This window comes from Vibrio sp. 10N.286.48.B8, assembly GCF_003050085.1.
In the GTDB taxonomy this organism is placed as follows: domain Bacteria; phylum Pseudomonadota; class Gammaproteobacteria; order Enterobacterales; family Vibrionaceae; genus Vibrio; species Vibrio crassostreae.
Genome location: NZ_PIGD01000001.1, coordinates 115,344 through 346,029 on the forward strand (window position 1 = coordinate 115,344; position 230,686 = coordinate 346,029).

Genomic DNA, 230,686 nt, shown 5'->3' on the forward strand with positions numbered 1-230,686 from the left:
ATCTAATCACGCCTTGGTTAGATGAGTTCTTGCTTGAATACCCAAAGGCGACGCTTCGTACTAGCATCAGCGATAGCAATATCGACTTCTACCGAGATTCCGTCGATATGGCGTTGCGTTATGGCTCCCCGACCGATGCCAATATGTATGGCTTTAAAATCTGTGATGTACCCAGAATATTGTGTGCGGCCCCTGAATACTTGGCTGAAATGGGAACACCAAAACACCCGAGTGACTTAGCTCAGCACAATGGTTTGCTTTATCAACTCCACGACATGTTGCAAGACGAGTGGGTGTTTAACGATGGTGCTCAAGATCATAAAGTGAAACTAAAAGGAAATCGCGCTTCCAACGACGCAGATCTTGTAAGACGTTGGTGTATCGCAAGTAAAGGAGTGGCAATAAAATCTTGTCTAGACATGTCACCTCATCTGCTTTCAGGTGAAGTTATTAAAATTATGCCTGAATTTAAGCCGACACCTACCGAGTTGTGGTTAGTGTGTCCAAGTCGTCAATCCATCACTCCGACTGTGCGTCTACTGAGAGATTTATTCAGAGAGAAGACCGCAGAGATCCTTTCGCAACTGAGCGAGCAAGGCATTATAGATACTCAAAAGTCTTAGCGACCTAGAGATAAAAAAGGCGTTAGTGAACTTTTAAGCCACTAACGCCTTTCATCATTTGAACATCACACCATATTGATAGATGTATCGTCTAATACGAGTGCTTAGTTTGACTCGTCTTCAACGTCACAGTCAGCACAGCACTGAAGAGCAATCTCATGTTCGAAGGTGATGGTGTCTTTACCTTCTTCTACTAGCTCTGCGATTTCGTCTGCCACTTCTTTTTCATCATCCGCTTCGATGCCGCTTGCTAACTCTTCTTCTGAATAACCAAAAAAGTTAAGCAGTAAGTACTCGCGAGCTTCATCTTTAGTACAAACCACGTTTGCTGAAAGATCTGGAGTAACCTCACCTTGTGCGAGTGTCGCCGTCACTTGTGCGATTGCATCATCTTTCATCGCAGGCGTTAACCAACCAAGATCTGTACTTACCGTCGTTTTTTTACAATCGAAGCAAGGCAATTGGTGAAAGTAGTATTGAAAGGCAGTCATAGGTAATTTCTTCTTTAAGTGTTGTATAGCAAGATTATGCGCGTTTTGTAGCAAATTACTATCTCAATCAACATTGGAGGCAGAATAGCCGCTAGTTATTTGTACTAAGAGTAAACAAATTAATGAGGTGACGTAACAAAAATGCTTTTTCTAGTCGACCTATCCGTATCACAAACTCACAACAAAGCTAAATACGAACCGCTCCAGATAAAGCGACAACCCGTTGGAGTTTACACATCAGTATTTAAGAAATAGTAGCGGTAGGTAAAGTTAAGCTCCCTTCCTGTAGCGACCAAAGCTTCGTTCTGTATCTTCAACCCCAAAAGTAACCTCCCCATACTTACAAGGTACGCGTTTCTATTGTCTCCAGTTCGAGGTTTTAGCTTTCGATTTTCCCTTTTGCATACTCGATCAATCACTCGTAGGAGCTCCGTTAGCATTATGGGGGAAGGTTCAATTCGATCAAGGCATCAATACCTTTGACCGGCATAAAAAAAGAGCACTGGCGTGCTCTTTGGAGTTACGTGAAAGTCTATTTTTATGATTAAGCCATTTCTGGTACTTTCACTGACGTTGTTGCATTCTGATGCACGGTAACATCGCCACCTAACACTGTTGCATTTACGCGAATGTTTTTGATTTCTAGCTTGGGTGTCTCTAATGGGTTTGCGCCTAACACAGCAAAATCAGCTAATTTCCCTCCACAAATCGAGCCCTTATTGTCCTCATGCCCCATTAAGTAAGCAGCACCTAGTGTAACCGCATGGAGAGCTTGTTCTGCGGGTAAGCACTCCTCCTCACCGTACACATTGCCAGAAAAAATACACTTGCGATTCATTGCCCCCCACATCATAAACAGCGGATTAACCTGAGTTACACCATCGTCACACTGAAAAGCGACCGTTTTCGCATAATACAAATTCAAGGTTGTCATCTAAGCTAAAGCCTGACTTTTCAAGCGCTAATGTATTCAGACCAGCAAGGTGGCAGCTTGCGTGCATAAAAAACACTGGAGAGTCACCAATCACTGAATCTAAGAAATAACGATTCACAACCGTGTCATCTGCCATCAATAATGGATCTAACCCCATAGATTTAACCATCAACTCGCTTTTCCAGCCTGCTCTATCGTACCTGTGAATAGTATTTTCCCACCTCGTACAACGGTTGCCGAAGCCTTTGGAATATCTGCATTCATTGTAATAAAATGGCCGGTGTATAGGACGGTTTCTTCATTGTATTGAACACCAGGCTTAAGAGCTGTTTTAGTTCTCATTGTTAAACTCCAAATGTGTAAGGTGTATTGTATTTTTGTTCGTCTTCAACTTGTCTTAACCTGGATTTCGTTTCGAGAATTTAAAAGTGAAATAAAATGATGAAATAAAATAGCGATCTAAAAAAAGGTAAAGATTATGATTTATATGAGTTTTTAGCTATAAGGAGTGCCAGTGCTGTTCAAAAAAGGAATGAACTTCAAAACTGCCGATTGGGTACTCATACTCAATCTCGGGGTTAAAAGTAAAGGTCGATAGCTCTAAGATAATGAACAAACTCAATAATGCCGCCATCATAATCACAACGAACAATTTAAAATAAAAACTCATCACTGCATTCCTTATTAATTAGTAATGTAGTCTTTATAAAGCTTATTCATCGTCCGTTTATTGACAATCCACGCTATAAAACAAATTTTCATCTATTGTCATTTTTATTATTTGCCCTCGATATAGTTGAATGAATCTACTCAGTAAAAAAGCGAGCCACTTGGGCTCGCTTTTGAATAGTCTTTACTGTTTCTAATCAAAACGATAATAGAAACCAAGGATCACATCGTAACTCGCTTCATTTTCCATATCTTCGAGCATCAGATACGGCTCTAGGCCAGACTCTCCCATGTATCCTACATAAAACTCGTGGCTAACAAGATAGTTGTCCCCCATAGATTCATACGCTAAACCGAAATCTAACTCTGCGCTCATTTTCTCAGACAAAGGCATACGGCACTTACCATGTACCGCTCCTGGGTTGTACTCCAATCCGGTTGTATCTTTTTTGGCTTCAACACTAAATATACCGGCGACAGACCCCGCCATTTGATGCCCCCTCCCAAAAAAAATGTACTGCCGATTCCCAGTAAATTAGTACCAGACACCGTGAATAAGAAAGTAAGCAGTGCGGGTTCTCGGTAGTGATTGTCTGCCATTGATAAGGAAAGGCAATTCATCAACGTGGTACCTAAGACATGAAGAATACAACATTGGCTTTTTCGTCAGTTAGTTGTTTCCTTTTGAGGAAGCACTAGGGTTTGAAATATTCGAACTCACCCTAGCACCCGATTACCAGCATGAATCCGCACCACATAACGCAGGCGTCACCGAGCACATCTTATGCATATCGGGAGAGCTGGCCGTGATGTTTGATGGAGAGTGGCATACGCTACACGCAGGACAAGCCGTTCGCTTCAATGCTAACCAGAACCATGGCTACAAAAATATCGGTGAAGGTAATGCCGTATTTCATAATGTGATTCACTACCCTAATAACAAGCAATAGTGCCAGATTTACCGCCAACGGATGTTTAGCGCTAACGAAAGAGCTGTCAAACCACTGACCAGTATTACTTTTGAAAGACTATACGTTGACGACCATGCTGCCATCTTCGGCTTGATAACGAGCCCATAGTTGAGAGAGGTTTTCTTTATTGAGCTGTATCTCTTTTTCTTTCAGAAAAACTTCGTTGTGCAGCTTCGAATACGAGCGCTCAGCAAGGTCACAGCTAAATGTAACGATGGTTTTCCCTTCCCCCATTCTAGCCGCAGCGTATAGCGCCCCAGCTACGTTCAATGACGAACTGCTTCCTAGAAGAATACCGTCATGCTCCGCAACAAGGCGAGATATTGTAACTAAATCCTGATCGGGCAGAGTGATTGCACGATTGATTTTTGCCTGCCTGAAATTTTCAACCGTCCGCATGATCCCTATGCCTTCCGTGAACGAGCTTCCCGTTGATTGATAGTGTCCATTACGTAGAAATGAATAAATGCCGGACCCATTTGGGTCGACTAACCAAGTTTCGAGATTGGGTTGCTGCTCAGATAGATAGTGTGAATTTCCAGCAATGGTTCCCCCCGTCCCCACCACTGAAACTAGAGCATCAACATTACCTTGTGTTTGCTGCCAGATCTCCGGTCCCGTATTTAAATAGTGCGCTCGATAATTACTGAGATTTTCGAACTGATCTGCCCACCAATAATTCTCATTTTCAACGCCAATCCGCTTGGCCGTGTGGTAAAAGTGTTCAGGGTTTGCAAACGGACAAGGGTCGACCAATAACAGCTCAGCGTTATAAAGCGAGATCATACGCTCTTTCTCTTGTGCCTGTCCTTTTGGCATCACCACCAACATTTTGTAACCGAGAGATTTAGCCACTAGAGCAAGGCCGATCCCCGTATTTCCTGCGGTACCTTCAACGATTGTCATCCCAGGCTTAAGCTTGCCAGCTTCTACGGCATCCTTAACAAGCTGAAGAGCTGCTCTATCTTTAATCGAACCACCCGGGTTCTGGTGTTCGCACTTAAGAAGAATCTCACAACCTGATATCTCTGAAAGACTGTTGATTCTAACAAGATCGGTATCGCCAATCAGTTCGCTGAGATTGTTTGCAATATGGGCAGATGACATCGCGACTCCGTTTATTTGTTGAGGATAGGTTTGTTCTTCGATTGGTTTGTCGATGATCATAAGCGTAGCTCTGAGACCTGCTTAGTCAAGAAGTGCCGGAATTGAAAACACTTTCATTTTCCAAATAACAATTATAATTAGGGGTGATCGATTAGATTGAGGGTAAATAAGATATTTCTAAAAGAGAAAAAGAGCGGTGACCTCGTAGATGTTACTGAAATGACCAAATTAACCAACTTATTCCAGGACAGTATCGAAGGTCGGTTTCAAGCTGGTGAAGAGCAGCAAGACCCTGAGATTTTTAAAAAGTCCGAACTGATGTTTATGTCAGGTGAAGAGTTACCTAGATGCTGGACAGATCCAAACTACCGCTCAGGGACTAAATAACCTAAGCGATTCCGGAGCACCAGAAACTCTGTTCTAAAGGTGTTTGACAAGCGCCTTGTAGGCTATAGCCCCTGCTAAAACATTCAGACGCACCTTAACTAGACACCAAAAAGCGAGCCACTTGGGCTCGCTTTTCATTATCTGATTTTCTTAGAATCTATTACAGAAGTTCTACCGACTGTTGAGCAATCACGAACTCTTCGTTGGTTGGCAACCTATTAGTATTGCACCTACTAACACGGAGTTGGACAGAAGCATGACAGTGATTTTTCTAAATTAGCATTTAACGAATTACTTCTATTACAACAAAGCCTACAATCTAGTGTACAAACTCACCCATCCACGACACTGGGCTGCTCATCTAAAGGCCCAGACATAGTTTACAAAGGGCGCCCTGACCTTTGGATAGCCAATAAGTTAGAGTCACTCTAGATTCGCTATGGAAGAGTCAAAACACGGCGAGTAACCTTCTCTATCAAAATCATAAAAAAAGGTAAATGAAACTGAAGAAGCATCAGTGCCATTTACCCACTTTAAATACGTTGGCTTTTCAGAATTGATATTGCATTCCTAAAGTCACCAAGTATTCATCATGGTCATAGAAATCAATATTAGCGTCAGTGATGTCCCACCCACCTCTCGCAATGAAAAGTGTATTCTTCCAATCAAATGGCATCGCATATATGTATGTCGCTGACACACCTAACTTCGTATCTTCTCGAGTTCGCTTCCAGAGAGGGTTTGTGTCATCAAATTTTTGAAGTCCAACGCTGCCCGCTAGCATTGTAATGTGTCGCCCGTTTCTTAGTTGAAATTCAGCTTCGGTACTAATACGCTGGCTCTTTAATGCCGAGCCAGAGGCATCAACATCTAGATAATTGATCAACCACTCGACTCCCCATGATTCACTTAAGTCAGTCATGTAATTTAGTTCGACATAGCTAAGATTCGAATTTCTATCGAGCGCTGCTAGGCTGTCTTCTTGGTCTAAAGAATACTTCCCGCGAGCTAATTCAAGAGACCAATCTGAACCCAAAACTCGGTCATAATTCAAAACAAGACCTTGCACAGCAGCGTTTGTCGTCGTTCTATCTGATTGCAACTGATATGGGTTTTTCCAGACTTCTTTCTCCAACAACCCCGGCACCACACCAATCGCTATATTTGAGCCGTCAGTCAAATAATGACGATATCCAGCTTGCGTGTAAAAGTCGCTCGCCATTCCAACAATATCGGTTTTAAAATACACTTCATTTGAATCATCAAAACGATAGTTAAGATCCCAAAACGGAATAACAACCGCTTCATTCTGCCGTTCTTGAGAACCTGAATAGTCAGTAATTTTAGCTTGGGACTCGGTATCCATCACCGAGTTAGTACCATCTACCCCCGTAAAAAGACTGACACTACCATGAAAGCCAACAGTGCTGTGTTCTTCTGCATACACTGTAGAACTAGCCAACACGCATCCAACTGCTAACAGCTTAAGGTAACCTTTTAGTGAGAATGACATGGTCACCTTGTTTCTCTGTATAGAACTCAACGAAGGCGTAAATAAAACTGGGTGAACTAACAAGTTTGAGTGAATCATCGTACTATCCTTATGTGCTTTGATAGTCAGACTCTACTTAGACTTGTGTCACAACAAAGTCACAACTCACCGATTAACTTATTTAAAAATAAACCACAGCTTTAGCTTTGTGAGATGTCACCGACAAATGATAGCGCCAGTTGGCACTCTTACAGACCGCCGAAATAATTTCATCTCCATGACCAAAGCCTTGCCCATCGTGTTCCCTAACATCATTTCCAATCACAAGTCGCCGCCCTTTTAAATGGATGGATACATAGCAATCGGTATAACTCATCGCATTACGGATAAGGTTCGCGACAATGACCTTTGCAAAGTAACTTTCTACTTCAACATCCGAGCGCAAAACTTGTTCTAGTTGGATACTTCGACCAGAGAGCAAAAAGTGATGCTGCTCGATCGTTTCGTTAATGACTGCCTGTAGTGACTTTTTAGGCTGGATCCCCTTTTCTTCCCTGCCAAGTAACAAAAAGGTATTGATCAAGTTATCCATCTCTTTGTTTGCGACTTGAATACGACTAATTATTTGCCGTTTTTTATCATTAACTTCTGCGATTTGTAGAAGATCGGTTGCGCCGAGAATCACATTGACCGGCGTTCGTAATTCATGGCTGGCAAAGCGAGTAAACTGTTGCTCTCGCTTCAAAAAGAATTGAATCCTAGAATAGGCTTGGTGATAAGTCCGATACAGTGCCCCTATTTCATCTTTGCGCGACGAAATGGCACTATCATTAATGTTATCAGATGGATGTTGAATTTGATGGACCAAAAGGTCAATTGGACCGATAAAATAACCTGACAGTAAGTGAGCAGCAACCAGTCCTAAAGCAAACACAACGACCATCATGTACCCAACATAAGCCATCACTCCTTCGCCGTAAGCGACCATTTGAGGATCCAGTTCAGGGTAATAGACAAAGTGAAGCCACTGTTGTTGAAACGGTGACATAAAAGTCACCGTATGAGCATCGCTAAGCTCAAATTCTTCTATCCCTAAGTTTGTTATGCCTTCAAGAAAACTCGGTTTGTTATCATCTTCAAATTGGTAGACGGCAAGGAAATTATCTTCCGGGCTAGTCCACTCGCCGGCCATTAAGGATGTTTGTATCCATTGTTGTTGTAGTAACTTTACGCGTTGGTTAATAAAACTGTCGGCGGCTATTTCAGTAGCCGCCCACGCAATCACTCCTATCGCAATGACCACCAGCAACATCAATGCCGACATTACGGTAAAAACTTGATGCCTAAGGCGACCAAAGTACCATTGTCTCAATGAGCGTTTCACATTAAACAGCATTAAGTCGATACCCTCTACCACGCTCTGTAACGAGTATCCCTTCTGGCAATGCCTTTCTCAGGCGGTATATTTGAGTGCGTAATGCGCTCGTTTCTTCGGGCTCATCGCCTTTCCAGATTTCATACGCAATGTCTTGATTATCGACGAGTTTGGGGGCTTTTTTTATGAGTAAGCAAACGATACGTTTTTGAGTTGGGTCTAGAGCAAGTGTTTCATCATTAGCCGTGACAGTATCGGTACCGACATCGTAAACCAAAGCGCCGTATCGAAACTCTGGACTTAAGCGTCGTTGATTTCTCGCCTCGAGTGCTTCGACTCTAGCGTGCAACTCTTGTAACTCAAACGGCTTCACCAAGTAGTCATCAGCGCCGGCTTTGAAGCCTGCTAATTTATCCTCAAGTGTATCTCTCGCAGTCAAAAAGATAATGGGTATATCAGCGTGACGACCCGCACGAATAGCACTACAAGCCGTTAAGCCGTTCATTACTGGCATCATAATATCCAATATTATCAGATCAAATCGCGACTCATCTAACAATTGAATAGCGGCCTGCCCATTATACGCAAAGTCAATATCGTGACCAAAGAGCTCTAAATAATCACCTAAATTAGCTGCGGTTGCGTGGTTGTCTTCCGCGACAAGTATTCTCATGTAATTTCCTTTTCAATGACTACTGTATTAGCTCGAAGATTGGTGACGTAATTGTGACATTGGCAAGCGTAATGTGATCACATCAACCAAACGGAGAGTTAAAATGAAAGTATCACCAAAACTAATCAGTTTCACAGCACTATTCGCTTTGTCGTCAATCAATTATGCTCATTCGACGGAAATCGCGCCCTCTGACGTTGCCCTTACACTCGCACAAGCACTCGACCCATCAGGTCAAACCCATACGTATTTAGTCACTGAATCTACGGGAAAAAGTGTAAAAGCGATCAATCTAAGTGAACATTTTGACTATTACCCGAGCGAAGCACTAAGCTTTATCGACCGATACGGCTATAGCACTTTGTCTGACGTACATTACGACCTCCCAGTCACACCCCTAGACTACAAACAACTACTCGCAGCAGGCGGGCAAGGATCTGAGCATATCGCAGCAGGCACTAACTACTTAGAGCACGGAGAAGAAGCAGATATTGACGAAGTCTTCCTATTTCCTAAGTTTTCCAAGCCAACACCAAACCACACTAAGATCCGCTACCAAAAGAATGTACTTCTGGATTACGAGGTAGAGCTGTGTATGAGGTGGGTTAAACCTATAGTTAGCCCTAAACAAAGCGATGGTTATGCGGGGCTATTTGTATGTGGTGACTTTACTGACAGAGCGGAGCTGTTGCGGAAGATTGATGTCGACAACGTTACATCAGGTCATGGATTTAGTGATGCGAAAAGTGGACAATCACGCTTCCCAACCGGACCTTACATTGTGGTTCCCAAAGATTGGAACTCCTTCTTAAAGAGCGTGTCGCTAACCACCTATGTCAATGGTGAGCAGCGCCAACAAACCGCTGCCTCTGAAATGATTCGTGAACCCAAATCTCTGATTGAAATGATTCTAGAAAAGGGTGAGCAGCCTATCTGGCGATATCAAGGTCAAGACGTCACGTTATTCGGTCAACAAGGGATTAACCCAAACCAAAATCTCGTGACAGGTACCCCAGCGGGTGTCGTTTACAACACTCCAGGATGGGGTTACAGAATATCCAAATCCATCAAGTGGTTCGCAACCTTTTCATTCTTAGATTCAGGTCCTGTAGACTATATTTTGGAGCAATACATCGAGGAAAGCTTTGATAACAAAAGTTACTTGCAAGCTGGCGATAAGGTGCAGCTCACCGGCACCTATTTGGGAAGCATAGACGTCGATATTATCAACTAGACACCCAAACTAACGACACTTTAATCTTAGTTTGCTCATTGTTTTCTGAACTCCATAAGTACACGTGCCTGATTAATTGGGCGCGTGTATCAATAAAACTTCTGGTGAACAAATTAACACGAATACAGACAGTATTAGCACATCTGAGGACGTGGTAGTTCTAGAGCTGCCAGCGATTTAGATCGCTCTGCGCCTAATTACTTTGACAGTTGTGGCATCAGAAAATTTTTGTTGGGTATAAACCCATAAACAAGATAGAAATAAGCAAAAGGTATAACACATTTCTAGGCAGAAGTAAGTCACGATTGGCTAGCTGTCTAGAAGAGTCTGAAAGTGATTCCCAGACAACAAAGCATCTAACGATGGCTGCTTTCGGTTTAGGTATTTAGCTATAAGCCTATCCAACATTTAAAACAAAAAAGCGAGCCACTTGGGCTCGCTTTTCATTATCTAATTTTCTTAGAATCTATTACAGAAGCTCTACCGACTGTTGAGCAATCACAAATTCTTCATTGGTTGGGATAACCATTGCTACTGCGTCTAACATTTCAGACTTACCGATGATGCCTTCTGCACCAAAGCGAGCCGATTCGTTACCCGCTACATCTTCAACGAAACCAAGAATCTTAAGGTTGTTTAGGATTTCACGACGAATTGGTAGAGAGTTCTCACCGATACCACCAGTGAAGATGATGCCGTCTAAAGAATCTAACGTTGCAAGGTAAGAAGCAATGTACTTTGATACGCGGTAAGTAAACACCTCAAATGCAAGCTTAGCGCCTTCATGGCCCTCTTCCATTGCCTCTAAAATGCCACGAGCATCGCTCGTAAGGCCAGACACGCCAAGGAAACCAGACTCCTTGTTTAGAGAGTTGAAGACTTGCTCTTGTGACCAACCTTTCTTGAGTAGATACTCGATGATGCCTGGATCCAAGTCACCACAACGTGTGCCCATCATAAGGCCAGAAAGTGGAGTGAAACCCATAGAAGTATCAACACTGTTACCGTCTTTGATTGCACATACAGACGCGCCGTTACCTAGGTGAACAGAGATGAAGCTCGCCTCTTCGACTGGCTTGTTTACCATCTTCGCAGCTTCACGGCTAACGAAGTAGTGGCTAGTGCCGTGGAAACCGTAACGACGTACGCCGAAGTCTGTGTATAGCTCTTTTGCGATTGCACCAGTGAATGCACGTTGTGGCATTGTTTGGTGGAAAGCCGTATCAAATACAGCAAATTGAGGTAGAGAAGGGAAAGCTTCAATCGCAGCACGGATGCCGATAGCACCTGCAGGGTTATGAAGTGGAGCTAGGTCAGATAGACTTTCAATTTCGTTCGTTACTTCTTCAGTAATACGAACGGTTTGAGTGAACTTCTCACCGCCGTGAACGATACGGTGACCGATAGCAACGATATCAGCAGTGAAGCCTAGATCTTCCATCAGGCCAACTAGTTTGCCAATGGCAATTTTGTGGTGGTTACCCTCACCTTGAATGGCAATTTCAGTTTTCTCGCCTTGATATTTCCAGCTCATGCGAGCATCTTCAAGACCAAAACACTCCCCTAGGCCACTCAATACTGCTTCACCAGAAACAGAATCAATGACAGCAAATTTTAGGGATGAACTACCCGAGTTAATAACCAGAACAAACGAATTAGACATTGGATATGGATCCTGTTTCAGTACGAATTGGATGAAGTATTTACTTCAATTTTAGTTAAGCCCATTATTCAATAATTTTTGAATCTTTCAACTTTTGTTTTGAAAAAATCACTAAATGAACACAATTAAGTTGATCTTAGTCATTAAACCATTTATTTCGAGAGCGAAATTAAAAAATAGTTGAATAAGAAAGTTAGCGAACAGGTGACGCAAACGAATGCTCACGTTATTTTTAACTTGATTGAGTTAATTAGAGCGACTCGAACAGATGCAGTCAATCCGCCTAGAAAACAACCGCCCTTCCCTTTCGTCTGCTTATCATTACCGATAACTTTTTACTCGATTTCTCAGTGCTTACATCAAAAATATCACAGGTGTGTTGAGAATAATGAACGACAGAGCCGATCTTCTTTTGATTGCCTTCGAGCACAACCCTTCGAATAGATGCACTGTAACGTCGCTGAGATAGCCTTCACTCTTTGTTTTAGTATCTTGTAGCACGTTCTCGCCGTATAGACTTAGAACGCGATACAGCTAAGTTTAGGCGTGAAGCTTAGTTGAAGTAAGCTGACTACATATATCGAGCCAACCAAAGCTTAAGTTCAAATAGCAGGCACAAAAAAGCCGAGCATTACGCTCGGCTTTTAAATTCAGTGTCTAGACTAAGCGTCTAAGCGAAAGGTTGATTAACCTTCGTTGCGCTCTGGACGACGACCACGGTTACCACCGCCATTGCCGTTACCATGGCCACGTTCGCCACGGAAGTTACCACGGTGATCGCCACCACGGTTACGGTCGAAACGACGCTCGCCATCACGGCCGCCTTCACGGTTACCATCGCGTGCACCATCACGGTTGCCACGGTATCCACCACGACCGCCTTCTCGGTTGCCACCTTCGCGGTTACCATCACGGTTACCACGGTAGCCGCCACCATCACGACCGCCACGACCGCCGCCACGGTTGCCATCACGACCGCCGCCGCCACGACGAGGCTCACGGAAGTCGTTGAAATCAACAACAACAGCGCCAGCTTCTTTTTGACGAATACGTAGTTTGCTTAGCTTACCCGCAGTTTCAGAGTTCATTGCTTTTGGCAGTTGAACGTAAGTAGAACCTTGGTCTAGCTTGATAGCACCGATAGAACCTTTAGTTAGGCCAAGTTCGTTTGCTAGTGCGCCAACGATGTCTTTAACCTGAACGCCTTGCTCACGGCCAACTTGTAGTTGGTAAGTATCCCAATCTTGCGTATTGAAGTTGCGATCGCCACGACCATTTTCACGGTCTTCACGACGCTCTTTACGACGGTTCTTGTCACGCTCAATAGCAGCGATCATTGGGTCTTCGCCAACGTAGAATAGCGGGCTCTTACCTTGCTGACGCTTAAGAAGCATTGCAGCTAGAGTAGCAGCATCAACTTCTAGAGACTCTTGAAGAGTAGAGATAAGACCTGCAAAGTTTTCTAGAGCTTTGCTTTCTTTCTCTGTTTCAAGTTCAGCGCCAAGCTTAGCAACACGTGCTGCAGCAACTTGGTCACGTAGAGGAAGTTGAATTTCTTCCATAGATGACTTAGTTACGCGCTCGATTGTACGAAGCATGCGAATTTGGTTAGTGCGAACTAGTAGGATCGCTTTACCTTTACGTCCAGCACGGCCAGTACGACCAATACGGTGGATGTAAGATTCAACATCGAATGGGATGTCGTAGTTAAATACGTGAGTGATACGTGGAACATCAAGACCACGTGCTACAACGTCAGTTGCAACTAGAATGTCGATAACACCTTGTTTGATGTGGTCAACAGTGCGCTCACGTAGAGACTGAGGAATATCACCGTGCAGTGCAGCAGCTTTGAAGCCACGTGCAGATAGCCAATCAGCTAGACGCTCAGTATCTTGACGAGTACGTACGAATACGATTGATGCGTCAGTTTCTTCAGTTTCTAGAAGACGAGACATTGCTTCGTCTTTTTCTACGCCTTTAACAACCCAGAAGTTCTGCGCTACTTTATCAACTGTGTGGTTAGTACCAGCAACGTCAACTTTAGCCGGGTTACGTAGGTAACGGTCAACAATAGTCTTAACCATTGGAGGCATAGTTGCAGAGAAAAGTACACGTTGTGCAGATTCTGGAGCTTGCTCTAGGATCCAAGTAACGTCATCAACGAAACCCATTTTTAGCATTTCATCTGCTTCATCAAGAACAAATGTGTGTGCTTCATCTAGGTGTAGACGGTCACGAGTTAGTAAGTCTTTAACACGACCTGGAGTACCAACAACAATGTGAGCACCGCGGCTTAGAGCACGCATTTGGTCAACAATTGAAGCACCACCGTAGATTTCAATAACCTTAAGACCTTTGATATCACGGCCAAGGTTTTTGATTTCCGCAGCAACTTGGATCGCTAGCTCACGAGTAGGAGCCATGATGATTGCTTGTGGTTTGTGTTGGTTTAGGTTGATTTTGTTAAGTAAAGGCAGAGAGAATGCTGCTGTTTTACCAGTACCAGTCTGTGCTTTACCTAGTGCGTCACGGCCTTCAAGAAGAAGAGGAATAGCTGCTGCTTGGATTGGAGTCGGAGAAACGAAACCCATGCTATCAAGAGCTGAAAGAATGTTATCGTTTAGGGCTAATTCATTAAATTGAATTACAGATTCGGACATTGGGATCCCACTATATATAAGTAAACAAAAGGTCCCGGGAGCTCTATCAATTCCAATACTGATCCAATCAGATACTGATTCCATTCAGAGTTACGAAGCAGTAATAAAACACTTCAAGCCATTAGGGACGTCTAAGGGAGGCGGATTATTCCCTAAATGCATAAAAAAAGCCAGAAAAAATTGAAATACATCACATATTTTTCGGTTTTCTATCAATACTGGCTATCATATCGTCAAAACTTGATGGATATCTCGTCAAGGCAATAGAGTTCGACCAAATTGGTAGACTTAAATAAGAGGGCAATTAATTTACGCTCACTTCGGCTTTAAGTAGTAATCGAGCCTCGCAATGATTATAGTGTGCTCAATTGTTCTCGTTAGATAAAAGTAAGATGTTTCAAGATAATCCTCTACTCGCTCAGCTCAAGCAGCAAATCCAAGAAACCCTCCCTAAAAAGGAAGGTACTATCAAAGCCACTGAAAAAGGTTTTGGTTTTCTCGAAGTTGATAGCAAAACAAGCTTCTTTATCCCGCCTCCGTACATGAAAAAATGTGTTCACGGTGACAAGGTGATTGCCATCATTCGCACCGAGAAAGAGCGCGAAGTAGCAGAGCCTGAGGAATTGGTTGAACAAGGTCTTACTCGCTTTATTGCGCGAGTTAAGCTTTTCAAAGGCCGATTGAACGTTGTTCCTGATCACCCGCAACTGAAAAAACTGCAACTTAAAGCGAAAGCAAAGAAGGGCCTAAACCCTGAAACGCTTAAAGAAGGTGACTGGGTTGTTGCTCATATCGTTCAACACCCATTAAAAGGTGACAATGGCTTCTTGGCTCAGATCTCTGAGAAAATCACAGACGCTGACGACAAGATTGCACCTTGGTGGGTAACGCTGGCACAAAACGACCTACCAAACAGCGAGCCTGAAGGTATCGACAACTGGCTAATCAACGATGACGCCGATCTTGAACGTGTAGACATGACGCACGTCCCTTTTGTGACTATCGATGGTGAAAGCACAAAAGATATGGACGATGCGCTTTACGCGAAGAAGAAAGAGAACGGTGATTTTGAACTGACTATCGCAATTGCTGATCCAACGGCTTACATCTCTCCAGATGATGCGATGGATAAAGTAGCACGCGAGCGCGGGTTCACTATCTACCTTCCTGGTCGTAACATCCCGATGTTGCCTCGTGATCTTGCTGACAACCTATGTTCACTGATCGAGAATGAAGTTCGTCCTGCACTTTGCTGCACAGTAACGGTATCTAAAGATGGTGTTATCGGTGATGACATTAACTTCTTCGCTGCAAACATCAAATCTCATGCCCGTCTTGCTTACGACAACGTATCAGACTGGCTAGAAACAGGTGCATCAGAAAAATGGCAACCATCAGAAGAGATTGCTGCGATTGTTTCTGATCTTCACCAATTCGCTCAAGCACGTTCAGCATGGCGCTCAGCAAACGCTGTTGTATTCCCAGATCGCCCTGACTACCGCTTTGAACTTAGCGAAGATAACGATGTTGTCGCTATCCACGCTGACATGCGTCGTAGCGCAAACAAACTGGTTGAAGAATCAATGATCAGCGCGAACATCTGTGCGGGCCGAGTACTCAAAGAAAGCTTCAACCAAGGTGTGTTTAACTGCCACTCTGGTTTCAAGGCTGAGAAAGTATCTGACGTTCTTGAACTGGTAAACCCGCAAGCGGAAACACCGTTCACTGAAGAGCAAATCGTTTCTCTAGAAGGTTTTGCTACTCTGCGTCGTTGGTTGGGCTCTTTAGACAACAGCTACTACGACAACCGTATTCGTAAATTCCAAGCGTACAGCGAGATCAGCAATGAGCCAGCACCACACTACGCGATGGGTTTAGATATTTACGCAACTTGGACTTCTCCAATTCGTAAATACGGCGACATGATTAACCACCGTATGCTAAAAGCGCACATCCTAGGTAGAGCGCCAATTCAAACACCAGATGAAACCATTGGTGATGAACTTGCCCTACACCGCCGTCACCACGGTATGGCTGAGCGTAATGTTGGCGATTGGTTGTATGCTCGTACTCTAGCGAATGCTCCAGCGGAAGAAACTCGCTTCCAAGCAGAGATCTTCGATATTAACCGTGCAGGTATGCGTGTACGTTTACTTGAAAATGGTGCTGCTGCATTTATCCCTGGTTCTCTCATTCTTGATAATAAAGAAAGAATAGAGTGCAACGGAGATATGGGTACTGTATCTATCGATAAAGAAATGGTATACAAACTGGGAGACGTTTTAGAAGTAGTTCTCTCCGAAGTTAATCAGGAAAACCGCAACTTAGTAGCAAAACCTACTCAAGTATTTGCGGACTTGCCTAGCGAGCCTGAAACGACAAACGAAACTGAAGCTTAAAACCTTTAAAGGTTAGGCTTGTAAGGTTAGAGCTTTCAAGGTTAAAAGCTTCAAAGGTTCACTTCTAAAGGCGCTAATTATTAGCGCCTTTTTTGTAAATGTCTCATGCTTAAACAATACTTAAAAAAACAATCAATAAGCAATCAATTTACAACGTCAAAGAAGCGCACTATGTCATCAATTACAGTTACTCAATTCAGAAACTTCATTCCCAGGAGACGAGAACGTTATCCTGCCTCTAAAAACGGTATCTTCATGGTATCGAAGGGCAGCATTTCGTTCGTGCTACCCAATGGCACTGAAGCCTCGTTACAAGCGGGCGATTTCACACTTTACAATTCTGGTCAGATTAAAGACATCACAGTTAACACTGAAAATGGCGAATTTAGCGCAACCTGCTTAGATTTCGATTTGGCTATTTTTCAGAAGTTTATCAACCAATTCAGCGATCTAGAATCCACAAGAATTCCAGACAAGTACATAAAGTTCAATCAAACCGACACCGAGATCTGCCAGTTGAAAGAGCTCATCATGTCACTTGTTAGTTCTTCGCCTCAGAATGACTACGCACTCACTCAACTTGGCTTAGGCTTGTTGTCGCTAATGGTAGAACAGCATCCAGCTTTATTAGTCATTATTGCTCGAGCTTCTAGATTAACCGTGACACAAAAGGTCATTCATTACATCGAACAAAACATCGAAAATAATATCTCTTTAGATACACTAGCCAGTTATATGGGAATGTCACCCGCAACGCTTAAACGCCGCTTATCTGCTGAAGACTTGTCGTTCTCAAACCTTCTGAAAATAAAGCGTATTGCTCATGCGGCTACACAGCTAAGAACCTCGAGCAAGTCGATCACTCAAATAGCCTATGAATCCGGTTTTAAAAGTGCTGCTCACTTTAGTACTGCCTTCAAAACTTATCATGGTAAGACACCAAAAGACTTCCGTTCGTTAATTGCACAAGCTCAACAACAAAGCATTAAACCGGAAGTTTGAAGTAAATAGATTGATGTGATGTGTGAGCTGGTAGCTGATGCAAGCTATTTGGCTTTGAGGCTAAGCTGTTTAGCTTTGGGAGCACGCCACCAGCAACGTAAACACTGAGTGACTATGACCAGAAATACGATTTAGGGTCTTTTTCTATCTCAGCCAAGATAACATCAAGATCCTTTGATTTAGGCAGGTACGGATACGGACCCCAATTTACAGAGTCGGTTTCAACATCACCTTCAAGTGGCACCATCACTAACCAACAAGATAACGACTCATCAAAAGTCACGCAGGCAATCTCGTTTGTATAATCGCTATGAGATGAGTCGAGCAGGTAATGCGCCTGAGAAAACAGCACACCACCCTCACACTCTTCATATAGGGATTTGCCTAGCTCGACAGGTAAACTGCGATTTCGAGATGTACAGAGCCTCTCAGCACCAATTAAAAGACGATTCAGTTCGATATGAATGACGGACATAACACCCCTTGTAACTTCATAGAAACTTCTAAGTAGTGAATTCCTCTACTTAGCTTAGGACTCAACAAACATTTTAGCGAACAAGCGCAAACAAAATACCCGCCCAGCTCCCAGAAACGAATCCTGCTTTCGTAAACCCAGAAAACTCTCACTCATCAAGCTAACAGCTATAAATCAAGCGTATAGAATTTCACAAAAGTGTCATATAACCGACCTATCATATGCGGCAAATGTTATTAACTAGGAGTTGTTTATGTTACGAGTCGCGCTTGCCTCTCTTTTATCCTTAGCCCTGTCTTCTCATGCTGCTTTTGCACAAGAAACCACTATTTCGGGCTCCACTTCAGTATCACGAGTGATGGATGTATTAGCTGAGGAGTACAACAAGACTCACCCTGATAACTACATTGCCGTTCAGGGCATTGGTTCTACCGCGGGTATTACCATGGTTAATAAAGGTGTCTCTGATATCGGTATGAGCTCACGTTATTTGACCGACCGCGAACAGAACGACAAGCTGAAAGTGTTCCCGATTGCTTTTGATGGCCTAGCTGTTGTAACTAACCGCTCAAACGCTGTAAGCAACGTTACACGCGAACAGCTATTCGACATCTACAAAGGTAAAATCACTAACTGGAAAACTGTGGGCGGCGCAGATCAGCCTATTGCAGTGGTGACTCGCGAAGCGTCTTCAGGTTCACGCTACAGCTTCGAAAGCTTGCTTGGTTTAACAAAGATCATTAACGACCGTTTAGTGTCTGACATCAACCCAAATAACTTGGTTGTAAACAGCAATAGTATGGTTAAAACGATAGTTAACCATAACCCGCACGCGATTGGTTTTATCTCTGTTGGTTCGATCGACCGTTCTATCAAGGCCATCACTTTTGAAGGTGTAGAGCCGACATCTAAGAACATCGCAAACCACAGCTATGAACTGGCTCGCCCATTCTTATTGCTGCATAAGACAGACTCTGTTTCTGACGAGAGCAAAGACTTCATCAAGTTCGTGAAATCCAAACAAGGCCAAGACCTTATTGAGGAATACGGCTACACTCGCATTAAGTAAGTGAGATAGTTTTATCTAATGTAAACAAAAAGAGAGAGCACTATGCTCTCTCTTTTTTTGAATCTTTATAAATCGCTTCTTTACAAACCACTTAGAAGTGAAGTTGAATCACCGAAACGATAACAGCACCAGGACGGCGAATACCTTCGATTTCTACGCGGATTTCGCGCTCTATCTCTAGGCCTTTCTTGATTGGCGTTACTTTTGTTAGCGTACTTTTAGCACGAACGTTACTGCCCGATTTTACAGGATATGGAAAGCGTACTTGGTTAAGACCAATGTTTACAACCATCTTCGCTGTTGGGAATTGAGACTTGTCAGGATCAACGCTGTCAGTCAATCGAGGAAGCAGAGATAAAGTCAAAAAACCATGTGCGATGGTTGTTTTGAACGGAGAGTCTATTTCCGCTTTTTCAGGCTCGGTGTGGATCCACTGCATATCTTCAGTCACAAGGCCGAACTGGTTGATACGGTCTTGACTTACATTGATCCAGTCGCCAGTATGGATGACTTCACCGATCTGCTGATTAAGCTCATCAAACACAAGTTGTGCTTCTGGCTTAAGTACGATCGGTTGCTCCACCGGCATCTCTGGTGCATCTTCATTGACAGCAGGTTTGTGGTGATCACGAACCCACGCAAAGAAATGGCTATTTTGCGTGCGATTAAGAAAGTCGCCCCAGTAATCTCTAAGAGCTGGAGACATCCATTGCATAAACTCTGAGTGTTGCGAAGACACGCTATCGCCTCGGTGTTTAAATAAATCAATGACTTTCATAAGAACCTCAATGCACAAAAAATTTCAATATAACTTCGTAATTTTGAAACACTTCACACTATTGTGCAAATGCTTTCGAGCATACACCCGTTAGCTGAACCTTTCTATTTTTATAATAAACAGACACTTACCAATAAAACATCATTTTATTACAAAACCCAAATTAGAGTGTTAGCTCCATCACATAATAAATATTTGCTTATATAAAAAGCGTTTTTATTCATAAGTGGAATAAAAAAGGCTTAGCGCAATGCTAAGCCTCAGTTTTTATAAGGAATTAATTTTCCGAAGGTTGGTCTTGTAAGGGATTAACCCTACAGGACGATCAGTTCCCTACTCATCATCAAGCGGGACCAACTTGGTATTACCGCCGTGTGCTTTCTCACGTTTACGCTGAACGAATGCGTAGAAGCCAGGGATTAAGAACGTACCCGCCAGTAACACACATAACAGGCCGCCAATCAGTGAAATACCCAGAGAGTTCTGACTCACATGACCTGCGCCCGCAGCGAAGATAAGCGGGAAAATACCCAAGATGAACGACCAAGACGTCATGTTCACAGCACGGAAACGTAGCGTACCGCCCTTCACTGCCGCATCTTCGATTGGTGCGTCTTTCTCTTCACGCTCAACTTTCGCGAATTCTACAATCAAGATTGCGTTCTTCGCGGCCAAGGCTATCAAGAGAACTAAACCAATCTGTGCATATAGGTTCAGCGGTGTGCCTGTTAGGTTCAACGCCAAGAAGGAACCTAAGGTTGCGACCGGTACTACTAAGATAATCGCAATCGGTATGGTCCAACTCTCGTATTGAGCCACCATGAACAAGTAGATGAAGATCAGTGCCAATGCGAACGCGAAGATCGCTTGGTTACCTGCGAGTACTTCTTGGTAAGCCATGCCGGTCCATTCGTACTGGTAGCCCTGAGGCAGCACGTCAGCCGCGACACGTTCCATTGCCGCAATCGCATCACCACTTGAGTAACCCGGCGCAGGTTGGCCTTGGATCACTGCACTGCGGTACATGTTGTAACGCCATGCTACATCTGGTTCGAAGATCTGATCGTAAGTCACTAATGTACTTAGCGGGATCATCTCACCATTAGACGAACGCACGTGGAATCGTTGTAGATCATCCATGCTGCTACGGTGTTCACTGTCTGCTTGCATGGTTACGCGGAAGTTCTTACCAAACATGGTGAAATCATTCACGTACAACGAACCAAGGTTGCCTTGTAGTGTTTGGAAGATTTCCGACAGCGGAATACCTAGTTGCTGCGCTTTCTCACGATCAATGTCGACATAGTAGTGCGGCACATTTGCACGGAAGGTACTGAATGTGTGTGAAATCTCAGGCTGCTTGGTCGCCTCTGCAATCACGTCATTCATAACCATCGCTAGGTCAGTACGGCTACGGCCTAATGTATCTTCAAGAACAAACTCAAAACCAGACGCTGCACCCATACCCGGAACTGCTGGAGGTCCCATTGCAAATACAATCGCTTGAGGCAGTTCTGTCGCTGCTCGACCATTAATACGCTGAGAAATAGCTTGCGCCGAATGCTGACCGTCCAGTGCGTTACGCATATCCCAATCGTGGAGTTTGATGAACATCGACGCACCATTCGATGCAGAAGCGCCCGTCATGAATGCGTAGCCGTTGACCAGCGTCACGCCATCAACACCCGGCTCTTGCTCAACCATCTCTAATAATTGCTTAGTCACATCCTCGGTACGAGACAGTGATGCCGCATCAGGAAGCTGCACATTGACCAGCAAGATGCCCTTATCTTCTTGAGGTACAAACGCCGTAGACGTGGTTTTCGCGAAGTAAGTTACCGCTGCTAGTGCCACAACAAAGAAGGTAAATAGTAGAACACCCTTTTTCACAAGGAAGCCTGCAATTTGACCGTATTTGTTGGTTACTGATTCAAGACCACGGTTAAACGCTTGGTACCAACGTGCTGTGTTACCACCGCCCTGTTTAAGAACCAGTGAACACAATGCTGGTGACAACGTTAGTGCGTTAATCGAAGAGATAACAACGGCGATACAAATAGTCAGGGCGAACTGACGATACATGATGCCGGTAATACCTGGCAGCATCGCTACTGGGATGAATACCGCAAGTAGAACCAAGGTAGACGTAACGATCGGACCGGTTACTTCTTTCATCGCGATAAGCGTGGCTTTACGCGGTGAAATCGTTGGATCTTTGGCCATCGTGGTATCAACGTTCTCGATAACCAAGATCGCATCATCTACTACAATACCAATCGCCAATATCAAACCGAACAAGGTTACCGTATTGATGGTAAAACCCGTCATCTGCATGATGGCAAACGTACCGATCAAAGATACTGGAATCGCGACTACAGGAATCAAGGTTGCACGTGCACTACCCAAGAACAAGTAGGTAACTGCGATAACCAGCAAAATAGCTTCGATTAGCGTTTTTACTACGCCTTTGATCGACTCTGCAACGAAGAGTGTGGTGTCATAACTCGCTTCATAAGCAACGCCTTTAGGGAAGTTCTTGCTTAGGTTGTCGAGCATCGCCATGACCGCTTTACCACTTTCCAGCGCGTTAGCGTCTGACTGAAGTGACAGCGTTACGATTGAAGCGTCTTGACCACGGTATTTGCCATTACCATCGTAGAACTTTTTACCAAGCTCAACACGTGCAATGTCTTTTAGATAAACCGTTGAACCGTCTTGATTTGCACGAAGCACAACATTTTCAAACTCATCAGCCGTTTCTAGTCGACCTTTTGTTACCAAGTTGAACTGTACTTCTTGTGCGTCGTTATAAGGTGCTGCTCCAATACGACCTGCAGCAACTTGAACGTTCTGCTCCGCCAACGCGCGATTCACGTCAGAGGTGGTTATATTCAGGTTAGCCATTTTCTCGGGATCTAACCAAACACGCATCGCGTATTCACCACCACCCAAAACGTTAACTTCACTAATGCCCTTTACACGAGCCAATTGGTCTTTAATGTTTAAGTTCACGTAGTTGATCAGGAATTGATCGTCGTACTCACCGTTTGGCGAATAGAAGTTCAATACCATCAAAAGGTCAGGTGAGCGCTTTTTAACGGTGACGCCCACCATTCTAACTTCCTGAGGAAGCTTTGATTCGATTTGAGCAACTCGGTTCTGAACGTTGACCTGAGCCATATCTGGATCAGTTCCAACATCAAAGGTCACATTAAGGTTGTAGGAACCATCATTAGCACTCTTAGAAGACATGTAAATCATATCTTCAACGCCGTTAACCGACGTTTCTATGGGGTCGGCTATCGCCTGCTCTACTACTTCAGCACTTGCACCAGTATAGAACGCGGTAACACTAACAGAAGGCGGACTAATTTTTGGATATTCCGCCACTGGCAAGATAGCGAGAGAGATAGCCCCCGCCAGCGTTAAAATTATGGATATTACAAGGGCAAACTTAGGCCTTTGAATAAAGAAACGACTCAACATAAATAAGCCCCTTACTCAGCTTGTTCAGCAGTAGGTTGAATGCGAACAGACATACCATTACGCACACGCTGTAAGCCTTGAGTGATAACTGCGTCATCCTTCTCTAGTCCAGAGTGAACAATCACACCACCTTCAACTTGTCTACCCATCTCGATGTTTCTACGCTCAGCGACAGGCGCACTCTCGCCTTCAACCAAAACCATCACAAAGTCACCTTCAAGGTCAGTTTGAACCGCGCGGCGCGGGATAGTCACAACATCAATAGATTGCTTCTCTCTTAGGTCCACACGAACGTGCTGGCCCGGAAGTAGTTGCTGATCTGGATTATCGGCAATCGCACGCATTGCGATTGTGCCTGTATTAAGATTGATTCGGTTACCTAAGAAATCCAGTTGGCCTAGGTGTTCGAATGCTTCACCATTCTCAAGCATGATCTGAACTTCAACACGATCAGAATCACTGCTGCCGTCACCTTCAATGCGGTCCATACCTAACTCAATACGCTCACGCTCACTGATACTAAACGACGCATGGATTGGGTCTAGGCTAACCAAAGTTGTCAACACACCTGAAGACGGTGAAACTAGGTCACCTTTACTTACTTTCGTGTCACTGATTCTTCCAGAGAAAGGCGCGATGATTTTGGTATGAGAAAGCTGAACATTCGCGGCATTTAGCTGTGCTTGGCTTGCTTCAAGCTGTGCTTGCGAACCTAATAAGTTTGCCGTCAATGCATCAAACTCCGACTGCGAAATACTGCCCTTTGGAAGCAGGTTCTTACCGCGGTTAAAATCAAGTTCGGCTTTTTTAAGGTTGGCATTCGCTTGAGCAACAGCCGCTTTCGCGCTTGCTACTTCTGCTTCAAATGAAGATGGTTCAATGGAGTAAAGTAACTGGCCCTTTTCGACCATTTGACCTTCATTGAAATGACGGCTTTGTAAATAGCCTGAAACTTGCGCTGTGATAGCCGTGTCTTCAACGGCTTCAATACGACCGATGTACGACTTACTTTGTTGGTGAGAAACAACGCTAACATCCTGTACAGCTACGAGAGGTAAAGGCGCTTGCTTAGTATTTTGAGCATCTTGCCCACATCCAGCAAGAATAAGAGAGCTTGCAAGAGCCGTAAGGATTAACTTTTTACGCATGGTTATACCGTCACTTATGAGAAATTGAACAGCATAAAAGTTACGTAACACAATTGCTTCAAATGTCCGAGGAATATCAATTATGACTCGCAAAAGTGTATCAATATGTTAATTGAAACCAAGTGCTTATAAAGTCATTACAAACACGCTACAATTCCTAAGTAAATCAATCTCTCAGCTTTTGTTCTCTATGGATATTGTCTAACATAATGTATTGTCAGACAGATAAGCATTCACATTTAATTGTTAAGGAATTCTCATGATTTCAAAATGGGCTAAACGTTTCTATCAAATGGCGGAATTGGTCGGTTCTTGGAGTAAAGATCCTTCAACTCAAGTCGGCGCCGTAATCACTAAGCACAACCGTATTGTTTCCGTTGGTTTTAATGGCTACCCACATGGCGTGTCTGATAGTGCGGATACTGATGACAGAGAAATGAAGTACCTCAAGACGCTTCACGCTGAAGAAAATGCAATTTTATTCGCCAAGCGTGATTTGGACAGTTGTGAAATCTGGGTAACTCACTTCCCTTGTCCAAACTGCGCAGCGAAAATCATCCAAACCGGTATTTCTGCGGTTCACTGCCCAGAGCAAAGTGAAGACTTCCTTTCTCGCTGGGGCGACAAGATTAAAGTTAGCCAAGATATGTTTGAGCAAGCGGGTGTACAAGTGGATTGGTTACCACTCGCTGATCTAGACTAATCTCAGAAATAGATAACAAGAACAAAAAAGCCGAGAGTCGATATTATCGCTCTCGGCTTTCTTTTGTTTAGGACTCAGCGGACTGCAGAATTAAGTGCTGGCAGGAAACGCTTCAGCGTATGCTTCCATAAAGTCTTTGCGAATGTCTTGCTCTAAATGAATCGCTTTTTCGGTCGGGCAGAAAATCATAAAATGTACTTCTTGCTCACCCGTCGAACTGCTCGTGATATGGATGTGAGGCTCAGAACCCGGTAAGTCAACGCCAGCGTGCTTTTCGATCACGCCGTTGTAACGGCGGGCAACATCGATAAACTCTTCGCAATGCTCTTCAATTTTTACAATAAGACTCGGAACCATAGGGTATAGGTTTACAAAGTCTTTCACCGTCACAAAAAAGTTATGATAAACATAGCGCTTCATGAAGTTTAGGTTCTTTACCGGATAAGTGAAGAACATGCTGTTGGGCAGCGTGGCAGTCTTGCCAGTGAAGTGATACTGCCCATGATACAAATCAATTTCTTGTATCACAGTCGCCATCAAATTGTGCTCAATCACCTCACCGCTGATTTTACCCACCTCGATCCAGTCACCAATTCTAAATGAGCGAGAACTCGCACGTTGAATAGAACCAGTGAAACACAAAATGATCTCTTTAGACGCAACGACGATAGCAACAGCAATAGCCGTAACTGACAGTGCAAATTCGCTGATTTCGGATTTCCACAACACAAATAACGTCACAACAATAATCGCAAACGTGCCGTTTTTGGTTCGTGACATCCAGTTACGTTGGTCTTCGCTAAGGAAAGCAACATCACCTCTTATTTGAGACAAGGTGATTCGGCGAATGATCAAGATAATAGTGATAATCAACGCACTAAAAATAAACTTATGAGCGAGTAGAAAATCAATTACTTGCCACAACTTTTCCATTACTTATTCCTTAGCATTACAACAGTTAGCTTTACAACGGTTAGCTTTACAAGAAAGCCGCTAATATCAGTGCTATGAAAAAGCGCTCAACTCCTGAGCGCTCGTGTTCATTCGGATATCAACCTAGCTAAGGCTATCATTTTATCTTGGCAGAAGTAATAAATTGACCAAAAGTTTCACACCAAATCACAACGGTATTAAATCGATTAAGATCAGTGCCTTCGGGAAGAGCAACCATAAAACGGTCGAATGTTTTCACATCTCCGACTCTCAGTAACTCGCTCTTGCTGTCATTGAAAGCTTGCTCGGTTTCAATAAACTTAGGCGAGAGGTAAACCTTGTAATCAGGTCCCGGCGCCAACTCACCTTCAAAAGCTATCGCACTTTCAGACACCGAAACGATGCCCTCGCCCCAATGTAAGAAATCACTGTCTTGGCGATCTTTGCTGAACTTGCCCGTATAAATAGCCTGTTGTGAGACCGCTTCAACTGAACTCGAAGATGGGGAATCAGGTTCAATCAAGATAGGTAATGAATAGACACCAAGCCCAAAACCAAAAGCACCCACGGCTATGTGGGTGCAAAGTAAAACTAACTTTTTCATCGCGTACTCCCTTATGCTTAAAGAGAGTATTATTGAATACTCTCAAAAATACAAAGAGATATAACGCTCTGATGTTCTATTTTTGGTAATGCGTCGCTGTACGTTGAGACAATTTGACAATCACTTTTACCGCTTGCTCCATGCCTTGAATGGTAATGAACTCATGAATACCGTGGAAGTTGTAGCCACCAGTAAAGATATTCGGACATGGTAGCCCCATGAAAGATAAGCGAGCACCATCTGTACCACCTCGGATAGGCTTGATCATTGGCTCAACATCGCACTCAATCATCGCTTGCTTTGCTAATTCAATAATATGTTGATGCGGTTCAACCATCTCCTTCATGTTGAAGTAGCTATCAGTTAACACCAACTCAACACGGCCTTTCTCAAGACGCTCATTCAACTCATCCACTTTCTGTTGCATGAATGCCTTACGCGCTTCTACACCTTCACGTTCAAAATCACGGATGATGTAACCCAATTCAGAGCGAGCTACACCCATTTCAGCCGACTTCAGGTGGTAAAAGCCTTCATAACCTTCTGTGCACTCTGGTGTTTCTTGCGCAGGCATCATCAATTGGAATTGCGCCGCAATGTTCATCGAGTTCACCATTTTACCTTTTGCAGTGCCCGGGTGAACGTTGACGCCATGGCAAATAACGTCAGCACTTGTGGCATTGAAGTTCTCAAATTCCAACTCCCCTACTGGACCACCATCGATGGTGTACGCCCACTCGGCACCAAACTTTTCTACATTAAATAAATCCGCACCACGGCCGATCTCTTCGTCTGGCGTGAAACCAATGCAAATATCACCGTGTTTAATTTCAGGATTTGCTTTTAGGTAAGCAATAGCACTGATGATTTCAGCGATACCTGCTTTATTGTCGGCACCAAGCAGAGTAGTACCATCGGTTGTAATAAGGTCATGACCATGAAGAGCATCAAGATCTGGGTATTGGCTTGGGTTTAAGCTCTCACCACTTGTGCCTAATTCTATCGTTCCGCCTTGGTAATCTCTAATCACCTGTGGTTTCACGTTCGCACCTGATGCGTCAGGAGCGGTATCCATGTGCGCGACAAACCCAATCGCAGGTACTGAATAATCGACGTTCGACGGCAGTTTCGCCATCAAATAGCCATTTTGATCTAAAGAGACATCAACTAGCTCTAATGCGATCAATTCTGATTTTAAGACTTCTGCAAAGGTGATTTGACCCGGTGAACTTGGGCACTGTGGGTTAGAAGGGTCGGATTTAGTATCGAAAGTAACGTAATTCAGAAAACGTTCTACAAGCTTTTCCATAATTCATCTCACCATGGATTAAGTAATTGATTTACTGACTTAATAGTTAGGGCGCATTGATAAGTAATTTGTTATTAGAAAAATACGTACGCAGAGTCAGTAGCGAGGTTTTTCATCTTACGCCCCTGACCATCTATGTATTTGCTCTAAATCATTATTGTGTGAAATTAGATAGGCTTCCTATACTTGAAAACAGAGGGTTTCGTCAGTTCCAATATTGCATACGGATGATAAGCGGTCGCTTTGTACGCATTCTACGCCCTTCGCTCTCAGCCTAAAAAAAGTACAAAGTGGATGATGATCACAGTTTATCCTTGATGCAGAATCTGTCATACGTTACACGGAGATATAGTTATGACGATTAATAAATATTTCATTTTCTATCCTCAAGCCTCTGAGGAAACACTTCAGCCAGTATTAACTGAGAAAGAAGTTCAAAGGCAGGAAGCTCTAAAGCAGGCGCAGACCCAAGGTGGGTTCGATACAAACGCAGCCTAGTAACTGAATGGATCTCTAGTACCATTAAGACCCCTATAAAAACGCTCTACTCACTATCCGGTAGAGCTTTTTTATTTCTAATGCAGTACTCATTATTCAGCGTTCGAATGCGCTAAAACTGTCGTTACATTACCTTTTCCACTAATCCCTTCTTGCATACCATTTTCACAACTAATGCTTGCTGATCACAGCGCTGAGAAATGACTCATTAAAGTACCTCAAGCCATACCTTGTCTTACCATTTTGTGCTAATAATTCATATTCGTTTTCATTCCTCACTCGCCCTCTTTTCAAAACTATAATGCGAGTACCAGAGAACCCAACAACAGGAATCCTGAATTCAATGGAATATTCAAAGTTAGGAAGTAGTCAAATTCCCGTTTCCCGAATCTGTCTTGGTAGTATGACTTGGGGGCTGCAAAATACTCAACAACAAGCCGACCAACAGATCGAATACGCATTAAGCCAAGGTATTAACTTTATTGATACGGCAGAAATGTACGCAGTGCCGCCTTCTCCTGATACCTATGGCAAAACCGAAGCGATTATCGGTAACTGGTTGTCACGCAATCCACAGCGTCGCCAAGAGTTGATCATTGCCAGTAAGATTGCTGGTCCTGGATTGCCTTGGGTTCGTAACGGTGGCCCTATCACAGGTGAAGCGGTGATCGCCGCTGTTGATGCATCACTAAAGCGCTTGCAAACGGATTACATCGATCTGTACCAACTTCACTGGCCAAATCGCACAACACCTCACTTCGGTAAACATTTCCCTAATCAGATTCGTTTTAGCGACATCGACCGACAACAGCATGAAGCTGAAATGTTGGAGATCTTACAAGCGCTGGCAAGCTGTATTAAAGCCGGCAAAATCCGCCACGTTGGTCTATCCGATGACAGCACTTGGGGCATTAACACTTACCTCAAGTTAGCCGAGAAGCATGACTTACCGCGTATGGTCTCTATCCAAAATGAATTCAGCCTGCTACACACGAAAGACTGGCCATATTTGATTGAAAACTGCGTGCATGAAGACGTCGCTTACTTACCGTGGTCACCTTTGGCGGCCGGTATGCTTAGTGGCAAATACATTGATGGCGCAAGGCCGGAAGGCAGCCGTTGGACTTACATGCAGCGCAAAGGCATTTTCCGTGATACTGAATTGGCTAATGAAGCAGTTAAAGGCTACGTAGAAGTGGCAAACGCTCATGGATTCACGCCGAGTCAGCTCGCCTTAGCATGGTGTAACCAAGTGGATGGCGTTACCTCAACCATTATTGGTGCAACCACCATGGAACAGCTCAAAGAGAACATAGCAGCGTTCAGCAAGCCGCTTTCTGAAGAGATTCTGACTGATATCAACACCGTCTTTAAGCGCTATCCTGTACCGTATTAAGCAGTAGGCTAAGCTTATCAGGTTCTGTTGAGCTTAAGTTGATCCTATAAGAGCGCACTATTTAGTGCGCTTTTGTTTTTTAAGTGGGTCGCTTTTGCTTTTATATGGATCGCATTAGCTTATCGCACTTTTGGTTATCTAACCTTTGCTCTATAATGCGCGGGCTTATATCTAGGATAAAAACATGATTTCAAAAAACCAATTAAAACTCCTTCGTGCTTTGGGCCAAAAGAAACAACGTAAAGCCCACGGCCTCTTTCTAGTTCAAGGTGAAAAGAACGTTCTTGAGCTATTCAATAGTGACTTAGTCGTGAAGAACGTCTTTGCTACTGCTGATTTCTTATCTGAAAATCACGCATCACTGATTGAGTTTGATTGTGTTGAAGCCTCGCTAGACGATCTAACCAAAGCGAGTACTTTGGTCAGTAACAATGCGGCAATTGCCGTGGTTGAGATTCCAAAGGTTGAATTACCGGAAGCGACAGGTTTGATGATCGCGCTTGATGGCGTATCTGACCCGGGCAACCTAGGTACGATCATTCGCGTAGCAGACTGGTATGGTATCAAGCATATTGTCGCGAGCAGCGATTGCGCAGACCCATACAACCCTAAAACGATCAGCGCGACTATGGGTAGCTTTGGCCGAGTACACGTAAGCCAAACGGACTTACCTGCTTACTTAGAGCAAGCGAACCTGCCGGTTTACGGCGCGTTTTTAGAAGGTGAAAGTGTTCATAAGACTGATTTCACTGCCAACGGCATTTTGCTGATGGGTAGCGAGTCTCACGGTATTCGTGAACACGCCGCTAAATACGTGACAGATAAGATTACGATTCCGGCATTCGGTGGCGCAGAGTCTTTGAACGTTGCAATGGCGACTGGCATCATTCTCGACAACATGCGTCGTCAGCATAGCTAATCAATTCAAGATTAAACAGCTAGTTAGAATTAGCGGATACAAAGAGCAAGATTCCCTATCTTGCTCGTCCCTCGCAGTAGGGAATGACGTAAAAAGAGACCCGAGGCAAAGTTTAATACAGCCGTCATCCTCAAGAAGGAGGGACGACTGAGTTGGGGATCTTTTTTGGGGAAGGTTTAGTTCAAGTAACAGAATTACTTTTCTAGCATTGCCAACTTGTCCGACACACCATTCCACTTTTCAGCGTCATCCATTGGTGCTTTTACTTCCGTTTGCACAGGCCAAATCTCAGCGAGCTCTGCGTTCACTTCAATGAAGATCTTTTGGTCTTCTGGTAGCTCATCTTCTTGGAAGATCGCTTGAGCATCACATTCAGGTACACACAAGCCACAATCAATACATTCGATTGGGTTGATTACCATGAAATTTGGGCCTTCATGGAACGCATCTGCGGGGCACACGGCCACACAGTCTGTGTATTTACATTGAATACAATTATCGCCTACGACAAATGCCATGATGCTCTGCTCTATAAGTTAGTCAAAATTGAAGAATGGGGATAATACTCATCCCAAAGCAAAATTCAACATCATACGGCTCTAATATCGTGTCTATTTGCTCCATGGTTCCAAATTAGTATGACAGATAAATCAATTTCTCGTAAAATGCGCGCCATTGTGAGCTTATCGTTTCTTTGAGCATCAGCGTTTTCATCAAACTCTGTACTATTAAACGATCTAGCTAAGACACCTATAAAACGAGACATCGAAATGATACGTTTAACCGAAATTAAACTCCCACTAGACCATGAAGAGTCTGCTATTCAAGACGCTATTGAAGCGAAACTTGGTATTAACTCTGATCAGGTACTCTCTTTTAATATCTTTAAACGTGGCTACGATGCTCGTAAGAAATCAAAGATCTTACTTATCTACACGCTTGATGTTCTCGTTGAAAACGAAGCTGAGTTGTTAGAACAATTCATCAGCGACCCGCACGTAAAAGTGACTCCTGATATGGAGTACAAGTTTGTCGCTAAAGCGGTTGAGAATCAAACTGAGCGCCCTGTGGTTATCGGTTTTGGCCCTTGTGGTCTATTCGCTGGTCTAGTGCTTGCTCAAATGGGCTTCAACCCAATCATCGTTGAACGTGGTAAAGAAGTTCGTGAACGTACGAAAGATACCTTTGGTTTCTGGCGTAAGCGTACTCTGAACACTGAATCAAACGTACAGTTTGGTGAAGGTGGCGCAGGTACCTTCTCTGACGGCAAGCTATACAGCCAAGTGAAAGATCCAAAACACTACGGCCGTAAAGTAATCGAAGAGTTCGTTGCTGCGGGTGCACCAGAAGAGATCCTATACGTAAGTAAGCCGCACATCGGTACTTTTAAACTGGTTACCATGATCGAAAAAATGCGTGCTTCTATCATCGAACTAGGTGGCGAAATCCGTTTCAGCACTCGTGTTGACGACGTTCACATGGAAGATGGTCAAATCACTGGCCTAACGCTTTCTAACGGTGAAGAGATCAAATCTCGTCACGTGGTATTAGCTGTTGGCCACAGTGCTCGTGACACGTTTGAAATGCTGTACGATCGTGGCGTTTACATGGAAGCGAAGCCTTTCTCTGTTGGTTTCCGTATCGAACACAAGCAATCGATGATCGATGAAGCTCGTTTCGGTAAGAACGCAGGCAACCCAATCCTAGGTGCTGCGGACTACAAACTCGTTCACCACTGTAAGAATGGCCGTACTGTATACAGCTTCTGTATGTGCCCAGGCGGTACTGTAGTAGCTGCAACATCTGAAGAAGGTCGTGTAGTAACTAACGGCATGAGCCAATACTCTCGTGCAGAACGTAACGCAAACAGCGCAATCGTTGTAGGTATCGACCCAGAACGTGATTACCCAGGTGATGCATTGGCTGGTATCCGTTTACAGCGAGAACTAGAAAGCGGTGCTTATGTTCTTGGTGGCAAAAACTACGATGCACCAGCACAGAAAATCGGTGACTTCCTGAAAGGTCGCGATCCAAGTGCAATCGGTGAAGTACAACCGTCTTTCACGCCGGGTATCCACCTAACAGACATTTCAAAAGCGCTGCCTGATTTTGCTATCGAAGCGATTCGTGAAGCAATCCCAGCGTTCGAGAAGAAGATCAAAGGTTTCTCTACGCCAGACGGCCTACTAACCGGTGTTGAGACTCGTACCTCTTCTCCTGTATGCATCAAACGTGGCAAAGACTTCCAAAGCATCAACTTAAAGGGCTTCTTCCCTGCAGGTGAAGGTGCGGGCTACGCAGGCGGTATCCTTTCTGCTGGTATTGATGGGATTAAGGCTGCAGAAGCGCTAGCACTATCAATGGTAGAGCTGAACCAAGCTGAGAAGATTGAGATCGCTTAAGCATTTTCAATAAAGCAAAGCTAGATCGCAATCAACCAAAACTAAAATCCAGTGTCTTGTCGACACTGGATTTTTTATTGCATGTGACTAGCAGTACACAAGCAACATGGTAGAATGCCGCCATTAATCTTACCCTTGTATAAGATTGTTAAACCTTTCCATCGCTATTTAGCCAAATCATACCGAGAAACTTATGCCATTTTCCAAGCTTGGATTAAGCTCACCTATTGTTAAAGCCGTTGCAAAACAAGGCTATGAAAAGCCAACCTCTATTCAAGAAAAAGCAATTCCGATTGTACTTTCTGGTAAGAACCTTATTGCGGCAGCACAAACGGGTACAGGTAAAACTGCGAGCTTTGTTCTCCCTATCTTAGAAATGCTAAGCAAAGGTGAAACGCAGCGTAAAAAACGTATTCGCGCCGTGATTCTTACACCAACTCGTGAGCTGGCTGTTCAGGTTGAACAGAACATCACTAAGTACGCGAAATTCCTAAACCTAACATCATTAGCGATGTACGGTGGCGTGTCTTACCAACATCAAAAAGATCGTCTGATTGAAGGTGTTGATATTCTGGTTGCAACTCCAGGTCGTTTGATCGACATGTACGGACAACGTGCCGTTCACTTTGATGAAGTTGAAGTATTGGTTCTTGATGAAGCAGACCGCATGCTAGACATGGGTTTCATTGAAGACATCAACAAGATCATTGCGCGTTTACCACAAGACATCCAAAACCTACTGTTCTCGGCAACGCTTTCAACGCCAGTTCGTGCGCTAGCGAAAAGTGCTATCAGTGAAGCGGAAGAGATTTCAATTGCGAAAACTGACGCGTCTAAAGCGAACATTGAGCAATGGTTGGTAACGGTAGATAAAGACCGTAAGTCAGCACTATTGAGCCACATGATTACCGAAGGTAATTGGGATCAAGCGCTTATCTTTATCGAAACTAAACATGGCGCGGCTAAGTTAGTGGCTCAACTTGAAAAGCGTGGCATTCAGGCAGAAGCTTTCCACAGTGGACGCAGCCAAGCGATCCGTGAAAAGATCTTGGCTGACTTCAAGAAAGGTCGTCTAAAGTACTTGGTAGCGACTGGCGTTGCTGCTCGTGGTATCGATATCGACAACCTAAGCCGCGTGGTAAACTACGACATGCCTTTCCCTGCTGATGACTATGTTCACCGTATTGGTCGTACAGGCCGTGCTGATGCGTCTGGCGAAGCGATCTCTTTCCTATCGAAAGATAACTTCAAGAACCTGTGCATTATTGAAAAGCGTCTCGGTCACTTGATTGAACGTCGCGTTGTTGAAGGTTTCGAACCACGCAAAGAAGTACCAATTTCAGTATTGAACTTCGTTCCTAAGAAGAAAAGAGAACAGCAAGAGAAAGAAGGCAAGTAACTATCAAAGCTTAACGAGCAGCGATAGCGTGTTAGCCGGCGTATTACTTAAACGAAGCCCCATGTGGCTTCGTTTTGTTCTTTGAAACACAGATAAAACAGAGGTATTGAGATGATTACTCCTATCGCAACGAGATTAACTCGAGGCCAAGACCTAAAGCTTGAGATCCAGAGGCTAGTGACAGCACACAATATCTCCGCGGGCTCTATTGCGTCTTGTGTAGGATGTGTTTCTCAACTCAATATTCGCTTAGCTAATGCCAACCACACCAAGCTAGTTCAAGCTCCGTTCGAAATCGTATCTGTGATGGCAACGTTAACGCCTAACCATCAGCACGTTCATATATCCGTTGCTGATGAGAATGGCGATGTGATTGGCGGGCATCTGCTGGAGGGAACGATTATCGCCACCACCGCTGAATTGATTGTTCACCGTTACGATACTTTGACCTTCCACAGAGAGCATGATGATTCGACGGGTTACACTGAGCTCACTATCAGCAGCAATAATCAATAACTTATTAATAGCAGCACCAAACGCCTCATATAAAACGATACCACCCAATAGCAATTAGGAAACACGATGGCTACACACTCCGCAGACTCCGTTATCGTTCTCGATTTCGAAACCACAGGCTTATCACCAAATATGGGTGACCGAGCGATTGAAATCGGTGCGGTGAAACTCGTTAATGGCGAAGTCGTCGACACCTTCCAACAACTCATGAACCCAGGGTTTCGTGTCAGTGGATTCATTGAAGGCTATACCGGAATCAGTAACCGCATGTTAAGCACAGCGGCCAGTTGCAGTGAAGTGATGGATGAATTTGCAGACTTCATTCAAGACAGCCAACTTGTCGCTCACAATGCCTCATTTGATAAACGCTTTCTTGATGCAGAGTTAGATAACATTGGTCGTGATTACAATGGACAATTTGCCTGCTCAATGCTGATTGCTCGCCGCCTAATCCAAGACGCACCGACTCATAAGCTAGGCGACCTTGTGCGTTTCAAGAATATCGACAACGACGGCACCTTCCACAGAGCGTTAGCCGATTCAGAAATGACAGCTAGACTGTGGTTATTGATGATTGATGAGCTGCAAAGCGACCACGGTATTCAGCAACCAAGCTTTCAACTGATGCAAAAAATATCGAAGACAGCGAAAGGCTCTATTCCAAAGTTGCTGATGAGTAATCGAGGTTAAAATCCTTACCATACGATAATGTTTGAAAGGCTGATTGGTTTAACACAATCAGCCTTTTTAGTTATTAACGAAGCTTACTCGTGCCCTACTCCTGCAGTGTCACTAGCGTTGACTTGAGACTGTCTAATTCATTCAGGAAATAAGACCATTGCTTATCACTACTGATTGCTGCGATATCCACCAAAAATTTGGCTGATGTCTGCATATTCTTATTAAGCTCAGATTCCAAACCGTCAGGGTAATAAGACTCATTGTTCAAAAGCAAGTTCATAATAATCGGCTGAGCGATATGTAAGTCACTCTTCTTTTCCATAAGTATCGTAAGATCTTGGTAGGTATTATTTTGATATTCTCGCCAACTAGCGTTGGTATTTACCCACTCTTGAGACCAAGTATAAATAATCTGCTTTTGTTGTTTCGACACCGATCCTAGCCATCGCTCTAGTCTCTCTTCTATGCGATTTCGATATCGCTCTCTGGAGTCTTCGTCATTCAACGACAATCTTTCTTCGTAATAGTCTTGCTGTTTTTCTCTAAAGTTTTTTAAGAACTCGCTATCTTGCTTAGGGGTAAGTTGCATACTTAACGCGTAAACATCGGGTGCAAACTTATTAACGATCGCACGAATATGATTCTTAATTTGCTCACTTTGGTCGACGATAAACGCAGAATTCATATCGGCACGAGCAATACTTTGAATCGCTTCTAATTGAGAAATATACTGAGGAAGTTGAGTTTCTTTATGCCAAGCTTGCAATGAGTCTAAACGGACTTCTAGCTCGGACTCTTGGTTATTGGATAACGAAACAAAGTCCTCGATATAGCTGACCGCAAACCAACTGATATTGTTATAGGCGAATTTCGTCCCACACCCAGCAAATAGAAAGCACACCAATAACATTAACCAACGGCATTTTCTCATTACACCCTCTCACAAACCTCTACTGATCAGCGAACCTGTAAACAGCTTTATCAGATTCACCCTTGATCTTATAACATTAGCTATAAAAGCAGCTGATCGTAAAAACTTTCAGATAAATTGAGACTTCACCTTGCTAAACCGTCTATTTAGGCAAATGATTAAACTAAAAATAATTAACGGCAGTGATATAACTTGATTTTTATTACTCATTTGACCTAATACGAACTCTATAAAAGAAACGGGGTAGCGTGTTTTCAAGTGATTGATATTTGGGAGGCAAGCTATGGCCGCTATTCCTGAGCACCCAAGCGATTTAGAATATGAGCTTTGTTATTTTGACGATGGTTCAATAACCACAATTACGATATTCGTTCACAATCGACAGGAAGCGATGAATTGGTATATTAACGAAGGAAAACATATCAACGATCTTTATTCGATAAGACCCGATGAATAATGCTTTGATATAGAGGACTAGGTCGATAAACCTAAACAAAGAAACTTGAGTGGCATTTTGTGGAACACCCTTTACTGCAATGTCATTAGTTAGCAATGTCATTAATTAGACATATCACAGCAAAGGGCTTCAATCTCGAATTACTTCAAGATTCGGGCGCGGAATTGACGACCCTTCATTTTACCTGATTCGATCTTGTTCAGTGCTTTCTTAGCTACAGAGCGTTCTACAGCAACGTAAGCACGCATTGCGAACAAGTTGATCTTACCTACTGATTTACCATCAATACCACCTTGACCAGTCAATGCACCAAGAATATCACCTGCACGAAGCTTAGCTTTCTTACCGCCATCAATCTGAATGGTTACCATGTTTGAGTAGTACGGCTTAGCAATAGGTTTTGCTGGAAGCTCAGATGGCTCAATCGGCATATCCATGTACTCATCAATTTGAGCAACACGGTACATCTCTTTCTCGCTAAAGAAGCTGATAGCAACGCCCTTGCTTCCTGCACGGCCAGTACGACCAATGCGGTGTACGTGAACTTCAGGGTCGCGAGACAATTCAAAGTTGAATACAGCGTCTAGGTTATCTACATCAAGACCACGGGCCGCCACGTCTGTCGCAACTAGAATCGAGATGGTTTTATTTGAGAACTGAACCAAAGCTTGGTCACGTTCACGCTGTTCCATGTCGCCATGAAGTTCGATAACACTGAAACCACGGTGGCTTAGCTCATCGTTTACGTTCTGCACTTCTTTCTTAGTGTTACAGAACACAACCGCAGATTCCGGTTGGTGATGAAGTAGCAGCAACTCTAGAGCATCATCACGAGCTTCAGAACCTTCTAGCTTGTAGAAGTGTTGCTGGATGCTTGAGCGGTCATGCGTTGACTCAACCTTCACCATTTCTGGGTTGCGCATAATGCGGTCTGCAACAGATTTGATCTGTTTAGGGAAAGTTGCACTGAATAGCAGAGTTTGGCGTTCTTTTGGCGCCGCTTCAATCACTGCGTCCAAAGCGTCTTGAAAACCCATCTCTAGCATGCGATCCGCTTCATCTAACACAAGTGTGTTCAGCTCAGACAGGTCAATACGGCCTTTCTCTAGGTGGTCAAGAATACGACCAGGAGTGCCCACAAGAATGTGTGCGCCATGCTCTAATGAACCAATCTGTGGGCCCATTGGCATACCGCCACATAGTGTCAGCACTTTAATATTGTGAATACCACGAGCAAGAGTACGGATCTCTTTTGCTACTTGGTCTGCAAGCTCACGAGTCGGACATAACACTAAAGACTGAACACGGAAACGCTTAACGCGTAGGTTCTGCAGCACGCCTAAACCAAAAGCAGCTGTTTTACCTGAACCCGTTTTACCCTGACCGATAACGTCCTTGCCATTTAGGATAGTAGGAAGACTTAACGCTTGGATCGGCGTCATTTCAGTATAACCAAGAGAATCTAACGTATTTAGAAGCTCTGGTTTAAGGGCGATTGAAGAGAATTTTGAAGTGCTCAATGGAAATATCCAACTGGTGAAAAACAGAGTGCATTATGAGTGTTTTTGAAAATTATTCCACCTTAATCACAGTTTTGAAGAAATAGGTTAGGCGAACACAAAAAAGCCAGCTTTGTTAGCTGGCTTTTACTTCTATAAGAATTGCTTTCTATGGCACACCGTGACCTTTAGATGCAACCCATACGCGGTACCACTGCTCGCGAGTCAGTTCAATTTTCAGTGCATCAACAGCTGTCTTAACGCGCTCAATCTTACCAGAGCCAATAATGGCAATTGGATTAGACGGTAAACGGCGAACCCAAGCGTAAATCACTTGATCAATGCTGTCGGCCCCCACTTCTTGACGAATCGCTTCTAGCTCATCACGAACGCGAATCGCTTGCGCTGAATCGCCACTAAAGATGCTACCACCACCGAGACAAGACCACGCCATTGGGCGAATGCGGTTCATCTGCAGTTGATCTAACGTACCATCATGGGCAACTTCGAAGTTCAGTGGGTTAATTTCAACTTGGTTGGTTACCAATGGCTTACCTAGGCGAGATTGAAGCAACTCGAACTGACGCGGTGAAAAGTTAGAAACACCAAAGTGCTTAACTTTACCGACTTTGTGTAATTCTGCGAACGCTTCTGCCACTTCATCCGCATCCATCAGTACATCTGGACGGTGAATAAGCAATACATCCAGTTCGGCTACACCTAAACGCTCTAGTGAGTTATTTACTGATTGGTAAATGTGGTGTGCGCTGGTGTCATAGTGATTGATCTTACGATCAGGAGTGTGGTCACCACACAAGTTGATATCGCACTTGGTGACAATTTGAATATCATCACGAAGGCTTGGCTCAAGCGCTAATGCTTCACCAAACAACTTTTCACATTGGTAGTTACCGTAGATATCCGCGTGATCAACAGTTGTGATGCCAAGATCAATGTGCTGCTTAAGGAAAGTCAGGCGTTGTTGCGGGGTCATGCCCCATTCAGCTGTACGCCAGTATCCTTGCACCAACTCAGAAAGTTCTGGGCCTTGTGGCGCTGTCGTTACTCTTGCAACCATGGGTTGTCTCCTTTATCAATACTGAACGTATCCTAAGCTCGTTTTACCGAAGGCTCAACGTATAACAAATGACAAAAGTAAACGCTTGCCAAAAATGTGAGAGCCACAGAAAAACGAACACTTAAATGAATAATAACTTGCTGTCTGCCCGTGAACCGTTATTCCAAAAGGCTTGTTTACTCTAATGAATTACGAAAGCATCTATAAATTTGAGCAATTAAAAGCGATTTAGTTCAACCGTTAAGTTATCACCATCACTCTGTAACTGAACCCAAGGAGAAGACGAACTAGCAGATGATGAGTTAGGAACGTTCCATAAACTCACTTGATCAGGTGAATGGTGTGGTGCATTAATAAATTCTACGAGCTGCTTATCTACCTCATCAAAACCAACGCCCTCACGTTTTGCGTGTTCGAGTTGAGCGACGACATCGAACTCATCTTCCCCAATACGAATTGAACTCAGAGCAAAGCCATCTTGACGAAGGTAAGCCTGAAGCTTGGTATAACTTAAGTTCGAATATGGCAAGCTTAAGCGAACCACTTCAATACTTGATTCACCTAGCTCCAATTCAACATAAACATCCAGATCGTAATATTTGGTTTGGTCACTGCACAGCAGAGTACCTTCTACATCACCACAATCCATAAGATCGACATCGTTGATATAGTTTTGAGAACTTGGTTGATCTGAACTTGTGTTGAATACCGTTCGCAGCCACCAGCTTTCGGTTGCTTGCGCAGAAAATGCAATGGCATTCAAAACCAATAAAAAAGGTAGGGTTAAGACAGGAAGAGTTCTCATTAATTGTGCTTATTTCGTGCGGCATGAAGCGTTCATTATACGTGACCAATCAACAAACAAACGACTGACCGACAAATTTTAGGTGAAAAAAAACGGGCATACATGCCCGCTAGATAAATTCTATCGCCGAATAACGTAATCCGTCACGTCGAGAACCATTACGGGACTAACAGTACCATCCCGACGATTTACATACAACATATCATACCAATTATTTATAGCCACCTTCTATTACAGGCTCTTCAAGCGATAGTCTTACTTTATTACGTTGAATGGCTTCTGGCGGCAAACTGATGAAGCCGTATTGGTTCAACACGCTTTGATGCTCTTCCGACAAAGTCAGTCCAACAAAGAACTTCTCTTGCTCAGTAAACCCTTTACGATGCGCTGGAATATTCAGGTACATGTAATAAACCGTGGCTAATGGGTAACGACCAGAGAGGATCGTCTCTTTGTTTAAGTCGTAGTTCACCCCAAGATTATCAACCACACTCAGCCATTTCACATCCGAGATTTGATCTGAGTAGACGGTGTAACCAATCGCGGCATCTTCGTCTTCAATCTTGTTAATCAGATCAGGTAAATCCGCTAAGAACTGAGTATGGGCATATTCTCCCTCCGTTCCACACTCGACCCAACTTGAAAAGGTGGTATGCCCCTTCAGGTTATGATCAATTGCGAAGGGCAGCATATGAGTATCTAGGCTTTCACCATTACGGATATCACTGCTTGGTGACCATTTGGGATGTTTAGGGTCGTTAGAACAACCAAACACATCGATAAGTTCGGCAACACTGATGGATGTTGCTGGGTTATTCTCATTCGCTAGAATCGCAATCACGTCAGCGGTAAACATCAGCTCTGTCGGTCTATAGCCGTAGCGCATGTCGAACCTAGCCATTTCTTTGTCAGTCCACTTTTTGGAAGTAATACCAACACGTGAGCGTTGCATGATCATCTGCTCTGGTACGCTGTCACTCAACAAGATCTCTAGGTCAATCTCTTGGCTCTTGAGTAAGTCTTCAACAAGACCCTGCATATTCGGCTCAATCGCGACCAAACCAATTTCACTGGCATCATTCGCAAACGTCGATGCCGAGAACAACATAGGTACAGCAGCAAGCAGTAAGCCCGGTTTATTAGATAGACGTTTCATTACTGGCCTCCTACTGGATCAATCGATGTCTTGGATTCAACATCGCTGTTACTGTCGAGCTGCATCTCTGAGGTGAAGATATTCCAAGATGGGTTCACTTCCATACTCTCTGTTTTTAACACCGCGATAGTTCTGCGCTTACGCTTATGAAGGTGCTGAGTTAAGCTGGTTATCTGAGTAAATTCTTGTTCGAAAATTCGCTCACCATCGATGCCTCTGTCGATCAGTGCATCTCGAATCACGCCAGTCCTTTTCTTCGCCAGTGCCTTGTTATAAGTGTTTGTACCTTCTGAACTGGTATCGCCAACTAAAGTCACCGATGCATCTGGCTGTTCACCCAGTAAACGAACAAGTTCATTGAGTACCGCAGTATGTTCAGGTTTAAGGTCATACTTATCGAAATCAAATGCCACGCTTAACACTTCAACATCTTCGACGATTTTCCAATTGGCACAGCCTTTAATGTCTACCGTCACGCCTTCTGGAGTATCAGCACAAAGATCGCGTTGGTTAATCACCCCATCACGGTCATCATCCGCTAGATCATCAATTTGATGGCGAGTCATTGTCGTATCGGGCGTTTCAGCACAACCCATTAGCAAGATAGAACTAAGTAGCGCTAGTTTAAAATATCTCATTACTTGTTCTCCCCTTGCCACTCTTCTGGGTGTTCAACCCTCAATGCGTAGGTCAACATGCCCATCGCGTTCAGTACGCGGTATGCTGCTAACGTTTGATCATATTCTGTGCTGATGAAGTTTCGTCGAGCCAAGAACACTTCCACTTTTGCGTCCAGCACATCCAATAGGCTTCGTCTGCCTACATTAAATTGTTGGATGTAACCCAGTTCTGCAATTTTGGCCGCGTCCACATTCTGTTGAAGTAGAGACTTTTGTTGTTCAAGCATCTTGTAGGCGTTCCAAGCAAGTTGGGTACCCTCTTTCGCTTCACGCTCGGTTCTCACGCGAATCGCTCTTGCCTCTTCAACACGCCACGCTGACGACTCCACTCGAGAGTCGGTAGAGAAGCCGTTAAACAGATCATAATCCATGGTCAGCATGATTCTCGCGTCTTCATCAACACCACCCGGTGGGTTAGACACGTTGTCATTTTTATTAGCATGAAGTTCCAGTTTTACTTCTGGATAGTAATCACCTTTCTCTCTACGCATCTCTTTACGAGCGGCATCGATATCAAGCAAAGAGGCTTTGATTTCTGGGTGATTCTCGACAGCTTGTTCAAGTGCGACCTGTGCTGAGCTTGGTAATAGAGCGTAATCAAAACGGGGATAAACCAAGTTCACAGCAGGCTTGCCCACTAAACGTAGGTACTGAGTTTGCAAATCAAACAGGTTGTTCTGAGCTGCTATCAATGAAGATTGCGCCGTCGCAACACGAGCAGAAATCTGAGCCAAATCTGAGTTGCTGCTCAGGCCTTTGCTCTTTTTATCTTGTATGTCTTGATAGATTTCTTGGTGCTCTTTTACATTACGCTTGGACAGCTCAAGCAGCGTCTCTGCTTTTAGAATATCGAGGTAGTTTCTCACCACATCTAACGAAACATTTTCAGCACGTGAAATCAGGGTTAAACGTTCAGCCTCGGCTTCGAACGTGAGTCGGTCAACATTCGACGTTGTTTTAAAACCATCGAATAGTAACTGGGAAACTTTAACGCCGATTTCCGTTCGCGTTAGACCACGGTCATCGGTGTCGAGTTTGCTACCACTGTTATAACGCGTCTCTTCATAACCTGCCGCTGCGTACAAATTGACTTGCGGCATATACAAACCGCCTGCAGCATCACCGTCTCTTATCACCGATTGGTATCGGGAGTACTGCGCCAAAATCTCTGGGCTATAGTCTATGGCAAAGGCCACGGACTCTTCCAATGAGGCTGCTTGAGACAGCCCGCTCATCAGTAAGCAAGAAGAGAGTAAGAATTTTGAATGCATTACACTTCCTTTTATATTTATGCTTTAACCCACTTCATCGCTCGCGAAGTGAGTTTTCCTTAGCTCGTAAAATAGGTTTTAACCAATAACTCAATACTGTTTTTTCGCCGGTCAAGATATCAACCGCGACTTGCATCCCTGGGATAATGCTAAAGGCAGAGTTTTGTTGCTGGTCTTCGTTTAACTGAATATGGGCTCGGTAATAGGCGTTGCCATCTTCCGTTTGCAAGGCATCGGCACTGACATAAGTTACCTCACCTTTAAGCCCGCCATAAATGACAAAATCATAAGCAGTGAATTTAATCGTGGCGCCCAAACCTTTATGCACAAATGCAATATCCTGTGGCGAGATTCTGGCTTCAACAATCAACTGGCTGTTCGACGGAATCAGCTCAATAATCGGCTCACCTGGTCTCACCACACCGCCAATGGTGCGAACAAATATCTCTTTCACCGTGCCATCAACAGGCGCTAAGATTTCCGTGCGTTTCAGCTGGTCGGCAATCGCTTGTTGGCTTTCATTCAATTGCGCGATTTTACTGGCCACCTCATTTAATTGACCTTGTACCTTGGCACGAAAATCGAGTGCGATGCTGCGATGGTCAGCTATCGATTCTGAGTAAGCGGCTATCTGTTTTTGAGCCGCTACTTTTGAGCTGGCTATATCACCCTTTAGCTTCACCACATCGCGGTTCAATTTCAGCAGTTCAACCTCAGCAACCGCACCGCTCGCGACCACGTCTTTGAGCATGTTGCGCTCACGAATAACGATATCGAGACTACTTTCTAAGGTCTGGATATTATTTAGCGTATCGACACGCGCTTGGTCTTGTTGCTCGATGCGAAGTGCTGCCTCTTCGAGCTCCGATTTCAACTGACCTAAACGCTCTCGGTAGTTCGCTTTTGCGTTCATTAACGCGGGATGACTTGATACATCAACAGCGATATCTTGTGGCACCAAGACCACTCGCTCATACCACTCTTTCGCATCGTTATTTAAAACAACCGTCGACAATTCAGCTTTTAACCTTAATTGCTGAGCAAGCAAGGTATCCGCTTGTTGAGCCGACTCTAAAAAAGCGGCTTTAAAACGCGTGTCTTCCAACTTAGCCAGAGGCTGACCTTTCACCACAGATTGACCTTGTCTTACCATGATCTCTTGAACAAGGCCGCCTTCTAAGCTCTGAATGGTTTGTACTGATAGGCTAGGCACAACTTTGCCTTCACCGATCACCACTTCTTCTAGTGTTGCCCATGTCGCCCAACCGATAATCGAGACAATGAGTAGAGCACTTAGCCAAATCAGCTTACGAGAACGGAATGCCAAGTGATTGTTGGTCCACTGAATATCATTACTCATGACGACCTCCCTTCACCACTGAAACCGTCTTAAAACGACTTGTTCCTTTGGGAGCGCTTTTCTTCTGTAGAGAGAGGATATCTTTTGGTTCCCCCTCAGCTACGATCTGACCTTTATCCAACACAACCACTCGATCACACATCATCAAGAACGAAGATTTATGCGAACTGATTAACATTGAAGTTTCTCTAGGCATGCTTTGTAGTGCATTGAAGAACTGTATCTCGGCTTGATTATCAAGTGCGCTGGTCGGCTCATCCATGATCAATAGCTTTGGACAACGATAAAGCGCCCTTGCGATAGCCACAGCTTGGCGTTGGCCTCCTGAAAGCAATCGGCCACCTTCACCAACTGGCGTTTCTAAGCCATTGCTTAAGCGTCCCAGATAACCATTCAAACCCGACTGTTGTAGCGCTTGTCTTAGCTTCTCTTCATCAACGTTAGTCGCACCAAGCGTGACGTTGTCGTAAACACTGCCAAAGATAAGATTAGTGGTTTGCCCTACCCAGCCCATGCCACTGCGCAAGACACTGGTTGGCCATAATTGCCCATCGATTTCTTGATAGAAAGCTTGACCTGTTGTGGGTAAATACTGACGAGCAACAATCGATAGTAGGGTTGTTTTGCCCGCACCTGCTGCACCAACAAGGCCAACTCGTTCACCTGGTTTTATCTCAAGAGAGATTTCCTTTAACGCTGGGCTTTGAGTTTCTGGATAGGTAAATGTGACTTCATCCAACCTAACCCCGCCATCAAAGTCGCCCTTATCGATCACTTGGTGCTTAGACTCTTCCTGAGGTAGCTCCATGATCTGATTTAGGCCTTCAACAGCCGATCGTGTTTGTTGGAATCTCAGCATTAAAAGAGAAAGTTGATTCACCGAGCTTGCAGCGCGTCCACTCAACATCACGACAGCAATTAACCCACCCATACTTAGCAAGCCCTCTGAGATTTGATACACACCGAAGATGATCAGAGTAATGGTGACAATCTGCTGACTGGATTGAATAGAGTGCGTCACGATATTTGAGTAATGACGAGATTGAGTCTGCCATTGAGAAAGCGATGAAATAGTCTGCTCCCAACGCTTTTGAGTAATACCTTCCGCGTTGTTTTGTTTGATGTCCGGAAGGGTCGTTAAACAATCAAACAGCTGCGCTTGTCTTTGTGTTGATAAACGCGCGGTTTCATCGAATGTTTTCTCGACTTTGCCTTTCATCGCTATGCTCAACACAATCAGCACCAACATGATGGCAACTGGGATGAACATCATCGCCCCACCGAGCCAACCGATAAGGAACAGGAACAACAAGGTGAACGGTAAGTCGACTAACGTGACCAAAGAGATGGAAGTGAAGAAGTCTTTCACGCTGTCGAAGTCTTGAAGCTGTCTGGCAAATGCACCTACCGATTGAGGTCGATTTTCCAACTTCATACCGAGTACTTTAGAGAACAGTTGAGAAGACAACTTGTTGTCTATATAGCGCCCCGCCATATCAGTCACAGAGCTTCGTGAGCTTCTCAATACCCAATCAAAAACAACCACAATACCCACACCGGCGGCCAGTACCCAAAGAGTGTTGAACGCTTGGTTTGGTACCACACGGTCGTATACGTTCATGGTAAAGAGCGGAACGACTAGCGCCAATACGTTAATCAAGAACGAAGCGATAAACAGGTCTCGGTACCAAGGTTTCACTTCTTTGACGACACGCCATAACCAACGAGTGTTGGATTTACTGTCACTGCGTTCATGGGATTGTACACGAGCATCATCAAGCGCTTGAGCACCCACTTGCCACACATACGGTTCCACTTGAGTAACCAAATCTTTTAAGAGGGTTTGTTGGCTTGAATTGGTTCCGCAATCCAATACATGAAAGTCACCACCGGAACTTTGGGTGACGACAAGAGGCATCCCTGTCGCAGAATTAACGGCAACAACCGGAAACTGACATTGAGTCAGCAACTCTTTTTTTACATGACTCAGAGTCAAGCCTGATTTCTCAATCGCTCTTGGGAAAAGGGACTCATTAAGCCTTCCTTGGTCTAAAGGTAGGCCAGACACTATTTTGGACGGGTGGCTACGCACATTAAAATGCTCACACAACCACTCCACACAACCTAGCCAGCTGTCTTTTTGTACTACCAATCTAAACATCCTTTTATAGACTGTACATCTAACTTACAGCGTTAAATTATTGTCTTCTATCATTTTTTGTAAAATTTGTGCTTCTAATGCACTGCTACTATCACCCTGATACAAATCATCATACGTAACATCGGCGAGCAAGATATTTTGTTGGACGTCATCGTCTCCATTGGCCTTAATCGAAATCGTTACGCCTTCCGCTGATTCTTCTAGATCGAGGTACTGTGTCGCACCTAGACCTGTAGTTATGTCTAGGGCACCAAGGATACCTGACAAATCAATCGCATCCGTGTCTGGTGAGGCATCAAAATCTTGGACCACATCGAAGCTCGGCGCATCTGCACTACCTAAACCTGAAGATGCAAATACAAAGCTATCCGAGCCTGTACCACCAATTAACAAATCATTGTCATCTGTTGCAGTAATCGTAGAGTCACCTTCAGCCACAAATTCAACCGATACGGTTTGCGGGAGCCCTACTGCTTGGTTATTGCCGATTTCGGCTGATGGCTCAATCGTTAGATCAAACTGATCACCACTGTTGTAGCCCCCGGTAATCGCTAAATTAGGCACATCCGCTAATTCCACGACATACTGACCATCGACCATAGAACCATGCGAGAAAGTTAAACCTGCTGGGATGTTATAGATGGCAATAAAACCCTCTTCGGAATCAGCAGGATTAACGAGGGAAAGGTCTAAACCAAGAGGAATCGAGCCACTCGCTTCAGCGACAATTGATGGGTATTCAAGGCTTAGCAAAGGAGCATCGGGCTCAGGTGTAATCACCAAAGTCATATCTTGTGAACTTGGTTCGCCAGTATCTGTGACCAAATTACCAAGCACCGTATTTTGGTCAACCGTTTGACCAGTGATCGTAATATCGAGGTTACCCCAAGCGTCTCCGGCAAAGAACTCAAGCTCATCAACAGAACTTGCTTTAACGAGGATCGTAGCCTGTATGATGCCGCCAACATTAGTGAAAGAGCTTGTTTCAGAGCCAATACGAATTCTATCAAGCCCAATTAAACCCGAAGGATCAGAAGTCCCATTCACTGTGACTGTAATTAATAAGAACTCATCACTGTTGGTCTCGAAGCTATTCGCATCAAGTGGAATAACAATGCCTTCATCTTCACTGCCAGTCATCTGTTCAGGTAAGTCGAAGAATTCCACCTTATCACCAATTGGGTTCACACCAACGGTAAAGTCAGATTCGGTATAGCGGATTTCAGTGGTGCCGATTTCTTGAGTGATTGCCTCAAACACCAGGTTCATGTCTCCACTGAAATCTCTCGGTGGCATAATGACCAAGTTCGCAAGTTGGCTTGGATCTAATTGCCACTCATAAGTAGGGTTTCCATTGAACGTGCCGCCATCTGCGCCGTTGTTTGGAACCAACTCATAAGAGTCTCCCACTTTTATCGCAACCACGGCGCCTTCAGGTACACCTTTTAATGCCAAAGACATATTTTCAGAGCCATCTTGGTCAATCAGCTCTGCGCTAAGTGATGACAATGAAATATAGTTGTCTTCATCGCCGACAATATCTTGCGTTACTAAGTTTGCCGCATCAGCAACAGGTTCAACCGTGATCGTCACTACGGTCGTTTTATCTTGTGTATCCGTTTCAGCCACGCAATCCGCTTCATCGGTAATATTGGCTGTTACCGTTAAGGTAATTTCGCCGCTGTAATGTTCAGGTGGTGTCACCAACACATCACTCAAACGGCTAGGATCGGTTACCGTCCAAGTACCATTGCCGTTATCAACCAACAAGCCAGTATCGGCAGGACTCTCCGACAATGTCACACCATTTGATACCGTAATCGTCAGAGAGTTAACGGTTTCTTTACCAGTAGCGCTGTTGCCTTCACCCGTGATTAACTGGCCGTCTTCAACGCTATCTCCAAGAACAAGCTCAAGATTAAGATCCGTAGTGATGTCTTCTTGGATTGTTGTCGAATCCGTTGCAACCGTAATGTCATCGACAACAGGTAGCACTTGAATGCTGATCGTTTGATTTGTCGTGACTGTTTCACCATTACACGGCGAGGTTTCGACCGTTTCTATAGTAAAGTCAATGCACCCTGCAAAGTCTTCATCTAACCCAGTTAGCGATAACTTCGATAGGCCATCAGCAGTAATCGAATAACCGACGACTTCGCCAGCCGCGTCATATTCAGCAATAACACCATCACCTGAAATCTCAACGCCTTCAGGAAGAGAATCGGCCGGAATATAGAAAGAGATAGTGTTGTCTGGGTCACTGGCAACATCAGTATTTAATAGACCCGTGAGATCGATATCTTCACCTTCTAGCGTTTTAATATCACCATCTGGTTGGATTGGACTTGGAGGCCCAACAGGGTCACAAGAACCGCCCCCGCCGTCATGGCCTGTAATCTGAATTTGGAATGAGGTATCAATATATTTCGAATCTTCGCCATCAATAACACGAGCACGCACCACAATATCTAACACAGGGGTGTCGCTTGGGCTGGAGATCGTCATGCCACTTAAGATTTCTTGAGCCAGTTCTTGGATAGAATCACTCGTCAGGCCGTTTGCAGAGATAATCCAGTTTCCTGAAATATCTTGAGCGGCTCCGTTCGGGTGGTCGATAATCAGCGAATAGCCATCAGGCACATCGATCAAGATATAATCCAAGTACTCTGAGCCATCCATATCTGCGTCAACAAAAGTAACCGCATCCGACACGTTGACTGGAGAACCGTCATCACTAATGTATAGCTGACCAGAACTCTCCAAACGAGTATCTGACTCGACCCTTGCATCTACGGTGACACTGATTGATCCTGAAATATCCTTTACATCAGTCGCGCCTGTCGGCGAAGTATCGGTAACTTCATAGGTAATTGGGATCGAAAATGTACCGCTCAAATCTTCAGTAGCGGTGACTGACAGTCTTCCGCTACTTAAAAGCTCGGACAGTGTTGGCGTCGTAGAGTCTAATAAGCTTTCTAAATCTAACCCTGAAACCGGCACATCAATTACACTGCCATCAAAATAAAGACTCAGATCAGCAGGAAGGCTGTCAATCACATAACCCGTTAAAGACTCACTTCCATCAACATCTTGATTCACTGATGGCTCTAGATTCAATCCAATTTGGCTGTCTTCAATACCTTGAGTACTAACTGTTTGACCATCTTCTTGATCAACAACAGGCGCTAACTCTACTTTTAACGTCATCGGGAACTCACCCGAATCACCATCAGGCTCAGTTGAAATAGCGATAACGGTAAGTTCCAGTTCCCCACTGAAATCAGCAACTGGCTTAAGATACAAATCATTCAATTGTGCGTTAGAGACTTGGAATACCGGCCCAGTGACATCATCCACATACGCAATCGTTAGCGATACGGGCTGACCCAACGCATCCACCAGCAAAGTTCCCTCAGGGATGTTGGTTAGCAGTACGTTAATCTCTTCTGAAACATCGTCGTCCGAAGTTTGGACCACAAAATCCAGTCGAATCAAACCATCTTCGTTAAGCACCGATTGATTACTGATAACTTTAGTATCGCTATTGTACTCCCAGTGCGCGTTGCCTCCGTCCACAACGATAGGCTCATCCACTACACCTTTTAAGAAAATATCAATGGTTTTAGTATCGCTTGATGCCTGCCCGTTAATTGGGATAAGTGAATCGATAGTCGATTCTGTTGCAACCGCTGTTACATTTATAGATAAGTCTTCAGTAAAGGAACTGATGTCCTCTTTGGGCTGAATATAAGCAACACCATTTTCGATTGCGCTCGCAGGAACGAAGTAAGTATTTGCTCCAATTACAGCAGTACCTTCTCCTAAAATTGACCAACCTTCCGGCACTTCAATAATGTAGCTCAGAGTTTCAGAACCATCAGTGTCTGTCAGGGTCCCCTCAATAACATCTTTTAAATAAATAGGTTCATCTTCCAGACCTTTGTAATCCTTAACAGATAAAATTGGTTTATCCGCATCAGGAGAGACCTCTACGATGACAGTATGAACATTATCAGCCGTTTTATCGGCAGGATCATCGAAGGAGTTTCCGGATTCAGTGGCAATCGCAGTAATTTCAAATTCAAATCGACCCGCTAAGTTTTCATCAGCTCTGATTTCCATTTTGTCGATTTGATTCTGAGTGTACTCCTTATCCTCTTGAACGGCATTTCCGTTCAAGGTGATATTCAGACCATCGGGAATACCACTTATCGTATAAGTTAGTGTTTCCGACGAATCTTGGTCAACGAGTTGAGCGGTAATATCAAGCTTGATAGGGTCAGCGTCATCTTCCACAGATTGATAAGTGAATACTGAATCAGACCAATCGGGAGCGTCTGCAACAGGTAAAACAGAAACCGCAATATCGGCTGTGAGTTCTTTTGGAACCGTATCCGTGCTAATGATGGCGTTAATCGCCAAAATAACCGTCGACGTCGTATTGGATTCATGGAGGGCCGGACGATAGGTTAACTGTCCATTCGGACCAGTAAACTGACTATCAATCGCTGTCAGCTGACTTCCTGATAAGGTGACCTTGCCGTCAACAACTTGAAGTAGCACCCCATCAAGGTACAAGCTACCACCGTTTAGCGATGCTTCAGAGAATTCGATAGCCGTAACCGTTTCGCTTTGGTCAATATCACCGGTTGAGACACTGACGACAATAATCGCATCGTTATCTTCTGTGGTTTCAGAATCTTCATAGCGAATAAAACCTTCGTTATCATCCAATATAAGCTCTGCGTTACTAACGACTTCATCGCCATCCGCATCTCGCACCAAGTAATCAATGTCATCGACAATCTTAGGATCGGCAGGATTAGTCGTTACATTCTGGTTCGTAGTTAACTGGTAGCTACCATCTGGTGAGAGCGTAAACTGGCCGTAAGTGGAACCGCCATCATAATCATTAATTAGATTGATCGTGATCGGTGTACCGACGTTATCAAAGGTATACGTGGCATTTCGATAAGTGAAGCTAATAATTTCTGCGCCGTCTGCGCCTGCAAATTCTTCGGTTAGGAACTGTCCATTGAGGTTATCACCCTCAACCATTTCAATAGAACCATCTCGAGCAGTCGGAACATCATCTGTTACGTTGACAGAATAAATAGCAGGATCAGAACTGTCTCCATCCGCATCATTAACTGTCAGTTCAAAATTAAGAGCTAGATTGTTTTCACCATCGCCCGTGGCATGGTCTAGTGGTGCGTAGAGATCAAATTCAGTGGTTCCGTCAGTATTAAAGCGAATCCTAAATACGTTGTTGCCGTCAGTATCTTGCCCATAATACCAACCATCAGAATCAGCAGCTTTAAGGGAGATCGCTTTCCCAGCACTGGTGTAGCCAAGTGAATCAAAAGCAGCGGTGTTGACCGTGACAGAAACAACATCATCAGAGCCTTCAATAATACCTAAAGAAGGACTGCTATCTTCGACTCCAACTTGCTGACCATCTCCTAGCAAACCATCTTCATCAACTGAGATGCCTCCAGTCACCGAAATTTCAGGATCTTTACCGTCATAGATTTTTATATCAGACGCTTGCGAGTCTCTAGAACCATCGGAATCAATGGTGACGATAGAAGCTGGAATCGTCAGCTCGGTGTCTTTAGAACCTGAGCCATGATCAATGGACTGATACAGCTCAATAACGACATCAACGCTTGTTGAGCCATTGGCTTCAAGGCTGAAGCTATCTGGTAATTTGACTCTGAAAACAGCATCACCATTGCCAAGAACCGCATCAAAGGTACCATTACCGTTATCACGCCAAGTCAGCGCTTCACCATTGCTGGTTACCGCTATACCATCGCTATCAAGAACAGCTTGGCCCGTAGTCACATCCAAACCTAAGAAAACCAGTGGATCATTCCCTGCGGTAACGGCTAAGCTCACGTTTGCTGTTGACCCAACTCCCGATGGAGTACTATCAGCCACGGGAATTTCACTCAGTTCAACCGTTCCTGAACCAATCGTTGGTTCACCGCCATCAGTCACTGATACATTCAAGGTTAATTTGGTTACATCATTGTCATCATCTTTGGCGGTAACAACGAATGGAAGTTGGTCTGTAATGTTATCTTGGTCAAGCCCCTTAAAGAGTTCAAAAGTATAAGTAACATCAGTATCCGCCTCACCTGAAGGAGAGGTAAAGCTCAAGGTGAATGCTTTATTGTCAGCACTTTCAGAACCAACATAGCCAGTAAGTTCACTTCCATCCGCAGAGACCACATAAATGATCTGTACACCGCCACTAAATAACTGCGGCTGATCTGCAGCACCGAAAAATACGGACTCGACAAAGTCACTCCCGACGTTGAGATTAAACATACCAGTATCAGAAACACTGCCATTAATAAGATCAGATTCGTCCACAGCAGCATTGCTAGTTGAAGTTAGTACCGGATCGCCCCCATCCTGGATAATCCAATCAAACTGCCCTTGTTCTAAAGCAGTACCATCTAAGTCTTCTCCATCAATGATAAGTGGCAGGGTAATAGAATCGTTGCTGATCAGGTGGTTTATAGGCTGCTCTAGGACTAATGTGACATCTGCGAGAACATCAATACCACTAGCAACCGCACTCAACGTTAGTGTGAATATCGTTTCACCATTTGCTTGTGCGGTAATCGTTTTACCATCATTGGCTAACGTGTAAGTTAGTGGGAACTCCTCATCTCCAGTCGTTAAGCCCAAGGCGTCTAGCTGCACTAAGGTATTGGTATTAAAGACAATCGAGGCGGGATCTGGATTATCTGAGCCTGCGGAAACAGTAAACTGACCGACGACAGTTTGGACTCCATCAGATACGTCACCTTCAGAGCTGGTCGTTGTCCCATCGACAACTAACCCCGCATCACCATCAAAAATATCGATGACTGCCGTACCAGTTCCGAAATCATTACTGCTATCGCCTGCGACATAGTTGAAAGTGATGTTTTGAGCTACGGTGTGATCTAAGTTTCTGTTGGCGACAAACGTCCAGTGACCATTTGCAAAGACGGTTAAAACACCTTCATCAAGAGTAAATGATACAGGGGCACTGCCTGATATTGTTTGTGTCAACCCATCAACTTCAACGCTTTTTATGGTTAGATGGGTATCAAGATCGATGTCGTTATTGAGTACATTGCCAGATACCACTTCACCTTCAATAACTTCATAAGATTCATCAAAAATGAGTGGGTCAGAATCTTTAATAACAATAGGTAAATGGCCAATAACGAGCTCTGTGGTACCATCCGCATCCGTTTGTAAACCCTCAATGACCAGAGCGGTCTGAATTGAGTCTAAACCAGCCTCTTGATCGATCGCCTGATAGAAGTTGATGTTTACGTTACTGCCGGAAATCGCGGCATCAAATACTACTTGCCCATCGCTTCGAGTACCCGTTAGGCTTTGTTTGTCACCTGATACAGCAATCGTTATTGACAAACCTTGAGATGTTAACGACTCAGCTATATTTTGGTCATCGCTAAATGAAAAATCTGCAAAATCAATCCGTATATCTGACGACTGGCTTTCACTTCCAAAGATCCCGACAATAGTTTCCGAAAACACCACAAACTCAGGAAGAATAATCGTCGGCATGTCATCAATGGCTTCGTTGCCAACTGTATTGAAAACTTTTGCGTCGATCGTCCATTCTGTAGTCGAATCAAGGGCAGAAATATCAATATTCTCCACCACCCAGTTACCCGAAGAGTCAACAACCCCTTCAAAGACTAAGGTCTGAGTCCCATCGTTTACTTCAATGTAAACTGGTAGCCCTTCTGCAACATTGGTGGTACCTTGCATCGTGGTAAGTTGGCTACTACGAAAGGCCAAAATGCTAAAGCCGTCTAGCGTATCAATATCAATAACAGGCGAGACGGTATCAATAACAATGACCCCTGTACTATTTACCGCAGTCGCTGGGTTACCAGCTATATCAATAGTGTCAGCCTCGATGGTAATGCTACCATCAGCAAAGCTCGTTAAATCTACGCCTTCCACAGACCAAGCGCCATTGACTATGGTTGCCGTTAGAACGATAACGTTGGTGGTGCTGTCTGAAATTCGGATGTTGACCGTTTGGCCATCCTCAACATTTTGCACGATACCGAAGAATTTAGCGGATTGAATTTCGAAACTGTTGAGGACACCATCGCCTCCATCATCAACACTCGCTGTAATACTCGCTAACGTATCCTTAACAATGGTGTCACTAGCCGTGGTAGGGTTTCCGGCGATATCTATAGCGTTAGCAACAACCGTCAGCTCCCCTTCCGCAAAGCTTGAGTAGTCTTGAAGGGTGAGAGTCCATGTACCACCCGATACGGTCGTTGTGTATTCTTGCGTGAAGCCTTGGCTATCGGCAATGGAAATGCTTATCGTCTGACCATCTTCAACATTGGCAACAGTACCGACTAGTACTCCGTTGGAAATTTCAAATTGGTTATAAAACTCATCACCAAAACCATCAAAATCGACATCGATTGTGGCTAGGGTGTCTTTGATTGTAGAGTCGTTGGCCGCAATGCTGTTACCAAACTCATCAGCAATCACCGCATCAACCTTCAGGTCTCCTTCAGCCAATGAAGAGAGATCAACGCCGTTTACAGCATAGGTTTCATCGCTTGTGGTTGCCGTTGTGGTTACCGTATTACCATTAATGTCAGTGATCGTTAGAAGAACGGTACGTCCATCTCGGACATCAACAGCGGTACCGGTGATCGTGACACCTGGTACTTCAAACTGGTTTTCGTAACCATCACCACCATCTAAAATATCTACGGTTAACGCGGCACTCGGTAAAAGTATGTCGAGGTTGCCTTCATTGGAAGTTGTGTCGTCTTCAAAATATTCTGTTGGTCGAGTATCAAAACCGGCTTCTGCCAGGGTTTCGTCGAGTGTAGATCGGACATAGGCAATAAAAGAGGCACTAGCGCTAGGTTGGTCGTTTGAAGCACTCGGCTGTTCTGGCGAGCTTTCAATGTTGTTTACAAGCTGTAGAACAACCTCTTCCAACTGTTGTTCTACCGCTTCTATTTGCGGTTCTGTCAGAGGTTGAGTCTGCTCCAAGCTCTGAGGTTCAATACTCACAACTTGCACACCATCGACCTTCGCTTGCGTAGCAGGTAATGGCTGCCAAGTACCGTCAGGAAATACCTGCCAAGTTACCCCGCCAACTTCGATATATAAAATAGGATCCATCCTAAACCTCTTCCTCACAAAACGCTGACATTGAGGGCATCAACACGCTCAATAAAAGACTAAAAAATCAGCAGAAACACTCTAATAAATACTAGCAAACAACAAATCATTAACAGTTAATTAATTACCATTGATACGCTGTAAAGTAAACCGATAAGCTGTGACTTTCATTCAGTTATATTTAACGTCACAAAATACATTTAGTGAATGTGTCATAATGTTGAAATTACTGGTTAATTTTCAAGGAATGTCATGACGGCAACGAACTACCTCAACCAACTGAATCACAAGTATCTTGTAACTCACAAAACCAAAGAAGACTTCTTTTGGGATACCTACATGGGCATCAGTGACGACCACGATGGTTCAACCCTAGCGCAAACTCAGTGGACCGAGTTTTTAAGTTCAGCTGAACAGATTGCGGCAATCGGAGCTCAATTAGATACCATCGACCAGATTCAAGATCCTCAAGAAAAAGAGAGCACGTTAACAGGGCTAAATGGCTGGTTAGCGACCTTTAAATCTCACGCTATCGAATCCCAACAATCTCAGGCGCTAAAAGCAGACCTCATCAAGTTCGAAGCAGAGCTGTTTGAGAAGAAACAAAACCATGTGATGACTTACGTAAATGAAGCGGGACAAGAAACAGAAGGTTCGCTTCCTGTCCTAGGTTCAGCTGTGAGAAGTAACAGTAGTGAACAAGTCAGGCTTTCTGCACACCAAGCACTATTAGATTTAGAGCAATGGCTACTGGCTAACGGATTTATTGAGCTCATCAAAAAACGTAATCAATTTGCTCAATCACTGGGTTTTAAAACCTTCTTTGATTACTCGGTGGTTAAAACCGAACAGATGACGACAGAGCAACTGTTCACGATTCTGGACGACTTCGAAGCACGTACACGTGATAGCCATCAGCAAAGCCTAACCCATTTGGCAGAGCAGAAAAGCGAGAATGCGCTCCAAGCCCATAACTTTACCTACTCTTTTGCAGGTGACGTGATGAATGACTTGGACCCTTATGTTCCATTCTCAAAGTCATTGAGACGCTGGATTGAATCCTTTGGTCGCCTCAACATCGAATACTCTCAAGCCACACTGAAGTTGGATCTGCTTGATCGCAAAGGAAAATACCCAAATGGTTTTTGTCACGGCCCTATTCCTTCTTTCTACGATCAAAACACTTGGGTGCCTGCTCAAGTCAACTTCACAAGTAATGCTAAGCCCGATCAAGTAGGCAGCGGCTATGATGGGATCAACACACTGTTTCACGAAGGTGGTCACGCTGCGCACTTTGCTAACGTGAAAATGAACGCGCCGTGTTTCTCTCAAGAGTTTGCACCTACGTCGATGGCTTATGCGGAAACCCAGTCTATGTTCTGTGACAGCTTGTTGAATGACGCAGACTGGCTCAAACAATACGCGCTTAATGCTGATGGCCAAGCAGTACCTGACGAGTTAATCAAAGCAATCATCGATAACAAGCAACCCTTCAGAGCTTATCAAGAACGCAGCATTTTAGTGGTTCCCTATTTCGAGCGAGCACTTTACGAATTGGCAGATGAAGATCTGACGCCTGAAAAGATCACCGCTCTCGCTCGTAATAGTGAGAAAACGATTCTTGGATTGGCTTGTAGCCCTCGCCCATTAATGGCAATCCCACATCTATTGTCGGATGAAGCGTCTTGCGCGTATCAAGGTTACCTGTTGGCTCATATGGCGGTGTATCAAACTCGTGCGTTTTTTACCGATAAATTTGGCTACTTAACGGATAACCCAGAGATCGGCCCTTTGTTAGCTAAGCACTATTGGTACCAAGGCAATAGCGTGAATCATAATGGGACAATCGAAAGCCTTACTGGAGAAGGTTTTAATGCCAAATACCTCGCTGACGAGTGCAACTTATCGCCAGAGGAAGCATGGGCTATTGAAGAGCAAAAAATCAAACAACTGTCGACAAGAGAGCGTGCACCAGTTGCTGATTTGAATGCGAAGATATCGATCGTTGATGGGTCAACCGAGTTGGCGAATAATGATAAATCAAACCATCAGATGTGTGATGAGTTTGAGCACTTTATCGTTGGGCAATACGGTCGATAGATTGTGTTTGAGCCTCTGTAACAAAAATTGAGTTCAAAACTAAAATGAAAAAAGGACGATAAGTTATCGTCCTTTTTAGATTCAGCTTAGGATCTATATAGTGAAACATGCTGAGCGAATTTTTCTATTAAACTCAACATCAACAGAATCAACACTTCTTAGTGATTTTCGATGAATGCCGAATACCTGCCCCGTCAAAACAATATAAAACTTTTCAGTTTTCAGTAAATTCCATGCTTCATCTAAAGATTCTGCGTAGACTTTGTTTTGTGAGTCTTGTGGACGAGTACCAGCAGCTCTTCCATGTTTACGTGCCAATTCGAACAATCCATTTCGATTAGGTTTGCACGTAAACAGAGTCTCATTGCCATAAATGACCCCCTTGCCAGATATGCTCTCAACCATTTTGTTTCTCCAGATAATAATCCACTCGTACCGCTTGAGTGGCATACCACATGTCGAACAGTGGATGCTTAAGCTGCGCAAAGAAGAGAATATGGTGTAAAGACCGGGCAGCAATTACACCATTATGTTCAGTTTCGATATTTGAGTTTCAAAGGCTCAGGCTCTATGCGCACCTAAGCCTCGACACTACTCTTAGAAGTAGTAGTAAGCTGCTGCGAATACGTGTGTTTCTTCGTCGTATTGCGTGTTACCGATTGAGCGTGCACCTTCGATATCTTGCTTAATATCAATACCCATGTCTGCGTTATCAGCAATACGGTACATAGCTGCAACGTTGATGTATGAAGAATCTACATCTGATAGGTTATCTTCTTCGTTAGTATTGAAAGCGTAACCTGCAGCAATGGTTAGATCATCAGACAATGTGTAACCACCAGAGAAGTAGAAACCTGTATTCTTCATCTCATCGTTTTGATCGATCCAAGAGTTAAGACCTAGCTTCATTGAACCTAACTGCATGCTGCCAGTTACTGTGTATACTTCGTAATCTTTCTCATCGTCACGAGCTTCGTAACCAGCGTATACGCTAAATACTTCTTGCTCGATACCGATGTAACCGTTAACGCCTTTCTCTGCATCGTTATGGTCGTCATTAGTCTCAAAGTAAGAGATAGCGTAAGCGATACCGTTAGTTGCGCCTTGGAACTTAACCACGTTGAATGCATCAGAAGCGTCGCCAGCAGAAGCACCAAACTCGTAAGTGTTGTCGCCTGCGCCATCAACTTTATCTAGTGCCGTATCGTTTTCCCAACCGAATGAAGCGATACCGTAACCAGTGTCGAAACCTAACCACGCTTTATCAACGTCTGTCGCAGGACCTGTATCAATGCCATTCACCCAACCAGATGTTGCTGCGTCGTTCGCTGCAACGTTATTGTCTGTTGTGTAGTTCAGCATCATGTCTGTTTCAAAGTAACCAACAAAACGGTTGTTACGGTAACTTACCGCAAGTGTTAAACCTGTCGCCCAGTCATCATAAAATGCTTTAGAACCTGTGTCGTAGTAACCACCAACACCGAAAGAACCTGCTACAGAGAATTGATCTTTGTGCATAGAATCAAAAGCAAACATCTCTTCATTCTGGCTGTTTTGGCTGCTTGTGTTTACAGCGAATGCTGAAGTTGAAATGCTTGCAATCGCAAGTGCTACTAATGTTTTTTTCATGGTTACCACTACCTATAGATTGATTCGGCCTTGTTAGTCCGGCCTTTTGGAGTGGCGCTATTGTTCAAAAAATCACGTTATTGATATACCGTAAATTTACTGAAACTTTATAGCTTTGATGAATTAAATTACATAATGATATGTTGATATGGCTTTTATATTGAGAAGCGTAAACCCGATGTCGGTACTGTTGTCCATGTTACGGATGTTTTCGATCATTAGGGCCTCAATCGCAAGTTGATGTAGGCGATAACGGTAACCCACGACCACTTCGTGGGAAGGTTCAGAAAAATCTGGATCGTTGCTCGCCCAACCTTGATAGTTGAGAGATTCAATAAGCAAACTATGACGCTGATTCAGTCGATACTCATACCCTATCGCCCAACTCGCGCTTACGTTTTCAAAACTTAAGTCTTCTAGGCCAACAAAGGAGTTATCGCCATTTCGATGCACTAAACCGACGGTTGAAAAAATACTGTGTTTGGGTGTGATAAAGCTGTAGTTAAGTTGAACGACTTGCTCAAAACTTGTTCTCGCAAATTGTCCACTTCTTACGTTGTTGTAATACAAAGAACCACCAGCAGAGAGCGATATAGGCCCCCTGGAATACAACAACAATTCATTGTAAAAAGTCAGCGCATTGGTTAAGTCATCACCTTCAAAATCAGAGGCATGAACGCCAGCATTATGAAAGTCCATGATGAATTGATCTTCTGCTACCTCATCACGACCGTTTTGCCCAATGCTAAAAAGATCATGAAAGCCCATTACAAAGCTGTCTAAACCATTATCTTTTGCCGTGACTACACGATAATCCAGCTCTGTTTTCCAGATGGGAGACGCTTGCCACTCAACCGCAATATTGAATTGGTTTTGGTAGTAGTCTAGAGAGTAGGCTTCCGTATGAGCCCATATACTGGCCTGCGTGTAAGAGGATTTAAACAATCACAATGAGCTTGTTCAGTTCGCTTTACGTAATGGGTTAGGTATTGCTGAAGATGAAAACACCATTCGATAGCCCTGTTCATCCTTATGATTCAGCACGTAACCTACTCGTTACCTTCACTTAAAGCGAACTTTATCTCATCTGAAGAAAAGCCTTTGCGACTCAACATGGCGTAAGCCTTAGAGCGTTCCTTGTGATCGTTCAGGTCATAAGATTTTTTCTGAAGCTGTTCTAAACAAGAAGCGTAAAAGTCCAATTGCTCTTCATTGATCAATCGGTCAATCAACGATGAAAGCTCAGTGGTATCGATTTGTCGCTGTTTTAGTTCTTGTTGGATAGCGGTTAAGCCTTTCCCTTTACGAGCGTACTTGAGCACTTCCTTCTCCAAATCAGCTTTCTCGGCCTTGATCTGAATATTACTCTTAAGCTCATGAGCTTGCGGATGCTGATCGATCGCGATTTTGACTTGTTGATAGCTGAAGCCACGTTTTTGCAGTGTCGCGACAAGCTTTTCACGGCTCATAGTAAAGCCTGAATAGTAATGATTGATTCGATCGATCAGTATCATTTGTTCGTCGATGTTTTTATCAGCAGATACCTTATGAATCGCATCGGAAATGACCGAGTCGGTTAGCCCTTTCTTCTTCAACTTTTCAATGATGTATCGCGAGCCAAATTCGCCAAAGAAGGCTTGTGCTGCGAATTGCTCAGCAAAATCTTGGTCGGATTTGAGATAGCCGTAACCTTTCAAGTTGCTCAAGGTTTCATTGATCCAATCTTGATTGTCCGTTTTCACTTTCAACTTTGCAATCAACTCGCTTTCCGTCATGTCCCTCTGGGTTAAATGCCACATCGCAGAGTTCATGACACTTTCGATTCGCGTCGCTTTTCTTACCGTTGTATTTCTCGTTTTTGGGTTTTGCTGTGAATCATCCATTCGATTTCAACTATCCAGACTGAGCCTGCCCCATGATAACGTAATTCCGACTAGCGTGAAGTGACATAAAAGAACGAGATTCAGATAAACTGACCTCCAACAAAAATGGACACCGATTCGGCGTCCATTTGATTGTCACATGAAGAAATCGACTCTTAGACGAATTAACTCTCTTCGTGATTGTAAATATGCACATCTCGTTGCGGGAATGGAATCGTGATGCCTTCTTCATCGAAGCGTTTCTTCACGGTTTCCGTCACATCCCAATACACATCCCAGTAATCGTCTGTCTTAACCCAAGGTCTTACGACAAAATCTACAGAAGACGTATTCAAGGTATGAAGCTTGATCATGTGCTCTGGTTTTTTCAGTACTAGAGGGTGCGCGACAATGATGTCATTCAATACCGCTTTCGCTTTATCGATATCATCTGAGTAACCAATACCGAAAACCATATCAACACGTCTTACACGTTCTGCCGTGATATTGTTGATCACGTCACCCCAGATCTTGTTGTTTGGGATCACTAAACGTTGGTTATCGATAGTTTGTACCGTGGTCGACACTAAGCTCATGTCTTTTACCGTGCCTTGCACGCCCGCCACTTTAACCATATCACCAACATCATAAGGACGGTAAATCAAGATCATCAAGCCCGAGGCGAAGTTAGACAGCGTATCCTGCAATGCAAAACCAATGATGACACCCGCGACACCGAAACCAGTTAATAGCGGTGCTAGTTCTATCCCGATTTGCGACAGCGCAATAAGCAAACCAATAAACACGACCGCTTTCGATGCGATTGATACAAAGAAATCCTGCATCAAGACACTGAAGTCCATTTTAGAGTGCGAAACACTCTTGCGAACGGTCTTACGAGCCACGTTAGCTATAAGGCGAGTGACATACAAAATACCGAGAAACAGAGCGAGTTTAACGATAAAAGAAGGGGTATTTTCAAAAGCCCATGAACTGAACGAACGGAGCCAACCATCCAGCAGTTCCAGTGCAACATCAACATCTAACACATCAGCGTTAATGTCTCCCGTCGTCGCCAGCAACACTCGCTTGTAAGAAGTCACGTCGACGCCAAACGGTTCCATTAGTGTGATGGTTTCTTCTAAGCTCGCCACCATTACACTAGTACGCTCGCTGAAACGCTCAAGCTCCTTTTTAATGGTCGCTTTCTCTTCTTCATTCACGAAAGACAAACGCGCTTCTAGATCTTGTCGCTGTGTGTCTGTGTAAAGAATGGCATTAGTCAAGTATTTAGAGCGAGACACCAAGTCTACTTTTAGAGCTGTTTCAGGTACAGCGACATCGACCCCACGATCTTTCGACCAAGTGAGTGTCTTTGCTAGTTGTTGATAATAAACATCCATCATTCCGATTCGTTTTTGAATGCGTAATTCAAGACGTTTCTTAGCGTCACCCTCAGCTGAACGGTTTTCTTTACTCATTGAAACGATTTTGCCTTCATTCAATGTCAGCAATTTTTGTAAAAGTTCAACCTGCTGAGCCAGAATGGCATCTAGCCCTTCCTTCTTGTCTGAAGAGAGTTGTGTAAAAATCTCCTCACGTAGCCCTTGATTCTTACGCCTTAATATATCTTCAAGAAAGGGTTTCTCAGCATCATGCGCCGTTTCTAATGTTGTTAGATCGATCATTAACTGATCTTGTACTTCTGCGATTTTCTCAACGCTCTGCGCATAACTTCCAAATGCGACAAACGCCAACATTAACAATAGACAACGCCAAACCTTCATCATATTAATTCCTATTACTGTCTAAATTGACCCTATAAATAGTAGTAAAAAGAACATGGATAACAAGCATTTAAACGTATGTTATGTTAAAAATTCGCAAATTATCAGCCTGCTTCTAATATTTGAGAGTTCCAATCCCCTCTTATGACCTGTAGAGTACGCATCCAACAAAGAATAACGGCCAATATCTTAATTTTAGGGTAAGCACTAAAGCGCCTTAAGTACGATGTTGGTTCACTGCAAGAGAGCATAAAAATGAACAACGAACTTGACATCATTGAGTCTCTAGAAGAACTAGAGCAATTCCTAATTTCAGTGGAAGCTGGCGGTTTAGGCCTTGAAGGCGTTGAAGGTGTAGGCATGGCAACCAATAATTCAGATGGTCGTCACTTCGTTGCTGTATTCAACAGCAGCCACAAAGTTCTACTTGCTCGCTGGATCACCAAAGAAGTGTTTGATAACGGTAAAGACTTGGTACGTAACGGCCCTCGCCGCACTCACTAAGCCTTTTCAATAGCGCCAATGGTTAAAGCCCAATACGTTCATCGACGAGCTATTGGGCTTTTTTGTATAGCCTGATAATGAATAAACTACTCGATACAGAATAAATTAGTGGCAACTTCCAGTTATTGTGAACTTTAGTGACAGAGCAATGTCGTATTCGCGAGAATTAGTGTTTATGCGTCGTTTATCGTATACCTACGGTTTCCCTCGTTTATACCTAGTTTCACTTTAACAATTTTATGACTTGTGGCGCGAAGAGAACTTATCTAAGCTAGCCACAATTCAACGAGCTCGTTTTAACGACTAACTGATTTAATTACGGACTAATTTTCTGAACACACCGCTACTTTTCTTATCTACACAGAATCGTCGACAAAAGCATTCGCTTTGGGCGCTCTTCCTGACCGGACTGGTTATCGTAACTTGTCTGGCGAGTACTCTGGCCGTAAAGAAAGTATCGTTATCTGCATCCGCTAATGGTCAATCAGTCCTAGTTGGCGCGCAAACTCATACAGAAAACAGTAATCCTCAAACTGACATCGCTTCTTCAGAAAAAATGGCCACTCTATACGCCAGTGTTTTCGGCTTAGAAGCCTCAAAAATGTTAACGTCACCCAATTCAAGTTCATGCAGTCTGAGTTCAAAAATGCTGACCTTTGCCGCCCCAAAAACCGGCTGGATGATCCCATTCGTACTTATTATTGCGGTTGCATTTAACTTACCTCCCCACATATCGAGATTATCTAGAGACAACCATCGCTCTACTCGACCAACAAAACACCGCTTACACCTAAAGCACTGTATATTTAGAGAGTAAATAACCGGGCTATTCCACCCTTTTATTTATTTTTTGGAGATACATTTGTGTACAACACACTACTAACTAAGTTTGTCGATTCTTTGGCATTCTGCATGCGTACATGCGCGAAAACTCTAGTCACAGCCCTTTTGGTCATGACATCATTTACTGCCTTAGCACAGACTACAGGTTGGCTCAGCGTGCCTGAACACCCGCCAGTCAAAATGCGAATGATGTCGACAGGTGAACAGTCAGATGACGGTTCTAAGATTCAAACCGTGCTCGATGTCGTGCTCGACGGCGACTGGAAAACCTATTGGCGCAGCCCTGGTGAAGGTGGCATACCGCCAAGCTGGGACTGGTCTGGTTCAACAAACATTGAGTCAGTAGATTGGCATTGGCCGATACCTAAGTACTACGAGCAGCTTGACGTCATGACGTTAGGTTACAAAAAGCACGTCAGCTTTCCTGTCACGTTAACCCTGAAAGACAACACAAAGCCTGCAATATTCAGGGCCTCGTTTACCTTTCCGTCGTGTACCAATATCTGTGTGTTAACCGATTACGATATCGAACTGCCGATTGACCCAAAAACTTTAGCGCTTGATGAAGAAGCGATGTTCTTGTTCAACCAAGGCATGAGCCAGTCGCCACGAGAAGCTAACCGCACTTCGGTGAACGGTTTGTTTTGGGATAAGAGCAAGCAGCAATTGGTTACTCAGCTGACAAGCAAAGATGGTTGGGATAAGCCAATGGTGTTGATTGACGGGCAAGAAGTGATTGATGACTTCTTCTCTCAACCAAGCGTCCACATAACAGACAATACAATAACTGCTGTATTCGATGTCAGTAACTGGCTTGGCGAGGTCGATCTAACCGATCGCACGGTGAGTGTTACAGTATCGGACACAAACTTTGCCGAAGAGATGACAGCTCAAGTTGGGTCAAAACCAATCGCTTATCAAGAAAACAGTAACGGTTTTAATGCGATGATCGGTTTTGCCTTAATTGGTGGTTTGATCCTCAACATCATGCCATGTGTGTTGCCAGTATTAGGAATGAAGTTAAACAGCATCATTCAAAACCAAGGGGCATCTAATCGTCATATCCGACTCTCATTCTTAGCGTCTGCTTCTGGTGTCATTACGTCATTTGCTCTGTTAGCCCTTGGTATGACCATTCTAAAAATGGGTGGTAATGCGATTGGTTGGGGAATCCAGTTCCAAAATGTTTGGTTCATCGGATTAATGCTGATCATCACTTTGCTGTTCTCGATTAACCTGCTTGGGCTATTCGAATTCAGACTGCCTTCAGGTTTAAACACTTGGATGGCAACTAAAGGGGATGATTCACATTCAGGCCACTTTGTTCAAGGTATGTTTGCGACGCTATTGGCAACGCCGTGTAGCGCACCATTCCTAGGAACCGCCGTCGCTTATGCACTTGGTGCTAGCTATCAAGAGTTATGGGCTATCTTCATCGCACTCGGCATAGGTATGAGTGCACCTTGGCTGGTTTTTGCTGCCTTCCCACGCCTAACCAAGCTAATGCCTAAGCCAGGCCCTTGGATGTTCACTGTTAAGTTGATTTTCGGCTTGATGATGTTCGCTACCAGCTTATGGTTAACGAGTCTGCTGAGCCCATTCATTGGAAAGTTCCCAACGATCGTGCTTTCTGTTTTGATCCTAGCAACAGTATTGATTTGGATTGGCAAGAAGCTCGGCACTAAGGTACTAGCGCCTATCCTGGCTACCACCACAATAGTATTTGGTGCAGCGCTTATCGTAGGGAGCGTCACTGCGGACAATTGGGCAACTCCGATTGTGGATGATTTACCTTGGCAACCGCTTGACGCGAAACAGATACCTCAACTGGTTGCTCAAGGGAAAACGGTGTTTGTTGATGTGACCGCAGAATGGTGTATTACATGTAAGGCGAACAAAATCGGCGTCATTCTTCAAGACCCTGTTTATAGCCATCTGCAACAAGAGAATATCGTTCTAATGAAAGGCGATTGGACCACTCCAAGCGAAAGTGTCACTCAATACTTACAAAGTAATGGGCGATTTGGTGTGCCATTTAATATCGTCTACGGTCCGAGCTATAAAAGTGGTATTCCACTGCCTGTCATTCTCAACAGTGACACTGTCGTTCAAGCCATCGATGCTGCGAGATAACTAATGAAGACTCCCAACAATGAAGAGAAGCCCAACACGACCAAAGACCACTCTATAAAGGGTGAGGCTAAAAAGCCAAGTCGCCTTAAAAAGTGGGGAAAGGAACTGGTCTCAATGATACTGATCGTTGGCGTGGTTTCCTTTGCTATGGATTTTTATCACAGCAGAAGTATGCCTCAAGGAGGTGCAATTCCAATCGTAGGTCAATCACTCCAAGGTGAGAATATTGATGTTATCGAGCTCAGTAAAAACGGTAAGCCTGTCATTGTCTATTTTTGGGCAACTTGGTGTGGTGCGTGCAAATTCGTGAGCTCAACCGTCAATAGCTTCAATGACTCTCACCAAGTCGTTACGGTCGCCCTTTCATCAGGACCAAATGAGCGAGTGCAACGCTACTTGGACGCCAAAGAGTATGACTTCCCGGTGATCAATGATCTTTCAGGGCATATCAGTAGAGACTGGGGAATCAATGTCACACCCAGCATCGTCATCATTAAAGATGGAGAGATAAGCAGTATAGCGACAGGCGTTACTTCTCCCATAGGGCTGTGGTTGAGAACTTACTTTGCCTAGCCTATTGGCAAACAGGGCAAGTAAGTCGTTTCAAATCAACTAAACAAAGAACACTAGTGCGAGCGCCACCAAATTATCGCTCACCATTACTAAGAATTCGAGATAAATAACATGAAAAAGCTTCTGATAAGCACACTAATTTTAGGCTCACTAATGAGCACCAACGCCTTCGCAGAACTAAGCAAAGAACAAACCCAACAACTTGAGGAAATTAACCAGTTTCTGAAAGAGAACCCTTCAACTATTTCGGGGTTACACACCAGCTTAGAGCAATATGTAGCGGGCCAAGCTCAAGCAAAGAAAGCCCAAGCAGAAAGCCATGATTGGTTATACAACAATGACGCTCATCCAATAACAGGAAACCCGGATGGCAAGTCGGTAATCATCAATTTCACCGACTATAACTGTCCTTACTGTAAGCGCTTAGAGAAAGGTTTGGCTCAATTAGTCTCTGAAAATAGCGACATTAAAGTGATCAATGTGTACTTATCATTTAAACAGCAGCAAGTCGACGGCCTCAACACCAATGCCGCTTTATATGCGATGAAAGTATGGCAAGACAAGCCAGAAGCGTTCCCTGAGGTTAATAGATTATTGATGGCAAAAAGTGGTAGCCACACAAAATTTTCACTACAAGCTGTGGCGAAGAAAACGGGAACAGAAGCCCAGTTGGACACTACAGATGAACAAAAGAACACGCTAATGACCAACCATCAAACCTTTAGCGCTCTGGGTTTAACAGGAACGCCAACGATGATGATGAACGATCAGGTTCTACCGGGCTATGTGCCTTACGAACGACTAAAAGATATTGTGGATGATGCTTTTTAATCAAGTTTAGATAGAGATAAAGATTCGAACGAAAAGAGAATAAAAAGCCGACTAGCGTAACTCGCAGTCGGCTTTTTCATGAGCTTAAGATAATGTTTTCCGATATTATTTTTGAAACAAAAAAGCAGTCGAAGTGTCACCATCTCGCAATGGGTTCTTAATTTATTCTCGTTACTCTAAGAACAGTTATGTCAAAGAGTCCAAGACGTGCTTACTCTAGACAACTGTCCTTTGACCGAGCCCTGCTCGGTCTTTTTTTGCGTGTTTTAAATGGTGACACGCTGCATTAATACGGAAACGTCCAACCGACTGCCCCCTAACTTAGCAAGCGACAAACCAGTGCCCCCGGTTCCCTTAATGCATCCACGTTATAGCTAAGGACACGTCCAGCAGACGGTGCGTGATAACGGCGGCATTCATTACCAAAAGCATCATATTGGATGGCTAACAAATCACCTTGCTCCACGCTTTGCAAAAGCTCGACCTGAGGCAGAACAAAACCACCAATATCAGCACGAATAGACACGACGTTGTTGCCTTCAATCCAATCCATGCTTGGCAGTTGCTTTACTTCTAACGGATCTTGTCCATCGACCTCAAGCATTTCATAATAGGAAAGCATGTTCAAAACACCGTCTACCGCTCTTTGAATCATGTCAGGTTGAGTAAACTTACCCATCCCTACTTCGACAGTGATGCTCGGTATACCACTGCGATTCCAAACCGTTTCAAGAATCCCAGGATCGCCAGGATCATTAAGCACACAATCGGGTTGCATCAGCCTCGCCATATCCAAACATTGCTCTATGCGATAATCAGCAAATACATAAAGTGGGTATACTGCACCGCGAGTTTGGGTATGAAGGTCAACGGCGAAGGTGGCATTATGCTTGAGTAAGCGCTCCCAAAGTGACGCAACAAAGCGCTCCGCCGCTAAGCCATTCGCATCACCCGGAAAGAGTCGATTGAGGTTGGCAGGGCAAGAACCCGGATCTGAAGAGATGAAGTCTCTGCTATGATTCAATAACCCAGATAAGTTCACCGTTGGTACAATTGTCACTGTCCCTTCTAGATCTTTCCCTACTAAGTCTCGGATAATTTGCTGAGCAGCCAATACACCGTTCAGTTCATCGCCATGAATACCGGCCGTGATCATCAACTTAGGACCATCTTGGCTGCCTTTGAAAACAGAAACTGGCATGTTTTTAGGTTGTCCGAGTCCATCACTGGTCACTTGAAACCAAAACTGATGCTCTCCGACCTGTAAGTCTTCAACATTCAAGGAGCCAATAACCTGCCTGCCTTGTAAAACATCGCCTAAGTACTCTGTTTTCATCCAACCACTCCATCTTGTTGAGCAAAATCTATTCTCTCGTAAGTTTTTGCATCATAGAGGATATCTTAACCAGTACAAACAGTTAATCGATTTAACAGCTGCAGTTCAGCCCATAGAACTCACTCATAACATCCTCATCTCTTTCAAAGTAAAACTCGTACAGATAGCGGTTCTAAAATTTCCAATTTAGATAATTATTCACAAACCGCTCAGCCAAATGAAATGAAAGTGCAATAAAATCAACACCTAAAAAGTTCCCCATTCACGAAAATGTAATTTTATGGAAATGAAAGCTTAATTTATCTGCTCTAAATTAGCTTCATATCGAAACGGAGAGCGCATTGCTCACGGATTTTAAAATACAAGGTAAGTGATTATGAAAAAGGCAGTTCTAGCTTCTTCAGTGGTAGCAGCACTAGTTTCAGGTTCTTCTCTAGCAGCAACAGTTTACAGCTCTGACGGCACTGAGCTTAAGATTGGCGGTCGTGCGGAATTCCGTGGCGACTTCATCGGTTCAGGTGGTGCCGAAGTTGAAGGTACAATGGAAGATAAAACTCGTTTCCGTTTAAACCTTGGCGGTAAAACAGAACTTACCGATACTGTTACTGCATTCGGTTTCTACGAAGCAGAGCAAAGCACTGGCGATAGCGAGTTTGATAACCGTTACATGTACGCTGGTGTGGATTTCGATGGACAAGCAGTCTCTGTAGGTCGCCAAGACATGGCTTCAGTCATCGTATCTGACTTTACAGATATCACTGAGTTCTCTGGTGTTCAACAATTAATCGATGCAGCTTCGGATAAAGAAGATAGCGTATTTGCATACCGCGGTGGCTTTGATGCTCTTCAGTTAGAAGCAACTTACCAAGCAAACAGTGCAAAAGACACTGATGGCTACGGCATCTCTGGTGTTTATTCATTGCCAATCGGTCTAGACCTTGGTCTTGCATACTCTGGTCAAGATCTAGGTGCAGGTAACGGAAGCGCAAACCAAATCCTTGCTGGCCTAGCATATTCACTAGATAACCTTTACCTAGCAGCAACTTACTCAACGGGTGACTTAAACGATAAAGCCGTTGGCCCTATCGCTGAGTCATTCACTGCAATGGAATTCGCAGCACAATATAAAATCACTAAGCAAGTTTCTGCTGCAGCAGTATACACATACCAAGAAAATGAAGCGGCAAACGGTTCTACAGCCGATTCTGTAGATGGTATCGAGCTTGTTGGCTACTACAAACTAAACAGCAACTTCCGTACATACCTTTCTTACTACATCAATGGCTTAGATGAAGTGAAAGACGTAACTACAGGACTAACAACTGAAGGTGAAGATACGCTTCGCCTAGGTGTACGCTACGACTTCTAATCTAAATTTACTTTAGATGAAGGCTAAAAAGGTTGGGCAATGGCTCAACCTTTTTTCATATTCAAATATTCTGACTAACTTCATCAATGCTTTTTCTGGTTTCATTGTGCTAAATCCGTATCATAGGTGAACCACATCAAATAATTAGAAGCATCATGTCACAACACCATCCGATTCAAGGCGCTAGCTGGATGCTAACCGCTGGTTTAGCCTTTGCTTTGATCAACAGCCTAACTCAAATCGCTAGCATTCATTTCGGACTGACTTCTACTACCGTTGCCGTCATTCAGTATTCAATTGCATTGTTCGCTATTCTTCCTTATCTAAAAACATTGGGAATTCGACGAGCACTAAAAACTGATAATCTCAAGCTACACGTATTCCGTGTCTTCCTATCGGTTATTGGTATCCAACTTTGGATTTGGGCGCTGGCTTACCCTGTGCCGATTTGGCAAGGCATAGCCCTTCTTATGACTTCGCCACTGTTTGCAACCATAGGTTCTGGTCTTTTCCTAAAAGAGAAAGTGGGCGCAGCTCGTTGGGGTGCAACCTTAGCAGGCTTCGCAGGTGCTATGGTGATTCTAGAGCCATGGGCTGAAGACTTTAGCTGGGCGACGTTGTTACCCGTTGGTGCGGCTTTCTTTTGGGCATGCTACTCACTGATGGTGAAAAAGCTTTCTTCACAAGACAGCCCTTCCACCATGGTGGTTTACCTTCTGCTATTGATTACGCCATTTAACATCTTGCTGGCCGTTCCTGATTGGCAAATGCCAAGTGGCGGAACTATTTGGGCTATCTTAATCGTTATCGGTATTATGACAGCACTGGCTCAGTGGGCTATTGTAAAAGCATACTCGGTGGCAGATGCCTCTTTCGTTCAACCGTTTGATCACGCGAAATTACCTCTAAATGTCTTGGCTGGTTGGCTGGTATTCAGTTGGGTTCCACCAGGTCGTTTATGGCTAGGGGCTGCGATTATCATTGCGTCAGTTGCGTTCATTACCCATTGGGAAACAAAAAAACCGGCGAAAGTTAAGAAAGTTTAGAGTCGATGAAATAAATAGTTCTACTGTCCGTTCTATATTGATAAGAGAATTTTAAGCGAGGTCGTAACCATGAAGAAACCAGTCAAGATTACACTATACCGCTGGGCAGGCAGCTGGGGTCCATTTAAAGTAAATATCCCATGTGGAGAATGTACCCTTACCAAAGACATTCTTAAGGACACTTTTGAGAATGAATTGGCTGACGTTGATGTCGAACTAGAAGTGAAAGATTGGTTATCTCACTGGTGGGAACCTTTAAAGCTGGGTTCTTGGCATGCTCCGATCCTTGTTGTTGAAGGCAAGGTAGTAAGCCAAGGCGAAGCTCTAAATCGCGGTGTTCTGATTCAATCGGTCATTAAAGAGTGGACCAAAAGAGACAGCCTAAAAGGCAATATTGTTTATGGTAAAGCAACCTGCCCATTCTGCGTTAAGGCGAAGAAAATGCTTGATGAAGCGGGTGTCGAATACCAATACCACGATGTCGTAAAAGACAGCGCAGCTTTGTATCGCATGATTCCAGAGGTAAAAGCGCACATCGGTGAGAAAACACCGGTCACCGTTCCTCAAATCTGGCTTGATGGTAAGTACATCGGCGGGGCTGATAACTTGGAAGCATGGATGAAAGAGAATGGCTTAGATAGCATTCCTAATAATGTGGTCGACCTGTCCAATCAATCTGCAGGCTGAATTAATTAATAGCCATTAGTCAGAAGCGTAATTTGTGTTTTTTGTGTCCATCCACAACAAAACAAAGCGATACCTTTCACCAATCGCTAAAACGAAAAAGGCCTTAAACTTCATCGAGTTTAAGGCCTTTTAAAATTCCGTTTCTGAAAATGCTTATTTAGCCATTTTCTTCATCATTCGCTTGATAAATGATGCTTTTTTAGGCTTTGACTTGCCGTACATTGCTTCGTGCATCATGTTTTTTGCTGCCATTTGACCCAAGTATGCGTGGCCTAGTTCGTAATTCATGCTTATCTCCGCACTTAATCAACTTTCTTTAGCGCGGATTTTACACTTAAAATGCTCAAAAACAAGATCCAAATCACACTTTATTGCAAAATAATCAATGCAGTTGCAGTAAGCCTGTTTTTGTCTTTGCGCAGACCGGGATTATATCAGTATATCAATGAGTTAACGTGAAGCCCGGTTTGGCCTTAATGCTCTATCCCTATGAACAATCCAAAACATTGGTCTAGACAGTCATAAAAAAAGCAGCTCAAGAGAGCTGCTTTCTAAAATACTTTACTGAGAAACCTAGCTGCGCTTTGGCTGTCTGTAAGTCTTACCGGCAATTTGGTATGTGTCTTTTTGCTTCAATTCAAACATCGTTTCAAAGAACCAAGCTGCAAATTTGATTAAGTCATCGCCTTCATTCATGACATGTTCGATGTACTCTTGCTCTTCGCCTTGTTCATTTTCTTGAAGCGTCACGTGGTAAATACGCTTTTCGCCTTCCACTTCAGCTAGTGCAAATTGACCAGTCAGTGATGCAGCAGCCTCTGCGACTTCTGTATCCTCATTGGATTTCAATAGCTCAAGCGCTTGAGGCAGGCCATCTAGCGCGCAGATAGCTTTTACCAGTACTTCAAATTCATTTTGCTGCATTTTGTTTTTACCTATTCAATGGACCGAAGCATTGTAGAAAACCATCAGCACAAATACAACGTATTAACGATGGTGCGTTAGACGATAGTGAATTTGACATTTAGCTATATTTCATTTCAACAGTATCGCCTTTCTTGTTCATTTTGGTTGAAGACCAAAGCACTCCCCCCATAGCTGCACCAATAATGAGGTAGAACGCGCCTAACTGTAGATGAGTCGTCACCCAACTCTCTACTAAATACCCACCGAGTAAACCCGCCAAACACATCTGAATTGAGCCTGACAACGCAGAGACGGCGCCCGCTTGCTTCTTATGAGGCTCTAATAACATGCTGATCGATAGAGGGAACGAAATCCCTTGTGCTATCGCCAACCAAGTAAACGCCCAAACTAAGTTAAAAATGGATAATTCATGAGTAAGAAGCCAAGCTCCTGAAGCCAAGATGATCAAGATAGCTAGGCTCATCAATTGAGGCGTACTAAACCTACGATTGAGTAAGTTTAAAGCGACGCTACCGATCAATAAGCCCGCCGAAGGAACAATCATCAATGAGCCATATTCAGCGGCGGTCAGCCCTAATTGCTCTTGCATTAAGAATGGAAACAACGACAACGAAACCAAACTCGCCATATAGCTCATCCAGTTGTAACTGGCGCTGGTTAACACTTGGCGATTGGTCAACAAACGTCCGTAGTTCTTCACCACTTGGCAGGCATCAAAGCGACTCTTTCCGTATGGCAAAGTTTCATGAAGAACAAAGTAACCTAGCGTAAATATCGCCAATAAGTACATCAGAACGAACAGGAACACCGCCTGCCAACCGAGGTGAAATGAAATCCAACCACCAAATACTGGCGCGATGATCGGCATGATCGAAGCGGTGATCGAGATATAAGACAGCGCCTTGGTAAGCTGAGAGCCATCATAACTGTCGCGAAGCACACTTCGTCCTAACACCGAGGCACTGCCCGCCCCTAAACCTTGCAACAAGCGGCCAACCTCTAGCGCCGTCATATTGTCAGAAAACACGACACAAACGACAGTACCAATCAAATAAACACCCTGGCCTAACAAGAAAATAGGTCGTCTTCCCACTGCATCGGACATCGGTCCGTAAAATAGCTGAGACAAGCCAAAACCCACAAGAAACAGCGTAACGAGCAGTTGCACATCCACTTGGGTAACACTTAAGTCAGCAGCAATTAACGGCAATGACGGCAAGTAGATGCTCACACCCACCTGTCCCGTGGCAATAATCATCATTGCTAAGAGTAACGGCGTTTTTTTAAAGGTCGATTGGCTCAAAAAATTCCCTATTCGTGTGATATTTATTCATGATATAAGTTTATATTCAAAACTAGTAATTGATAATTAACCAAATTGGAATTTAATTAAGTCCTAACAGGAAACAATATGGATTGGATCCTCAACGTAAAGAGCTACGTTAGAGTTGTAGAAGAAGGCAGTTTCAATGGCGCTGCACGTAAACTCAATACCACCAGCTCAGCGATCAGCAAAAGAGTAAACTGGTTGGAAGAGCGCATTGGCACTCAACTTTTAAAGCGCACCACACGCTCAATTAGCCAAACCGAAGCCGGTGCGCTCTTTTACCTGAGAGCCAAAGATCAGCTCGACAATTGGCAGTCCATTATTGATGAGACTCGCTCGGTTAACCAAACCCCTGCAGGCTTATTAAAGATAGGTGCGACAATTGCGGTTGGCTCTAAGTTTCTCGTGCAATACATGGACGACTTCTTAGAAAAGTATCCAGACATTAAGGTGCAGCTGATCACGACCACTCCAGGACAATTACCAGAACTGGGCTTAGATCTGGTGATCAGTCGTGAACTGGAACAACTCAACTCGTTAAGCTTCAAGAAGACACCGCTGTTTGAACACAAGGCCAGTTTCTATGCTGCGCCGAGTTATCTGGCCAAACATGGTTACCCCACAAGCGAACAGGACTTAGAACAACACAACTCCTTGATCTGGGGAGAGCGTCCAACCCGTGAAGTCACACTAACTAAAGGACAACGCATCACTTTGAACGGTAACTTTGCGACCACCAACCCTGAGGCTTTGTTTCATGCCGCGAAGCGAGGAATGGGCGTACTGTTAACCATCAAAGCAATGATCAAAGAGGATCTTAAACAAGGGACACTGGTTCCAGTATTACCAAATATAACAGCCGACGAAGTGATGGTTTACGCGTACTACCCTAAGCTTGACTACTCACATACACGAACCAAGCTGTTTTTGGACCATTTGAAAGATAGATTGGACAAAGAGCGCAGCACTCAGGCTCTGTGAAATAAGTCACATTTTAATTTGAAAAGTTATACAACACGACCAATAATAAACTAGACGCATATTGATAGTAAAACTTAATACTGCGCAGTTACAAGATCGTACAAACAAGAGCATACACATACGGCTTATACACTGAATCTGGTTAACTAGGGATGGTGACTATGACTCAACATACGCACAACAGCATGATAGACACTGAGCGCATCGGACGTTTACTGAAGTTGGAAGGTATCGACCTTTTAGAGTCGGCTGTACTTACTTTGCACCAAGCCTTTGGTACTCAATACACCAGTATCATTGAGAAAAAATACTTTCCAGACCAAGTTGTTCCTCTGGTAATTGCTCATTCGGACCATGTACTGCACGACAAAATCAATGCTCGTCATGGGCATATCTACCAGCAAGCGGTTAATCAAAGACACCCAGATTGCTCTTTCGCTCAGTACGTCGTCCAGTCATTACCGACATCAGCATTTAGGCAGGAAGTAACCTCGCAGAACTCGATCGCTATTCCTACTCGTACCCAAAGTGGTGAAGTGATGGGCGTGTTGTTCTCTACGTTTAGCTCGCCTCTTAGTCCAGACCAACAACAAGCCGTGATAAAACACCACCAATTATTCGCCGATATCATCATCCACACCTTGCGTGAAATGTGGTTCAACGACCGTTCTGAGCAACTGGTGAATCAACTCAGTTACGAAGTGTCACACGACAGTTTAACGGGGTTACTAAACCGAAGCTGTTTATCGGATACCCTAGAGTCGATCACTCAACAGAGCGTCACTCCATTCTCACTCGCTCTGCTCGACATCAATAGCTTCAAGGCCATCAATGACATGCACGGCAACTATATTGGCGATAAGGTTCTCCAATATGTAGCAGAGACTTTGCGTCGAACCTTGCCTGAAAGCAACCTGACTTTCCGGACTGCTGGCAATGAGTTCGCTTTCATTACCTATCATTCAGACCCGATAGCCGTTTGCGAGCAAATACTGGACAAGATAAAGCAAGGTTATAGTAACGTTGATATCAAAATCGATTTCGACGTTAGTATCGGCATTGCCCGCTCAGATGGGGATAACAAGGACGTTGAGCAAATCATTTTCAACACCAGTTTGGCGCTTAAAGAGTGCAAACACAGCCAAGATACCCATATCCAATGTTATGACACTCACTTAAGAGTTCGCTACCAAAGAAAAACCGAGCTAGTCGCTGCGCTGCGAAGTGAACTGGAAAATCCGATTTCACAAAGCTATATCCCCGATAGCAATGGAATGTACGTAGTTGTGCAACCCATTGTGGGCCAAGGCGAGACGCAATGGGAATATTTCGAGGTACTGACTCGCTGGAAGACCGCCAGACACGGTGACATATCGCCAGTAGAGTTCATTCAAGTGGCTGAAGAGTCTGGGCTAATTGTCGAGCTTGGTGAGCGTATTATTGAATTAGTGTGCCGCGCGAAAACCGCATTAGAACAAGGCTTAGGTTACAAGGTTAAGCTTGGGATAAACTGTTCTGCTCATGAGCTTACCGACTCTAAGCGCTATATTTCCTATCTGACTCGAACCATTGAACAACATCACTTTAAAGCTGATGAGTTTGTTATTGAGTTAACCGAAACGGTCCTGTTATCTCCAACCCAAGAGACAAAATCGGCACTTAACTTCCTTAGAGGACAAGGCTTCACCATTGCGCTCGATGATTTCGGTACGGGTTACTCCAGTTTGAATTACATTCACAGCTACCCTATAGATTGCATTAAAATTGATGCCACCTTTATCCGTAATTTGTTAACCAACTCAACCTCAGAGAGCGTTGTTTGGCTGATTATCCAGCTTGCTCATAGGCTCGATGTGTCATTGGTTGCGGAAGGCGTAGAGAAGCGTGAGCAATTAGAAAAGCTGCACGCAATGGGATGTGACAAGATCCAAGGATACCTCTACTCGCCACCAATGCGACCTGAAGCTATCGTCAGTTATGTTACTCATTCGGAGCCTTTGGCTTAAAGCGCTCCCTTTAATTGAGCTAGGATCAAAAAACCGCGAGAACATGACTCTACTCCGAGTGATGCTCTCGCGGTTTTAATTAGCTGCTTGATAAATAACAGCCTTATTCAGGGTTATCTCAAAGAGCCTAACTAGCTGTTATTAGGTTGGGCTTCTAAAGCGACCTTTAACAGCTTGTCAGCTTCATCTCTTGCAGCTACAAACGTCGCTTTTTCCTTTTTAGGCACAGAATCTGCCATCGGGATATTTGCTGTCATTGCATTGACAGGACGACCACGTTCAATCAGCTCATAGTGCAAATGCGCGCCTGTCACTCGGCCAGTTTTACCAGACAAACCAATACGCTGCCCACGAGATACCGTTTGCCCTTTACGTACGAGGATTTTACTCAAATGTAAGTAACGTGTTTTGTATGTGCTGCCATGCTGAATTACCACGTAGTTACCCGCATATGGGTGCTTACGCGTCATAATTACTTTACCGTCACCCGTTGCTTGAACCGGCGTACCAACTGGCGTCGCGAAATCTGTACCGTTGTGCGGTGAAATTCGGCCTGTCACAGGGTGTAATCGCTTAGGGTTAAACTGAGAACTTTGACGCCAACCACTGCTCACAGGGTAACGTTGGAAAGCACGTTGTAAGCTATCGCCATTGGCATCGTAATATTGCCCATCAGTATGTAAGTACGCAGAAACAACACGGTTACGATTCATGATTTTAATCGCTTCAATTTCACGTTTGCCGGTTGCAACACCATCAACATATTGAGCTTTTTGAAGCACTTCAAACTGATCGCCAGCGCGCAGATCTCGGCTAAAGTTCAACTTGTCTTTAAGAAGCGTCACAATATGGTCAATCTCAAGACTGTTGAGACCAACCTTGTTCGCTGACATCGAAAAACTGCCTTGAATATCACCGACTAAAGGCTTTTGCTTCCATTCACCCGGAATAGAGATGTCTTCGAATTCGTAGCTGCCGTCATCAAGCAGTCGATAAACCACTTTGTCCGCGACGCTAAATTGAAGTTCCATTTTAGAAAGGTCGCTGGTCGCTTCATCACGCCAAAAGCGTAATGTATTACCCGGACGAAGCGTATCTAAAGCAAGGAAGTTCAAATCGGTTTCCATCACGCTCATCATCGATTTATAAGAAAATCCAAGTTGCGTGAAGATGCTACTCAAGTTATCACCAGATTGAATTTGATACTCAAATGTCGGCGGCTCAATAACGGTAACAGAAGAAGGTGACAGAATTGACTCAATAACGGTTGAGTCTGGTAGATCAAGCTCGATCGTTTTCGTCAAATTTGATTGTGAAGATTGCAGAGCAACTCCAATCGCTGCAATAAGCGGCAGTCCTAAAATTGCTACTTTTTTTACAGGTGAAAGCTCGGCAAACGGAGAGGAAAATATTTTTGAATACACGGTAAACAGGTCTTTCTACGATATAAAGGCATAGGATATGCTTTTCAAACGCATAAATCATCAATGCATTGTCATAATATGATGTGAATCTGCCCAATACAGGTTAAGTCATTGAGTTGCCGTAGATGTAGTACCATTTAACGAGAAATAAAATTAACCGCTAAATTTAAAAATAAAAAAGCAGAAACGGCTAATTTCTGCTTTCGATAGGTTGGCGTTATTCCGTTTCGACTAATTAATACACGAAGCAAATTAGTCGCTAGTTATTATAAAGTGGTTAAGCGTTAACCGTCGACACTAGGCAGTTGTCTTCACCAAATTCATTTGGAATATAACGGTCGGCATTCGAATCGTTTACCCATTGTTGATCATCAACTAGGTAGCGGAATTGAAACTCGCCATCTTTAGGTAGACGAGTTTTAAACTTGTAAACCTTCCCCTTCGCCAGTTTTTTCATTGGGGTAGCTTTCCAGTCAAGGAAGTCAGCAACAATCGATACAGAGTTCGCTTCTTGAGCTTCTAGCTCGAAGGTCACTTCCACTTCATCTTTCGTCTTAAAAAAACGTTTATTAATCATTCGCAAGCTCCATTTGTAAAAGTAAGCAGACACAAGCATAAAAAGTGTCTAAATTTCATTCATCTTATTAAGATAATATGTAATTTGGCTCACATAAACAACAAATCCTTGCACAAACGAAAACGCTATTGCTTACCAATTGATTGCGTATCAAAAGAAAAGCTCATCAACACCTTTTCAGAAGGGGCTTCTGCAAAGGATTGTTCCGCAGAATGCTGAGTAAAGCCGATAAAACCTTCCCCTGTGAGTTTTTTCTGTGATTGCGAATGTGGCTGCTGAGTGACATCCAAAGTCTGAATTTGCACGCGATCGCCTAAGAAAAGCTGGTCAACTAACACGACACGGCTTCGTTGCTGATCATGTTTAAACAAACCAAGGTAATAGAATACACCACTGCCTTGGTTAGATATCCACATCGGCGCGACAAAGAAACTCGCTTTACCCAGCGTGACAGCTGAAAGGTTATTGGTGTCTACCGTTATCACACCGCGCTCAACCCCTGAGTCATAGCGTCCAAACGCGATTGCTCTAGGTTCATCGACTTCATTGATAAAAGCGTAGGCGTTAGTTTCTGGAACTTTAATTGTCCATGGGTTGGTCGTCTTCAAATCAAAAACGTTTTCTACAACTGGGTCATAACTCACTTGAGAAGAAGGAAGCTTCGCCAAGATCTCTTCATCACTTAAGCTAAAGCGATAAATACCCGCTACTATCACCACAAACAACATGACAATTGGAATCAGTAGAATCAGAGGAATAGGTAAGATTTTCTTTTTCATGAGCAATTATATTCTTTTGTTTTCATCCAGTTGTGCAGACCATAAAGGGCTTTAGTATAATTATCAATACAGGGTTAACCAGAAGTGGAGCATGGATGGATATCAATCATATTAAAGATAGAAATATCAGAAGTTGCGAATGCCGCTGTGGAGCAGTCAACCTAGTATGCCGAGGCGAACCTCAACGCACCTCTATGTGTCATTGCTATGAGTGTCAGAAACGCACCGGAAGTGTATTCGGTGTTCAGGCTCGGTTTCCAATGGAGCAAATCACACTCAGCGGTGAAGTGACCTCTTTCTCACGCATTAGCGATACAGGTAATGAAGTCACCTATCAGTTTTGCCCCAAGTGTGGCACCACCATGCTTTTGCAGTCGGTTGCCGCCGCCGATTTTTATATCGTCCCGCTCGGATTATTTAAAGAGCAAGACTTCCCACTGCCAAGCTTTTCGGTTTATGAAGAACGCAAACATGGATGGGTTAAGTTCGACCACCAAATGAGCCATTACAACTAGTTCGCTATTGACCGTTATCTTTATATAGCAACAGTATTAGAGCAAACTGCAATACTGTTGCCTAAGATCAAATATCAACGCCCCACAACGCTAGCGTATCTTTTCGCTAGCGTTATAATCTGCTCCTCTTTCTAACCCAGGGTGAACCACATGATTTCTAAGCTACCTCGCTGGGTTGAATACGGCGCCTTACTGTTAGCAGGCCTTGCTGGTAGCGTAAATGCTATTGGGTTACTTGGTTTCCAGCATCAAGCCATTTCCCACATCTCGGGCACCATGTCTTTACTCGGCAGCAGCCTACTCACCCCAACTTCGGCATCTGTGCACCTTCTATTGGTGATCATGAGCTTTATGTTAGGTGCAGCTTTCAGTGGGTTCTTTATTGAAAACCAAGCCCTGAAGCTAGGCCGCCGTTACGGTGTTGCTTTATGTATAGAGGGTGGATTACTGTTCTTAGCGCTGTGGGCACTGTTGCAAGGCTACACTTCAGGCCAGTATTTCGCTTCAGCCGCGTGTGGTCTGCAGAACGCGATGATCACCACTTACAGCGGGGCGATCATTCGAACAACACACATGAGTGGGATCATTACCGATCTTGGGATCATGATTGGCGCTCGCTTAAAAGGAATGCCTTTTGACCGCCGTAAGGCCAAACTGCTGATGTTCATTGTCGTTGGCTTCCTATTTGGCGGCTTAAGTGGCGCTTGTCTGTTCCAACGCTTCGAAATTTTGGCACTGGCCTTCCCTGCCTCTTTCGCCTTCATTATCGCACTTAGCTACTGGTTCTACCTGACTTATCGAACTGAAACTCCAATCAATTTATAAATATCTGGCAATATATCCTCAAAATACGTAACATTCGCAACACTTTATTCTAAACTCTTAATGAGTTGCAGAATAACCAGTGTGAATAGTTAACGATATTTGATGAATAGTATTGCAAGCGCTATCAATACTGGGTAATCTTGCAGCCAGTGAGAAAATACGGATGTTTAGAGAATAAAAACGCCAAGGATGTGGCTTTTTTACATGTAGAAATACGAGAACAATTAACATGTCTAACAACACGAATACTGCTCAACCAGAGAAATCTAAAGGCAGTTTCTGGGTTTTCTTAATCCCATCTCTGATTGGTTTATTCCTTTTCATGGCACCAATCAGCTACCAAGGTGATCTAACGATCCCTGTCGCTATTCTAGCCAAATCAATTCAAGCGGTTTTCGGTGAGTCTCTAGTTGCTATTATCACTGCAATCGTTGCCTTCATGTCTTTAGCTTCCGTTTTAAGCACCATTTTCAAGCCTGCATTCATTACATCGAATTCATTCTTAAACGGTCTTTTCAACCCGTCTCCACTATGGTTGTTAGTTCGTTTAATTGGCGGTGCAGCCGCGTTCATGGCTTTCTTCCAAGTCGGTCCTGAATTTATTTGGGAAGAGAACACTGGTGGCTTAGTTTTAGAAGGGCTACTACCGACTCTATTTTCAGTATTTATTTTTGCTGGCTTACTACTGCCACTGCTGCTTAACTTCGGTTTGTTAGAGCTGTTTGGCACCCTATTAAGTAAAATCATGCGCCCTATCTTCAACCTACCAGGTCGTAGTGCTATCGACTGTATGGCTTCTTGGTTAGGTGATGGCAGCGTTGGTATCCTTCTTACCAGCAAACAGTACGAGAAGAAGTTCTACACTCAGCGTGAAGCTGCAGTTGTTGGTACGACTTTCTCGGCAGTATCGATTACATTTAGCCTTGTGGTAATTGCACAAGTAGAGTTGGAGCACTTGTTCCTACCTTTCTACGCAGCAATCTGCCTGGCGGGTATTGTTGCAGCGGTAATCATCCCTCGTCTTCCACCACTAAGCATGAAGAAAGACACCTTCATTGACGGTAGCAAGCCGCACAAAGACGCTGATGCAATCCCAGCGGGTCACTCAACATTCTCTTGGGGTCTTGAGCTAGCGGTAAACAAAGCATCACAAGTGAAGTCGGCTAAATCTGTATTTGGCGAAGGCGTTCGCAATGCTGTAGATATGGTCTTTGGTGTACTGCCTGTGGTTATGGGTCTAGGTACCATGGCGTTGGTGATTGCGGAATACACTTCTGTATTCTCGTTCCTAGGCCAGCCTTTCATTCCATTCCTAGAGTTACTTGGTGTACCTGAAGCCGTTGCTGCATCGGAGACTATTGTTGTTGGTTTTGCGGATATGTTTATCCCAGCTATCCTTGCAGCTTCTATTGACAACGAGATGACTCGCTTTGTTATTGCAGCAATGTCGGTAACTCAACTAATCTACATGTCCGAAGTAGGCGCTCTACTTCTAGGCAGTAAGATCCCAGTGAACATCTTGGAACTGTTTATTATCTTTATTCTGCGTACGTTAATTACGCTTCCAGTTATCGCTGGTGTAGCTCACCTAATATTCTAAATTAGATGCTACTTATATAAGTAAATAAGCAGAAAGAATTATAAGCCTCACTTTTGTGGGGCTTTTTTTTGTACGGAATACATTCACACGTCAACTCAAAACCTCAGAAATATATAAAGCTGGCATATCACTCGATTTCATATCAATTTTACCCCGGCCTCTTTTAAATCGAGAACTACATACATAAACACAAAATTAATACATTATTAATTTCTTCCACCTCCAGACAGATCAATTCTTCAACCCATTGAACCAAATACTAAAAGTAACCAATATGTGATTTAGTGAATTTTGTATTGTTTAGGTTGTTGTATTTTTGTAGTCTATTTTGTGAAATTACATTCAAGTAAAATTCAATCTAGTCGATATATATAATTACAAAAACACAATTAACTTTAGTCTTCGCAAAGCCTGTAAGAAGGGGAAAACTCAATGAAATTTAGCCATAAGGTGGTTGCTGCATCATCAGCCTTGCTGCTAGTGACAGTATCATTGCTTTCAATACAACAACTTTACACCGTAAGAAGCGCTGTAGAAAACCACGTCAATGCGAGCCTAAAAGAGATGGTCTCCGGCGTTAAAAACACCGTCGAATCAGAGATGAACGCCAAGAAAGCCTTGGCTCAATCGACGACTGAAGTCATCGAGATCAACCCTGAAGATCGCGCTTACGTTAAAGAAATCTTAGAAAAGCCAAAGCTTAAAAACAGCTTCCTAGCGGTTGGTTTTGGTTATGAAGCAAACGGTTTCGTTATTGAGAATGACGATGGTTGGGATGCAGGTCCAGATTACGACCCGCGAATCCGTCCTTGGTACATTGATGCTAAATCCAAAAACAGTTTAGTCGTGACCGCTCCTTACGTGGATGCATCAAGCAAAAAAGTCATCATCTCAGTAGGTACGCCAGTTAAAGACAACGGCCGCTTTACTGCAGGTATGTTCTACGACCTAGAACTGACCAACCTTGCGACCTTAGTCAACCAAGTAAACTTGTTTGACGCGGGTTACCTATTCCTAGTCACTGCTGACGGCACCACGATTGCTCACCCGAATGCGAAAAACAACGGTGAATCGCTTTCAAGCTACATGCCTCAAGCGACTATTCGTGAAGGCTCTCAGGAAATTGAAGTCGATGGTAAAATGTTCTTGGTTAATTTCACGCACATTCCGAGTGAAGATTGGTACATAGGTGCCATCCTTGACGAAGAGATCGCTTACCAAACCGTTGAAGACTTGAAAAACAGCTCAATGATCTATTCATTGATTGCCGTTATTCTTAGCATCATCGCCCTGACTGTTCTGATTCGTGTATTAATGCGTCCACTTGATGCGCTTAACCAAGCAATTCAAGATGTCGCGAGCGGACAAGGCGACCTAACTAAGCGCCTAGATACCAATACCGACCAAGAGTTCTCTGACCTGGCGAAAGGCTTCAACACCTTTACTGAAAACCTGCAAAATCAAATCATTCAATCGAAAGCGATTGGTGTTGAGATTAAGCGTGGCACTGAAATCACCGTTAAAGGTGCAGGCGAATCAGCAAACGCGATGAATACGCAACTACAAGAGCTTGAACAGCTAGCAACCGCAATGAACGAGATGGCGGTTACGGCAACAGAAGTCGCCAATAATGCTCAAGGTGCGGCGGCGGCGGCTCGTGAAGCTGACGAAGCAACGCTAGACGGCACTTCTGTAGTTAGTGACACCACTCAAGCGATTGATAACCTATCTGAGCGCATCGACCAAGCCGTTGCTGAAGTACAAGTACTTGAATCAGCAACAGCAAACATCGAAACGATTCTCAAGGTAATCAATGATATTGCAGACCAAACCAACCTACTGGCATTGAACGCAGCGATAGAAGCGGCTCGTGCTGGTGAATCAGGCCGTGGTTTCGCAGTCGTAGCCGATGAAGTTCGTACACTGGCGCAGCGTACTCAAGAATCGACCACTGAAATCCGCAACATGATTGAGCAGCTCCAAGCAGGTGCAAGTTCGGTATCGAACGCGATGAATCAAAGTAAAGATACCGCAACTGACGCCGTTGAACGCGCTCAGCAAGCCAACTCTTCACTTGACCGCATCCGAGACGCGATTCAACGCATCTCAGATATGAACATTCAGATTGCTTCAGCAGCAGAAGAGCAGAGCTTGGTAGCGGAAGAGATCAATAACAACACAGTTAAGATCAAAGACCTTTCAACACAAGTGTCACACGCGGCTCAAGAAGCGAACACAGCAATGCAGGTTCAAACGGACAATGTTCGCCAACAAGACGAGCTATTGAACAAGTTTACGGTTTAACCGTCTTACCGTTAAACTAGCACTCTGTTTAGTAACTAATAAACAGCTTCAAATAAAAAGCCCCGCTTACTAATTACCAGTAAGCGGGGCTTCTCTTTCTAGCCTATCCGAGTTAACTCATGACAGGCTTCAATTCGTTCGTCGTCAACATCATGCACTGGTTGGGTTCAACCTTAATTGTTAAGTCCTTACCAACACAGTCGAACACTTTTCCAGACAATAAATCGGTCACTGCACCAGTCCAATTTAATGAGGCTGTTTTGCTTCGTTTCGACTTGTTGATCACCACAATGCCTTTATCACCACGAACAAACACCAGCAAATCATCATTCGCTTCAACCACACGCATCGCTTCGCCATGAACATGGTTATGAAATTGAATCATGTTTTTCATGTAAGGTGCTTGCCAATCGTTAAGCCAACGAGGCTGACCATTCTCATCTAAAATACCACTGGTGCTTAATTCACTGTAAACCAGTGGCACACCGCCATCTCGACCAAGAATGAAAGCATGAGCCAATCGCTCGTCCACTTCCTCCATCACATGCTCCAAAAACACCTCGTTGTTTGGAATATCATGAGTTACTGCAAACGTGATAGCTCGCATGTTCGACAGAGCTTGACCAAAACAGTAAGGGTTAATCAAAGACTTAAAGCTGCCCTGCTCTTCAAATGCTTTGAAGATGGTGTTGAACAACGGGAAATCGTACGCCCCTAAACGAGTGTGTTTAAGGTATGGCTCAAGGAAAAGCTCATACTCTTCTTCTGTCGCACCGCCATCGGTAATGATCTCACCGAAGATGTGCATTTCTTCGCAGATGTCATCAGTCCACACCTTACGTAGGTGTGCTAGTGTCATGTGCTTTGCCGCATCAATGCGAAATCCTTTCACACCAATCGCTTTCAAGGCTTTTAGATACGCTCGCTGTTGCGCAACCACATTATCGTTATCCAACAGCGTTGGCAGGCCAGGATCGCTAGCGCCACCGGTAATACGTCCGTTTTGCACTTCCCAAGTGTCTTTCCAGTTCTTGATACCAAACGCTTCCACGAAGTCGTTTTCATCAAATAAAGGCTTAGAAAGATCACCAAACAAGCGGATCGATTCGTAATAGTCAGCATCTTTTTGATAAGACGTCATGTCTTGCTGGTTGGGGTACGTTAAATCGCCGCGGATGCCCGATTCGTTGGCCATGTGGTTAAACACGACGTCTACATAGGTACGAAGCCCATGTTGCTTTAACGTGTCGACCATCGCTTTAAAATCTTGTGTGTCACCCAACTGATTATCAATCACACGATAGTCTTGCGGCTGATAGCGTTGCCACCATTGAGTACCAGAATCTCGATCGCAGCCTTTAGGACCACGTAATGACTTCATTGCTGGTGAAACTAAAACAGATTTATAACCCAACTCTTGGATCAGTGGGGCGTTCTTCATTACGTCAGCGTAGCACCAGTCAAAGGCATGCAATATGACATCTGTCGCTGGGTTGCTTAACATAGCTGAACTCTCCATGGTGTTCTCCTACCAAACTCGTTTACAGCTTTCTAGATAAATACAAAGGCTAAAAGGCAAAGCTGCATAAATTTCCTTAAGAATGGCATTTATTATATGAGTTACTCATTAAAAACCCTCCTCCTCCCAACGATTAGTCACGGCGGATAGTTAAGGGCGTAGCGCTAATTATCGCATAACGTCTGGGATGAACACTCAACCGTATTGCTTTAAAACGCGCAAAAAAGTCACAAAAAAGGAGCGTATATACGCTCCTTTTATTCAATCTATCACATATTTATTGCTAAGTTCTGTAAAGAACCTTAACCACATGCCAACCAAATTTTGTTTTCACAAGGTGTGGTACTAGCGTCTCGCCAGAGAAACAAACCTTATCAAACTGAGGCACCATTTGACCTTTTTTGAACTCGCCTAGGTCGCCGCCCTTTTTACCTGATGGACAGGTTGAATGTTTCTTCGCTAGCGTTTGAAATTTAGCGCCCTTTTTAAGCTGCGTCATGATGTCTTCTGCTAGTTCTTTATGCTTCACCAAAATATGAAGCGCTGCTGCTGTTCTTGCCATGATAATTCTCAGTTTGTTGCTGCCAGTTTACTTTCGACGGTTGCTTTGAACATCGCTAATGAACTGACTGTTGTAAATCTGTTTGCCGCTAACGGCTTATCGACATAAATCCATCGACAGCCAGCGTTTAGCGTGATTTTAACCCAAGAACCGCTATTCTTCACTCTATAAGCGAAAACAACTGCCTTAAAGGCCACTAAAAACCGCATCGCGACTTGCTGCGGCTTCCATTTCCCTTTAAATTAATCCTTATAAATTAAGCGCGTATTAAGTAGGAGCCACTTATGGCCAAACCGATCAGTAAAGCGAGTCAGTCACAGGGAATGTTGATGTTCAAGTTATCCCTCACTCAAAGTTTTGCGATTGGCACGCTTAAGGTCAGAGAGATCGTCCCTTTTCAGCCGATGACTCAGATCCCCTACTCTCATCATCACGTGATTGGTACAGTGACTATCCGCGACCTTACGGTTCCTGTGATTGATATGTCCGCTGCGATTGGCTTCCGTCCGATAACACCCGCTGAATACCAAGATTGCGTACTCATCGTCACCGACTGTTTAAGAACCGTTGTGGCGTTCTTGGTTCGTTCGATTGATAAGATCATTGAATGCGACTGGAAGAGTATTGAATCTCCACCCACCAGTGTGGGTCGCAATGTTTTTGTAACGGGTATTACGCGTTTTGAAGACCGTATTGTACAAATGCTCGACGTGGAACTGCTGCTTTCTAAGATCTACCCAGATTATGAGAATGCACATATCCCTATGCTGACCGATGTAGAAAGAGAGCGTCTCAAAGCGTTGAACATCTTATTGGTAGATGACTCTTTGATTGCGCGTAAACAGTTATCAGATGCCTTAGACAGCATCAACATCCCTTACAGTATTTGTAACAACGGCTTAGATGCCATTGATCTAATGCGACGCCAAGCCAGCGTTGGCAATGCCATTGATCTTCTGGTGAGTGATATCGAGATGCCAGGTTTAGATGGTTATGAGCTTGCATTTGAAGTGCAAAACGACAGCGCTCTAAGTCACGCTTACTGTATTTTGCACACATCATTGTCCAGTGAAATCTGTGTTGACCGTGCCAATCAGGTGGGGGCACATGAAGCGCTTGAGAAGTTTAACGCGGGCGAATTAATCGAAGCCATGTTACGCGGCGCAAAAGTATTAAACGACGCCTCTACGGCTGCTTAGGCTCTGTTTTAGAAGCTAAACCAAGTATCAACTCGTTGTTTAGCTTCTTTGTCTGTTATGTATTCCAACCGGAATGAGAATAGAGCCAACCGTTAGCCTTTCTTTGTTGGCATAGAATAGCTCTTACTCACAAACTCCACTTCCTCGACTTCATTTACATGATTAGTGAAAGACGCCAATGCATAGAGTGTATTCGCGACTAAGTTGGCGTATTTGAAAAGAATCGGGGCTGGCGACTTTTTACTTTCATGGTGTTCAATACTGACCAGCGCTCGCACGACCTTTTTAGCCTGACAGCGACACAAGTGAAGCTCGCTAGACACTCGGTGCCCACCGGGTAAAACAAAGCCTTTAAAACCACCTTCTAGCTGCTCACGGATACGATGATAGTCTTGCTTGAGCTCGACCAATTCAAATTCGGTGATGGCAAGCTTACCGCGCACAGAGGCATTCAAGTGATAGATGTTTGGCTGCAAGCGTTGCAGGATCTCGCGAACCTGAGGCTCTAGCTCTAAAGACAACACCAGCCCAACTCGGCAACAAAGTTCATCCGACAAAATCTCAAAATCACAGATAGGACTGTCTTCATAGATAAATGGGTAACAGAACTCGTCCCAATCTCGACTTACTGGTTTCACGTACCGATCCTTACACATAAATAATCATCAAACGCCAATATACCAAACTCTTTGATTGAGTCTGAGTTTATTAGCTAAAAGACCCGCAGTTTCCCTGCTTGATAATGAGATAGCAAAAAGCCCTCACATTGGAGGGCTCCTGAAGAAGTAGGTTAAACGAGATTACTCGTTAGACACTTTTTTGTGGCCTTCTTGCAGGTGAACGAAATCCACCAAATCGTCGCCTGATACTTGATATGCTTGACCAAAACCTTTCACGAACAGTCCGTTATCTGCTTTAAGGTTGAACAGAGAGAAATCTTGAAGCTGGCTCAAACCATCGATGATCTCGCCGAAACGCTCTTGCATCTGGCCGATAACTTGAGTCCAAAGCTCCGTTTCACGTTCTACAACGCTCGCTTGCGCATCAAACGTTAGACGCTTACGTGCGTAAAGCTGCTTCGAGCTCTCTTCGTCTTCAATCATCATCAAAGAGACTTGAGGGTTTGCTTTCAAGTTACGAGCATGACGAGCAATATCAGAAATTAGAACAAAGTAACCTTCTTGGTTCTGAACGAAAGGCGCGTAACTTACGTTCGGGCGACCTTCTTCGTCGACCGTTGCAAGTTGAAGGGTACGGCGCTCTTGGCGAAACTCTTTAATTTCTGGACCTAGGCGACCTTGTAGACGTTCTTGTTTTACTTGCTGTTCCATGGGTAATTCCTTTATTCACTTTCTCTGATTTATTATTTTTGCCCGAGGTTGAGCGATCATTAGCGAACTAAACGATCCTCGAGCATTGATGTCTTGTTTAAGCCAGTTGGCAACCTTAGTTAAGCTTGCCGTTAACTGTGCTTAAGCTTGTTCTTTTAGCACTTTGAAGCGTTTTACTTGGTCGGCAATCAGCTCACGCTTTTCGTTGCGGCCTAGGTAAATCTTAAAAATATTCTCGCCCGTTTCACTGAAGAAACCGAAGTAATGACTTTCACGACCCATGAACGCTTTGCTCACCAAACCGATCTGTTTGATGTTGTCGAGTTTCAGGTGACCATGAAGCTCGCCTTCTTTGCCCATCAGATTGTAGTAACCACGCGCTACTTTACCTTTAGGGAACGGCGCTTTTACTTCAAAGATTGAGCCGAATGAATGCACGATTGTGGTCACAGGGCCCCAACCCACTAATCCTTCTAGAATTTCTTGAGCACGGCTGCCATCTAGCATCACTGCCATGTCGTTTGGAAAAGCAGCTACCACTTCAACTTCTGAAACACCTAGCTTCTCAGCAATCGCAGTAGGAAGCAGTTTTGGTTCTTCTTCTAGAATGCGAGCGACACGTTGTTCTAGAGTTTCTGTCATTTCTAATGTTGTATCTGTCATTGAATATATTTCCGTATAAACGAGTAATTTACGTAAGTTTTAAATTTAAAATTCGATATTAAGCGTGCTTCAAGCTTGCATGCGGGTGAACGCCCGAACCTGACGCTTTCGGCGCTGGGTGCATCGCTTGATATTCAGCGTTAAGCACTTGAATCACACTCTGAGCGAGGCTTACTGCCCAGAAGCTGCCAGCAACAGTCAGGCTCAGATAATCTTCCGAAAGCTCAACCAAGCCATTCTTTTCCCAATGTGAGAACAGAGGCTTCAAGTAATCGAACGTGTCTTGTCCCATAAAGGTCGGCAACGTACTTCTTCTAACAACACCAGAATCGAAACCTGCCTTTAATGTTGAGAAGATAGGCTCTAATGAGCTTTGTTTCGTCATCATGGCAATAGGTAATTGACCTTGCTTTATAGACTCCATGTAGCTGTCTAAAGTTCGATGCTGCATCACACCATGACCGCCGATGTTGCCACCAGCGCCACAACCAATGGGTAGAACCTCGGCATAAGTTTTCGCTAAGCTGTTGTAAATGCTGCGTTCGCGGTTATCACGAGTCCAGTGGTTTACGCTCAGTTGCTTGACCTTATTTTTTGCCATGAACTCCACACCCGCCAAGTACATACTCGCCTTATCTGGCGTATTCGCAGGCGGTGGGATTTTTCCTTTCTCAACAAGATTAAGCATAGGTGCATTGCCCGCAACAATCAGTTGGTAGAGGTCAATGCCGTGTGCGCCAGTAGACATGTAGTCTTCTAAATCTTGTTGGAACACTTCCATAGATTGGTGTGGTAATCCGTATAGCAAATCAAGAACGATTGGTGCTTGCTCAGTACGGCTTAGTGAACTGATACGTTCTAGCACAACCTCTCGGTCATCTAGGCGTTTAGCACTGCGTCGAACTTGAGTATTGAAACTTTGAATACCGAATGAGAAACGATTGAAGCCACCTTCAAGCGCACGATCAAACATCTCGTCGCCAAATCGATTGATGCGCCCTTCTAAGGTCATTTCCACATCATTGGCGAGTGGGAAGTGTTGGCGGATAGCCTTGCCTAATAACTCGACTTGTTTAGGCGATAAATCGGTTGGGGTTCCCCCGCCGATATAAACAGCATGAAATAATCCAGACTGAGCCCAAGGCGTTTTGGCTTTCTGCTTTAACTCAACCATCAGAGCATCGAAGTACTCATCCACTAATTTTCGGCTTGCAGCATTTTGGAAGAAGTTACAGAACGTACAGCGCACACGGCAGAAAGGAATGTGGATATACAGGCAACGTTTATCCTGTTTTTCCCCTTCGCTTAGCATCAGTTCATCAAAGAGTTCTAACTTCTTACTGGGGTCGACCGGAATTGAACTTCCTCCGGCGTGTGCAGAGTGCTTTTTGGCAAACGCAAAACGAAGCGGATCAGGGCTAGAAACACCCAAGATTGATTCGTCAAATTTATAAATATCAAGACTCATATAATCTCTCTAAACACTTACATAGCAAAGCCTGGAAGACTATTCGCTAAAAACTGAGAGAAGCATAGATACACGCAAATGATAATGCAATTGATAATTGATCTTATTTAGATTCTAAGCAATAATCCGATACAGAATTTTGATTTGGTAAAGGATTGACTGTGAACGTTCCTAGATATGTTATTGCAGGCGGAGCATCGTTAGTGATTCATGCAGCGTTGTTGTTTGTCGCTCAAGAATCCAAAGTATTTGCGATGCCTGCAGGTAGCCAATCGAGCACGGTATCGATCAACTTCACTCCTAAGAGCATTCCTTCACAAGCTCAGCAAAAAACAATCACAGAACCTGTTGAACCAGAGCCAGTAAAAGAAACAGTCTCGCAAGCCGAACCTAAACCAGTCGAACCAAAAACGGTTGAGCCAAAGCAAGCTAAGCCAACCCCAAAGAAAAAAGCACTCACCAATAAGCCTCAGTCAAAGAAAGTTGAGAAAAAAGTAATTGAGAAGAAGGTCGTCGAGAAAAAGCCAGTTCAAAAGAAACCAGTGACTGAGAAAAAGGTAGTTAAGAGAGAACACCCAGAGCTGAAACCAGCCACTCAAGCAGAGAAGTTGGCCGACAAGAAAGTCGATAAGAATATGGACGAGTCTGCCAACCAACCTCAGGAAGTAAACCAAGGCGTATCAAACCAAGAGCCAGTGCTAGTCACTAAGCCTTCTTTTTCTGCACGCCCTACACCGCCGAATTATCCTCGCCAAGCCAGACGTCGTGGCGTTGAAGGTGTTGCAACTTATGAGATCTGGTTAGACGCAGAAGGCAAACAAATTAAACAAGCATTAGTAAATTCATCAGGCGCACTAATGCTCGATAACGCCGCTTTAGACGCCATTAAACAATGGAAATTCTCACCTCATACTGTCAATGGTCGAGCGATTGCTCACCGAGTACAAATACCTGTTCGTTTTAGGTTGGATTAATCATGCAACAAATCAGTTACTTACAAGATCAGCTGGGCTTAATGACTTGGCCTCTTCTTATCTGTTCAGCACTAACAGCAATGATCATCGCAGAGCGTGTATTCCAAGTCATGCTCAGCATTGGTGTGGGCAAACGAGCCATTCGTCGTGAGCTAAACCAAATCTCACCAACCAACAGTAAAGAGATTGAAGCGCTTGCTCAGTCGATTTCAGATAAACGCCCGCTACTGTACAAGGGCGTGTCAATGTTGCTTGCTCACCACTCTTTCTCAAAAGGGTTGCGTGAAGATGCTGCTGGCATTTGGCTACAAGAAAAACGCCACCAGCTTCATGCAGGTTTAAGACTGCTTGGTTTGATCGGCGTGATCAGCCCACTCATCGGCTTGCTTGGCACGGTACTTGGCCTTATTGAAATGTTCAAAGGTGTTGCCGCGACAACAGGCAGCATCACGCCCAATGATTTGGCAGACGGTCTTGGATTAGCAATGAGAACGACTGCCGCAGGCTTGATGATTGCACTTCCTGCTATTTCAGGTGCACAACTATTAGGCCTTTGGGCTGACCGAGTGCTTGCTCAGTTAGAACATACTCTGAACTATGTGAATGTGTGGCTAGAAGGCATGTCGATTCAAACGAATCAATCCGATGATACTCAAGGTAAGCCTGACAACAAAACCTCTATCGGTGATGTGAGCCAAGCATGATTAAAACGCCCCACTCATCGAACACACAGAGCCTGGCTCCTGACTTAACGCCGTTACTCGACATCATTTTTATCGTGATGGTTTTCCTATTGCTTACTGCATCGGTAAAGCTGGAATCGCTAGAAGTTGAGCTGCCAAGCTCGGATGTCAAAAACGTTTCTGAAGTCCACAAAGATTCGATTAGTGTCAATATTTTAGACCACGAACCCTACTGGGCGATTAACGGCCAAGAGTACATCGACTGGGAAAATTTCAAGATAGCCTTGTTAGAAGAGACAGGTTCTGCGGATAAAAAGCCGATCATCATTGGCGCAGATAAAGCTGCCAACGTGGAGAACCTAGTGAAGTTGCTTTCATTCCTTCAAGAGAACGGAATACCAGCGACTCAATTGCTCACTGACGATGGCTAGAACAACTCTCTATTTTCATGAGGTTAGGCTCTAGTTACTAAGACCAAATAGCCAGAGCTAAACCTCTCTATAGATTCGAACTCACAATGCGAACGGACTTCTCACTGAGTATCTTCGCAATTACTCTCCATCACAAGAAAGTATAAAGATAAATATTATGAACAACTTAAACGTGCTCAATAAATTAAAGACCAAGACACTCTTCCTTTCATTAGCAGCAATCAGCCTGGCACTTAGCGCATCACCCACAATGGCCAACGACGCTGAACAACCTCGCATCATCAGTGCTGGCAGTGCCGTTACAGAATTAGTTTTAGCCCTTGGCGCAGAAGAACAGTTGGTGGGTATTGATGTAACCAGTCGCTTCCCTCAGTCTGAAAACCTACCAAAGATTGGCTACCACAGAAACCTGTCTGCGGAAGGTTTACTTGCCCTAGAGCCAACCACACTGATTGGTTCTGATGAAATGGGACCAGACAACGCGATCTCTCAATTAAAATCGGCAGGGGTCGATGTAGAAATCGTCAATACCGAAGCAAATGTTGAAGGGTTATTAAAGCGCATCGACCAAATCGCCAAGATTACCGATACCGAAGCACAGTCACAGCAAGTTAAAGCTGAAGTAAATCAGAAGATTGCTGCACTGAAAGCGAACCAAGTACCAAGCAACGAAGCGAAGAAGGTGCTTTTCTTATTGCTGCATGAAGGTCGTCCTGCGAACGTTGCCGGTGGTGAGACTTCACCAAACGCGATCATTGAATTGGCTGGCGGTGTGAACCCTGCCGCTCAAAGCCTTACGTCATACAAGCCACTATCGATGGAATCACTGGTAGAAATGCAACCAGATGTGATCCTAGTCAGTGGCCGTAGCTACCAAAAAATGGGCGGAGCTGACGCCATCCTTAAATCGTTGCCTATGTTAGCGGCAACTCCTGCAGGTATGAACAAGCAAATCATCACGGTTAATGGCAGCGCTTTAGTGGGCGGACTTGGTCTGGAAAGCCTTTCAGAAGCGAAACGACTAAACGCACTTATCTATCCGCTATAACTCGACTACCCTATTTCTGCTATCGCTATCCCACTTCCCTTTATCCACAGACTCACGTTGTTGGTACAAGGAATTAAAGTTAGCGATAGATATTGAGGCCCTTTATGTTGTTACGATCTGTCCCACTGAAAACATCGATGTTAGGCCTAGGTGCAACCCTAGCCTTTGTCGCGCTGTACTCAATCACTGTTGGGCCAATGAACATCAGCTTGGCGGACAGCGCTACAAGCTTAATTAACCGAAACAATGACTTAGCCCCCCACATCAACTTAGTGATCCAAGAGATCCGCTTACCTAGAACCATTTTGTGCATGTTGATTGGTGCAATCCTCGCCTTATGTGGCGCGGTCATGCAGGGGTTATTTCGAAACCCACTTGCCGAGCCTGGCATCATTGGCGTATCTGCGGGTGCGGCCTTAGGGGCAGCGCTAGCTATTGTTTTGTTTTCTGAGCTTTCACTTCAATACCCGGCATTCATGAACTTTGCCGCAGTGCCTGTGTTTGCCTTTTTGGGCGGCGCTCTAACCACATTGCTGGTTTACAAACTTGGTACTGGCAAATTCGGCACCTCAGTAACTATCATGCTATTAGCAGGTGTGGCGATCAGCGCACTTTCAGGTGCAGGGATTGGCTTCTTAAACTTCATCGCAGATGATCAAATGCTACGTGACCTGTCGCTATGGTCGATGGGTTCTCTGGCAGGTGCCAAGTGGTCGGGTATCTTGCTCGCTGCAGTTACTCTCGTTGGTCTGTTTGTCGTTTTTTACCGCCAAGCAATGTCTTTGAATGCCTTACTCTTAGGTGAATCAGAAGCGCAACACCTAGGCATTCCAGTTCAAAAACTGAAACGACAGCTGATTCTACTGACTGCCGCAGGCGTTGGTATCACGGTGAGCCTGTCTGGCATGATTGGTTTTATTGGCCTAGTGATACCTCATTTAGGTCGTATGTTGGCAGGGCCTGACCACCGAGTTCTTCTACCACTATCTGCGGTACTAGGCGCATTGTTGTTAACAGCCGCAGACATGTTCTCACGCGTTGTACTGGCACCAGCAGAGCTGCCAGTGGGTATTGTCACAGCTATCATCGGCGCTCCATTCTTCTTGTATCTACTATTCCAACAGAAAGGGAGAATCCTTTAATGTTTCCTGCAGCGTTAAAAGCAACCGACATCGAAGTGAAGTTCGGCAGCAAAGTGATATTAGATGGCGTTTCTATTGAGATTGAAGCAGGAAAGGTAACCACATTGCTTGGGCCAAACGGCGCAGGAAAAAGCACGCTGCTGAAAGCTTTATGTCAGGAGATATCGAGCACGGGTGATATCCAGTATTTTGGACATGTCAAAGACAAGTGGCCTTCACGCAAGTTGGCGAAACATTTGGCTATGCTTCCTCAACACAGTACCTTGACCTTCCCTTTTTTGGCACATGAAGTTGTTGAGCTTGGTGGTATACCTCTGCAAGAATCTAACAAGAAGCTGACCAGCATTGCTAGCCAAAAAATGGATGTTGCTGATGTGACTCACCTAAGTGAAAGACTCTACCCTTCGCTATCTGGCGGTGAAAAACAGCGAGTTCACTTGGCTCGAGTATTAACTCAACTCCACCACTCTGGCGATCAATGTATCTTGATGCTTGATGAACCCACATCAGCACTGGATCTTGCCCACCAGCACAACACCTTAAAGATCGCGAGAGAGCTAGCCGACAACCACAATGCCGCCGTTATCGTGGTTCTGCACGACCTAAACCTAGCCGCTCAATATTCTGATCGACTCGTAGTATTAAAAGACGGTAGCTTGGTATGTGATGGCAGCCCTTGGGAGGCACTTCAACCTTCAATGATTGAGGATGTATACGGCTACAAAAGTATAGTAGAAAAGCACCCAACCATGAGCTTCCCTCAGGTTCACCCCGCCCAATAGACTCGATTTAGAACCCACTCATTTTGAGTATTCGTTCCTAATAACAGTTAAGTCATTCTAAGCCTCGATTTTCTCGAGGCTTTTTATTGGCTCATAGCCTCTCTCTCGCCTGAAACTCAATTTTATTAGCAACCATAGCAATGAACCCCACAACGTCTCACTCCGAGCGTTTGAGGCTCTAGAAATAAACAGTATCAGTTAGTGTTGCTTAGTTTTTTGCAACTAAGATTGAATATAAGAGGCAAACGTAAGCATTTAAAAAGAAAAGAAATAACTTCATTTGGAACTAAATACAGTTAGCGGCAACGGTGTGAGAGCAAGAGAAAAAGAGCGAGATAAATGAAATTGCAGGCACAAAAAAAGCCCCCGTAGGAGCTTCTTTCATTGTGTATTGATTATTGGCTCATTCGAATCAATGATTTACCAATCAACCACTCAAGTTCTTTACCGCTAGAATCGCCAAACTGAGTTTCAGTCAGCTTGTATAGACGATCAATACCGTTTGCAGCGAACTCATGAGCGCTCTCAGCAGTAACGATATGATGGAAAAGTAAACGTAAGATTGCTAGGAACTCAGCGTCTTCAAGTGCTGCAACCCAGCTAGCTGAAAATGCGTCAAGGCCATTTTCGAAGTCAATGTGTTCCATGAACATCTTGAAAATACGACCGTCTAGAGCAGCAGTAAAATCCGTTTTCTTTGGAAAGTGATGACTAATACCTGTACGAGAAACGCCTGTTTGTTGACTCAACGTCGTGTATGACATCTTGTCGTAACCCAACCTTAGTAACTGGTCTACAACGGCATCCATGATCTTCTGGATTGTGATTTCTGTATCTTCTTTACTACGCTTTGGCATATTCAGGCTCTTCTCTTTGTAAATCCATCTAACTCAATCAAATGAAGTCAGAATGAAAATTGTTATCAGCATTATGTGAGCAAGGCATTTTTTCGCAAGTATTTCCATTAAAATACCCACCAGTACTTCGCATAAACAACTTTACAGTGCTGCCTCTTTGGGCACTTTGTCTAATTATTCTTCGAAAGTAACCTTACCGCTCTAAGTGGTTAATCTAAAATAACTACTTAGAATATCAAATACCCAACAATAAATTCATTGTATAAATACCTATCAAGCAATAGATAGTCTTATAAAATTAGTCACGACGCAACTAACTGAATGATATTCTAACAAATTAATGACACTGCTTTTCAACAAAACATGAGATAGATCACATACATATTTGTCGGCGCGAATGTACATATTCATTTAACCCCGCAACAAACAACATAGCATACCAATGCAAATTAGTTCAAAGATTTTAATTTTTGTAGATACAGTTCAAATTGCTCGTTAGAATAACCTCAGATTTTGTAAGAGGATTATTTATGAGCCAAGATATTGGTAACAACGACGTATGTGAAGCTTGCGGCTGCGCGGGCGAAATCGGGTTCATCATCAAAGAAGGCGACGATGTTGCTGAGGTAACAGTTTACGGTAACTCTAAAGCCCTTATTGAAGCTGAATTCGCTAAGTACGTTGAGTTAGCAAAGCAAGTGTCTAGCAATGTTGAATTTGAAGCGTCAGAGATGACTGAAGAAAGCACAGAATTGCATGCACGCTTTAAATTTGAAGTAAGCGCTGAAAAGATTATTTTCGAACTTAAGACTCGCTCTCTAGCTCGCTAATATAAGCACTTACACGCACACTATTAAAAGACGAGTTTATTGCTCGTCTTTTTTTATTATTTCAACCCAACCTAGAGCACCATTAGTCTCAAAGTCATTTTCAGCCGCACATTTAATCACAACACCCGACACCTCAACGATAGCACCGACACTATATGCCCTATCATTGTAATAACAAACTCGTTGCTGTGAACCACTCTGAGTGACGACGACTGCCGCCTTTGCTGGCGTTGATATTATTTCATTAGTACTTGCTGATATTGAGCAAAGCACCGCGGATAAAATCACAAAAATTGTCAGAATTTGACGCTTTATTCGAATCATAGATTTACCTTTCATTGTCTCTGATTCCTATTTACCTACCAACAAATGAGTAAAACACTATGCGAGAATAATTTTTTCATTATAGTGTTAACGTCTATCGTAATAAGAAGCTCGTTATGCTCCGAATAATTGCACTTATTATTGGTTCTTTAACCATAACAAATGTGACTGCAGAACCACTCGATCAGTATCAAATATTGAACCATCTCGACAATTACGGAAACTTATATCTACGAAATAAGCCTTATACATCACTACCCACTGGGTTAATTGTTGATGGCAATCTAAATATAGAGAACACAGCGATCACTCGCCTGCCTAAAGGCTTAGAAGTTAACGGTAGCCTCAAAGGCTCTAACAGCCAGCTCTCTCGAGTTCCGACTGGAATTAAGATAAAAGGCTACGCCGACTTAATTGGCAGCAAAATCACCAGCTGGCCAAGAGGCGTAAGAGTGGGTGGTTTTATCAACCTCACTGATACTCCACTTCAGAGGCTACCTAATGGCTTTAGAGTGAAAGGCGATCTGAGCGTGATTCGTACGCCTTTAACAGAACTACCAAACGGGATAATCATTGATGGTGACTTATATATAGGTGGTTCTGGGATCACAACGTTTCCCGATACCATGACAGTCAAAGGCAACATCTATCTAGGCGGCAACACTGTAACCACATGGCCAACCAACCTAGAACTCGGTGGCGCCGTCGCTCGATAGTTCAACCCAAACTTTAGGTCTTAAAAGCAGATGGTCAGCAACAAAAAAGGAGCCTAAGGCTCCTTTTTCAGTTCCATCAATGAACTCGTTTGCTAACACTCGTTAGCCGATATTCTTCACTGGGTTCGCATAGCTATCGATCAAGTATTGACGAGCGCCTTGTGGCAAAGTCGATAACTTCTCTTCAAACTCTTGCTTAACCGCAGCTGTAATCGACTCGTCTTCTCTTTCCGCTGCTAGCAAGTTAACTGGGAACAGCTTGTAGTTATCGTGGATCTGACGATCGATCTCTTCAGCAAGAGCTTCAGGCGTATCAAAATCTTGGTCGATAACCTGACCGAAGCCGACGTGAACGCGTCCTTTATTACCGATGATGCCTTGAATGATACTTTCGATATCTTCAAACTCACCCTTTTCGTAACTACCGTTTACGTCTTTTTCGAAAAGCTCTATCGCTTTAGCTGTGTCACATGGGTCGTTCTCGTAAGAAATAGCCACAGGAACGATCTTCAATGACTTCACATATTCAGGGAAAGCAATTTTTTGCTTACGTCCTTCAACGTGAAACATTTTCAAGATTGCTGGCTCAGTAAAATCGTTACCGTCTTTAGCGCGACCTTCCTTTTGAGCGATCCAGATTGAGTTGCCCGTTTCTAAAGAATGCTTAATGTAAGAAGACAGCTGCCCTAGTGCTTTCATCATCTCACGCGGTCCTTTCAAAGAACGCTTTACGATGAAGCTCTTGTTCAAACGCATCAACTCCGTCGCACATGGTTTCTTCAGCAGGTTATCACCAATAGCGATACGACAAGTCTGATGGTTGTTTTGATGCAGGGCGTAGTTTACTAATGCAGGATCCATAGCAATGTCACGATGGTTCGATACAAACAGGTAAGCTTGATCCGCATCCAGTGACTCTACGCCAGTGTATGTCACACCTTGGGTCGTCTTAGCCAATGTATCGCGTAAGTACTTTTTCACTTCAATTTGAATGGATTCAACGCTGGTCAGCTTGCTCCACTTCATTTTTAAGTACACACGTAAAATAGGGCTCATTAATGCTTTGAACCAAGACGCATGGTTTGAAAAACGATAGTGCAAGATTGCACTGATAAATTCTTCATCATTAATAAGACGGTTTAGTGCCGCTGGAATTTCATCATCGCCGTAAGGACGAATATCAACATATGGATCGGTTGGAGAGGTCATTTTTTCATTCATATAATAAAAAGCTGGCTCATTCTACGCGTTGTTTTGACTTCTCGCAGCTACAGAGCCCATACTTTTGACAAGGTCAGACCAGAAACAGTGAAAATCCCCTGTTATTGTTGGCATTCTTTAAGATTAACGGTAATCTTGACGCCCCAAAATTAAGGTACTATCTATGAACTTCGCTATTGAATATACATCGGCTTACTTTTCACACTTGGTGATCACACCACGCAAGAAAGTACTAAAACATAGCCTTGTATCGGTTCAAAGTGGCTTGGTTTTGATCAAACTGGGTAAGCAAGAGTACGCTGTTGAACCTGGCCAAAGCGTTTGGATTCCCTTTGACTGCTTAACTTCGTTGACTTACTTCCCAAACACTCAAATTAGCCGTGTCGACTTTTCTGTACGTTTGACGGATTCATTCCCAAGACAAGCGGGGTACATTACGCAAACTAACCTCTCTTCGGCACTATTAGAAAAGCTAGAGCAGACCAAAGCTCGCGCTTCCAATGCCAATAATACGGAACAAGCGTTTAAAGATATGCTTTCTGTATTGAAGCAAGAAGTGCTGTCGTTTAAACCACTGCTTTGCGAAAGTGCGCTTTCTCAGCGATTCAATCAATGGAACATTGATGATTCAAACCTACCACAAGAGCACACTCTGGTGATGGTGATGCGAGAAGCAAAGAAACGTATGCAGTCAGGCCAAAAACGTTCACTTGTGATTGATGATCTGTTCTCAGGTAAAGAGGAAGAGTTCGAGCAACTGTGTATGCTTGTTTTTGGTGAAGATTTATAGCTTGGCGGTAAGTGAGAGTTGGTATTTAAACTAATAAGCCAGATACTAAAAAGCTGCAAAAACTGAGTTTTTGCGGCTTTTTTAATTCTTAGTGTTTTTACATAGATAGCAATCTATCTATGTCACTACCTGTCTAAAATGGCAATTCAACCTGCATCATTAGGTCGGCGTCACGTGAGTCATGCCAACGATAATCAAAGCGCATACGCGGCTGCCCTTCTACTTTCTCACCAAAACCGATGCTGAGTTGAAGACCATGATTCATCAACCACTCTTCCGTCGACATATCATACTGCTCGTCTTCCAGATCTTCGGGAAACCACATCCCCAAACCTACATAGTTTGATTCAATGCTTTGTGTCAGTAGTGGGGCGTCTTTACTTTGAAGAACCCAATCAGACCAATAATCAGGTGTACTTTCTGGTTCATCATCGCTCAGCCCACTGATTTCCATCATACGTTGGCCAAAAGACTCGATACTCGAAGAAAAGTCCAAGCAATTATCGTCACTAGAAGTCAGCATGATCGAATCTAAGCTAAAAAAGTCACATTCAGCGTATGCAGGCATACTGCATGCTGTTATCAACAACGTCGCTGGTATCGCGCGCTTTAGCATAGTCATCAGACCTCTTGAATTAATGAATCTACATTATTGTATACAGACCACTATCTTGCAACATCTTTGTAACTGACTTAGTGCTCAGTTTTGATACATCGCTTCCACTTATCAACGCATTACGAATGTCTGTACTACGAATTTTGACTTTTTCAGGGCAAGCCATTATAGACCACTGCTCGGTAATCTCATCTGATTTATAGAAAGATGAGAACTTAAAGAAGTTATCTGGGCCAATCACAAACGTCAGTTCAGCGTCACGATGTAACTTTTGAAGTTCACTGAGCACTGCAAAAGTCGTGACGCTTTCACCTGGGGTAAATAGGCTCTTTTCGATCAAAGAAAGCTCCACTTGATCCAGTGAAAGATCACTAATAAATGCGTTAACTAACTGACATCTCGTATCAAAGTCTAGCATCTCTTTTCCCCAAGCATGGGCAATACTTGGAACCAGAAGAATCTTGTCGAAATGAGCCAGTGAATCAATCACACTTTTATGCCCTAAGCTCGGCGGATTAAACGCACTACCGAAAATGGCTATTTTTTCCATTATTAATTACTGCCTTCTCTTTCTAAGCTTGTGCAAAGAGGTTTTTAAATCGAATGATTTAGGTATGATAACACTAGATTTTTAATTTGCTTGCAGGAAAGGAATACGAATGGAACAGTTAATTCGTGACGAAATGCGCGTACTACCTTCAATTGACCCTCACTTCGAAGTGACTCGTCGTGTGGACTTTATCAAAACGAAACTTCAACAGTCTGGCTGCAAGTCCCTGATCCTTGGTATCAGTGGCGGTGTAGACTCAACGACCTGTGGCCGCTTGGCACAAATGGCCGTTGATAGCCTTAATGAAACTGCTGGTAGCAACGACTACCAATTCATCGCAGTTCGCCTACCTTACGGTGAACAAAAAGATGAAGACGAAGCGCAACTTGCGCTGTCTTTCATTCAGCCTTCTCAATCTGTTTCTGTAAACATCAAAGCGGGTGTTGATGGGCTTCACGCTGCATCTCACGTTGCGCTTGAAGGTACAGGCTTACTACCAACAGACTCAGCAAAAATCGACTTTGTGAAAGGTAATGTGAAAGCTCGCGCTCGCATGATCGCACAATACGAAATTGCAGGTTACGTTGGCGGCCTTGTGATTGGTACTGACCATTCAGCAGAAAACATCACTGGCTTCTACACCAAACACGGTGACGGTGCATGTGATTTAGCGCCTTTATTTGGCCTGAACAAGCGTCAAGTTCGTGAACTAGCAGCAACACTGGGCGCTCCAGAGCTACTGGTTAAAAAAGTGCCAACCGCTGATCTAGAAGAGCTTGATCCACAAAAAGCCGATGAAGCAGCCTTGAACCTTTCTTACGATCAGATTGATGATTTCCTTGAAGGCAAAGAAGTGCCTCAAGACGTGTCTGACCGCTTAGTGGGCATCTACAAAGCAACACAACACAAGCGTCAACCAATCCCGACGATCTACGATTAATGCTTTAAGTTAATCTCAAATTAAAAAGGCCGGAAGTTCAACTTCCGGCCTTTTCTATTTTATGAAGGGAATGACTTAATTAGCCATTAATCAACAACTTCGATATCGGTTTGAGGCACACTGCAACATGCCAGTATCTGACCCATATTACGTTCATGCTCTTGCAATGCTGGTACATCCGGTTGATGAACTTGCCCTGACTCAAGGGTCACTTTACAAGCGCCACAGAAACCAGCACGGCAGCTTGAAGCAATAGACACACCGGCCGACTCAGCTTGCTCTAGCAGGGTTGATTGGTTATTACCTTCAAACAGGTAGCCATTGACACTTAGCTGCAGCTGCTTCACCGCCTCTTCGGTAGACTGAGCCACACCAAATGCTTCTTGATGGTAATGCTGAGGGTTGAGTCCCATTTGAATCAGCAGTTTCTTTGCATTATCCATAAAACCGTCAGGGCCACACACGAACGCTTGGCGCTTGTGTAGATCTTCAATTTTAGCGACATGAGACACGCTCAAACGTCCAGACAAACCATCCCACTCTTTCGTTGGTTGGCTCAATGAATAAATCACACTTAAGCCTTCGTGCTCTTTGGCGATCTGGTCAATCTCAGCTTGATAAGGGATGTCTTCTTCGCTGCTGCATTGATGATAGAAAACCACGTCATCAATTTGACCATGGTCGGCTAGGTAGCGAAGCATCGACAGCATTGGCGTAATACCGCTGCCTGCAGACAAAAGCAATAACGGGTGAGTTGGATTCGCTTCTAAGTAGAACGCACCATCTGGATTTTGAGCAACCAAAGTATCACCCACTTGGAAGTGATCATTTAACCAGTTAGAGATTTGACCATCGTCCACTCGCTTCACAGAAATCGCCAAACGGCCTGCGCGTGATGGGCTAGAAGATAACGTATAACGACGAGAAACCTTCTCGCTATCAATCACCATCTCAATCGGTAGATGCTGCCCAGGCTGGTAACTTGGTAGTGAGTGGTTCTCTTTCGCTGGTTCTAGCCAAAACGTTGTAAAGTCGCGAGCGATCTCTTCACGTTCAACACAGGTTAAATGCAAAGACTCGACCCAAGTGTCTTCATAATGCTCTTTCTCTTTGGTTTCGAGAACTTCAACCACGTCACCCGCTTTAATCAAACCCTCGTTTTTTGCCACAAGGTTTTGACCAAAGAATACGCCACCACGCTCATTCGCTCTGAATGTAGAGAAGGTATTAAGAGGCTCTTTTGTCGCTCTGAATTCGCCGCTCTCAACATCTACTGTCGTTAGGATACAACGCTCACAAGGTTTCACCGCTTCGAATTCAACCTCGCCGATACGGATACGCTTCCAACCATCTTCAGCAAAGGCTTCTGTATTGGATACAACAAAATTGGTACGGAACTGATCCATCGAATGGACTTCAGGACTGCGGCGATTGAGCTCATCTAGAGAGGCTTGGCTAATCACCAACATTGGATAGCCGTCAGCGAAACTGACATTCTGACCAAGCTTTTCTCGGACACGATTTGATTGCTCGCCAGAGAACAGTAACTCAACACGAACACCCAACACGTCACTGAACCAATCATCTGCTTTATCACATGTCGTGTATGCCGTGAAGCTGTCTTTCCACACCGTTGCAGGCGCTTCTTGCATCTTGAAGTTTGCATATTTCAGACGCAGTGGCTCTTTACCTTCATAAGTAAAAATCAAACCGTCTGGCTGCAAACTTGAAGAGACCTTAACCATCTTCGGGTACTTGCGCGCTGTAACCATTGAGCCGTCAGCCAATGCCAGCATGAAACGTCTGTCAAAAGTGAGACCTTGTTTTTCAACCCAAGCAGAAGAAAGCGCAATGCCGCCCACTGATTTAACCGGAAACACATTGATTTGAGATAAGGAAGGAGCTTGCTCTGAAGCCTTTCGATCTAGAGGTGACTGCGACATAACGATTCCAATGTTTTGTTGTTTGTCCCAATGCTAACAAATGGTTATAAATAGATAAACTGGCAGCTACTAAACACTTGATACTAAGCTATTATCTTGAGATGTTTAGCTTTCTACCTTGATACATTAAGGCAGCAATGCAGTAACACTCTCCATACGTTCTATACTTTGAACACAATTACTGCATTGAACTTTCATTGAATAAAAAGGATTTATCATGAACAAACTCGTCATTATCATTTTATGTGTACTGCTTCCGCCTGTTGGTGTGTTCTTCGCTCGTGGTGCAGGTAAAGATCTGCTGATTAACATCATCCTGACCTTCTTCTTCTGGGTGCCAGGAATGATCCACGGGCTTTGGGTGGCGACTCGATAGCTCGTCCTCAAAATTAAATACCGAATAAAATACGAAGAAAAACAAGCTCCTAACCCTGAAGAGTTAAAAATAGGATGAAATGAAAGTGCTTTTCCACTATCATCCTGTCGCCTAAACGTAAGCGATTGCTTTCACAGATTTCGCCGAGTTTAGGCTCCAACTACATAACACTTCAAATGGTGGGAGCCTTCAATGACACAACTTACGATTACTCGTCCTGACGACTGGCACGTTCATCTACGCGATGGCGAAGTATTAAAAGATACAGTGCGCGATATCAGCCGCTACAATGGTCGAGCGTTAATCATGCCAAATACCATCCCACCGGTAACCGATACCGAAATGGCTCTTGCTTACCGTGAACGCATCATGGCAGAGCAGCCAAGCGAGCAGTTCCAGCCTCTAATGGCACTTTACCTGACAGACAACACAACACCTGACGAAATTCGCAAAGCGAAAGAGTCTGGTGCAGTAGTCGCTGCAAAGCTTTACCCAGCAGGCGCGACGACTAACTCGGATTCAGGTGTAACTTCGGCTCAAAAGATTTACCACGTGTTAGAAGCCATGCAAGAAGTGGATATGTTGCTACTGGTTCATGGTGAAGTAACCACTCACGATGTTGATATCTTTGACCGTGAGAAGCAATTCCTAGACACCGTGCTAGCGCCGATTGTTAACGACTTCCCTAACCTGAAGATTGTTCTAGAGCACATCACAACTGCTGATGCTGCAAACTTCGTTAAAAACGCGAACGACAACGTAGCGGCAACCATTACTGCTCACCACTTGCTTTACAACCGCAACCACATGTTGGTTGGCGGCATTAAGCCACACTTCTACTGCCTTCCTATCCTGAAGCGCAACACTCACCAGTTAGCACTTATCGAAGCGGCAACAAGCGGCAGCAAGAAGTTCTTCTTGGGTACAGACTCTGCACCACACGCAAAAGGCGCAAAAGAGTCAGCATGTGGTTGTGCGGGTTCTTACACAGCGCACGCTGCCGTTGAACTGTACGCAGAAGTGTTCGACTTAGAAGGTAAGATTGAGAACCTAGAAGCGTTTGCAAGCCACAACGGCCCTGACTTCTACGGTATTCCACGTAACACGGACACCATCACTCTTGTTAAAGAAGAGTGGAACGTTGCTGAAACGATGCCTTTTGGTTCAGACATCGTTGTGCCAATCCGTGGCGGCGAGACGATTGCTTGGTCTGTAAAATAAACGCTTAGTCGGTAAATAAGCGCTTATATTGCAAAATAAGAGCGTGGTGTTAATTAAACACGACCCATTAGATTAAAGGGGCACCATAATTATTATGGTGCCCCTTTTCGTCTCGTGGAGAGAGGGTTTTATTAAGATCAATAATGAGCGATTACTTACCGCGAATTTTTCCAATCACAGTCCAAACAGCAACGACGATCAATCCAGCTAAGACGCCGATAACACCGTTCAACAGAGTTGGAACCACCGCTGTCGCTATCGTATGTCCACGAAAATCCATAATAATCGGCTCAATTAAGTGATGAATCGCAGGAACGTTGTGCACCACAATGCCACCGCCAACCAAGAACATCGCTGCAGTACCGACCACAGCAAGCGTCTTCATTAACTTGGGCGCAAACGCGACTAGCCCGTTACCCAATTGAGTTTTCATGGTACTTCCATTCGATGTTCGCTGCAGATAGAAGCCTAAATCGTCCAACTTAACGATCCCTGCCACTAAGCCATAAACACCAATCGTCATCACTACCGCAATCAAACTCACGACAAGAATCTGAGTAAGGATACTTGTACCCGTCACAGTACCCAGTGCTATCACGATGATTTCCGCCGATAAGATGAAGTCGGTACGAATCGCGCCAGCGACCTTTCTCTTCTCGTATTCCTCTATGGATTCACCAGTACTCGTATCTTCCCCCTTTTCATCATCATGATGAGCATGAGGAAAGAGCTTCTCTAAGATTTTCTCTGCGCCCTCAAAACAAAGAAACAGACCACCAATCAAAAGCAAAGGCATGATCAGCCAAGGAATAAAGGCACTGATCAATAATGCCGCGGGCACCAAAATCAGCTTGTTTTTAAATGAGCCTTTGGCAACCGCCCATACCACTGGGATTTCTCGCTCAGCAGAAACACCGGATACCTGCTGGGCATTCAGCGCTAAATCATCCCCCAACACACCAGCGGTTTTTTTCGCTGCGACCTTAGACATCAGTGCGACATCATCCAATACGGTTGCAATGTCATCCAGTAGCGTTAATAAACTTGCTCCAGCCATTTTATGGTCTCTTTTAAGGGATTAAACAATTGATAAAATGTAACACCATCAATTCACTCGTCAAAGTTATGAGTCTGTAAAAAATAGAGTCACAAGTTGTGTTTTCTATTGCCGGATCAGCTAGACAGGACTAGTCTGTCCTCATCTTTCGCGAACATAAAAGAAGAAGTATAGATGAAAAGTGAATACTCCTACCCAATTGGTAAGCCAGGACAAAGATGGCAAGAAGCAGAACGTCAAGCATGGTTCGCTCAAAGAACCGTTAAGCGTGAATACCAGCAAGAAGTCGTGCCAAAAATCCAAGCATTAGCAGACCGCTTTGATATCGAGCAATACGGTGCATTGAGCTACGATGAAGCTCGCTTCCCGCTTTTTGCAATCAAAAGTAAAAACTGGGACGAGTCAAAGCCGACGATTCTGGTAACCGGTGGTGTTCACGGTTACGAAACCAGTGGTGTGCATGGCGCTATCAAATTTGCAGCGACCCAAGCAGAGAAATACGTAGCGCACTTCAACATTGTAGTAGCACCTTGTGTAAGCCCTTGGGGTTACGAAGTGATTAACCGTTGGAACCCAAATGCTGTTGATCCAAACCGCTCTTTCTATGACGGTACGCCAGCAGAAGAATCAGCAAACCTACGTGCGTTAGTCGCTTCTTTACCAGAAGTCTTGGTTCACGTTGATCTACACGAAACGACAGATTCTGACGAAACAGAATTTCGACCAGCACTCGCAGCACGTGATGGTATTGAGTACATTGAAGGTATGATTCCAGACGGCTTCTACACAGTTGGCGATACTGAAAATCCACAGCCAGAATTCCAAGCGGCGGTGATTGCTTCAGTAGAAAAAGTAACGCACATTGCGCCAGCAGATGCAGACGGCAAGATCATTGGTTCTGAAGTTACCCAACATGGTGTGATTAACTACCCAATGAAGAAGCTTGGCTTATGTGGCGGTGTGACTGACTGTAAGTACGGTACAACCACAGAGGTTTACCCGGACAGCGATAAAGTGACAGACGAAGAGTGTAATGACGCTCAGGTTGCAGCGGTAGTCGGTGCTTTGGATTACGTTATTCAGCACGAACTGAACGCGTAAGCCAATAGCTAGTAGCTAGTCCCTTAGAACTAATCCCTAAAACTAAAAAAGAGCCACAAGTGACGAGTCGCTTTTAGCTCTTTTTTTGTCTCTTTCTCTTACCTGCCATTTCTTCTCAGGCATAAAAAAGCTCCCTTGCACACAGTACAAGAGAGCTTTGAAATAACACTGAAAAAGGAGTAATTAGCGAACTATATACTCCCCATACTCGATTACTTTATTTAGCGGTTTCACTAACGTTTTCTTGTCCTTTATCTACTTCAGTCAGTAGACCTTTCAACAAGCTAAAACAGCCAATAAGAAGAATGATCGTAAACGGCAGTGCAGCAATGATCGTGATCGATTGCAGAGCTTGAATAGATTGAGTACCACCAATCCACAACATTACCATTGCAATAGCGCCTGAGATAACCGCCCAAACCACTTTCTGTTTCACTGGTACTTCAAGCTTACCACCCGCCGTCATGCCATCGATAACGATAGAACCTGAGTCTAGCGTAGTCACGAAGAATACGATGATCAGTGCTACAGCGATAACAGATAGAATGCTACCAAACGGGTATGCGTCTAGCATGTAGAACAAGCTTAGAGATACATCTGTGATGCCTTGGTCGAGGCCAAGTTGCCCCACATGACTGATCACTTGCTCGATAGCCACGCCACCAAAGATAGACATCCAAGCCGATGTTACCAATGTTGGGATAATCAGTACGCAAAGTAGGAATTCACGCACCGTACGGCCTTTAGAAATACGCGCTACGAACATACCGAAGAATGGTGCATACGCAACCCACCATGCCCAGTAGAACACAGTCCAACCATGTAGCCATGTTGTGTCTTCTCGACCAGAACTTTGGCTCAATGCAACGATGTTTTTCACATAACCCGTTACCGCAGTCACCACAGAATCAAGCACAGTTGTGAAGTTCAGAACAGCGATAAGACCAAGGAATACGAACGCAATAACCATGTTCAAGTTACTAAGGAACTTAACACCACCGTCCATACCACGCATAACAGAGATGATCGCCAAGCCCATAATCAAAACGATAATAGATTGCTGAAGGAAGATGTTGTTTTCCAAGCCAAACACGTGGCTGATACCACTTGCTGCTTGTGTACCACCTAAGCCTAATGAGGTCGCAAGACCAAACAACGTAACCAGTACAGTAAGTACGTCGATCACATCACCGGTTTTGCCCCATACTCGTTCACCCAGAATTGGGTAGAACACGGAACGCATTGATAGCGGTAAGCCTTTGTTGTAAACAAAATACGCAAGACAAAGTGCCGTCATGCCATAGATAGCCCAAGCATGGAAACCCCAGTGGAATACGGTCGCACCCAGTGCCAATTCACGGCCAGCTTCTGTGAAAGGTTCTGCATCGAGTGGCGTTCCGAACCAGTTGGTGAAGAACGCCGTTGGCTCTGCAACACCCCAGAAAATAAGTCCAATACCCATGCCTGCTGCGAATAGCATCGCAATCCAAGATGACATTGAATAATCCGCAGTCGCGTCTTCGCCACCTAAGCGAACTTTACCCAAAGGTGAGAATGCAAGAATAACGGCAAAAACTAACATGATGTTGGCTCCCCACATAAAGAGGAAGTCAAACTTAGATAAAACAGCACCCTTGATAGAATCAATCGCAGCTTTGGCATCTGCAGGAGGAAGAGCAAGAAGAGTGATGATAAAGAGAAGAGATAAGCCTACTGAGGCTACGAAGACTGTGTTATGGACATCCATGCCCCATTTACTGACGTTATCTTGACCAACTTGATAGTCAGTAGAATCAATACTGTATTTTTTTGATTTAAAACTCATAAATTATGATGTTCGCATATCCGAATCAACGAATATAAGGACGCTCTCCATATCCAACTACTACTTGATTGGCTCGCCATTTCACAAAAATAAAACGTGATAAAAACCACCGAGCAAGGTGATAAATGGACTTACTGGCTCAATCCCAGGACGCGCATAATAGCACAGCACGAAGTATTTTGACTGAGTTTTTGCTCAATAGTCACCCAAAGCACCGTCAACCATGATAGTTGAGACAATAAAAACAGAATAAAATAAACAAATAAAAACCTTTAAATACAGCGCATTAAATTAAAATAACGCACCGTAAAATATCATTCAAAGTTTCTACAGATAATTTTACTAACCACCCAATTTATTTATAGCTCTAACAAAAAAGCCCCGCTATAGGGGCGGGGAAATTACCAAAGGTAAAAGAGAAATCAGTGTTAGGATGTCAGTGCTGCGATTAGCAGAGCAGCACTTCACATTTCAAAGACAGCACATTAGATCGCGAAGCAAAAACCTAGGTTGTAGTCTTCGCCATTCTTCGCCGTGAACTCTTTGTCTTCACTTGATGCATTCGGGCGGCCGCTTTCATCGCCTTTTACTAAGCTCACCCAGTGACGAATACCTGAAGAACGGCTAGCCTCAGTTTGGCCAAACGTGGTGCACGTCTCTAATTGGATATCTTGAATATCAACTAACTCCAGACGGCCTGTGCCTTTACGAGCGCCGATTGTCACTTCAACGTGTGTACCGCTTTCATCGCGGAATAGGATTGCTGAAGGCTTAGACTTGTCACCGGTGTAAGCTACAAAATGCTTAGCGCGTTTCAGGCCGGTGTGTTCACCATTTTTGAAATAAACCTGAACATGTCGGTAATCAATCTCGTAGCTCACTACATCTTCATGTGAACCAGTCTCTAGAGGAAATAGAGTATCAAGCAGCTGTTTCGCCATTTTTTGTTTTTCGAGTTGCTTGTCTGCTTTCACCATCTCGACGGCAAAGACAGCTTCAGCAATAAATGTTGAATGGTTTCTGTGAAGTTCTGTTTTGTCTAGTGTCAGCATATTCATAGTCTATCCCTCGTACGGCTTTAAATTTCATTTAGGTCAAACATCCCAATAGACCCTTTTCAAAATTGTTCTTTACTGTGTGGTTTCCATGTTTTTCATACTACTTGTATTTTTGAAACAATTTCACAACAAAAATTACACACTGTGAATTTTACTAAATCGCTTTTTTACACAAACCGGTATTTCGAGCCCCCAGCCCTTTATTTCACTGGGTTGAGGGTTCAGTAGAAACACGTTTACGTGTTGTTTGAATTTGTGTAATAACCCACTCCAACCAACTTATTGTCGATCACTCGATAGTAAGTATGCTTGGTTTCTACTTTGCTCGACAGCGGGTTTAACCATCGGTAGGTGTAAACACCTCGGCCGTTTTCTTTCGCAAGGTTCAACATCTCCGTGAGAATTGGCTTATCGTCAGGGCTTAGAATTTCGTTGTGTGAACGCCCGACAAGCTCAGGAGAAACCCCGTGCGCCAGCAGTTTCCCAGAGCTCATATCCATCACAAACACATACAAATCCCCTTCTACAAAGCTGCCTTCCGCGTCATTGAACTCAGTTAGGCTCTCTTGTTCTGACTCCACTATCGCGGTCATCGCTCTCGCCAGTAAATTCTTAGCCTCAGCCGCACTCGAACGTTCAGGGTAATAACCCACAGCCACAATCACATCGCCTACTCGCTCAAAGAAAGTCGTTTTCGGTTCACCCATACGATCAGTCGGATTCGTCCAGTGATACTTCACTTCACCAAAACCGTTGTGTACCGCTTTGGTGATCATTTCACGGAAAAAAGGATTGCCGTAAACGTCTTGCGTGTCCAACACACTGTCGCCCACCAGCACCATCGAAGATCCGCCACTGGCAAGGAATTGGCCATCGATGCCCAAAGCAAACACATATAGCTCCCCATCGATATATTCAGGGTCACTCATAAAGTCTTTAACGCTTTCATCGCCATCCTTTTGAACATGGACCACCGCTTTAGCAAGGAGAGTTTTGGCTCTTCTTTCTGCATCACTGACAACGTGTGGTTCAGAAATATCGAGCACGTTTACAGGCTTGGCTTCTTTCTCCGTTTCAGAATGTTCGGCGCGTAAACCAATGCCACTCACTACAGCAAACACGGCACAACCAATGAGGATGATTCTGGATAAATTCATGGTTCTCTCTCCTAATAGCCGACTAAGGACGGTAGCCAAAGCGTAATTTGTGGGAAGAAAGCGATAATGAAAACACCCACAACAGAAGCAAGTACAAAGGGGTGGATCTTCGCGGTGATTTGCTCAACCGTTGAGCCCCCTATGCCCGAGGCGACAAAGATATTCTCTCCAAGTGGCGGCGTTGCAAAACCTATCGATAAGGTACACACCACCACAATTCCCACGTGAGTAGGATCAGCACCTAGCATGTACATGATTGGTAGTAACACTGGCACGATGATCATGATGGCCGCTAAGGTTTCCATGAACATGCCGATGAACAACAACAAGGTAATGGTTAGCGCCCACACCATGTACATGTTATCGGTGAAACTAAGTAGCGATTCCGCCACCACTACTGGGATCTTTTGCTCGATCAACAAACGTCCAAACACGGTAGCGGCAAAGAGGATCAACAACACACGCCCAGTGATCCATGTCGTGGTCGACAGAGATTTCATCACACTTTTAAACGACAGTTCTCGGTGAATGAAAAGCCCCACAAACAACGAATAGAATATCGCAACAACCGCTGATTCTGTTGGTGTGAACATGCCACTGTAGATACCGCCAAGAATTAAGAACGGCGCTAATATCGACCATAATCCGCGGCGCAAGTAGTGCCTTACATCGCCAAACGACCACGTTTCGGTCAGCCCTTTATAGCCTTCACGCTTAGCAATAAAATAGTTAGTGACTACTAGTGTCGACGCCATAATGAAACCCGGCACAACCCCAGCGACAAACAGTTTTGGAATCGATAAGGAAGCAAACTGGCCGTGTTGAGCAATGGCTTCTGGTGGCGCCATTAAGCCCATTGCCGAGATACCAAAGATAACCAAAGGAATGGATGGCGGGATGATAATGCCCAAGCCTCCGGATGCAGCAGTTACGGCCGAAGCGTAGCTCTTATCGTAATCACGTTTAACCATCGCTGGCACCATTAACATGCCTACTGCTGCGGTGGTTGCCGGACCTGAACCCGAGATAGCACCAAAGAAAAGACACGCCATTACTGTTGCCGCACCAAGGCCGCCTGTTACGGGACCAGCTAAGCTTTCTGCGATATCCACCAGACGTTTGGAGATACCCGCCGCCTCCATTAATGCACCCGCAAGAACAAAGGCTGGCAGCGCCATTAATGGGAAGTTGCCCACCGAGGTAAACGCGATTTGTACTAAGGCGATGGGATTTTTATCGAGCAACATATAGGCCGCCATCGAAGCGCCGGCCAGTGATACTGTGATTGGTGCGCCTAGGATTAACAGCGTTAAAAAGCCACCAAATAAAATTAGAGTTAAATAGGATTCCATTATTACATCTCTCTATTACGACTATTCTCTGTGATGACTATTGCGCGGACTTTTGTGCCGTCATTTTGCGCAGCTCTTTGACTTCTGGATCTTCGTTGGTTGCGCCTTTAAATAAACGCTCATAGTTGTTCCAGATAATTCGAATCATCATCAGTGAAAACGCGATAGGTAAAATCATGTAGAAGTACTTCATCGGGATACCTGTGGTTTGAGACTTCCAAAACAGATTCATTTTGTTGAACACGAAGTCGTAGCTGAGGTAAACGAAGTAGCCGTTGAAACAGAGCCATAGGAAGTCAGCGATGGTTTCACTCACGGTCTGCACGATTGGCGGAAAGAATTTAAAGTGAAAGCTCACTCGGTTGTGCGCCGACATCTTGGCCGCAACAACAGCCCCTAGATAGGCAAACCAAACGAACATGTAGGTCGCCACTTCATCACCCCAAGGGATAGAGTAATCAAAAAACTGACGAGTAATAATTTGTGTAAACAGCAATAGGACAAAGCTTGCAAGCAACAAACAACAGGTATATTCCTCAATGTTGTTCAGGTGTTTTTTTATTGTTTTAGCGACTGACATATAACCTCCAATGTTGATTTTCACATGACAACCAGTCGCTCACGGTCCTAAAAGATCAGGTACAGAACAGATCAACGAGTACAGCCATGTAAATGCCCTATCTCACTGTTCTACCGCTAGGTGATTAAGTAGCGGAGAACAGCAGATAGGGCGAATCTAATCGTTACTTTCTACCTAGTAACTCAAGAACGTCGTCTAGCTTGTCTTTGCCCCCAATGCTTGAGTAGAACTTAGGCCAAACTGACTTAGTCACTTTGTTGATCCACTCTTGCTCGTTGTCTGCTGGGTCTGTGAATACCATGCCTTTCGCTTGTAGCTCTTCGCGAATCTTGTTTTCCGTATTTTCTAGATAAGCAAAGCTGTGCTCTGTTGCTTCCTGACCCGCTTCCAGAATGATTTTTTGCATTTCAGGTGTCTGTTGTTGGAAGACCGTTTCACTCACGATTAGAGGTTCTAGAGAGAAAATGTAGCGAATGTTGGTCACGTACTTTTGTACTTCGTTGAACTTCATCGCGTGAACTGTGATGTAAGGGTTATCTTGTCCATCTACCACGCCTTGTTGCAGGCCGGTGAAAGTCTCAGACCACGCCATTGGCGTTGGGTTTACACCCCATGCTTGGTAAGACGCGATCATGATTTCGTTACGAGGTACACGAATCACGAGCCCTTTCAAATCTTCTGGTGAAGCGACGGGCTTTTTCGAGTTAGTCAAAACCCTAAAGCCAGAATAAGCCCAACCGACAATACGAACACCAGCATCACGAATCGTGTTATCGACTAAGTCTTGACCTACTTGCCCTTGAGTCAGTAGTACCGCTTCTTCTGCGCTTTGAATCACATAGGGCATGGTCAATAGACCAACAGTTGGAGAGAAAGGCGTCACGTTGTTAATCGCCAGTACAGAGAAGTCGAGAAGACCTATTGCAGCATCGTTTACGGTGTCTTGCTCATTGCCTAATTGGCCGTTCGGAAACAGATCGATTTTCACTTTACCGTCTGTTTTTTGCTCCATCAGTTCAGAGAATGAGGTCGCTAATTCCCACTGCGTACCACCAGCAGCATCGCCGATAGCCATTTTAAAATTCGCTGCTGCCGCGGTATGAGATAACACCGCTGTTGCTACAATAGTGACACCAGCAATAATTTTATTTTTAATCAATTTCATAGTCTTAACCTTTCCTATCATACAGACTTCCTGCCTGTACTTTGCTCACAAGGTGACCTGGTACAACTTTCCTGGTCGTAGTTCTATTTCCCTATTTTGGAAACAATGTTCGGGTAGTTACAGCCTTTCATCCTTTAACGAATACCACTGATAAAGGAACCGCTGCCCCATTCTTCGAAACGGTGCAAACATCTCTGATTCCACCACTTCTCTCACGTTGGGGAACGGAAGTTTTGATTCAAATATTGGTAGGTCGAGCTTGTGACCTTCACCTGCGATCCACTGAGCAAGGCGTTTACCTGCTTGAGCGGAATACATCACGCCATTGCCGCCATAACCCAGCGCGTAGAATATCGATTGCTTTGGATTCGGCTGATAGATTCTCGGCATCATGTCGTGGCTAACATCCACCCAACCCCACCATGAATAATCGATTTTTATCTGATCGAGAGACGGGAATTTTCGAGTAAGATCCGCTCTCAGCATGTCTTCATATTTCTTTTCAGGCGCGTTCTTGCCACTGATGGCACTGCGTGTACCAATCTGTACTCGGTTATCCGGTAACAAACGGTAGTAGTGGCGCAGAATTCGAGTATCAGTAATCACTTGATTGGTTTTGAAGTTACACGCAGCGATCTCGTCTTGAGTTAAAGGACGTGTCACCATCGAGTTAGAAAGCACTGGCAGAAGGCGATTCTTAAGCTCGGAATGCAAACCTTGGCTGGTATACCCACCCGTACAAACACCGACAGAACGCGCCTTCACCACACCACCTGGCGTTTTCAGGTAATGCACACCGCCACGAGTTTCCCAACCCATAACTGGGCTCGACGGGTGAACTTTCACACCGAGAGCTCGCGCCTTTCTTAGGTAACCAAACGCCAGTTTCCCTGCATGAATACCAATCCCTTCGGGTTCACGCATCGCGCCTGCCGCTTCTTGGTCACCAACGTAATCACGCTTTACGGTTTCCGCATCTAAGATCTGCGCATCGTAATCGAACGTGTCACGCAGCAACTTGGCTTCTTTCTCGAGTGTTGCCATCACTTTTGGACGATGAGCTACATATAAGTGGCCGCCCGGTTGTGGGTCACAATCGATGTCTTTGATCAGTGACTTGAACGTTTCCATGCCATCCACACACTCGCGGTGCATTTTTAGCGCGGTATCTAGGCCCCAGCGTTCAATCCACTGAGAACGCTTCAAACGCCCAGAAGCACACTGTGCTTGGCCACCATTTCGGGTACTGCAGCCCCAACTCATACGGTTAGCTTCAATCACAGTCGCTTTAATACCGTACATTTCAGCAAGGTGTATCGCGGTACTTAGGCCTGTGTAGCCTGAACCGATAATAGCCACATCGACATCCATGTCTGACGTGATTGGGCCATCATCTTCAGGTGGTGCGCCTGCGGTATCTACCCAATAAGTCGGGGCATATTCCTTACCGTGACCTGGGCTCTTGTCTTTAAGTGGATCGTATTTTGGATCGTATTTGTCTTTTGCTTGGGTACTTTCTTTTGCTTGGGTGCTTTTCACCTTTGGCGGCACATCGGCTGCCGGTTGTTCCATTACTAAACTCATAATTCGACTCTCCTAGTCATAACACGTGAACGGGTTGCGATTTCGTGTCTAGCTCTTGGGAGTATTGCTGGGAGTTAAAAGAGGTCGTGTTTTACGGAAGGCATTTTTTACGCTGATTTTTCCATCTTTCAGGGTAAACACATCAACCATACGAGCTTCGATGACGCTGCCATCCGGGTTCGTCGCAGAAAACGTTGATTCACTCACAGCACGGTCACCGCATACAAAGTGGACAGGGTCGCTCCAAGCCGCATCTGGAAAGTTCTGCCAAACCAATTCAAAGCTATTTCGAACCGCTTCGTACCCTTCGATAGTGTTTCCAAGCACGCCTTCTCCTGCCACCGTGTGGAATACACAGTCTTCTGTCATGAAAGACATGAGTGCTTCAATATCATGGTTATTCCACGCATCACTGAAAGACTGTAAAAAGGCGGTATCGACTTGGTTTTCCAGCACGAATGTCGCCGCATTGGTTTGCATATTCATATTCCAGAATCCTTTATGTTTTCGTTATTGGTTTAAATTTCAGTAGCTTTGCGCCACTTTTTTATTAGAGTATTTAAACTAGATCTGTGAAAACTTAACAATTTGATAACAAGGTTCATCACTCTAACTTCGAGTTAGGTTATAAACAATCTCTAAGCTCACAGATTTCATCTTTTTATAAATTAATTAGTGTTCTAATTTTATTTAATCAACTTTTCACTGACGACATAAGAGGTATAATTAAATTAGAACGTGTTAGCCTTTAGTCGAAATCAAAGTCTTGATGATACTTTCGACCATACTGTTCAAGTTGACGATCATGAGTATTAACTTGCAATTCAATATTGCCGTCACCTTTATTTATGACTTGGTTGTTATCTGCATGTGCTTCGTTTTTTAAATCCGTTAGTTTCTCTTCGACATACTCTGTCGGTTCATTTAAAACATTCATGGATATTAACTCCTTTATCAGGTTTACTTTCACTGATGGAAGAATATGAACGGACACTAGACCGTTTGAATATTCTTTCTCATCGTACAAAGGCTGAATGGCATCATTGCCACCTTCCTTAAATGGGTGAATGGAATACCACTTGTCCTTGCGTGGCTCTTGCTGATCGCAATCCGCCACATTAAATATCTGAGTTTTGTTGAGATCACACGGCGAGCTAAAAACAATAACCCGATGATAATCAATAGCTTTAATTATATTTATGCAGTCTTTACTTTGGCTGTGACACACCGACCAAAGCGCATTTAACAGGTTATCGATCCATTCCAGTAAACGGGTGGGAAAGCCCTGCTTCTTGGCTAAACACATCAATAACCAGTCATTTATGTCGTGTGAGTTCAGCGAGTGACCACCGTAAACTCTCACAGTTGAAAGCAACTCTTGTTCGACACGGCGTATGTTCTTACGATTGGAACGGCCTAAACTTGGCATTAGATTATTATTTTCATAATCACAAACGTTATACATCAAACCAAGTTGGTCACTGCATTCAGTCATTAATGAATCAATTATTTCATACAGTTCTTCGAGTGTGCTGATATAACGTTTATTGTTCATATTTGATTCCAACCACTCGATAATATAAATAACTAAATTGAAATTTATTCGTTAAAAACTGACATATAATAAAACACACATACTAAAGTCTAAGAACTCTATCGACTTATCGATAATTACTATTTAAAAGTTACTCATAATAATTATTAATAAGTCTCTATTACTGAAACCGCGCACCTATTCTTCTTGGTTGTTTCATTAGGGCTCTAATATTTATAGCGAAATAATAGAAATATATGACCCAATACTTAGATATCAGTACTATTAAGAATCTTTGAAAACAACTCGCTCGTTGAGCCATTCTGTTTCATCATCCAATTTGCAATTAATCGCTAGTTTTGAATCCTAATTTGTTTGCCCGACCACATTCTCGATAACGCTTTATCTAGCGTTCATGAGACTGTTTTGGCCGGGCAAACTTCCTATGACTTATACGTAGTCTTTGTACTTATCTAGGAAACGAACCGGCGTTGATAGTGCATCTCGGCGGAACGGGTCGCCCAATTCCTGAGTACACATGATTTCAATGATGGTTGTTTTGCCTTCGTTCATTTGCATGTCGATGGCTTTCTGTAGAGTTGGACCTACATCTTCTAGCTTATCAACCGTGATACCTTCAGCGCCCATTGCTCGTGCGATTTCCGCAAAGCTTTGGTTGTCCAGTTCACCAGCAACAAAGCGTCGGTTGTAGAAGTCGACTTGATTCTTCTTCTCTGCACCCCATTGACGGTTGTGGAATACCACGGCTGTCACAGGAATGTTATGACGAACACATGTCATGGTCTCCATCAAGCTCATGCCCCATGCGCCGTCACCTGCATAGGAGATAGCTGGACGATGAGGTGCCGCTGCTTTCGCACCAATGATGGTCGGGAACGCATAACCACAGTTACCGAAACTCATTGCAGCAAAGAAGCTACGTGGTTTTTCAAAGCGTAAGTAGCTGTTTGCCACTGAGTTGATGTTACCGATGTCCGTCGAGACCATTACGTCTTCAGGCATCGCTTTTTCTAGCTCACGCAATACTTGGCGTGGGTGTAGATATTCGCCACCAGAGAACGGAGTCTCGTGAGAGTTTTCTTCAATCATATCCAAGCTGAACGAGTCACGTTCGTGTGTCCACTCATCAAGCTCTTTTTCCCACAGTGCTTTCTCTGTTGCTACTGTATCTTGACGAGCGCCTTTATTGTCATCACACAACAGTGCACGGCCTTCCAATCTTTCAGATAGAGCAACCGCAGCTGCTTTCGCATCGCCACAGATACCAACAGAGATCTTCTTAACGAGGCCAAGCATCTTGTTGTCGGCGTCAATCTGAATGATTTTCGCGTTCTTCGGCCAGTAGTCCATGCCATGTTGAGGCAAGGTACCAAATGGACCAAGACGTGTACCCAAAGCGATAACCACATCCGCTTGAGCCATCAATTTCATTGCTGCTTTCGAACCTTGGTAGCCTAAAGGACCACACCATAATGGGTGACTCGCAGGGAAAGAGTCATTATGTAGGTAGCTGTTCACTACGGGTGCGCCTAGTCTTTCCGCCAACGCTGCACACTCTTGAACTGCATCTGCCATTACCACGCCGCCACCAGAAATGATGACTGGGAATTTCGCTTCAGCAATCAGGTCTGCCGCTTCATTTAGAGATTTCTCACCACCTGGACCACGGTCTAAACGCGCAGGTTTAGGGATCTCGGTTTGAGTTTCACCGTAGAAGTAGTCACGAGGAATATTCAGTTGAGTCGGACCCATTTCACTCATCGCGCGGTCAAAACATCGACCCGTGTATTCCGCCATACGGTCTGGGTGCGTTACGTGTCCTTGATACTTAGTGAACTCTTGGAACATTGGAAGCTGGTTACACTCTTGGAAACCACCTAAGCCCATTGTTTTAGTGCCTGTCTCTGGCGTCACAATTACGACCGGGCTATGTGCCCAGAACGCCGCTGCAATCGCAGTCACACAGTTACTAATACCCGGGCCATTTTGCCCGATAACCACGCCATGGCGACCAGATACACGAGAGTAACCATCTGCCATGTGAGCAGCACCTTGCTCGTGTACCACTGGGACCAATCGAATGCCAGCAGGAGCAAAGATATCCATTGCGTCCATAAATGCTGACCCCATGATGCCGAACATGTCGGTAACATCATTAGCAACCATAGTTTCAACGAACGCTTCTGATGGTGTCATTGTTACTGTGCCGGAAACAACCGTACGTTTTTCTTGCTCACTCATTCTTCCATTCTCCTTGAGTTAACCAAAATTTCATTTTTCGGAATGAATTGTCTCTTTTTCGAATTCATTTTCACCTTAGTAGTAGATTTTTTGCGCGTCAACTTTTTATATTAAATTGGAACAATTCATTCTAATTAATAAAACTAGATCACATTATTGATAGTTTTTCGTACAAAAAGTGCCGTTAACTTAGAGTGAGCTGTTAATAATCGATGACATATCGCCCATCGAGGCAGTCATGGAAGCTATTGAGAGGGAAGAAAAATGAATGATGCGGAATTGATACCAACGCAACCAGTAAGTGTGAGAGAGTGTTTTGGCATCGACAGCAACCTAACCGTATTGGGGTTTGAACATGCTGGCGAGTATGTACCCAAGGTCGATCCTAACTACTGTTTTGATCCTGAAGTAACGCTAGCGATATTGGCGGGTTTCACCTCTAATCGCCGCACGTTGATACAAGGTACACACGGAACGGGCAAGTCTTCCCACATTGAACAAATTGCTGCGAGATTGAACTGGCCGTGTTTGAGGATCAACCTAGACGGACACTTAAGCCGATTGGATTTCATAGGAAAGGACAGCATCGTCATTAAAGATGGAATGCAGGTGACAGAGTTTAAAGAAGGCATTCTTCCGCAAAGCATCCAGCAACCCATCGCTCTGGTATTAGACGAATACGATGCAGGACGACCTGATGTAATGTTTGTGATTCAGCAACTGCTAGAGCAAGACGGCAAATACACCTCTTTAGAGCAAAACCGAGTGATCACGCCTCACCCTTCTTTCCGCCTATTTGCTACCTGTAACACACTTGGTTTGGGTAATTTCTCGGGTTTGTATTCCGGTACTCAAGTGCTTAACCATAGCCAGCTTGACCGATGGAACATCATCGCCACGCTTAACTATTTAGACCCACAACATGAAACTAAGATCGTGTTATCCAAGCGCCCTGAGCTAAATAATGAAAGTGGTCATCAGTTAGTCGAAAAAATGATCGCCACCGCCGGTTTAACGCGAAATGGTTTTAGAGCGGGCGATCTGTCGACGGTAATGTCTCCGAGAACCGTGATCACATGGGCTGAAAACATTCGAATATTCGATAACGTAGCGACTGCATTTAGGCTTTCATTCCTCAACCGTTGTGAAGATGAAGAGAAAGAGCTGGTGAGCGAATATTACTTCCGTTGCTTTGGTGAGGCGCTAGAAACGCCTACTCAGAGTTATGCGCAGTCGGAGTCGTAAACCATGGCCAATGTTTCTTCTCAGCAGAAAAAGATCCTCGACCTTGGCGTGTCGGTTGCCAGAGCGATCAGTGGTGAATTGAACCTGAATTATCGGGGAGAGCGGCTCTATAACGGCAACGTCCCCTGCTATTATCAGTCGGCACACACCAACGATCTCACCTTTGTGTCTCGCCATGAGCTGACAAACAGCAAGCTCTCAATGCAAGGTAAGATCGATTCATCGGCACTGAGACTATTGTTGTCAGATACTGATCTTCACTGTTCATTACGACCGAAAAACGAAGTCGAACGTCTGTTATATGATTTCTGCGAACAAGTACGAATCGAGTCACAAGTCCCGTCTTACCTAAAAGGTGTGACTAAGAGCATTCAGTTCAACTTTGCGTATTGGAGCGATCAATACCATCAAAATGGCTTTACTGAATCACGAATTGGGATGTTGCTGTTCACGCTGATGCAAATCATCCACACCCGCTTAACCAGTGTCCCAGTTTCGGAACTAATTGCCGAAACCATTGAATCGACTCGTGCGGGTATCGTGCCTATTTTCGGAAGCAGCCTAAAGCGCTTGAAGGAACATAGAACCAACCAACTACAGTTTGCTCACTGCGCCAATGAACTGGCCTCTTTAGCACAAGAGCTCATCAACCAAGAACAAGAGAGTAATAATTCACCGACACCAACGGTGGAAGAAGACATCAAAATCCTCGCGCAGCTGGCCCTTATTGTTGATGGCGACATTCAAGATGAAGAGGTCGATACCGACATCACAGGCAACAGTAAGGTGTTCAAATTGTCGGGCGCCAATTATCAGGTCTTTAATTCAGAATTTGACCAAGTGGTCGCCGCAGATAAGCTCGTCAGGCGTGCCCTGTTACTCGAGCTGAGGCAAAAGCTCACTGATGACATTATGGCGAGACAAGTGAACACCCGCCGCTTAGCCGCTCTGCTCACCCGCTTTGTTGCGACGCCCCAAAGGAATCGACGTCAGGATCATTTAGAAGAAGGCATTGTTAACGCCACCACTATCACCAAACTCATCACTTCTCCTTTAGACCGCACGGTTTTTTATCAGCCAGAGGTTGGCGCATCTCATCAATGTGCCATCACATTTTTGATGGACTGCTCAGGTTCAATGCAAAAACACAGTCACAAACTGAGTCTACTGATGGATACGATTCTCAAATCCGTCGGGCTAGCCAACATCCCTTTCGAGATCATCGGATTCACCACCAACAACTGGAATGGTGGCAAGGTTTATCGACAGTGGCTCAAACAAGGTCAACCGAAACACCCAGGTCGTTTAAACGAAGTTCGACACATTGTGTTTAAGGATTTTGATACCCATTGGAGACGATCTCGTCTTGGAATTGCTAGCCTTCGCAAAGCGGATATCTTTAAAGAAGGGATTGATGGCGAAGCGGTTCAGTTCGCTAGCCAGCGCTTGCAGCAACATAGCGCACAGCGAAAGGTGTTGATTGTGTTCTCAGACGGCTGCCCGATGGATACCGCCACCAGCACAGCCAATGATCAGTTCTATTTGGATAACCACCTCAAACAAGTGATTGAGCACGAGGCGATCAAAAACAGTATCGAAATTCATGGTGTGGGGATGGGCGTCGATTTAAGCCCGTACTACCGAAGTAACACCACTTTAGATGTCCAGGAGAGCTGCTTATTTGGGTTGTCTAGGAGTATCTTTGAGATGCTAAAGCGTGTTTAAACATAGAGGGTTAGGCTAGCGAATCACTAGCCTCATTTGTCGAGAATGTTTTAGGAAGAGCCAAGCAACGACCATGCAGAGACAGCCATCAAATACCCACCAATCAACATCAACACCATAAATACCAGCTTTCTGAGCTGATCATTCGACAACGGCGGCGGGAAGCGCCGAGCAAACATAGTCACAAGCGCCACCAAGGGAACAGCAATAGCAGACAACCACAGTATGCTCGCTTCCATGTCACCTGCTGCGTAGACGTTGACGGTACGGGACATCGACGTACAGGCGAACACCATCAGCAGTGTGCTTCGCACCAGATCGAGTGTAAAAGGCTGCCGATAAAGGTGATAAACAATCGGCGGCCCCGCCATCCCAAACAGCCCTCCCGCTAAGCCAGAGCTAAAACCAGATAAAAAAAACGACACGGTTGCCGAGCGTTCTTTTCTGGTTTTAGGTTTGAACATAAAACTCAAACCTGCGAATAACACCATTGCCCCCAGTAGCCCTCTCAGGATATGTGTTGCCGACTCACTCAACTCGTCCAGTAAAAACACTCCCAACGACACGCCGGGGGTAATACCGATCACTAACACCACCAGAATTTTGAGTTCCCCAAGCAGAGGCTTGCCCATCAACGCGACCAAACAATTAAACAAGGTCACAATACTGACTACGGCAGCAATCACGGGCAACGATACCAAATTAAGGCTGACCGTTAGACCAATCACGATAATGCCAAGTCCAAACCCTGTGACGGTTTGGAAATAGGTACCGACCGCAATGGTGGCAAGAATGGCGAGTAAAACAGGTAACTCCATTAGCAATCCTAATTAGGTGTTTTTACTTAGTGTGAGTGCGGGCTTTAAGTTTGAGCCTTAATACCTAAACTCAAATTCCGATTCAGCTCTTTCTTTAGCGTTTTGATCTTCTGAAGCTTCTTGAGCATCAGCGTCAACATCCGTCGTTGCATTTGCCGTTTTGCCTTGTTGTGCTTGCACAGCAGTCACCGCGATTACATTAAAGATATCTTCGGCACTACAACCTCTGGATAGATCATTGGCTGGTTGATTCAACCCTTGCAACAAAGGACCAATCGCGACCGCGCCTCCTAGCCTTTCAGCAAGCTTGTAACCGATATTGCCAGCTTCTAAGTTTGGGAATATCAGCACGTTAGATTCTCCTTTAACCTCGGAATCGGGCAACTTTTTCGCAGCAATTTCAGTGACAATCGCTGCGTCGAGTTGAACATCCTGATCAACCGCAATTCCGGGGCAACGTTGCTTCACTAACTGGGCGGCATTACGCACCTTATCGACCGATTCATGCTTCGCACTGCCATTGGTAGAAAACGACAGCATTGCCACTTTAGGTTCTTCCATTAACAGCGTTTGAGCACTGTTTGATGCGGCCACTGCTATCGATGCAAGCTCGGTTTCATTGGGGTTAATCACCAAACCACAATCACTGAAAATCATGCCACCTTTGAGATTGTGGAAAGGCTCGCACAACATCATTAAAAAGAAGCTCGATACCAATTCACTGTCTGGTGCTGGGCCGATGATCTGCAGCGCAGCCCGCACCACATCTGACGTGGTATAAACCGCGCCATTGACCGTGCCGTCGACCAGCCCTTCCCTTACCATCAAATTTGCAAAAATCAGTGGGTCTGTAACCTTCTCCAATGCATCTTGATAAGTCATGCCTTTGGCTTTTCTGAGCTCATACAGACGTTCAGCCAACACGGCTTTAAGTGCCGATGTTTGTGGTGAAACAATATGAATGCCCGCGAGGTTAATATGATGCAACTGAGCGGCTTCGATAATCGCCTTTTCATCCCCTATTAGCGTGATATAAGCGAGTTGTTTATCTATCGCTAATCGTGCCGCTTTGAGTACACGAGGATCTTCAGCTTCGCTCAAAACCACACGCTTACGATCTAGGTGCGCCTTATCAATAATCCGTTCAATTGCTTTCATTTTAAAATTCCATTTATTGAGATTAATTGTTCCATAATTTATATTTATATTATTGAAATAATAAAAAAGGTCAAATTTTATTCAGATAATTGAAGAATATTAATTTGGTATGTACACTCTTACAAATAGACATATCGCAAGGATGAATCACTGTATGCAAACAGAAACACCACAAGTTCAAGGAGATACGCCCACTCTCCGACTTTTTGCACTATTAGAGGTGATAGCGCAAAAAGACGAGTTTATTTCCCTTCAAGGGCTCGTCGAAGAAACCGGACTGCCGAAACCCACTTTGCACCGTATGCTGCAACAATTAGAATCCGCAGGCATCATTCAAAGAGACGGTGATGAAAAGCATTACAGCTCTGGCATTCGACTCAGAAAGCTGGCTGAAAACCTACTGTTCAACAGCACCATGCACAGCGCAAGACGCACAATTCTTGAAAACCTTCGAGCAGAAGTCGGCGAGAGCTGCAACCTAACCGCACTATCGAGCGGTGAGATCATCTACCTTGACCGCGCAGAGACCGAAGCACCACTTCGCTTCCACCTGCAGCCTGGCTCTCGCGTTCCTGTTCACTGCTCTGCGACAGGTAAACTGTTTTTGGCTCATATGTCGAAATCACAGCGCAGAAGACTGATTGAAAACGTGCCACTGACTCAGTACACAGTCAAAACCATCACCGACTACTCAGTGTTAGAGCAAGACATCGAAGAAGCGAAGATCCAAGGCTTTGCGATTGATGATGAAGAGTTTCTACCTGGTTTGGTGTGTATTGCGGTACTCATTCCATCGCCAACCGGCCAATCTAATCTCGGCTTAGCAATCCAAGCACCTGTGATTCGAGTAAAGCCGGACGAAGCGATCAAGTTCCTACCTGCTCTACAAAAAGCTGCAAAAGCGCTAGCGAAAATCGAAGCTGATAATTGGAGTCAGCAATAGACTTTTCTTAAAAGATTTCGAAGTCCATGATTTAGCTGATCATGGATTTCGAAAACTCGAATTTAATAAACAATGATTTTGTGTACCTTGCTTTGGTAAACAATGCTTTCACAAACAAGGACTTCAAAACTATCGAATTAACGACCACAATCTGCGACTAATGAACATTTGGTCGAAATGATCTGAACACTCACCAACCCGCATATCAGCAACACGTCTAAAGTAATCACAACAAAGGAATCACGATGCTAAACATTAAGAACCAGCACTTACTCTCTTTTATGGTGACAGAAGCGAACAACGCAGTTGCAGTCACAAATCCAGCAACGGGTGAACTCATCGGACACGCACCGGTATCATCAGAAACAGAGTTAGCAAGCGCGATTGAACGAGCTAATGTAGCGCAGAAAGAGTGGGCAAAGGTTCCAGCTAAATCTCGAGCTGCATCACTGCACCGTTGGCACCAGCTAATCATTGAGAATAAAGAAGACCTTGCTCGAATCATGACGATTGAACAGGGTAAACCGTTAGCAGAAGCGGCAGGTGAAGTGGTATATGGTGCGAGCTTCATTGAGTGGTTCGCAGAAGAAGCCAAGCGCACTTATGGTGACTCCATTCCTAGCACAGTCGCAGGCAAACGCTTGGTGACTATCAAGCAACCTATCGGAGTCGCGTGTGCCATTACGCCATGGAACTTCCCTGTTGCAATGATCACTCGTAAAGCAGCGCCTGCATTAGCTGCCGGTTGTAGCTTTGTCGTGAAACCTTCAGATGAGACACCGCTTTCCGCATTTGCTGTGGTCGAACTGGCTTACCAAGCGGGTATTCCTAAGGATTTACTCCAAGTCGTATTAGGTGATAGCCCAGAACAGATTGGTGAGTTATTCACATCGCACCCATTAATCAAAAAGATCTCTTTTACAGGCTCTACCCGTGTCGGCAGTATTTTGATGGCTCAAGCCGCAAAAGGCATCAAGCGTACCTCTATGGAACTCGGCGGCAATGCACCTTTTATTGTGTTTGACGATGCAGACATCGACGCTGCGGTTCAAGGCGCAATGGTCTCGAAATTCCGCAACGCTGGCCAAACTTGTGTTTGTGCAAACCGATTCTATGTTCACAGTAAAGTGTACGATGAGTTCGTGGCTAAATTTGATCAAGCCGTTCAACAACTTAAGGTTGGTAACGGCTTAGATGAAGGTGTAACCATTGGCCCTGTTGTCAGCCAGAATGCCAAGAACAACATCCAAGCATTAATAGACCGAGCGATTGAACAAGGAGCTGAGCCTGTTACTCCAATTAAGGATCTTGATGGGCTTTTCCTTCAGCCTGTCATTCTTAAAGATGTGAAACACAGTATGGACATTGTTCAACAAGAGATCTTTGGCCCAGTCGCACCTGTGATGAAATTCGACACAGACGAGGAACTCATCGAGATGGCGAACGATACTATTTATGGTTTGGCGTCTTACTTCTACAGCCAGAATATCCACCGCGTATGGCAGGTAGCAGAAGCACTTGAATACGGTATGGTCGGTATTAATGATGGCCTAATCTCAACCGAGGTCGCGCCTTTTGGTGGCGTTAAACAATCAGGTATTGGCCGTGAAGGTGCTAAAGAAGGCATCGATGAGTACATGGACATTAAATACTTATGTTTTGGTAGTAACTAGGTTTTAGTAGCAAGTAGGTTTCGGCGTTAACCAAGATTCAGAAGCACTTAAATCTTAGTGAGCACTAACCTGGCCCACTCTCCCCCCTTCCCACCACAAAAATGAATCAAAAAAAAGCCGCGTTATAAAAGCGCGGCACCTTGGGCTCGGTTAAAGGGGGTTTCTTTTTTTAGTATTTTACATTCTCTGTTTTTGTTATTCGGTTGCTTCGCTATTCCTGCGCTTTCAGCTTTAGACGCATCGCGTGCAGCACTGGCTCGGTATAACCACTCGGCTGAGCACAGCCTTCAAATACCAACTGGCACGCTGCTGAAAACGCAATGCTGTTTTCAAAATCAGGCGCCATATTTTGGTAGCTTGGATCCCCTGCATTTTGTTCATCAACCACTGCTGCCATGCGCTTCATGGTTTTCATTACTTGGGCTTCCTCGCAAATGCCGTGACGTAACCAGTTAGCGATGTGTTGACTTGAAATTCGCAGCGTTGCACGGTCTTCCATTAATCCCACATCGTTAATATCAGGCACTTTCGAACAACCTACGCCTTGGTCAATCCAACGAACTACGTAACCAAGAATACCTTGCGTATTGTTGTCCAGTTCGTTTTGGATATCTTGAGCAGTCAGCTTTTGATTGCCTAACAATGGGATAGTAAGAATATCGTCAACATTTGCTCTCACACGCTCACGAAGCTCTTTCTGACGGCTAGGAACACTCACCTTGTGATAGTGCAAGGCATGCAGAGTCGCCGCAGTTGGAGAAGGAACCCAAGCGGTATTGGCACCGGCTTGTGGGTGTCCAATTTTCGCGTCCATCATCTTCGCCATGTTATCTGGTTCTGGCCACATACCTTTACCAATCTGGGCTTTACCTTGCAGGCCACAAGCTAAGCCAAGATCAACGTTTTGATCTTCGTATGCGCCAATCCAAGTCATGGTTTTAAGCTGTGTTTTAGGAGCAAACGGACCCGCTTCCATACTAGTGTGGATCTCATCACCCGTTCGATCTAGGAAACCTGTGTTGATAAACACGACACGGTCTTTGGCTGCGCGAATACACTCTTTCAAGTTCACAGAGGTACGACGCTCTTCGTCCATAATGCCGACTTTAATGGTGAAGCGTTCTAAACCTAGTGCATCCTCAATGCGACCAAACAACTCATTGGTGAAAGCCACTTCTTCAGGGCCATGCATTTTAGGTTTTACAATATTGATGCTGTTCGCGGTCGAGTTTTGGTAAGGGCTATTACCCTTTAAATCGTGCATCGCGATGAGCGAGGTAACCATGCCATCCATGATACCTTCAGGCACTTCATTACCTTCAGCATCAATAATCGCAGGGTTAGTCATTAGGTGGCCCACATTGCGTATGAACAACATGCTGCGACCTTTAAGTGAGATTTCACCACCCGTCACACTGGTGTATTGACGATCGGGGTTAAGATTACGAACAATGGTTTTACCGTTTTTCTCTAGCGACTCTTGAAGGTCACCCTTCATTAAACCTAACCAGTTTCGGTAAGCCAATGCTTTGTCTTCACCGTCAACCGCAGCAACCGAATCTTCGCAATCCATAATCGTGGTCAGTGCCGATTCCACCAGTACATCTTTAATACCCGCCACATCGACGCTGCCAATCGGCGCACTCGGGTCGATTTGAATTTCGATATGAAGGTTATTGTGTTTAAGAAGAATACACGAAGGTGAACTTGCGTCACCTTGATAGCCAATGAACTGGTTGCTATCTATGAGAGTGACTTCTTCACCGTTATCGAGTGTCGCTATCAGCTTATTGCCGACGCTAGCGTTACTGATGCTGTATTTGGTCACGTCTTTATGAGAGACACCGTTTAGTGGTGCAGCGTCATCAAGGAAACCTCGAGCGTAGCTCACCACTTTAGCACCGCGTACAGGGTTAAAGCTTCCGCCCTTTTCCGCGCCGTCACTTTCACTGATGACATCGGTTCCATAGAGCGCATCGTATAAACTACCCCAACGCGCGTTGGCCGCGTTAAGCGCAAAACGTGCATTCATAATAGGTACAACAAGCTGCGGACCCGCTTGTGTTGCAATTTCAGGCTCAACGCTTGCAGTAGTTACTTGGAAGTCTTCGCCTTCAGGTACGAGGTAGCCAATCTGTTGTAGGAACTGTTTGTACTCTGCTGCGTCGAGTGTTTGACCCGCACGCTCTTGGTGCCACACATCAATTTGATGTTGAAGATCTTCACGCTTGATAAGTAAGGCACGGTTCTTTGGTGCCAGATCTTTAAGGATGGCTGCGAAAGATTGCCAAAAGTCCTCTGCGACTATGCCTGTTCCAGGAATGACCTGCTCATTAATTAATTGGTAGAGGGTGCTATCAATGCTCAAGCTTCCCTGTTGAATACGACTGCTCATAAAATCTCTCTCAAATTAACCGCTGACTACTAAATAAATTTACGTAACTGACGAAAATTTAGCTAATTTATGCCGCTTATATTGGATATTCACAAAAGAAATACCATAAAAACTGTGTTATCCCGTCACACCACTTTCGATTTCATTGGCTACACTTTTGATCAAGCGACGCATCCACTGGTGGTCTGGATTGGTTTGTAACAAGGGGCTCCACGCCATCTTTACTTCAAAAGGTTCAATAGCAAATGGGGCTGGTTTGATTAACAAATTAGGGTTGTTGCGCTGCAATTGCGCCGCTTTAGTAGGAATAGTAAGGATCAAGTTCTTCTGTTGTGCGAAAAGAATCGCCGACAGGTAGTGTCGAGTAAATACCGTGATATTGCGGGTTTTACCAATGCGCATTAACGCTTCATCTATCCAACCGAGCTTTTGTGCTTCACTTGGGTTGATTCCCACTCCGGTTCCCATCCCCGTCTTACTTACCCAGATATGTTGCGCTTTTAAATAAGACAAAATATCAAAGTTATCGGCAATTGGATTATCACAGCTAAATAGGCAAGAGAACCCGTCGTGCCAAAGGCTCATCTGGTGAAACGACTGTGGGATGTCGTCAAAACGGTTGATGATTATATCAACAGTACCTTGCTCTACATCCTGATAACTCACGTCACTTGGCGTCATGATATCCAGTCGTATTTTCGGTGCGATCTCACTTAACCTTTTCAGAAGAGGTTGAATAATGGTCGATTCTGCATAGTCACTCGCCATGATGCGAAACACGCGTTCACTGTCTTCTGCATTAAACTCTGTGGTCGGCTGGAGTGTCTTTTCTACATTCGCCAAGATATTTCTAATCAGCGGTTGCAACTTTTGCGCTCGCTCGGTCGGCACCATCCCTTCACTGGTTCTCACCAATAGTGGATCTTCAAACAGATCACGCAATCGGCGCAGTCCATTACTCATGGCTGGTTGAGTTATGCCTAATTGATTTGCCGCTCGTGTAACGTTTCTTTCACGTAGCAACATGTCTAAATACACAAGCAAATTAAGGTCTATACGAGCAATATTCATAAGAAAAATACCGAATATAATAACTATAAATTAACAAAATTATCACACGTGTGGTTATTCTTTGTCCATAGCAAAGTTTTAATCCAAGCCAATTTGGCAACCATACCCCACGTGAAACTAAGGAATAGTTATGTCGCAAATTACACAAGATATCGAAATGATAGAAGTTGCAAAAAGCGCTGCAGGTGCTCCATGGGATGCAATCAATGCTGAATCTGCTGCTCGTATGCGAGCTCAAAACAAATTCAAAACAGGTCTAGATATCGCGCAATACACGGCAGATATCATGCGTGCGGATATGGAGGCTTACGATAAAGACAGCTCTCAATACACTCAGTCTTTAGGTTGCTGGCATGGTTTTATCGGTCAACAAAAGCTGATTTCTATTAAGAAGCACTTTGATGGCAAGACAGATCGCCGCTACCTATACCTTTCTGGTTGGATGGTTGCTGCACTTCGCTCAGACTTTGGTCCACTTCCAGACCAATCAATGCATGAAAAAACATCGGTTGCAGGCCTAGTAGAAGAACTATACACATTCCTGCGCCAAGCTGATGCACGTGAACTGGGTGGTTTATTCCGTGAGCTAGACGCTGCACGTGAAGCGGGCGATGTTAACCAACAAGACCTTATCCAAGACAAAATTGACAATCACGTAACACACGTGGTGCCAATCATTGCAGATATCGATGCAGGTTTCGGTAACGCAGAAGCGACCTACCTAATGGCTAAGCAGATGATTGAAGCGGGCGCATGTTGTCTACAAATTGAAAACCAAGTTGCCGATGAGAAGCAATGCGGTCACCAAGACGGCAAAGTAACGGTTCCACATGCTGACTTCCACGCAAAACTTCGCGCACTTCGTTACGCCTTCCTTGAACTAGGCATCGACAACGGCATCATTGTTGCTCGTACCGATTCACAAGGCGCTGGTTTAACAAAAGAAATCGCAGTAGTGAAAGAGCCTGGCGACCAAGGTGACATCTACAACTCATACCTAGATGTTGAAGAAATTGATGTTGCTGATATGGCTGAAGGCGATGTTTGCTTCAACCGTGACGGCAAACTAGTTCGACCTAAGCGTCTACCTTCAGGCCTATACCAATTCCGCGAAGGTACAGGTGAAGACCGCTGTGTATTCGACTGTATTGAAGCAATCAACGCAGGTGCTGACCTTCTTTGGATTGAGACTGAGAAACCACACATCGGTCAAATCAAAGAGATGATGGATGGCGTACGTGAAGTACACCCTAATGCGAAACTTGTTTACAACAACTCTCCATCATTCAACTGGACGCTAAACTTCCGTCAGCAAGCTTACGATGCGATGGTAGCAGAAGGTAAGGATGTATCAGCTTACGACCGTGCAAACCTAATGAGCGCGGAATACGACGAATCAGAACTGTCTGCAAGCGCTGACGAGAAGATTCGCACATTCCAAGCAGACGCGTCTCGTGAAGCGGGTATTTTCCACCACTTGATTACACTGCCTACTTACCACACTGCAGCGCTGTCTACTGACAACCTTGCGAAAGAGTACTTCGGCGACCAAGGCATGTTGGGCTACGTTGCGAACGTTCAACGTAAAGAAATCCGCCAAGGCATCGCATGTGTTAAACACCAAAACATGTCTGGTTCAGATATGGGTGATGACCACAAAGAGTACTTTGCTGGTGAGAACGCACTAAAAGCAGCAGGTGAAGCGAATACATCGAACCAATTTGATTAATCGCTAACACGAAAGCCTCCCTCGTCCTTCTCTCTTACTTAGGTAAGATCCGGGGGAAGGCTTTGAGATAAAGCTACTACTGCCAGCTTTATCTCAAAGCCTCAGATTTGTGTTCCACACCACGGTTAACCAAACAACTTCTGTTTAAGCTAACTGTATTCAAGTTTTTTGAGATTCCTGTTTGTTGATATTTCTTTTGATTGAGAGTGCCTATGACTTCAATACCTAAACACCTACAAGATGCAAAAACGCTGCTATCAGAAAATGGTTTCGCGACGGGTGATACTTGGTATCACGGTACATCTTCAGCTTTACTCGCTTCTATTCAAGGCCAAGGACTAAAGCGCTCTGGAGACAAAGCCCTCAACGAAGCGGCTTCAAAAACCATGGCGACCATCGGCAATAACTACACCGAATCGGTTGAACCAGTGTTTCTCACCCAGAGCAAAGAACTGGCGTATTACTGGGCGCAACAAACCGTTCGTGAGCGTAGTGTTCGTTTCGAAGGAGAAGAACAACCTATCGTGTTAGCGGTAAACCTGTCTGAAAAACAGCGTGCCAAAGTAAGACCGGACGTGGGTGCGATGAGCCTGTTAATGATGAGTGTGGGCAAGCATTTCATGACTCACATGGCTAAGGTTTATCAAGAAAACAACATCTCAGGCCCTGACATTGAACTTCGCACCGCTGATCGTATGGATTACTTAAACAAGCTGGGAATGGCTTATATTGATGAAGACATCAGCCGTGCTTGTGTTCAAGAGTTAGCTGAGCCCGAACTGGCCGATTAAAAGCGTTCAATAAATCAGTCTTCTTAAAAACCAAAACGGCTCCCGATACGGAGCCATTTTTATTTGCTATCAAGCCTATCTCACAAGGTACAGAAGCCTCTAGATTATGAACACAAACGACCTTTCTGTGCAGGTCGTGTCATTTCGATGTCACCTTGTAGAGAACGGTAAACGATGGTGTTCCACACTTCACCATTATCCATCTCAAACTCAATAGCATAGTTCAAACCCGCCACGACTTGAGTTCGAACACTCAAGATCTGCTTAAGCTCAGCTGAAGTGTTCATTTGGCCAAGAACTGCGTCTAAAGCTTGCTTAGCTTCTGGTGTGACATCGCTTTGCGACCAACCACCAGTTAGGTTTTTAGTGCTACAGATAGGGTTCGCATTCTCTTGTGGCTGAATTGGTACCTCAGATTTCTGACTACACCCAGCTAACGCAGCGACACTAAACAAGGTTGCAATTCCAAGTAATGATGTTAATCGTACTTTCTTCATAAATTCTCTCTACCTCAATCATTCACGAGGGAATACTCGCAATAATGTTTCATATGTAGGCAAGCTTAGACCTTAAATGTCATTACTTCATCAGAGATTATGGTGTAACTACTCTATAAATACAGAGCACTGTCAGAAAAACAAAGCCGGACACTACTGCCCGGCTTTTTACCCGTCTATTCAATTGATATTTAGATCATTTAGATTAGGTGGCGTTTTCGTTAGTGCTTTTTAATTGCTGCCTGTTTTGCTAGTGAAAGAACACCAACATCTCGACATCATCCCCATGCTGTTCAGCACTCAGTAAGAAATGCACATAGCCTTCTTCTGTTACAGGGATTTGCAGGTACTCATTGCTACCACGGTAATTAGAGGCATAATCGTGTTGCCCTGAAGTAGGCCAGTATGAACGACTTGCAAATAGATCAACGTTGCCAGCATTCGACTGTCCACTCTCAGCAACGTCACTCTTATCATTCAACCATACTCTTACCTCTTGCACGCCCTGTGGAACATAAACCGCCGCATAACGTCGTTGGTGCACGGTGAGTATTTGAGGCTGACCTGATTCCAGTATTATTGGCGTTAAATCATCTTGTTCTTGTGATGGCGGCGTTGGCGCTTCTGTCTCTAGTGATGCCAACAGTGTTACGTCATTGAAATCGGTGCGTCCTGCAATACTCATGTAGTAACGACCCGGTTTGATGAAACCCGATGACTTTGGTTCAAACGTCACCATCTCATTACTTCCATTTCCGTATTGGCTGAATTCAAAATCATAGTAATGCGCTTCTTTGTTGTAGCTCATGTAAAGATCAGCATCACCTTGGCTTTGGCCTGAAGCATGACCTTCAATCGAAACCTCAAAATGCGTGGTGTTCTCAGGTACATCGACGTAGAACAGCTGCTCACTGTACGCCTCGCCGTTCAACACTACACCTTGGTTTGCTGCAAGCACTCTGGCTTGGTCTGTCGGATTTGTGGGGTCAGTCGGTTCTGTGGGATCAGTAGGCTCTGTTGGTTCACTTGAAACAGTGTCTAGCCAACGATCAAACTCACCATTGTATTGCTGGCCAAGCACTTTCACTTGTTGCGCCCATTCTGAAAATTTGCCAGCACGAGACAGTGCCAACAAGCTCTGCACTTCTTGAGGATGTTCTTCCATCATAAAGCGCACCGCCAAGTAACCCCATCGATAGATACGGTTGGAATCATGAGAGTAGGTGGTCGCAAGCACGTCCGATAAACTCATCTTCCCGCTGCTAATCAAACCAACAGCGGCATCGTAACCTTGCTTGTAATGCATGAACTCAGCAAAACCTTCTAGCCACCACACAACGTGACCATGTGCCAAGTTGTCGCTAAAGGAGCCGTATTGGTTAAAGCGCGCATCGAGATAGTGAGTGTACTCATGCTCTAAATTGAGAATTGAAAGGTCATCGCCGTTAGCGTAACGGTAAGCGACGAAACGCGCCACGTTACCCACTTCGGCAGGGTTACCTTCTAAATACTGACCTCCGTTGTCGGTGGTATTTCCAAACAAGAATGCAGAGTAATCGGTGTAGCTACCTTTACTGTCAAACACCGCGACTTCAACTCGCTCGTTATTATCGTCGGCGACAGGTTGTTGGCCTGTGTTCGCAACTTGATGAAAGTCCGCCTCTTTTGCCGCGAGTACATCACATGCTTCAATTGATTGTGCTTGCGTTAAATCTTGAGAGCGAATAATCGCAGGCCCTTGGCACTCATGACGATTGGGAAGTACACGCATTGCTAAATCACGTTTTGCTTGCTCTAGATCCAATCCATTCAAGCCGTCTGGCGCGTAATACCCCATCATCTCAACCGCCGCTAACCAAAGCTTGTCATGCTCACTGCCAAGTGGGTTTTGTACCATCACTTGCCGCATAAAACGCAGCGCTTTGTCTTTCGTTAATTTATCTGGGCTTGCCAGCAAACGACCAGTTTCACGCACGGCGTTATAAACAAGGAAGCTCGCATCAGTATCTAAAGCCCACGTGTTATCACGGGCGAATGCTGCAAGCGTGTCGATATGCTGGGTATGGCTCGCCATGTAATCGTAGAAGTCATCTCTAGCTGCGTGCCCTGCCATTGCTCGAAACAGATTGTTTAACCCATCGACCCATTGTGAGTCTTGCGCCGTTTCTTGGTTGAAGTGACGTAATGCCGCAAGTTGCGCATCCATTGTCAGTGGCAATTGTTTAACGTTATCGACCATTAGCGTCAGGCTTTTCAATGCACCCACCTGCTCACGACCTTGATCCAACGCATCAGGGTTAGCTAAGAAAGCAATCGTCGACTGAGCAAAACGCTGACTCAACGCTTCGCTGAAGTCTTGCGCTTGCGCGTTATAGCGAACGTAATAAGCGGCACGAACAAACTCACCAAGGTTTTCAAGTTTACGGGCTTGTTCAGCTTCACCTCGGTAACGAGTTATTTCTGAGTTCAGTGCAACTTGAATGCGGCTTAGGTTTGCTTCGCTATAGATATTATCTAGTGAATTATTCGATGCAGAGAACCAAGAACTGTAGCAACTGTTGTTTGCCGAAGAGACAGCGAGTGCAAGATTGGACGCCTGTTGAAGATCAAGCACCTCACACTGATTTTGAGCAAAAGAGAAACTGGACGCACTGGCAAGCATACAAGCGATCGCCAAGCGATGACGTGGAAATAGACGGAGATGAGACATACCACACTCATTAGTTAATTATATAATTGAGCACGCTGTTATATTCCTTACAATCTATAAGGTGAATTGAGTTGCGTATGATTTATGAGCTTGGTTCAAAAAATAAACACTCAGGACCAATTTATAAATTCAAAAAGATATTCTCAGATTGAATAAATTAACTTCCACACATGATCAAACCATATAAGTGATTGAGAGCACTCTAATTTAGGGAATCATTAATTAATTCGTACATGACTAACCCATATTGTTAAGGGTCAGCACAAGTAGTAAACTTGCGCTCGATTATGCAACTTGTTTTTAAAAACAATAGACACAATTAGAGTTACGTTTGTTCATCAAAGTAACTTTATTTCAAATACTTACTATAAATCCGTGTCGAGTTGACTGGTGCAAATCAAATAAAAATAATTATATAAACCTAGGCTAGGTTCACACCATGAAATTAACGTCGTCTTTAGACTCACTATTGGCTAGCAGTCTGTCTATCGAAAAGAAACAACAAGCGCTGATCGAGCTCACGATCAACGCTTATCAGCCACAAGAACGTATCGCTCTTTTCCAAACCGTCACAGACTATCGTCGACGACTATTGGAATCGTTCTTCCCCGAACATCAACACAAAAGCCTCTCAGTTTTATTTGAACTGATGGACTATCGCGAGCTTATTCAACGCTATCCAAGTTCCTTATCGAAAGAGATGGCACTGTTAGAAGCGGCCGCAAGTCAGTGTTACATGCATTGGTTAGATTTTTGGTGTGAATGTGAAATTGCAGCCATCAAAGCAAAATCACCGTTGGACGCAAGTGCGCCCTCTCACACTGAACTCCCTATCAAAGACAGCGCTTACTATGGTGCAATCATTGAACGAATAGAAGATGATCCGCTTGTGGTACAAACACCGAGCCACCCACAAGGAATGTCCATCAGCGATGCCATTGCTTTGAGCAATCTTGAGGTGTTCATCAAGGGTGAAAAATGGTTTGAGATGCTGCCTTTATTACACCTTTCTCAGGCAGGTAAGCATTTTATTCTGCTCAAACATCCGGTCGATGAAGCCTTTCCAACACTGGTTTCCTCTGCGCTGATTCAAGACTGGTCTAAGAATGACACTTGGCTAAGTTACGCACCGCCGTTCAGCAATGAGCAATGGCAATACTGTTTACCCAATTACGGCTACGCTGAACTCGCAGGGTTACAACTTTTGACACCGCCTACACTGTCAAAATGTTACTCTCTTCCAGAATTTGACCAACAATTCCAGTTACAATTGTCCGATAAGAATGCCCTGTGTGAAGTGCTGCGTCTGACAGTCAGTGGTAATACCCAACAAAAACTCTATTTCCTCTACCTTGCTCAAAAAGAGCTGATGAGTGTATTACATCAAATAGGCTACAAAATCGGTTTTACTATTATCGAGCAACCTTTCATGCTTCAGTTTTATCAAACCATTGATTCTAAAGCATACTTCCATTCTGGGTATTGCGAATTAAATAATGATGGCACAACAATTTATCGTGGGTTCTGGAATTTCGAGATAATGGTAAAAGCGTTCAATAATGTCGATTTTCGCAGCTACAAACGCGCAGTGCGAGAAAGCCGAAAGTCATTAGAAAAATCGAGCTCGGTAAGAAAGGATGAACATGTTTGATTTCGGCCTAGAGGCGATCATCTATGCAAAAGCAATCACACTGCTTGCAACCGTGGCTGTGGTTGTCATGTGGTTGTTCTATTACTGCTATCGCCTGAAACAAAAGAACGAAGTGATTGCGGGGACACACCATGCCCCTTACATCGCGTATTCGATCTGCATTGTTGCGTGGATCAGCAGTAACGCTTATTTCCATACCGACTTATTACCGGAACTTGGGGCCCCGGCCGCCGTGTTCGCCGCAAAGTTTGCCAACCTCGCCTCTTTCTTTGCGTTTGCCTTTGCCTATTACTTCTCGTGTAAGCTCGCCGCCGAACAACGCAATGGTAAGGTTCACGCATGGCAACAAGCCATTTTCGTCACCTTAACCGTCTACTCCTTCTTTATCAATTTAAGTCCGGGGTTAACCGTTGAACACGTCACCATTGCAGGCCCAAGCCAGTTCGTGATTGAGTTCGGCCCTCAAACACCTTACTTCTTCATTGGGATGATAAGTTTTGTTGTCCTAACACTACTCAACCTCGTGGCCATGCGCACCAACAGTAGTAAGCTGACCTTAGCCAAAACCAACTACATGATCGCAGGTATCTTGGTATTCATGCTGTCCACTGCGACAATCCACCTAGGCATGACCTACTTCTTGCGTGATTTCTCGCTCACTTGGCTGCCACCAGCTTTGTCGATCAGTGAAATGTTGTTCGTTGGCTATGCCCTGCTGACCTCGCGCTTCTACAGCGTGAAATACCTTGCGTACATGAGCCTAAATGCGCTGTTGGTCTGTGCTATTTTGGTGATCCCTTTTGGCGCGATATTTATCCCGCTAACAGACAACAGTCAATGGCTCGTTGCTATCCCAATCTGTGCGATTATCGGCATCACTTGGCATGTTCTCTACAAACGAGTGAGCCACTACGCTTCCTTCTTTGTCTACGGAAACAAGAAAACGCCAGTACAGCAGATCCTCTCACTAGAAGACGATTTCAAGCTGTCGATTGATGATGCAATGCGTCGATTAGGTAGCCTACTGCAGATTCCAGAAGACAAGCTGCGTCTGGTGAACAGCAACTACAACGAAACTTTCTACGAAGATTATCTGTCTACCAACAAGTCTGTTTTAGTGTTTGACGAACTTTCTCAGGAGCTTGATTACACCGCACCAGCCAAGCGCTCAATAAAAGCCCTGTATGACAAGATGAGTTCAAACGACACCGCCTTGGTGATGCCTTTATTTGGTCAGGGGAAATCGGTCACGCACTTATTGGTGTCGTCACACAAGAGCAACGATCAGATGTTCTCTAACGAAGAGATCTCTGCCCTGCAAACCTTGTTAACTCGTGTACAAAGCACCATTGAAGCCGATAGACGCATTCGCCAAAGTCGCGCCCTTGCTAATTCTATCGCACACGAAATGCGTAACCCTCTTGCTCAAGTGCAGCTGCATTTTGAGGTGTTAAAGCAGCACATAGATAACCAAGCCCCAGCTAAACAAATCCTAAAGGATATTGAGAATGGCCAAGCGGCGATTCAACGCGGGCGGCAACTGATTGATATCATCCTGCGCGAAGTCAGTGACAGTACGCCGGAAAACGGTCCTGTGACGATGACCTCTATCCACAAAGCCGTGGATCAAGCCGTAAGCCACTATGGTTTTGAGAATGAAAAGATCATTGAACGCATTCGTTTACCACAACACGCTGATTTTGTAGCAAAGCTGAACGAAACCTTATTCAACTTCGTCATTTTCAACCTGATACGCAATGCAATCTACTACTTTGATTCTTACCCAGAAAGCCAAATTGAGATCAGCACCAACACAGGATCTTACGAGAACGTTCTAATATTCAGAGATACCGGTCCCGGCATTGATGAAGCCATTACGCATAAGATTTTTGATGACTTCTTCTCTTACCAAAAAAGCGGTGGTAGTGGCCTAGGGCTTGGCTATTGCCAACGAGTGATGCGTTCATTTGGCGGCCGGGTTGAATGCCACTCTAAGCTTGGGGAGTTTACTGAGTTCCACCTGTACTTCCCTGTGGTACCCAATGCACCCAAAGCAGACGCACTTCGTACGCCTTACTTCAATGATTGGAAAAGTAATCAAACCACAACTGAAAACAAAACCAACGTAGAAGCTAAGCCAGATAACCAAGCGGCAACGCAAAATTCAGAACCCACAAGTACATTAAAGCCAGGAAATCATTTGGCTCCAACCGTACTTATCGTCGATGATAAAGAAGTACAACGCACACTTGTTCAAATGTACCTGAATCGACTTGGCGTAAATAGCTTACAAGCCAAAAACGGTGAGAATGCCGTCGAGCAGTTCAAAACACATAAGGTCGATTTGATCTTAATGGACGTACAAATGCCAATAATGAATGGTTTTGACGCAAGCCAAATCATCAAGGCACGTTCTCCTCAAACACCAATCATTGCTTTATCTGGCGAATCAGGACAGCACGAGTTAGATATGATCAGCAAGTTGATGGATGGTCGCCTAGAGAAACCAACCTCTTTGAATGCACTGCAACACGTGCTTGATAATTGGTTGAAAAAAGGCACAACGTCTAATGCTTCTAAGGAAACAGAAAATGAATAGCTAATGGCAAGCAGGTAATGGCTAACAACTGCATTATTGGTTAATAAAAAATCCCTTCAGAGCGTACCTTGAGGGGATTTTTTTGTTAGCAAAATTAACAGCCTAAATTATCAATTCTATGACTTTTCTGAATCAAACTTGATTAAGCGACAGGCATTTCCAACGTTTTTCGCTGGCACATGTACATGACAATAATTGCGGCACTGCTCATCAGTGACAATACCCAGCTGCTCAGAACCATTACCTCGTGATTGGCCGGAACGAACGATAAACAAAACGTAAAACCAAATGCTCCAACCATCTGCAAAGCACCGTAGATAGCACCAACCTGCCCCTTGTGATTAGGAAACAAATACAATGCAGAAACGCCAGCTATCGCAAGTAAAAATGCAGAGCCAAACGCCATCAATGAAAACCCGAGTAACACTAGTGAGTAGCTATGTACGAAAAGGCTCAGAGTAATAACAGCACAGCCTACAATTTGAATCAGGCTCCCATAAACTAGAGTCATATTTTCGCTGATACGATTCTTCAGAAACTGGTTCCAAATTAATCTTGATGCAACGCTACTCGCTATCAAAACCATTGACCCAATTCCGTAATCTGCGGCCGTTAAATCAAATTGATTCTGAGCAACAAAAGAACCCGTTACTTGGAAAAGCAGTAGGCAACTCGTCCCGCTGAACATCATTGCCAAATAACACAGAAACGTTACGTTCGATGTGATGAAAGCATAGTCTTTTAGTATCTGTTTAAGCTTAATTGCATCAGGGTTCTTCTGGCTGATCGTTTCACGTTTCATAAATGTGATAATCAATAGTGTTGCGATCGATAAAGATGCCATGAAGACAAAATTACCTTGCCAACCAAAGTGTTGAGTCAGGTATCCCCCTAAAATCAGCGTTAAACCGGGTAGGCTCATAAAAAGAATCCCATACCAAGCAAGTATCCCCATGAGTTCCGTTTTTTCGAAGGCATCTTGGAGTATTGTTCGGCAGAGCAGGTAAAGGCCACCAACCCCTAAACCTTGGATGATCCTACCCAGTAACAGAATATCTATGTTATCAGCCATGAGACAAGTCATTGAACCAACGACAAAAATCGCAGATGAAAGAATAGCAACGGGCTTTCGCCCATACCGCTCGGATAACGGCCCACAGATAAGCTGGCTGCATGCTAAAGCGATAAAAAACAGACTCAACGTCTGTTGTACTAACGCCTCAGAGGTGTGGAGTTCACTTTGTATATCTGGAAAGCTTGGCGTATACATGCTCGACGCAAAAAAATAGCTCGATGCCATTAAAATGCTGATAAATATATTGGTTATTTTGGACACTCGTTTTCCCATAAACGTTAAGAACAGAGCATCATGTTAAATAGATCCTCACGTTAAGGTTTTGGGTAAAACGACACTGTGTTTACAAATTGCGCCAAGTTTAATTCTGGGGTGCTTTTTTCTGATGTTCTTTAAATGCAGTGGAGAATGAAGACAGGCTTGAGTACTCAAGTTCGAATGCAATGTCAGTTGCGCTAATGCCTTTTGCCATCATTTTTTCAGCACGTTCCATCACCACCTTTTGTCGGATATCTCGAAAAGATGCTTTGAAACTCGACAAAAAAAGTCGGTTTAAGGTACGAACGGAAGCCCCTGTTTGCTTAGATAAATCTGAGATAGACATTTTGATGTTAGGTTTGTTTGATAATGCTTCAATTACCAATAGCAGTCGTCTGTCCATCCCTCCCTTTGCAATTAGGGGGTTATTGGTTGGCTTACAAAGGATGCATTGGTCGACTAGAACGTGCACATAGTGAGTCACGAGCTTTTGTTCTGGTCCTCCATTTTCCCAAACACTGAATAGCTGAGCAACGATGGGAGATACGTCCAATATGCATATTTTAGTGATATTAGGAGTTGCAGCTTGGGGTAGGCGAAGTAAGGAAACATGTGATTGCTTTAGAAAGTCAGCACGATGTGATACGCCAGCGGGAATATAAATTAAAGAGCCGGGCATAGAGAGTAAACTGTGCTGGTCAGTTGATAGAATTTGGCAGCCTTGGTGTATAAAAGCTAAATGAGCATAATCATGAGTATGTACCTCGCCTGAGTAGTGCGATTCATGATGCTTAACAATGACTTGATAGTCGTCCAAATTAATTATTTCATCCTTTATCTTATTGATAAGCTTTAAGTATAGGCTCAATCTTAAGTAGATATTCCATCTATCTCTTTAAGTTTTCTAATTCCCGTTAACTCAATCTATCTCTTAATAAACAGAACTATTTAGGGTTTCACGCCAATAACTGTCGATTACGCGACAATGATTGAGCACCAAGCACTCTCCGGTATGATTTTTCCTTATAAAAGCATAACGCCGCAAGCCTTACCCATTCAACAGATTCTCGATAAATCAAAAAGATATTGAAGAATGCAACAATTCCATGATTTAAAAGAGTAAAAGGGTTATACATAAGAATGTATTATCTAAATTACTGAAATTATCATGACGCTCAAAGAGATTCTTAAAATTCCCAATGTCCGCTACTTCTTAATGTTTAGAAGCAGCTACTTTGCGCGTTTTTATTACCCTATATTCACCCTACTCTATTTAGATTACGGACTAACTCTCTCTCAGTTTGCCATGCTAAACGTAGTTTGGGCGGCGACCATCGTACTTGCAGAAGTTCCATCTGGGGCATTCGCCGATACCTTAGGTCGCAAACAGCTTGTAGTGTTGTCTTCGATTGTGATGTTCATAGAGATAGCCATGATCGCACTCGTACCGACCGGAGACGCTAACTTGGTGTTCATGGTATTTTTGGTCAACCGAATACTCAGTGGGTTAGCAATGGCATTGGCAAGTGGTGCAGATGAGGCATTGGCTTACGACACCTTAAAAGAACAAGGCAATGAAGAGTTGTGGCCGCGAGTGTTACAAATCCAGCTCCGTATCGCTTCTAGTGTCGGTATCTTTGTCACCTTGATCGGCGCTGCGATGTACGACGTGAACTTCATGGCGAACATCTTTCATTTCCTTGGGCTAGCCGAGCCAGAAAGCACCAAAGACCTGATGCGAATCCCTGTGTTCGCGACTCTCTTGGTCGCGTTACTCGCACTTTATGCCGCGATAAACATGCGTGAAGAAAAGAAGGTGATGCCAAGCGATCAGAGCAAATTAGCAACGACCATCGCCAGCCTCAAGTTAACGGCTGATACAGGTAAGTGGGTACTTGCTACGCCTTACGTGCTGTTCATCTTGCTCTATTACAGCTTGTTCGAACACACTTCACGCATGTTCTTAACCATGAACAGCCAATACTATCTCGCTATCGATATTCCTATTATTTATTTTGGTTTTATTGGCGCGGGAATCAGTCTGCTAAAAATCATTTTAGCGGGGCAAAGCCGGAGGTTGGCAGAAAGTATCGAGCCAAAAACCTTTATTATTGTCATGGGCTTAGCAAGTATCGCGACCTACTATTGGATCAGTTTAGGTTGGTCCATCTATGGGGTAGTTCCTGCGCTGGTGCTTATCTTTATCATCATGACGATGAACATTTTCATCAGCTACCACCTAAACAAAAAGACCGAGTCACATAACCGAGCCACCGTTCTTAGTTTCAAAGGTTTGATGTTTAACCTCGGATACGGGCTGATCGGGATCTTGTACGCTTACTACTACAAATTGGTCTCTAATAATTACACCGAGCAAGAAATAGAACAGAACCTCGCCTTCTTAGCATCGCTCTCTTCATTCTGCTATTACTTCGCCTTACTGTTCGTGTTAATCAGCGCGTTGTTTTATTTCAAAAACAAGAAACAGCCGATCTTCTGAAGAGCGCTCCAATACTGAATAGAGAATAAAGGTGAGCCTGTGGCTATAAACAGATCATGACACTTCTTATCATGTGATTTTTTGTTAGTATCACCATCAAATTACATCACACATGGAAGCGTCATGTCTTTTAGTTGGATCGCCTTTACCCTGCTTGCTGCCTTCAGCCAATCTTGGCGCAATGCCTTTCAAAGCAAACTAGCGGGCACAATGAGTGTGGCTGGCGTTACGCTGGCTCGTTTTATTTGGGCTGGCCCAATCGCACTTATTTATCTCTATTCGCTGTACCAATGGCAGCCAGTCTCCGCGCCTAATTTTTCCGGTGAGTTTGTTTTCTACATAGTTGCTGCGGCAATCATGCAGATCCTTGCAACAGGCTTGATGGTGATGCTATTTAAGCTCGAAAACTATGCGATTGGTGCTGGACTTGCCAAGTGTGAAGCTCCGGTTTCTGCTGTGCTTTCCGTGTTATTTTTTGGCACAGCGTTGACCGTTACAGGCTGGGTAGGCGTATTAATTGGCACCTTGGGCGTGCTCATCATGAGTAGCGCTTCAGGTTGGCGAAGCCTTTCCCCCAAAGTGTTTTTGTTAGGTATGGCTTGCTGTACCGCGTTTGCTTTAACGTCTCTTTGGGTTCGAGAAGCCAGCTTGAACATCGGCCTTCCCTTCCCTCATAGTGCAGCGTGGGTGCTGTTCCTAGTTATTTCTCTTCAAACAGTGATTATCTGTACGTACCTCTTTTTCAGAGAACGCGACACGTTACACCAGATATTCAAGAAGTCGAGATTGGTGGTGATGACAAGCCTAGCCAGTGTGATCGGTTCTCTTGGCTGGTTTAGTGCAATGTCACTTCAAGCCGTGCCTTATGTGAAAACGTTGGGACAAGTTGAGGTGGTCTTTATGGTGTTAATCTCTTACTTCTGGTTGGGGCAAAGTATTGCTCGCAAAGACATTGTTGCACTCATCTTACTCTCTATCGCAGCGGTATTGGTGATGTGGCAGTGATTTGAACGTCGCCATACTTGGACGTTGGGTCAAAGAGGACTGGAAATCATACCCCAGTGAAATATTCACCCACCGCATAAATATTACAGTGGCGTAAAATGATAAGAACGGCCTCCACATAATTTTTATAGTGCACGTATCAGCTATTAATCATTACCCAATAGGATACAGCCCAATGAAAACCCTTACTCAAATCGCACTAACAACGATCTTTTTTACAACCTCAATGATGGCATTCGCAGAGCCCGCGACAACAAACCAAGCCCAATTAGAAGCGTCAAGCACAACAGTGAAGCATGAAGGAATGACCGTGACGCTAACTGATAAACATTTTACGTCTACGGAAGAAACTAAAGCCACTGCCTCACAGACGTTAACGCAAAGCCAAAAAGCAGACTCAGCGCCACAGCCAACAATATAATGGCTTTATCAAAATAGTGGCGGGTCAAACTAACGCATAAAGACCTGTCATCATCAGGCAGTGACGAGTTCGTTAATATGACTAGGACAAATTGAAGTCATATTACGACCGTTTGTTTTCGCTTGATACAACGCTTTATCGGCTCGGCTAACAAACCCATTCCAACTCTCATTCGGGTGAAGCTGAGCAACACCGAAACTCGACGTCAGAAACATCTCATTTCCTTGCACTGCTGAGATCTCTGAAATAGACAACCGCAACTTGCAAGCAATAGCCTGTGCTTGTAGGAAATTAACATTGGGCAATAAAATCATTATCTCGTCTCCGCCAAAACGGAACGCACTGGCTGTAGGCGATGTTTTGATTGCACTTTGAACCATTTCAGCAAAAGACTTGATAACGAGATCACCCACTATGTGTCCGTGTTGGTCATTGATCGACTTAAAATTATCAATATCCATCATAATGGCACTGACAGGAGTAGTCCCCGCCTGCTTCATGATAACTGGAACCATTTCATCTAATGCTCTGCGGTTTCCAAGTGCCGTTAAAGGATCGCTGTAAGACAGATCATGAATAGACCTAAGCAATCTTGCATTAATCAACCAGAGCATTGTGAAGCTCATCGACACGATAAGAACAATACTCACTAAAAAGGCAAGTTGATGAATCAGCGCGGCCGTCATGAAATCCTGCAGCTCAGCAGAAAATAGCGTCACCAATACCCGGAAAGCCATAAAGCCGCCATATATCAAAAATGATAAGGCCATCATCCGAGTAGCTAAGTTCAAGTCATCACGTTGACCCTTTAACACCACAAAGGCAGTGCAAAGAGTGACAAAGGCTAAATAGAAACTAATGAGAATAATTCGAGCCTTGATGGAAGGTTCATAGTACGTGAAGTGAATAAAACCTAGCAGAAGAGCCAATATCATCAAACTGCTGAAGTAGGTACATTTTAAGGAGTATTCTCGGAACAGGCATAAACTATACAAAGCGAGATGAAAACCAAGCGCAATGACCATATTAGCACCAATAACAGTGATCCAATCCGGTAGTTCCCCTCTTAGGCTCAACATCAACGGTCCAGTTCCAATAACAAATATTGAAAAGGAAAAGCTAGAAAGCCCTTTAATTGGCTGTTGAGTGAATTGAAATAACAATAAGCCAATACAGTAAATGAAAGAGAACAAAATAATAATAAAATTAAGTGTTCTCATATCCAGCGAAAAACCATCCATGATTTTCTATCTTCCATACGCAAACCAAATCGCAACATTCTTAATAATCATGTAAACCACAAAAAGATTCACCATATGAATATTTACATTTTGTAAAGTAAGGGATGGATCACATATGCAGAGACTTTTGTCGCATGAGCCTATGACATAGATAGGCATGTAAAACTCCCCCCCATTTGGCTTCATAGCATCACTGAATCTACAGGCTTCTGCACTCGTTACTTGGTTGAATGACAACTGTCTGGCATTATGCGCCCAAGAAATCTGTGGGAACGAAGGTAGTCAGTGGTAGAAAACAGCCAACAATTAAGTGACCGTTACGACGAACATGGTTACTTTGTTATCAGAAATTATTTCAATGAAGCTCAAATTACATCGCTTAGAAAAGTCGTACTGAAATTCCATGAATCATGGAAAGCAGACAACGAAGAATTCTATCAAGAAGAAGCATTTAACTCGTCTTTAATTACGGGAAGCGAATATTTGCCTGCCGACGATAGAAGCGTGCTTTTCGACTTCATCAGCTCAAAACAAGTGATGGACGTGGTTGATGCGGTGATTCCGAACAAACCGGCATTCATGAATACACAGCTGTTCTTCAACCCAGTAAACCCGCAACAAAAAGACTTCTGGCATCGCGACTGTCAATACGACTACGACATTGATGACCAGATGAAAGTCATCATGGAAACCCAGGTACTGCATCTTCGTGTGCCCCTTTTTGATGAGCTCGGTATGGAGCTTATCCCCGGAACACACAAGCGCTGGGACAATGAAGAAGAATACAATGTTCGACAAGAAGAAAACGGCAAAGTGAGCAGTGATGATATCTCTGGCGGCAAGCAGATACCGTTAGCCGCAGGCGACTTATTGGTGTTTTCAGCGGACATGATCCATCGAGGTCTATACGGGCTAGATCGTTTAGCCTTGGATATTTTGATCTTTGACTCGGCAGCAGACTATGTCGACTACGTTGATGACGACTGCTTGCCAACGCCAGCAATGCTAAGCAATATTGCTGATCCAAGATTGTTTATGAACACGCTACACTTAAAGTCGATGCAGTACTCATAACCACAAAGGTGCCCGAACTATGACTGACACTAAGCAAAATACCCGAATTAGCCAGTTCCGTTTCGGGCAGCCGAAAGAGTCTCTAAAGCTAGAGCATGTCGCTTTAGGGGCACTAGACAAAGATAAAGTTCGAATACAAATTGAAGCGACTAACATCAACCCTAGTGATCTGTTGTCGATTTATGGTGTTGGACAGTACAAACACAGCCACCAGCCGCCGAGAGTACCGGGGTTTGAAGCGGTGGGAAAGGTTGTAGAGTCCAGCAATACCGAATTAGCAGTGAATCAGCGCGTGCTTGTGGCAACCAGTGGAACATGGCAGAACTATGTCGATGTATCACCAGACAACCTCTTCCACATTCCTCAGCACCTAGATAATGGCTACGCCTGCCAGTTGTATATAAATGCGCTCACCGCGTGGGTACTGACGACAGAAGTAGCCAAGCTAACCCAAGAAGATGTGTTGATCATCAACGCAGGCAACTCTGCCATCGGTAAGATCTTCTCCCAGTTATCAGCATCGCTCGGCTTCAACATCATTGTTGTTACATCACAGCCGAAACGATACCCAACAGCCACAAGCTGGGTATTGGATGCAAACGATGATTTAGTTAATAAAATTAAGGCCTTAGGCTTGCCAACTCCAACCGTCGCCTTTGATGCAATTGGCGGTTCACCCGGAACCGATCTTATTCACACCCTTGGCAATAATGGGCGTTTTATCAACTATGGGACGCTGTCTCTGGATTTTTACGAACCACGCTTCTTTGAGTACGCGAAAAACCAAGGTATCGATTTCAGCACCTTCTTTTTACGTTATTGGGAAGAAGCAGAAGGTAAAGATGTTCGCCGTGATAAATTCACGACCATGCTAGATCACTTCATCACAAACAACATTCAGCTCGACGTCGACCGCTACCTGCCATTCGATGAAGTGCAAACCGCGATTGATCTCATTGAATCGAAAACCACACGCTTAGATGGCAAGATCGTCTTACTGCCTGTGTAGTTTGGTGGAATTTAGCCGCACTATTTACGCCAAACAAGATACAAAACGAACAACCCGCCAAGCGCTGCTGTAACAATACCTACAGGCAGTTCTTGTGGCGCTAATATGGTTCGGCTAATCACATCCCCAAATAGTAAAAGTACCGCGCCCCACAAGGCAACCAGAGGCAGAGCTCGCTTGTGAGTGACGCCTGAAAATGGTCGTACTAAGTGGGGGACCATCAAGCCAATAAAACCGACCACTCCGGTCATCGATACAATCGACGCAGTACAAAACGCACAACAAAGAAAAATCTCGCTTTGTAGGCGGTGTACGTTGATCCCCAGTGAGCTTGTCGTCTGTTCACTCACTAACAAAGTATCGAGCTCGCGATAACGCTTGAAAATTAACGCAATCAGACATAACACGCCCGCCAAGGCAAAAATCAAATTATCCCAACGCGCGAGCCCCAAGCCTCCCATAGTCCAGAACAAAATCGAACTCGCCGCTCTTTGGTCGCCTGAATAAATCAAAAAGCTGGTGATGGCTCCGAATAGAAATGAGATCGCCAAACCACACAAGATCAAGTTGTCATTGCCCTTTTTCTTCTGCATCGAAAACAGAATCAGAACAGCGGTCGCCGACACAATACCACCCGAGAATGCAGCCAGTGGCAGCGACCAAACACCCAGAGCGTCTCCCACTTTGGTGATCACCAACACCGCACCAGCAGACGCGCCAGATGACAAGCCAAACAGAAACGGATCCGCCAGATCATTGCGTGTCGAGGTTTGAAGCAACGCGCCAACCATCGCCAGCCCTGCGCCCGCAATAACGGCTAACAATGCTCTAGGTAACCTTAGATCGATCAGTATTCGACTGGTCATATCCGGCATTGGATCAGTGAAAGAACTCAACCCTATGAGCACTTCTTTGAAAGACAAAGGAACCGAGCCAAACTGCAAACTCATCATGAAGGCGAGCAGCATAGCAGTGATACCTGTTAGCCATGCTGCCCGATATTTATCAAATAAAATCAACGGACTACTACTCTTATCAATAATAAGGTTTCATATAATAACCTTCCCGATCACTCAGAAACGAACGCTTCTGCAAGTTTCTCAATGGCATCGATATTGGCAGGCCCAGGGGTGAGTTGCTCATAACGCAGTTTGACATAGCGACCAGAAGTGACCGCATTGGTGTATTTCATTAACGGATGGGCTTCGAGGAAACGTTGCAACGAATCGGCACCACTCGCCGATTGGTAATCCAGAAGGATAATCACATCTGGGTTTTCACGAGCGACATTCTCCCAAGAGGTTCGAGCCCAACTAGCTTCCATATTGCCTGTGATATTTTGACCACCAGCAGCTTCAATCATTGCGTTTGGCATTCCGTACTTACCCGCGGTGAAAGGCTTGTCTTCACCCGAATCAAACAAGAACACTTTTGGGCTCGGCTTACCTGATGCTTTTTGCTTTTCTGCTATTTTTTCAACTCTCTCTTTCCAGTTTTTCACCAAAGCCTCGGCCTCTGCTTGCTTGTCGAAAATAACGCCTAACTTTTTCATATCGCCATAAAGCAGATCCATTGTCGCGCCTTCTTTTTGGTCTTGGGTATGAATGCAACTTTCAGAGAGCACTAAGGTATCAATCCCGTATGGCTTCAGTGTTTGAGGCGTCACTTCACCACCTACTTTCATTCCATAATTCCAGCCAGCGAAAAAGAAGTCAGCATCAGCAGCAATCAATGTTTCTAATGAAGGATACTTAGGTGCGAGCTCAGGAATATCACCTAAACGTTCTTCAAACGAACTCGACATCTTGTACCACCCGGTAATACCCGTAACGCCCACCATCTCCTTTTGAAGACCAAGAGCAAACGCCATCTCGGTCATATTGATGTCGTGTACAACCACACGCGAGGGCCGCTTTTCAATGGTCAGTGGGCTCCCACAGTTATCAACCGTCACTGGGTATTGAGTGCTTGTCGCATGCGCAAAAGAGAAAGGTAAAAGAAACAAAAGACTGGAAATTACAGGCCACTTCATTGGGCTGCTCCTATTAAAGAGTGATTAGAAAGAGTTAAGTGAGTTGATGCAGCTTCAAAATGATGGATGGTGCTGCATATAACAGGATGATTGAACGTAAGAACCCGCAATCCAAAAACAGGGATCATGTATCGGTCTCGCATCACGGTATCTGGGGCTGAGAACGCCACCATTTTTTGGTCTGACATCAACAAGACTTTGTCGGCGAATGGCGCTACCAAAGGTAAATCATGCAACACCACAACAGACGCAATGCCGCGTTGTTTAATTAGGCTCAGAAGTTCAAGACGAGCGAGAGGATCAAGGTGGTTTGTGGGTTCATCTAAGAGTAAAAGCCTCGGCTCTTGTGCAAAGGCGCGAGCAATACTTGCACGTTGCTGTTCACCACCGGATAGCTCACCAAAGCACCGCTGGCTTTTGTGAATCAGCCCAACATCTTGCATCGCCTGCTGAACCGCTCGTTTGTGCTCTTTTGCACTACAACAAAATGTATGAGGAGTTCGGCCTAAGCCAACATATTCAGCAACACTCAAACGAGGATCAACATGCTCATGTTGAGTAACCACCGCGACTTGTTTGGCTATCTGCTGCCGCTCAAGGCTTCCAAGCGGAATACCAGACAACATCAACTCACCCGCGACGGTTTTGTATTCGCCTGTAATGCCTTTCAGCAAACTGGACTTTCCACTTCCATTAGGCCCAATGATGGCAACGCATTCACCGTCGTTCACATCAAATGTCACGTCGGAGACGGCTCTCCAGTTAGCCAAGCCATCAGCGCAGAGCCCGCGCACAGACAATACAGGTTTATTCAAATTCCCACCGAACATCCAAAAACAACACTTATTGTTATGTTATAACATAACAATAAATTAAAGGTATAGTTATTAATAGAAATATTAAGACCGCTCTAAGAAGTAATGGGAATGGCGGGATAACCCAATCACCTTAAACAAAGACAGAAGTGCTTACGGAAATTGATTCACTGAGAAAGTTTGATTCAAGGAATTGAGTATTGAGAACGCAGTAAAGAGTTGTAATGCGTTTCTCCATAATTTAAGTGGTTACGAGATGGTCATGAATCACATTTATTTGAAACATCAGTAAGTTATATCACTATAAATATGACACTGATCACCCATAAGGTAATCTCGATTCTATATGGTAGCGTCATACTTAAAACCACGATGCGAACATACTTATGAAAAGACACATACTATCAAGCGCCATCCTACTCTCTCTAGCCTTTCCCACCTTTGCAGCTGATGGCGACATACACGATGTCACGATACTGGGTACTTCAGATATTCATGGTCATTTTATGGCGTGGGATTACGCGGCGGATAAACTCAACACTCGTGGTAGCTTGAGCCAAATCGCGACCAAGGTTGGTGAGATCCGAAAAGAGCAATCTAACATTATCCTTGTCGATGCTGGCGACACCATCCAAGGCAACTTCGTAGAAACCTTCAAAGACGAGCCCGTTGATCCAATGATGCTTGGCTTTAATCACATGAAATACGATGTGTGGGTTTTAGGTAACCACGAATTCGACTTTGGCCTTAAAACCCTCAACAGAGCCGTTACCCAATTTAAAGGGCAATCTCTCGGTGGCAACATCAAGAACAAAAACGGAAACCCATTCTTACCGGGTTACACCATTCTAGAACGAGGTGGTATTAAGATCGGCGTGATCGGAATGGATACCCCAATGACGGAGGTCTTTGCGCAAGGTACAAACCGTTTAGAAGGCGTCACTTTCACTAATCCAACCTTGGAAGTGAAGAAAATCGTCAAAGAGATTGATGATAAAGTGGATGCCATCGTATTGGTTGCCCATATGGGGATTGAAAACGAGAATGACATTGCCGACACCGGTGTCACCGACATTGCCAATGCAAACCCAGAGCTCGATGCCATCGTCGCTGGCCACATGCACACTCGCATCGATAAAGCCGTTGTGAATGGCGTTATTATTACTGAACCCGACAAATATGGCCGCGCCCTATCTCGTATCGATCTTCAATTTGAAGAGCGCGATGGCACATTCACTCTCGTCAACAAAGACAGCTTCACCTGTAAAATTAAAGGTATAGATTCTGACGAGAATATGGACGAGTTATACCAGCCTTATCACAAACAACTCCGAGAAATGGCGAATCGACCTGTCGCTCAGCTTACCGGCGTTGATTTAGTCCCAGAAAACGAAATCCGCGGTATCCCTCAAGTCCATGTTCAAGACACAGGCATCAGTGCGCTATACCAAGAAGCGAGCTTCTTCTATGCACCCAAAGCCAATGTCATTGCACTTCAAATAGACAACGACAATGCAGAGCTCGATGTTGGCCCAATCAAAGCCAAAGACATCGCGTACAACTACCAATACGCAGGTGGCGAAATCACTGTCTACCAGATGACAGGCAAAGAGTTAAGAACCTACATGGAATGGTCTGCGGGCTACTTCAACTCAGTGCAACCCGGTGATGTGACCTACAGCTTTAACCCTGAACGCAGAGCTTCAAAATACTCAACTAATGACTTCTTCGCGGGCGTGACTTATACCATCGACCTCACTCAGCCTGCAGGTACACGCATCACCAACCTCGCGTTTGCAGATGGCACACCGGTTACTGATCAAACAGAAATCCGTATTGGTATGAATAGCTATCGAATGGGTCATCTAACCAAGAAAGGCGGCGTGCTAGAAGGTAAATCATTCCCTGTACTCTTTGATACGGAAGCAGAGTATGGAGAAGAAGCAGGCACAATCCGTAATATGACCATCAAGTATCTTAAAGAAGAAAAGAACGGTCAGTATGAAGGTAAAACTCAGCAGCGATGGGCACTTTCTGGTTTAGAGAGCCGTTACAATGAACAGCGAGAGATCGTAAAGTCATTGATTAATGATGAAACCATATCAATCCCGACCAGTGACGATGGCCGCTACACAAACATCGCTTCTATCAACGTAAAAGAACTGATGTTCAAATCTGACGAAACCAAACAAGCAGCCATAACCACACGCGAAAAGAAACTGGCGCAGGCGACTGAGCAAGAGGGTAAGCAAATCAAACGCGAAATCACTCTGATCAAAGCGCTCTATTAACCCTGACCTCAAACCAATAACGACTTAACGACGCTTAGAGCGTGGTTAAGTCGTTGTCATTCCCACCCTACAACATCACATCTGTACTGAGTAAACGGTGATATTCGATGAATGAGCTGAAAAGGCTAACTCGTAGTTGGTAAAGTACTATGAGTTAAAAATCAGCCTGTCACTGTTTTTAGAAATGTTTAATTTGAGTAACAAGATTTTATGGATGCTAAAAGCAGAAATAATTTCAAGCAATCAGTTTTATTGTACGAGCTCTCTCTGCGACCATGGGCTGAAACATGTCTATTTAAAGTAATGTCGCATTCACTAGCATCGAACCGCATCGGTGAAAACAGTTCCTCAGTTGTGTTTGCGATCTGAAAAAGCTTACTCTTTAGACCTAAGTGTAAAGCTTCAGAACTTTCTCTTTTTCTAATTCCAGAAACGTAGCGAATATTATTGTATTCACCTTTGTTTGCAAGATGCATTAACGCTGATTCGATGATACTAAATAAACTCGGTATACAAATATTATAAAAACCTAAATTAAACGATTTGATAGATTCGATTAACATGTCACTGTAAGGTGGGATCAATAGTCGAGTTTCTCTTTCTAACTCAACTTGTAATAATGATTCAAAGCGCTCAGTCAATAGCTCTTCTATTGCTTGAACTTCACTTAGCTCATGTTCCCGTATGTAATCAAACAGTTCATTTTCTAAAGTTTCGGAAGTAATACACCAACCTTGCTTTCTTAATTCATCACTTCCGCACCATATTGCTTGATCTAAAACTCGTTGAAATAGCTCGATAACATAATGTTCATTCATCTAAATTTACCTAACAGATAATTTCCATACCGAATGTAAAATCTTCATCCCACTTCGTAGTAGATTGATTCTACTAAAATTTCTTACTTCATTAAAATCTCTTATGCTATTTTCGAGTTTTCAGCACCTCCAGTATAAACTTTTCTACATAGTGATATGTTCAAGAGCTACCGTGCAAGATTGCAACTAGATCAGAGTTATTTGAGTGCTGCTAGATAGGTATAATTTCCCCCGAGATACAACGCGAGGATTCACAATGAACAGCATTAGAAGAATGGAACAGGAACAAACTAGAGAAACAGCACGAACCGTCTGACGATAAATTCAAAGCCTCCTCGGTGACTCATAGCTCCCACTAACATCTGTATTCCTCCTCACACTGATCTATTTCCCTCTTTTCGCAGTACAAGTTATTAATAATTCGATATAAATCGCTCTATTGTTTGAGATTTTTGTCTACAGTTTTATAGAGCTTGTCGCTTCGGTAATTGCCACAAGTAACGACACCTTTTGATGGTTAGTTTTGGTTATAAGGAAAGGAAATGGAAAGCCCAATTGTCACACTCACACATGCCAACAAAAGCTTTGTTGATGGCAAAGATACCCATCACGTACTGGAAAATGTCGACTTCGCTTTAGCGACAGGGGCAAGCGTGGCTTTGACAGGGGCGAGTGGCAGTGGAAAGAGTACTCTGCTTAACATCATTGCGGGGTTTGAGCCTCTATCCGGTGGCGAGTTGTGGCTCGATGGCGAGAACTCATTAGATTGGAAAGATCCACAGTGGAGCCGATTCCGCCATCAAAAACTAGGCGTTATCTTTCAGCAGTTCAACTTGTTAACCCCACTCAACGTAAAACAAAACATCGCCTTCCCGCTCCATTTGAATCAACAGAAATGGAGCGACTGGTGCGATTATTTAGTTGACGCATTGGGCATCAGCGAGCTACTCGAAAGACATGTATCCGCACTCTCTGGCGGTCAGCAACAACGAGTCGCAATAGCGCGTGCGCTAGCCCATAAACCCAAACTATTGCTTGCCGACGAACCCACAGGTAACCTCGACCACAAAGCAGGCATTGAGGTAATGAAGCTGCTGAGTGAAATCATCACACAAGGCAACACTGCGGTGCTTTTGGTTACGCACAGCCCAGAATGCGCCAGCTTTATGCAGACAAAATTGGTGTTAGATGATGGTTGTTTAAGGAACGCGGATCTAACCCCAAGAGCAGCAGCGTTGTGAGTAATCCAATGAAGCAAACTGGCTTCGCTCAGAACCAGCTCACCCATACCAAACTGACTCTGAATCTATTCGCGGCACACTATCGTCAGTCACCATTGCAAGCCGCAGCGATTCTGATCGGCATTGTGCTTGCGGTCACCTTGTTTGTCGCGGTGCAAGCCATCAACCTCAATGCCAAGCGCAGTTATGCAGAATCGACCGAGCAACTTAGCGCTCAAGCGCAGAACCTTATCATTCCACCACCAGGGCAAAACTATTTGCCGGAATCGCTCTACTTCAGCTTAAGACAAAGTGGATTAAGCGCTGCGCTACCTGTAATTGAAGGACGAGTAAGAGACGAACAAGGCCGACGCTGGTCAGTTCAAGGCAGTGAGCTAATCGCCGCCCTCACTTCAAGAGCTCGCCACGCTCGCATCGACGAAAAAAGCAATACTCAAGCCAAAGAGCCAAACATTTCCCTGTTCGACAATGCCTTACCTTTGCCGCAACTCTTAGCGGGAGAACCCATTGTGATGATTAGCCAATCTCAGCACCAGAGTTTGGACGAAGTAGACGCACTCACTTTGGATGAAGTGCTCACTCAAGTGGTAGTGCTACCAGATGAATGGCAGCTCGGTAGCAGAATGTTGATGGATATTGGGTTCGCTCAGCAACTGCTTAACAAGCAAGGGCAACTGAGCTACATCGCTATTTTTGACACTAAGAGCGACACGAACAGCAATACACAGGATAAATGGCAAAGCCTTATTGGCGAGCAAGGGCAATGGATTTCCAACAACCAAAGCACAGATCTCGGTTCAATTACCGATAGCTTTCACCTCAATCTCACCGCCATGAGTTTGTTGGCGTTTTTGGTTGGCCTATTCATCGCTTACAACGGTGTGAAATATAGTCTGCTGAAACGTAATCGGCTGTTGGTGCAAATTCAACAAGCCGGCATTGCGCCAAGCATCGTATTTTCAGCTCTGTTAGTCGAGCTGACTCTTTTAGTCACACTAGGCGCGTCGCTTGGTTTCATTTTCGGCATTCAACTCAGCCATTGGCTACACCCAACCGTCGCGATAACGCTTGAGCAACTTTATGGTGCAACACTGCTTCCCGGCACATGGCAGTGGCAATGGTTAGTGCAGGCACTGCTACTCACGCTGGCCGCAACGCTTGTCGCGTGTTGGCAGCACTTTAAACAGCGCGTGCGACAACCCCTCTCTTCCCATGGCGGTTTCTATCAAGCGCCGGAAACGTCTAACGAAAATCAGCTGTTTGTTATCGGGTCAGTATTAACTATTCTAGCGTTAGCAGGGTTATGGATGAGCGAACATCACCGCCTCACCATGGCATGGCTCGGTGTGTTAGTGGTGTCGATTCCTTTGTATTTGCCCAAAACGCTCAGCGTGCTAGCGAACTGGAGCGAAAAACGCACCCAATCGGGGTTAATACAATATCTGTTCGCTGAGCTGCGTGAACTTATCTCCCCTCTCTCCCTTGCCATGATGGCGTTGCTTCTCGCTGTCACCGCCAATATCGGAATGAATACCTTAGTCGGCAGCTTTGAATCCACGTTAAAGCAATGGCTTGAACAGCGCTTACATGCCGATATTTACGTTAGCCCTGCCCAAGGTGAAATCGCGAATGTCGAACGTGCGTTAGAGCAGTTTGAAAATGTTGAAACCGTTTATAAGCAATATTATGTCGACGATAACTTGCAGGGTTTACCGACTTTGCTCGGCACTAAAGACAAAGACACACTTGAGCAAACCATGGTGTTCCAATCCCACCTTGATGATTTCTGGACGCGCTTTTACCAAGGTGAATTCGTGGCAATCAGCGAACCTACGGCAGTGAAGCTCGGCTTGTCCCTTGGAAGCCGACTCAAGCTCGACGCGATCCAAGACAAAACACTCATCGTCGGGGCGATTTTCCACGATTACGGCTCACCGAATGGCGAAGTGTTACTTTCACCTAATTTATGGCTCGAAAACGGATTTACTGATTTACCCACCAGCTTGGGAATCAAAGTTTCTGGCGACCCACAAGTGGTGTACGAACAGCTACGCCAACAACTCAATCTGCACCCAAGTCAGCTTTACGATCAAGCACAGATCAAATCGATCGCTTTAGATATCTTCTCACAAACCTTTGCTATCACTCGGGCGCTTAATGGCGTCACTTTAATGGTGGCGGTGATAGGGTTGTTCTGCGCCTGTTTCATGTTGCTCGATGCACGCAAAGCCGCTATTGCAAGGTTGTACGCGCTCGGTGTTAGTCAGAAAAAATTGATGGCGATGGTGGTCGGGCAAATCGTTGTTCTGGTCGCCTTCACTCTGGTTATCGCCTTACCACTCGGCGCTATGGTCGGTTATGTGTTGACGGACATCGTTACCCTGCGCGCCTTTGGTTGGAGTTTAAATTATGTATGGAATTGGAGTGACGCATTCAGCATCGCAGCCATCACCATTTTAGTGGCTGTGTTTGCGACCTTGATTCCACTGTGGCGTTTGGTCAGCAAACCTGTTGTATCCAGTTTACAGAGCGAGGTGTTGTGATGAATCGAGCAATAAGAGTTTTCGTTCTCACACTAGGCATCTTGTTCCTTTTAGGGTGTGAGGAGTCCACTCAACCATCAGCTCAAAATATGGGTTCGATACTTGGCGCAGAAACACAAACCGACGATGAAACACAAAAAGAGGCTGAGCAATTCACGCCGGTAGTAAAAGGTATCGACATCACCTTCCCTGCCGACCATCAAGCACACCCAGGTTTTCGTCATGAATGGTGGTACTTAACCGCAAACTTAATTGATGAAGACGGCAACACTTTAGGCGTGCAGTGGACACAGTTCCGCTTCGCGGCTGCACCACAAGAAAGTGGCAATGGCGCTAAGAAAACCACGTGGCAAAGCCAGCAAATCTACATGGCGCACAGTGCTGTCACCACTAAAGACAAGCACTACGCCGATGAAAAGTGGTCTCGCGATCAAGCTGAACTAGCAGGTGTAGGCAGTTCGCCGTTTCGTGTTTATCTCGATGATTGGCAATGGACGTCGACGACCGATGACCTGTTCCCAGCGACATTAGTCGCTAACTCGGATCAATTTGGATACTCGCTTAAGTTAACCAACAACGCGCCTTATCAAAAGCAAGGCGAACAAGGCTACAGCACTAAAAGTAGCGATGGCAAAGTGGCTTCCTACTACTACAGCCAACCATTCATCGATGTATCAGGCGAGGTAACCATTGATGGAGTCACCCATCAGGTTTCCGGTACAGGTTGGATAGACAGAGAATGGAGCTCGCAATTTTTACTCGACTCGCAACAAGGTTGGGATTGGTTTGCGCTAAGGCTGAGTGATGAAACCAGCTTGGTGGTGTTTCAACTTCGCAACTCAACAACAGGCAAAGCCAGTTACTCCCATGCGAGGTTGATGAATCAAGATGGCTCCGGCATCGCGATTTCACAGCAAGACATCAACTTAACCGCCATCAAGCAAACGGAAATCGATGGACGTGACTACCCAACAGAGTGGCAAATTTCGATTCCGACGCAACAAATTAAACTGACTGTTTCGGCGCTTAATCCAAATGCGAAAATGCCACTATCAGTTCCCTATTGGGAGGGGCCAATCGTGATTAAAGGTTCTCATTCTGGATCTGGCTATATGGAGTTAACTGGGTATTAAGCCAAAGGCATGATACAAACCAACCTCATATGCGAGCGGTTCATTTATAAAAAGAAATGGATGGTACGAAAAGTAGCCGAGCACAGTTAGGCTTCTGCGTTCGGCTATGGTTTCTTTAATCAGATAAGAGCTTAAGCTCCGGTAGCAAATCTATTTTGTTAAATCGGCTTTGATTTGATCGACTTGATTCGCCAAAGAGGACTCTTGGAAATATTCACTGTGTGTTTTTCCTAAGTACAACTTCTTATTGGCTACTCGTTGATCCAACTTGTCTTTAACAATAGTGCCTTGTGCCAACTTGTTATTTAATTCAAGTGCAATTGCAGAACTGTCTGAGACTTTACTTCCTTTCGTATCGTAATAACGAACTTGGCTGATGTTCGTATCAAATGGGTCGCAATAAGCTGCACCTAAATCACCCTTTTCAATAATACTGTTGTATTGCGCTTCGCTGATTGGCGTCTCTTTATTTGATACGAACTGGCTCCCTCGAACACACCAGTTGATTCTGGTGCCAATACCTGGGAAATACGCCGAAATTAAGTTAACGGCATAGTAGGTTTCTGGATCTGACAGGTTTGGTTTTGCATATCTATCAATCACCTTACCGCCAACCACTTGATATTCGACTTCGCCATTATTATAAGACTCTAAAAAATAGCTATTTCTAAACATCTTGCTGAAACTGACGTTATCAACAGAACGCCCACTGTCGGATGTGAAGCTTTTCAGTTGCTGCTTATGTTGAATGCTACCTGTTGTAATGTTGGTCACTAAACCAACCACTGTGTTTTTCGCAGCGTCACTTTGCCAAGCCGTATAGTTACTTATATTTTGTTGAGGTGTATTTGTAGTCGCATCGGCATCAACACTGTACTTGTAACTAAGCTCGGTAATGTCTTGTCCTACTTTATTTACTTTGGCATAGGACTTGTAACGACGCGCTTCGCAATCTTGAAAGTTTGCATCGTAGTAGAAGTAGCTGATCCAATCTTTTGCTTCGATAGCTTCGGTGGTACCAGCTGAGTAATCTACAATCCCGTTTGCACCATAAACACCATAGAAACCTTTGAGATCTTTTTCTTGCTTAGCAGATAACCCTTTATTGAACTCATCATCCCAACCAATACTGTAAATATTAAATAGGTTCAGAGCCTTAATACATTCTTTGATATCGGTACTGCCTATAGCATTAGCTGAATACATTACAGGGCTACTATAAAGGTTTTTTGCAACATCATCTTTTGGATCAGCTACACTGCCTAATGCCGGGGTTATGGACATTTGAGGCACTACGGTTTTAGTCTTTTGAGGTGGTGGCGCAGCGCTATCGCTACCACCACCGCATGCTGAAAGTGTTACAACTAATACTGATATGGTTGGGATAATAAACTTCAAATTTTTCCTCGGAATTTTGAGCAAGTGATTATATAAATAATCACTCAAATACGAAAAAAAACTAAATGCCTATATAACCAAATTCAAACCATTGAAGAAATAGACGTGTATATCCGCTACCGAGACCTAATTTAATCTATTAATAACAAAAACTTAAATATAAAAAGAGAAGTAGCCGATTATTGACACGTTTGGCAAAAGAAACCAATCACAACAAACGGTTCTTGTACTGTTCTGGCGTTTGGTTCGCGTAACGTTTGAACATGGTGATAAATGGGCTTGCTTGGTTGTAACCCAATGTTAGAGCGACTTCTTTAACCGATTGGCCGTTTCTTAACAAGTCCATCGAGTACAGATAACGGACACGCAATCGCCATTCTGTAAAGCTCATTCCAAGCTCAGTCTGGCAGTGGCGGGACAGAGTTCTCTCTGTGGTATGGACACGTTCAGCCCAATCTTTCAGCGTCACTTCATCGGTTGGGTTTTCTTCAACAGAAGCCAATATAGGCGCTAGATACTTATTGTCGGTCGAAGGTAAGAAGTGGTGTTCAACCTCACGCTGCGCAAGTTGGTCAAGCAGTACCTGAACGAGTCTTTGATCTTGTTCGCTTTCCGCAACATTGATTCCACGATCGCGAAAATCATCGATGATAGAAGACACAATCGGCGTGATCTTTATAAGACTGGTTTTTTCTGGCAGATGTTGCGTTAGCTCTGGGGCGATATTTAGCGAACAGTAGTCCAAAGGCTTACGGTTATAACTGCAATGCATCACCCCGGCCGGTACCCAAATCGCCAAATGTGGTGGCGCTAGAAATCGGGTGCTTTCCGCTTCCATCTCTAATATACCGCCACTGATCAACTGGACCTGTCCCCATGAGTGGCTATGAACTCGAGTTTCAGTGTTCGAAAGAAACGCTTCAAAATTCATAAATACGTTGGATGGTGCCTTATCAATTGATAAGGATGGATGAAGGTTTCTGGACTGTTTTTTCAAACTTGTCTTCCTATCGCGCCTGATGTCTTTCTAAAGATACTTGTAAGTATAACGACCTGTCAAACTAGCCGCATCAACTCATTTGCGACGGAATTCACATGCATTATCTCTTACCATTTTTTACAGTCTGTATCTGGGGCGCCAATGCAATCGTCAACAAGCTTGCTGCAAGCACCATAGAACCTAGCGCGATGAGTTTTTACCGCTGGTTTTTTGCGATGTTAATTCTCACGCCTTTCTGTATTCGCCCGGTGATGAAGCAGTGGGCTGTCATTAAGCCAAACCTATCGAAATTAGCGTTCCTCGGCTTTTTGGGCATGGTGTTGAACCAATCTCTAGGTTACTACGCAGGCTTAACCACAACCGCTTCAAACATGGCATTGATCACGTCTTTAGTCCCGTTGATCAGTGTATTTCTGAGCGTTCCTTTGTTGCATAAGTCCATTTCTAGTTTGAGTATTGTGGGTGGTGTGTTGTCACTGTCAGGCTTAGCTCTGATGTTAGGTAAAGGCGATCCTTTGTTCTTCATCCATCAAGAATTGACCCAAGGCGATGGCTATATGCTGATTGCGGCCTTTGTTTATGCTTCTTACTGTGTGCTCTTGAAACGCTGGAAAATGCCAATCAGTAGCTGGGTGGTGATTTACATTCAGGGTCTGTTTGCTGTCGCGATGCTTACGCCACTTTGGCTTACCAGCGAACAACTTTTACCACCGCAACAAGCGATCCCATTGATTGCTTACGCCGCAGTTGCCGCTTCGATTTTAGCACCTTGGATGTGGGTGAAAGCGATTGACACCATTGGTGCTGACTCAAGCGCGATGTTCATGAACTTGCTTCCAGTTGTTGCGATCGTATTAGCTGCGACATGGCTTGGCGAAGAAATTAACCAGTTCCACATCATTGGCGGTGTGATGGTGATTTCAGGTGTCATCCTTGCTCAAATTAAAAGAAAACCAAGGCTTGAGGCTCCTCTCCCTCAACAAAGCTAAACGCATCATCCAACGCTCACTTTAGGGCAAATATTCAAACTCACTTTTCTTACTGTGCCTACTCCGAAGTAGGCACTGTTATTTTATTCACAAGCCTTTTAAATGCTTTTAATACGCGTTCATTGTGGTTGCAACATGTTACCGACTCAGGTTTAATGCATTACGTACTGTTTAAGTTGTAAAAGGAAGTACAATGACTCAACCACCGATCCCTGTGATCATCTCGTCTCTACTTGCTTTGTCATCTGTTTCAAGCTTTGCTGCCACTGCTCCTGCTCCTGCTCCTGCTAATACTAATGCACCATTAGCTGAAGAACTATTAGCTGAGGAACAACATTTTGTACGCGGCAACGGTGCAGAGCCCAACACACTAGATCCTAGCTTCGTAAATTCAGGCATGCCCGGTGACATCATCGTCAATGATATGTTTGAAGGCTTTGTGATTGAAAACAGTGACGGGCAAATCATCCCAGGGCAAGCCAAAGAATGGTCTATCAGCAAAGACGGCAAAACCGTGACGTTTGTATTGAAAGAGAACCTCAAATGGTCAAATGGCGATCCAGTCACAGCGTCTGATTTTGTGTTTGGTTGGCAGCGCGCAGTGTCTCCGAAAACAGGTAATAACACGGGTTTTGTTTTTTCTACGGCTAACATAGTGAACGCTAGCGAGATTCTATCAAGAGATATAGAGCCCTCTAAGCTTGGCATCAAAGCATTAGATGAGCGCACGGTTGAGATTTCACTTTCAAAACCTACGCCCTACTTTATGAGTTTAATGAGCATCAAGACCTTTTTCCCTTTGCCTGCTGAGTTGGTTCAAGAGAAAGGCGACCAATGGACTCGCGCAGAAAATATCGCGACCAACGGTGCTTACACTTTGAGTAAATGGGTGCCAAACGAATACGTTGAAGTCGAGAGGAATCCAAATTATTGGGATAACACATCGACAATCATCAACAAGGTGACCTATTTGGGCTTATCATCTCAAAATGCTGAGCTTATCCGTTATCAAGCGGGTGAAATTGATATGACCAATCGCGTTCAGCTTGAGTACTACCAGAAATTAATCCAAGAAAGCCCTGAGCAGATCAAAGCGCAAGCTCTACTAGGCTCTTACGTCTATTCATTCAATACACGTCAAGCGCCGTTTGATGACGTCAGAGTACGCCAAGCACTGAGCATGGCCGTCAATCGTGAGATTCTGGTCGAGAAAGTTACAGGTCAAGGTGAGCCAGAAGCATACAGCGTGACGCCGAATAATATTCCTGACTACACAGCGCCTTTATCCGAATTCAATTCTCTAGACAGCGAGCAGCGTTTAACCAAAGCCAAAGCTCTACTTGAAGAAGCGGGATACAACGAAAACAAGCCTCTCAAGTTTACCCTTACGTACAACACCAGTGAGAATCATAAAAAGATAGCGATCGCGATTGCATCGATGTGGAAGCCACTTGGCGTAAAAATTGAGTTGGAGAACATGGAATGGAAAGCCTATGTTGCAGCGAAAGGGAGTGGCGACTATCAGCTGGCTCGCTCATGGGCATTTGGTGACTATCCAGAGCCTTCTGCACTGTTAGAAGCCTTCACTTGTGACCACACAGCAAATGAGAGTGGCTACTGTAATCCAGATTATGATGAGCTCTTACAGCAAGCGAGTAAAACGGAAGATCAGTCTAAACGCTTTGCTTTATATCAGCATGCTGAGTCGTTACTCAACGATTCTGCAGCAGTTATGCCTTTATATCATTACAACCACACACGATTAGTGCGAAATACACTAAAGGGCTTCCCAAACAATAATCCGAAAGGAAATATCTACGCGAAGGATCTATACTTTGTAAAACAGTAAAAGTGAGCTGATAAGAAAACAATAATAGCTACCACTTTAGTAGTAACTAAGATACAGTCACTTTAACTAAACCAAATCAACAGCGGTTAGTTGGCTAACACAAAAAAGGTACCGACATGAGTACCACACGGCTTAGAAACACCTAGCATTGCGCTAGGTGTTTTTTTTTGTAATCGACCTATCTAGTGACTTAATCAGTATTTCTAATCTTTTGCTTGCTATGACTTCATCCATGTTTGCCATTCGCCTCATACACCTTTAAACACCGATATTCATCAACTGATCATCTGTTTGAAAAAAATTGTCTTAACCGTGAGATTATCCGCTTTAACTTATGTCATCTTAAGTATATTGTTATTAGTAAGTAACAAGCATGTTATGCAGCAAAATAATAATGAAGGAAGATAGATGAGCAGTAGCAATAGCCGACAAGATGGCAAACGAGACGTTACTCTGCGTTTTTTAGCTGAACCCGGGGATGTGAACTTTGGTGGTAAAGTTCATGGTGGGGCAGCAATGAAGTGGATCGATTTAGCAGCCTACGCTTGTTCCGCAGGGTGGAGCGGTAAATACTGTATAACAGCTTATGCAGGCGGAATTCGATTCGTTGCTCCAATTCACGTAGGCAACCTTGTGGAAGTAAGTGCAAAGGTCATCTATACAGGTTCATCTTCAATGCATATCGCTATCGACGTGCAAGCCAGCGACCCTAAAGAGCTCAATAACCGCCTAACAACTCACTGTATCGTTATTATGGTCGCTGTCGATGAGAATGGTAACCCGACTAAAGTGCCAGAGTGGATACCAGAGACGCCAGAAGACATCGAATTACGAGATTCGGCTATTCGCCTAATGAACATGCGAAAACAGATTGGTGAAGAGATGGAAGCTCACGTGAAGTACCTTAAGTAAGGTCCACCAGCTCCTCCCCTGCAAACCCTATTACAATGCCAAGCACCTGCTTGGCATTGATCTATTTGATACCTTCGTGCTCTACACAGCCAAATCCGCTGCACACCCAATACAGACAATAAGAGCGTGATACCCAGCCAAAGGTGGCAATGAATCGGTACTTGTTCACTGATTTATTTTGACTGTAATAAAGTCGTCATTTTGCTCTGATTAAATACCGCCAATCATAATGGATGTACTTAAATTTCCCGGAGCCACACTTGAGCGTCACACGCCCCACTCTTAGCGAATCTACACTGAACAATTTGAAGGCTGTTGAGTATCAATGGGTTAGAACTTTGTACGTCGAAGGCTACGACAGCAATGAAATCAACCACTATATCCAGACGTGCTTCGGCGGCGACCCAACGTTTGCGGATCTGTTTCGTCGTGTCGCACTCGATCAAGAGAGCATCTATGTATTACTGCAGCATTTAGGTTGCGCACCTTCAAGCAAAGAGTTCTAGCAGCTAGAACTCATTATCCACATTCTGTAGCTACCCATTCTATGTTCATCCATCCCGGCGTTTTGATCATTAGCTCTCAACTATAACTCCAGTGTAGTTTCATATCCCTGAGTTATAACCATTTAAAACTCACAGCCACATCCCGTTTCTATATGCACTTTCTGTGCAATTTCATCATTTGTTGCATACAAATCATTGAAGTATCACGCATTGGATTATTAGCAATATATCAATAGATCAACAGCCCCTTATACTGAGTGTCTGATTTGTGAGACTCGTTCACGCCTTCAAGTAAGAGGAATGAGTCAAGAAATGTGTAGGAGAGAAGTGACTCGAAGCTTTTAATATTAAAGCGCTTATCAGCACAATAACGGTGATGGATACTAGAGTTGACGAGTAAAGCAGACACAAAGACAAAACAAAAAGTAGCGGGCATAAAAAAACCCAAGTAAATACCTGGGTTAGAGTTACAAAAACCACTAATCATTAATAGCGTAAGGAACCTGATTAGTAGCCAGCTATGCGTAACCTGAGGGTTATTTTTATTACTGATCGGCGGCCAAACCAAATGATGTAATAAAAATGCCAATATAGAGCGACCTAACGGTCGCTCTTTTTCTTTCTTATAGAGTACAGCTTATCCTTTTACACCACCTGCCGTCAAACCGCCAACTAACCAACGTTGAGCAAGTAAGAACACGATAGTAATCGGAAGTGCTGATAGTACAGCCGCTGCCGCAAAGTCACCCCATAGGTAGTTCTGAGGGTATAAGTACTGCTGCATACCTACTGCTAGCGTATAAGAGTTCACATCTGTAAGTAGTATAGATGCTACTGGTACTTCACCAACTGTTGCGATAAATGACAGGATAAACACAACCGCTAGGATTGGCACAGACAACGGTAGTAGAACCAGTCTGAATGCTTGCCAAGGCGTTGCACCATCAAGGGCTGCTGCCTCTTCCAGAGAGTTATCAATCGTTTCAAAGTAACCCTTAATCGTCCATACGTGCAGTGCAATACCACCTAGGTAAGAGAAGATTAGACCACCGTGTGTGTTCAAGCCTAAGAACGGAATGTATTGACCAAGTTTGTCAAACAGCGCGTAGATTGCTACTAGAGCCAGTACTGCTGGGAACATTTGGAAAATCATCATCGCTTTCAGGATAGTTTCTTTACCTTTGAAGCGCATACGAGCAAATGCGTAAGCCGATGTCGTTGACAGTGCCACGATTAAAATCGATGTAACACCCGCCACTTTGATCGAGTTCCACAACCAAGTCAGTACTGGGAACGGAGGTGACGTTACCGAGCCATCTGCGTTCGTCACTGACATACCTAATGCTAGCTTCCAGTGTTCCAATGACGGGTTATCTGGAATCAAACTACCGGTTGCGAAGTTACCTTCACGGAACGAGATCGCGATGATCATCAGTAGTGGGAAGATAATCATTGCCAAGAAGCACCACAACACTGCATGTGTTGCCCACACTCGGTATTTAAGGCCTTTACCTTGTACCATAGCCATTGTCGTGCTCCTTAATCTTGAGACAGTTTAGTGAAACGAAGGTTTAGTAACGCTAGTGCACCAACCAATAGGAAGATAAGCGTTGCGATAGCACTTGCTAGACCGAAGTCTTGACCGCCGCCGCCTTCGAATGCAATTCGGTATGTGTAGCTTACAAGCAAGTCTGTGTAACCCGCTGGCTCAGAAGTACCAATCATGTTCGGGCCACCGTTCGTCAATAGTTGAATCATTACGAAGTTGTTGAAGTTAAAGGCAAACGCTGCAATCAATAGCGGTGTAAGCGGTTTAATCATCAATGGGAACGTAATGCGCTTAAAGTTATCCAAGAAGTTCGCACCATCGATTGCTGACGCTTCGTATAAATCATCAGGAATCGCTTTAAGCAGACCCATACATAGAATCATCATGTAAGGGAAACCTAGCCATGTGTTAACCATCAACACCATGGTTTTCGCAAGAATCGGGTCTGAGAACCAGTTAGGGCTTAAGCCGAAGATATTCTCTAGCACCATGTTGATCTCACCAAAGCTTTGGTTGAATAAACCCTTAAAGATAAGAATCGAGATAAACGCAGGGACGGCGTAAGGCAGAATCAGTAGAACACGATAAATAGAACGACCTTTCAACTCTTCCCATTGCACGATGTTAGCCAGTACAAGACCGATAACTAGCGTGAACGCTACGGTACATACCGAGAAGATAACCGTCCAAATAAAGATGCTGATAAATGGTTCTTTAATGCCATCATCTTTCCATACACGCTCAAAGTTATGTGTACCAATGCTAACCACGAAACCGGGAGAGATGGTATTACCCGTAAACTCACCGTTTGCATCAACAGGCTGGTAGAAACCCACATCCATATTTGGCTTGAGAACTTCACCCGTTTCATTGTTGATTAACGTTTCTTCATCGTCTTGAAGGGTGTAAAGCGGAGCAACAGAAGCAAACTTACGTAAGCCACTCATGCGGATGTCACCACCGTCCGGTAGATTGAAATCAACACCACTGATCGCTGCTCGGTTTTGGATGATCGCTTTGATCTTCTCTTTTTCACCTTGCGCAGACTCGATGACAGATAAGTCCATCTCTGTTTCTGTCATATTGTCTAGAGAAAATACGTCAGTCGCTAACAGTTGGTCGCCATCTTTTACGACGATCTGGTGACCATCATCTGTCTTGTACAAAGTAAATGGGTAGCTCTCACCACTTTGGAAAGAACGGTCTAAAAGAACGGTTTGAGTACGCTCAAGAGAAAGCTGGTTTTTCGCGCTGTAGTTAGTAAACGCAAGCCCTACGGTGTATGCCAATGGGAAAAGAATGAACAAAATCATTCCGGCAATACCTGGGTAAATATAACGGTGGGCGTAAGTTTTCTTACTACCAAAAATGTAAAGTGCCAAAGCCGTTAAGATCACTGTAAGCAGCGCAAAAGCGAGCTCACCGCGAGAATACATTAGAATTGTAGCGTAGCCGTTTATTAAGCCAACGCTACCAAGCAACCCCCATTTGATGAAGACGCTTTTACTGCCTGGAAGGCTTGATGGTGCTGGGATAGCATCTGTACCTTGAACTGACTGCATAGAGGAACCTGCTAGCGATATAGATAAAAAATAGAAAAGTAAGGAGAGGTTACCCCCTCCTTAAAAGGTAGTGCTTGGTTGTTACTTAGTCATGCGACCTTCAGCAGCTTTTAGTGCTTGGTCTACTGATTGACGGCCGTCAACTACGTTGCCGATCGCTTCTTCCATGCTGTACCAGAATGTTGTGAACTGAGGGATGTTAGGCATGATTTCACCGTTCATCGCGTTGTCCATTGTTGCTGCAATACGAGTATCGCTGTCTAGTTGACGTTGGAAAGAGTTAAGAGCAACTGCACCTAGTGGCTTGTCGTCGTTTAGGCTCTTCATACCTTCATCAGTTAGTAGGTAGTTTTCCATGAACTCAACAGCTAGGTCGCGGTTTGGAGAAGCAGTGCTGATACCACCCGCCCATACACCAACGAAAGGTTTAGACGCTTTACCGTTGAATTTAGGTAACGTTGTTACGCCGTAATCTACGCCAGCTTTCTTGATGTTTTCCCAACCCCAAGGGCCGTTAATTGTCATTGCAACATTACCCGCAACAAATTCAGACTCAGCAACTGAGTAATCCATGTCTGCAGAGATAACTTTGTCTTGTACCATCTTCTCGATGAAACCTAGAGACTTCTGAACACCGTCAGTCGCTACGCCCGCATCTTTAATGTCGTAACCTTCTGCAGTCTGTTTGAATGCGTAACCGCCGTCAGCTGCAAGTAGAGGCCATGTGAAGTAAGCGCCGCCACGAAGAGGCCACATGATCGCTTTTTTGCCATCTTTTTTAAGTTCAGCATCAAGTGCTGGGATTTCTTCCCAAGACTTAGGAGGGTTAGGAACAAGTGCTTTGTTGTAGATTAGTGAAACTGACTCAACCGCTACAGGGTATGCGATTGTTTTACCTTCGTATGAAACAGCGTCCCATGCGAAGTCTACGATACCTTCTTTAGTTTCTTTAGAAGGTTTGATATCAACAAGAAGCCCTGCTTCTGCATAGCCGCCAAAACGGTCATGAGCGTAGAAGATCATGTCTGGGCCATCGCCAGCTGCTGCTACTTGAGGGAATTTCTCTTCTAGCTTATCAGGGAAAGCAACGGTTACTTTAACACCAGTATCTTCTTCGAAGCGTTTACCTACTTCAGCCATGCCTTCATAAGCTTTGTCACCACCTACCCAGATTGTTAGTTGTCCTTCTTCGATAGCAGCATTTGCACCAAAAGAACCCAGAGCAACTATTGTACCTAGAGCTACAGCGCTTAGAGCGTTTTTCATGTGAATATCCTTTTTATATTTATACGTAGGGCACATCTACCAAGACGAGCCAGTTTTCGGAGGTTATGATCTGAGAAAACAGACCATAGCTCATCATCCTAGCCACTACGCCCTAGCTATTATGGCTTAAATTCGTGATCGCCATCCGGTCAGATTAGAGACTGAAATCACAAAACGTATAGTCATCGTGATCAACATCACCGTTATGTGGTGGATTTATTTGAACTGGATCGCCAATTGAGGATAACCCCATTTATCTACTCCTCCCCTCCTACTCCCCCTAGTTAATTTTCCATTAGGAGGATGTACCCTTACGCTAATTCACCGAAACTGCAGTCATCCAAGAGTGGATAGTAAGAACCCTTTACCGGCAAGTGTTATGCGTTGACGCATTATTCATTTAGTTGGCTTCACTGCTCGCTGGTGTCTTATTATTAGCATCGAGCTAAATCTGTGATTGAATCACGGGGGAGGTTTAGCTGGATGTGGGGGAAATGGACATCAGTTTGGCTATGACGGGTGGGCTTGGTTAAAGAAGCCAAGTCTCACCCACTTTTTTCTTACTCACTCAATACTTACCCATTCCTACAGTTACTGCTGACCCAAAAATTTCTTATAATGATAAGCAGTAAAACTTAAAATTTGATCGATCGAGGACAAGCTAGATGGCGAGTGTCACGTTAAAAAACGTTTATAAATCATATGGTGATGTACAGATTTCTAAGGACGTAACCTTAGACATCAACGAAGGTGAGTTCGTAGTATTCGTTGGACCATCAGGTTGTGGTAAATCGACGCTATTACGCTGTATCGCAGGTCTAGAGGACATTACGTCTGGTGATTTGTACATTGGCGACCAACGCATGAACGACGTTGAGCCATCAAAGCGTGGCGTAGGTATGGTATTCCAATCTTACGCGCTTTACCCTCACCTTAACCTATACGACAACATGTCTTTCGGCCTTAAGTTAGCAAACGCAAACAAAGCTGAAATCGACAAGCGTGTTGAGCATGCTGCAGAAATCCTTCAGCTTGGTCACCTTCTTGAGCGTCAACCTAAAGCACTTTCTGGTGGTCAACGTCAACGTGTTGCGATTGGTCGTACTCTAGTTTCTCAACCTAACGTATTCCTACTGGATGAGCCGCTATCTAACCTAGATGCTGCGCTGCGTGTTCAAATGCGTTCACAAATCACTAAGCTACAACGTCAACTTGGTTGCACGATGATCTACGTTACCCACGACCAAGTGGAAGCGATGACAATGGCGGATAAGATCGTTGTTCTTGATGGTGGTTATGTATCTCAAGTCGGTAAGCCGCTTGACCTTTACCACTACCCTCAAAACCGTTTCGTTGCGGGCTTTATTGGCTCGCCGAAGATGAACTTCATGTCAGTTCACATCGAGCAAGCTGAAGCAGAACGCGTGTTGGTACAACTTTCTAATGGCATGACTTTCTGGATTCCTGTTGACGGGACGACAGTTAATGCTGGCGATCGTATGTCTCTGGGTATTCGCCCTGAACACTTGATGTCTGCTGAATCAGGTGACGCGACGATTGAAGCTGACGTGATGATGGTAGAGAAACTAGGTAACGAAACTCAGGTTTACCTAAACCTTGAAAGTGCTGATGCTGATGTTATCTATCGCCAGCCAGACACGTTGAAAATCGAATCAGGTGACAAGTTGGCGATTGGTATTCCAGCACACCGTTGTCACCTGTTCCACAGCGATGGCCGCGCATGTCGTCGTTTGTACAAAGAATACGGCACAGACTAATCAGTTCGTCTTTTTAGGATATAACTTGCCCAGATCGAATCCCTCTTACCTTGTAAGGGGGATTTTTCATTTAAGACGACTAGTTTTACTTTCATTAAACAGATCGCGCGTTGTCTGTTCAGCATAAAAACAAAAAAGGCCTAGCGAATACTAGACCTTTGTCTGTTTGAGCTAAAAGCCATCCTATCTAACCGATAAAGATATAGGCTTGCTCAATTGAAACTTAGTGAATTGGCGTATCACTTGTTTTATTGAACTGGCCAAAATGCTTTTCTAACACTTCAGGTGTCAGTTTACCTTCCGCTTCTAATCGCTTGAACTCAGCAACAATTGCTTTTTGCTCTTCAAGTGATGGTAGTTTTACCTCAGGCTCATCGCCCATCTCTTGAGTCATCTGCTCTAGTTCTTTTTCAAAATCGCTCATGATACTTACCTAAATATTAAACCTAATCAGATTTTACTCATTTCCGCTCTGTGATGCTAGGTTGATTGAAAGCAAAGCCCGAAACCAGATCAAGCTAAGGTCAGTTAGAAAGAAACAAAACCACAAAATAAAAAGAGCTGGATTCATGATTAAATGAATCCAGCTCTTAGTCTATGCCGCTATCTAAGCCATGTTACAGCTTGAAAGGGTTAAAGCTTAAACGAACCAACCATCTTATCTAGACGAGAAGACAAGTCACGAAGCTCTTGGCTCGCCTCTGCAAGTTGCTCAGCAGTACCGGTTGTCACTTCATTGATTGCGTTGATCTCTTCAATGTTCTGGTTGATGGTGTGAACCACGGTCGATTGCTCTTCCGTTGCCGTAGCAACTTGCGTGTTACGGTCAGTAATATCAACGATACGGTCTGAGATACCACCCAATACGTCTACCGCTTCATCCGATGCAGATACACCCTCAAGGGTAATAACCTTACCTGCACTCATTGCCGTTACCGCATCTTTCGCATCGCTTTGCAGTTGGTTGATCATCTTCTGAATTTCTTCCGTTGAATCCGCAGTACGACTTGCTAGGTTACGAACTTCATCCGCAACGACTGCAAACCCACGACCTTGCTCACCGGCACGCGCAGCTTCAATCGCAGCGTTCAATGCAAGTAAGTTGGTTTGCTCAGAAATATCACGGATAACACCCAGAATAGAGCCAATATCTTGAGTAGTAGAAGCCAGTTGCTCTACTACCTGCCCGGTGCTTTCGATGTCTTGCGCCAAACGGCTAATCGCATCTTTTGCTTTGTTAACCACAGAGCGGCCAACTTCAGTATTACCCGAAGCTTGTGTTGCCGTTTCAGCTGCGGTTGCCGCGTTCGATGCAATCTCGCTGATGGTCATACCCATTTGGTTAATGGCAGCAACCACTTGAAGGGTTTGATCACGTTGCTCTTGGCTGTTGTCATGGGTGATATGTGCTTTATTAGAAACACTCTCTGCTGCCACTTGAAGCGCTTGGCTTGTCGAACACACCTCTTTCATCGACTCGTGAATCTTTTCAATGAACCCATTGAAGCCTTTTGAAAGCTGAGCGATTTCATCATTGCCTTTCACTTCGATACGCTGCGCAAGGTCACCGTCGCCTTCACCTAGGTCGCCGAAACGCTTAGCCAAAAGTTTAATCGGCTGAGTAATGCTGTTCGCCAGTACTACACCCATTAGGATAAACGCTAATGCCACAACCGCCGTCATGATCAGCATCTTTTGTGCCGTCTCATCTAGCTCAGCAAATACTTCGCCTGTTGGTACCACACCAATGACAAACCAGTCCATCGACGACACGTATAAACTCGCAACGAACAGCTCTTGGCCTTGGCTTTCAGTGGTAATCAAGTTGAAGCCTGACTTATTCAGTAGCTGACTGGCTTGAGGGCCGTAAAGTTGTTGAAGTGACGAGTCGCTGCGTGAGCGCTCACGGTGAATTTGTACATCACCTTGGCTATCGGTCAAAAATACAAAGCCTGTATTTTCAATCTTGAAACCGTTCAGCAGGTTAACCATGTCATCCATCGATTTTGATAGACCTGACATCGCCAAACCAGAAGGCTGTTGGTAGTTGGCAAACATCTTCACTTCACCATTGGCTTCTTGGAACATGCTCACCATAGTTGGCTGGCCTGACTGAGTAAAACCGAAGAACCAACCATCTTGTTGTTGGTTTAGCTGGCGTAAGAAACCATCTTGATTCCAGTAGTAAGCTGTTTCACGGTTGGCAACCGATGCATCGTTTAACTGGTATTGGTTACGCACGTTATTCAGTTGTTTAACTAGCTTATTCTCAATATCCGCATCACGTTCAGTCGAATCGATAGCGTCAGAAATGAATTCATTCGAAGCAATTTGCTCCGCTGCCAACAACAGCTGAGAGACTTCACGATCAATTTCACCGTTGATTCGCTCAAGCATTCCAGGAAGCTCAATATCAACCAATCGATGGCTCAATACATCTCTTGCTTGTTGTTGCGCCATCGCACCTACGATGACCGTAGAAGCCAGAACCGCAAAGGTAATTCCAAGTACAACTTTTTGCTTGATACTCAGAGAGTTAGTTTTAAACATATTTGGACCTTTAAAAAGAATCGCTCGTTATTGGTATACCCTGAACAGGACTTTTTTAGTGCACTCCAACAAGCAATGCACAATCTGAGTGATGTATCGGCCACAACTAATAAAACTAGAGACTTTTCTCTCAAAAAATTGCAAATGTGATGTAACATTTAAAAACATTCACATTAAACATGAATTAACTATACAAACACCGCATTGTCGAGAGTCGATTTTTAGCTCTCAGCCCTCAGATCTAACCGAACTCAAACCACTCTCCACCGTCGAGCTTTTGTATATAAAAACCAATTGATATGGTAATAATCACAACCTAACGATGTTTTTAGCTAAACACTTGTTAATATTTCCAATTTTGAAAAAATAAATTACGCAAATGTACTGGAACTTTTTCCTAGTAATCAGTGACCAATACTCAAAATAAAAATCAAATGGATACCCAGAGAGTCCAAAATGCACAAAACAAATTTCGAAGTCCTTCAAAACTATCTAGAGTCTCAAATTATTGGTCAAAAAGAGCTCGTTAAGCAACTGATGATCGCCCTTTTAGCGGATGGTCATATCCTCGTTGAAGGGCCTCCGGGGTTGGCAAAAACCCGCGCCGTAAAATCACTGGCTGATTGCGTTGAAGGGGATTTCCACCGCATTCAATTTACGCCAGACTTACTGCCTGCTGACTTGACTGGTACCGATATTTTCCGACCAGAGACAGGGGAGTTCACTTTCCAATCAGGCCCAATTTTCAACTCGCTTATTCTAGCAGATGAGATCAACCGTGCTCCGGCGAAAGTTCAAGCGGCTATGTTGGAAGCGATGGCAGAAAAACAAGTCACTGCCGGTCGAAAAACCTATGCGCTACCTGAACTGTTTTTGGTGATGGCAACACAGAACCCGATTGAGCAAGAAGGCACATACCCACTGCCAGAAGCCCAACTAGACCGTTTCTTACTTCACCTTGAAGTTGAATACCCAGATATGGAGAGTGAGCTTGAGATCCTGCGACTCAACCGCGGTGAAGCTCAAGGCAACGAATCTGTTCAGCCACAAGAGGTATCTCAGCAAACTATCTTCGAAGCTCGCCAAGAAGTGCTCAACATTCACATGGCAGACACCATTGAGCAGTACATAATCAGACTGGTAATGGCGACTCGCCAACCTAAACAATACAGCGACCAACTTGATCAATGGTTAGACATGGGTGTTAGCCCGCGTGCAACCATCGCGTTAGACCGTTGTGCTCGCGCTCACGCTTGGCTTGCTGGCCGCGACTATGTTACTCCACAAGATGTTCAAGCGATGGCATTCCCTGTATTGCGCCACCGCCTGCTTCGTAGCTACCACGCACAAGCTGAAGGGGTCACTGCAAACCAAGTGATCGCACACCTTATCTCGTTGGTTGGTAGCGCATAGGAATACGCGCATGAATAATCAATTACCCAACCATAGTGACGGTGTCACGTTAAATCTGGACGAACTGCTGCAATACAAAGCGCAGTCTGTTCGCTGGTTGCCTCCAGCCAAGAGCCTGTGGTCGCAACTAAACGGGCAACACGAGAGCAATCGTAAAGGTCGCGGGATGAATTTCTCTGAGGTTCGTCAATATCAGGCGGGCGACGACATCCGTAGCATTGATTGGCGCGTCACGGCGAGAACAGGCAAGGCGCATACCAAACTGTTTTCAGAAGAAAGAGAACAGCCTGTGATTTTGTTCTTAGATCTGTCGAGCAGTATGATTTTCGGCTCAACCTTATTGCTTAAATCGGTTCAACTCGCACACTTTGCCAGCCAACTTTGTTGGTTAACCGTCGCTCAAAAAGACCGGATTGGCGCAGTGATAGATACTGGCCAAGAGATCATTGAGATTAAACCAAGTGCTAGCAACCATGCTCCGCTGCGTATTTTACAAAAAGTCATAGAAATCAATAACGCAGCGCTGACCAACCAAGACAATCACAGCGACACAACCTTAGAGCATGGGCTGAAGTCTCTGCATCAGCTTTGCCCGAAAGGCAGCGATATCATTATGCTCAGTGATTTTGTTCGTTATAGCGAAAGTAATTACTCACTTATCAATCAAATACGTCGACATAATCGAGTTCGCTTGGTGCATTTTTACGATCCATTAGAGCAAGGTGTCACTGCTTTCAAAGGTTCAAAACAGATCACCGACGGCAATAAAACGCAATGGTTTAACTTTTCATCAAGCAAGGAAAAGGAAAAGCTCAGTCACGCATTTGATCAGAAGCAACAACAACTGATGCAAATGAGCCTTTCTCTGGCGATCCCATACAGTTCATTGTCTTGTGCGCAATCGTTAATGAGCCAAGTATCAGGAGTTCAGTCATGAATCAACCTCTCGACTTGAGCCCTATTATTACGCCAAGCGCACCGTCATGGTGGCCTTTGGCATGGGGGTGGTGGGCTGGGATTATCACGGCCATTGTTGTGATCGCCTTAGTATTTTTCATTATAAAACGCAGACAAAAGAACCAATACGCGAAGAACGAAGCACTTGCTTGCTTTCGTAACAGTCAGCCTTCAAATACCTTGTCTCCGAGCGCAGCTCAAGACATCGTTCGTCAGGCTGCATTGAGCTATTTTCCACGCGACAAAGTGGCAGGCTTATCTGGTGATGATTGGTTGGCTTTTTTAGATGCGCAATTAGCGAAGCCGTTATTTGTAGCAAAACAATCCCAGTGGCAACAAGCGCTCTACCAAGATGCAGCCTTAATGAACGACGAACAGAAAAAGGCTCAACAGCAATTGGTTAATGACTGCGAAACCTGGCTTCGTAAAGCCCTTCCTCCAAAGCGAGGTCGTTATGAATGATTTTCTAAATATGGGTTTACTCGATGTGGAGTTTGTTTGGTGGTGGATGTTTATCCTAGTACCACTGCCGCTCCTTATTTACCTATTCTCACCAAAATCAGAATCAAGCAGCGCTCTAAGGCTTCCGTTTCTGCCCGAGGACAGCAATACCAAAACGCCGAGCAGTCGCTTACCCAAGGCCTTGTCGGTCATCATCTGGCTTTTATTGGTAACGGCCATGGCACGCCCAGTTTGGTACGGTGAACCGGTTGAGTTTCAGCCGAAACACCGTGATTTGATGCTGGTTGTCGACCTCTCCTACTCGATGAGCCAAGAAGACATGCAGTTCAATGGTGAATACATCGACCGCTTATCTGCGGTAAAACATGTACTGAGTGACTTTATTGAACGACGAAAAGGCGACCGAGTCGGATTGGTGCTATTTGCTGATCACGCCTACTTGCAGACGCCACTGACGTTAGACAGAGACACGCTTTCACAACAGCTCAATCAAGCGGTGTTAAAGCTTATCGGTACTCAAACTGCGATCGGTGATGGTATCGGCCTTGCCACCAAAACCTTTGTCGATAGCGATGCCCCTCAGCGTGTAATGATTCTACTCAGTGACGGCAGCAATACCGCGGGCGTATTAGATCCACTTGAAGCTGCCGATATTGCTAAGAAGTACAACGCGACGATTTACACCGTGGGTGTCGGTGCGGGTGAAATGATGGTCAAAGAGTTCTTCATGACTCGTAAGGTCAATACTGCTCAAGATTTGGATGAACGCACCCTAATGGAAATTGCCAAACGCACTGGCGGTCAGTACTTCCGTGCGCGTGACAGCAAAGAGCTAGCAACGATTTACGACACCATCAACCAGTTAGAACCCGTGACGAACGCCACTAAGATATGGCGACCACAACAAGAGTGGTTTGTGTGGCCTCTGTCTGCGGCAATGTTCTTCGCATTTATGCTGTTAGCCATTAGGAGAAACAATGTCTAACTTTACTTTTATCTACCCATATTGGTTCTTGGCTCTTGCCGTGCTGCCCGCTATTTGGTGGCTTAGCAAGAGACAATCCAAGCAAGGGTTATTGGCGTCACACATCGCACGTTATTTGGCTCCTGAATCGAACAAACCCTCGAAAAACCGCAGCACTTATTTCGGTGTTTGGTGGTTGGTCGGTGTCATCGCATTGGCCGGTCCAAGCTTTGAAAAAAATGAACAGCCAAGCTTTGAAAAAACGGAGGCACGAGTTGTGATCATGGATATGTCGATGTCTATGTATGCCACTGACATTAAACCGAACCGTTTAACACAGGCGCGATACAAGGCTCTGGATCTGCTTTCGTTATGGAAAGAAGGCCTAACAGGAATGGTGGCATACGCCGGAGATGCTTACACCATCAGTCCGCTAACGTCAGACATCAACACCATCAAGAACCTCGTACCCAACCTATCACCAGATATCATGCCCTTCCAAGGCGGCAATGCAGCATCGGCAGTTAAGCTCGCGATTGAGATGATGACTCGCGCTCATATCTACCAAGGCGATCTGGTACTGATTGCTGATGATATTGATGGTCAAGAGAAGAAAGATATCGACTCACTACTCTCTGGTAGTAATTGGACGTTATCAGTCTTGGCTGTAGGTACGAAAAGCGGCGCGCCGATCTCATTACCTACAGGTTCGATGTTACAGACTGACTCCGGACAAACCGTGGTTGCGAAAACCAACTTAGACAATATGCGCGACCTGACTCGTCGCTCTGGCGGCACATTCACTGAGGTACAATTTGATAACTCAGACGTTGAACACATCGCAAGTTATCTCGATCGAATTGCTACAACATCAGAAGTGACTAAAACCAATAACTCGCTCAATACCAGAGTGAACAACGGTTTCTGGTTATTGCCGTTTTTGTTACTTCCTGCCCTTGGGCTATTTCGAAAAGGGGTTATTTGGTGTGGCCTAGCTGTGCTTGTATCGTTCAGCCAGCCGAATTCTGTGTTTGCGAATCCTTGGAAAACCGATGATCAGGTGGGTTATCAGTTATATCAAGATGAGGACTTTCAACAAGCCGCAGAACAGTTCGAACAGCAAGAATGGAAAGGCATTGCGCAATACAAAGCCGGTGATTTCGAAGCGGCCGAACAGACGCTACAAAGCCTTTCCGGCGAAGATGCTCGCTACAACCTCGCCAATGCACAAGCAAAGCAAGGTAAGTACGACCAAGCGATAAAAGAGTATCAACGCATTCTCGAAAGCAATCCTGAACATGCTTATGCGAAGAAGAACCTAGAGATTGTCGAACAAGCTCAGAAGCAACAGCAACAGCAACAGCAACAGCAACAGCAAGGTGATTCTGAATCCAAAGATCAGAAAGACCAAGACCAGCAAGGTCAGCAAGGTCAGCAAAATGATTCTTCGAAAAGCTCGCAGGATCAACAACAAAGCTCTACTGACAATGGGAAGTCGCAAAGTCAAAGCGGCAACCAAGATCAAAGCAACAAACAAGATCAAAGCAACAAACAAGATCAAAGTGAAAACCAAGCTCAGAATACTGACCAAAGCCAAGCTGATAACCGCTCTGATTCCAAGATGGATGAAGAAAACGACAAGCAAGCTGTGCAACAAAACAAAGCGGCTCAAGCAGGTAGGCCGTCACAAGACAAAGATGACTCTGCATCTCAGACAGCTCAAGCTCAAGAGGCAGCTAAGGAAGACAGTGATAACAACACTCAACAAACTTCAGCACAAGTATCAGGTCAACCTATGTCGAGCGATCCTGATATGCGAAAACTTGAACAAGTAGAAAGCGCCCGTGATCCGAGCCAACTGCTTAAAGCGCAAATGATTCTACAAGCACGACAAAAAAGTGCTCCTAACAACCAAAACAAAAAGTGGTAACCATGCGATTTTTAAACAAGCCATTTTTATCAATACTACTGACACTGCTAATCGGTGTTTTCTCGTCACATTCTGTATTAGCAGCAGCCGCTGTTGCGAGTGTTTCGCAAAACAGTGTTACCAAAGATGAAGTCTTCCTACTTAGAGTGGCGACCGATGAAAAAGTATCGTCCGACGCTTTAGATCTCGCCCCCCTTCAGAAGGATTTCTACGTCGGCACCCCAAGCTTTGGGTCGTCGATGCGAATCGTAAATGGTAGCCGCACTGTGTCTAGCGAATGGAATATTACCCTTGCCCCACTTCGATTAGGCCGATTAGATATTCCTAGCTTTGATATTGAAGGGGCTAAAACGAAGCCTATCACTATCAACGTTTCGGTTAATAAAGCAGCTCCAAAGCAGAGTGACATGGCCGTGTTTCAACTTAATCTGAGTAAAGACTCACTATACCCTCAAGAGGTCGCGGAGCTTGATGTAAAGCTCATCATTAAGGCTGATCCTAGAAGGCTGCAAGATCCTAAAATTGCACCACCAAGTTCAGCAAAATTAGACGTTGAGCCGATTGGAGAGTCTAAGCAATTTCAAGATGTTATCAACGGACAAGAAGTCACCGTTGTTCAGCAATCTTTCCATATATCGTCACAGCAAGCAGGACAATTTCAGCTTCAAGGGCCAAAGTTAACTGGTGCAGTTGTTTACTCAACCAACAACTCAAGCACAACGCGTCTTTTCCAGCTCGACACGCCTGTTGAAACCTTAGATGTCACAGTAAATCCGGTACCAAAAGGCTATCAAGGTGAGTGGTTACCAACATCGAACTTCAAGTTGATTCAGAAATGGTCAGATAGCCAAGGCAACGAGCTGACAGATAGCAATACTTTAGGTGGCGAGAAGCAGAATATTGAAATGGAAGCAGGTGATTCGTTAACTCGTACCATCACAATGACAGCCAGCAACTTGACCCAGCATCAACTGCCAAAACTGAAGATCACCTACCCTAAATCGGTACGTGTTTATGAAGAGAAACCGCAATTTGGCACTACCCAATCCGGTAATGCTATCGTTGTGTATAAACAGGTTCTAATCCCTAAGGAATCTGGAAGCATCTCTCTGCCTGATGTTTCTCAAACTTGGTTTAACACCGATTCGCAATCACAAAAGACCAGTAAAGCTCTTGGACTTGAGTTGTCGGTTCAGGCAAGTGATCGCGCGATCTCAAGCACGCCGCCGCCTCTGACAGAAACACCAACCAAACAAGCCAGCCCGACGATTGTTACCGTTGATACCCCTGGCATATGGCCTTACCTAACCGCGCTGTTCGCTGCCTTGTGGTTAATCAGTTCTACAGTTGCTTTCTACTTCTGGTCACGCCGCGGCACAACAGTAAAACCAAAGCGCCAAGATGAACATCAATCCGATACAGCCGAAGCGCTGATTACCGCGCTGAAAGCGAAAGATGGGGTGATGACGAGAACCTTGTTTGAGCAATGGAAAACAGAAAACTCAAGCTTGAGTGGTGAAACGTTAGAAGCAATTGAAGCGGAGCTAACCAAGCTCAACCAAAGCCTCTATGCTGAAACTGGATCACCAAGTCAGTCATGGGATCCAGCTCTAACAATCAAAGCGGTTAAGAAGCCAAAACGCATCTCGAACAAAGCTCATAAGAGCACGTTAGAAAGGCTTTAATTAACCAGCCATCTAAATAAGCAGAACGCTAGTTAAGCAGAGAATCTAAGTAAACAAAAAAAACGAAGCCGTGATGACCACATTGTGATCATCACGGCATCAGTCGTTTTTAAGAGATGAAAAAATAAATGCCACACTAAGTCAGTGGCGTCGCAACCTTTCTTCGCTTTAGAGCAGAGACAATTCGATTTCGCCCTGAGTCTTTGGCTTGATACAAAGCTTTGTCTGCCTTGCCATACAGCAAGTCGAAATCGAATTGATGCTGGTCTGAGGTTATCGACGCGTAACCAACAGATGCAGTTAAATACTGGCTGGTGCTGCTTTCACAATGAAGGATCTTCGCCTCTTCAATGCATTTTCTGATCGACTCTGCACGCTGTTTAGTTTCAGAGTGATGAGTGCCGATCATCAACAACATAAACTCTTCACCACCAATACGACAGAAAGTTTCCTTATCGCTATGAACATGAGCATTAAGTATCTTGCCGATGGTTCGCAGAGCAGCGTCACCCTCTGTATGACCATAAACACTGTTGTACAAGCCAAAATGATCTAAATCGACAAGTATAAGCCCAAATGTAATTTCATGTTGTGTGGCAAAAGCACCTTGATCGTCGCAGTTCAAATCTTCTAAGACCTGCGACAGCATACGACGGTTTCCAAGACGTGTTAGAGGGTCTAATTTAGAAATAATATCCAACTGTTCATTGGCTCTTTCAAGCTCTTGAGTGCGTTTGCTGACCTCTTGTTCAAGCGTTTCATTGAGCTTTTTCAGCTCCTCTTGAGCCATGGTTCTTTGCAATACCTCTGCAAGGCTAGAGGCAAATATACGAATCACTTCGCGAAGCTGTGAAGTTAAGGGACTGCGAGTTAACAAGTTATCAGCTGCGATAAACGCAATCGGTTCACTCGTGTTTGTGGTGAGCATAGTCATGGCCGTCCAACCGACTCCGACAATATTGAAGTCGTGATAAATAGGGACTGATTCTTCAAACGCCACTTGATTAGGGCAAGCACGAGCTGCGGCTACGATGTCTCGCTCTACCAGCTCAGAGCGATAATAGGACTCATCGACAATATCGCCTTTTATGTCCGTGCCCCACGTGCCTTGCATGTAACTGCAATTTTTATCGGTGAGGAAAACCGCCAGTCGGTCGATGCCTAAATGCTGAATCGCAAAGCTCACCGCCGATTTACACACTTCACTGACAGTATCGCAGCGAGATAGCTCCACCATACTTGAGTGCAACATGCGTATATTTTGTTCTTGGCGTTTGCGAATGTAGATCTGAGAAAGCAGAGAGCCAAAGGATTCAAGCATCTGCTTTTGATAATTGGTGATGGGTGAACGGTGAATGTAGTTATCCATCGCAATCCATCCGACGGGTTTATCACCTTCACGTAAGATGAGCATTCCATTCCACCCCTGCCCGACCACTTTTCCTTCCGTGTAGAGCGGGGCTTGCTCGATAACAATGAGGTTGGTGTGATTGTCAGACAAAGCTTCAATAAATTCAGCTTCAAGCTGGTGTAAATCATATTGAGTATGGTGCTCACTGTTTGTCTTACCGGACTCATCAGTGCCGTATGTCCCGCTAAAACAGCGCTTTTTCATATCCAATAGCATGAAGATCGCACGATCAAATCCTAACCGATCACGAACCGCCTCAACCGAGGCTTTATACAAGGCATCCAAAGAGTCAGGATTAGAAAGCTCTAATGCCACCTGATGAACCAGTTTCATATTCTCCACAAACAGTTCACGAAGCTTTATTTCATCAAGGTACTGCGCTTCACGCGTGTCGCGGTGTTTGATCTCCAGCGCAGCGTTCTTTTCTGCACGAATGCATTGCCAGCGGGCTGCTGCAAGTTGAAGAACATCAAGATCTTGGTCGAAGGTTTGGTTGATATGTTGAGCATTGCAATTTTGAACAATTAAATAAGTTCTACAGGCAGGCGCGTTGTCGAGCATCATGATGAATGACTCTCCACCTAACACTTTCATGTGTTCCCACTTACAAGTGTTGATAGACATTGGGAGCACACCATCTGCGGTATCGAATTGAGAAACCCAAGGCCAAAACGTAGCAGGATAATTTGCCAGAGACGTTAGCTCTCCATAAGAAAACAAGGGGAACGAATCGACTTCTGGTATCGGTTCTGCAAATATCCCAATCCCTTTTGGAGTAAGCATCTTAGTCAAGTAGTCAAAAAGAGACTCTGCCAATAAACGGTGATCACGCGTAGCAGATATTTGTTTTGCAAAGGCTTTTACAGGCACAGCTTCCGTCCATTGGCTATTGAGAATACAGCAAAAATACAGAAGCCTTGATATGCAATCAATGTAACTAAAAATGAGATGTTAAGCGGGTCGCAATTTCACTTTTTACATTATCACAAGCATGAGAAGGACTACAAAAATGGGATTTCCTGCCCAAAATTTCATCGACATTGGGACTTTTTTAAAGGCATAAAAAAGCCCCACCTAAAGTGGGGCAAAACTTCCATCGCTTATAGTTATAGTGATAATTCTGTCGATCTATTCGATTATCTAACCTGCGTATCAGTTAGCGTGCTGATTTCGCTAAAAGGCCAAACACAGCACTTGAATAATCAATTAACCAAAGTCACCGTTTACGTAACCTTTAGTACGATCATCTTTTGGCTCGCTAAAGATAACACTCGTTTCGTTGTGCTCTACAAGCTCTCCCATTAGGAAGAAAGCAGTACGGTCTGAAATACGACGCGCTTGCTGCATTGAGTGCGTTACGATAACGATAGTGAAGTCTTTCTTCAGATCTTCCATCAATTCTTCAATCTTATGCGTCGCGATTGGGTCTAGAGCCGATGTTGGTTCATCCATTAGGATTACATCCGGTTCCATTGCAATGGTACGAGCGATACATAGACGCTGTTGCTGACCACCAGACAAGCCAAATGCGTGTGCTTTAAGACGGTCTTTTACTTCGTCCCAAAGTGCCGCACTGCGCAGTGAGCTTTCTACTACTTCGTCAATGTGCTTTTTGTCTTTGATACCTTGAGCACGTAGCCCGTAAGCCACGTTCTCGTAGATGCTCATTGGGAATGGGTTTGGTTTTTGGAATACCATGCCGACGCGGATACGTAGGTCAGCCACATCAATATTGCCGTAGATGTTTGTGCCATCCATATCCAGCTTACCTTTGATAGTAACGCCTTCAATTAGGTCATTCATGCGGTTCAAGCAACGTAGTAGCGTTGACTTACCACAACCAGATGGGCCAATCAGTGCCGTAACCTGACGAGTTGGAATTGGCAGGTTGATAGATTTAAGCGCTTGGTTGTCGCCGTAAAACAGATCTAGGTTCTCAATATCAAATTTGTTCATTGTCGTAATCTCTAAATTCTTAAATTCGTGTCTAGCTTGATGCTTTCTTTATCACGGAGGCTCTCTTTATTGTTGAGCCTGCTAATCAGCTTAGTAAGTTGCCGTGTTGAAGCGTCTTGCAATCAGTTTTGTAACCATGTTGATCAAGAGAACCAATACGATTAGGACTGTCGCCGTGCCGTAGGCTTGGTTCCACTCATCGATAGTAAATAGCTCTGTTGTCAGCTTATATAGGTGAACCGTTAGTGTACGGCCAGAATCGAATACCGACTCAGGAACACGTGCCACCATACCTGCTGTTAAAAATACAGGTGCTGATTCGCCAATTACACGACCAATACTAAGAATGACCGAAGTTAAGATACCTGGCATTGCGCTTGGTAAGATCAAACGCCAGATAGTGTAGATTTTTGAAGCGCCAAGGCCGTATGAGCCTTCACGGTAAGTTTGTGGTACTGCCATCAATGCTTCTTCTGTAGTACGAATGATTACAGGAAGAATCAAGATACTTAGCGTTAATGCACCCGATAGAATCGAGAAGCCAAGGCCAAGGATCGAAACAAAGAAGGTCATACCGAACAGACCGAAGATAATCGATGGAATACCAGCGAGCGACTCAGTACAGAATCGAATCACTTTCACCAAACGGCTACCTACTTTCGCATATTCTGTTAGGTAGATTGCCGTCATGATGCCCAGTGGCGCTGCGACTGCAATCGATGCAATTACCATGTAGATCGTGGCGATGATCATTGGGAAAATACCACGCTCTTCACCAGTACGAGTGTAATCGTCAGTGATGAAGTTCCAATCTACGTATTGCAGACCGTTCGATAGGATGTACCAAATAATCCAGAATAAGAAACCAACGGTTACAGCCGCAGCTGCCCAGATAAAACCTTTTAAGATGTTATCTTTGATTTGACGTGCTTGCTTTAATTTTACGCGATCCATATTACTTATCCTCGCCTACTTCGCTTTTTCACGGTTAAGATAAAGTAGAGCACCATTTAACATCATGATGAACACTAGAAGTACAACACCTGTTGCGTACAGTGCGTTAGCGTGAACGCCACTTGCGTAAGACATTTCAATTGCAATGTTTGCTGTTAGCGTACGAGCCGAATCCAAAATACCTTCTGGCATTGCTGGCGCGTTACCCATAACCATGATGATTGCCATCGTTTCGCCAAGTGCGCGACCGATACCCAAAATCACACCAGTCATAATGCCTGAACGTGCAGCAGGAACGAGTAGCTTAAAAATTGTGTAGATTTTCGAAGCGCCCAGTGCAAGTGAACCTTCTTTGTATGTACGAGGTACAGCACGAATCGAAGTTTCAGAAACCGTGATAACGGTAGGAAGAATCATGATACCCAGAACAATGATACCTGCCAGGATAGTATTACCGGCTGGTACTTGGAAAATGTTCTGAATCATTGGAACGATAATTACCAGACCGAAGAAGCCGTAAACTACCGACGGGATACCAGCTAGAAGCTCAACTGCTGGTCGAATAATATCTGCCAGACGCTTTGGAGCAATCTCAGCAATAAAAATAGCGGTTAATACACCAACTGGCACACCAACAACTACAGCTCCAAGTGTCGAAACGATCGAGGCAACGATCATGGTTGCAACACCGAATAGAGCTGGAGGTAACCAGTCAACACCCAGAACGATGCCAGAAACACCCGCCTCTTGGAATGCAGGGATACTCTCTGCAACGATAAAGTAAGCGATAACGGCTAGTGATACGATGCCGATTACAGCACTCGATAAGAACAAGCCGTGGAAGATTCTTTCTCTCCAGTCGATGCGCTTCTTAGCACGTAGACTTGGCTTGTTGATTTGAGTCGCTTCAGTATTCATAAGCTTTTCACTATTTGCGATGGTCATATATAAAATCTCAAACTTTGTGGCTCAACAAGAGCTCGAAATAGACAAAGTTGAAAGAAAAGGCTCAGCCTAAGTTAGGCTGAGCAATAATTAAGTGTTGGTCAGTTAAGATTAGTTAACTGTGATGTAGCCTTTTTTGTCAGCGATAGCTTGAGCTTCGTCTGCAACCATCCAGTCTAGGAATTGTTGAGTTTCAGCTGTTGGAGCGCCTGCTTTGTAAAGAACTAGGAAAGGACGAGCAACTTTGTAAGAGCCGTTCTTAACGTTATCAACTGATGCTTCTGCGCCGTCGATAGTTAGAGCTTGAACTGTGTTGTCTACAGTACCAAGAGAGATAAAGCCGATAGCGTATGGGTTGCTAGCTACAGAAACTTTAAGTGCGCCGTTACCGTTTGCAACTTGTGCACGTTGAGAGATAGCCGATACTTTCTTGTCGCCAATCTTCTTCTTAAGTTTCATGATGTCTTCGAATGCACCACGTGTACCAGATGCAGTATCACGAGTGATTGCTACGATTGGCTTGTCTGCACCACCAACATCTTTCCAGTTAGTGATGTCGCCTTTGTAGATTGAAGTGATTTGCTCAGCTGTAAGAGCAGATACTTCGTTATTTGGGTTAACAACAACTGCGATACCGTCACGAGCGATAACGAGCTCTTTCAGGTCAGCTGTTTTCTCTTCTTCTTTTAGGTCACGAGAAGAGATACCAAGGTCAGCACTTCCATTTTTTGCTGCTTTGATGCCTGCAGAAGAACCCGGTGCTTGAATTTCGATGAACACTGGTTCGCCTTTATTCATGTAGGTTTCTGCAAAAACTTCAACCAGTGGAGAAGCACTGTTAGAGCCAACTACAGAGATAGTTTCTTTAGCTGAAGCTGTATTCACTGTTAGAGCGCCTAGTAGTGCGATTGCACCGATAACTGTCTTTTTCATCACAAATTTCCTTTAGTGGCGTTATTGCCGTAATGTTGTTTTGCTTGAACGGTGCCCACTTTAGAATCTGAATGTGACAGTTGTGTTTCACTTAATTGAAGGCTATATGACAACTACAATTTATTTTCTTGTTTTCCCCCTACCAAATAAACCTTGAAGTAATAAATTAGCCTCACTTATAGGCACTGAATATTCATTCCAACCTATTTAAGCCAAACCGCTCAATATCTCGCCATCCCTTTCATTACCTAATACCACACAGGGTTCTGTGTTAAATAACCCTATCTTAAAAATGGCTAAAGCCTTGTTTGTACGATAAATAATCAGAATTTATGAAATACCTATCGCATATATCAAAATCGAATCTATTACTGATTGAATTGTCATTCTCAGAAGTTAGAATCACTGACTAATAACAATAATAACAATTGCTTCTGCTCATTTATTTATTCAAAGAGGGACATTACATGCGCCAACTTCTCAGTGGCTTATCGATAAAAATACAAATTCTCATTCCAGTACTCTTTTCTGTCGTATTACTTTTGACGGGTGTCATCATCGGTGGTGACAAACTGGAAAACGCTTTTAAAGATGTATCAACAGCAACCGATCAACTCATCCTACATAAAGAAGAACTCAGTGAAATCGTCGACAACAGCTATGGCATGCGCATCAAAGCGATCTACAGCCTATTCAATGCTGATGACGTAAAAACACTGGTTGAAACACTAAACCAAAAACGCGACCAAAATACTCGCCTACTGAACTCATTAGACACAGTGCCAGGCATGCAAGATGAAGTAGCCGCAATGAGCAAAGCGATGAATCACTATGTCGATTTTTCTCGCACCACTATGCTTCCTCTATTAAGAGCAAAACATGGCAGCGCAGCGCTACCTTCTGACTTTGATAACCGCTATCAGATCGCAATCGACCAATATCGTCACGCGGGTAACGAAATGGTGCAAGCTATCAACCTCCTCTCAAAGCAACTGAACCGTATTGCCACTCAAGAAGTGGACATCAATGGCCAGCAACACACCAGCACACTCAACACCGCAACCATCGCACTGTTAGTGATTCTTTCAATCGCATTAGTCATCAGCTGGACGCTAGCTGGCATCATTGTTAAGCCGCTTAGCAATATCCAAGAAACCATGCGCGAAGTAGCAAAAGGTAACCTGCTAGTAAAAGCGGAAGAGCATGGCGACAACGAAATATCTCGCCTTGCCCAAGACGTAAACAAATCCGTTGAGCAATTGCGCGACACCGTAAGTTCACTATCTCGAATCAGTATTGAAGTGGCGTCTGCATCAACAGAGTTGGCGGCAGTAATGACGCAATCAAGTGCGAACTCTGATCAAGAGAAGCAAGAAGTGGAACAAGTGGCTTCTGCCGTGAACCAACTTGAGAGCACAGCATCGCACGTAAACGAGAATGCAGTACAAGCCGATTCAGCTTCCAAGCAAGCCGACGAAATGGCGACGCACAGTATGAGCTTGTTTAATGAAAGCAACCAAGCCAATGAGCAAATGGCGATTCAGCTCAGCGAAGCTGCGAACGTTGTAGGCACGCTAAAAGAGCACTCTGAACAAATTGGTAAAGTGATTGAGGTGATTCAAAGCATCTCTGAACAAACTAACCTGCTTGCGCTTAACGCAGCAATCGAAGCCGCACGAGCTGGTGAGAGTGGCCGTGGTTTCGCAGTTGTAGCCGATGAAGTTCGAATGCTGGCTGCTCGTACGCAAGATTCAACCAAAGAGATCCAAGCAATTATCGAAGGCTTGCAGGTTCAATCGGGTAACGCCAATGAGAGCATGAGCAGTTCACTGTCTATGTTAGAGCACAACCAAACACTCTCAGGCGAGGTGAGCGCAGCACTTTCTGGTATTGCTAACTCAGTAACCGACATGACAGAAATTAACACTCAAGTTGCCTCTGCCGCAGAAGAACAAAGCCAAGTGACAGCAGACATCAACCGTAATATCTCAAACATCTACAGCCTAGTAAGCCAAAACGTAACCGGTATTACTCAAGCCGCAGCAGCGAGCCATGAGCTATCTAACCTAGCCGAGCAGCAAAAGCAGCAGTTGGATTATTTTAAGGTTTAAGGGATAAAGACATTTAGCTTTATTTACCTTGCAACTCACCCATAATAAAAAACCAGTCACTCTTGACTGGTTTTTTATTTTCGATAGATTTTTGACTAAATCACCAAACCTTACTGGCCGTTCTCAGCGGCTCTGATTCTCTCAATCGCTTCTACCCTTCTAAGCTGTTGTGGCTGAAAATGAGCTTCTCTAAGCTGAGCGATCGTCTCTTGTTGCTCAATTGTCGAGAGGGCTGAGTCATTCAAAATGTCATTTCGTTCAACAAAATAAATCTCTAAAGCTCCTTCAAAGTCCGCTCTTTGTTTATCGAGTGCTTCGAGCCTCTGTGTCGCTTCTTCGCCAACCAGTTCATTTCTCTTCAAGTATTTACCTTGTTCGTCTAGACCTTGTGAGTTGGATAGTTGCTGTAATAAAACCTGATTTTGATGACTGGACTGAACATAATCGGGTTGTTCAGATAGGTAAGATTCAAGCCTTTGCTGATATTCTTGTTCCTCTAGCCCTTCTTGTTTCAGAAGTAACTTTTCTAAAGCGATTTCCCTCATTTTATTGTCATGGGTAAACAGGATACTTATCTCGCTCTCACTGAAAAATTGAGTTTGAAGGTCAAGCAGAGCTTGATTCAGTGCGCGTAAGTCCTCTGCGGATATTGAGGTGGTGTCGAATTGAACATCCAATGTTGTCAGTGCCGACTTGTACTCAAGATACTTTGCGAACAATGCTTCATCGACCACCGCTGCTTGTGATTGCTCGTGGTGATTTGCCACATTGTCACGAATCTCTTCGAGGGTTAATTCTGTATTGCCTGACACGAAATATTCCATCATGTCTTTGGCTGACGCACTATCGATTTCGGTATCTTGTTGAGAGCTAACCTTCAATGAAGAAGCGCTTTGTTCGTTGTTATTATATGAACTTACCTCTTCCTTCTTTAGATATAAAAAGACCGCCGCTGTGCTCATCAGGGCTATCGTGGTTATCGACAAAATGGCGGTCTTTTTCATTATATTTTCCTTATGATCTTAACTTTGGGCAGCGCGACTTACAGGCCAGCCAACTTCAATCGATTCGCGTGTTGGCGATATAACGTCACTGGATCAGTCTCAAAGAGATGATGAATACCCAACAACCCATTAATCTCATCTAGGTGGTTCATTTTGTAATCATCACCAATCACTTTGCCCAAATGCGCGCTACATGCTCCCACTAACCCGTCATTAGGTTCATTAAAAGCTAAACCAAGGATTGTCATCGCTCCGTCGGTAGGATCCAGAAGGTTGGTAAAAGTGGAAGATCCTGTCCATGAATAGTAATAAACACCGTTGTTTGCTTGCCATTCACCATCACCACACGCAGACGTCGGAACGCCTTCAGGGTAAAACTGGTTGAATGCAAGCGAACCTTCAGTGGTCAACGCTTCAAGAGATGCAAGGCCATCTTGGTCTAGATCCGTTCCACCAGATAAAAGGTTAATCAGTGTCGTCAATCCACCAGCCAACTTAACCGCGATACCTTCCGCAGCTGAGCCTTCTGATACGCTTCCACGCACGAGATCGGCAACTTTAGATCCTTTATGGACGCCACCAATGCTTGTCACTGAGGCTACCAGATCAGGACGAACTGAAGCCACATAGCGCGCTGTTGGTCCGCCGTGGCTGTGACCAACTAGGTTCACCTTACTTGCCCCGGTCGCGGCTAACAGTGTTTCAACTTGAGCCAGCAACTGCTCTCCACGCACTTCAGAACTGTTGGTTGCAGAGACCTGAGCGACGTATACGCTCGCGCCATCTTTTGTTAGGGATTCAGGTACGCCATAGAAATAGTCGACGCCCGCCAATGTATCGAAGCCAAACAAGCCATGTACCAACACAATGGGATATTTCGTTTCAGTGTATCCGCTGACTTCTAATGCCGATGCGCTCGTTCCTGCATAGGCACCAAAACTGGATAGACAAGCTATCGTCCAAATTAATATCTTTTTCAATGCTCTTTCCTTAAACAGATTAGACCTCTGATGAGTAAAAGAACCGTAGTTGATGATTTTATAAAACAGAAAGTAGGGACTCGATATTTGTGAGATTGAACTGGAATTAAACAGTAGTGATGAACATTGCTCAACCAAAGTCACAATAAACGATAAAACAAGTAATCAATTGATTAATAATAATTAAGTGAGATAACTATTAATAGTAAATGTGAATAAAGTAGGTATGGACTCTCGCCCAGATAAAAATTAATGAACGCAAAACCGTTGAAAGTTGGATCTATGTAACACTTATTATACGTGCTTCATATGAGTTATTGACGCAACAATGAGTAATATTCAATACATTGCCTAAATGATATTTATTCTTATTATTAATAATAAAGTAATTAACCTTACTTACTTTGCTAAATGAGTACTCTAAAATGAAGAAAATGATCTTGGTATTTACATTGACAATGCCTCTAATTGCATCAGCTATCGCCGATACATCAATGCCTCTAGATGCAACAATTCCTGACGAAGTAGCACAAGGGCAGATGCTTGATACACGATCATATATCAGATGCTGGTACCGAACCGACATATCGAATGACTCAGTTGCAACTGATTGGAAATGGGCAAGAAACGAAGATGGCAATTACTACACTATCGATGGATATTGGTGGTCGCCCTCATCGTATAAAAACATGTTCTTTAGTGGAACACCACAATCAGAAATAGAACAACGTTGCGAAGAGACACTAGACATCCAGCATGATGCCGCCGACATCACTTATTTTGCAGCAGACAGTCGGTTCTCCTACAACCACTCAATATGGACCAATGACGAAGAACTCCAAGACAATAAAATTAATCGAATCATCACATTTGGGGATAGCCTTTCTGATACTGGAAACTTATTCAACGGTTCGCAATGGGTTCTTCCGAATGCCAACTCATGGTTCTTAGGTCACTTCTCAAATGGCTTAGTCTGGACAGAGTACCTAGCTAGAGAGAAAAACATACCTCTGTATAACTGGGCAGTTGGTGGGGCGGCAGGCACAAATCAGTATGGAGTCCTCAAAGGAGTTTATGACCAAGTCACGTCGTACCTGAAATACATGGAAGCCGCGAAGAATTACCGTCCAGAAAACTCGTTATTTACTTTGGAGTTCGGCCTTAACGACTTTATGAATTACGAACGATCGGTGGCTGATGTAAAAGCTGATTTCAGCAGCGCTCTAATTCGTTTAACGGGAAGTGGTGCTCAAAACATTTTGCTCTTCACTCTCCCTGACGCCACAAAAGCTCCACAATTTAAATACTCGACAGAAGATGAAATTTCTATTGTGCATAGCAAAATAATTGAGTTTAACCTCTTCATCAAAGAGCAAGCTGAGTATTACCAAGCTAGGGGGGTCAATGTCGTACTTTTCAATGCTCATGATCTGTTTAACCACATTACTGAAAACCCGCAGCAACATGGATTTCAGAACGCCACAGATGCATGTTTAGATATTCAGCGCCATTCAGCTTCCGATTACTTATATCGCCATAGCTTAACTAACGAATGCGCAACCTATGGTTCAGACCGATATGTGTTTTGGGGCGTGACGCACCCAACTACCGCAATCCATAAATATCTAGCGGATAATATTCTCATGTCTTCATTTTCGACCTTCGACTTTGAATAGATGCAAGGATAGGTGTCCTTTCAAGCTTTTCAGAAGTTAAATGAGCATAGGGCAAGATAAAGAGAGACGAGAAATAGACAAGGTACAGACACAAAAAAACCGCCATCATCGGCGGTTTTTTATTTGCATCAACCTTTCAAAGCTAAGCTTTTAGGTCACGCAAGTTGATTACTCGTCGTCCACTTTTGGTGCGACTTTCTTCTTAGGGATAAACACGGTATCACCCACTGCCACATTTTGGTGGAAGCTCTTATCACGTTTAACTGGCTTCTTCGCTGTCTTCTTCGCTTGAGGTTTGCCCGCTTTCTTAGCTGGACCGCCCTTCTTGAAGGCTGGTTTACGAGGCTTGATGCCTTTGAACTTACCTTTTAGGCCTTCAAGCACTGAGAAAGTTAGATCTTGTTGAAGGTAAAGCTCAACACGCTTGAAGCTGTCCCAGTCTTTTGGACCAACCAAAGAGATTGCATCGCCTTTGTTACCTGCACGGCCAGTACGACCAACACGGTGAACATACTCTTCGGTGTGCTTCGGCATATCAAAGTTAATAACGTGGCTCACGTTTGGAATATCGATACCACGAGAAGCAACATCGGTTGTTACCAAGATTTTGTAAACCGCACGCTCAAACTGGCTCATAATAGCATTACGTTGCGTTTGGTTTAGGTTACCACTCAGTGCAACCGCTTTAAGCTTCTTCTCGTTCAACTTATCTGTTAGACGATCGGTATCAGCACGAGTTGCAGTGAAGATCATTACCTGACGGTATTCAGCTTCTTCTAGTACACGGTCTAGAATCGCTTCTTTGTGATCGAGGTGATCACATAGGTAGAATTTCTGAGTGATATCTAAATGCTGCTCGTTAGAAACACCAACAGAGATACGCTTAGGCGCATCTAGCATTTCATTGGCAATGCCGTTTACTTCAGCGTGATCTAACGTTGCAGAGAACATTAGTGTCTGACGACGACGGTGCTTCGCAGCATTAGCAATGCGACGAAGTTCTGGAGCGAAACCCAGGTCAAGCATACGGTCTGCTTCATCAAGGATTAGCGTTTCAACACCATCTAGGAACAATGAACGATGTTCTAAGTGGTCAGCAAGACGACCTGGAGTTGCAACGATAAAACGAGGGTACTTACGCAGTGCTTTAACTTGGTCGTTAAAGTTTTCGCCACCCAAGATAAGCGCCGCTTCGTAAGATAAACCACCAAGCATGCTACGCAGTTCACCATAAACTTGCTTAGCCAGCTCACGAGTAGGAGCCAAAATTACACCACGAGGATCTTTAGCAGAAAACGCTTTTGTTTTTAAAGCCTTATGTATCATTGGCAACACAAACGCCAATGTTTTTCCTGATCCCGTTTTTGATGAAGCCAATAGATCCTTACCAGCAATAGCAACAGGGATCGCTTTTGATTGGATCTCTGTCGCCTTCTTGAAGTCGTAATGTTTTAAGTTCTTCAGTAAGCGGTTATCTAAGCCTAAATCTTTAAAGTGCAAAGGACTCTCCAGTCATGATGGTATTGAATAAAATTAATTTAACGTGACATGATACCGCGAAAGTACTTTATAAGGATAGAGATCACAGTAAATTTATCCTTTAATCTATCTCTAGCTAGAACATTGTATGCATTGCCAACAAAGGGATGGCTCTCCAAGAACACATTACAGTCGCCTCTAAACCCTTCATCTCATAAGTGAGACAGAACGTGATGCTCAGCTAATTACCTCAAAAATTTAGCAATTTCTTTATTTATTGTTTTTGCAGTTAAAAAATTAGTCGCTACAATCATTAATGAAGCGACTATATGATAGAGAATGTATAGCGCATCTTTTGATGATAAATAAGCAAGGAGTTCTTATGAATAAGACGTTAATCGCAGCTGCAGCCTCAGTTTTCATTTTAGCCGGTTGTTCTTCAGAGCCAGAAGAAGCTGCAGTGTCAGAAATGGATCAACTAACTAACCAAGTTGCTCAACTTACTAGCGAAGTTGAAGCACTTAAGAGTGACAAAGCAGCCGCAGAAATGAAGGCACAAGAAGCAGAAGCAGCCGCTATGGCAGCAAAAGAAGAAGCGGATCGTGCTAACGAACGTATCGACAACATCGCTGAGTCGTACACTAAGTAGTTTGAGATCTAAGTGCGATTAAGCTGTAGTTTAAATAAGTCGCAAAAGCAGTATATGGACAGCACCACCTCTTAACGGATGTGGTGCTTTTTTTTGGGCGATACTAACTTGAGTAGAAGGGACTAATTCGAGTAGAGAAAGGGAAACCGCCCCTTGTTACAGAAGAGGCAATCGAATTAAAACTCAATCACAGGTGGTGCTATCTCTACAGGCACGCCGTTTTGAGCAAAGATAACCGCCTTCGCTTTTGAATTAGGCAGTTCTGCGTCTTCAAGCCACCATTTTAATTCCACAGGGATCTGTAATGATTTCTTTGAACCATCACTTCGAGTTAATGGTTCGTGCGCTTCGACAAACACACTTCTATCTGGCTCTAGTGACACTTTGATTGGCTCATTGATAATGGTGACCTGTTCGCCACGGTTCACTTGCTCAAACAGCCATTCAATATCCTTAGGTTCCATTCGGATACAACCAGAGCTAACTCGTAAACCTATTCCGAAGTCTTTATTAGTACCATGGATCAAGTAGTCACCAGCGCCATAAGCAAGCCTCAAAGCGTACTCACCCAATGGGTTTTCCGGTCCGGCAGGAACCACTCTCGGTAATTCAATGCCCTTTTCAAGATACTCTTTGCGGATTGAATTCGGTGGCGTCCATGTTGGATTCGGTCTTTTTTGACTTATCTTGGTGATCATCTCGGGGGTATCGCGTCCCACTCGACCGATGCCGACAGGAAAAACATGTACTTGATTTTTATCGGGCTCAAAGTAGTACAACCTCAACTCAGCAAGGTTGATAACAATCCCCTTTCTTGGGGTATCAGGCAGAATCAGACGACTTGGAATGCTCAACACATAACCTTCCGCGGGAAGAAAAGGATCCACTCCTTTGTTGGCTGCCATTAAAGAGAGGAAACCAATATCGTATTGCTTGGCAATGATGGCCAAGGTTTCGCCCGCCACCACTTCATGCTGCTGTATTCTGCCCACGATACGGCTTTCTGTTGGTGGCAATTCAAAGGTTGCAGCAGACACCCACGATGAAGCTATTCCACTGGCAAGCAAAGTAGTTCTTACAACAAGCGATGCTGCCCTGTGTAGTCGGGTTTTCATTGACTGCAAAGGCGTCGAGTTAGCGCAATACGACATACAAATCCTTGGTTTGTCTTTTATCAAAGTTTAGATTATCGCTGATCAAACGTCTCTACAACGTATTGTTGTCTCGAAACTGATAGGCAACAAGTTTATATGTGGGCCTTTTCCTCTCATTGGCTTGCAATTTACCCATACAAAATCGATTGCCTTTACGCTTTCAACACATTTGGTTATCAATATTAATAAAACTATAATGACAGACCTATTTTGTGACTAAAGTCTCATGGAGCCACGTTCTAACTCGCTAATATTGCCTCAACAAAACGAATTCAATTCAACAGAATCGGTAATTGATTAAATCCTGTTCCTATAATTACCGTTTAAACTTTGGAGAACGACCATGGCTACACCTCATATTAATGCTCAAGCTGGTGATTTCGCAGAAACAGTACTTATGCCGGGCGACCCGCTTCGCGCAAAATACATTGCAGAAACATTCCTTGATGACGTGAAGCAAGTTTGTGACGTTCGCAACATGTTTGGCTACACAGGCACTTACAAAGGTAAGAAAGTTTCTGTAATGGGCCACGGTATGGGTATCCCATCATGCTGCATCTACGTACACGAGCTTATCGCTGAGTACGGTGTGAAAAATGTTATTCGTGTAGGTAGCTGTGGCGCAGTACGTGACGACGTTAAACTAATGGACGTTGTTATCGGTATGGGTGCTTCTACTGACTCAAAAGTAAACCGTATTCGTTTCAACAACCACGACTTCGCGGCTATCGCTGATTTCGGCCTTCTAGAAGAAGCAGTAAACCAAGCACGTGCACAAGAAGTTCCAGTTAAAGTTGGTAACGTATTCTCTGCTGACCTTTTCTACACTCCAGAAGCTGACCTTTTCGAAAAAATGGAAAAACTAGGCATCCTAGGTGTTGATATGGAAGCAGCTGGTATCTACGGTGTTGCTGCAGACCTTGGTGCTAAAGCATTGACTATCCTAACAGTATCTGACCACATCATCCGTGGCGAGAAACTAAGCTCTGAAGAGCGTCAAAAGTCTTTCAACGACATGATGAAAGTTGCTCTAGAGACAGCAATCAACATCTAACGACTTGATAAAAGATACATTGAAAAGCGTTACCCCGCAGCCAAGCTCGCTTGGCTGCTCAAATAATCCCGAGGGGGAGATCGTGTCTAACGACAAGCTGCCAAAAGATGCGGATGGTTTGCAACTCAACTTTTGTAAAACATTGGCGTGTGACAACTTTGGCTTGAGCGATGCAAAACGGTATGTTTTGCAACACGCTAACCCTAAGCGTCCAGCGATGGTTTGTCGTGAATGTGGAGCTTTCCCCCCCTTACTTAACAATCGTGAAGTGTTAAGCGAACTTCATCGCCTAAGACAACTTCACAGCGATGGGCTCCCTGCTTGTCGTAATGATGATTGCGATAACTTCGGCTTATCGGTTCATACCCACAAACATCTTTATCATGCCTTCGGCTATAGTGGCGACAGGCAGCGTTATCGATGCAAAGACTGCCAATCAACCTTCGTTGATAAATGGTCTGGATCCAATAAAAAACTTCAATTTCAAGAAAACCTCATGGGCTTACTGTTCATGGGCTATTCCGTACGTGAAATCTGTAGAAAATTAGAGATCAATCCAAAGACTTTCTATGATCATGTTGACCATATCGCGAGCCGTTGTCGTCGTAAATTAGCGATGATCGATGCACGATGGGTTAACCATGCGAAAGATTACGAGTTCGCATCTCACTACCAGCGTCTACAGCCACAAAGTAACAACGGTGTGGTTTGGATAGCGACTGGCGAGGCGCATTCTGGCTACATCCTTTGCCAACACGTTAACTACTCTCAAAATGAAGAGCCATCAGGGAATGTCGACCACAACCCTTATGATGATGTTGCACGCTTTGTATCCAAAGAGCACTCTTCAGAAGCGAATCTCGAACTACCTCAGCCCTCTGACAAACTAAAAGAGCGCATTGAACAGCAGTACCAAGTGATTCTTGCGAGAGGTAACGTTGAGGACCCTATGGGTAACCTCACCACATTTAGCTACCCTTCAAAAGGCGCACTAATTCGACCGCCTTATACCTCTTATGCTCACTTCCTACATGTATTGGATATGTGTAATGAAGACAAACATGTCGCCATCTATATGCCACAAGATCCATTACTAAGATCTGCCGCTTTAAGCGTATGTTTGCCGCGCATTCAGAGTCAAAATATTGACCTTATGTATGTAGAGGAAGATTCAGGCTGGCAAGACGATCAAAGTTTTGAAAAGATCGACATCGTTCATATGAGTTGGTGGCGAGATCGTTGGGCTATTGCGAATCAAGGTGATAATCAGAAAGGCATCTGCTACCTAACAGGTAACAATCCAGAACCAAAACAGTGGTTTAACACGGCCTCAATTCAACAAACTAAGTTCTATCAACAGCGCTTTCAGCTGTTATTTGATAGCTTCATCAATGAGCCCAGACGTAAACTTCGTCCTGGGGGCATTCTTCCATTGCTCGACATATTTAGAGCTTGGCACAATCTGTGCTACCAAGATAAGCAAGGGCTCACGGCAGCGCAACGCTTGGGCGTAGCAGAGCAGCCATTAACTCTAAAGCAACTACTTTCATAGCAACAAAGCCTCTAGATAATTATTCGGGAACTCATTGATTTTAAAGCAACAACATGAGGTAACACCCATAATTAGAAAAGATCGATGTTCCTTTGACGCTCTAAGAAAGATAATTGGTGCTTATCTCAAATTACACTCTTATAATGATTGTGTTATCAATATGTTCGATAATCATGGATCTAAGTCTTGGACAAAAATCAGTACCTTCTTGAAACAGAATTAGAAAAACTCAAAACTCGTGTTGACTCTGAGCCATCGGTGATCCTAGAGATCGCTCAACAGTGCCTAGTCAGATCAGAGCAAGTTCTGTTTGAAGAGGGTGCCATCCAGTCATTGATGTTAATGGCAAGGTGTAGCTGGAACCTGATGGATTACCAGAAAGGTTTAAAGCACATCAAGGAAGCCTATAAGCGCCAAAGCCGATTAGATACCGACCTTTTTCTCCCTGAAATCCTCCATTTACACGCTCTCCAGTTCTGGGGGCAAGCCAAATATTATTCCGCCCAACAGTTTTGGATCAATGCTTTAGAGCAATCTGCGTTGGTTGATGAAGTCGAAATTCAAATTGAATGCCTCATTGGTCTCGGCAATATTTGGCGAATGACCCACGAATATAAACTTGCACGTTCTACTCACCAACTTGCCGTTAAAGTGGCTAACAACAGCCGCATTGGTTGGTTAGAGGGCAAAGCCAGAATACTGCTCGCGTGGGATTACTATCTGCTCAACAACTATGTTGAAATGCTATCGGTACTAGACGGTGCAGAAGAAGCATTAAAAGACCATAAAGATAACACTTGGCATGCAGAAGTATGGGACTTCCGAGGCCTTGCTCTACTTGGTCTTGAACGCTTAGATGACGCAGAGCGCGCCACTGCCAAAGCGCACAGTCTGGCAGTCGAACACAACCTAGTTTGGATGAAGGCGCATTCATACATCAGTCGAGCTCGATTGGATCTCCTGAGAAAAAGGCCAGAACAAGCGGCAGAATTACTGAGACTCGCTGAACAATCCGCCAATGAATTTGATAATGGTGAATTGCTTAGCCAAATTTGTTACCAACAGTCCTTGGTTGCAGAAGAAAACCAGGATTTCAAAGCAGCATTAGTCGCCTTTAAAAAGTACCGTCAATATTCTATCGGCATGCTTAAAGAGCAAACTAATCGTGTCGGTTTGGACAAAGCACGCAGTTCAAAACGCCAGCTTGAACAGAGGGCACGAAAGCTGATTAATCGTATTCGTGGCCAACACGAATACGATCCTGAAAAGCACCTATCTTACGTTGTCTCTGAAACCTTTTGGTGGGAAAAACTGGTCCTCTTTAAGACAGAGCTTAAGCGTTCAAACCACAGCATCATTATGTTCCATCATGTCGATACTGATTACTTAGATGTCTGTACCGAGATTGCTCATGCTTTATGTAACCAGAATGACTTCATTGCAAGGCTAAGTTCTGAACGTGTGGCTCTTATGCTTTCCGAAAAAGGCGAAGCCGCAGAGCAAACCTTCCAAACTCTCAGCACCATGCTTGATATTTATCCTTGGCATAGAAAAGGATTAAAAGGTTCAAGACCGACCGTCAGCCTCAATGATATTTTGACGTTCCCGTTTACGCTTGAACAATTAGAAGAAGACGATGCTGAGGTAATAGAATAATGGAAACGCTATTAAGCAAGATCACAGACGCCGGTTTAGACCCTTCATCGGTATCAGGTGAAGAAGCGATCATCTTCTGGAACCACATTCGCCAGCACGTTTCGACAACGCAAACAGAGCAAGCGCACTGCTATATCATCAGCTCTGAATACCGTGCCGAGTTACAACAAAATCAAACCAGTATCGAAGAGTTGAGACGAGCACTCGATCTGCTCCACCTTCCTGCCGATATTGAAGACATTCTGACAGTCAAGACCAGCCTAAGTGACCGCTTAGTTGAAATTGGTGATTACACGTCAGCACTCAATGAATTCATCAGTTCATCGACAATCGCGGTTGAACACGGCCATATCGATGAGTATGTACTAGCAATTTTAGGCATGGGGAACCTGTGTGATTCCTATGGCGATCACAACAGAGCCCTTCGTTATTACCAAAAAATCAGCAGCATAGACCATGCGATAAGCAGTCGCTCACTTCGCCTCAAATTCAAGCTGCATATGGTGGCGAGCTTGCTTCTGCTCAACCGTATTACTGCAGCCAGCGATTTACTGAATGAGTGCGAAGAACTGAGTATTTTGGTGAGTGACAAGTTACTCACAGCTCAAATATTGCTTTACCAAGCAAAGGTGCTGCGCGCTAAGAAAAAATATCATGAAGCGCTACGCTGTCTGTCCAAGGTTCAATACCCAGCCAACAGCACTCAAGCAAGCTGGCTTTCGACTATGACTCGTCTAGAGCTAGCACATTGTCTAAGTGCAACTGGCAAGCAAGACTACGCGAGCATGATTTTGTCGAGCACAGACAAACGTGTGAAAGCCTACTCGTCGCCAGTGCTTGCGAAGCGATTCTACGATTCGCTGAGTGACGTGTGTATGAATCAAGGACGTTTTCAAGAAGCGCTAAGCTATGAGAAAAAAGGCTACCGAATTGAAACCGATCTAATGAAGCAGATCCCGATCAGTGAACTCGGTGCAAGCCAGTTACGCCGCTTGTCTCGTTTTGAGTTACAACTCAAACTCATTCTCTCTGAACAAGAAAACAAAGAACTAAAAGAGACGACTGAACAACACAAGAATGCGGTTGCTCAACTTCAACAAGACGTATTCACCGATCCATTGACAGGATTACACAACCGTCGTTGGTTAGATGTGAAACTGAAAGATATGCTGCTGCACGACACCTCTTTCGCATTGATGGTTATCGATATTGACCACTTTAAGTCTATCAATGATGAACTAAGCCACTTAGTGGGTGATAAAGCGATCGTCAGCGTCTCTCAAGAGCTTAGATCGTACTTCAAGTTCAGAGATGCATCCTGTGTACGATTTGGCGGAGAAGAGTTTTTGGTCATCCTAGAGAACAGCGATCTCGCTAAGGCAGAAATGCACTCTGAAAATTATCGAGAACGCATCTTCCAGTTCGGATGGCATGAAATACTTGGGGAGCGCGGTTTGACCGTGAGTATCGGTATCACTTTGCATCGTGACGGAGAGAATACTCAACGCACCTTCTACCGTGCCGATAAAGCGCTATACCGAGCTAAAGCCAACGGCCGCAATCAAGTCTGTACAGAGTAGAGCCATGGCACTCTTTACCTCTTTAGCTCTTTAGCTCTGTAACTAAAAGCCTGCCCCTTATTGATAAAAGAACAAAGAAATTCCCGCAAGGGCGACAAGTGTGCCGATGACACTTTGCTTTGACACCTTTTCCCCTTTCAGCGCATAAATCACCAAAATAAAGACAGGGCTGGTCGCTATCAATGTTTGTGCAACCGCAGGGTTAGCATTTTTCAGCGCCACTTGCTGGAGCCAAAGGGCGAGAAACGTCCCAACAAAGATCGCCCCTAATAACCAAAGTTTGTCGAGCTTGGTCATTTCCCATAAATCTCTTTTTATCGACGAATAGGGCTTCTTTTCAACGAAAGGGATAATCAGCATGACGGCAAACACGCCAATCATTAGACGAATCAAAGCGCCTAACAACGGTGGAATGTCACCCGCTACAAGCGCGTAATGGGAAATAACCACACCCGACGCCTGACAAACACTTGCCATAAGCCCATAACCAATGCCACCCCACTGTGCTTTGTCATTAGAAATATCATTACCGTTCGCGGATTTCGACGGCTGAAAGACCACAAAGCTCACCGCTAACGTTGTGATTAAGACACCAAGCCAGCTTTGCAATGTGAGTGCCGCGCCAAGAAACATTAATGCCAAAACACCAGAAAGAGGCGGAGCTAAAGATTCCAGCAACAAGGTCTTATTGGCGCCAATTCTTTTTAGTGCCGCAAAATAGGCGCTATCTCCAATCGCAATGCCAATCACACCTGAAATCGCCAATATCAGAAAGTGGTTAGCACTCAGTTCTAATTCAGGCATAGGTACTAAGGGGATAACCAACAGCATCATGCCAGAGGCAACAACACCCTTAACAATATTCAGCTGCATCGCAGAAAATCGATGCCCAAATTGGCCATAAATCCATGTCGCACACGCCCACACAATCGCAGCGCCGATGGCCGCTAATTCACCTACATACATCCGTGTTTGTCCTTTATTTTTTGTTGTTATGACTATGGTTATGGCTATGCGCATCGTTTGAATCGGAACTGTCATCATGTCAGCTTGAATACCAACAAGGAAGCCGAAATAACCTCTTCAAATACGATTGAATTTTATAAGATCCATCCATGCTTTGAGTCATATAAGAAGCGACAACATATTATTTCAAATTGGTAAATCATTTTTATAACAATTACTTGGATGATAGCGTAGTATATTTATAACTAACATCTAACATTACAAGGATCTGTTATGTTTTTAGACTACTTTGCACTCGGTCTACTGATTTTCGTAGCATTAGTCATCTTTTACGGCATCATCGTTATTCACGATATTCCCTATGAAATTGCGAAAGAACGCAACCACCCTCATCAAGATGCCATTCACGTCTCAGGCTGGGTTAGCCTATTCACTTTACACACTATTTGGCCGTTCCTTTGGATTTGGGCTACGTTGTGGCGCAAAGATCGTGGCTGGGGCTTCGCTAAGCTTGAAGAAGAACAACACGACATTCATCACCGTGTCGACTCTCTAATCGACCAAGTGAGCGCACTTCAGGACGAAATTGCCCAACTCAAACAAGCGGCTACTGTGCAAAACAGCACAGAGAAAGAGACCACCAACGATCAAGATCAGGAGGCTAAGTAATGGATTTACTGCTGATAATGACCTACGCGGCACTTTGTATTACGATTTTCAAAGTATTCAATATCCCTCTAAACAAGTGGACTGTACCCACAGCCGTATTGGGTGGGGTCGTACTCATAGGTACTTTGATTCTATTGATGAACTACAACCATCCGTTCACGCAAATCGGTAACCAAGTTTACTCAACCACACCGATTGTTTCAGGGGTTCGAGGTAAAGTCATCGAAGTGCCGGTTGAAGCGAATAAACCTCTCAAACAAGGCGATATCCTTTTCAAGATAGACCCAATTCCTTTCGAAGCTGAAGTTGCTAAGTTGCAAGCCAAAGTAAAAGAAGCAAGCCAAGGCGCATTAGGTCTAGAGTCTCAAGTTGGAGAAGCTGAAGCTGCCAAAATCAAAGCAATTGCCGAAAGAGACAAAGCTCAACGCGAGTTCTCCCGTTACAAGCGTGGTTTCGAGAGTGGCGCATTCACTGAACAACAACTAGATACTCGCAGACAAGCTTACAAAGCATCGGAAGCGGCAGTAAAAGTAGCCGAAGCGAACCAACAACAAGCTCAGATCGCACTGAACTCTGAGATTGGCGGTGAGAATACAGCGGTGGCAGGCTTGCTTGCCGATTTACGTAAAGCTGAATTCAACCTTGACCAAACGATAGTAAGAGCACCAACCGATGGCTACGTCACTCAACTAGCACTTCGCCCTGGCGTAATGGCTGTACCGCTACCATTAGCGCCGGTGATGACCTTTGTTCACACTGAGGCTCAATTCTATACTGCTGCCTTTAGACAAAACTCGCTACAGCGCCTGCAACCTGGCTACGAAGCTGAGTTTCTATTTAGAGCATTACCAGGAAAAGTGTTTAAAGGACGCATAGATGAAGTGATCCCTGCCATTGGTGAAAGCCAATTTCAAGCTAGAGGAACACTTCTCGGTACTGACGCGCTGCGTACCAGTGGCCGTGTATTTGTTAAGTTGACCATCACTGATGACCTGTCTGACTACCATTTACCAATGGGTACCGCGGTTGAGGTTGCCGTTTATTCTGACAGCTTCACTCACGTATCTATCATGCGTAAAGTCCTTATTCGTATGAAGAGCTGGCAAAACTATCTATATCTAGACCACTAACTAGAGCTAGACCACTAAATGGCCGTTGGTATACGACGAACCCGCTTAACACATTGTTAAAGCAAATCAAAAAGCCAGAACCGTTCTGGCTTTTTTGTTGCTTGATTAACCATAAAATTACGCTTTTTACATGATATTAATGCGTCTAGATGGAATTTTAGACATCTAGACACTTACCTTCCCTTATAGAAGGGTTCTACTGTATAATGCGCGCCTTATTTTTTATATTTGCCCAAAAAACGTTCTCATTGAGACACATATTAATAATGGCGAATATTATGCTTTATTTTCAGTATTCGAGGTTATCTATGAACTTTTCAGCTAAAACAGTCGTCGTTATTGCTATTGGCGCGGCACTGTACGGCATTGGTGGTTTACCTATGTTTGGTGTCCCAGTGTTTGCTAACACAACATTGAAACCAGCAATGGCAGTGCTAGCACTGTTTTCTGTTTTGTTTGGCCCTATCGTTGGCTTCTTGGTTGGCTTCATCGGCCACTGGGTAACGGATCTGTTTGCAGGTTGGGGGGTATGGTTAACTTGGGTATTAGGCTCAGGTATTGTCGGTATGGTTATCGGCTTATTCCCAATGATGACTAAGAACCGTCTTCAACAAGGCGAACTGCCAATGAAAGATTTTGCCTTGTTCGTGGTACTTGCCCTCGTGGGTAACGTTGTAGGTTACGGTTGCTCTGCATTCCTAGACACCATCCTATACGCAGAACCGTTTACTAAAGTCTTCACTCAACTCTCTATCATCGCTGCGGGCAACACCGTTCTGATCGCTGTTGTAGGCTTCCTGATCCTAAAATCAGTCGCTAAACGTAACAAGCAAAGCCGCAACCTGACTGAGGCATAAACGCTAATGACTATAGCATTTTCGAACTTCTCTTTTAGATATGAGTCGCTGGATAAACCGACGCTAAAAAATATCAATCTAAGGATAGAGAAAGGAGAGAAAATCGTCATTATTGGGCCAAGTGGTAGTGGTAAATCTACGCTAGGTCAGTGTCTCAATGGCTTAATACCTCACGCAATCAAGGGTGAGGTCACGGGTTCTTTAGAGATCAACGGCAAGAATGTCTCTGAATTTTCGATGCACGATTATACCGAGCATGTAGGCACAGTATTGCAAGATACTGACAGCCAATTTGTGGGTTTAAGTATCGGTGAAGATATCGCTTTCGCACTCGAAAACCAGTTGATGTCGAACATTGATATGTACCCGTTAGTTAAGTCGACTGCAAAAATGGTCGACCTAGCGGGCATGCTTGAGCGTTCACCTCATGACCTTTCTGGTGGTCAAAAGCAGCGAGTATCATTAGCGGGCATCTTAGTTGACGACGTTGATATCTTGTTGTTTGATGAGCCTCTAGCAAGCCTTGACCCTAAAACGGGTAAGGCAACGATTGAGATCATCGACCAGCTGCATAAAGAAACCAACAAGACCATCGTGATTATCGAGCACCGCCTCGAGGATGTCCTACATCGCGATATCGACCGCGTGATCTTAATGGAACGCGGTGAAATCGTCGCTGACACGACACCCGATGAAATCTTGGCTTCTGAATTACTTGATACACACGGTATTCGTGAACCGCTTTACTTGTCGGCGCTTAAGGCGGCGAAAGCCCCACTAACCAGCGAAGACAAGCTGTCAAACCTCAAAGCTTTAGACTACAAAAGGTTCCGCCCTGCTGTTCAAGCTTGGTTTGCTGAGCGCCCAGCCCCGGTAGCAGAGAAGCAGTACCCACCTTTACTCGAAGTTCATGGTCTGACTTATTCTTATGACGGCGAGAAGAACGCACTCGAAGATGTCAGCTTCAAGATTGGCAAAGGTGAGTTTGTTTCGATTCTGGGCAAAAACGGTTCGGGTAAATCAACCATCACTAAACTCATCATGGGTGTGATCGATGCCGATTTAGGCTCTTCCTATCTAAATGGTGAAGACCTATCTGAACTTTCTATCTTTGAAAGAAGCCAGAAAGTCGGTGTCGTGATGCAGAACCCAAATCATATGATCTCGCATCATATGATTTTTGACGAGGTTGCTTTTGGTCTTCGTAACCGCAACATTGCAGAAGAGCTGATCACAGAAAAAGTAGAGCATGTTCTTGAGCTGTGTGGGCTGAGTAAGTTCCGCCACTGGCCGATCGAAGCACTGAGCTACGGTCAGAAAAAACGTGTAACCATCGCTTCTATCCTAGTACTGGAGCCTGAGCTTCTTATCTTGGATGAACCGACTGCAGGTCAAGACTACCGTAACTACACATCGATGCTGGCGTTCATCCAAAAGCTTAATCGTGATTTGGGTATTACTGTTGTAATCATCTCACACGACATGCACCTGGTTCTAGAGTACACCACACGTTCAATCGTGATTGCAGACAGCAAGCTGATTGCCAATGCCGCGATGACAGAAGTATTCAGTCAGCCTTCGCTGTTAGAACGCGCAAATCTTTGTACCACCAGCATTTATGAACTCGCGACCATGATGAAAATCGACGACACCAATGCATTTATGCAGTACTTCATCGACTACGAGAGAAGTGCTCAATGAATGCATCAAAAGTAAAATTCGGCATCAATTACATTGATACCAAATCACCGCTACACGCTCTCAATGGCATCACCAAGTTTGCACTGTTTTTAGCTTGGGTAACCGTTGTTCTTACAACGTTCGATCTTAGACTCATCGTTGTTTTGATCCTGACTGGCTTATATCTATTAAAGCTGACTCAAGTTCCTGTTCGTGTTTACAAGCCGCTATTGATTGGTACTGCAAGTGTTCTGAGCCTAAATGCTTTGTTCATGTACCTGCTTGCTCCGCAGCAAGGTACAGAGCTCATCGGCAGCGAAACCTTATTGCTGACATTACCGGGTAACTACTCGTTGAGCCAAGAGACTTTGTTTTACTTAGTCACTGTCACGCTCAAGTACATGAGCATGTTCCCGATAGCGTTGATTTTTGTCTTCACAACGCATCCAACTGAGTTTGCAGCGAGTCTCAACCGTATCGGAGTTCCTTACAAAATTGCTTATGCGGTGAGTTTAACCCTGCGTTACTTGCCTGAGGTTAAGAAGGACTTCATCAATATCATGCACGCTCAACAGGCTCGTGGAGTAGAACTTTCCAAGAAAGCACCACTCATTACTCGCATCAAAAATGTTGCTAAAGTGTTAGGGCCATTGATTTTTTCAAGCTTGGATAGAGCAGATGAGATCTCAAATGCGATGACACTGCGCGGTTTCGGACGACATAAATCTCGCACTTGGTATAGCTATGCACCTTTGAAACGTATCGACTTTGTTTGTTTGAGTGTCATCGCTTTTATCGTGGTGTTAGCCATTGCGAAACGCATTCTAGAGCCGCAGTTATTTTGGTATCCGTTCTAGCTTTCTGAATTAGCAATATAAACAAAGACTTTAGATAACACACCGCTCAATAGAGCGGTGTTTTTATATGGACTTAGAGCTGGTTGAAATTCAAGCGAACGATCTATATCTATCGAATTTTGACGATAAACTGACGTTTTTATTACCTCTAGGCTTTGAGATCTCTATCAGAAACTATTAATATATGTGTTTACAGAATGTTACACTCAATAGAGATTTGTAATGGCTCGAATTACCCAAGCTCAGAAAATAGAAAATCAAAAAAACTACGATGAAATCGTATTAAATCTTTTTCTAGCAGAAGGACATGAAGCGCTAACTTATGCAAGGATTGCTCAAGAAATCGGCATTAGTTTAACTACGTTGCAAGGGTACTATCCTTCAACACGTGCAGTAAGAACTGTCTTACATGAACACGTATTAGCTATTATGATGAAGTCATTAGACTTTTCAGATCAGGAGACGTTTTATCGCTCTTGGCAAAGCGCACTTACTGAAAAACCTTTTAGACACTCTATCAAACTAATGTTTTTCCATGCATCGCAAAACTGTGTTCCAGAAGAGTTCAACTTACAAGTTGATGGTGAATTTCGCCAAAAGATGACTGAAAGGTTCGGGGCTGATGCAAGGGCGATCATTGAAGTGGTCATTGGACGCTCACTACTACAACTCACCAATTTTAGTAGAACTCCAGCGTAAAACAGCAACTGACAACAAAAAAATGGGAGCCTTTCGGCTCCCGTCTTATTTTAAGCTAGCGCTTATTTCAACTTATAGAATATTGTTGAAAGTGGCGGTAAACGCAGCTCAATCGAAGTGTCTAGACCTTCGCTTTCTACCGATTCAATCTCAGCTGTCTGCTTCACTTCAAAACCACTGCCCGCATAATCAGTTGAGTCTGTATTCAACAGTAGTGAGTACTCACCTTTTGCAGGAACACCTAAGCGGAAATGCTCGTGAGGAACGGGTGTAAAGTTAGAGACAACTAATACACGCTCACCAGATTCACTGATGCGCTCATGTGCAAGAATGCTCGCTTCAGCAGAGTCCTGTAGACGCCACTCAAAGCCTTTCGGGTCAAAATCAAGATCGTGCATTGCAGCTTCAGAGCGGTACAGATTATTCAGGTCTTTCGTTAAACGCTGAACACCTTGATGACGATCATAATCTAACAAGAACCATTGCAATTGGTCATCATGGTTCCATTCGGCCGTCTGACCAAATTCTGCACCCATGAAATTCAGCTTCTTACCCGGCTGAGCATACATGTAACCCATATAAGCACGAAGGTTTGCCGTTTGCTGCCATTCATCACCAGGCATCTTGTTGTGGATAGAGCCCTTACCGTAAACCACCTCATCGTGAGACAGAGACAATACGTAGTTCTCACTGTGAGCGTAAACTAACGGGAAGGTAATCGTATCGTGGTGATATTTACGGTTGATTGGATCTTCTTGGATGTAAGACAAGCTATCGTGCATCCAACCCATGTTCCACTTAAAGCCGAAACCTAAGCCGCCCATAAAGGTCGGTGCTGAAACACCCGGGAAAGCGGTAGACTCTTCAGCAATTGTCATCGCATTCGGGAAGTGCTTGTATACTTCTTCGTTCATCCACTTAAGCGTAGCGATAGCATCGTAGTTTTCGTTGCCGCCGTCTGCGTTCGGAATCCATTGATCATGGCTGCGCGAGTAATCGAGGTAAAGCATCGAAGCGACTGCATCAACACGAATGCCATCAATGTGGAATTGCTCGAACCAGTACAATGCGTTAGAAACTAAGAAGCGACGTACATGCTCTTTGCCTAAATCGTAAATGTACGAGTTCCAATCTTGGTGCCAACCACGACGTGGATCTGGATCATGGAACAATGGCGTACCGTCGAAGTTTGCTAGGCCGTGATCATCACTTGGGAAGTGAGCAGGAACCCAATCCAGAACAACACCAAGACCCGCTTGGTGACATTGATCGACGAAGTATTTGAAATCATCTGGAGAACCAAAACGGCTAGTCGGTGCAAATAGACCTACTGGCTGATAGCCCCAAGAACCGTAGAATGGGTGCTCTGAAACTGGCATTAGCTCAACGTGCGTGTAGCCAAGATCTGTTAGGTATGGGATCAGCTCTGCCGCAAGCTCGCGATAATTTAAGAACTCACCTTCAGCGTTACGCTTCCAAGAACCCGCGTGCAGTTCATAGAACGAAAGCGCTTCTTTACGCTTTTGCGTCACTGGACGATTCTGCCACTTAGTATCTTGCCACTCGTAACGAGCGTGATCGTAAGTCACAGAAGAAAATGATGGGTATTGCTCTGAGTAAAAACCCCATGGGTCGGCTTTATGCGGTAAGCCTTCGCCATTTGGTCCTTTTAATTCAAACTTGTATTGAGCGCCCTCTTCCAGTTCAGGAATGAATAGGCCCCACATACCGTAATCTAAGCGTTGCATTGGGTGGCGGCGACCATCCCAAACGTTGAAGTTACCTATCAAGCTTGCCGCTGTTGCGTGCGGTGCATACACCAAGAAACGAGTACCTGCAATCGTCTGTCCATCACGCTCTAGCGTAATAAACTGAGCCCCCATGTGATGGTACATATCTTTCGGTGTGTGAAGATCTTCGTAGCTCGCGTACAGATCGTGGTACTGGTACGGATCATCGATGATCTGTTCTACACCAGCCCAATCAACCGCAAGCTTATAGTGAGTGAAACGCAAATCTCTCTCTTGCTTAAGAATGAAACCACTTTCACCCTCTCGCGATAACTCAATACGAGGTTCCTTTCCAACAATCAACTCGACTTTATCTGCTCCAGGAATCCATACACGTAATGCACCTTGATCAGAAGGTAAGTATGGACCTAAAAACGCAAATGGGTCTGTGAAGCAAGCCTGTGATAGTTGGGTATATATTTGTTTTTGCTTTGAAATCGAACTTAGTTCCAAAACGTTTCTCCCTAACCAAACATCCAAAAAATATAATACAAAAATGCCCGCTATTAGTGCGGGCAATATAACGACGGTTTATTCTACCAGATGAGCATTCATTATTGAGTGACCGAGGTTGTAGTTTCGTACGGCGTAAGCAAAAAACCACCTAATTTCAAGTCACTCAACGTCATTACTTACCTGCTTTTTCTCGAACGTCAGTTAGCTTAGAAGCGATACGATTAACGCCTTCATGAGCAAAGATTTCGTCCAAGTTCATTGATAGTTTACGACGCCAGTTAGGATACTCATCGACCGTGCCAGGAATGTTTACCGGCTTATCCATCTCTAACCAATCTTCCAGCTGAACACTCAATAGTGTTGAACCACCAGCTGCTACGTGCAGTTGAAGAGCTTCAGCAAGGTAAGAATCCATCGGTACTTTGCTTGCATCGCGACCCACACCTTCAGGTAGGAAACCATGCCATGCCACTGAGTCTAAGATACCTTGTTTGCACTCAAGACGGTCATCGAACAGAGTTTCTAGCTGTGCTGCATCTGGGTATAAACCAATCTCTTGGCCCATCTTCAAGTCATCACAGTGCCAGAAGCCACGTAATGTTGGCATATCGTGCGTACACAGTGCCGCCATTGATTGTGATGCATAGTGTTTCGGTGAGATGAAACCACCGTCTTCTTCTGATGTTTCAAAGAAGAACACTTTGTAAGAGTGCACGCCAGCATCTGCTAGAATGTCTACAATCTCATCAGGCACCGTGCCTAAATCTTCACCGATAACGCTACATTGGTAACGGTGAGATTCGAGCGCAAGAATCGACAGCATGTCTTGTACTGGGTAGTAGATGTAAGCGCCTTTGGTTGCGTTTTCACCCTTTGGAATCCACCACAAACGCAGTAGACCTAAAACGTGGTCAATACGCAGTGCACCACAATGTTTCATGTTCGCACGAAGTAGCTTGATGTAAGCATCGTAGCTTGTTTCTTGAAGCACTTCTGGGTTCAGTGGTGGTAAGCCCCAGTTTTGGCCTAGAGGACCAAGAATATCAGGTGGAGCACCAATGCTCGCATCCATCACTAGGTTGCCTTCGTCAGCCCAAGTTTCGCTGCCCGAATCTGCAACACCTACCGCTAAGTCACGGTACAGGCCAACAGCCATGCCTTTCTCTTCAGCAAGAGACTGTGCATCGTTGATCTGGCAATCTGCTAGCCATTGTAGGTACATGTACAGATGAACGTTTTCTAGGTTCTCTTTGATATACTTCTGTGTCGCTGGGCTGTCGAATGTACGGTACTTCTCAGGGAATACCGGCCATCCCCACATGCCAGAATCTTCAGCATGTAGTTCACCATGTAGAGCATCAAACGCGGCTTGATGCATTAGGCTGTCGCCCCCCTCTTCTACGAAGGCTAAGAACGCTTGTGCACGGTCGCTGTTCTTGTCTAAATGACGAGTCTTAAACTCTGCAAATAGCAAAGGCAAGATGCTCATCTTCAGCTCAGACACTTCAGTGTAGTTTACCCAGTGTGCTTCACGCGCTTTTTGTAGACGCTGCTGGAACTCTGCGCTGCCTACCGTTTGTTGTGCTTCTGCACTTAGTGCGAATTCAGGTACTGAACTCACATCAATGTATAGGATGTTCAACCAGCGACGAGAAGACGGGCTGTATGGGCTCGCGCCTTCAGGGTTCGCAGGGAACAATGAGTGGATTGGGTTTAGACCAACGAAATCACCGCCGCGAGAAGCGATATCAGCAACAAGCTGTTTTAGGTCACCGAAATCACCAATACCCCAGTTGTGCTGAGTTCTTAGTGTGTAAAGTTGAACACTTGGTCCCCACAGCTTTTTGCCTTGCTCGATTGGTGACTGCTTGAAACACGCTTTTGGCGTAATAATCAGTGTCATCTCGTAAGGCTTCTTACGGCGCTTACGGCTCACAATTAGCTTGTGATAACCCCATGCCAAATCACTTGGCAATGCAAACACTAAAGGGCCACCCTCAGCACGCTCATCACGAACGACTTGAGATTGAAGATAGCCTTCAAGTACCTCTCCTTGCTCGGTTTCTAAGCGCCAGCTGAACTCACTTTCACGAGCACTTACACCTAGATTAAGCGCCACTTCTACTGGCTCACCGTCACGCAAGACAAGAACTGGGTCTAGTACATCTTTTTTGTGTTTTCTTTCTGCTGACTTAAGCAGTGCATCATCGCTGCTTGTATCGTAGCCCAACGAAGCCAATAGAGACGTAATCGTCTCGTCTGATACTTGTGCTTCATCGCCCCACGCACTAACGTAACTGTCGGCAATGTTTGCCATTTCTGCGACTTGTTTTAATACGGTCTGTTCTTTCATCGCTCTCTCCGAAAACGTTCTGACGCTTTCTATTTTGTAGGGTTGTTAATTTAATTTCTTACTAATCAATTAGCTTGTGACAATCAGTTTGTAAGCATTGCTATCGGATAAGCCATCTGTTTGCTCACAAGCTAATTGAGCCAAGGCAGAAACTGCCTTGGCTACTTTGGAAGTATTAACGGTTAACCGCTTCAAGTTTCCAGATGTTGTTCACGTAGTCGCGGATAGAGCGGTCTGATGTGAACTTACCAACCAATGCGGTGTTAAGAATCGCTTTCTTAGCCCAACCTGCTTGGTCTTTGTATTGCGTACCCATGTCTTCGTGCGCTTTCACGTAAGATGCGAAGTCAGCAAGACATAGGTAAGGGTCACCACCGTCTAGCAGGCTATCAAACGTTGCACGTAGAAGGCCTGGTTGACCCGGTGTAAACTCATCGCCAGTCAGAAGGTCTAGAGATGCTTTCAGTAGTGGGTCTGCATTGTAGTAGTCGTATGGGTTGTAGCCCTGAGCTTTCAGTGCTTGAACACCGTCAACGTCTAGGCCGAAGATGTAGATGTTTTCATCGCCCACTTCTTCACGAATCTCAACGTTTGCACCATCCATCGTACCGATAGTTAGCGCGCCGTTTAGAGCCATCTTCATGTTGCCCGTACCTGATGCTTCTTTACCAGCTAGTGAGATTTGCTGAGAAACGTCAGCCGCTGGGATGATGATTTCCGCCATGCTTACACGGTAGTCAGGAATGAATACCACCTTAAGCTTGTTACCGATGCGAGGATCGTTGTTGATCTTCTCGGCAACCTTATTCACTGCGAACATGATCTCTTTCGCTAGGTGGTAACCCGGTGCTGCTTTTGCTGCGAAGAAACATACGCGTGGCTCACACTCAAAACCAGGTTCGTTAAGGATGCGGTGGTACAGAGATAGAATGTGAAGCAAGTCTAGGTGCTGACGCTTGTACTCGTGCAGACGCTTGATTTGCACGTCAAAGATAGCGTTAGTATCTAATTCGATACCCATGTTCTCTAGAACCCAATCAGCAAGACGCTGTTTGTTTTCTTTCTTAACCGCCATGAATTCTTTTTGGAATTTCGCGTCTGTCGCGTACTTAGCAATGCCTTCTAGCTGCTCAAGTTTCGCAGGCCACTCTGAACCGATCTTATCTGTGATTAACGCAGACAGACCTGGGTTACAGAACTTCAACCAACGACGTGGTGTAATACCGTTTGTTACGTTAGTCAGTTTACCTGGGAAGATTTCGTTGAACTCAGGGAATAAGTCTTTCTTAACTAGCTGAGAGTGAAGCGCTGCTACACCGTTTACCTTGTAAGAGCCAATTACACATAGGTTTGCCATGCGAACCATGCGGTGGAAACCTTCTTGGATGATAGAAAGCTTCGCTTGCTTCTCACCGTCACCAGGCCACATCTTACGAACTTCTTGCAGGAAGCGGTGGTTGATTTCAAAAATGATTTCCATGTGACGTGGAAGTAGACGCTGGATTAGCGACTCAGACCAAGTCTCTAGAGCTTCTGGAAGTAGAGTGTGGTTCGTGTATGCAAATGTGTGTGCACTGATTTCCCACGCTTCATCCCAAGATAGGCCGCGCTCATCGATAAGAATGCGCATTAGCTCTGGGATCGCGATTGTTGGGTGCGTATCGTTTAACTGGATAGTCTCTTGCTTAGGAAGATCCGCTAGAGAGAAGCCTGCTGCTTCGTGACGACGTAGGATGTCACGTACAGACGCTGCAGAGTGGAAGTACTGCTGCATTAGACGAAGCGTTTTACCCTTCTCGTGGTTATCATTCGGGTATAGAACCTTAGTGATGTTACCAGCATCGATCAGTGCGTGTTGCGCTTCGAAGTAATCACCGTTGTTGAAGCTTGCTAGTGAGAATGGTGCAATTGCCTGGCATTCCCAAAGACGCAATGGGTAAACCGTGCTTGACTCGTAACCAACGATTGGTAGATCCCATGGCATTGCTTTAACAGACATGCCTGGTACCCATTTACGAACTTCTTTACCGTTCTCGTTAACTACTTCAACGTGACCGTAGAAACCGATTTCTTGCGCTAGTTCTGGACGAGCGATTTCCCAAGGGTAGCCTTCAACGCCACGCCATGCGTCCGGTGCTTCTTTTTGACGACCGTCTTCGAAAGACTGCTTAAATAGACCGTACTCATAGTGTAGGCCGTAACCTACTGTTGGGAATTCTTGTGCAGCACAAGAGTCCATGAAACATGCTGCTAGACGACCAAGACCACCATTACCTAGTGATGGGTCACGTTCTTCTTCTAGAAGGTCCGTTAAGTTCTGGCCTAACTCTTCCATCGCATGCGTGATCTGCTCATACAGACCCATGCTAATTAGGTTGTTACCCGTTAGACGACCAATCAAGAACTCTAGCGAAAGGTAGTTTACGCTCTTCGCATTTTTGACTTTCTCGTCATTTTCAGTTTCTAACAGGTCAAATGTTGTAAGTTCGGCTAGCGCGCGACCCATTGCTAGGTACCATGCGCGGCTATCTGCGTTTTCTATAGTAGTTGCGTAGGTTGCAGATAGATGTTTCTTAACGCTTTCTTGGAACGACACTTTATCGAAAGTTTTTTGCTGAGTTGGTTTCATTTCAGAAATCTCGCTTTTAATAGTTCTAATTCATCTGTGACATATCGTGCATGGTCACTAGAAACTAAACATCCTCCCGCTAACGCGCCAAACTAGGAGTAGATGGGAGGGCGTAGGGGGCGTACCGACATAGGGTTAGTGATCTGACTCTCATGTTCTGACTTCGAACAAAAACTTGGAGTGACTAAGATCACAAGCTCCCGTTCGATAACTTAACTTCGGTTGATGTGATTTTTATTTGACCTAATTAGAGTCATTGTCAAATCTGAGTTTCAGATCACGAAAATATTTTCCGGGTATCATCATTTGCATTAAATGCAGTGCAAACAGAAACAAAGTCACATTATCGAACCACCACACTTTGTGAGAAAAGTCACAAATAAAGGGCGTAGAGACTCAAAAACATGCAGGAGTGCAAGGTTTCTGCGGAGGATCATAGTCGGTGTCGTTTTGCTTCACGTAATATGAGTAAAGACTTAAGTAATTAGGCTAGTGTCATTGGACAGCACTCAATGCGTGCGTGATAGATTCCAGACCATAGCCACGGAATAGGTGTAAAACTTCGACATGTGGATCCCTTCGAAACTGACTCGTCCCGGCCGCTTACACAATGCAATTCTGCGTCCTAGGGTTCTCGATCTGCTTCAGAATGCAGATTGCTATAAACTCGTACTGTTCCGCTCCCCAGCTGGATACGGCAAGACCACCATGGCTGCCCAGTGGTTGGTAGAAAAACCTAACGTAGGTTGGTATAGCATCGATGATAGTGACAACGATGCCTTCCGTTTTATCAACTACCTACTTCAATCACTCAATAAAGCGACGCAAAACGCCTGCCCTAATGCGCAAAAGCTGGCAGAAAAAAGACAATTTTCATCGCTGCATTCTCTATTAAGCGAAGTCTTCGCCGAGATGTCTGAGTTCCATCAGGAATGTTTCCTCGTGTTGGACGACTATCACTTAGTGAATAATGACGACATCCATGAAGCCATGCGCTTTTTCCTAAAGCACATGCCCGACAACCTAACGCTTGTTGTGACCAGCCGCGGCACACCGCCACTGGGTACAGCAAACCTTCGCGTTCGTGACTTAATGATCGAACTGGGCAATGACTCTTTAGCATTCGATACCGAAGAAACCACACGCTTCTTTAATCAACGCGTTGCCGATGGCATTGATGACACAACCGCCGATAGTATTTGTAGTTATGTCGAAGGTTGGCCTTCTGCATTGCAACTTATCGCCCTTCAAGCACAGCACCAAAAACGCACACTGGCCCAGTCTGCTGAGTCGTTCTCTCACTTCAACCATGCTCATTTGTGGGATTATCTGGTTGAAGAAGTCTTCGACCTGCTAGACAAAGAAACCCGCCAGTTTCTGATGCAATGTTCTGTATTAGACCATTTCAACGATGAATTGGTGTGCGCGCTTACTCAGCGTGAAGATGCACTTGGTATGATTGAATCACTCAATCGATTTGGTCTGTTCATCTACCCTCTTGAGGGAGAGAAGAACTGGTATCGCTTCCATAACCTGTTTGGCGAATTCCTTGCTCATGAACGCCAAGCTCGCATTCCGCAACAAGAAGCTGAATTACACCGCAGTGCAGCAAAAGCCTGGATCAAACAGAAAACACCTCACCAAGCCCTACGTCACGCACAGCGCGCCGATGATCCTGATTTAATTGTTAAGATCCTCAGTGAACACGGTTGGCAAATGTTCAACCAAGGCGAATTGTCATCACTAGAAATGGCGATCAAGCAGCTTACAACCGATCAGCTCTACAGCGAACCAAAACTGTCGATGCTACGTGCATGGCTAGCGCAGAGTCAGCACAGATATGATCAGGTGGGCACCCTGTTAGAAGAGGCAGAAACTCAGTATCAAGCACGAAACATCGAGCTAGATACTCAGCAACAAGGCCAGTACAACGCCTTACGTGCACAGGTAGCCATTAACAGCAACGAACCAGAGAAAGCACTCGAACTCGCAGAGCTTTCTCTAAGCCAGCTTAATACCACGGTTTATCGCAGCCGCATTGTGGCAACCTCAGTTGTTGGCGAAGTCAATCATGTCATGGGTAACCTGAGCCGCGCTCTACCAATGATGCAGCAAACTGAGAAGTTGGCTCGCCAGTATCAGGTTTACCATCAAGCACTGTGGGCAATTCTTCAACAAAGTGAAATCTTGATTGCTCAAGGCTACGTTCAAGCGGCATTTGAATTGCAAGACAGCGCGTTCAAGTTGATTGAAGAACATCAACTTCAATACGTACCTCTACATGAATTCTTGCTACGCGTACGAGCTCAGATCTTCTGGTGTTGGAACCGTTTAGATGAAGCGGAAGAGTGTTGCTACAAAGGCTTAGATATCCTCGGTCACCACTCTCCAAGTAAACACCTTCATAGTTACTCAATGCTAGCTCGTATTTCATTGAGCCGTGGTGAGATCGACAAAGCGTCGAAGTTTATTGACCAGATCCAACACTTGTTACGCCAATCAACCTACCACGTTGACTGGACGGCGAATGCTTCACTGTCTCTGATCTTGTTCTGGCAAGTGAAAGGCGATAAAGATGCAATCCGTGACTGGCTAAGCGTTGCTGTAAGACCGGAGTCTGCTAGCAACCACTTCTGTCAGCTTCAGTGGCGAAACATCGTGCGTGCTCACATTATTCTTGAGCAATATGAAGAGGCTGAAGAGGCATTAGCATTCTTAAAGAGCGAAGCACAGCGCTCACACTTGATTACCGATACGAATAGAAACTTGATCGTCGAGGCTGTTTTACGCACGCAAATCAACGATGAAGACAGCGCACGTGTATTACTTGAAGAAGCCCTACACATGACCAACCAAACAGGCATGGTCGGTAACTTCTTGGTCGATGGTGGCACTATCGGACATATCTTAGATAAGTTGAGCAACAAGCCAGGCCTAGGTGATTTAGAACGTCACCGAGCACAACAAATCATGAAGGATATCTCGACTACTCAGCGCAGCCGCTCAGTTCACTTTGATGAAGACTTTGTTGAAAACTTGGTTAATCACCCGAACATTCCTGAACTTGTACGTACCAGCCCACTCACTCAACGTGAATGGCAGGTACTGGGCTTGATCTACTCTGGCTTCAGTAACGAGCAAATCGCTCAAGAACTGGATGTAGCAGGCACCACGATCAAAACTCACATTCGAAATCTTTATCAGAAGCTCAACATCGCTAACCGTAAAGAAGCGATAAGCACAGCAGAGAATTTGTTGCAGTTAATGGGTTACTAAACGGATTCGAAATTCGAGAAAACATAAGCTGGTCACCGACGGTGGCTGGCTTTTTTTTCACCTGAAATTCAGAGCCTGAAAGTATAGAGGCGGGAATAGAAAAAGGAGAACACCAAATGACAGGCAAAAAAATAGCCAACCGCAATAATCGCGATTGGCTCTATATATTTGTGAACAAATCATAGGTTCACTAACAACGTCAGTTGGCTAGGTGACCCTCGGCTTAAGAAGGGTCGATTAGTATTATGCAGTTAGCGTGCCAACTTTAATTAGGCATTTTATAAGCCCTGCATCGCATAAAAGCGGCTAATTTTACATGCGAATTGCAAAGTGCATTTGCATAATGCAATCAAGATGCAATATTGATAAGAGACCAGTTTCATCCTTAGCATTAATGATAAATTACTAAGTGACTGTATTTTAAATGTTAGGCAGATATTCACATCAACGTATTGCCTTACAATTAAGAGAGTAAGAAAAGCACCTTCTCAGTAGCATATTCATACTTTTTTGACAGCAAAGTTTGTATACTGCACGAAATCACCCTCAACTCTATGAAGCAATGAACTACTTAAGTACTTTTTTCAAAGGCATGGCCATGGGCGCGGCTGACGTTGTCCCAGGCGTTTCAGGCGGAACCATCGCATTCATCACAGGTATTTACGATACGCTTTTAGAAAGCATTCGCAGAATTAACCCTAGCGTACTTGGTTTATGGAAGCGCGAAGGCTTCAAAGCCGCGTTTAACCACATCAATGGCTTTTTCCTAATTTCATTATTCGCAGGCGTGTTCACCAGCATTGCGACATTCGCAAAACTGATTTCTTGGTTATTGGTCACCCACCCAGTCCCACTGTGGTCTTTCTTCTTTGGTTTAATATTGGTGTCGGTTTTCCACATTCTTAAGCAAGTAGAAAAGCGCGATATGATTCGATTCGTCTTTCTACTGCTTGGCGTTGCCTTCGCTTATAGCATTACTGTGCTTAAGCCACTGCAAATGGAGCCAACCAGCATCAACGTCTTAATTGCGGGTGCAATTGCTATCTGCGCGATGATTTTACCCGGTATTTCAGGCAGCTTTATTCTGCTCCTGATTGGCATGTATGGCCCAGTGCTTGGCGCCGTTAAATCATTTCAAGTCGATGTACTTGCGCTATTCCTTGCGGGCTGTGTGATTGGACTGCTGACTTTCTCACATGTACTGTCTTGGCTATTGCGTTCATTCCGCGACTTCACGCTTGTGTTCTTAACTGGTTTGATGATCGGTACGCTGCCTAAGATCTGGCCTTGGAAAGAGACCATCAGCTGGCGCATCAACTCTAAAGGTGAGCAAGTGCCTCTCATTCAAGAGAACTTGTCTCCATTTAACTTCGAAGCCGTCACCTCTCAGCCTTCTCAACTGACCTTGGCTGTGATCATGATGTTGGTTGCCATCGCATTAGTTCTTGGCTTAGAAAAGTTTGCCGAGCGCAATGCTGACTAACCTCTAACAATCGAGCGGCATTTCGCATGTAGGGTGCTTTCCTTAAATAGCGACGTGTCAGTAAATTGAATCAAAGCGAAGCTACTGGCTTCGCTTTTTTATATCTACCATACGCACAAAATTGCTTTTTGATACAAGCACGTATTGAGTGGTGTGATACCATCGCCGTTCTTATAAAATCAAATGAGAACACGACATGCACCCAGCATTAAAGGTTGCTGCGCTCGGTATTGCGCTGGTCGCTGGCTTTTATGGACCACAGGCAGTCGAGCAATTTAAATCGGTAGTAGAGAGCCACTCTCCTGACGTCAACTTAGATGACTACTGCATGCTTTCAACAACATCGTGTGAGCAAGACAGCGTTGCTATGACCCTTGAGCATGAAACAGCTCAACCTCTAGTCCCAACAAAAATCAAAGTTGTGTGGGAAGGCGCGGCCTCTGAAACCTTGATGCTATCGCTGACCGGTTTAGAGATGGAAATGGGCTCAGCACGTTTCCAATTAAAAAATACTGGTAACAACATCTATGAAGGTGATGTCATTTTACCCGTGTGTACCATGGATCACATGACTTGGCTTGGTGAGCTCACCGATGGTGTTGAAACCGTAAAACCTGCAATAAGGATGACAAGATGAGTAAGAATTGGTCGCTAGCGCTGGTTGTAGCGTTTGTACTTGGCTTTGGAGTAAAAAGCTATCTCGATGGTCAAACAGAGGCTCAAGAGCAACACGTTGAAAAACAACAATTCTCCGAAACAACGCTTTTTGGAAAAGACAACCAATCAATAAAACTCTTTGACGAAACCGATGACAGAATTCGTATCGTTTACTTTGGCTTCACACGCTGTCCTGACGTTTGCCCAACATCATTAGCAATGCTAGCGGGTGCGCTCAACCAGATCTCTGATGAATCGAAAGCCAAGATTCGTCCTATGTTTGTTTCTCTTGATCCAGAGCGTGATGCCGCGGAAGCGTCATACGAATACGCGCAGTACTTCAACCCAATGATTGAAGGTATGAGTGGCCCATTGGATGTCACCACGAATCTGGCACATAAATACGGTGTTATTTTCCGAAAGACACAGCTTGAAGGTTCCGAGCTGGAATACACACTCGACCACAGCTCATATTTCTACTTTTTAAAGCCCAACGGTACCTTGATTACTAAAGTACCGCACACGTTGACGCCTGCGCCAATTGTTGAAGCCATCAACACATTGACACGCTAGTGTGCTAAGTCACTCTAGAAGCAGCGTGTATAAAAATAAAGAACTCAACTAATCGAGTTCAAAACGTAAAGTCAGGTCCCAGACCAAAACATAAAACAATAAGGACAACAACATGAAGTTAAAAGCACTTGCTCTAGCAGGCTTATTGCTCACCCCTCTTGCCCAGGCAAAAAGCGACATCATGGTACATGACGCGTACGCTCGTGCGACACCGCCAACGGCTGTGAACAGCGCAGTATTTACGACCCTGATGAACCATAGTGACAAAGACCGCGCTATCGTTTCAGCGACAACACCAGCAGCAGGTAAGGTAGAGCTTCATGATGTGATCGTTGAAGGCGATGTAATGAAAATGCGTCAGGTTCAACAGATCACAATCCCAGCAAATGGTGAAGCCGTACTTAAGCCTGGCAGCCTGCACATTATGTTGTTCGACCTAAAAAATGGTCTAAAAGAAGGCGAGCAGATCGAAATGACACTGACTTTCGCAAATGGCGAAACACAAACTTTCGAAGCACCAGTTAAGAAAGTGATGAGTGGCATGAAAAAGATGAATCACGATCATCACTAATTCTAGAAACTGATGCTCATGAGGCTTATCAAGAGCCAAAGCACATCAGTGAAAAATTAGACAAAATAAGCCACGATGACTTCTCGCCATCGTGGCTTTTTGTTAAACTGCACTCGCTTTTTATGCAAAGCCTAACCATATTAATAACCAAGGAGAAGAGAAGATGATTGTAATGAAAACACTAAAACTGGCAGTAAAAGTAACGCGTTAATTTTGTTTGGTTAAACCAACTTTAATTCCGAACTACCAACATTAAGCCACCAGCTGGCTACCGCACACTTTTACCCGGTTTACATTTGATCGCACATGGTCAAAGCATGCTCATTATGCATGAATCAATCCGGGGTCCTATCTATTGAATTCGACCCAAACTCTAAAGCATTTTTGACGTCCCGACGCTTTTGGGCTTTTAACGCTTCTGATCTCACCAACAATAAGAGATCTCACAAGAAGTTAATGCTCTCATAAGAAAAGAAAGCTCGCACGTCTGGGTAAATAGACATGAATTCACAAGCTGCATTTTCTCATCCAATGTCACTTCAACAACTTGGATGGCAACCTGTATTCCAACAACAACTGACACTTGAAGATTACGACCATTCAGTGATCGCCCGTATCACCGCGCACCATCGCAGTGGCTACACATTGGCTTCTGAACAGGGCGAAATCACTCTACCTATTCATCACAACCAACCTGCAATGACGGTTGGCGATTGGGTAATATTGAACTCTGAACTGCAATTCGATCGCTTACTAGAACGCCAATCGCTCTTTAGCCGAAAAGCTGCGGGCAGTCGTGTGGCTGAACAATATATTTCAGCCAATATCGACACAGTGTTTATCGTGGTTTCATTGAACAACGACTTTAATCTGAGTCGCATTGAACGCTACCTGGCACTCGCAAATGAAGCACAAGTTGAAGCGGTTATCGTCCTGACGAAGAAAGACTTGTGTGACGACTACGAAGACAAAGTACAACAGGTACAAAGCTTAGACCCGATGCTCATGATCGAAGCGGTCAACAGCCTAGATCAAGGCTCAACCCAAGTACTTTCACCTTGGTGTAAAATCGGCAAGACCGTCGCGCTAATGGGCTCTTCTGGTGTGGGTAAGTCGACTTTGGTTAACTCATTGCTAGGTGAAGCATCGCAGGCAACTGGTGGTATTCGTGAAGACGACAGTAAAGGTCGTCATACAACCACATCACGATCACTCCACTTGCTCGCATCAGGTGGCTTGCTTCTCGACACTCCAGGAATGCGAGAGCTCCAACTTGCAGACTGCGCTGAAGGCGTGAGTGAAACTTTTTCAGACGTCGAAGAGTTAGCAATGCACTGCCGCTTCTCTGATTGTCATCATGAATCAGAGCCGGGATGCAAGATAAGGGCTGCCATTGAGAGTGGTGAACTGTCTGAAAGACGATTTACTAACTATCAAAAGCTACTGAGAGAGCAAGCAAGAAACGGCGCTTCTCTTGCAGAGCAACGCGCTAACAATAAGCAGCTTTCCAAAATGTACCGAAACGTACAGTCAGAAAGCCGCAATATTAAGAAAGGCTCAGCTTAAGCAGCTAGATATAAAGGTAATCTGAGTTAATCGCTCAACACTGAGCTGAAACACCGAGCCCCACGTGCCAATCGCGTGGGGCTTTTTGTTTCAATTAGATAAGAAAGCGACTATTTACGCACACAATGTTCTTACTAATCGCCATTTACATCTTCTAATTTACAGTATATTAGCTCTATCAAATATGAATCTGTAGATTTTTAGCTAAATCAAAATACATTTATTTAACATTTAGCTCTAAAAACACCACGTAGTGCAAACAATCACACTAAAAGTAAACTATTCCTAGACACCCGCTACGATCCCGCTAATATGACCGCCCATTCCACTAGTGTATAGTTGGAATCGGTACAACTTTATAAAAGATACATCACTATAATAAATTAACAATTGCAGGTATTTTATGCAAAATCACAACATGCTCGCCCGCATCGCTCGTGGGAATCTTGTCCTACAGATCCTTGCTGGTATTGTTTTCGGTGTCGTTCTCGCCATGGTTTCTCCTTCAGCAGCTCAAGACGCAGGCCTTTTAGGTAGTCTGTTTGTTGGTGCTCTGAAAGCTGTTGCCCCAATTTTAGTATTCATTCTTGTTGCAGCTTCTATCGCAAACCAAAAGAAAGGTCAGCATACTCATATGCGTCCAATCATCGTGCTTTACTTGATTGGTACTTTCTCTGCAGCACTTACAGCCGTAGTATTAAGCTTCATGTTCCCAACCACTTTGA

Annotated in this window: 190 protein-coding genes and 2 pseudogenes (2 of these 192 only partly in view); 92 read left to right on the top strand and 100 right to left on the bottom strand. The window is 44.4% G+C overall.

Going from position 1 to position 230,686, the window contains the following annotated elements; all coding sequences use genetic code 11:
* On the top strand, positions 1-623 hold the 3' portion of the coding sequence (locus tag CWO08_RS00510) for a LysR family transcriptional regulator (protein ID WP_108019772.1). 310 nt of this gene lie to the left of the window's left edge; only the last 623 of its 933 coding nucleotides appear in the window; its start codon lies off the left edge, out of view; its stop codon occupies positions 621-623.
* A 104-nt stretch (positions 624-727) separates the two neighbouring features.
* Here the strand turns inward: CWO08_RS00510 and CWO08_RS00515 are convergent, their stop codons facing one another.
* From CWO08_RS00515 to CWO08_RS24135, 7 genes and pseudogenes are all read right to left on the bottom strand, one after another.
* Entirely contained in the window at positions 728-1,114 is a 387-nt protein-coding gene (locus CWO08_RS00515) for a hypothetical protein (protein WP_108019454.1), read from the bottom strand.
* Positions 1,115-1,658: 544 nt separating this feature from the next.
* Positions 1,659-2,048 carry an amidohydrolase family protein gene (locus CWO08_RS24120; protein ID WP_258185269.1) on the bottom strand — a complete coding sequence of 130 codons (390 nt, stop codon included), beginning with the start codon at positions 2,046-2,048 and terminating at the stop codon, positions 1,659-1,661.
* Entirely contained in the window at positions 1,999-2,205 is a 207-nt protein-coding gene (locus CWO08_RS24125) for a hypothetical protein (protein WP_241910223.1), read from the bottom strand. Before CWO08_RS24125 ends, CWO08_RS24120 begins: the two co-directional genes overlap by 50 nt.
* An 11-nt stretch (positions 2,206-2,216) precedes the next feature.
* Entirely contained in the window at positions 2,217-2,390 is a 174-nt protein-coding gene (locus tag CWO08_RS24130) for a hypothetical protein (protein WP_240698021.1), read from the bottom strand.
* A 157-nt stretch (positions 2,391-2,547) separates the two neighbouring features.
* Positions 2,548-2,718 carry a hypothetical protein gene (locus CWO08_RS23890; protein ID WP_157933149.1) on the bottom strand — a complete coding sequence of 57 codons (171 nt, stop codon included), beginning with the start codon at positions 2,716-2,718 and terminating at the stop codon, positions 2,548-2,550.
* Positions 2,719-2,910: 192 nt separating this feature from the next.
* Positions 2,911-3,207, bottom strand: coding sequence for a hypothetical protein (locus CWO08_RS23835; protein WP_102479259.1), 297 nt, complete (start codon positions 3,205-3,207; stop codon positions 2,911-2,913).
* A gap of 17 nt (positions 3,208-3,224) precedes the next feature.
* Positions 3,225-3,344: pseudogene (locus CWO08_RS24135) on the bottom strand (benzoate/H(+) symporter BenE family transporter); the annotation flags it as partial.
* A gap of 5 nt (positions 3,345-3,349) precedes the next feature.
* Between CWO08_RS24135 and CWO08_RS00530 the strand changes: the two are divergent.
* Positions 3,350-3,667, top strand: a pseudogene (locus CWO08_RS00530) (cupin domain-containing protein); the annotation flags it as partial.
* A gap of 78 nt (positions 3,668-3,745) precedes the next feature.
* Here the strand turns inward: CWO08_RS00530 and CWO08_RS00535 are convergent.
* Positions 3,746-4,795 (bottom strand): cysteine synthase A, encoded by a 1,050-nt coding sequence (locus CWO08_RS00535; protein WP_102479279.1) that lies wholly within the window; start codon positions 4,793-4,795, stop codon positions 3,746-3,748.
* A 171-nt stretch (positions 4,796-4,966) separates the two neighbouring features.
* Here CWO08_RS00535 and CWO08_RS24340 point away from each other — a divergent pair, with 171 nt between their 5' ends.
* Positions 4,967-5,182 carry a hypothetical protein gene (locus tag CWO08_RS24340; RefSeq protein ID WP_050648117.1) on the top strand — a complete coding sequence of 72 codons (216 nt, stop codon included), beginning with the start codon at positions 4,967-4,969 and terminating at the stop codon, positions 5,180-5,182.
* Positions 5,183-5,732: 550 nt separating this feature from the next.
* Here CWO08_RS24340 and CWO08_RS00545 read toward each other — a convergent pair.
* The 3 genes from CWO08_RS00545 to CWO08_RS00555 all read right to left on the bottom strand — a co-directional run bounded on the left by CWO08_RS00545 (position 5,733) and on the right by CWO08_RS00555 (position 8,722).
* Positions 5,733-6,773 carry a DUF2860 family protein gene (locus CWO08_RS00545; protein ID WP_108019456.1) on the bottom strand — a complete coding sequence of 347 codons (1,041 nt, stop codon included), beginning with the start codon at positions 6,771-6,773 and terminating at the stop codon, positions 5,733-5,735.
* 82 nt (positions 6,774-6,855) lie between these two features.
* A complete protein-coding gene (locus tag CWO08_RS00550) occupies positions 6,856-7,998 on the bottom strand; it encodes a HAMP domain-containing sensor histidine kinase (protein WP_258185270.1) in 1,143 nt (380 codons plus the stop codon).
* Between the two features lie 61 nt (positions 7,999-8,059).
* Positions 8,060-8,722: a response regulator transcription factor gene (locus CWO08_RS00555; RefSeq protein ID WP_102479262.1), complete on the bottom strand. Its 663-nt coding sequence runs from the start codon at positions 8,720-8,722 to the stop codon at positions 8,060-8,062.
* Positions 8,723-8,825: 103 nt separating this feature from the next.
* Here CWO08_RS00555 and CWO08_RS00560 point away from each other — a divergent pair, with 103 nt between their 5' ends.
* Positions 8,826-9,956, top strand: coding sequence for a fumarylacetoacetate hydrolase family protein (locus CWO08_RS00560; RefSeq protein ID WP_102479263.1), 1,131 nt, complete (start codon positions 8,826-8,828; stop codon positions 9,954-9,956).
* 469 nt (positions 9,957-10,425) lie between these two features.
* Here the strand turns inward: CWO08_RS00560 and CWO08_RS00565 are convergent, their stop codons facing one another.
* Both CWO08_RS00565 and CWO08_RS00570 read right to left on the bottom strand, forming a co-directional pair.
* Positions 10,426-11,619: an acetate/propionate family kinase gene (locus CWO08_RS00565; protein WP_108019458.1), complete on the bottom strand. Its 1,194-nt coding sequence runs from the start codon at positions 11,617-11,619 to the stop codon at positions 10,426-10,428.
* 686 nt (positions 11,620-12,305) lie between these two features.
* On the bottom strand, positions 12,306-14,366 hold the full coding sequence (locus CWO08_RS00570; RefSeq protein ID WP_080967426.1) for a DEAD/DEAH box helicase: 2,061 nt from the start codon (positions 14,364-14,366) through the stop codon (positions 12,306-12,308).
* A 308-nt stretch (positions 14,367-14,674) separates the two neighbouring features.
* Between CWO08_RS00570 and rnb the strand changes: the two genes are divergently transcribed.
* The gene (rnb, locus tag CWO08_RS00575; protein WP_102479265.1) at positions 14,675-16,681 is read left to right on the top strand and encodes an exoribonuclease II; all 2,007 of its coding nucleotides are present in this window, start codon (positions 14,675-14,677) and stop codon (positions 16,679-16,681) included.
* Between the two features lie 171 nt (positions 16,682-16,852).
* Complete coding sequence (locus tag CWO08_RS00580; RefSeq protein ID WP_057623678.1) at positions 16,853-17,683, top strand: AraC family transcriptional regulator; 831 nt, start codon at positions 16,853-16,855, stop codon at positions 17,681-17,683.
* A 112-nt stretch (positions 17,684-17,795) separates the two neighbouring features.
* On the opposite strand, the gene CWO08_RS00585 is transcribed toward CWO08_RS00580, so the two are convergent.
* Positions 17,796-18,158, bottom strand: a complete 363-nt coding sequence (locus CWO08_RS00585) for a DUF3024 domain-containing protein (protein ID WP_057623680.1) — start codon at positions 18,156-18,158, stop codon at positions 17,796-17,798.
* 253 nt (positions 18,159-18,411) lie between these two features.
* Here CWO08_RS00585 and CWO08_RS00590 point away from each other — a divergent pair, with 253 nt between their 5' ends.
* Entirely contained in the window at positions 18,412-19,227 is an 816-nt protein-coding gene (locus CWO08_RS00590; protein WP_102479266.1) for a phosphate ABC transporter substrate-binding protein, read from the top strand.
* Positions 19,228-19,318: 91 nt separating this feature from the next.
* Here CWO08_RS00590 and CWO08_RS00595 read toward each other — a convergent pair whose 3' ends face one another.
* The 3 genes from CWO08_RS00595 to CWO08_RS00605 form a co-directional block, all read right to left on the bottom strand.
* Positions 19,319-20,005 carry a MaoC family dehydratase gene (locus tag CWO08_RS00595; RefSeq protein WP_102433109.1) on the bottom strand — a complete coding sequence of 229 codons (687 nt, stop codon included), beginning with the start codon at positions 20,003-20,005 and terminating at the stop codon, positions 19,319-19,321.
* 333 nt (positions 20,006-20,338) lie between these two features.
* Positions 20,339-23,491 carry an efflux RND transporter permease subunit gene (locus CWO08_RS00600; RefSeq protein WP_102529937.1) on the bottom strand — a complete coding sequence of 1,051 codons (3,153 nt, stop codon included), beginning with the start codon at positions 23,489-23,491 and terminating at the stop codon, positions 20,339-20,341.
* Between the two features lie 11 nt (positions 23,492-23,502).
* Positions 23,503-24,639, bottom strand: a complete 1,137-nt coding sequence (locus CWO08_RS00605) for an efflux RND transporter periplasmic adaptor subunit (RefSeq protein WP_048661148.1) — start codon at positions 24,637-24,639, stop codon at positions 23,503-23,505.
* Positions 24,640-24,898: 259 nt separating this feature from the next.
* Between CWO08_RS00605 and CWO08_RS00610 the strand changes: the two genes are divergently transcribed.
* Entirely contained in the window at positions 24,899-25,342 is a 444-nt protein-coding gene (locus CWO08_RS00610; RefSeq protein WP_004737813.1) for a dCMP deaminase family protein, read from the top strand.
* Between the two features lie 90 nt (positions 25,343-25,432).
* On the opposite strand, the gene CWO08_RS00615 is transcribed toward CWO08_RS00610, so the two are convergent.
* From CWO08_RS00615 to pepT, 3 genes are all read right to left on the bottom strand, one after another.
* Positions 25,433-26,275, bottom strand: a complete 843-nt coding sequence (locus CWO08_RS00615; protein ID WP_048662339.1) for a mechanosensitive ion channel family protein — start codon at positions 26,273-26,275, stop codon at positions 25,433-25,435.
* Between the two features lie 136 nt (positions 26,276-26,411).
* Entirely contained in the window at positions 26,412-26,879 is a 468-nt protein-coding gene (locus CWO08_RS00620) for a DM13 domain-containing protein (RefSeq protein WP_108019460.1), read from the bottom strand.
* A 76-nt stretch (positions 26,880-26,955) separates the two neighbouring features.
* Positions 26,956-28,188 carry a peptidase T gene (gene pepT, locus CWO08_RS00625; protein ID WP_108019462.1) on the bottom strand — a complete coding sequence of 411 codons (1,233 nt, stop codon included), beginning with the start codon at positions 28,186-28,188 and terminating at the stop codon, positions 26,956-26,958.
* A gap of 354 nt (positions 28,189-28,542) precedes the next feature.
* On the opposite strand from pepT, the gene CWO08_RS23895 reads away from it, so the two are divergent.
* From CWO08_RS23895 to CWO08_RS00635, 3 genes are all read left to right on the top strand, one after another.
* Complete coding sequence (locus CWO08_RS23895) at positions 28,543-28,686, top strand: hypothetical protein (RefSeq protein WP_162884312.1); 144 nt, start codon at positions 28,543-28,545, stop codon at positions 28,684-28,686.
* 343 nt (positions 28,687-29,029) lie between these two features.
* Positions 29,030-30,082: an aldo/keto reductase gene (locus CWO08_RS00630; RefSeq protein WP_107898397.1), complete on the top strand. Its 1,053-nt coding sequence runs from the start codon at positions 29,030-29,032 to the stop codon at positions 30,080-30,082.
* A 184-nt stretch (positions 30,083-30,266) separates the two neighbouring features.
* Positions 30,267-31,001, top strand: a complete 735-nt coding sequence (locus CWO08_RS00635) for an RNA methyltransferase (RefSeq protein ID WP_060980490.1) — start codon at positions 30,267-30,269, stop codon at positions 30,999-31,001.
* 194 nt (positions 31,002-31,195) lie between these two features.
* Here the strand turns inward: CWO08_RS00635 and fdxA are convergent, their stop codons facing one another.
* Positions 31,196-31,519 carry a ferredoxin FdxA gene (fdxA, locus tag CWO08_RS00640; protein ID WP_017631334.1) on the bottom strand — a complete coding sequence of 108 codons (324 nt, stop codon included), beginning with the start codon at positions 31,517-31,519 and terminating at the stop codon, positions 31,196-31,198.
* A gap of 252 nt (positions 31,520-31,771) precedes the next feature.
* Between fdxA and CWO08_RS00645 the strand changes: the two genes are divergently transcribed.
* The 4 genes from CWO08_RS00645 to CWO08_RS00660 all read left to right on the top strand — a co-directional run bounded on the left by CWO08_RS00645 (position 31,772) and on the right by CWO08_RS00660 (position 36,008).
* A complete protein-coding gene (locus CWO08_RS00645; RefSeq protein ID WP_108019464.1) occupies positions 31,772-33,403 on the top strand; it encodes an NAD(P)/FAD-dependent oxidoreductase in 1,632 nt (543 codons plus the stop codon).
* Positions 33,404-33,596: 193 nt separating this feature from the next.
* A complete protein-coding gene (locus CWO08_RS00650; RefSeq protein WP_048661141.1) occupies positions 33,597-34,802 on the top strand; it encodes a DEAD/DEAH box helicase in 1,206 nt (401 codons plus the stop codon).
* 111 nt (positions 34,803-34,913) lie between these two features.
* Positions 34,914-35,318: a PPC domain-containing DNA-binding protein gene (locus CWO08_RS00655; protein WP_108019466.1), complete on the top strand. Its 405-nt coding sequence runs from the start codon at positions 34,914-34,916 to the stop codon at positions 35,316-35,318.
* Between the two features lie 66 nt (positions 35,319-35,384).
* Positions 35,385-36,008, top strand: a complete 624-nt coding sequence (locus CWO08_RS00660; protein WP_102433103.1) for a PolC-type DNA polymerase III — start codon at positions 35,385-35,387, stop codon at positions 36,006-36,008.
* 85 nt (positions 36,009-36,093) lie between these two features.
* Here CWO08_RS00660 and CWO08_RS00665 read toward each other — a convergent pair whose 3' ends face one another.
* Positions 36,094-36,930 (bottom strand): DUF6279 family lipoprotein, encoded by an 837-nt coding sequence (locus CWO08_RS00665; protein WP_108019468.1) that lies wholly within the window; start codon positions 36,928-36,930, stop codon positions 36,094-36,096.
* Positions 36,931-37,213: 283 nt separating this feature from the next.
* Between CWO08_RS00665 and CWO08_RS00670 the strand changes: the two genes are divergently transcribed.
* Positions 37,214-37,387, top strand: coding sequence for a hypothetical protein (locus CWO08_RS00670; protein WP_055319358.1), 174 nt, complete (start codon positions 37,214-37,216; stop codon positions 37,385-37,387).
* Positions 37,388-37,527: 140 nt separating this feature from the next.
* Here the strand turns inward: CWO08_RS00670 and dbpA are convergent, their stop codons facing one another.
* From dbpA to CWO08_RS00715, 9 genes are all read right to left on the bottom strand, one after another.
* Positions 37,528-38,907 carry an ATP-dependent RNA helicase DbpA gene (dbpA, locus tag CWO08_RS00675; protein WP_108019470.1) on the bottom strand — a complete coding sequence of 460 codons (1,380 nt, stop codon included), beginning with the start codon at positions 38,905-38,907 and terminating at the stop codon, positions 37,528-37,530.
* 148 nt (positions 38,908-39,055) lie between these two features.
* On the bottom strand, positions 39,056-39,964 hold the full coding sequence (locus CWO08_RS00680) for an aldo/keto reductase family oxidoreductase (protein ID WP_102433101.1): 909 nt from the start codon (positions 39,962-39,964) through the stop codon (positions 39,056-39,058).
* 217 nt (positions 39,965-40,181) lie between these two features.
* Positions 40,182-40,769, bottom strand: a complete 588-nt coding sequence (locus tag CWO08_RS00685; protein ID WP_108019471.1) for a hypothetical protein — start codon at positions 40,767-40,769, stop codon at positions 40,182-40,184.
* Positions 40,770-40,980: 211 nt separating this feature from the next.
* Positions 40,981-41,925, bottom strand: coding sequence for a PstS family phosphate ABC transporter substrate-binding protein (locus tag CWO08_RS00690; RefSeq protein WP_108019473.1), 945 nt, complete (start codon positions 41,923-41,925; stop codon positions 40,981-40,983).
* Entirely contained in the window at positions 41,925-42,563 is a 639-nt protein-coding gene (locus CWO08_RS00695; RefSeq protein ID WP_108019476.1) for an OmpA family protein, read from the bottom strand. Before CWO08_RS00695 ends, CWO08_RS00690 begins: the two co-directional genes overlap by 1 nt.
* A complete protein-coding gene (locus CWO08_RS00700; protein ID WP_108019478.1) occupies positions 42,563-43,876 on the bottom strand; it encodes a TolC family outer membrane protein in 1,314 nt (437 codons plus the stop codon). Before CWO08_RS00700 ends, CWO08_RS00695 begins: the two co-directional genes overlap by 1 nt.
* Positions 43,877-43,910: 34 nt before the next feature.
* Positions 43,911-45,236, bottom strand: coding sequence for an HlyD family type I secretion periplasmic adaptor subunit (locus tag CWO08_RS00705; RefSeq protein WP_107898391.1), 1,326 nt, complete (start codon positions 45,234-45,236; stop codon positions 43,911-43,913).
* Positions 45,229-47,388 carry a type I secretion system permease/ATPase gene (locus CWO08_RS00710; RefSeq protein WP_108019480.1) on the bottom strand — a complete coding sequence of 720 codons (2,160 nt, stop codon included), beginning with the start codon at positions 47,386-47,388 and terminating at the stop codon, positions 45,229-45,231. Before CWO08_RS00710 ends, CWO08_RS00705 begins: the two co-directional genes overlap by 8 nt.
* 33 nt (positions 47,389-47,421) lie before the next feature.
* Positions 47,422-56,598, bottom strand: coding sequence for an RTX toxin (locus CWO08_RS00715; RefSeq protein WP_108019482.1), 9,177 nt, complete (start codon positions 56,596-56,598; stop codon positions 47,422-47,424).
* Positions 56,599-56,850: 252 nt separating this feature from the next.
* Between CWO08_RS00715 and CWO08_RS00720 the strand changes: the two genes are divergently transcribed.
* Positions 56,851-58,698 (top strand): M3 family metallopeptidase, encoded by a 1,848-nt coding sequence (locus CWO08_RS00720; protein WP_108019484.1) that lies wholly within the window; start codon positions 56,851-56,853, stop codon positions 58,696-58,698.
* A gap of 93 nt (positions 58,699-58,791) precedes the next feature.
* Here the strand turns inward: CWO08_RS00720 and CWO08_RS00725 are convergent, their stop codons facing one another.
* From CWO08_RS00725 to CWO08_RS00750, 5 genes are all read right to left on the bottom strand, one after another.
* Complete coding sequence (locus tag CWO08_RS00725; protein ID WP_107898387.1) at positions 58,792-59,103, bottom strand: hypothetical protein; 312 nt, start codon at positions 59,101-59,103, stop codon at positions 58,792-58,794.
* Between the two features lie 192 nt (positions 59,104-59,295).
* Entirely contained in the window at positions 59,296-60,327 is a 1,032-nt protein-coding gene (locus CWO08_RS00730; RefSeq protein ID WP_107898386.1) for a porin, read from the bottom strand.
* 123 nt (positions 60,328-60,450) lie between these two features.
* On the bottom strand, positions 60,451-61,272 hold the full coding sequence (locus tag CWO08_RS00735) for a DUF3187 family protein (protein ID WP_107898385.1): 822 nt from the start codon (positions 61,270-61,272) through the stop codon (positions 60,451-60,453).
* Positions 61,273-61,376: 104 nt separating this feature from the next.
* Complete coding sequence (locus CWO08_RS00745) at positions 61,377-62,210, bottom strand: RecX family transcriptional regulator (RefSeq protein ID WP_107898384.1); 834 nt, start codon at positions 62,208-62,210, stop codon at positions 61,377-61,379.
* Positions 62,211-62,374: 164 nt separating this feature from the next.
* The gene (locus CWO08_RS00750) at positions 62,375-63,979 is read right to left on the bottom strand and encodes a mechanosensitive ion channel family protein (RefSeq protein WP_048661124.1); all 1,605 of its coding nucleotides are present in this window, start codon (positions 63,977-63,979) and stop codon (positions 62,375-62,377) included.
* A gap of 252 nt (positions 63,980-64,231) precedes the next feature.
* Here CWO08_RS00750 and CWO08_RS00755 point away from each other — a divergent pair, with 252 nt between their 5' ends.
* Entirely contained in the window at positions 64,232-64,480 is a 249-nt protein-coding gene (locus CWO08_RS00755) for a hypothetical protein (RefSeq protein WP_017062732.1), read from the top strand.
* Between the two features lie 528 nt (positions 64,481-65,008).
* On the opposite strand, the gene CWO08_RS00760 is transcribed toward CWO08_RS00755, so the two are convergent.
* The gene (locus CWO08_RS00760; protein ID WP_230682298.1) at positions 65,009-65,233 is read right to left on the bottom strand and encodes a hypothetical protein; all 225 of its coding nucleotides are present in this window, start codon (positions 65,231-65,233) and stop codon (positions 65,009-65,011) included.
* A 159-nt stretch (positions 65,234-65,392) separates the two neighbouring features.
* On the opposite strand from CWO08_RS00760, the gene CWO08_RS00765 reads away from it, so the two are divergent.
* The 3 genes from CWO08_RS00765 to CWO08_RS00775 all read left to right on the top strand — a co-directional run bounded on the left by CWO08_RS00765 (position 65,393) and on the right by CWO08_RS00775 (position 68,860).
* Entirely contained in the window at positions 65,393-67,456 is a 2,064-nt protein-coding gene (locus tag CWO08_RS00765; RefSeq protein ID WP_108019774.1) for a protein-disulfide reductase DsbD, read from the top strand.
* Between the two features lie 3 nt (positions 67,457-67,459).
* Positions 67,460-68,029, top strand: a complete 570-nt coding sequence (locus tag CWO08_RS00770; RefSeq protein ID WP_107898383.1) for a protein disulfide oxidoreductase — start codon at positions 67,460-67,462, stop codon at positions 68,027-68,029.
* A gap of 111 nt (positions 68,030-68,140) precedes the next feature.
* The gene (locus CWO08_RS00775; RefSeq protein ID WP_108019485.1) at positions 68,141-68,860 is read left to right on the top strand and encodes a DsbA family protein; all 720 of its coding nucleotides are present in this window, start codon (positions 68,141-68,143) and stop codon (positions 68,858-68,860) included.
* Between the two features lie 316 nt (positions 68,861-69,176).
* Here CWO08_RS00775 and CWO08_RS00780 read toward each other — a convergent pair whose 3' ends face one another.
* Positions 69,177-70,196, bottom strand: a complete 1,020-nt coding sequence (locus CWO08_RS00780) for a succinylglutamate desuccinylase/aspartoacylase family protein (protein ID WP_108019487.1) — start codon at positions 70,194-70,196, stop codon at positions 69,177-69,179.
* 376 nt (positions 70,197-70,572) lie between these two features.
* Between CWO08_RS00780 and CWO08_RS00785 the strand changes: the two genes are divergently transcribed.
* From CWO08_RS00785 to CWO08_RS00795, 3 genes are all read left to right on the top strand, one after another.
* The gene (locus CWO08_RS00785; RefSeq protein ID WP_102433085.1) at positions 70,573-71,565 is read left to right on the top strand and encodes a porin; all 993 of its coding nucleotides are present in this window, start codon (positions 70,573-70,575) and stop codon (positions 71,563-71,565) included.
* A 155-nt stretch (positions 71,566-71,720) separates the two neighbouring features.
* Positions 71,721-72,611 (top strand): DMT family transporter, encoded by an 891-nt coding sequence (locus CWO08_RS00790; protein ID WP_102433084.1) that lies wholly within the window; start codon positions 71,721-71,723, stop codon positions 72,609-72,611.
* 69 nt (positions 72,612-72,680) lie between these two features.
* Complete coding sequence (locus CWO08_RS00795; RefSeq protein WP_017062739.1) at positions 72,681-73,298, top strand: glutaredoxin domain-containing protein; 618 nt, start codon at positions 72,681-72,683, stop codon at positions 73,296-73,298.
* Positions 73,299-73,451: 153 nt separating this feature from the next.
* Here CWO08_RS00795 and CWO08_RS24140 read toward each other — a convergent pair whose 3' ends face one another.
* From CWO08_RS24140 to CWO08_RS00805, 3 genes are all read right to left on the bottom strand, one after another.
* A complete protein-coding gene (locus CWO08_RS24140; protein ID WP_004737777.1) occupies positions 73,452-73,586 on the bottom strand; it encodes a hypothetical protein in 135 nt (44 codons plus the stop codon).
* Between the two features lie 285 nt (positions 73,587-73,871).
* A complete protein-coding gene (locus CWO08_RS00800) occupies positions 73,872-74,222 on the bottom strand; it encodes a hypothetical protein (RefSeq protein ID WP_017057980.1) in 351 nt (116 codons plus the stop codon).
* A 100-nt stretch (positions 74,223-74,322) separates the two neighbouring features.
* Positions 74,323-75,528, bottom strand: a complete 1,206-nt coding sequence (locus tag CWO08_RS00805) for a multidrug effflux MFS transporter (protein WP_102433083.1) — start codon at positions 75,526-75,528, stop codon at positions 74,323-74,325.
* 108 nt (positions 75,529-75,636) lie between these two features.
* On the opposite strand from CWO08_RS00805, the gene CWO08_RS00810 reads away from it, so the two are divergent.
* Positions 75,637-76,533 carry a LysR family transcriptional regulator gene (locus CWO08_RS00810; protein ID WP_048662361.1) on the top strand — a complete coding sequence of 299 codons (897 nt, stop codon included), beginning with the start codon at positions 75,637-75,639 and terminating at the stop codon, positions 76,531-76,533.
* A 161-nt stretch (positions 76,534-76,694) separates the two neighbouring features.
* Positions 76,695-78,539: a bifunctional diguanylate cyclase/phosphodiesterase gene (locus tag CWO08_RS00815; RefSeq protein WP_102433081.1), complete on the top strand. Its 1,845-nt coding sequence runs from the start codon at positions 76,695-76,697 to the stop codon at positions 78,537-78,539.
* Between the two features lie 131 nt (positions 78,540-78,670).
* On the opposite strand, the gene CWO08_RS00820 is transcribed toward CWO08_RS00815, so the two are convergent.
* From CWO08_RS00820 to CWO08_RS00830, 3 genes are all read right to left on the bottom strand, one after another.
* A complete protein-coding gene (locus tag CWO08_RS00820) occupies positions 78,671-79,963 on the bottom strand; it encodes a peptidoglycan DD-metalloendopeptidase family protein (protein ID WP_048661114.1) in 1,293 nt (430 codons plus the stop codon).
* Between the two features lie 277 nt (positions 79,964-80,240).
* Positions 80,241-80,540 carry an isoamylase early set domain-containing protein gene (locus CWO08_RS00825; protein ID WP_017630092.1) on the bottom strand — a complete coding sequence of 100 codons (300 nt, stop codon included), beginning with the start codon at positions 80,538-80,540 and terminating at the stop codon, positions 80,241-80,243.
* A 125-nt stretch (positions 80,541-80,665) separates the two neighbouring features.
* On the bottom strand, positions 80,666-81,319 hold the full coding sequence (locus CWO08_RS00830) for a hypothetical protein (RefSeq protein ID WP_108019489.1): 654 nt from the start codon (positions 81,317-81,319) through the stop codon (positions 80,666-80,668).
* Between the two features lie 32 nt (positions 81,320-81,351).
* On the opposite strand from CWO08_RS00830, the gene CWO08_RS00835 reads away from it, so the two are divergent.
* From CWO08_RS00835 to CWO08_RS00850, 4 genes are all read left to right on the top strand, one after another.
* Positions 81,352-81,834 carry a GFA family protein gene (locus CWO08_RS00835; protein ID WP_170960871.1) on the top strand — a complete coding sequence of 161 codons (483 nt, stop codon included), beginning with the start codon at positions 81,352-81,354 and terminating at the stop codon, positions 81,832-81,834.
* Between the two features lie 150 nt (positions 81,835-81,984).
* Positions 81,985-82,659 (top strand): YoaK family protein, encoded by a 675-nt coding sequence (locus CWO08_RS00840; RefSeq protein ID WP_048661112.1) that lies wholly within the window; start codon positions 81,985-81,987, stop codon positions 82,657-82,659.
* 229 nt (positions 82,660-82,888) lie between these two features.
* On the top strand, positions 82,889-84,259 hold the full coding sequence (locus tag CWO08_RS00845) for a YjiH family protein (RefSeq protein WP_107898380.1): 1,371 nt from the start codon (positions 82,889-82,891) through the stop codon (positions 84,257-84,259).
* A 432-nt stretch (positions 84,260-84,691) separates the two neighbouring features.
* On the top strand, positions 84,692-86,563 hold the full coding sequence (locus CWO08_RS00850; RefSeq protein ID WP_108019491.1) for a methyl-accepting chemotaxis protein: 1,872 nt from the start codon (positions 84,692-84,694) through the stop codon (positions 86,561-86,563).
* Between the two features lie 112 nt (positions 86,564-86,675).
* Here the strand turns inward: CWO08_RS00850 and CWO08_RS00855 are convergent, their stop codons facing one another.
* Entirely contained in the window at positions 86,676-88,082 is a 1,407-nt protein-coding gene (locus CWO08_RS00855; RefSeq protein WP_055319368.1) for an alpha-amylase family glycosyl hydrolase, read from the bottom strand.
* A gap of 283 nt (positions 88,083-88,365) precedes the next feature.
* Complete coding sequence (gene ppiC, locus CWO08_RS00860; RefSeq protein WP_258185064.1) at positions 88,366-88,647, bottom strand: peptidylprolyl isomerase PpiC; 282 nt, start codon at positions 88,645-88,647, stop codon at positions 88,366-88,368.
* Positions 88,648-88,928: 281 nt separating this feature from the next.
* Here ppiC and CWO08_RS00870 point away from each other — a divergent pair, with 281 nt between their 5' ends.
* Positions 88,929-89,843, top strand: a complete 915-nt coding sequence (locus CWO08_RS00870; RefSeq protein WP_108019493.1) for a chemotaxis protein — start codon at positions 88,929-88,931, stop codon at positions 89,841-89,843.
* Positions 89,844-89,935: 92 nt separating this feature from the next.
* Here CWO08_RS00870 and CWO08_RS00875 read toward each other — a convergent pair whose 3' ends face one another.
* The 4 genes from CWO08_RS00875 to hutW all read right to left on the bottom strand — a co-directional run bounded on the left by CWO08_RS00875 (position 89,936) and on the right by hutW (position 93,305).
* Positions 89,936-90,481 (bottom strand): ATP:cob(I)alamin adenosyltransferase, encoded by a 546-nt coding sequence (locus CWO08_RS00875; RefSeq protein WP_108019495.1) that lies wholly within the window; start codon positions 90,479-90,481, stop codon positions 89,936-89,938.
* Between the two features lie 162 nt (positions 90,482-90,643).
* The gene (hutZ, locus tag CWO08_RS00880; protein ID WP_048661102.1) at positions 90,644-91,174 is read right to left on the bottom strand and encodes a heme utilization protein HutZ; all 531 of its coding nucleotides are present in this window, start codon (positions 91,172-91,174) and stop codon (positions 90,644-90,646) included.
* Positions 91,175-91,315: 141 nt separating this feature from the next.
* Positions 91,316-91,837 carry a heme utilization cystosolic carrier protein HutX gene (gene hutX, locus CWO08_RS00885; RefSeq protein ID WP_108019497.1) on the bottom strand — a complete coding sequence of 174 codons (522 nt, stop codon included), beginning with the start codon at positions 91,835-91,837 and terminating at the stop codon, positions 91,316-91,318.
* A 58-nt stretch (positions 91,838-91,895) separates the two neighbouring features.
* Complete coding sequence (gene hutW / locus CWO08_RS00890) at positions 91,896-93,305, bottom strand: heme anaerobic degradation radical SAM methyltransferase ChuW/HutW (protein WP_107898378.1); 1,410 nt, start codon at positions 93,303-93,305, stop codon at positions 91,896-91,898.
* A gap of 161 nt (positions 93,306-93,466) precedes the next feature.
* Here hutW and CWO08_RS00895 point away from each other — a divergent pair, with 161 nt between their 5' ends.
* The 6 genes from CWO08_RS00895 (at position 93,467) to CWO08_RS00920 (ending at position 98,365) form a co-directional block, all read left to right on the top strand.
* Entirely contained in the window at positions 93,467-94,279 is an 813-nt protein-coding gene (locus CWO08_RS00895; protein ID WP_108019499.1) for an energy transducer TonB, read from the top strand.
* 2 nt (positions 94,280-94,281) lie between these two features.
* Positions 94,282-94,983 carry a MotA/TolQ/ExbB proton channel family protein gene (locus CWO08_RS00900; RefSeq protein WP_048662370.1) on the top strand — a complete coding sequence of 234 codons (702 nt, stop codon included), beginning with the start codon at positions 94,282-94,284 and terminating at the stop codon, positions 94,981-94,983.
* Positions 94,980-95,393, top strand: a complete 414-nt coding sequence (locus CWO08_RS00905) for a biopolymer transporter ExbD (protein ID WP_102433070.1) — start codon at positions 94,980-94,982, stop codon at positions 95,391-95,393. Before CWO08_RS00900 ends, CWO08_RS00905 begins: the two co-directional genes overlap by 4 nt.
* 157 nt (positions 95,394-95,550) lie before the next feature.
* Positions 95,551-96,441, top strand: a complete 891-nt coding sequence (locus tag CWO08_RS00910) for a hemin ABC transporter substrate-binding protein (protein WP_102529956.1) — start codon at positions 95,551-95,553, stop codon at positions 96,439-96,441.
* 104 nt (positions 96,442-96,545) lie between these two features.
* On the top strand, positions 96,546-97,583 hold the full coding sequence (locus CWO08_RS00915; protein ID WP_102433068.1) for an iron ABC transporter permease: 1,038 nt from the start codon (positions 96,546-96,548) through the stop codon (positions 97,581-97,583).
* Complete coding sequence (locus CWO08_RS00920; RefSeq protein WP_048661095.1) at positions 97,583-98,365, top strand: heme ABC transporter ATP-binding protein; 783 nt, start codon at positions 97,583-97,585, stop codon at positions 98,363-98,365. The genes CWO08_RS00915 and CWO08_RS00920 overlap by 1 nt, the downstream gene beginning before the upstream one ends.
* A 395-nt stretch (positions 98,366-98,760) precedes the next feature.
* On the opposite strand, the gene CWO08_RS00925 is transcribed toward CWO08_RS00920, so the two are convergent.
* On the bottom strand, positions 98,761-99,222 hold the full coding sequence (locus CWO08_RS00925) for a TetR/AcrR family transcriptional regulator (protein ID WP_102433067.1): 462 nt from the start codon (positions 99,220-99,222) through the stop codon (positions 98,761-98,763).
* Positions 99,223-99,752: 530 nt separating this feature from the next.
* On the opposite strand from CWO08_RS00925, the gene CWO08_RS00930 reads away from it, so the two are divergent.
* Positions 99,753-100,052: a YfcZ/YiiS family protein gene (locus CWO08_RS00930; protein WP_017062761.1), complete on the top strand. Its 300-nt coding sequence runs from the start codon at positions 99,753-99,755 to the stop codon at positions 100,050-100,052.
* Between the two features lie 36 nt (positions 100,053-100,088).
* Here the strand turns inward: CWO08_RS00930 and CWO08_RS00935 are convergent, their stop codons facing one another.
* Positions 100,089-100,391 (bottom strand): DUF1496 domain-containing protein, encoded by a 303-nt coding sequence (locus tag CWO08_RS00935; protein ID WP_108019501.1) that lies wholly within the window; start codon positions 100,389-100,391, stop codon positions 100,089-100,091.
* A gap of 101 nt (positions 100,392-100,492) precedes the next feature.
* Here CWO08_RS00935 and CWO08_RS00940 point away from each other — a divergent pair, with 101 nt between their 5' ends.
* Complete coding sequence (locus CWO08_RS00940) at positions 100,493-101,092, top strand: hypothetical protein (RefSeq protein WP_048662376.1); 600 nt, start codon at positions 100,493-100,495, stop codon at positions 101,090-101,092.
* 102 nt (positions 101,093-101,194) lie between these two features.
* Here the strand turns inward: CWO08_RS00940 and CWO08_RS00945 are convergent, their stop codons facing one another.
* Positions 101,195-102,301: a 1-acyl-sn-glycerol-3-phosphate acyltransferase gene (locus CWO08_RS00945; RefSeq protein ID WP_102433118.1), complete on the bottom strand. Its 1,107-nt coding sequence runs from the start codon at positions 102,299-102,301 to the stop codon at positions 101,195-101,197.
* Positions 102,302-102,476: 175 nt separating this feature from the next.
* On the opposite strand from CWO08_RS00945, the gene CWO08_RS00950 reads away from it, so the two are divergent.
* A complete protein-coding gene (locus tag CWO08_RS00950; RefSeq protein ID WP_048661092.1) occupies positions 102,477-103,103 on the top strand; it encodes a hypothetical protein in 627 nt (208 codons plus the stop codon).
* Between the two features lie 133 nt (positions 103,104-103,236).
* On the opposite strand, the gene CWO08_RS00955 is transcribed toward CWO08_RS00950, so the two are convergent.
* Together CWO08_RS00955 and CWO08_RS00960 are read right to left on the bottom strand one after the other, a co-directional pair.
* Positions 103,237-103,725 carry a hypothetical protein gene (locus CWO08_RS00955; protein ID WP_048661091.1) on the bottom strand — a complete coding sequence of 163 codons (489 nt, stop codon included), beginning with the start codon at positions 103,723-103,725 and terminating at the stop codon, positions 103,237-103,239.
* A 22-nt stretch (positions 103,726-103,747) separates the two neighbouring features.
* The gene (locus CWO08_RS00960; RefSeq protein ID WP_108019503.1) at positions 103,748-104,269 is read right to left on the bottom strand and encodes a nicotinate-nicotinamide nucleotide adenylyltransferase; all 522 of its coding nucleotides are present in this window, start codon (positions 104,267-104,269) and stop codon (positions 103,748-103,750) included.
* 109 nt (positions 104,270-104,378) lie between these two features.
* Here CWO08_RS00960 and nadE point away from each other — a divergent pair, with 109 nt between their 5' ends.
* Entirely contained in the window at positions 104,379-105,209 is an 831-nt protein-coding gene (gene nadE / locus CWO08_RS00965; protein WP_055319374.1) for an ammonia-dependent NAD(+) synthetase, read from the top strand.
* Between the two features lie 86 nt (positions 105,210-105,295).
* Here the strand turns inward: nadE and CWO08_RS00970 are convergent, their stop codons facing one another.
* Positions 105,296-107,152: a hybrid-cluster NAD(P)-dependent oxidoreductase gene (locus CWO08_RS00970; protein WP_108019505.1), complete on the bottom strand. Its 1,857-nt coding sequence runs from the start codon at positions 107,150-107,152 to the stop codon at positions 105,296-105,298.
* Between the two features lie 217 nt (positions 107,153-107,369).
* Here CWO08_RS00970 and CWO08_RS00975 point away from each other — a divergent pair, with 217 nt between their 5' ends.
* Both CWO08_RS00975 and pyrC read left to right on the top strand, forming a co-directional pair.
* A complete protein-coding gene (locus CWO08_RS00975; RefSeq protein ID WP_004731890.1) occupies positions 107,370-107,528 on the top strand; it encodes a YqaE/Pmp3 family membrane protein in 159 nt (52 codons plus the stop codon).
* A gap of 192 nt (positions 107,529-107,720) precedes the next feature.
* Complete coding sequence (gene pyrC, locus CWO08_RS00980; RefSeq protein WP_050632884.1) at positions 107,721-108,749, top strand: dihydroorotase; 1,029 nt, start codon at positions 107,721-107,723, stop codon at positions 108,747-108,749.
* Between the two features lie 151 nt (positions 108,750-108,900).
* Here pyrC and CWO08_RS00985 read toward each other — a convergent pair whose 3' ends face one another.
* On the bottom strand, positions 108,901-109,806 hold the full coding sequence (locus tag CWO08_RS00985) for a DUF808 domain-containing protein (RefSeq protein WP_102433064.1): 906 nt from the start codon (positions 109,804-109,806) through the stop codon (positions 108,901-108,903).
* A 174-nt stretch (positions 109,807-109,980) separates the two neighbouring features.
* Here CWO08_RS00985 and CWO08_RS00990 point away from each other — a divergent pair, with 174 nt between their 5' ends.
* Complete coding sequence (locus tag CWO08_RS00990; RefSeq protein ID WP_102433063.1) at positions 109,981-110,907, top strand: M14 family metallocarboxypeptidase; 927 nt, start codon at positions 109,981-109,983, stop codon at positions 110,905-110,907.
* A 217-nt stretch (positions 110,908-111,124) separates the two neighbouring features.
* Here the strand turns inward: CWO08_RS00990 and CWO08_RS00995 are convergent, their stop codons facing one another.
* The 10 genes from CWO08_RS00995 to xsc all read right to left on the bottom strand — a co-directional run bounded on the left by CWO08_RS00995 (position 111,125) and on the right by xsc (position 123,424).
* The gene (locus CWO08_RS00995) at positions 111,125-112,732 is read right to left on the bottom strand and encodes a BCCT family transporter (RefSeq protein ID WP_102433062.1); all 1,608 of its coding nucleotides are present in this window, start codon (positions 112,730-112,732) and stop codon (positions 111,125-111,127) included.
* Between the two features lie 485 nt (positions 112,733-113,217).
* Positions 113,218-113,790: a malate synthase gene (locus tag CWO08_RS01000; RefSeq protein WP_017064292.1), complete on the bottom strand. Its 573-nt coding sequence runs from the start codon at positions 113,788-113,790 to the stop codon at positions 113,218-113,220.
* Positions 113,791-114,026: 236 nt separating this feature from the next.
* Complete coding sequence (locus tag CWO08_RS01005) at positions 114,027-114,947, bottom strand: cache domain-containing protein (RefSeq protein WP_102398398.1); 921 nt, start codon at positions 114,945-114,947, stop codon at positions 114,027-114,029.
* A gap of 11 nt (positions 114,948-114,958) precedes the next feature.
* Complete coding sequence (locus tag CWO08_RS01010; RefSeq protein ID WP_108019506.1) at positions 114,959-116,299, bottom strand: TRAP transporter large permease; 1,341 nt, start codon at positions 116,297-116,299, stop codon at positions 114,959-114,961.
* A gap of 37 nt (positions 116,300-116,336) precedes the next feature.
* Complete coding sequence (locus CWO08_RS01015; protein WP_017097758.1) at positions 116,337-116,879, bottom strand: TRAP transporter small permease; 543 nt, start codon at positions 116,877-116,879, stop codon at positions 116,337-116,339.
* A gap of 163 nt (positions 116,880-117,042) precedes the next feature.
* Positions 117,043-118,044 (bottom strand): TRAP transporter substrate-binding protein, encoded by a 1,002-nt coding sequence (locus CWO08_RS01020; protein ID WP_048609745.1) that lies wholly within the window; start codon positions 118,042-118,044, stop codon positions 117,043-117,045.
* Between the two features lie 117 nt (positions 118,045-118,161).
* Positions 118,162-119,628, bottom strand: a complete 1,467-nt coding sequence (locus CWO08_RS01025) for an FAD-binding oxidoreductase (RefSeq protein WP_108019508.1) — start codon at positions 119,626-119,628, stop codon at positions 118,162-118,164.
* A 48-nt stretch (positions 119,629-119,676) separates the two neighbouring features.
* Positions 119,677-120,114 (bottom strand): nuclear transport factor 2 family protein, encoded by a 438-nt coding sequence (locus CWO08_RS01030; RefSeq protein ID WP_108019510.1) that lies wholly within the window; start codon positions 120,112-120,114, stop codon positions 119,677-119,679.
* 262 nt (positions 120,115-120,376) lie between these two features.
* Positions 120,377-121,183: an FRG domain-containing protein gene (locus CWO08_RS01035; protein WP_108019512.1), complete on the bottom strand. Its 807-nt coding sequence runs from the start codon at positions 121,181-121,183 to the stop codon at positions 120,377-120,379.
* Positions 121,184-121,612: 429 nt separating this feature from the next.
* Positions 121,613-123,424, bottom strand: a complete 1,812-nt coding sequence (gene xsc, locus CWO08_RS01040) for a sulfoacetaldehyde acetyltransferase (RefSeq protein ID WP_017057935.1) — start codon at positions 123,422-123,424, stop codon at positions 121,613-121,615.
* A gap of 264 nt (positions 123,425-123,688) precedes the next feature.
* Here xsc and CWO08_RS01045 point away from each other — a divergent pair, with 264 nt between their 5' ends.
* A complete protein-coding gene (locus CWO08_RS01045; protein WP_108019514.1) occupies positions 123,689-124,669 on the top strand; it encodes an AAA family ATPase in 981 nt (326 codons plus the stop codon).
* Positions 124,670-124,672: 3 nt separating this feature from the next.
* Positions 124,673-126,394 carry a cobalamin biosynthesis protein CobT gene (locus CWO08_RS01050; protein ID WP_108019516.1) on the top strand — a complete coding sequence of 574 codons (1,722 nt, stop codon included), beginning with the start codon at positions 124,673-124,675 and terminating at the stop codon, positions 126,392-126,394.
* A gap of 50 nt (positions 126,395-126,444) precedes the next feature.
* Here the strand turns inward: CWO08_RS01050 and CWO08_RS01055 are convergent, their stop codons facing one another.
* A complete protein-coding gene (locus CWO08_RS01055) occupies positions 126,445-127,212 on the bottom strand; it encodes a sulfite exporter TauE/SafE family protein (RefSeq protein ID WP_108019518.1) in 768 nt (255 codons plus the stop codon).
* Between the two features lie 57 nt (positions 127,213-127,269).
* Positions 127,270-128,370: a phosphate acetyltransferase gene (pta, locus tag CWO08_RS01060; RefSeq protein WP_102431560.1), complete on the bottom strand. Its 1,101-nt coding sequence runs from the start codon at positions 128,368-128,370 to the stop codon at positions 127,270-127,272.
* Positions 128,371-128,524: 154 nt separating this feature from the next.
* On the opposite strand from pta, the gene CWO08_RS01065 reads away from it, so the two are divergent.
* Together CWO08_RS01065 and CWO08_RS01070 are read left to right on the top strand one after the other, a co-directional pair.
* Positions 128,525-129,313, top strand: a complete 789-nt coding sequence (locus CWO08_RS01065) for an IclR family transcriptional regulator (protein WP_065676756.1) — start codon at positions 128,525-128,527, stop codon at positions 129,311-129,313.
* A gap of 245 nt (positions 129,314-129,558) precedes the next feature.
* Positions 129,559-130,986, top strand: coding sequence for an NAD-dependent succinate-semialdehyde dehydrogenase (locus CWO08_RS01070; protein ID WP_102432346.1), 1,428 nt, complete (start codon positions 129,559-129,561; stop codon positions 130,984-130,986).
* Positions 130,987-131,197: 211 nt separating this feature from the next.
* Here the strand turns inward: CWO08_RS01070 and CWO08_RS01075 are convergent, their stop codons facing one another.
* Both CWO08_RS01075 and CWO08_RS01080 read right to left on the bottom strand, forming a co-directional pair.
* A complete protein-coding gene (locus CWO08_RS01075; RefSeq protein WP_108019521.1) occupies positions 131,198-133,381 on the bottom strand; it encodes a malate synthase G in 2,184 nt (727 codons plus the stop codon).
* 117 nt (positions 133,382-133,498) lie between these two features.
* Positions 133,499-134,452, bottom strand: a complete 954-nt coding sequence (locus tag CWO08_RS01080) for a LysR family transcriptional regulator (RefSeq protein WP_019825141.1) — start codon at positions 134,450-134,452, stop codon at positions 133,499-133,501.
* 130 nt (positions 134,453-134,582) lie between these two features.
* Between CWO08_RS01080 and CWO08_RS01085 the strand changes: the two genes are divergently transcribed.
* Together CWO08_RS01085 and CWO08_RS01090 are read left to right on the top strand one after the other, a co-directional pair.
* Positions 134,583-136,181 carry an isocitrate lyase gene (locus CWO08_RS01085; protein ID WP_102432344.1) on the top strand — a complete coding sequence of 533 codons (1,599 nt, stop codon included), beginning with the start codon at positions 134,583-134,585 and terminating at the stop codon, positions 136,179-136,181.
* Positions 136,182-136,393: 212 nt separating this feature from the next.
* Positions 136,394-136,972 (top strand): hypothetical protein, encoded by a 579-nt coding sequence (locus tag CWO08_RS01090; RefSeq protein WP_107898364.1) that lies wholly within the window; start codon positions 136,394-136,396, stop codon positions 136,970-136,972.
* A 104-nt stretch (positions 136,973-137,076) separates the two neighbouring features.
* Here the strand turns inward: CWO08_RS01090 and CWO08_RS01095 are convergent, their stop codons facing one another.
* Both CWO08_RS01095 and CWO08_RS01100 read right to left on the bottom strand, forming a co-directional pair.
* On the bottom strand, positions 137,077-137,469 hold the full coding sequence (locus CWO08_RS01095) for a cystatin domain-containing protein (RefSeq protein WP_102479327.1): 393 nt from the start codon (positions 137,467-137,469) through the stop codon (positions 137,077-137,079).
* A 250-nt stretch (positions 137,470-137,719) separates the two neighbouring features.
* On the bottom strand, positions 137,720-140,179 hold the full coding sequence (locus CWO08_RS01100; RefSeq protein WP_107898363.1) for a M9 family metallopeptidase: 2,460 nt from the start codon (positions 140,177-140,179) through the stop codon (positions 137,720-137,722).
* Between the two features lie 439 nt (positions 140,180-140,618).
* Between CWO08_RS01100 and CWO08_RS01105 the strand changes: the two genes are divergently transcribed.
* Together CWO08_RS01105 and CWO08_RS01110 are read left to right on the top strand one after the other, a co-directional pair.
* The gene (locus CWO08_RS01105; RefSeq protein WP_102432340.1) at positions 140,619-141,830 is read left to right on the top strand and encodes an acyl-homoserine-lactone synthase; all 1,212 of its coding nucleotides are present in this window, start codon (positions 140,619-140,621) and stop codon (positions 141,828-141,830) included.
* Positions 141,823-144,429: a hybrid sensor histidine kinase/response regulator gene (locus CWO08_RS01110; RefSeq protein ID WP_107898362.1), complete on the top strand. Its 2,607-nt coding sequence runs from the start codon at positions 141,823-141,825 to the stop codon at positions 144,427-144,429. Before CWO08_RS01105 ends, CWO08_RS01110 begins: the two co-directional genes overlap by 8 nt.
* A gap of 142 nt (positions 144,430-144,571) precedes the next feature.
* Here CWO08_RS01110 and CWO08_RS01115 read toward each other — a convergent pair whose 3' ends face one another.
* Both CWO08_RS01115 and CWO08_RS01120 read right to left on the bottom strand, forming a co-directional pair.
* Positions 144,572-145,765: an MFS transporter gene (locus CWO08_RS01115; protein ID WP_170960801.1), complete on the bottom strand. Its 1,194-nt coding sequence runs from the start codon at positions 145,763-145,765 to the stop codon at positions 144,572-144,574.
* 100 nt (positions 145,766-145,865) lie between these two features.
* Complete coding sequence (locus tag CWO08_RS01120; RefSeq protein ID WP_107898474.1) at positions 145,866-146,579, bottom strand: AraC family transcriptional regulator; 714 nt, start codon at positions 146,577-146,579, stop codon at positions 145,866-145,868.
* Positions 146,580-146,930: 351 nt separating this feature from the next.
* On the opposite strand from CWO08_RS01120, the gene CWO08_RS01125 reads away from it, so the two are divergent.
* From CWO08_RS01125 to CWO08_RS01135, 3 genes are all read left to right on the top strand, one after another.
* On the top strand, positions 146,931-148,262 hold the full coding sequence (locus tag CWO08_RS01125) for an MFS transporter (protein ID WP_107898361.1): 1,332 nt from the start codon (positions 146,931-146,933) through the stop codon (positions 148,260-148,262).
* Positions 148,263-148,385: 123 nt separating this feature from the next.
* Positions 148,386-149,267, top strand: coding sequence for a DMT family transporter (locus CWO08_RS01130; protein ID WP_107898360.1), 882 nt, complete (start codon positions 148,386-148,388; stop codon positions 149,265-149,267).
* Positions 149,268-149,442: 175 nt separating this feature from the next.
* Positions 149,443-149,688: a hypothetical protein gene (locus CWO08_RS01135; protein WP_102479505.1), complete on the top strand. Its 246-nt coding sequence runs from the start codon at positions 149,443-149,445 to the stop codon at positions 149,686-149,688.
* A 53-nt stretch (positions 149,689-149,741) separates the two neighbouring features.
* On the opposite strand, the gene CWO08_RS01140 is transcribed toward CWO08_RS01135, so the two are convergent.
* Positions 149,742-150,929 carry a GGDEF domain-containing protein gene (locus tag CWO08_RS01140; RefSeq protein ID WP_102479504.1) on the bottom strand — a complete coding sequence of 396 codons (1,188 nt, stop codon included), beginning with the start codon at positions 150,927-150,929 and terminating at the stop codon, positions 149,742-149,744.
* A gap of 285 nt (positions 150,930-151,214) precedes the next feature.
* Here CWO08_RS01140 and CWO08_RS01145 point away from each other — a divergent pair, with 285 nt between their 5' ends.
* Positions 151,215-152,003, top strand: a complete 789-nt coding sequence (locus CWO08_RS01145; RefSeq protein ID WP_107898359.1) for a phytanoyl-CoA dioxygenase family protein — start codon at positions 151,215-151,217, stop codon at positions 152,001-152,003.
* 19 nt (positions 152,004-152,022) lie between these two features.
* A complete protein-coding gene (locus tag CWO08_RS01150; RefSeq protein ID WP_107898358.1) occupies positions 152,023-153,012 on the top strand; it encodes a zinc-dependent alcohol dehydrogenase family protein in 990 nt (329 codons plus the stop codon).
* A gap of 20 nt (positions 153,013-153,032) precedes the next feature.
* Here CWO08_RS01150 and CWO08_RS01155 read toward each other — a convergent pair whose 3' ends face one another.
* The 3 genes from CWO08_RS01155 to CWO08_RS01165 form a co-directional block, all read right to left on the bottom strand.
* Entirely contained in the window at positions 153,033-153,980 is a 948-nt protein-coding gene (locus CWO08_RS01155; protein WP_065614844.1) for an iron ABC transporter permease, read from the bottom strand.
* Positions 153,981-154,081: 101 nt separating this feature from the next.
* Positions 154,082-155,044, bottom strand: a complete 963-nt coding sequence (locus CWO08_RS01160) for an ABC transporter substrate-binding protein (protein ID WP_102479253.1) — start codon at positions 155,042-155,044, stop codon at positions 154,082-154,084.
* Entirely contained in the window at positions 155,041-155,874 is an 834-nt protein-coding gene (locus CWO08_RS01165; protein ID WP_107898357.1) for an ABC transporter ATP-binding protein, read from the bottom strand. Before CWO08_RS01165 ends, CWO08_RS01160 begins: the two co-directional genes overlap by 4 nt.
* Positions 155,875-156,245: 371 nt before the next feature.
* On the opposite strand from CWO08_RS01165, the gene CWO08_RS01170 reads away from it, so the two are divergent.
* Entirely contained in the window at positions 156,246-158,150 is a 1,905-nt protein-coding gene (locus CWO08_RS01170; protein WP_107898356.1) for a bifunctional UDP-sugar hydrolase/5'-nucleotidase, read from the top strand.
* Positions 158,151-158,338: 188 nt separating this feature from the next.
* Here CWO08_RS01170 and CWO08_RS01175 read toward each other — a convergent pair whose 3' ends face one another.
* Positions 158,339-158,968 (bottom strand): hypothetical protein, encoded by a 630-nt coding sequence (locus CWO08_RS01175; RefSeq protein ID WP_107898355.1) that lies wholly within the window; start codon positions 158,966-158,968, stop codon positions 158,339-158,341.
* A gap of 542 nt (positions 158,969-159,510) precedes the next feature.
* On the opposite strand from CWO08_RS01175, the gene CWO08_RS01180 reads away from it, so the two are divergent.
* From CWO08_RS01180 to CWO08_RS01190, 3 genes are read left to right on the top strand one after another with little or no spacing between them, the layout of a single operon-like run.
* Complete coding sequence (locus CWO08_RS01180; RefSeq protein ID WP_107898354.1) at positions 159,511-160,209, top strand: ABC transporter ATP-binding protein; 699 nt, start codon at positions 159,511-159,513, stop codon at positions 160,207-160,209.
* Positions 160,210-160,217: 8 nt separating this feature from the next.
* Positions 160,218-162,752, top strand: a complete 2,535-nt coding sequence (locus tag CWO08_RS01185; protein WP_107898473.1) for an ABC transporter permease — start codon at positions 160,218-160,220, stop codon at positions 162,750-162,752.
* The gene (locus CWO08_RS01190) at positions 162,752-163,885 is read left to right on the top strand and encodes a lipocalin-like domain-containing protein (protein WP_108019523.1); all 1,134 of its coding nucleotides are present in this window, start codon (positions 162,752-162,754) and stop codon (positions 163,883-163,885) included. Before CWO08_RS01185 ends, CWO08_RS01190 begins: the two co-directional genes overlap by 1 nt.
* 150 nt (positions 163,886-164,035) lie before the next feature.
* Here CWO08_RS01190 and CWO08_RS01195 read toward each other — a convergent pair whose 3' ends face one another.
* Positions 164,036-165,283, bottom strand: a complete 1,248-nt coding sequence (locus tag CWO08_RS01195) for a hypothetical protein (protein WP_107898353.1) — start codon at positions 165,281-165,283, stop codon at positions 164,036-164,038.
* A 208-nt stretch (positions 165,284-165,491) separates the two neighbouring features.
* Positions 165,492-166,280 (bottom strand): helix-turn-helix domain-containing protein, encoded by a 789-nt coding sequence (locus CWO08_RS01200; RefSeq protein WP_108019525.1) that lies wholly within the window; start codon positions 166,278-166,280, stop codon positions 165,492-165,494.
* Between the two features lie 98 nt (positions 166,281-166,378).
* On the opposite strand from CWO08_RS01200, the gene CWO08_RS01205 reads away from it, so the two are divergent.
* The 4 genes from CWO08_RS01205 to CWO08_RS01220 all read left to right on the top strand — a co-directional run bounded on the left by CWO08_RS01205 (position 166,379) and on the right by CWO08_RS01220 (position 170,539).
* Complete coding sequence (locus tag CWO08_RS01205) at positions 166,379-167,272, top strand: DMT family transporter (protein ID WP_048661046.1); 894 nt, start codon at positions 166,379-166,381, stop codon at positions 167,270-167,272.
* Between the two features lie 193 nt (positions 167,273-167,465).
* Positions 167,466-169,121: a peptide ABC transporter substrate-binding protein gene (locus tag CWO08_RS01210; protein ID WP_108019527.1), complete on the top strand. Its 1,656-nt coding sequence runs from the start codon at positions 167,466-167,468 to the stop codon at positions 169,119-169,121.
* A 408-nt stretch (positions 169,122-169,529) separates the two neighbouring features.
* Positions 169,530-170,033: an acyl-CoA thioesterase gene (locus tag CWO08_RS01215; protein ID WP_019822926.1), complete on the top strand. Its 504-nt coding sequence runs from the start codon at positions 169,530-169,532 to the stop codon at positions 170,031-170,033.
* 233 nt (positions 170,034-170,266) lie between these two features.
* The gene (locus CWO08_RS01220; protein ID WP_048661044.1) at positions 170,267-170,539 is read left to right on the top strand and encodes a hypothetical protein; all 273 of its coding nucleotides are present in this window, start codon (positions 170,267-170,269) and stop codon (positions 170,537-170,539) included.
* 637 nt (positions 170,540-171,176) lie between these two features.
* Here CWO08_RS01220 and malG read toward each other — a convergent pair.
* The 3 genes from malG to malE all read right to left on the bottom strand — a co-directional run bounded on the left by malG (position 171,177) and on the right by malE (position 174,916).
* Positions 171,177-172,067 (bottom strand): maltose ABC transporter permease MalG, encoded by an 891-nt coding sequence (gene malG / locus CWO08_RS01225; RefSeq protein ID WP_019822930.1) that lies wholly within the window; start codon positions 172,065-172,067, stop codon positions 171,177-171,179.
* A gap of 11 nt (positions 172,068-172,078) precedes the next feature.
* Positions 172,079-173,650 carry a maltose ABC transporter permease MalF gene (malF, locus tag CWO08_RS01230; protein ID WP_017060049.1) on the bottom strand — a complete coding sequence of 524 codons (1,572 nt, stop codon included), beginning with the start codon at positions 173,648-173,650 and terminating at the stop codon, positions 172,079-172,081.
* An 81-nt stretch (positions 173,651-173,731) separates the two neighbouring features.
* Positions 173,732-174,916: a maltose/maltodextrin ABC transporter substrate-binding protein MalE gene (gene malE, locus CWO08_RS01235; protein ID WP_048661042.1), complete on the bottom strand. Its 1,185-nt coding sequence runs from the start codon at positions 174,914-174,916 to the stop codon at positions 173,732-173,734.
* Between the two features lie 665 nt (positions 174,917-175,581).
* Here malE and malK point away from each other — a divergent pair.
* Positions 175,582-176,694 (top strand): maltose/maltodextrin ABC transporter ATP-binding protein MalK, encoded by a 1,113-nt coding sequence (malK, locus tag CWO08_RS01240; RefSeq protein ID WP_017060047.1) that lies wholly within the window; start codon positions 175,582-175,584, stop codon positions 176,692-176,694.
* Between the two features lie 223 nt (positions 176,695-176,917).
* On the opposite strand, the gene CWO08_RS01245 is transcribed toward malK, so the two are convergent.
* Both CWO08_RS01245 and CWO08_RS01250 read right to left on the bottom strand, forming a co-directional pair.
* Positions 176,918-177,118: a hypothetical protein gene (locus CWO08_RS01245; protein ID WP_017065689.1), complete on the bottom strand. Its 201-nt coding sequence runs from the start codon at positions 177,116-177,118 to the stop codon at positions 176,918-176,920.
* A gap of 209 nt (positions 177,119-177,327) precedes the next feature.
* Positions 177,328-179,244, bottom strand: a complete 1,917-nt coding sequence (locus CWO08_RS01250) for a methyl-accepting chemotaxis protein (RefSeq protein ID WP_107898351.1) — start codon at positions 179,242-179,244, stop codon at positions 177,328-177,330.
* Between the two features lie 456 nt (positions 179,245-179,700).
* Between CWO08_RS01250 and CWO08_RS01255 the strand changes: the two genes are divergently transcribed.
* The 6 genes from CWO08_RS01255 to CWO08_RS01280 are packed head-to-tail and all read left to right on the top strand — an operon-like array spanning position 179,701 to position 186,655.
* On the top strand, positions 179,701-180,657 hold the full coding sequence (locus CWO08_RS01255) for a MoxR family ATPase (protein WP_055319673.1): 957 nt from the start codon (positions 179,701-179,703) through the stop codon (positions 180,655-180,657).
* A 10-nt stretch (positions 180,658-180,667) separates the two neighbouring features.
* Positions 180,668-181,594, top strand: a complete 927-nt coding sequence (locus tag CWO08_RS01260; RefSeq protein WP_108019529.1) for a DUF58 domain-containing protein — start codon at positions 180,668-180,670, stop codon at positions 181,592-181,594.
* Entirely contained in the window at positions 181,591-182,076 is a 486-nt protein-coding gene (locus tag CWO08_RS01265; RefSeq protein ID WP_108019531.1) for a DUF4381 domain-containing protein, read from the top strand. Before CWO08_RS01260 ends, CWO08_RS01265 begins: the two co-directional genes overlap by 4 nt.
* Positions 182,069-183,061: a VWA domain-containing protein gene (locus tag CWO08_RS01270; protein ID WP_009845815.1), complete on the top strand. Its 993-nt coding sequence runs from the start codon at positions 182,069-182,071 to the stop codon at positions 183,059-183,061. The genes CWO08_RS01265 and CWO08_RS01270 overlap by 8 nt, the downstream gene beginning before the upstream one ends.
* Entirely contained in the window at positions 183,054-184,970 is a 1,917-nt protein-coding gene (locus CWO08_RS01275) for a VWA domain-containing protein (RefSeq protein ID WP_108019535.1), read from the top strand. Before CWO08_RS01270 ends, CWO08_RS01275 begins: the two co-directional genes overlap by 8 nt.
* 2 nt (positions 184,971-184,972) lie before the next feature.
* Complete coding sequence (locus tag CWO08_RS01280) at positions 184,973-186,655, top strand: BatD family protein (RefSeq protein WP_108019537.1); 1,683 nt, start codon at positions 184,973-184,975, stop codon at positions 186,653-186,655.
* Between the two features lie 136 nt (positions 186,656-186,791).
* Here the strand turns inward: CWO08_RS01280 and CWO08_RS01285 are convergent, their stop codons facing one another.
* The 5 genes from CWO08_RS01285 to CWO08_RS01305 form a co-directional block, all read right to left on the bottom strand.
* Positions 186,792-188,936 (bottom strand): GGDEF domain-containing protein, encoded by a 2,145-nt coding sequence (locus CWO08_RS01285; RefSeq protein ID WP_108019539.1) that lies wholly within the window; start codon positions 188,934-188,936, stop codon positions 186,792-186,794.
* A 336-nt stretch (positions 188,937-189,272) separates the two neighbouring features.
* Positions 189,273-190,022, bottom strand: coding sequence for a phosphate ABC transporter ATP-binding protein PstB (pstB, locus tag CWO08_RS01290; RefSeq protein ID WP_004732036.1), 750 nt, complete (start codon positions 190,020-190,022; stop codon positions 189,273-189,275).
* 90 nt (positions 190,023-190,112) lie between these two features.
* The gene (pstA, locus tag CWO08_RS01295; RefSeq protein WP_048661034.1) at positions 190,113-190,976 is read right to left on the bottom strand and encodes a phosphate ABC transporter permease PstA; all 864 of its coding nucleotides are present in this window, start codon (positions 190,974-190,976) and stop codon (positions 190,113-190,115) included.
* Between the two features lie 15 nt (positions 190,977-190,991).
* On the bottom strand, positions 190,992-191,921 hold the full coding sequence (gene pstC / locus CWO08_RS01300; protein WP_019822958.1) for a phosphate ABC transporter permease subunit PstC: 930 nt from the start codon (positions 191,919-191,921) through the stop codon (positions 190,992-190,994).
* Between the two features lie 111 nt (positions 191,922-192,032).
* Positions 192,033-192,854, bottom strand: a complete 822-nt coding sequence (locus CWO08_RS01305; RefSeq protein ID WP_048661033.1) for a phosphate ABC transporter substrate-binding protein — start codon at positions 192,852-192,854, stop codon at positions 192,033-192,035.
* A gap of 467 nt (positions 192,855-193,321) precedes the next feature.
* On the opposite strand from CWO08_RS01305, the gene CWO08_RS01310 reads away from it, so the two are divergent.
* Entirely contained in the window at positions 193,322-194,965 is a 1,644-nt protein-coding gene (locus CWO08_RS01310) for a methyl-accepting chemotaxis protein (protein ID WP_102432079.1), read from the top strand.
* A 110-nt stretch (positions 194,966-195,075) separates the two neighbouring features.
* On the opposite strand, the gene CWO08_RS01315 is transcribed toward CWO08_RS01310, so the two are convergent.
* Both CWO08_RS01315 and CWO08_RS01320 read right to left on the bottom strand, forming a co-directional pair.
* Positions 195,076-195,969: a lipase secretion chaperone gene (locus CWO08_RS01315; protein ID WP_102319987.1), complete on the bottom strand. Its 894-nt coding sequence runs from the start codon at positions 195,967-195,969 to the stop codon at positions 195,076-195,078.
* Between the two features lie 38 nt (positions 195,970-196,007).
* Complete coding sequence (locus tag CWO08_RS01320; protein WP_102432078.1) at positions 196,008-196,949, bottom strand: triacylglycerol lipase; 942 nt, start codon at positions 196,947-196,949, stop codon at positions 196,008-196,010.
* 425 nt (positions 196,950-197,374) lie between these two features.
* Here CWO08_RS01320 and CWO08_RS01325 point away from each other — a divergent pair, with 425 nt between their 5' ends.
* Positions 197,375-198,625, top strand: a complete 1,251-nt coding sequence (locus tag CWO08_RS01325) for an SGNH/GDSL hydrolase family protein (protein WP_102432077.1) — start codon at positions 197,375-197,377, stop codon at positions 198,623-198,625.
* 168 nt (positions 198,626-198,793) lie between these two features.
* Here the strand turns inward: CWO08_RS01325 and CWO08_RS01330 are convergent, their stop codons facing one another.
* Positions 198,794-200,125, bottom strand: coding sequence for a DEAD/DEAH box helicase (locus CWO08_RS01330; protein WP_102432076.1), 1,332 nt, complete (start codon positions 200,123-200,125; stop codon positions 198,794-198,796).
* Between the two features lie 361 nt (positions 200,126-200,486).
* On the opposite strand from CWO08_RS01330, the gene CWO08_RS01335 reads away from it, so the two are divergent.
* Positions 200,487-200,753, top strand: a complete 267-nt coding sequence (locus CWO08_RS01335) for an Lpp/OprI family alanine-zipper lipoprotein (protein WP_017061882.1) — start codon at positions 200,487-200,489, stop codon at positions 200,751-200,753.
* A gap of 176 nt (positions 200,754-200,929) precedes the next feature.
* Here CWO08_RS01335 and CWO08_RS01340 read toward each other — a convergent pair whose 3' ends face one another.
* On the bottom strand, positions 200,930-201,904 hold the full coding sequence (locus CWO08_RS01340; RefSeq protein ID WP_055319663.1) for a L,D-transpeptidase family protein: 975 nt from the start codon (positions 201,902-201,904) through the stop codon (positions 200,930-200,932).
* Between the two features lie 346 nt (positions 201,905-202,250).
* Between CWO08_RS01340 and deoD the strand changes: the two genes are divergently transcribed.
* From deoD to CWO08_RS01360, 4 genes are all read left to right on the top strand, one after another.
* The gene (deoD, locus tag CWO08_RS01345) at positions 202,251-202,961 is read left to right on the top strand and encodes a purine-nucleoside phosphorylase (protein ID WP_048661021.1); all 711 of its coding nucleotides are present in this window, start codon (positions 202,251-202,253) and stop codon (positions 202,959-202,961) included.
* Between the two features lie 82 nt (positions 202,962-203,043).
* Entirely contained in the window at positions 203,044-204,513 is a 1,470-nt protein-coding gene (locus CWO08_RS01350; protein WP_048661020.1) for a lactate dehydrogenase, read from the top strand.
* A gap of 186 nt (positions 204,514-204,699) precedes the next feature.
* A complete protein-coding gene (locus CWO08_RS01355) occupies positions 204,700-206,169 on the top strand; it encodes a hypothetical protein (protein WP_048662428.1) in 1,470 nt (489 codons plus the stop codon).
* Complete coding sequence (locus CWO08_RS01360) at positions 206,169-207,749, top strand: GGDEF domain-containing protein (RefSeq protein ID WP_108019541.1); 1,581 nt, start codon at positions 206,169-206,171, stop codon at positions 207,747-207,749. The genes CWO08_RS01355 and CWO08_RS01360 overlap by 1 nt, the downstream gene beginning before the upstream one ends.
* Positions 207,750-207,806: 57 nt before the next feature.
* Here CWO08_RS01360 and CWO08_RS01365 read toward each other — a convergent pair whose 3' ends face one another.
* On the bottom strand, positions 207,807-208,715 hold the full coding sequence (locus tag CWO08_RS01365) for a DMT family transporter (protein ID WP_108019543.1): 909 nt from the start codon (positions 208,713-208,715) through the stop codon (positions 207,807-207,809).
* A gap of 273 nt (positions 208,716-208,988) precedes the next feature.
* On the opposite strand from CWO08_RS01365, the gene CWO08_RS01370 reads away from it, so the two are divergent.
* The 6 genes from CWO08_RS01370 to CWO08_RS01395 all read left to right on the top strand — a co-directional run bounded on the left by CWO08_RS01370 (position 208,989) and on the right by CWO08_RS01395 (position 214,607).
* A complete protein-coding gene (locus CWO08_RS01370; RefSeq protein WP_108019545.1) occupies positions 208,989-209,384 on the top strand; it encodes a DUF3302 domain-containing protein in 396 nt (131 codons plus the stop codon).
* Entirely contained in the window at positions 209,384-210,514 is a 1,131-nt protein-coding gene (locus CWO08_RS01375) for an HlyD family secretion protein (RefSeq protein ID WP_108019547.1), read from the top strand. Before CWO08_RS01370 ends, CWO08_RS01375 begins: the two co-directional genes overlap by 1 nt.
* Positions 210,515-210,822: 308 nt before the next feature.
* The gene (locus CWO08_RS01380; protein ID WP_108019549.1) at positions 210,823-211,371 is read left to right on the top strand and encodes an ECF-type riboflavin transporter substrate-binding protein; all 549 of its coding nucleotides are present in this window, start codon (positions 210,823-210,825) and stop codon (positions 211,369-211,371) included.
* Between the two features lie 6 nt (positions 211,372-211,377).
* On the top strand, positions 211,378-213,072 hold the full coding sequence (locus CWO08_RS01385; protein ID WP_108019551.1) for an ABC transporter ATP-binding protein: 1,695 nt from the start codon (positions 211,378-211,380) through the stop codon (positions 213,070-213,072).
* Positions 213,069-213,908: an energy-coupling factor transporter transmembrane protein EcfT gene (locus CWO08_RS01390; RefSeq protein WP_048661015.1), complete on the top strand. Its 840-nt coding sequence runs from the start codon at positions 213,069-213,071 to the stop codon at positions 213,906-213,908. The genes CWO08_RS01385 and CWO08_RS01390 overlap by 4 nt, the downstream gene beginning before the upstream one ends.
* 222 nt (positions 213,909-214,130) lie before the next feature.
* Positions 214,131-214,607: a hypothetical protein gene (locus CWO08_RS01395; RefSeq protein WP_048662435.1), complete on the top strand. Its 477-nt coding sequence runs from the start codon at positions 214,131-214,133 to the stop codon at positions 214,605-214,607.
* A gap of 62 nt (positions 214,608-214,669) precedes the next feature.
* Here CWO08_RS01395 and glgB read toward each other — a convergent pair whose 3' ends face one another.
* The 3 genes from glgB to CWO08_RS01410 form a co-directional block, all read right to left on the bottom strand.
* On the bottom strand, positions 214,670-216,850 hold the full coding sequence (gene glgB, locus CWO08_RS01400; protein WP_108019553.1) for a 1,4-alpha-glucan branching protein GlgB: 2,181 nt from the start codon (positions 216,848-216,850) through the stop codon (positions 214,670-214,672).
* Between the two features lie 175 nt (positions 216,851-217,025).
* Complete coding sequence (gene malQ / locus CWO08_RS01405) at positions 217,026-219,206, bottom strand: 4-alpha-glucanotransferase (RefSeq protein ID WP_048661012.1); 2,181 nt, start codon at positions 219,204-219,206, stop codon at positions 217,026-217,028.
* Between the two features lie 175 nt (positions 219,207-219,381).
* Positions 219,382-221,835, bottom strand: a complete 2,454-nt coding sequence (locus CWO08_RS01410) for a glycogen/starch/alpha-glucan phosphorylase (RefSeq protein WP_108019554.1) — start codon at positions 221,833-221,835, stop codon at positions 219,382-219,384.
* Between the two features lie 567 nt (positions 221,836-222,402).
* Between CWO08_RS01410 and malT the strand changes: the two genes are divergently transcribed.
* The 7 genes from malT to sstT all read left to right on the top strand — a co-directional run.
* Positions 222,403-225,111 (top strand): HTH-type transcriptional regulator MalT, encoded by a 2,709-nt coding sequence (gene malT, locus CWO08_RS01415; RefSeq protein WP_108019557.1) that lies wholly within the window; start codon positions 222,403-222,405, stop codon positions 225,109-225,111.
* A 562-nt stretch (positions 225,112-225,673) separates the two neighbouring features.
* Complete coding sequence (locus CWO08_RS01420) at positions 225,674-226,594, top strand: DUF368 domain-containing protein (RefSeq protein ID WP_008215853.1); 921 nt, start codon at positions 225,674-225,676, stop codon at positions 226,592-226,594.
* Positions 226,595-226,790: 196 nt separating this feature from the next.
* Positions 226,791-227,231 (top strand): hypothetical protein, encoded by a 441-nt coding sequence (locus CWO08_RS01425; RefSeq protein ID WP_008215856.1) that lies wholly within the window; start codon positions 226,791-226,793, stop codon positions 227,229-227,231.
* Positions 227,228-227,824 (top strand): SCO family protein, encoded by a 597-nt coding sequence (locus CWO08_RS01430; protein WP_108019559.1) that lies wholly within the window; start codon positions 227,228-227,230, stop codon positions 227,822-227,824. The genes CWO08_RS01425 and CWO08_RS01430 overlap by 4 nt, the downstream gene beginning before the upstream one ends.
* A 112-nt stretch (positions 227,825-227,936) precedes the next feature.
* Positions 227,937-228,395, top strand: a complete 459-nt coding sequence (locus CWO08_RS01435) for a copper chaperone PCu(A)C (protein WP_004740439.1) — start codon at positions 227,937-227,939, stop codon at positions 228,393-228,395.
* 501 nt (positions 228,396-228,896) lie between these two features.
* Entirely contained in the window at positions 228,897-229,961 is a 1,065-nt protein-coding gene (gene rsgA / locus CWO08_RS01440) for a ribosome small subunit-dependent GTPase A (protein WP_061032126.1), read from the top strand.
* A gap of 403 nt (positions 229,962-230,364) precedes the next feature.
* Positions 230,365-230,686, top strand: partial view of a serine/threonine transporter SstT gene (gene sstT / locus CWO08_RS01445; RefSeq protein WP_108019560.1) — the 5' end (the start) only. It continues 893 nt past the right edge of the window; 322 of the gene's 1,215 nt are visible here — the first part of the coding sequence; the start codon lies at positions 230,365-230,367; its stop codon lies beyond the right edge, outside the window.

Bases quoted from the DNA above. Each gene is read 5' to 3' on its own strand.
- CWO08_RS00515 (WP_108019454.1), bottom strand. From the start codon at position 1,114: ATGACTGCCTTTCAATACTACTTTCACCAATTGCCTTGCTTCGATTGT.
- CWO08_RS24120 (WP_258185269.1), bottom strand. From the start codon at position 2,048: ATGACAACCTTGAATTTGTATTATGCGAAAACGGTCGCTTTTCAGTGT.
- CWO08_RS24125 (WP_241910223.1), bottom strand. From the start codon at position 2,205: ATGGGGTTAGATCCATTATTGATGGCAGATGACACGGTTGTGAATCGT.
- CWO08_RS24130 (WP_240698021.1), bottom strand. From the start codon at position 2,390: ATGAGAACTAAAACAGCTCTTAAGCCTGGTGTTCAATACAATGAAGAA.
- CWO08_RS23890 (WP_157933149.1), bottom strand. From the start codon at position 2,718: ATGAGTTTTTATTTTAAATTGTTCGTTGTGATTATGATGGCGGCATTA.
- CWO08_RS23835 (WP_102479259.1), bottom strand. From the start codon at position 3,207: ATGGCGGGGTCTGTCGCCGGTATATTTAGTGTTGAAGCCAAAAAAGAT.
- CWO08_RS00535 (WP_102479279.1), bottom strand. From the start codon at position 4,795: ATGTCATCTGCCCATATTGCAAACAATCTCAGCGAACTGATTGGCGAT.
- CWO08_RS00545 (WP_108019456.1), bottom strand. From the start codon at position 6,773: ATGATTCACTCAAACTTGTTAGTTCACCCAGTTTTATTTACGCCTTCG.
- CWO08_RS00550 (WP_258185270.1), bottom strand. From the start codon at position 7,998: ATGTCGGCATTGATGTTGCTGGTGGTCATTGCGATAGGAGTGATTGCG.
- CWO08_RS00555 (WP_102479262.1), bottom strand. From the start codon at position 8,722: ATGAGAATACTTGTCGCGGAAGACAACCACGCAACCGCAGCTAATTTA.
- CWO08_RS00560 (WP_102479263.1), top strand. From the start codon at position 8,826: ATGAAAGTATCACCAAAACTAATCAGTTTCACAGCACTATTCGCTTTG.
- CWO08_RS00565 (WP_108019458.1), bottom strand. From the start codon at position 11,619: ATGTCTAATTCGTTTGTTCTGGTTATTAACTCGGGTAGTTCATCCCTA.
- CWO08_RS00570 (WP_080967426.1), bottom strand. From the start codon at position 14,366: ATGGAATCAGTATCTGATTGGATCAGTATTGGAATTGATAGAGCTCCC.
- rnb (WP_102479265.1), top strand. From the start codon at position 14,675: ATGTTTCAAGATAATCCTCTACTCGCTCAGCTCAAGCAGCAAATCCAA.
- CWO08_RS00580 (WP_057623678.1), top strand. From the start codon at position 16,853: ATGTCATCAATTACAGTTACTCAATTCAGAAACTTCATTCCCAGGAGA.
- CWO08_RS00585 (WP_057623680.1), bottom strand. From the start codon at position 18,158: ATGTCCGTCATTCATATCGAACTGAATCGTCTTTTAATTGGTGCTGAG.
- CWO08_RS00590 (WP_102479266.1), top strand. From the start codon at position 18,412: ATGTTACGAGTCGCGCTTGCCTCTCTTTTATCCTTAGCCCTGTCTTCT.
- CWO08_RS00595 (WP_102433109.1), bottom strand. From the start codon at position 20,005: ATGAAAGTCATTGATTTATTTAAACACCGAGGCGATAGCGTGTCTTCG.
- CWO08_RS00600 (WP_102529937.1), bottom strand. From the start codon at position 23,491: ATGTTGAGTCGTTTCTTTATTCAAAGGCCTAAGTTTGCCCTTGTAATA.
- CWO08_RS00605 (WP_048661148.1), bottom strand. From the start codon at position 24,639: ATGCGTAAAAAGTTAATCCTTACGGCTCTTGCAAGCTCTCTTATTCTT.
- CWO08_RS00610 (WP_004737813.1), top strand. From the start codon at position 24,899: ATGATTTCAAAATGGGCTAAACGTTTCTATCAAATGGCGGAATTGGTC.
- CWO08_RS00615 (WP_048662339.1), bottom strand. From the start codon at position 26,275: ATGGAAAAGTTGTGGCAAGTAATTGATTTTCTACTCGCTCATAAGTTT.
- CWO08_RS00620 (WP_108019460.1), bottom strand. From the start codon at position 26,879: ATGAAAAAGTTAGTTTTACTTTGCACCCACATAGCCGTGGGTGCTTTT.
- pepT (WP_108019462.1), bottom strand. From the start codon at position 28,188: ATGGAAAAGCTTGTAGAACGTTTTCTGAATTACGTTACTTTCGATACT.
- CWO08_RS23895 (WP_162884312.1), top strand. From the start codon at position 28,543: ATGACGATTAATAAATATTTCATTTTCTATCCTCAAGCCTCTGAGGAA.
- CWO08_RS00630 (WP_107898397.1), top strand. From the start codon at position 29,030: ATGGAATATTCAAAGTTAGGAAGTAGTCAAATTCCCGTTTCCCGAATC.
- CWO08_RS00635 (WP_060980490.1), top strand. From the start codon at position 30,267: ATGATTTCAAAAAACCAATTAAAACTCCTTCGTGCTTTGGGCCAAAAG.
- fdxA (WP_017631334.1), bottom strand. From the start codon at position 31,519: ATGGCATTTGTCGTAGGCGATAATTGTATTCAATGTAAATACACAGAC.
- CWO08_RS00645 (WP_108019464.1), top strand. From the start codon at position 31,772: ATGATACGTTTAACCGAAATTAAACTCCCACTAGACCATGAAGAGTCT.
- CWO08_RS00650 (WP_048661141.1), top strand. From the start codon at position 33,597: ATGCCATTTTCCAAGCTTGGATTAAGCTCACCTATTGTTAAAGCCGTT.
- CWO08_RS00655 (WP_108019466.1), top strand. From the start codon at position 34,914: ATGATTACTCCTATCGCAACGAGATTAACTCGAGGCCAAGACCTAAAG.
- CWO08_RS00660 (WP_102433103.1), top strand. From the start codon at position 35,385: ATGGCTACACACTCCGCAGACTCCGTTATCGTTCTCGATTTCGAAACC.
- CWO08_RS00665 (WP_108019468.1), bottom strand. From the start codon at position 36,930: ATGAGAAAATGCCGTTGGTTAATGTTATTGGTGTGCTTTCTATTTGCT.
- CWO08_RS00670 (WP_055319358.1), top strand. From the start codon at position 37,214: ATGGCCGCTATTCCTGAGCACCCAAGCGATTTAGAATATGAGCTTTGT.
- CWO08_RS00680 (WP_102433101.1), bottom strand. From the start codon at position 39,964: ATGGTTGCAAGAGTAACGACAGCGCCACAAGGCCCAGAACTTTCTGAG.
- CWO08_RS00685 (WP_108019471.1), bottom strand. From the start codon at position 40,769: ATGAGAACTCTTCCTGTCTTAACCCTACCTTTTTTATTGGTTTTGAAT.
- CWO08_RS00690 (WP_108019473.1), bottom strand. From the start codon at position 41,925: ATGAAACGTCTATCTAATAAACCGGGCTTACTGCTTGCTGCTGTACCT.
- CWO08_RS00695 (WP_108019476.1), bottom strand. From the start codon at position 42,563: ATGAGATATTTTAAACTAGCGCTACTTAGTTCTATCTTGCTAATGGGT.
- CWO08_RS00700 (WP_108019478.1), bottom strand. From the start codon at position 43,876: ATGCATTCAAAATTCTTACTCTCTTCTTGCTTACTGATGAGCGGGCTG.
- CWO08_RS00705 (WP_107898391.1), bottom strand. From the start codon at position 45,236: ATGAGTAATGATATTCAGTGGACCAACAATCACTTGGCATTCCGTTCT.
- CWO08_RS00715 (WP_108019482.1), bottom strand. From the start codon at position 56,598: ATGGATCCTATTTTATATATCGAAGTTGGCGGGGTAACTTGGCAGGTA.
- CWO08_RS00720 (WP_108019484.1), top strand. From the start codon at position 56,851: ATGACGGCAACGAACTACCTCAACCAACTGAATCACAAGTATCTTGTA.
- CWO08_RS00725 (WP_107898387.1), bottom strand. From the start codon at position 59,103: ATGGTTGAGAGCATATCTGGCAAGGGGGTCATTTATGGCAATGAGACT.
- CWO08_RS00730 (WP_107898386.1), bottom strand. From the start codon at position 60,327: ATGAAAAAAACATTAGTAGCACTTGCGATTGCAAGCATTTCAACTTCA.
- CWO08_RS00745 (WP_107898384.1), bottom strand. From the start codon at position 62,210: ATGGATGATTCACAGCAAAACCCAAAAACGAGAAATACAACGGTAAGA.
- CWO08_RS00750 (WP_048661124.1), bottom strand. From the start codon at position 63,979: ATGATGAAGGTTTGGCGTTGTCTATTGTTAATGTTGGCGTTTGTCGCA.
- CWO08_RS00755 (WP_017062732.1), top strand. From the start codon at position 64,232: ATGAACAACGAACTTGACATCATTGAGTCTCTAGAAGAACTAGAGCAA.
- CWO08_RS00765 (WP_108019774.1), top strand. From the start codon at position 65,393: ATGCGTACATGCGCGAAAACTCTAGTCACAGCCCTTTTGGTCATGACA.
- CWO08_RS00770 (WP_107898383.1), top strand. From the start codon at position 67,460: ATGAAGACTCCCAACAATGAAGAGAAGCCCAACACGACCAAAGACCAC.
- CWO08_RS00775 (WP_108019485.1), top strand. From the start codon at position 68,141: ATGAAAAAGCTTCTGATAAGCACACTAATTTTAGGCTCACTAATGAGC.
- CWO08_RS00780 (WP_108019487.1), bottom strand. From the start codon at position 70,196: ATGAAAACAGAGTACTTAGGCGATGTTTTACAAGGCAGGCAGGTTATT.
- CWO08_RS00785 (WP_102433085.1), top strand. From the start codon at position 70,573: ATGAAAAAGGCAGTTCTAGCTTCTTCAGTGGTAGCAGCACTAGTTTCA.
- CWO08_RS00790 (WP_102433084.1), top strand. From the start codon at position 71,721: ATGTCACAACACCATCCGATTCAAGGCGCTAGCTGGATGCTAACCGCT.
- CWO08_RS00795 (WP_017062739.1), top strand. From the start codon at position 72,681: ATGAAGAAACCAGTCAAGATTACACTATACCGCTGGGCAGGCAGCTGG.
- CWO08_RS24140 (WP_004737777.1), bottom strand. From the start codon at position 73,586: ATGAATTACGAACTAGGCCACGCATACTTGGGTCAAATGGCAGCAAAA.
- CWO08_RS00800 (WP_017057980.1), bottom strand. From the start codon at position 74,222: ATGCAGCAAAATGAATTTGAAGTACTGGTAAAAGCTATCTGCGCGCTA.
- CWO08_RS00810 (WP_048662361.1), top strand. From the start codon at position 75,637: ATGGATTGGATCCTCAACGTAAAGAGCTACGTTAGAGTTGTAGAAGAA.
- CWO08_RS00815 (WP_102433081.1), top strand. From the start codon at position 76,695: ATGACTCAACATACGCACAACAGCATGATAGACACTGAGCGCATCGGA.
- CWO08_RS00825 (WP_017630092.1), bottom strand. From the start codon at position 80,540: ATGATTAATAAACGTTTTTTTAAGACGAAAGATGAAGTGGAAGTGACC.
- CWO08_RS00830 (WP_108019489.1), bottom strand. From the start codon at position 81,319: ATGAAAAAGAAAATCTTACCTATTCCTCTGATTCTACTGATTCCAATT.
- CWO08_RS00840 (WP_048661112.1), top strand. From the start codon at position 81,985: ATGATTTCTAAGCTACCTCGCTGGGTTGAATACGGCGCCTTACTGTTA.
- CWO08_RS00845 (WP_107898380.1), top strand. From the start codon at position 82,889: ATGTCTAACAACACGAATACTGCTCAACCAGAGAAATCTAAAGGCAGT.
- CWO08_RS00850 (WP_108019491.1), top strand. From the start codon at position 84,692: ATGAAATTTAGCCATAAGGTGGTTGCTGCATCATCAGCCTTGCTGCTA.
- CWO08_RS00855 (WP_055319368.1), bottom strand. From the start codon at position 88,082: ATGGAGAGTTCAGCTATGTTAAGCAACCCAGCGACAGATGTCATATTG.
- CWO08_RS00870 (WP_108019493.1), top strand. From the start codon at position 88,929: ATGGCCAAACCGATCAGTAAAGCGAGTCAGTCACAGGGAATGTTGATG.
- hutZ (WP_048661102.1), bottom strand. From the start codon at position 91,174: ATGGAACAGCAAGTAAAACAAGAACGTCTACAAGGTCGCCTAGGTCCA.
- hutX (WP_108019497.1), bottom strand. From the start codon at position 91,837: ATGACAGATACAACATTAGAAATGACAGAAACTCTAGAACAACGTGTC.
- hutW (WP_107898378.1), bottom strand. From the start codon at position 93,305: ATGAGTCTTGATATTTATAAATTTGACGAATCAATCTTGGGTGTTTCT.
- CWO08_RS00900 (WP_048662370.1), top strand. From the start codon at position 94,282: ATGCAACAAATCAGTTACTTACAAGATCAGCTGGGCTTAATGACTTGG.
- CWO08_RS00905 (WP_102433070.1), top strand. From the start codon at position 94,980: ATGATTAAAACGCCCCACTCATCGAACACACAGAGCCTGGCTCCTGAC.
- CWO08_RS00910 (WP_102529956.1), top strand. From the start codon at position 95,551: ATGAACAACTTAAACGTGCTCAATAAATTAAAGACCAAGACACTCTTC.
- CWO08_RS00915 (WP_102433068.1), top strand. From the start codon at position 96,546: ATGTTGTTACGATCTGTCCCACTGAAAACATCGATGTTAGGCCTAGGT.
- CWO08_RS00920 (WP_048661095.1), top strand. From the start codon at position 97,583: ATGTTTCCTGCAGCGTTAAAAGCAACCGACATCGAAGTGAAGTTCGGC.
- CWO08_RS00925 (WP_102433067.1), bottom strand. From the start codon at position 99,222: ATGCCAAAGCGTAGTAAAGAAGATACAGAAATCACAATCCAGAAGATC.
- CWO08_RS00930 (WP_017062761.1), top strand. From the start codon at position 99,753: ATGAGCCAAGATATTGGTAACAACGACGTATGTGAAGCTTGCGGCTGC.
- CWO08_RS00935 (WP_108019501.1), bottom strand. From the start codon at position 100,391: ATGAAAGGTAAATCTATGATTCGAATAAAGCGTCAAATTCTGACAATT.
- CWO08_RS00940 (WP_048662376.1), top strand. From the start codon at position 100,493: ATGCTCCGAATAATTGCACTTATTATTGGTTCTTTAACCATAACAAAT.
- CWO08_RS00945 (WP_102433118.1), bottom strand. From the start codon at position 102,301: ATGACCTCTCCAACCGATCCATATGTTGATATTCGTCCTTACGGCGAT.
- CWO08_RS00950 (WP_048661092.1), top strand. From the start codon at position 102,477: ATGAACTTCGCTATTGAATATACATCGGCTTACTTTTCACACTTGGTG.
- CWO08_RS00955 (WP_048661091.1), bottom strand. From the start codon at position 103,725: ATGACTATGCTAAAGCGCGCGATACCAGCGACGTTGTTGATAACAGCA.
- CWO08_RS00960 (WP_108019503.1), bottom strand. From the start codon at position 104,269: ATGGAAAAAATAGCCATTTTCGGTAGTGCGTTTAATCCGCCGAGCTTA.
- nadE (WP_055319374.1), top strand. From the start codon at position 104,379: ATGGAACAGTTAATTCGTGACGAAATGCGCGTACTACCTTCAATTGAC.
- CWO08_RS00970 (WP_108019505.1), bottom strand. From the start codon at position 107,152: ATGTCGCAGTCACCTCTAGATCGAAAGGCTTCAGAGCAAGCTCCTTCC.
- CWO08_RS00975 (WP_004731890.1), top strand. From the start codon at position 107,370: ATGAACAAACTCGTCATTATCATTTTATGTGTACTGCTTCCGCCTGTT.
- pyrC (WP_050632884.1), top strand. From the start codon at position 107,721: ATGACACAACTTACGATTACTCGTCCTGACGACTGGCACGTTCATCTA.
- CWO08_RS00985 (WP_102433064.1), bottom strand. From the start codon at position 109,806: ATGGCTGGAGCAAGTTTATTAACGCTACTGGATGACATTGCAACCGTA.
- CWO08_RS00990 (WP_102433063.1), top strand. From the start codon at position 109,981: ATGAAAAGTGAATACTCCTACCCAATTGGTAAGCCAGGACAAAGATGG.
- CWO08_RS00995 (WP_102433062.1), bottom strand. From the start codon at position 112,732: ATGAGTTTTAAATCAAAAAAATACAGTATTGATTCTACTGACTATCAA.
- CWO08_RS01000 (WP_017064292.1), bottom strand. From the start codon at position 113,790: ATGAATATGCTGACACTAGACAAAACAGAACTTCACAGAAACCATTCA.
- CWO08_RS01005 (WP_102398398.1), bottom strand. From the start codon at position 114,947: ATGAATTTATCCAGAATCATCCTCATTGGTTGTGCCGTGTTTGCTGTA.
- CWO08_RS01010 (WP_108019506.1), bottom strand. From the start codon at position 116,299: ATGGAATCCTATTTAACTCTAATTTTATTTGGTGGCTTTTTAACGCTG.
- CWO08_RS01015 (WP_017097758.1), bottom strand. From the start codon at position 116,879: ATGTCAGTCGCTAAAACAATAAAAAAACACCTGAACAACATTGAGGAA.
- CWO08_RS01020 (WP_048609745.1), bottom strand. From the start codon at position 118,044: ATGAAATTGATTAAAAATAAAATTATTGCTGGTGTCACTATTGTAGCA.
- CWO08_RS01025 (WP_108019508.1), bottom strand. From the start codon at position 119,628: ATGAGTTTAGTAATGGAACAACCGGCAGCCGATGTGCCGCCAAAGGTG.
- CWO08_RS01030 (WP_108019510.1), bottom strand. From the start codon at position 120,114: ATGAATATGCAAACCAATGCGGCGACATTCGTGCTGGAAAACCAAGTC.
- CWO08_RS01035 (WP_108019512.1), bottom strand. From the start codon at position 121,183: ATGAACAATAAACGTTATATCAGCACACTCGAAGAACTGTATGAAATA.
- xsc (WP_017057935.1), bottom strand. From the start codon at position 123,424: ATGAGTGAGCAAGAAAAACGTACGGTTGTTTCCGGCACAGTAACAATG.
- CWO08_RS01045 (WP_108019514.1), top strand. From the start codon at position 123,689: ATGAATGATGCGGAATTGATACCAACGCAACCAGTAAGTGTGAGAGAG.
- CWO08_RS01050 (WP_108019516.1), top strand. From the start codon at position 124,673: ATGGCCAATGTTTCTTCTCAGCAGAAAAAGATCCTCGACCTTGGCGTG.
- CWO08_RS01055 (WP_108019518.1), bottom strand. From the start codon at position 127,212: ATGGAGTTACCTGTTTTACTCGCCATTCTTGCCACCATTGCGGTCGGT.
- pta (WP_102431560.1), bottom strand. From the start codon at position 128,370: ATGAAAGCAATTGAACGGATTATTGATAAGGCGCACCTAGATCGTAAG.
- CWO08_RS01065 (WP_065676756.1), top strand. From the start codon at position 128,525: ATGCAAACAGAAACACCACAAGTTCAAGGAGATACGCCCACTCTCCGA.
- CWO08_RS01070 (WP_102432346.1), top strand. From the start codon at position 129,559: ATGCTAAACATTAAGAACCAGCACTTACTCTCTTTTATGGTGACAGAA.
- CWO08_RS01075 (WP_108019521.1), bottom strand. From the start codon at position 133,381: ATGAGCAGTCGTATTCAACAGGGAAGCTTGAGCATTGATAGCACCCTC.
- CWO08_RS01080 (WP_019825141.1), bottom strand. From the start codon at position 134,452: ATGAATATTGCTCGTATAGACCTTAATTTGCTTGTGTATTTAGACATG.
- CWO08_RS01085 (WP_102432344.1), top strand. From the start codon at position 134,583: ATGTCGCAAATTACACAAGATATCGAAATGATAGAAGTTGCAAAAAGC.
- CWO08_RS01090 (WP_107898364.1), top strand. From the start codon at position 136,394: ATGACTTCAATACCTAAACACCTACAAGATGCAAAAACGCTGCTATCA.
- CWO08_RS01095 (WP_102479327.1), bottom strand. From the start codon at position 137,469: ATGAAGAAAGTACGATTAACATCATTACTTGGAATTGCAACCTTGTTT.
- CWO08_RS01100 (WP_107898363.1), bottom strand. From the start codon at position 140,179: ATGTCTCATCTCCGTCTATTTCCACGTCATCGCTTGGCGATCGCTTGT.
- CWO08_RS01105 (WP_102432340.1), top strand. From the start codon at position 140,619: ATGAAATTAACGTCGTCTTTAGACTCACTATTGGCTAGCAGTCTGTCT.
- CWO08_RS01110 (WP_107898362.1), top strand. From the start codon at position 141,823: ATGTTTGATTTCGGCCTAGAGGCGATCATCTATGCAAAAGCAATCACA.
- CWO08_RS01125 (WP_107898361.1), top strand. From the start codon at position 146,931: ATGACGCTCAAAGAGATTCTTAAAATTCCCAATGTCCGCTACTTCTTA.
- CWO08_RS01130 (WP_107898360.1), top strand. From the start codon at position 148,386: ATGTCTTTTAGTTGGATCGCCTTTACCCTGCTTGCTGCCTTCAGCCAA.
- CWO08_RS01135 (WP_102479505.1), top strand. From the start codon at position 149,443: ATGAAAACCCTTACTCAAATCGCACTAACAACGATCTTTTTTACAACC.
- CWO08_RS01140 (WP_102479504.1), bottom strand. From the start codon at position 150,929: ATGGATGGTTTTTCGCTGGATATGAGAACACTTAATTTTATTATTATT.
- CWO08_RS01150 (WP_107898358.1), top strand. From the start codon at position 152,023: ATGACTGACACTAAGCAAAATACCCGAATTAGCCAGTTCCGTTTCGGG.
- CWO08_RS01155 (WP_065614844.1), bottom strand. From the start codon at position 153,980: ATGCTGCTCGCCTTCATGATGAGTTTGCAGTTTGGCTCGGTTCCTTTG.
- CWO08_RS01160 (WP_102479253.1), bottom strand. From the start codon at position 155,044: ATGAAGTGGCCTGTAATTTCCAGTCTTTTGTTTCTTTTACCTTTCTCT.
- CWO08_RS01165 (WP_107898357.1), bottom strand. From the start codon at position 155,874: ATGTTCGGTGGGAATTTGAATAAACCTGTATTGTCTGTGCGCGGGCTC.
- CWO08_RS01170 (WP_107898356.1), top strand. From the start codon at position 156,246: ATGAAAAGACACATACTATCAAGCGCCATCCTACTCTCTCTAGCCTTT.
- CWO08_RS01175 (WP_107898355.1), bottom strand. From the start codon at position 158,968: ATGAATGAACATTATGTTATCGAGCTATTTCAACGAGTTTTAGATCAA.
- CWO08_RS01180 (WP_107898354.1), top strand. From the start codon at position 159,511: ATGGAAAGCCCAATTGTCACACTCACACATGCCAACAAAAGCTTTGTT.
- CWO08_RS01185 (WP_107898473.1), top strand. From the start codon at position 160,218: ATGAAGCAAACTGGCTTCGCTCAGAACCAGCTCACCCATACCAAACTG.
- CWO08_RS01190 (WP_108019523.1), top strand. From the start codon at position 162,752: ATGAATCGAGCAATAAGAGTTTTCGTTCTCACACTAGGCATCTTGTTC.
- CWO08_RS01205 (WP_048661046.1), top strand. From the start codon at position 166,379: ATGCATTATCTCTTACCATTTTTTACAGTCTGTATCTGGGGCGCCAAT.
- CWO08_RS01210 (WP_108019527.1), top strand. From the start codon at position 167,466: ATGACTCAACCACCGATCCCTGTGATCATCTCGTCTCTACTTGCTTTG.
- CWO08_RS01215 (WP_019822926.1), top strand. From the start codon at position 169,530: ATGAGCAGTAGCAATAGCCGACAAGATGGCAAACGAGACGTTACTCTG.
- CWO08_RS01220 (WP_048661044.1), top strand. From the start codon at position 170,267: ATGTACTTAAATTTCCCGGAGCCACACTTGAGCGTCACACGCCCCACT.
- malG (WP_019822930.1), bottom strand. From the start codon at position 172,067: ATGGCTATGGTACAAGGTAAAGGCCTTAAATACCGAGTGTGGGCAACA.
- malF (WP_017060049.1), bottom strand. From the start codon at position 173,650: ATGCAGTCAGTTCAAGGTACAGATGCTATCCCAGCACCATCAAGCCTT.
- malE (WP_048661042.1), bottom strand. From the start codon at position 174,916: ATGAAAAACGCTCTAAGCGCTGTAGCTCTAGGTACAATAGTTGCTCTG.
- malK (WP_017060047.1), top strand. From the start codon at position 175,582: ATGGCGAGTGTCACGTTAAAAAACGTTTATAAATCATATGGTGATGTA.
- CWO08_RS01245 (WP_017065689.1), bottom strand. From the start codon at position 177,118: ATGAGCGATTTTGAAAAAGAACTAGAGCAGATGACTCAAGAGATGGGC.
- CWO08_RS01250 (WP_107898351.1), bottom strand. From the start codon at position 179,244: ATGTTTAAAACTAACTCTCTGAGTATCAAGCAAAAAGTTGTACTTGGA.
- CWO08_RS01255 (WP_055319673.1), top strand. From the start codon at position 179,701: ATGCACAAAACAAATTTCGAAGTCCTTCAAAACTATCTAGAGTCTCAA.
- CWO08_RS01260 (WP_108019529.1), top strand. From the start codon at position 180,668: ATGAATAATCAATTACCCAACCATAGTGACGGTGTCACGTTAAATCTG.
- CWO08_RS01265 (WP_108019531.1), top strand. From the start codon at position 181,591: ATGAATCAACCTCTCGACTTGAGCCCTATTATTACGCCAAGCGCACCG.
- CWO08_RS01270 (WP_009845815.1), top strand. From the start codon at position 182,069: ATGAATGATTTTCTAAATATGGGTTTACTCGATGTGGAGTTTGTTTGG.
- CWO08_RS01275 (WP_108019535.1), top strand. From the start codon at position 183,054: ATGTCTAACTTTACTTTTATCTACCCATATTGGTTCTTGGCTCTTGCC.
- CWO08_RS01280 (WP_108019537.1), top strand. From the start codon at position 184,973: ATGCGATTTTTAAACAAGCCATTTTTATCAATACTACTGACACTGCTA.
- pstB (WP_004732036.1), bottom strand. From the start codon at position 190,022: ATGAACAAATTTGATATTGAGAACCTAGATCTGTTTTACGGCGACAAC.
- pstA (WP_048661034.1), bottom strand. From the start codon at position 190,976: ATGGATCGCGTAAAATTAAAGCAAGCACGTCAAATCAAAGATAACATC.
- pstC (WP_019822958.1), bottom strand. From the start codon at position 191,921: ATGACCATCGCAAATAGTGAAAAGCTTATGAATACTGAAGCGACTCAA.
- CWO08_RS01305 (WP_048661033.1), bottom strand. From the start codon at position 192,854: ATGAAAAAGACAGTTATCGGTGCAATCGCACTACTAGGCGCTCTAACA.
- CWO08_RS01310 (WP_102432079.1), top strand. From the start codon at position 193,322: ATGCGCCAACTTCTCAGTGGCTTATCGATAAAAATACAAATTCTCATT.
- CWO08_RS01315 (WP_102319987.1), bottom strand. From the start codon at position 195,969: ATGAAAAAGACCGCCATTTTGTCGATAACCACGATAGCCCTGATGAGC.
- CWO08_RS01325 (WP_102432077.1), top strand. From the start codon at position 197,375: ATGAAGAAAATGATCTTGGTATTTACATTGACAATGCCTCTAATTGCA.
- CWO08_RS01335 (WP_017061882.1), top strand. From the start codon at position 200,487: ATGAATAAGACGTTAATCGCAGCTGCAGCCTCAGTTTTCATTTTAGCC.
- CWO08_RS01340 (WP_055319663.1), bottom strand. From the start codon at position 201,904: ATGTCGTATTGCGCTAACTCGACGCCTTTGCAGTCAATGAAAACCCGA.
- deoD (WP_048661021.1), top strand. From the start codon at position 202,251: ATGGCTACACCTCATATTAATGCTCAAGCTGGTGATTTCGCAGAAACA.
- CWO08_RS01360 (WP_108019541.1), top strand. From the start codon at position 206,169: ATGGAAACGCTATTAAGCAAGATCACAGACGCCGGTTTAGACCCTTCA.
- CWO08_RS01365 (WP_108019543.1), bottom strand. From the start codon at position 208,715: ATGTATGTAGGTGAATTAGCGGCCATCGGCGCTGCGATTGTGTGGGCG.
- CWO08_RS01370 (WP_108019545.1), top strand. From the start codon at position 208,989: ATGTTTTTAGACTACTTTGCACTCGGTCTACTGATTTTCGTAGCATTA.
- CWO08_RS01375 (WP_108019547.1), top strand. From the start codon at position 209,384: ATGGATTTACTGCTGATAATGACCTACGCGGCACTTTGTATTACGATT.
- CWO08_RS01380 (WP_108019549.1), top strand. From the start codon at position 210,823: ATGAACTTTTCAGCTAAAACAGTCGTCGTTATTGCTATTGGCGCGGCA.
- CWO08_RS01385 (WP_108019551.1), top strand. From the start codon at position 211,378: ATGACTATAGCATTTTCGAACTTCTCTTTTAGATATGAGTCGCTGGAT.
- CWO08_RS01390 (WP_048661015.1), top strand. From the start codon at position 213,069: ATGAATGCATCAAAAGTAAAATTCGGCATCAATTACATTGATACCAAA.
- CWO08_RS01395 (WP_048662435.1), top strand. From the start codon at position 214,131: ATGGCTCGAATTACCCAAGCTCAGAAAATAGAAAATCAAAAAAACTAC.
- malQ (WP_048661012.1), bottom strand. From the start codon at position 219,206: ATGAAAGAACAGACCGTATTAAAACAAGTCGCAGAAATGGCAAACATT.
- CWO08_RS01410 (WP_108019554.1), bottom strand. From the start codon at position 221,835: ATGAAACCAACTCAGCAAAAAACTTTCGATAAAGTGTCGTTCCAAGAA.
- malT (WP_108019557.1), top strand. From the start codon at position 222,403: ATGTGGATCCCTTCGAAACTGACTCGTCCCGGCCGCTTACACAATGCA.
- CWO08_RS01420 (WP_008215853.1), top strand. From the start codon at position 225,674: ATGAACTACTTAAGTACTTTTTTCAAAGGCATGGCCATGGGCGCGGCT.
- CWO08_RS01425 (WP_008215856.1), top strand. From the start codon at position 226,791: ATGCACCCAGCATTAAAGGTTGCTGCGCTCGGTATTGCGCTGGTCGCT.
- CWO08_RS01430 (WP_108019559.1), top strand. From the start codon at position 227,228: ATGAGTAAGAATTGGTCGCTAGCGCTGGTTGTAGCGTTTGTACTTGGC.
- CWO08_RS01435 (WP_004740439.1), top strand. From the start codon at position 227,937: ATGAAGTTAAAAGCACTTGCTCTAGCAGGCTTATTGCTCACCCCTCTT.
- rsgA (WP_061032126.1), top strand. From the start codon at position 228,897: ATGAATTCACAAGCTGCATTTTCTCATCCAATGTCACTTCAACAACTT.